General features: G+C 51.0%; 213 protein-coding genes and 6 tRNA genes (1 of these 219 only partly in view). 98 read left to right on the top strand and 121 right to left on the bottom strand.

Features of this window, described 5'->3' with window-relative positions:
- From rpoB to PsAD5_RS15035, 11 genes are all read right to left on the bottom strand, one after another.
- A protein-coding gene (rpoB, locus tag PsAD5_RS14985; protein ID WP_057464830.1) for a DNA-directed RNA polymerase subunit beta crosses the window boundary here: on the bottom strand, positions 1–1,713 show its beginning. It extends 2,430 nt beyond the left edge of the window; the window shows 1,713 of its 4,143 coding nt (coding positions 1–1,713); it begins with the start codon at positions 1,711–1,713; its stop codon lies beyond the left edge, outside the window.
- A 202-nt stretch (positions 1,714–1,915) separates the two neighbouring features.
- A complete protein-coding gene (gene rplL, locus PsAD5_RS14990) occupies positions 1,916–2,284 on the bottom strand; it encodes a 50S ribosomal protein L7/L12 (protein WP_063289484.1) in 369 nt (122 codons plus the stop codon).
- Positions 2,285–2,344: 60 nt separating this feature from the next.
- On the bottom strand, positions 2,345–2,863 hold the full coding sequence (gene rplJ / locus PsAD5_RS14995; protein WP_063289485.1) for a 50S ribosomal protein L10: 519 nt from the start codon (positions 2,861–2,863) through the stop codon (positions 2,345–2,347).
- Positions 2,864–3,204: 341 nt separating this feature from the next.
- A complete protein-coding gene (gene rplA / locus PsAD5_RS15000; protein WP_057464833.1) occupies positions 3,205–3,900 on the bottom strand; it encodes a 50S ribosomal protein L1 in 696 nt (231 codons plus the stop codon).
- Between the two features lie 6 nt (positions 3,901–3,906).
- Complete coding sequence (rplK, locus tag PsAD5_RS15005; RefSeq protein ID WP_057464834.1) at positions 3,907–4,335, bottom strand: 50S ribosomal protein L11; 429 nt, start codon at positions 4,333–4,335, stop codon at positions 3,907–3,909.
- Positions 4,336–4,456: 121 nt separating this feature from the next.
- Positions 4,457–4,990: a transcription termination/antitermination protein NusG gene (gene nusG / locus PsAD5_RS15010; RefSeq protein WP_057464835.1), complete on the bottom strand. Its 534-nt coding sequence runs from the start codon at positions 4,988–4,990 to the stop codon at positions 4,457–4,459.
- A 39-nt stretch (positions 4,991–5,029) separates the two neighbouring features.
- Positions 5,030–5,221, bottom strand: coding sequence for a preprotein translocase subunit SecE (gene secE / locus PsAD5_RS15015; RefSeq protein WP_057464836.1), 192 nt, complete (start codon positions 5,219–5,221; stop codon positions 5,030–5,032).
- A gap of 119 nt (positions 5,222–5,340) precedes the next feature.
- Positions 5,341–5,416, bottom strand: a tRNA-Trp gene (locus tag PsAD5_RS15020).
- Between the two features lie 111 nt (positions 5,417–5,527).
- Complete coding sequence (gene tuf / locus PsAD5_RS15025; RefSeq protein WP_063289481.1) at positions 5,528–6,703, bottom strand: elongation factor Tu; 1,176 nt, start codon at positions 6,701–6,703, stop codon at positions 5,528–5,530.
- A 106-nt stretch (positions 6,704–6,809) separates the two neighbouring features.
- Positions 6,810–6,883: transfer RNA gene (locus tag PsAD5_RS15030), tRNA-Gly, on the bottom strand.
- 19 nt (positions 6,884–6,902) lie between these two features.
- Positions 6,903–6,987: transfer RNA gene (locus tag PsAD5_RS15035), tRNA-Tyr, on the bottom strand.
- Positions 6,988–7,409: 422 nt separating this feature from the next.
- On the opposite strand from PsAD5_RS15035, the gene PsAD5_RS15040 reads away from it, so the two are divergent.
- Complete coding sequence (locus PsAD5_RS15040) at positions 7,410–8,288, top strand: TrmH family RNA methyltransferase (RefSeq protein WP_063289487.1); 879 nt, start codon at positions 7,410–7,412, stop codon at positions 8,286–8,288.
- Between the two features lie 218 nt (positions 8,289–8,506).
- On the opposite strand, the gene PsAD5_RS15045 is transcribed toward PsAD5_RS15040, so the two are convergent.
- From PsAD5_RS15045 to PsAD5_RS27880, 4 genes are all read right to left on the bottom strand, one after another.
- Entirely contained in the window at positions 8,507–9,088 is a 582-nt protein-coding gene (locus PsAD5_RS15045) for a hypothetical protein (RefSeq protein WP_153041397.1), read from the bottom strand.
- Positions 9,089–9,209: 121 nt separating this feature from the next.
- The gene (locus PsAD5_RS15050; RefSeq protein ID WP_342585863.1) at positions 9,210–9,638 is read right to left on the bottom strand and encodes a response regulator transcription factor; all 429 of its coding nucleotides are present in this window, start codon (positions 9,636–9,638) and stop codon (positions 9,210–9,212) included.
- Positions 9,639–9,761, bottom strand: coding sequence for a hypothetical protein (locus PsAD5_RS28670; protein WP_275078124.1), 123 nt, complete (start codon positions 9,759–9,761; stop codon positions 9,639–9,641).
- Between the two features lie 373 nt (positions 9,762–10,134).
- The gene (locus PsAD5_RS27880; RefSeq protein WP_153040807.1) at positions 10,135–10,329 is read right to left on the bottom strand and encodes a hypothetical protein; all 195 of its coding nucleotides are present in this window, start codon (positions 10,327–10,329) and stop codon (positions 10,135–10,137) included.
- Between the two features lie 611 nt (positions 10,330–10,940).
- Between PsAD5_RS27880 and PsAD5_RS15055 the strand changes: the two genes are divergently transcribed.
- A tRNA-Thr gene (locus PsAD5_RS15055) sits at positions 10,941–11,016 on the top strand.
- 414 nt (positions 11,017–11,430) lie between these two features.
- On the opposite strand, the gene PsAD5_RS15060 is transcribed toward PsAD5_RS15055, so the two are convergent.
- The 13 genes from PsAD5_RS15060 to PsAD5_RS15125 form a co-directional block, all read right to left on the bottom strand.
- Positions 11,431–12,561, bottom strand: coding sequence for a DUF3800 domain-containing protein (locus tag PsAD5_RS15060; RefSeq protein ID WP_063292679.1), 1,131 nt, complete (start codon positions 12,559–12,561; stop codon positions 11,431–11,433).
- Positions 12,562–12,804: 243 nt separating this feature from the next.
- On the bottom strand, positions 12,805–13,068 hold the full coding sequence (locus PsAD5_RS15070) for a hypothetical protein (protein WP_014286557.1): 264 nt from the start codon (positions 13,066–13,068) through the stop codon (positions 12,805–12,807).
- Between the two features lie 454 nt (positions 13,069–13,522).
- On the bottom strand, positions 13,523–13,768 hold the full coding sequence (locus PsAD5_RS15080) for a hypothetical protein (protein WP_063292682.1): 246 nt from the start codon (positions 13,766–13,768) through the stop codon (positions 13,523–13,525).
- Positions 13,769–13,777: 9 nt separating this feature from the next.
- The gene (locus PsAD5_RS15085; RefSeq protein ID WP_063292683.1) at positions 13,778–14,080 is read right to left on the bottom strand and encodes a hypothetical protein; all 303 of its coding nucleotides are present in this window, start codon (positions 14,078–14,080) and stop codon (positions 13,778–13,780) included.
- 71 nt (positions 14,081–14,151) lie between these two features.
- Entirely contained in the window at positions 14,152–16,266 is a 2,115-nt protein-coding gene (locus PsAD5_RS15090) for a DUF6371 domain-containing protein (RefSeq protein ID WP_063292684.1), read from the bottom strand.
- Positions 16,259–16,582 carry a hypothetical protein gene (locus tag PsAD5_RS15095; protein WP_063292685.1) on the bottom strand — a complete coding sequence of 108 codons (324 nt, stop codon included), beginning with the start codon at positions 16,580–16,582 and terminating at the stop codon, positions 16,259–16,261. Before PsAD5_RS15095 ends, PsAD5_RS15090 begins: the two co-directional genes overlap by 8 nt.
- Entirely contained in the window at positions 16,579–16,803 is a 225-nt protein-coding gene (locus tag PsAD5_RS15100; RefSeq protein WP_193778156.1) for a helix-turn-helix transcriptional regulator, read from the bottom strand. The genes PsAD5_RS15095 and PsAD5_RS15100 overlap by 4 nt, the downstream gene beginning before the upstream one ends.
- A gap of 94 nt (positions 16,804–16,897) precedes the next feature.
- Positions 16,898–17,692 carry a hypothetical protein gene (locus tag PsAD5_RS15105; RefSeq protein ID WP_063292686.1) on the bottom strand — a complete coding sequence of 265 codons (795 nt, stop codon included), beginning with the start codon at positions 17,690–17,692 and terminating at the stop codon, positions 16,898–16,900.
- Positions 17,693–17,904: 212 nt separating this feature from the next.
- Complete coding sequence (locus tag PsAD5_RS15110) at positions 17,905–19,431, bottom strand: UvrD-helicase domain-containing protein (protein ID WP_063292687.1); 1,527 nt, start codon at positions 19,429–19,431, stop codon at positions 17,905–17,907.
- A gap of 2 nt (positions 19,432–19,433) precedes the next feature.
- A complete protein-coding gene (locus PsAD5_RS15115) occupies positions 19,434–21,152 on the bottom strand; it encodes an ATP-dependent nuclease (RefSeq protein ID WP_063292688.1) in 1,719 nt (572 codons plus the stop codon).
- A 350-nt stretch (positions 21,153–21,502) separates the two neighbouring features.
- Positions 21,503–22,639, bottom strand: coding sequence for a reverse transcriptase family protein (locus PsAD5_RS15120; RefSeq protein WP_063292689.1), 1,137 nt, complete (start codon positions 22,637–22,639; stop codon positions 21,503–21,505).
- The gene (locus PsAD5_RS28050; RefSeq protein WP_193778157.1) at positions 22,636–22,803 is read right to left on the bottom strand and encodes a hypothetical protein; all 168 of its coding nucleotides are present in this window, start codon (positions 22,801–22,803) and stop codon (positions 22,636–22,638) included. Before PsAD5_RS28050 ends, PsAD5_RS15120 begins: the two co-directional genes overlap by 4 nt.
- Complete coding sequence (locus tag PsAD5_RS15125) at positions 22,800–24,080, bottom strand: phosphoribosyltransferase-like protein (RefSeq protein WP_063292690.1); 1,281 nt, start codon at positions 24,078–24,080, stop codon at positions 22,800–22,802. The genes PsAD5_RS28050 and PsAD5_RS15125 overlap by 4 nt, the downstream gene beginning before the upstream one ends.
- A 443-nt stretch (positions 24,081–24,523) precedes the next feature.
- Between PsAD5_RS15125 and PsAD5_RS15130 the strand changes: the two genes are divergently transcribed.
- Positions 24,524–25,960, top strand: a complete 1,437-nt coding sequence (locus PsAD5_RS15130; RefSeq protein WP_063292691.1) for a hypothetical protein — start codon at positions 24,524–24,526, stop codon at positions 25,958–25,960.
- 217 nt (positions 25,961–26,177) lie between these two features.
- Here PsAD5_RS15130 and PsAD5_RS15135 read toward each other — a convergent pair whose 3' ends face one another.
- Positions 26,178–27,428, bottom strand: coding sequence for a tyrosine-type recombinase/integrase (locus PsAD5_RS15135; RefSeq protein WP_063292692.1), 1,251 nt, complete (start codon positions 27,426–27,428; stop codon positions 26,178–26,180).
- Between the two features lie 453 nt (positions 27,429–27,881).
- The gene (locus PsAD5_RS15140) at positions 27,882–28,523 is read right to left on the bottom strand and encodes a hypothetical protein (RefSeq protein WP_063292693.1); all 642 of its coding nucleotides are present in this window, start codon (positions 28,521–28,523) and stop codon (positions 27,882–27,884) included.
- A 296-nt stretch (positions 28,524–28,819) separates the two neighbouring features.
- On the opposite strand from PsAD5_RS15140, the gene PsAD5_RS15145 reads away from it, so the two are divergent.
- Both PsAD5_RS15145 and PsAD5_RS15150 read left to right on the top strand, forming a co-directional pair.
- Positions 28,820–29,158, top strand: a complete 339-nt coding sequence (locus PsAD5_RS15145) for a hypothetical protein (protein ID WP_057462490.1) — start codon at positions 28,820–28,822, stop codon at positions 29,156–29,158.
- Positions 29,159–29,288: 130 nt separating this feature from the next.
- Positions 29,289–31,679, top strand: a complete 2,391-nt coding sequence (locus PsAD5_RS15150; RefSeq protein ID WP_063292694.1) for an ATP-binding protein — start codon at positions 29,289–29,291, stop codon at positions 31,677–31,679.
- A 6-nt stretch (positions 31,680–31,685) separates the two neighbouring features.
- Here the strand turns inward: PsAD5_RS15150 and PsAD5_RS15155 are convergent, their stop codons facing one another.
- Complete coding sequence (locus PsAD5_RS15155; protein WP_063292695.1) at positions 31,686–32,393, bottom strand: response regulator; 708 nt, start codon at positions 32,391–32,393, stop codon at positions 31,686–31,688.
- A gap of 147 nt (positions 32,394–32,540) precedes the next feature.
- Here PsAD5_RS15155 and PsAD5_RS15160 point away from each other — a divergent pair, with 147 nt between their 5' ends.
- The 4 genes from PsAD5_RS15160 (at position 32,541) to PsAD5_RS27680 (ending at position 37,453) form a co-directional block, all read left to right on the top strand.
- Positions 32,541–33,713 carry a NapC/NirT family cytochrome c gene (locus PsAD5_RS15160; RefSeq protein ID WP_063292696.1) on the top strand — a complete coding sequence of 391 codons (1,173 nt, stop codon included), beginning with the start codon at positions 32,541–32,543 and terminating at the stop codon, positions 33,711–33,713.
- The gene (gene torD / locus PsAD5_RS15165; protein WP_063292697.1) at positions 33,706–34,389 is read left to right on the top strand and encodes a molecular chaperone TorD; all 684 of its coding nucleotides are present in this window, start codon (positions 33,706–33,708) and stop codon (positions 34,387–34,389) included. Before PsAD5_RS15160 ends, torD begins: the two co-directional genes overlap by 8 nt.
- Before the next feature lie 167 nt (positions 34,390–34,556).
- Positions 34,557–36,992, top strand: coding sequence for a trimethylamine-N-oxide reductase TorA (gene torA / locus PsAD5_RS15170; RefSeq protein WP_063292698.1), 2,436 nt, complete (start codon positions 34,557–34,559; stop codon positions 36,990–36,992).
- Positions 36,993–37,174: 182 nt separating this feature from the next.
- A complete protein-coding gene (locus tag PsAD5_RS27680; RefSeq protein WP_082827057.1) occupies positions 37,175–37,453 on the top strand; it encodes a hypothetical protein in 279 nt (92 codons plus the stop codon).
- Between the two features lie 78 nt (positions 37,454–37,531).
- On the opposite strand, the gene PsAD5_RS15180 is transcribed toward PsAD5_RS27680, so the two are convergent.
- The 5 genes from PsAD5_RS15180 to PsAD5_RS15205 form a co-directional block, all read right to left on the bottom strand.
- Positions 37,532–38,866 carry a sodium-dependent transporter gene (locus tag PsAD5_RS15180; protein WP_057462493.1) on the bottom strand — a complete coding sequence of 445 codons (1,335 nt, stop codon included), beginning with the start codon at positions 38,864–38,866 and terminating at the stop codon, positions 37,532–37,534.
- A gap of 728 nt (positions 38,867–39,594) precedes the next feature.
- On the bottom strand, positions 39,595–40,929 hold the full coding sequence (locus tag PsAD5_RS15190) for a sodium-dependent transporter (protein WP_063292701.1): 1,335 nt from the start codon (positions 40,927–40,929) through the stop codon (positions 39,595–39,597).
- 266 nt (positions 40,930–41,195) lie between these two features.
- Positions 41,196–41,573: a hypothetical protein gene (locus tag PsAD5_RS15195; RefSeq protein WP_063292702.1), complete on the bottom strand. Its 378-nt coding sequence runs from the start codon at positions 41,571–41,573 to the stop codon at positions 41,196–41,198.
- Between the two features lie 177 nt (positions 41,574–41,750).
- Positions 41,751–42,740, bottom strand: a complete 990-nt coding sequence (locus tag PsAD5_RS15200) for an NAD(P)H-dependent flavin oxidoreductase (RefSeq protein WP_063292703.1) — start codon at positions 42,738–42,740, stop codon at positions 41,751–41,753.
- A 50-nt stretch (positions 42,741–42,790) separates the two neighbouring features.
- Entirely contained in the window at positions 42,791–43,303 is a 513-nt protein-coding gene (locus PsAD5_RS15205) for a winged helix-turn-helix transcriptional regulator (RefSeq protein ID WP_063292704.1), read from the bottom strand.
- Between the two features lie 337 nt (positions 43,304–43,640).
- On the opposite strand from PsAD5_RS15205, the gene PsAD5_RS15215 reads away from it, so the two are divergent.
- The 6 genes from PsAD5_RS15215 (at position 43,641) to PsAD5_RS15240 (ending at position 51,234) form a co-directional block, all read left to right on the top strand.
- Complete coding sequence (locus PsAD5_RS15215) at positions 43,641–44,798, top strand: substrate-binding domain-containing protein (protein WP_208988632.1); 1,158 nt, start codon at positions 43,641–43,643, stop codon at positions 44,796–44,798.
- A gap of 11 nt (positions 44,799–44,809) precedes the next feature.
- Positions 44,810–46,159: an ABC transporter substrate-binding protein gene (locus PsAD5_RS15220; protein ID WP_063292822.1), complete on the top strand. Its 1,350-nt coding sequence runs from the start codon at positions 44,810–44,812 to the stop codon at positions 46,157–46,159.
- An 88-nt stretch (positions 46,160–46,247) separates the two neighbouring features.
- Positions 46,248–47,579, top strand: a complete 1,332-nt coding sequence (locus PsAD5_RS15225) for a carbohydrate ABC transporter permease (protein WP_063292706.1) — start codon at positions 46,248–46,250, stop codon at positions 47,577–47,579.
- A complete protein-coding gene (locus PsAD5_RS15230; protein ID WP_063292707.1) occupies positions 47,576–48,805 on the top strand; it encodes a carbohydrate ABC transporter permease in 1,230 nt (409 codons plus the stop codon). The genes PsAD5_RS15225 and PsAD5_RS15230 overlap by 4 nt, the downstream gene beginning before the upstream one ends.
- Positions 48,806–48,844: 39 nt before the next feature.
- Entirely contained in the window at positions 48,845–50,131 is a 1,287-nt protein-coding gene (locus PsAD5_RS15235; protein WP_063292708.1) for an MGH1-like glycoside hydrolase domain-containing protein, read from the top strand.
- Between the two features lie 14 nt (positions 50,132–50,145).
- Complete coding sequence (locus PsAD5_RS15240; RefSeq protein ID WP_063292709.1) at positions 50,146–51,234, top strand: ABC transporter ATP-binding protein; 1,089 nt, start codon at positions 50,146–50,148, stop codon at positions 51,232–51,234.
- A 75-nt stretch (positions 51,235–51,309) separates the two neighbouring features.
- On the opposite strand, the gene PsAD5_RS15245 is transcribed toward PsAD5_RS15240, so the two are convergent.
- Positions 51,310–52,002, bottom strand: a complete 693-nt coding sequence (locus PsAD5_RS15245; protein WP_063292710.1) for an OmpW/AlkL family protein — start codon at positions 52,000–52,002, stop codon at positions 51,310–51,312.
- Positions 52,003–52,467: 465 nt separating this feature from the next.
- Here PsAD5_RS15245 and PsAD5_RS15250 point away from each other — a divergent pair, with 465 nt between their 5' ends.
- The 3 genes from PsAD5_RS15250 to PsAD5_RS15260 all read left to right on the top strand — a co-directional run bounded on the left by PsAD5_RS15250 (position 52,468) and on the right by PsAD5_RS15260 (position 55,505).
- Positions 52,468–53,610, top strand: a complete 1,143-nt coding sequence (locus PsAD5_RS15250; RefSeq protein WP_063292711.1) for an anhydro-N-acetylmuramic acid kinase — start codon at positions 52,468–52,470, stop codon at positions 53,608–53,610.
- Between the two features lie 453 nt (positions 53,611–54,063).
- Positions 54,064–54,840, top strand: a complete 777-nt coding sequence (locus tag PsAD5_RS15255) for an NAD kinase (RefSeq protein ID WP_063289517.1) — start codon at positions 54,064–54,066, stop codon at positions 54,838–54,840.
- Between the two features lie 149 nt (positions 54,841–54,989).
- Positions 54,990–55,505: an Hpt domain-containing protein gene (locus PsAD5_RS15260; protein WP_057462504.1), complete on the top strand. Its 516-nt coding sequence runs from the start codon at positions 54,990–54,992 to the stop codon at positions 55,503–55,505.
- Positions 55,506–55,526: 21 nt separating this feature from the next.
- Here the strand turns inward: PsAD5_RS15260 and PsAD5_RS15265 are convergent, their stop codons facing one another.
- Entirely contained in the window at positions 55,527–56,666 is a 1,140-nt protein-coding gene (locus PsAD5_RS15265; RefSeq protein ID WP_063292712.1) for a DUF2336 domain-containing protein, read from the bottom strand.
- Between the two features lie 145 nt (positions 56,667–56,811).
- Positions 56,812–57,774 carry a lytic transglycosylase domain-containing protein gene (locus tag PsAD5_RS15270; RefSeq protein WP_057462506.1) on the bottom strand — a complete coding sequence of 321 codons (963 nt, stop codon included), beginning with the start codon at positions 57,772–57,774 and terminating at the stop codon, positions 56,812–56,814.
- 184 nt (positions 57,775–57,958) lie between these two features.
- On the opposite strand from PsAD5_RS15270, the gene PsAD5_RS15275 reads away from it, so the two are divergent.
- Positions 57,959–58,645, top strand: coding sequence for a hypothetical protein (locus PsAD5_RS15275; RefSeq protein ID WP_063292713.1), 687 nt, complete (start codon positions 57,959–57,961; stop codon positions 58,643–58,645).
- Positions 58,646–58,671: 26 nt separating this feature from the next.
- Here the strand turns inward: PsAD5_RS15275 and PsAD5_RS15280 are convergent, their stop codons facing one another.
- Both PsAD5_RS15280 and PsAD5_RS15285 read right to left on the bottom strand, forming a co-directional pair.
- Positions 58,672–59,283: a flavin reductase family protein gene (locus PsAD5_RS15280; protein ID WP_057462508.1), complete on the bottom strand. Its 612-nt coding sequence runs from the start codon at positions 59,281–59,283 to the stop codon at positions 58,672–58,674.
- A gap of 16 nt (positions 59,284–59,299) precedes the next feature.
- Positions 59,300–59,905 (bottom strand): nitroreductase family protein, encoded by a 606-nt coding sequence (locus tag PsAD5_RS15285; protein ID WP_057462509.1) that lies wholly within the window; start codon positions 59,903–59,905, stop codon positions 59,300–59,302.
- Positions 59,906–60,164: 259 nt separating this feature from the next.
- Here PsAD5_RS15285 and PsAD5_RS15290 point away from each other — a divergent pair, with 259 nt between their 5' ends.
- A complete protein-coding gene (locus tag PsAD5_RS15290; protein WP_057462510.1) occupies positions 60,165–61,250 on the top strand; it encodes a hypothetical protein in 1,086 nt (361 codons plus the stop codon).
- A gap of 82 nt (positions 61,251–61,332) precedes the next feature.
- On the opposite strand, the gene PsAD5_RS15295 is transcribed toward PsAD5_RS15290, so the two are convergent.
- Positions 61,333–62,184 (bottom strand): 1-acyl-sn-glycerol-3-phosphate acyltransferase, encoded by an 852-nt coding sequence (locus PsAD5_RS15295; protein WP_063292714.1) that lies wholly within the window; start codon positions 62,182–62,184, stop codon positions 61,333–61,335.
- 154 nt (positions 62,185–62,338) lie between these two features.
- Positions 62,339–64,285 (bottom strand): threonine--tRNA ligase, encoded by a 1,947-nt coding sequence (thrS, locus tag PsAD5_RS15300; RefSeq protein ID WP_063289525.1) that lies wholly within the window; start codon positions 64,283–64,285, stop codon positions 62,339–62,341.
- A gap of 299 nt (positions 64,286–64,584) precedes the next feature.
- On the opposite strand from thrS, the gene PsAD5_RS15305 reads away from it, so the two are divergent.
- Positions 64,585–65,925: a glycosyltransferase family 4 protein gene (locus tag PsAD5_RS15305; RefSeq protein WP_208988633.1), complete on the top strand. Its 1,341-nt coding sequence runs from the start codon at positions 64,585–64,587 to the stop codon at positions 65,923–65,925.
- On the opposite strand, the gene PsAD5_RS15310 is transcribed toward PsAD5_RS15305, so the two are convergent.
- Complete coding sequence (locus PsAD5_RS15310; protein ID WP_063292716.1) at positions 65,922–66,344, bottom strand: ASCH domain-containing protein; 423 nt, start codon at positions 66,342–66,344, stop codon at positions 65,922–65,924. The two genes, PsAD5_RS15305 and PsAD5_RS15310, sit on opposite strands and share 4 nt — an antisense overlap.
- 39 nt (positions 66,345–66,383) lie before the next feature.
- Positions 66,384–66,468 (bottom strand) — tRNA-Tyr (locus PsAD5_RS15315).
- Positions 66,469–66,818: 350 nt separating this feature from the next.
- Between PsAD5_RS15315 and PsAD5_RS15320 the strand changes: the two genes are divergently transcribed.
- Complete coding sequence (locus tag PsAD5_RS15320; RefSeq protein ID WP_063292717.1) at positions 66,819–67,118, top strand: hypothetical protein; 300 nt, start codon at positions 66,819–66,821, stop codon at positions 67,116–67,118.
- A gap of 48 nt (positions 67,119–67,166) precedes the next feature.
- On the top strand, positions 67,167–67,721 hold the full coding sequence (locus PsAD5_RS15325) for a hypothetical protein (protein ID WP_063292718.1): 555 nt from the start codon (positions 67,167–67,169) through the stop codon (positions 67,719–67,721).
- Between the two features lie 15 nt (positions 67,722–67,736).
- Here PsAD5_RS15325 and yidD read toward each other — a convergent pair whose 3' ends face one another.
- Together yidD and PsAD5_RS15330 are read right to left on the bottom strand one after the other, a co-directional pair.
- Positions 67,737–68,090: a membrane protein insertion efficiency factor YidD gene (gene yidD, locus PsAD5_RS27685; protein ID WP_084404516.1), complete on the bottom strand. Its 354-nt coding sequence runs from the start codon at positions 68,088–68,090 to the stop codon at positions 67,737–67,739.
- Between the two features lie 11 nt (positions 68,091–68,101).
- A complete protein-coding gene (locus PsAD5_RS15330; RefSeq protein WP_063292719.1) occupies positions 68,102–68,536 on the bottom strand; it encodes an iron-sulfur cluster assembly scaffold protein in 435 nt (144 codons plus the stop codon).
- Between the two features lie 415 nt (positions 68,537–68,951).
- Here PsAD5_RS15330 and folE point away from each other — a divergent pair, with 415 nt between their 5' ends.
- The 3 genes from folE (at position 68,952) to PsAD5_RS15345 (ending at position 71,201) form a co-directional block, all read left to right on the top strand.
- Entirely contained in the window at positions 68,952–69,584 is a 633-nt protein-coding gene (gene folE / locus PsAD5_RS15335; protein WP_057462520.1) for a GTP cyclohydrolase I FolE, read from the top strand.
- A 34-nt stretch (positions 69,585–69,618) separates the two neighbouring features.
- A complete protein-coding gene (gene hisI, locus PsAD5_RS15340; protein WP_063289530.1) occupies positions 69,619–70,089 on the top strand; it encodes a phosphoribosyl-AMP cyclohydrolase in 471 nt (156 codons plus the stop codon).
- Between the two features lie 98 nt (positions 70,090–70,187).
- Positions 70,188–71,201 carry a patatin-like phospholipase family protein gene (locus PsAD5_RS15345; protein ID WP_063292720.1) on the top strand — a complete coding sequence of 338 codons (1,014 nt, stop codon included), beginning with the start codon at positions 70,188–70,190 and terminating at the stop codon, positions 71,199–71,201.
- An 86-nt stretch (positions 71,202–71,287) separates the two neighbouring features.
- Here the strand turns inward: PsAD5_RS15345 and PsAD5_RS15350 are convergent, their stop codons facing one another.
- Positions 71,288–71,719 carry a CBS domain-containing protein gene (locus tag PsAD5_RS15350; protein WP_057462523.1) on the bottom strand — a complete coding sequence of 144 codons (432 nt, stop codon included), beginning with the start codon at positions 71,717–71,719 and terminating at the stop codon, positions 71,288–71,290.
- Between the two features lie 164 nt (positions 71,720–71,883).
- On the bottom strand, positions 71,884–72,654 hold the full coding sequence (locus PsAD5_RS15355; protein ID WP_063292721.1) for a rhomboid family intramembrane serine protease: 771 nt from the start codon (positions 72,652–72,654) through the stop codon (positions 71,884–71,886).
- A 465-nt stretch (positions 72,655–73,119) separates the two neighbouring features.
- Here PsAD5_RS15355 and PsAD5_RS15360 point away from each other — a divergent pair, with 465 nt between their 5' ends.
- The 3 genes from PsAD5_RS15360 (at position 73,120) to PsAD5_RS15370 (ending at position 75,537) form a co-directional block, all read left to right on the top strand.
- Complete coding sequence (locus PsAD5_RS15360) at positions 73,120–73,809, top strand: PAS domain-containing protein (protein ID WP_057462525.1); 690 nt, start codon at positions 73,120–73,122, stop codon at positions 73,807–73,809.
- A 104-nt stretch (positions 73,810–73,913) separates the two neighbouring features.
- Positions 73,914–74,549: a PilZ domain-containing protein gene (locus PsAD5_RS15365; protein ID WP_057462526.1), complete on the top strand. Its 636-nt coding sequence runs from the start codon at positions 73,914–73,916 to the stop codon at positions 74,547–74,549.
- Positions 74,550–74,916: 367 nt separating this feature from the next.
- On the top strand, positions 74,917–75,537 hold the full coding sequence (locus PsAD5_RS15370) for a transglutaminase-like cysteine peptidase (protein ID WP_057462527.1): 621 nt from the start codon (positions 74,917–74,919) through the stop codon (positions 75,535–75,537).
- Between the two features lie 77 nt (positions 75,538–75,614).
- Here the strand turns inward: PsAD5_RS15370 and PsAD5_RS15375 are convergent, their stop codons facing one another.
- The 6 genes from PsAD5_RS15375 to PsAD5_RS15400 all read right to left on the bottom strand — a co-directional run bounded on the left by PsAD5_RS15375 (position 75,615) and on the right by PsAD5_RS15400 (position 79,746).
- Complete coding sequence (locus PsAD5_RS15375; RefSeq protein ID WP_063292722.1) at positions 75,615–76,142, bottom strand: gamma carbonic anhydrase family protein; 528 nt, start codon at positions 76,140–76,142, stop codon at positions 75,615–75,617.
- A 55-nt stretch (positions 76,143–76,197) separates the two neighbouring features.
- Positions 76,198–76,512: a DUF6949 family protein gene (locus PsAD5_RS15380; RefSeq protein ID WP_063292723.1), complete on the bottom strand. Its 315-nt coding sequence runs from the start codon at positions 76,510–76,512 to the stop codon at positions 76,198–76,200.
- 260 nt (positions 76,513–76,772) lie between these two features.
- Positions 76,773–76,988: a DUF3126 family protein gene (locus PsAD5_RS15385; protein WP_063289535.1), complete on the bottom strand. Its 216-nt coding sequence runs from the start codon at positions 76,986–76,988 to the stop codon at positions 76,773–76,775.
- A gap of 82 nt (positions 76,989–77,070) precedes the next feature.
- Positions 77,071–77,919, bottom strand: a complete 849-nt coding sequence (gene cysE, locus PsAD5_RS15390; RefSeq protein WP_063289536.1) for a serine O-acetyltransferase — start codon at positions 77,917–77,919, stop codon at positions 77,071–77,073.
- Between the two features lie 205 nt (positions 77,920–78,124).
- A complete protein-coding gene (locus PsAD5_RS15395; RefSeq protein ID WP_063292724.1) occupies positions 78,125–78,997 on the bottom strand; it encodes an alpha/beta fold hydrolase in 873 nt (290 codons plus the stop codon).
- Positions 78,994–79,746: an alpha/beta fold hydrolase gene (locus PsAD5_RS15400; RefSeq protein WP_063289538.1), complete on the bottom strand. Its 753-nt coding sequence runs from the start codon at positions 79,744–79,746 to the stop codon at positions 78,994–78,996. The genes PsAD5_RS15395 and PsAD5_RS15400 overlap by 4 nt, the downstream gene beginning before the upstream one ends.
- A 290-nt stretch (positions 79,747–80,036) precedes the next feature.
- On the opposite strand from PsAD5_RS15400, the gene PsAD5_RS15405 reads away from it, so the two are divergent.
- From PsAD5_RS15405 to gpt, 4 genes are all read left to right on the top strand, one after another.
- Positions 80,037–80,282, top strand: a complete 246-nt coding sequence (locus PsAD5_RS15405; protein WP_063292823.1) for a zinc-finger domain-containing protein — start codon at positions 80,037–80,039, stop codon at positions 80,280–80,282.
- A gap of 98 nt (positions 80,283–80,380) precedes the next feature.
- Complete coding sequence (locus PsAD5_RS15410; RefSeq protein ID WP_063292725.1) at positions 80,381–81,580, top strand: FAD-dependent oxidoreductase; 1,200 nt, start codon at positions 80,381–80,383, stop codon at positions 81,578–81,580.
- Between the two features lie 148 nt (positions 81,581–81,728).
- Positions 81,729–82,469, top strand: coding sequence for a competence/damage-inducible protein A (locus tag PsAD5_RS15415; protein ID WP_063289540.1), 741 nt, complete (start codon positions 81,729–81,731; stop codon positions 82,467–82,469).
- Positions 82,470–82,479: 10 nt separating this feature from the next.
- Entirely contained in the window at positions 82,480–82,983 is a 504-nt protein-coding gene (gpt, locus tag PsAD5_RS15420; protein WP_057462537.1) for a xanthine phosphoribosyltransferase, read from the top strand.
- 61 nt (positions 82,984–83,044) lie between these two features.
- On the opposite strand, the gene PsAD5_RS15425 is transcribed toward gpt, so the two are convergent.
- The 4 genes from PsAD5_RS15425 to PsAD5_RS15440 form a co-directional block, all read right to left on the bottom strand.
- Entirely contained in the window at positions 83,045–83,578 is a 534-nt protein-coding gene (locus PsAD5_RS15425; protein ID WP_063292726.1) for a hypothetical protein, read from the bottom strand.
- 91 nt (positions 83,579–83,669) lie between these two features.
- A complete protein-coding gene (gene sfsA / locus PsAD5_RS15430; RefSeq protein ID WP_063292727.1) occupies positions 83,670–84,374 on the bottom strand; it encodes a DNA/RNA nuclease SfsA in 705 nt (234 codons plus the stop codon).
- A gap of 23 nt (positions 84,375–84,397) precedes the next feature.
- Complete coding sequence (locus PsAD5_RS15435) at positions 84,398–85,849, bottom strand: TrkH family potassium uptake protein (RefSeq protein ID WP_063307918.1); 1,452 nt, start codon at positions 85,847–85,849, stop codon at positions 84,398–84,400.
- A gap of 234 nt (positions 85,850–86,083) precedes the next feature.
- Positions 86,084–87,499, bottom strand: a complete 1,416-nt coding sequence (locus PsAD5_RS15440; RefSeq protein ID WP_082830723.1) for a TrkH family potassium uptake protein — start codon at positions 87,497–87,499, stop codon at positions 86,084–86,086.
- 1,027 nt (positions 87,500–88,526) lie between these two features.
- Between PsAD5_RS15440 and PsAD5_RS15445 the strand changes: the two genes are divergently transcribed.
- Together PsAD5_RS15445 and PsAD5_RS15450 are read left to right on the top strand one after the other, a co-directional pair.
- The gene (locus PsAD5_RS15445) at positions 88,527–90,044 is read left to right on the top strand and encodes a DUF3360 family protein (RefSeq protein ID WP_208981974.1); all 1,518 of its coding nucleotides are present in this window, start codon (positions 88,527–88,529) and stop codon (positions 90,042–90,044) included.
- 492 nt (positions 90,045–90,536) lie between these two features.
- A complete protein-coding gene (locus tag PsAD5_RS15450; protein WP_063292729.1) occupies positions 90,537–92,315 on the top strand; it encodes an OFA family MFS transporter in 1,779 nt (592 codons plus the stop codon).
- A 76-nt stretch (positions 92,316–92,391) separates the two neighbouring features.
- On the opposite strand, the gene PsAD5_RS15455 is transcribed toward PsAD5_RS15450, so the two are convergent.
- Positions 92,392–93,294, bottom strand: coding sequence for a LysR family transcriptional regulator (locus tag PsAD5_RS15455; RefSeq protein ID WP_063292730.1), 903 nt, complete (start codon positions 93,292–93,294; stop codon positions 92,392–92,394).
- Between the two features lie 350 nt (positions 93,295–93,644).
- On the opposite strand from PsAD5_RS15455, the gene PsAD5_RS15460 reads away from it, so the two are divergent.
- Positions 93,645–94,388 (top strand): L,D-transpeptidase family protein, encoded by a 744-nt coding sequence (locus PsAD5_RS15460; RefSeq protein WP_082831066.1) that lies wholly within the window; start codon positions 93,645–93,647, stop codon positions 94,386–94,388.
- 65 nt (positions 94,389–94,453) lie between these two features.
- Here the strand turns inward: PsAD5_RS15460 and PsAD5_RS28860 are convergent, their stop codons facing one another.
- Positions 94,454–94,606, bottom strand: coding sequence for a YHYH domain-containing protein (locus PsAD5_RS28860; protein ID WP_348271970.1), 153 nt, complete (start codon positions 94,604–94,606; stop codon positions 94,454–94,456).
- A gap of 241 nt (positions 94,607–94,847) precedes the next feature.
- A tRNA-Leu gene (locus PsAD5_RS15465) sits at positions 94,848–94,932 on the bottom strand.
- 378 nt (positions 94,933–95,310) lie between these two features.
- Here PsAD5_RS15465 and map point away from each other — a divergent pair.
- The 3 genes from map (at position 95,311) to PsAD5_RS15480 (ending at position 99,488) form a co-directional block, all read left to right on the top strand.
- Positions 95,311–96,156 carry a type I methionyl aminopeptidase gene (gene map, locus PsAD5_RS15470; protein ID WP_063292731.1) on the top strand — a complete coding sequence of 282 codons (846 nt, stop codon included), beginning with the start codon at positions 95,311–95,313 and terminating at the stop codon, positions 96,154–96,156.
- A 22-nt stretch (positions 96,157–96,178) separates the two neighbouring features.
- Complete coding sequence (radC, locus tag PsAD5_RS15475) at positions 96,179–97,006, top strand: RadC family protein (protein WP_063292732.1); 828 nt, start codon at positions 96,179–96,181, stop codon at positions 97,004–97,006.
- A 193-nt stretch (positions 97,007–97,199) separates the two neighbouring features.
- A complete protein-coding gene (locus PsAD5_RS15480; RefSeq protein WP_208980701.1) occupies positions 97,200–99,488 on the top strand; it encodes a bifunctional diguanylate cyclase/phosphodiesterase in 2,289 nt (762 codons plus the stop codon).
- Between the two features lie 33 nt (positions 99,489–99,521).
- On the opposite strand, the gene PsAD5_RS15485 is transcribed toward PsAD5_RS15480, so the two are convergent.
- Together PsAD5_RS15485 and ppdK are read right to left on the bottom strand one after the other, a co-directional pair.
- On the bottom strand, positions 99,522–100,451 hold the full coding sequence (locus PsAD5_RS15485; RefSeq protein ID WP_063292826.1) for an ArgK protein: 930 nt from the start codon (positions 100,449–100,451) through the stop codon (positions 99,522–99,524).
- Positions 100,452–100,510: 59 nt separating this feature from the next.
- Entirely contained in the window at positions 100,511–103,183 is a 2,673-nt protein-coding gene (gene ppdK, locus PsAD5_RS15490; RefSeq protein WP_063292734.1) for a pyruvate, phosphate dikinase, read from the bottom strand.
- 326 nt (positions 103,184–103,509) lie between these two features.
- Here ppdK and PsAD5_RS15495 point away from each other — a divergent pair, with 326 nt between their 5' ends.
- From PsAD5_RS15495 to PsAD5_RS15510, 4 genes are all read left to right on the top strand, one after another.
- Entirely contained in the window at positions 103,510–105,327 is a 1,818-nt protein-coding gene (locus tag PsAD5_RS15495) for a tetratricopeptide repeat protein (protein WP_063292735.1), read from the top strand.
- 22 nt (positions 105,328–105,349) lie between these two features.
- Positions 105,350–106,231 carry a 4-(cytidine 5'-diphospho)-2-C-methyl-D-erythritol kinase gene (locus tag PsAD5_RS15500; protein ID WP_063292827.1) on the top strand — a complete coding sequence of 294 codons (882 nt, stop codon included), beginning with the start codon at positions 105,350–105,352 and terminating at the stop codon, positions 106,229–106,231.
- A 405-nt stretch (positions 106,232–106,636) separates the two neighbouring features.
- Complete coding sequence (locus tag PsAD5_RS15505) at positions 106,637–108,097, top strand: catalase (RefSeq protein WP_063292736.1); 1,461 nt, start codon at positions 106,637–106,639, stop codon at positions 108,095–108,097.
- A 105-nt stretch (positions 108,098–108,202) separates the two neighbouring features.
- Entirely contained in the window at positions 108,203–108,523 is a 321-nt protein-coding gene (locus PsAD5_RS15510) for a hypothetical protein (RefSeq protein WP_208986843.1), read from the top strand.
- A 215-nt stretch (positions 108,524–108,738) separates the two neighbouring features.
- Here the strand turns inward: PsAD5_RS15510 and PsAD5_RS15515 are convergent, their stop codons facing one another.
- Positions 108,739–109,752: a polyprenyl synthetase family protein gene (locus PsAD5_RS15515; RefSeq protein WP_063292737.1), complete on the bottom strand. Its 1,014-nt coding sequence runs from the start codon at positions 109,750–109,752 to the stop codon at positions 108,739–108,741.
- A 195-nt stretch (positions 109,753–109,947) separates the two neighbouring features.
- Between PsAD5_RS15515 and PsAD5_RS15520 the strand changes: the two genes are divergently transcribed.
- From PsAD5_RS15520 to PsAD5_RS15540, 5 genes are all read left to right on the top strand, one after another.
- Positions 109,948–110,172, top strand: a complete 225-nt coding sequence (locus tag PsAD5_RS15520) for a putative signal transducing protein (RefSeq protein WP_057462549.1) — start codon at positions 109,948–109,950, stop codon at positions 110,170–110,172.
- A gap of 91 nt (positions 110,173–110,263) precedes the next feature.
- Positions 110,264–111,067 carry a tRNA1(Val) (adenine(37)-N6)-methyltransferase gene (locus PsAD5_RS15525; protein ID WP_063292738.1) on the top strand — a complete coding sequence of 268 codons (804 nt, stop codon included), beginning with the start codon at positions 110,264–110,266 and terminating at the stop codon, positions 111,065–111,067.
- Between the two features lie 115 nt (positions 111,068–111,182).
- A complete protein-coding gene (locus PsAD5_RS15530) occupies positions 111,183–112,142 on the top strand; it encodes an AAA family ATPase (protein ID WP_063292739.1) in 960 nt (319 codons plus the stop codon).
- 9 nt (positions 112,143–112,151) lie between these two features.
- Positions 112,152–113,393: a vWA domain-containing protein gene (locus tag PsAD5_RS15535; RefSeq protein WP_063292740.1), complete on the top strand. Its 1,242-nt coding sequence runs from the start codon at positions 112,152–112,154 to the stop codon at positions 113,391–113,393.
- Between the two features lie 73 nt (positions 113,394–113,466).
- Entirely contained in the window at positions 113,467–113,796 is a 330-nt protein-coding gene (locus tag PsAD5_RS15540) for a hypothetical protein (protein WP_057462552.1), read from the top strand.
- Positions 113,797–113,874: 78 nt separating this feature from the next.
- Here PsAD5_RS15540 and PsAD5_RS15545 read toward each other — a convergent pair whose 3' ends face one another.
- Entirely contained in the window at positions 113,875–114,255 is a 381-nt protein-coding gene (locus PsAD5_RS15545) for a tautomerase family protein (RefSeq protein ID WP_063292741.1), read from the bottom strand.
- Positions 114,256–114,350: 95 nt separating this feature from the next.
- On the opposite strand from PsAD5_RS15545, the gene PsAD5_RS15550 reads away from it, so the two are divergent.
- Positions 114,351–115,208: a LysR family transcriptional regulator gene (locus PsAD5_RS15550; RefSeq protein WP_063292742.1), complete on the top strand. Its 858-nt coding sequence runs from the start codon at positions 114,351–114,353 to the stop codon at positions 115,206–115,208.
- A gap of 11 nt (positions 115,209–115,219) precedes the next feature.
- Here the strand turns inward: PsAD5_RS15550 and PsAD5_RS15555 are convergent, their stop codons facing one another.
- From PsAD5_RS15555 to PsAD5_RS15605, 11 genes are all read right to left on the bottom strand, one after another.
- The gene (locus PsAD5_RS15555; RefSeq protein WP_063292743.1) at positions 115,220–115,825 is read right to left on the bottom strand and encodes an AprI/Inh family metalloprotease inhibitor; all 606 of its coding nucleotides are present in this window, start codon (positions 115,823–115,825) and stop codon (positions 115,220–115,222) included.
- Between the two features lie 50 nt (positions 115,826–115,875).
- The gene (locus PsAD5_RS15560; RefSeq protein ID WP_063292744.1) at positions 115,876–116,319 is read right to left on the bottom strand and encodes an AprI/Inh family metalloprotease inhibitor; all 444 of its coding nucleotides are present in this window, start codon (positions 116,317–116,319) and stop codon (positions 115,876–115,878) included.
- Between the two features lie 312 nt (positions 116,320–116,631).
- Positions 116,632–117,102 carry an SRPBCC family protein gene (locus PsAD5_RS15565; protein ID WP_208988636.1) on the bottom strand — a complete coding sequence of 157 codons (471 nt, stop codon included), beginning with the start codon at positions 117,100–117,102 and terminating at the stop codon, positions 116,632–116,634.
- Between the two features lie 157 nt (positions 117,103–117,259).
- Positions 117,260–117,814 carry a hypothetical protein gene (locus PsAD5_RS15570; protein ID WP_063292746.1) on the bottom strand — a complete coding sequence of 185 codons (555 nt, stop codon included), beginning with the start codon at positions 117,812–117,814 and terminating at the stop codon, positions 117,260–117,262.
- Between the two features lie 6 nt (positions 117,815–117,820).
- Positions 117,821–118,126, bottom strand: a complete 306-nt coding sequence (locus tag PsAD5_RS28325) for a lysozyme inhibitor LprI family protein (protein ID WP_208981980.1) — start codon at positions 118,124–118,126, stop codon at positions 117,821–117,823.
- A 365-nt stretch (positions 118,127–118,491) separates the two neighbouring features.
- A complete protein-coding gene (locus tag PsAD5_RS15580; RefSeq protein ID WP_057462558.1) occupies positions 118,492–119,592 on the bottom strand; it encodes a branched-chain amino acid ABC transporter substrate-binding protein in 1,101 nt (366 codons plus the stop codon).
- A 205-nt stretch (positions 119,593–119,797) separates the two neighbouring features.
- Complete coding sequence (locus PsAD5_RS15585) at positions 119,798–120,157, bottom strand: DUF6867 family protein (RefSeq protein ID WP_057462559.1); 360 nt, start codon at positions 120,155–120,157, stop codon at positions 119,798–119,800.
- 12 nt (positions 120,158–120,169) lie between these two features.
- Positions 120,170–120,901, bottom strand: coding sequence for an ABC transporter ATP-binding protein (locus PsAD5_RS15590; RefSeq protein ID WP_057462560.1), 732 nt, complete (start codon positions 120,899–120,901; stop codon positions 120,170–120,172).
- Positions 120,898–121,746, bottom strand: coding sequence for an ABC transporter ATP-binding protein (locus tag PsAD5_RS15595; RefSeq protein WP_057462561.1), 849 nt, complete (start codon positions 121,744–121,746; stop codon positions 120,898–120,900). Before PsAD5_RS15595 ends, PsAD5_RS15590 begins: the two co-directional genes overlap by 4 nt.
- On the bottom strand, positions 121,743–123,077 hold the full coding sequence (livM, locus tag PsAD5_RS15600; RefSeq protein WP_063292748.1) for a high-affinity branched-chain amino acid ABC transporter permease LivM: 1,335 nt from the start codon (positions 123,075–123,077) through the stop codon (positions 121,743–121,745). Before livM ends, PsAD5_RS15595 begins: the two co-directional genes overlap by 4 nt.
- On the bottom strand, positions 123,077–124,012 hold the full coding sequence (locus PsAD5_RS15605; RefSeq protein WP_057462563.1) for an ABC transporter permease subunit: 936 nt from the start codon (positions 124,010–124,012) through the stop codon (positions 123,077–123,079). Before PsAD5_RS15605 ends, livM begins: the two co-directional genes overlap by 1 nt.
- Before the next feature lie 715 nt (positions 124,013–124,727).
- Between PsAD5_RS15605 and PsAD5_RS15615 the strand changes: the two genes are divergently transcribed.
- Positions 124,728–125,177: a flavin reductase gene (locus PsAD5_RS15615; RefSeq protein WP_244272090.1), complete on the top strand. Its 450-nt coding sequence runs from the start codon at positions 124,728–124,730 to the stop codon at positions 125,175–125,177.
- A gap of 189 nt (positions 125,178–125,366) precedes the next feature.
- On the top strand, positions 125,367–126,389 hold the full coding sequence (locus PsAD5_RS15620; protein WP_063292750.1) for a P1 family peptidase: 1,023 nt from the start codon (positions 125,367–125,369) through the stop codon (positions 126,387–126,389).
- A gap of 284 nt (positions 126,390–126,673) precedes the next feature.
- Here the strand turns inward: PsAD5_RS15620 and PsAD5_RS15625 are convergent, their stop codons facing one another.
- From PsAD5_RS15625 to PsAD5_RS15640, 4 genes are all read right to left on the bottom strand, one after another.
- Entirely contained in the window at positions 126,674–129,811 is a 3,138-nt protein-coding gene (locus PsAD5_RS15625) for an efflux RND transporter permease subunit (protein ID WP_063292751.1), read from the bottom strand.
- A gap of 24 nt (positions 129,812–129,835) precedes the next feature.
- Positions 129,836–130,927: an efflux RND transporter periplasmic adaptor subunit gene (locus PsAD5_RS15630; RefSeq protein ID WP_063292752.1), complete on the bottom strand. Its 1,092-nt coding sequence runs from the start codon at positions 130,925–130,927 to the stop codon at positions 129,836–129,838.
- Positions 130,928–130,933: 6 nt separating this feature from the next.
- Entirely contained in the window at positions 130,934–131,503 is a 570-nt protein-coding gene (locus PsAD5_RS15635; protein WP_063289566.1) for a TetR/AcrR family transcriptional regulator, read from the bottom strand.
- A 253-nt stretch (positions 131,504–131,756) separates the two neighbouring features.
- Positions 131,757–135,242 carry an indolepyruvate ferredoxin oxidoreductase family protein gene (locus PsAD5_RS15640; protein WP_063292753.1) on the bottom strand — a complete coding sequence of 1,162 codons (3,486 nt, stop codon included), beginning with the start codon at positions 135,240–135,242 and terminating at the stop codon, positions 131,757–131,759.
- Between the two features lie 155 nt (positions 135,243–135,397).
- Here PsAD5_RS15640 and PsAD5_RS15645 point away from each other — a divergent pair, with 155 nt between their 5' ends.
- From PsAD5_RS15645 to rpe, 3 genes are all read left to right on the top strand, one after another.
- Complete coding sequence (locus PsAD5_RS15645) at positions 135,398–135,883, top strand: Lrp/AsnC family transcriptional regulator (protein WP_063289568.1); 486 nt, start codon at positions 135,398–135,400, stop codon at positions 135,881–135,883.
- Between the two features lie 130 nt (positions 135,884–136,013).
- Positions 136,014–137,003: a hypothetical protein gene (locus tag PsAD5_RS15650; protein WP_063292754.1), complete on the top strand. Its 990-nt coding sequence runs from the start codon at positions 136,014–136,016 to the stop codon at positions 137,001–137,003.
- A 98-nt stretch (positions 137,004–137,101) separates the two neighbouring features.
- The gene (rpe, locus tag PsAD5_RS15655) at positions 137,102–137,770 is read left to right on the top strand and encodes a ribulose-phosphate 3-epimerase (RefSeq protein ID WP_063292755.1); all 669 of its coding nucleotides are present in this window, start codon (positions 137,102–137,104) and stop codon (positions 137,768–137,770) included.
- Between the two features lie 63 nt (positions 137,771–137,833).
- Here the strand turns inward: rpe and PsAD5_RS15660 are convergent, their stop codons facing one another.
- Together PsAD5_RS15660 and PsAD5_RS15665 are read right to left on the bottom strand one after the other, a co-directional pair.
- Positions 137,834–138,601, bottom strand: a complete 768-nt coding sequence (locus tag PsAD5_RS15660) for an HpcH/HpaI aldolase family protein (protein WP_063292756.1) — start codon at positions 138,599–138,601, stop codon at positions 137,834–137,836.
- A 167-nt stretch (positions 138,602–138,768) separates the two neighbouring features.
- Positions 138,769–139,092: a DUF1476 domain-containing protein gene (locus PsAD5_RS15665; protein WP_063292757.1), complete on the bottom strand. Its 324-nt coding sequence runs from the start codon at positions 139,090–139,092 to the stop codon at positions 138,769–138,771.
- A gap of 356 nt (positions 139,093–139,448) precedes the next feature.
- Here PsAD5_RS15665 and purC point away from each other — a divergent pair, with 356 nt between their 5' ends.
- The 4 genes from purC (at position 139,449) to purQ (ending at position 141,579) form a co-directional block, all read left to right on the top strand.
- On the top strand, positions 139,449–140,213 hold the full coding sequence (gene purC / locus PsAD5_RS15670; RefSeq protein WP_008548091.1) for a phosphoribosylaminoimidazolesuccinocarboxamide synthase: 765 nt from the start codon (positions 139,449–139,451) through the stop codon (positions 140,211–140,213).
- Between the two features lie 210 nt (positions 140,214–140,423).
- Positions 140,424–140,663 (top strand): phosphoribosylformylglycinamidine synthase subunit PurS, encoded by a 240-nt coding sequence (gene purS, locus PsAD5_RS15675; RefSeq protein ID WP_057462573.1) that lies wholly within the window; start codon positions 140,424–140,426, stop codon positions 140,661–140,663.
- A 91-nt stretch (positions 140,664–140,754) separates the two neighbouring features.
- Positions 140,755–140,862 (top strand): phosphoribosylformylglycinamidine synthase-associated small membrane protein, encoded by a 108-nt coding sequence (locus tag PsAD5_RS28540; protein WP_193757775.1) that lies wholly within the window; start codon positions 140,755–140,757, stop codon positions 140,860–140,862.
- Between the two features lie 45 nt (positions 140,863–140,907).
- Positions 140,908–141,579 (top strand): phosphoribosylformylglycinamidine synthase subunit PurQ, encoded by a 672-nt coding sequence (gene purQ, locus PsAD5_RS15680; RefSeq protein ID WP_063292758.1) that lies wholly within the window; start codon positions 140,908–140,910, stop codon positions 141,577–141,579.
- Positions 141,580–141,647: 68 nt separating this feature from the next.
- On the opposite strand, the gene chrA is transcribed toward purQ, so the two are convergent.
- Together chrA and PsAD5_RS15690 are read right to left on the bottom strand one after the other, a co-directional pair.
- A complete protein-coding gene (gene chrA / locus PsAD5_RS15685; protein WP_063292759.1) occupies positions 141,648–142,874 on the bottom strand; it encodes a chromate efflux transporter in 1,227 nt (408 codons plus the stop codon).
- 89 nt (positions 142,875–142,963) lie between these two features.
- Entirely contained in the window at positions 142,964–143,776 is an 813-nt protein-coding gene (locus PsAD5_RS15690) for an AraC family transcriptional regulator (RefSeq protein ID WP_063292760.1), read from the bottom strand.
- A 147-nt stretch (positions 143,777–143,923) separates the two neighbouring features.
- Here PsAD5_RS15690 and PsAD5_RS15695 point away from each other — a divergent pair, with 147 nt between their 5' ends.
- Positions 143,924–144,460 (top strand): peroxiredoxin-like family protein, encoded by a 537-nt coding sequence (locus PsAD5_RS15695; RefSeq protein ID WP_057462577.1) that lies wholly within the window; start codon positions 143,924–143,926, stop codon positions 144,458–144,460.
- 64 nt (positions 144,461–144,524) lie between these two features.
- Here the strand turns inward: PsAD5_RS15695 and PsAD5_RS15700 are convergent, their stop codons facing one another.
- Together PsAD5_RS15700 and PsAD5_RS15705 are read right to left on the bottom strand one after the other, a co-directional pair.
- A complete protein-coding gene (locus PsAD5_RS15700) occupies positions 144,525–145,577 on the bottom strand; it encodes an FUSC family protein (RefSeq protein ID WP_063292761.1) in 1,053 nt (350 codons plus the stop codon).
- A gap of 9 nt (positions 145,578–145,586) precedes the next feature.
- The gene (locus tag PsAD5_RS15705; protein ID WP_208988638.1) at positions 145,587–146,570 is read right to left on the bottom strand and encodes an HlyD family secretion protein; all 984 of its coding nucleotides are present in this window, start codon (positions 146,568–146,570) and stop codon (positions 145,587–145,589) included.
- 359 nt (positions 146,571–146,929) lie between these two features.
- Between PsAD5_RS15705 and PsAD5_RS15710 the strand changes: the two genes are divergently transcribed.
- From PsAD5_RS15710 to PsAD5_RS15735, 6 genes are all read left to right on the top strand, one after another.
- Complete coding sequence (locus tag PsAD5_RS15710) at positions 146,930–147,442, top strand: hypothetical protein (protein WP_063292762.1); 513 nt, start codon at positions 146,930–146,932, stop codon at positions 147,440–147,442.
- 224 nt (positions 147,443–147,666) lie between these two features.
- Positions 147,667–149,871 (top strand): phosphoribosylformylglycinamidine synthase subunit PurL, encoded by a 2,205-nt coding sequence (gene purL / locus PsAD5_RS15715; protein WP_063292831.1) that lies wholly within the window; start codon positions 147,667–147,669, stop codon positions 149,869–149,871.
- 113 nt (positions 149,872–149,984) lie between these two features.
- Complete coding sequence (locus PsAD5_RS15720) at positions 149,985–150,218, top strand: BolA family protein (RefSeq protein WP_057462580.1); 234 nt, start codon at positions 149,985–149,987, stop codon at positions 150,216–150,218.
- A 130-nt stretch (positions 150,219–150,348) separates the two neighbouring features.
- Positions 150,349–150,684: a Grx4 family monothiol glutaredoxin gene (gene grxD / locus PsAD5_RS15725; protein WP_063292763.1), complete on the top strand. Its 336-nt coding sequence runs from the start codon at positions 150,349–150,351 to the stop codon at positions 150,682–150,684.
- 117 nt (positions 150,685–150,801) lie between these two features.
- A complete protein-coding gene (locus PsAD5_RS15730) occupies positions 150,802–151,464 on the top strand; it encodes an HAD family hydrolase (protein WP_063292764.1) in 663 nt (220 codons plus the stop codon).
- A gap of 93 nt (positions 151,465–151,557) precedes the next feature.
- Positions 151,558–151,749, top strand: a complete 192-nt coding sequence (locus PsAD5_RS15735) for a hypothetical protein (RefSeq protein WP_057462584.1) — start codon at positions 151,558–151,560, stop codon at positions 151,747–151,749.
- 553 nt (positions 151,750–152,302) lie between these two features.
- Here PsAD5_RS15735 and PsAD5_RS15740 read toward each other — a convergent pair.
- The 6 genes from PsAD5_RS15740 to PsAD5_RS15765 all read right to left on the bottom strand — a co-directional run bounded on the left by PsAD5_RS15740 (position 152,303) and on the right by PsAD5_RS15765 (position 157,994).
- Positions 152,303–152,800: a hypothetical protein gene (locus PsAD5_RS15740; protein WP_057462586.1), complete on the bottom strand. Its 498-nt coding sequence runs from the start codon at positions 152,798–152,800 to the stop codon at positions 152,303–152,305.
- A gap of 99 nt (positions 152,801–152,899) precedes the next feature.
- On the bottom strand, positions 152,900–153,865 hold the full coding sequence (ttcA, locus tag PsAD5_RS15745) for a tRNA 2-thiocytidine(32) synthetase TtcA (protein ID WP_063292765.1): 966 nt from the start codon (positions 153,863–153,865) through the stop codon (positions 152,900–152,902).
- A gap of 132 nt (positions 153,866–153,997) precedes the next feature.
- Positions 153,998–154,615 (bottom strand): 30S ribosomal protein S4, encoded by a 618-nt coding sequence (rpsD, locus tag PsAD5_RS15750; RefSeq protein ID WP_057462588.1) that lies wholly within the window; start codon positions 154,613–154,615, stop codon positions 153,998–154,000.
- Between the two features lie 237 nt (positions 154,616–154,852).
- Positions 154,853–156,298, bottom strand: a complete 1,446-nt coding sequence (locus tag PsAD5_RS15755) for an alanine/glycine:cation symporter family protein (RefSeq protein ID WP_193757778.1) — start codon at positions 156,296–156,298, stop codon at positions 154,853–154,855.
- A 152-nt stretch (positions 156,299–156,450) separates the two neighbouring features.
- Entirely contained in the window at positions 156,451–157,224 is a 774-nt protein-coding gene (gene murI / locus PsAD5_RS15760) for a glutamate racemase (RefSeq protein ID WP_063292766.1), read from the bottom strand.
- Positions 157,224–157,994 (bottom strand): RNA methyltransferase, encoded by a 771-nt coding sequence (locus PsAD5_RS15765; RefSeq protein WP_063292767.1) that lies wholly within the window; start codon positions 157,992–157,994, stop codon positions 157,224–157,226. The genes murI and PsAD5_RS15765 overlap by 1 nt, the downstream gene beginning before the upstream one ends.
- 294 nt (positions 157,995–158,288) lie before the next feature.
- On the opposite strand from PsAD5_RS15765, the gene PsAD5_RS15770 reads away from it, so the two are divergent.
- Positions 158,289–158,873, top strand: a complete 585-nt coding sequence (locus PsAD5_RS15770) for an HdeD family acid-resistance protein (protein ID WP_057462592.1) — start codon at positions 158,289–158,291, stop codon at positions 158,871–158,873.
- 88 nt (positions 158,874–158,961) lie between these two features.
- On the opposite strand, the gene PsAD5_RS15775 is transcribed toward PsAD5_RS15770, so the two are convergent.
- On the bottom strand, positions 158,962–159,552 hold the full coding sequence (locus PsAD5_RS15775) for a DUF2585 domain-containing protein (RefSeq protein WP_063292768.1): 591 nt from the start codon (positions 159,550–159,552) through the stop codon (positions 158,962–158,964).
- A gap of 226 nt (positions 159,553–159,778) precedes the next feature.
- Positions 159,779–161,041, bottom strand: a complete 1,263-nt coding sequence (gene fabF, locus PsAD5_RS15780; RefSeq protein WP_063292769.1) for a beta-ketoacyl-ACP synthase II — start codon at positions 161,039–161,041, stop codon at positions 159,779–159,781.
- 459 nt (positions 161,042–161,500) lie between these two features.
- Here fabF and PsAD5_RS15785 point away from each other — a divergent pair, with 459 nt between their 5' ends.
- From PsAD5_RS15785 to PsAD5_RS15795, 3 genes are all read left to right on the top strand, one after another.
- Positions 161,501–162,718 (top strand): NADP-dependent isocitrate dehydrogenase, encoded by a 1,218-nt coding sequence (locus PsAD5_RS15785; RefSeq protein WP_057462595.1) that lies wholly within the window; start codon positions 161,501–161,503, stop codon positions 162,716–162,718.
- Positions 162,719–162,902: 184 nt separating this feature from the next.
- On the top strand, positions 162,903–164,024 hold the full coding sequence (locus tag PsAD5_RS15790; protein WP_063292770.1) for a hypothetical protein: 1,122 nt from the start codon (positions 162,903–162,905) through the stop codon (positions 164,022–164,024).
- A 200-nt stretch (positions 164,025–164,224) separates the two neighbouring features.
- Positions 164,225–165,205, top strand: coding sequence for a glycerophosphodiester phosphodiesterase family protein (locus PsAD5_RS15795; RefSeq protein ID WP_057462597.1), 981 nt, complete (start codon positions 164,225–164,227; stop codon positions 165,203–165,205).
- Here the strand turns inward: PsAD5_RS15795 and PsAD5_RS15800 are convergent.
- The 3 genes from PsAD5_RS15800 to recA form a co-directional block, all read right to left on the bottom strand.
- Positions 165,195–166,370 (bottom strand): cyclic nucleotide-gated ion channel, encoded by a 1,176-nt coding sequence (locus PsAD5_RS15800; RefSeq protein ID WP_063292771.1) that lies wholly within the window; start codon positions 166,368–166,370, stop codon positions 165,195–165,197. The two genes, PsAD5_RS15795 and PsAD5_RS15800, sit on opposite strands and share 11 nt — an antisense overlap.
- 189 nt (positions 166,371–166,559) lie before the next feature.
- Positions 166,560–169,220, bottom strand: coding sequence for an alanine--tRNA ligase (gene alaS, locus PsAD5_RS15805; protein WP_063292772.1), 2,661 nt, complete (start codon positions 169,218–169,220; stop codon positions 166,560–166,562).
- A gap of 190 nt (positions 169,221–169,410) precedes the next feature.
- Entirely contained in the window at positions 169,411–170,475 is a 1,065-nt protein-coding gene (recA, locus tag PsAD5_RS15810) for a recombinase RecA (protein WP_057462600.1), read from the bottom strand.
- Positions 170,476–170,776: 301 nt separating this feature from the next.
- On the opposite strand from recA, the gene PsAD5_RS15815 reads away from it, so the two are divergent.
- The 3 genes from PsAD5_RS15815 (at position 170,777) to PsAD5_RS15825 (ending at position 173,508) form a co-directional block, all read left to right on the top strand.
- Positions 170,777–171,700 (top strand): carbohydrate kinase family protein, encoded by a 924-nt coding sequence (locus PsAD5_RS15815; protein ID WP_063292773.1) that lies wholly within the window; start codon positions 170,777–170,779, stop codon positions 171,698–171,700.
- Positions 171,701–171,732: 32 nt separating this feature from the next.
- Entirely contained in the window at positions 171,733–172,647 is a 915-nt protein-coding gene (locus tag PsAD5_RS15820) for a pseudouridine-5'-phosphate glycosidase (RefSeq protein WP_063292774.1), read from the top strand.
- Between the two features lie 393 nt (positions 172,648–173,040).
- Positions 173,041–173,508, top strand: coding sequence for a hypothetical protein (locus tag PsAD5_RS15825; protein ID WP_063292832.1), 468 nt, complete (start codon positions 173,041–173,043; stop codon positions 173,506–173,508).
- A 171-nt stretch (positions 173,509–173,679) separates the two neighbouring features.
- Here the strand turns inward: PsAD5_RS15825 and cckA are convergent, their stop codons facing one another.
- The 7 genes from cckA to flgB form a co-directional block, all read right to left on the bottom strand.
- Positions 173,680–176,244, bottom strand: coding sequence for a cell cycle histidine kinase CckA (gene cckA / locus PsAD5_RS15830; protein ID WP_063292775.1), 2,565 nt, complete (start codon positions 176,242–176,244; stop codon positions 173,680–173,682).
- A gap of 95 nt (positions 176,245–176,339) precedes the next feature.
- Positions 176,340–177,416, bottom strand: a complete 1,077-nt coding sequence (flhB, locus tag PsAD5_RS15835) for a flagellar biosynthesis protein FlhB (RefSeq protein WP_057462611.1) — start codon at positions 177,414–177,416, stop codon at positions 176,340–176,342.
- 11 nt (positions 177,417–177,427) lie between these two features.
- Positions 177,428–178,201, bottom strand: a complete 774-nt coding sequence (gene fliR, locus PsAD5_RS15840) for a flagellar biosynthetic protein FliR (RefSeq protein WP_063289596.1) — start codon at positions 178,199–178,201, stop codon at positions 177,428–177,430.
- A gap of 43 nt (positions 178,202–178,244) precedes the next feature.
- Positions 178,245–178,511, bottom strand: a complete 267-nt coding sequence (fliQ, locus tag PsAD5_RS15845) for a flagellar biosynthesis protein FliQ (RefSeq protein WP_057462613.1) — start codon at positions 178,509–178,511, stop codon at positions 178,245–178,247.
- 57 nt (positions 178,512–178,568) lie between these two features.
- The gene (locus tag PsAD5_RS15850) at positions 178,569–178,877 is read right to left on the bottom strand and encodes a flagellar hook-basal body complex protein FliE (protein WP_208860463.1); all 309 of its coding nucleotides are present in this window, start codon (positions 178,875–178,877) and stop codon (positions 178,569–178,571) included.
- A gap of 35 nt (positions 178,878–178,912) precedes the next feature.
- Positions 178,913–179,338, bottom strand: coding sequence for a flagellar basal body rod protein FlgC (flgC, locus tag PsAD5_RS15855; RefSeq protein WP_057462615.1), 426 nt, complete (start codon positions 179,336–179,338; stop codon positions 178,913–178,915).
- A gap of 39 nt (positions 179,339–179,377) precedes the next feature.
- Positions 179,378–179,785, bottom strand: a complete 408-nt coding sequence (gene flgB, locus PsAD5_RS15860; protein WP_082827033.1) for a flagellar basal body rod protein FlgB — start codon at positions 179,783–179,785, stop codon at positions 179,378–179,380.
- A gap of 445 nt (positions 179,786–180,230) precedes the next feature.
- Here flgB and PsAD5_RS15865 point away from each other — a divergent pair, with 445 nt between their 5' ends.
- Together PsAD5_RS15865 and fliP are read left to right on the top strand one after the other, a co-directional pair.
- Entirely contained in the window at positions 180,231–181,646 is a 1,416-nt protein-coding gene (locus PsAD5_RS15865) for a flagellar biosynthetic protein FliO (protein ID WP_063292777.1), read from the top strand.
- Between the two features lie 10 nt (positions 181,647–181,656).
- A complete protein-coding gene (gene fliP, locus PsAD5_RS15870) occupies positions 181,657–182,418 on the top strand; it encodes a flagellar type III secretion system pore protein FliP (RefSeq protein WP_082830714.1) in 762 nt (253 codons plus the stop codon).
- Between the two features lie 84 nt (positions 182,419–182,502).
- On the opposite strand, the gene PsAD5_RS15875 is transcribed toward fliP, so the two are convergent.
- The 5 genes from PsAD5_RS15875 to PsAD5_RS15895 form a co-directional block, all read right to left on the bottom strand.
- Positions 182,503–186,522: a hypothetical protein gene (locus tag PsAD5_RS15875; RefSeq protein WP_208988639.1), complete on the bottom strand. Its 4,020-nt coding sequence runs from the start codon at positions 186,520–186,522 to the stop codon at positions 182,503–182,505.
- A gap of 105 nt (positions 186,523–186,627) precedes the next feature.
- Positions 186,628–187,326, bottom strand: a complete 699-nt coding sequence (locus PsAD5_RS15880) for a MotE family protein (protein WP_063292778.1) — start codon at positions 187,324–187,326, stop codon at positions 186,628–186,630.
- Positions 187,323–187,889 (bottom strand): DUF6468 domain-containing protein, encoded by a 567-nt coding sequence (locus PsAD5_RS15885; protein ID WP_063292779.1) that lies wholly within the window; start codon positions 187,887–187,889, stop codon positions 187,323–187,325. Before PsAD5_RS15885 ends, PsAD5_RS15880 begins: the two co-directional genes overlap by 4 nt.
- On the bottom strand, positions 187,890–189,113 hold the full coding sequence (gene fliM, locus PsAD5_RS15890) for a flagellar motor switch protein FliM (protein ID WP_063289603.1): 1,224 nt from the start codon (positions 189,111–189,113) through the stop codon (positions 187,890–187,892).
- 12 nt (positions 189,114–189,125) lie between these two features.
- Positions 189,126–189,623, bottom strand: coding sequence for a flagellar basal body-associated FliL family protein (locus PsAD5_RS15895; protein ID WP_063292780.1), 498 nt, complete (start codon positions 189,621–189,623; stop codon positions 189,126–189,128).
- Positions 189,624–189,901: 278 nt separating this feature from the next.
- Here PsAD5_RS15895 and flgF point away from each other — a divergent pair, with 278 nt between their 5' ends.
- From flgF to flgH, 4 genes are read left to right on the top strand one after another with little or no spacing between them, the layout of a single operon-like run.
- Complete coding sequence (gene flgF / locus PsAD5_RS15900; protein WP_063292781.1) at positions 189,902–190,642, top strand: flagellar basal-body rod protein FlgF; 741 nt, start codon at positions 189,902–189,904, stop codon at positions 190,640–190,642.
- An 11-nt stretch (positions 190,643–190,653) separates the two neighbouring features.
- On the top strand, positions 190,654–191,436 hold the full coding sequence (flgG, locus tag PsAD5_RS15905) for a flagellar basal-body rod protein FlgG (RefSeq protein ID WP_057462621.1): 783 nt from the start codon (positions 190,654–190,656) through the stop codon (positions 191,434–191,436).
- A 12-nt stretch (positions 191,437–191,448) separates the two neighbouring features.
- Positions 191,449–192,417, top strand: a complete 969-nt coding sequence (gene flgA / locus PsAD5_RS15910) for a flagellar basal body P-ring formation chaperone FlgA (protein ID WP_063292782.1) — start codon at positions 191,449–191,451, stop codon at positions 192,415–192,417.
- Positions 192,417–193,178 (top strand): flagellar basal body L-ring protein FlgH, encoded by a 762-nt coding sequence (gene flgH, locus PsAD5_RS15915; RefSeq protein ID WP_063292783.1) that lies wholly within the window; start codon positions 192,417–192,419, stop codon positions 193,176–193,178. The genes flgA and flgH overlap by 1 nt, the downstream gene beginning before the upstream one ends.
- 357 nt (positions 193,179–193,535) lie before the next feature.
- Here flgH and dksA read toward each other — a convergent pair whose 3' ends face one another.
- Positions 193,536–193,952, bottom strand: a complete 417-nt coding sequence (dksA, locus tag PsAD5_RS15920; RefSeq protein WP_057462624.1) for an RNA polymerase-binding protein DksA — start codon at positions 193,950–193,952, stop codon at positions 193,536–193,538.
- Positions 193,953–194,110: 158 nt separating this feature from the next.
- The gene (locus tag PsAD5_RS15925) at positions 194,111–194,548 is read right to left on the bottom strand and encodes a flagellar assembly protein FliX (protein WP_057462625.1); all 438 of its coding nucleotides are present in this window, start codon (positions 194,546–194,548) and stop codon (positions 194,111–194,113) included.
- Between the two features lie 249 nt (positions 194,549–194,797).
- Between PsAD5_RS15925 and PsAD5_RS15930 the strand changes: the two genes are divergently transcribed.
- From PsAD5_RS15930 to PsAD5_RS15945, 4 genes are all read left to right on the top strand, one after another.
- The gene (locus PsAD5_RS15930) at positions 194,798–195,916 is read left to right on the top strand and encodes a flagellar basal body P-ring protein FlgI (protein ID WP_063292834.1); all 1,119 of its coding nucleotides are present in this window, start codon (positions 194,798–194,800) and stop codon (positions 195,914–195,916) included.
- Complete coding sequence (locus PsAD5_RS15935) at positions 195,916–196,245, top strand: rod-binding protein (RefSeq protein ID WP_063292784.1); 330 nt, start codon at positions 195,916–195,918, stop codon at positions 196,243–196,245. The genes PsAD5_RS15930 and PsAD5_RS15935 overlap by 1 nt, the downstream gene beginning before the upstream one ends.
- Positions 196,242–196,742 carry a hypothetical protein gene (locus tag PsAD5_RS15940; protein WP_063289606.1) on the top strand — a complete coding sequence of 167 codons (501 nt, stop codon included), beginning with the start codon at positions 196,242–196,244 and terminating at the stop codon, positions 196,740–196,742. The genes PsAD5_RS15935 and PsAD5_RS15940 overlap by 4 nt, the downstream gene beginning before the upstream one ends.
- Before the next feature lie 192 nt (positions 196,743–196,934).
- Entirely contained in the window at positions 196,935–197,399 is a 465-nt protein-coding gene (locus PsAD5_RS15945; RefSeq protein WP_057462628.1) for a hypothetical protein, read from the top strand.
- Positions 197,400–197,632: 233 nt separating this feature from the next.
- On the opposite strand, the gene PsAD5_RS15950 is transcribed toward PsAD5_RS15945, so the two are convergent.
- Positions 197,633–199,210 carry a flagellin N-terminal helical domain-containing protein gene (locus tag PsAD5_RS15950; RefSeq protein WP_063292785.1) on the bottom strand — a complete coding sequence of 526 codons (1,578 nt, stop codon included), beginning with the start codon at positions 199,208–199,210 and terminating at the stop codon, positions 197,633–197,635.
- A 447-nt stretch (positions 199,211–199,657) separates the two neighbouring features.
- On the opposite strand from PsAD5_RS15950, the gene PsAD5_RS15955 reads away from it, so the two are divergent.
- Positions 199,658–200,113, top strand: coding sequence for a flagellar biosynthesis repressor FlbT (locus PsAD5_RS15955; protein ID WP_063289608.1), 456 nt, complete (start codon positions 199,658–199,660; stop codon positions 200,111–200,113).
- Positions 200,034–200,420 (top strand): flagellar biosynthesis regulator FlaF, encoded by a 387-nt coding sequence (locus tag PsAD5_RS15960; protein WP_084405986.1) that lies wholly within the window; start codon positions 200,034–200,036, stop codon positions 200,418–200,420. The genes PsAD5_RS15955 and PsAD5_RS15960 overlap by 80 nt, the downstream gene beginning before the upstream one ends.
- Positions 200,421–200,456: 36 nt before the next feature.
- On the opposite strand, the gene PsAD5_RS15965 is transcribed toward PsAD5_RS15960, so the two are convergent.
- The 3 genes from PsAD5_RS15965 to PsAD5_RS15975 all read right to left on the bottom strand — a co-directional run bounded on the left by PsAD5_RS15965 (position 200,457) and on the right by PsAD5_RS15975 (position 205,615).
- Positions 200,457–201,965 (bottom strand): hypothetical protein, encoded by a 1,509-nt coding sequence (locus PsAD5_RS15965; protein ID WP_208988641.1) that lies wholly within the window; start codon positions 201,963–201,965, stop codon positions 200,457–200,459.
- 78 nt (positions 201,966–202,043) lie between these two features.
- A complete protein-coding gene (gene flgK, locus PsAD5_RS15970; protein ID WP_063292788.1) occupies positions 202,044–203,888 on the bottom strand; it encodes a flagellar hook-associated protein FlgK in 1,845 nt (614 codons plus the stop codon).
- A gap of 53 nt (positions 203,889–203,941) precedes the next feature.
- On the bottom strand, positions 203,942–205,615 hold the full coding sequence (locus tag PsAD5_RS15975) for a flagellar hook protein FlgE (RefSeq protein WP_063292789.1): 1,674 nt from the start codon (positions 205,613–205,615) through the stop codon (positions 203,942–203,944).
- Positions 205,616–205,940: 325 nt separating this feature from the next.
- Between PsAD5_RS15975 and PsAD5_RS15980 the strand changes: the two genes are divergently transcribed.
- The 8 genes from PsAD5_RS15980 (at position 205,941) to PsAD5_RS16015 (ending at position 214,772) form a co-directional block, all read left to right on the top strand.
- Complete coding sequence (locus PsAD5_RS15980; RefSeq protein WP_063292790.1) at positions 205,941–206,777, top strand: AAA family ATPase; 837 nt, start codon at positions 205,941–205,943, stop codon at positions 206,775–206,777.
- A 23-nt stretch (positions 206,778–206,800) separates the two neighbouring features.
- Complete coding sequence (locus tag PsAD5_RS15985) at positions 206,801–207,418, top strand: hypothetical protein (RefSeq protein ID WP_208988643.1); 618 nt, start codon at positions 206,801–206,803, stop codon at positions 207,416–207,418.
- 402 nt (positions 207,419–207,820) lie between these two features.
- The gene (locus PsAD5_RS15990) at positions 207,821–208,351 is read left to right on the top strand and encodes a SixA phosphatase family protein (RefSeq protein ID WP_057462636.1); all 531 of its coding nucleotides are present in this window, start codon (positions 207,821–207,823) and stop codon (positions 208,349–208,351) included.
- 93 nt (positions 208,352–208,444) lie between these two features.
- On the top strand, positions 208,445–209,941 hold the full coding sequence (locus tag PsAD5_RS15995; protein ID WP_063292792.1) for a YcjX family protein: 1,497 nt from the start codon (positions 208,445–208,447) through the stop codon (positions 209,939–209,941).
- Positions 209,938–210,999, top strand: coding sequence for a YcjF family protein (locus tag PsAD5_RS16000; protein WP_063292793.1), 1,062 nt, complete (start codon positions 209,938–209,940; stop codon positions 210,997–210,999). Before PsAD5_RS15995 ends, PsAD5_RS16000 begins: the two co-directional genes overlap by 4 nt.
- An 84-nt stretch (positions 211,000–211,083) precedes the next feature.
- On the top strand, positions 211,084–211,608 hold the full coding sequence (locus PsAD5_RS16005) for a GrpB family protein (RefSeq protein ID WP_063292835.1): 525 nt from the start codon (positions 211,084–211,086) through the stop codon (positions 211,606–211,608).
- A 71-nt stretch (positions 211,609–211,679) separates the two neighbouring features.
- The gene (locus PsAD5_RS16010; RefSeq protein ID WP_063292794.1) at positions 211,680–212,855 is read left to right on the top strand and encodes a vWA domain-containing protein; all 1,176 of its coding nucleotides are present in this window, start codon (positions 211,680–211,682) and stop codon (positions 212,853–212,855) included.
- Positions 212,856–213,068: 213 nt separating this feature from the next.
- Positions 213,069–214,772 carry a DUF3011 domain-containing protein gene (locus PsAD5_RS16015; RefSeq protein ID WP_208988645.1) on the top strand — a complete coding sequence of 568 codons (1,704 nt, stop codon included), beginning with the start codon at positions 213,069–213,071 and terminating at the stop codon, positions 214,770–214,772.
- A gap of 6 nt (positions 214,773–214,778) precedes the next feature.
- On the opposite strand, the gene PsAD5_RS16020 is transcribed toward PsAD5_RS16015, so the two are convergent.
- On the bottom strand, positions 214,779–215,564 hold the full coding sequence (locus PsAD5_RS16020) for an AraC family transcriptional regulator (protein ID WP_057462639.1): 786 nt from the start codon (positions 215,562–215,564) through the stop codon (positions 214,779–214,781).
- A gap of 108 nt (positions 215,565–215,672) precedes the next feature.
- Between PsAD5_RS16020 and PsAD5_RS16025 the strand changes: the two genes are divergently transcribed.
- Complete coding sequence (locus PsAD5_RS16025; RefSeq protein ID WP_063289618.1) at positions 215,673–216,890, top strand: MFS transporter; 1,218 nt, start codon at positions 215,673–215,675, stop codon at positions 216,888–216,890.
- A 72-nt stretch (positions 216,891–216,962) separates the two neighbouring features.
- On the opposite strand, the gene PsAD5_RS16030 is transcribed toward PsAD5_RS16025, so the two are convergent.
- From PsAD5_RS16030 to PsAD5_RS28330, 3 genes are all read right to left on the bottom strand, one after another.
- Positions 216,963–217,283: a 2Fe-2S iron-sulfur cluster-binding protein gene (locus PsAD5_RS16030; RefSeq protein ID WP_063289619.1), complete on the bottom strand. Its 321-nt coding sequence runs from the start codon at positions 217,281–217,283 to the stop codon at positions 216,963–216,965.
- A 121-nt stretch (positions 217,284–217,404) separates the two neighbouring features.
- A complete protein-coding gene (locus PsAD5_RS16035; protein WP_342585861.1) occupies positions 217,405–217,740 on the bottom strand; it encodes an Hpt domain-containing protein in 336 nt (111 codons plus the stop codon).
- 282 nt (positions 217,741–218,022) lie between these two features.
- A complete protein-coding gene (locus tag PsAD5_RS28330; protein ID WP_057462642.1) occupies positions 218,023–218,319 on the bottom strand; it encodes a hypothetical protein in 297 nt (98 codons plus the stop codon).
- A 386-nt stretch (positions 218,320–218,705) separates the two neighbouring features.
- On the opposite strand from PsAD5_RS28330, the gene PsAD5_RS16045 reads away from it, so the two are divergent.
- Together PsAD5_RS16045 and PsAD5_RS16050 are read left to right on the top strand one after the other, a co-directional pair.
- Entirely contained in the window at positions 218,706–225,974 is a 7,269-nt protein-coding gene (locus tag PsAD5_RS16045; protein WP_063292796.1) for an apolipoprotein A-IV repeat region-like domain-containing protein, read from the top strand.
- Positions 225,975–226,210: 236 nt separating this feature from the next.
- On the top strand, positions 226,211–227,515 hold the full coding sequence (locus tag PsAD5_RS16050; RefSeq protein WP_063292797.1) for a class I SAM-dependent methyltransferase: 1,305 nt from the start codon (positions 226,211–226,213) through the stop codon (positions 227,513–227,515).
- Positions 227,516–227,557: 42 nt separating this feature from the next.
- Here PsAD5_RS16050 and PsAD5_RS16055 read toward each other — a convergent pair whose 3' ends face one another.
- A complete protein-coding gene (locus PsAD5_RS16055; RefSeq protein ID WP_063292798.1) occupies positions 227,558–228,163 on the bottom strand; it encodes a LysE/ArgO family amino acid transporter in 606 nt (201 codons plus the stop codon).
- 102 nt (positions 228,164–228,265) lie between these two features.
- Here PsAD5_RS16055 and PsAD5_RS16060 point away from each other — a divergent pair, with 102 nt between their 5' ends.
- From PsAD5_RS16060 to PsAD5_RS16070, 3 genes are all read left to right on the top strand, one after another.
- Positions 228,266–229,150, top strand: a complete 885-nt coding sequence (locus tag PsAD5_RS16060) for a LysR family transcriptional regulator ArgP (protein ID WP_063292799.1) — start codon at positions 228,266–228,268, stop codon at positions 229,148–229,150.
- A gap of 191 nt (positions 229,151–229,341) precedes the next feature.
- The gene (locus PsAD5_RS16065) at positions 229,342–230,283 is read left to right on the top strand and encodes a 3-hydroxyacyl-CoA dehydrogenase family protein (protein ID WP_063289626.1); all 942 of its coding nucleotides are present in this window, start codon (positions 229,342–229,344) and stop codon (positions 230,281–230,283) included.
- A gap of 92 nt (positions 230,284–230,375) precedes the next feature.
- Positions 230,376–230,684: a cupin domain-containing protein gene (locus PsAD5_RS16070; RefSeq protein ID WP_063292800.1), complete on the top strand. Its 309-nt coding sequence runs from the start codon at positions 230,376–230,378 to the stop codon at positions 230,682–230,684.
- The last annotated feature ends 2 nt before the right edge of the window (positions 230,685–230,686 follow it).

The following is a 230,686-nucleotide window of genomic DNA, read 5'->3' on the forward strand; positions in this document are numbered from 1 at the left end:
TTCAATCGGGCAGATACGACCATAGTGTGTTGGGTGAACGTCACGAACCTCAAAGCCTGCGCGCTCACGGGTCAAACCACCAGGCCCAAGCGCTGAAAGACGACGCTTATGCGTCACTTCAGACAGTGGGTTGGTCTGATCCATAAACTGAGACAGCTGGGAAGAACCGAAGAACTCACGTACAGCTGCTGCAGCAGGTTTTGCGTTGATCAGATCCTGAGGCATCACAGTGTCGATCTCAACGGAGCTCATACGCTCCTTGATCGCACGTTCCATGCGCAGCAGGCCAACACGGTACTGGTTTTCCATCAGTTCGCCAACGGAGCGAACACGACGGTTACCAAGGTTATCGATGTCATCGATTTCGCCGCGACCATCACGAAGATTAAGCAGCAGGCTGATCACTGACAGGATATCGTCTTTACGCAGAACACGAACAGTATCTTCACACTCAAGGTCAAGACGCATGTTCATCTTCACGCGGCCAACCGCGGAAAGGTCATAGCGCTCAGCATCGAAGAACAGAGACTGGAACATAGCCTCTGCAGTCTCAATGGTTGGCGGCTCACCAGGACGCATAACGCGGTAGATGTCAAACAGAGCACCTTCGCGGCCGTCATTCTTGTCAGCAGCCAGCGTGTTGCGGATGAAAGGACCAACGTTAACGTAGTCGATATCCAGAACAGGCAGATCGTGGTAGCCACGCTCGATCAACTCATGAAGAAGCTTTTCAGTCAGCTCTTCACCAGCTTCAGCATATATCTCACCAGTACGCGTATCAACAATGTCTTCGGCAAGGTACTGGCCAAACAGATCATCATCAGTACCCTTAAGAGATTTAACACCCTTTTCGGTCAACTGACGGATTGTACGAGCGGTAATTTTCTTACCAGCTTCAACAACCACTTCACCGCTGGCAGCATCAACCATATCGGCAGTTGCTTTAGTACCCTTAAGACGAGCACCATCGAACGGTACGGACCAGCTGTTTTCGCCGTTACGTACGTAGTCGATACGGTTATAGAAGGTATTGAGAATCTCTTCGCTATCAAGACCAAGCGCCATCAACAAAGATGTCACAGGGATCTTACGACGGCGGTCGATACGTGCGTGGACAATGTCCTTAGCATCGAATTCGATATCGAGCCATGAACCACGGTAAGGGATCACACGTGCAGCAAACAGAAGCTTACCGGAAGAGTGGGTCTTACCTTTGTCATGGTCAAAGAATACACCCGGGGAACGGTGCATCTGAGACACGATAACGCGTTCTGTACCATTGATCACAAAGGTACCGTTATCGGTCATGAACGGAATATCGCCCATGTAGACATCTTGTTCTTTGATGTCTTTAACCGATTTTGCGCCAGTATCTTCATCCACATCAAACACGATGAGGCGAAGCGTAAGCTTCAGTGGCGCAGCGTAAGTCATATCACGCTGGCGGCACTCTTCCACATCATACTTTGGTGCTTCAAATTCGTAATCTACGAATTCAAGAAGGGAATTGCCTGCAAAATCCGAAATGGGGAATACGGACTTAAATACGGCCTCTAGGCCTTCGTCAACGCGGTTATCTTCAACCTTATCAACTTGCAAGAATTGGTCATAAGACGCCTTCTGCACTTCGATAAGGTTTGGCATAGCCGCTACATCGCGGATGGATCCGAAGTATTTACGGACCCGCTTGCGACCGTTGAACGTCTGCGTCATTGTCGCTCCTCGTATCACTCAAGGTGACGGTTCAGAAAAACGACGCCCTGCATGGCAGAAAACGTAGCTTCTCAGAACCGTCCACAATAGGGCGCTGTTCAGGCACCCTCCCCCGTTGGGACGTTTACCCCGGCCGGGAAACCCGCCAGGGTACGGAAAAGGTCCCGGATTACTCCGGGACCAATATCTGAAGAACTCAGGATTACTTGAGTTCTACTTTTGCACCAGCTTCTTCGAGCTTCTTTTTCAGCTCAGCAGCTTCGTCTTTAGAAACTGCTTCTTTAACAGCTTTTGGAGCGCCTTCTACGAGCTCTTTAGCTTCTTTCAGGCCAAGACCCGTGATCGCACGCACTTCTTTGATCACGTTGATTTTCTTCGCGCCAGCATCAGCCAGGATCACGTCGAATTCAGTCTGTTCTTCAGCAGCTTCAGCAGCTGGACCAGCAGCAGCAACAGCTACAGGAGCAGCAGCGGAAACGCCCCACTCTTCTTCGAGCAGCTTGGAAAGCTCAGCAGCTTCCATAACGGTCAGTGCGGAGAGTTCTTCTACGATCTTTGAGAGATCAGCCATTTTTCAGTACCTTGTTGTTCGAACCGTTTTCGGTTTTGACAAAAATTATGTGGTTCCGCCTTACGCGGCTTGGTCCTTCTCGGCGTACGCATTGAAGACGCGAGCAAGTTGCCCGGCCGGTGCGCTCGTAACCATGGCCATACGGGTCGCTGGGGTCTGAAGCATACCCACCAGCTTGCCACGAAGCTCGTCCAGAGACGGCATCGCTGCCAGTGCTTTAACACCAGCAGTATCCAGGTTAGTTGAACCAAGAGCACCACCAAGGATTACGAAATTTTCGTTAGCCTTAGCGAAGTTAGCAGCAGCCTTAGGCGCAGCAACTGGATCGTCAGAGTAGACGATGACAGTTGGGCCTGTGAACAGGTCGCTGATATGCTCTAGTTCAGTGCCTTGAAGGGCAAGCTTGACAAGGCGGTTTTTAGCAACCTTTACGGTACCACCAGCTTCACGAGCATCAGCACGCAGCTGAGTCATCTGAGAAACTGAAAGGCCCGCATAGTGCGCAACAACTGCAACGCCAGTGTTCGACAACACTTCGTTGAAATCGCTGACGAACTTTTGCTTATCCGCTCTTTCCACTTGCCTTCTCCAGTTGGCAGCAATTCTCATTGCCGCCGGTTTGCCTTTGCCGCATCAAAGTTGGGCTAACCCAACCTCGACAACGACGATTAGGGTCCTGTCCCCTTACGCGCCGGAGAGACGCAGCAAGGCAATTTGGTTCGAACCGCAAGGTTGAATTGCATTTTGCATATCAACCAAATCAGTTCTTCTCCATCTATGCAGGCCTTTCTTATCAAAAACTTAAACCAACAAACGTTGGCACCTGCAGTCTCGGACAGGGATGCCGAAGGACCATAACAGTCTTTCAGCGGTAAAACCTCCCACATGAAAGCGGGAGGTAACTCTTATAGGCGAGGTGTTTACTCGGTAATAGAACCAAGATCAACCTTCACGCCAGGTCCCATCGTGGATGAAAGGGCTACGCGCTTAACGTAAGTACCTTTTGCACCTGATGGCTTAGCTTTGATCACTGCATCAACGAACGCTTTCACGTTCTCTTCCAGCTTGGAAGCTTCAAAAGAAGCTTTGCCAACGCCAGCGTGAATGATACCAGCTTTTTCAACGCGGAACTGTACAGAACCACCTTTGGCGTCTGTAACAGCCTTGGTCACATCAGGGGTCACAGTGCCAACCTTAGGGTTAGGCATCATGCCGCGAGGACCGAGAACTTTACCAAGACGACCAACGAGTGGCATCATGTCAGGAGTTGCGATGACGGTATCGAAGTTGATGGTACCGCCCTGAACTTCTTTAACCAGCTCTTCAGCACCAACAATGTCTGCGCCAGCAGCTTTTGCTTCATCAGCTTTCGCATCACGAGCAAATACAGCAACGCGTACAGTTTTACCGGTACCGTTTGGAAGAACACATGCACCACGAACCATCTGGTCTGCGTGACGTGGGTCAACACCAAGGTTGATTGCAACTTCGATGGTTTCGTCAAACTTGGCAGTGGAGCCAGACTTAACAACACCAAGAGCTTCGCTTACTGCGTACTCTTTGTTACGATCAATACCTTCGCGAGCAGCTTTAATGCGCTTACCTACTTTAGCCATGATACTTTACTCCGTAACTTCCAGACCCATGGAACGGGCGGAGCCTTCGATCATCAGCATTGCTGCTTCGATGTCGTTAGCGTTGAGATCTTTCATCTTAGCTTCTGCGATTTCACGAACCTGAGCTTTAGTCACGGACGCGATGGTACCGCGACCGGCAGTTGCTGAGCCAGATTTGACTTTCGCAGCTTTCTTAAGGAAGAAAGAAGCCGGAGCTGTCTTAACTTCAAAAGTGAAAGACTTATCGGAGTAATAAGTAATGATAGTTGGGCAAGGAGCACCTTTCTCAACATCCTGGGTCTTAGCGTTAAACGCCTTACAGAATTCCATGATGTTCAGACCGCGCTGACCCAGCGCAGGACCAATTGGTGGGGATGGTGTAGCAGAACCTGCTGGCACCTGAAGCTTTAAGTAGCCGTCAATCTTTTTCGCCATAATTCTCTCCAGAATGGATCTGTGAAATCACGCCAAGCGCATTTCACTGGATAAGAGAGCGGGCGGTCTGGCTTCCAGCACACCGACGAAAGTGCGCTTCACCTGCCGCCCCATCCCGGACTTAACCGACTTTGTCGACCTGTCCGTATTCAAGTTCAACCGGGGTAGCCCGGCCGAAGATGGACACTGTCACTTTCAGACGTGCCCGTTCCTCATCGACTTCCTCGACGAGACCAGAGAAGGAAGCAAACGGGCCATCGCTGACGCGAACCTGTTCACCAACTTCAAAGCTGACAGAAGGTTTCGGAGCTTCGACACCTTCCTGAACCTGATTAAGAATACGCTGCGCTTCAGCCTCAGAGATCGGCATCGGCTTCTTGTCGTTACCGAGGAAGCCAGAAACTTTCGGCGTATCGTTGATCAGGTGATAAGCATCGTCGCTCATCTCCATCTTCACCAGAACGTATCCTGGGAAGAACTTACGCTCAGCATCAACTTTGCGACCGCGACGTACCTCTACGAATTTCTCGGTCGGAACCAGAACTTCGTCAAATGAATCTTCAAGACCCTGCTGCTGAGCTCTTTCTTTAATCGCTTCAGCAACTTTACGCTCGAAGTTCGAATAAGCGTGCACAATATACCAGCGCTTAGCCATCTTAAATCCTGTTCCTACTAGAAATGCCTGTGAGGCTATTTAGAAGCCAAGCAGTAAACTGATACCCCAGCTCATCAGCTGGTCAGCAGCAAGAAAGAACATCGCCGCCAGGAAAACCATCACGAAGACCATTAACGTGGTCACGCCAGTTTCCTTACGCGTCGGCCAAGTTACCTTCGCAGTTTCAGAACGAACTTGCTGGATAAATGTAAAAGGATTGGTTTTTGCCATCCGGTCCCGGCCCATTACACGACAGGTGGGCGCGTAGATTCTTCCACGCACCCTATCCCTGAAAAACTCTTCATATGCCACCAACTTCGATTAATCAAGATCTTTCTCAACCAAAGAGATGGCAGGGGCAGCAGGGCTCGAACCCGCGACCTACGGTTTTGGAGACCGTCGCTCTACCAACTGAGCTATACCCCTACAAAGCCCCAAGCATGGGACAAAACCTTTTTCCGACCAATAATCAACTCACTGGAAGGAACCGTACCGCAATAACCACCGCGGTACGATATGTAAAGACTTTAAAAGCCTTTATTCGATGATTTCAGCTACAACACCAGCGCCGACGGTACGACCGCCTTCACGGATAGCGAAGCGCAGACCATCTTCCATAGCGATTGGTACGATAAGTTCAACTGAAACAGCAACGTTATCACCAGGCATCACCATTTCTGTGCCTTCTGGCAGAGAAACAACACCAGTCACGTCAGTCGTACGGAAGTAGAACTGCGGACGGTAGTTGGTGAAGAATGGAGTATGACGTCCACCCTCTTCCTTGGTGAGGATGTATGCCTCAGCCTTAAACTTAGTGTGAGGAGTAACGGAACCTGGCTTACAAAGAACCTGGCCACGCTCAACATCTTCACGACCAACACCACGGATCAATGCACCGATGTTGTCGCCAGCTTCGCCCTGATCGAGCAGCTTGCGGAACATTTCAACACCAGTAACAGTGGTCTTAGATGTGTCTTTAACGCCAACGATCTCAACTTCGTCACCAACGTGAACGATGCCACGCTCTACACGACCGGTTACAACAGTACCACGGCCAGAGATAGAGAACACGTCTTCGATCGGCATCAGGAATGGCAGATCGCGTGGACGGTCAGGAGTTGGGATATAGTCGTCAACTGCAGCCATCAGCTCTACAATTTTGTCTTTGCCGATCGCGTCATCACGGTCTTCAAGAGCAGCAAGTGCAGAACCAGCAATGATTGGAATATCATCGCCTGGGAATTCGTAGGAAGAAAGAAGTTCACGAACTTCCATTTCTACGAGTTCAAGCAGTTCTTCGTCGTCAACCTGGTCAACTTTGTTCATGAAGACAACCAGAGCAGGCACACCAACCTGACGAGCGAGCAGGATGTGCTCGCGTGTCTGAGGCATTGGGCCGTCTGCAGCGTTAACAACGAGGATCGCGCCGTCCATCTGCGCAGCACCAGTGATCATGTTTTTCACATAATCAGCGTGGCCTGGGCAGTCAACGTGTGCGTAGTGACGAGCTTCGGTCTCATACTCAACGTGCGCAGTGGAGATAGTGATACCACGTGCGCGCTCTTCAGGAGCACCGTCAATTTCGTCATATGCTTTAAAATCACCAAAAGATTTAGTAATCGCAGCAGTCAGCGTAGTTTTGCCGTGATCAACGTGGCCGATTGTGCCGATGTTGACGTGCGGCTTATTACGTTCAAATTTTTCCTTCGCCATGGGCGTAGCTCTCTATTTAATCGTAGTTCCGTCGATCAAGGCTTGAAGCCAATAAAAGACCCCAAGGATTCTGTTAGGATACCTTCAGCAAAGAGCGAGAAGAGATTGGAGCGGGTGAAGGGAATCGAACCCTCGTATTCAGCTTGGAAGGCTGCTGCTCTACCATTGAGCTACACCCGCATTACCAATTTCAAGTCGATGGTGGAGGAGGTTGGATTCGAACCAACGTAGGCATAGCCAGCGGATTTACAGTCCGCCCCCTTTAGCCACTCGGGCACTCCTCCGAGATCGACCAAAATTCTCTAAAAGAGAACTTTTTGAAACTCGTTTTGCCAAACACGCCGCTTAACCGCTAAGCAGTTGCGCCGCGTCCTGTGGCGCGGTTTATGCCGCTGAGAACGCCATCTGTCAACGCCTCTTTTGCATGTGCCTGTGCAAAATCAACAAGGCAGTTAGTTTTCCCCCTTTTTTGTCGAAGAACTAACCGACGGAATCTACGTATGACCTTGCTAAATCACAGCTCTTCTCACCAAACCCGGCAATTTTGGTGCAAATTCTTTTTTTGGCAAAGTGAAAAGATTACACACATGAACACCCTCTCAAATTCACTGGACCTGCTCTTTTTATATAAGCAACAAAAAAGGAATGTTTAGCCTCCCCTCTTTATTCCCTTGAAGCGAAAACATCACCGGAGTATCGAGAGGCTATGAGCAACTTTAAAAAACAAAAGAGCGCAGGCGGCAACCGCTGGAGCCCTGAGCAAAGCCCAGAGCGAAGCAATGATCGCCCCCATAAGAAAAGCCGGCCCGATGGAAAACCGTCTGGTGGATTTTCAAAGGGCAAGCCCTGGCTGAAGAAATCAGCTGCTGAAGACGGCCCTTTCTATATATATGGACTTCACACCATTGAAGCCGCCTTTAGAAATCCGGAACGCACTCGCCACAAGCTCCTCATAACGCAAAACGCATTACGGCGGCTGGAAGAGCGCAATCTGAAGATTGACGTTCCGGTTGAAGAAGCCAGCCCCCGCGACATCGACAAGCTGGTTGGCAAAGATGCCGTCCATCAGGGCGCTGCACTGCTGGTGGATACCCTTCCTGAATATGGACCGGAAGAACTCCAGGACGGTCAGCTCGTTCTGGCACTCGATCAGGTCACCGATCCGCACAATGTCGGCGCTATCCTACGTTCCGCTGTCGCTTTGAGTGCTGACGCTGTTGTCACCACCCGCCGTCACGCACCTGAAGAAGGCCCGGTCCTTGCCAAAACAGCAAGTGGCGCGCTGGATATGATCAAACACGTCCGCGTCCCGAACATGTCTCGTTTTGTCGATGAAATGAGAGATAAAGGCTATCAGGCAATTGCATTGGACAGCGAAGGTCCGAACTCCGTCGAAAATACAACTTTCACGGATAAGACCCTGCTGGTCCTCGGCTCAGAAGGAAAAGGTGTACGTGAAGGCGTCCGCAAAAACTGCGACGCCCTCGCCCGCCTGGACATGCCGGGAGAGATCAAATCCCTCAACGTCTCCAACGCAGCGATCCTGTCCCTCTACGTCGCCCGCATGAAAATGGGGCTGTCCTAACCGACAGCCTCCGGGTCTGCATCTACGGCGTATCCCTAAAAGTGGAAACTGGTTTCAGATAAAGTCACGCAAAAACAAAACTAAGCAGTTCATGCGTTTCAGCTAAAAGCGAGTAGCTTTAAACTCAAACAAGAGTCGCGTCTCAAGTAGCAACCACAAACCGCATGAAGCAAAAAATTCTATAGCGGGTTATGTACCCATCTTTGTTGGGATCCACCTTATATAGACAGCTTGGACGCAGGCGTAAATTTGAAGCTATAGCCCCCATCCAGCCAGCATTGAAGACGATTCTGAGTATAGTGATCACTCACTTCGTAATGCGTAACGCAGCCAACCTTAGGAACGTCTGGGGCATCACCGAGCAAAGCCATATCTAGTGTCATGCAATTGGCATGGTAGATATGAACACTGCCGCCATCCTCTTTTTGCAGATAGGCAGTGTGTACGACCGCACCGACCTGGTCATCGATGAAGTTGATGATGCCTGACCCGGTTATCTTTGTATGGTCGAAATATTTCTGCGTGTTTGAAGCAGTGATGCCCATTTTATCTGAGAAGCCAAGCGGGTAACCACCTACTTTTGCTCCGCTCATGAGTTCCTGCTTGAAATGGTTTGAGATTTTTCCTTCAAGCACGCCCACTTTCAGAGCAAAATTATAGCAAACCTGAGGATGCCAGCCTTCTGGCTTCTTAGCGAAGTCAGAGGCAATCTTTTTTTGAAGCTGCGCACTCGTGACAGGATTACTTACTCCCTGGTGAGCTTCGTGCGGTTTGAACAACCTACCAAAACTAATACGCATATTTCACTAACCTTATAAACAAAGCCTATGGCACGAAGCCGATGCGGAGAAAGCTTTCCAATACGCTACTGTTCTCGCATCGGGCTGACCATGAAGCTGAAACTTTGCCAGTTAGTTGAGTTTAGCTGAGTAGCGCCACCTCCATGATGCGCAGTGTGATAGTCAGATCTTTAAGTATGCACCTTACACATATAAGCCCACCGCCAGCGACATTATCGTCTTTGGTCACAACGTGCCCACGGCTGCTGATCAAGCTCTCAAGAACCAGCAGTTCATGCCTTAGCAAGGGCAAGGCCACCGCGTTGACCGTGGTTGTTCGAGATTTAACGTTATAGGAAAGACTGCCGACAGTTTCAGTTTTACCAAACACGGAGCCTGACCGGCGCAACAAAGCCCGCATTCTTGCGACAAGCTCAGACATCGCAAACGGCTTGATCAGATAATCATCCGCTCCAGCCTCCAACCCATCAATTCGATCTTCAATTGCATCATGGGCGGTCGGCATAAGAATAGGCAGATCGCTGCCTTCCTCCCGAAGGGATGAAATAATTTAAATCGCATCTCCATCCCGCAACATTCGATCAGCAATTAACCCGTCAAACATCTCAGAGCTCATGAGCATTTGCGCATCTTCAACACGTCCACGCTGATCTACCGAAAACGCAGCAGCCACTAAGGCCTTTTCAATTTGCTGAGCGATACATCTTTCATCTCACAGTACCAAAATCCACATTCAACTCTCTTGTTGACCAAGAACCCTACAAACATATGCGCATGGCACATCTCAAACTTAAGCCAAAGTTAAGTCCCAAAACCTTGCATCCTGTACAAAGCCTTGCTCCCCCCTCAACGATAGCCAACTCAGTATTCTCACCCCGCAGATAGGAACTGTAATGCGTAGGCAGGAACCGTTGCTCCCCTTTCATGCTGCAGACACAGCTCACTTGACCTGCAAGACCAGCAGCAACCGGATCAACTCACAAAAGACAGTATTTTATATTGCGGCTGTTTCTTGATGCTCCAGTTCAACATAGGACAGGATCCACCTAGAGGGCATCACTGATCGTTCTCATCACAACACTCAACTTGTCACCACAACAAACAGCAAGACTATTCCGGCCTGCATGAACACAGGCCATGCGGAGAACCGCTATCGCCTGAACGTCTCGTTCTGCATCTGCGAAGTTCTGAGCCTTGCCTAAACACCCTTCGGCTTCCCAACAGGACACCTTTCGCGCCAAGCTGTGTCTCCGCACCCAACCACCAAAGCTCCCACACTCTGGCAAGCGCTCCCGACGACCAAACAAAGAACGCTGCTCAAAAGCCCTGCAACCAAAAACGCTCACTCACACACACCACCTCATCACAGGCCCGCAAACACCACCAAAAGCAACAGCTGCCAAGACACCAACAGAGGCAAAACTGATATTCAATGAATATGTATGCTTCTCACTTTTAAAATTCACCGAAGCGGAAATTCATCGGCTCCACTCCCCTTCCACCATCCAGCTGCCGCCAAGGGGGAATAAAGAAGCATAACTCACACCCAAACCGACAAAGCCAACGCTCCTTTAATCAGCCAGCGTTTTCCGGCCACACCCCATAGGAACGCAGAAATTCCCAATACCGTTCAAACGAACGCACAAAACAACGCAGACGCGCAAACCAAGAAATTTTCTATCAATATCAATAGGCTGCATCCTCCGCATGTGGAAAAGAAGCCCCAAAACAACCAGATCAACCCCGAATTCACCCAAAAAATTCGCTCCCCTGTGAATTCTTCCAAATTTTTGCATTTTCGGTATTTACAAACCCCGCCAGCGCCCGTAAATACCCCTCCAACGAAGACGACGCCGGTATAGCTCAGATGGTAGAGCACCTGACTTGTAATCAGGGGGTCGCGGGTTCGATCCCTGCTGCCGGCACCACTCTTCTCCTTGATTTATCAAGGGAATTTCAAAGCCTCCTCCGGGAGGCTTTTTGCTTTTCTGGCTTTTGTCAGCATATGGTAAGCAAATGGGCGTTTTGGTAAGCAGGATTTCGCCCCTCCTACCCCCTCCAAATTCTCTTTCAACTTAATACTGGAAAAGCTGTGAATGCCGTCACTAGCCGTCACAGGCAAAGCAATCTATGAGGTTTGACACAATCAAGCCGTCAGAACTTTGTCACTGCTTGTCAGAGCCTGTAAACAATCGGTTATCCTCTAAGCAAGATTGACTTATGCTCTTCGAGCAACTCAATCAGCACTGGAAGGCCGAGTTACGTGAACTCGTCAACATGGATCGAGGAAAACAGCAAACGACCCCAAACCAAATGGCAGGTAAGGTAAGACGCATATACAGCTACTTCAGCATTAGCTCGCCCGACGCAACCCCTCGCTCAGCTATCTCGTAATAAACTTCAATCGGAGCACCAGTGCCACGGCCTTCAGCTGATACAGCAAGTTCGTATAAGACGGCGTAATCAACTTTGACCTTGTCGTTTTCCAGATTTACTCTTTCAAAATCAGGAAATATGGAATCTCGAAGCATGCCGCGATCCATGATCTCACCAGTAGTTTCCATACCGCTGGGAAGTCCTTTCGAAAAACAGTAAACAGCGGTGCTCGCTAATACATCCGCAATCTGTACCGATGGGTGGGCGCGCGAGTCGACAAATTCAAATGGCTTGTTGAACTCCCATCCCAAGTCCTGCGAACCAAGTAGAAAACTAACCCGCTCGCGAGCTACGTTGTTTTCATCACTATTGAAAAAATCAGCGATAGAGCGAAGAGGTTTACTGTCATCACATATAACGGTAAGTGGCTCTTTCTGCTTCCCCCAATGATTGAGGTGACTCCAAAGACATGAAGCTGATAGATCGAGCGTCCATGTACCCTTGTCAGTCATATGTTTTTGAATATTTGAAACTTCTTGGGCAATTATATCTTTGTGACCAGTTGCAAAGCGTTGGATCAACTCAAATGGATGTGGCTGTCCATCAATTGGGAGACCAGTAAACTCGAAAAGGGCCGGAGCATCTCGGATATCTTTGCTACGCATAAAAGCTTGAAACTGCGCCAATGTGTTCTTAGCCTCGGAGCGCTCATCCTGAAACCAAAGATAACAGAACATTGCGATAAAGCGGTGAAAGTCCTTCTGATAGAAAATTTGCGGTTTTCTTTGGTAAACTGGCTCAAATATGTATTCGAAAACCCAGCCACAGAGCGCAAGAAGTTTTTCATGAGCATTGAGAGCGAACCGTCCGTCAAGTTGTCCAATGATGTGCATAACAAGCTTGCGGCCTTGCTGGCTTCCCATTAGTTTTGACGCCTTTAGTTCTGGCATCTGAACGGGGTAAGCTTGCCTTGCTTTCGAAATTAACGTCCAAGCCTCGTCATCAGAGATATTCACCGAAGCAAAAGCAAAAAAATTCTGATCCTTTGCTAATAAATCTGGACCAGTATGCCCTGCTTCATCACATGCAATCCACATTGAAGTAACTCCGCTAAATCACTAAATGCATTACTTATGAGATACAATCAAAACTTGCAATTGAGATAGTTTCAGCACGATACTAGTTGCTTCGGGAAAAATAAAAGTTGGCAGCACCGTGGAAGTTTCAGTGGCTTGTTTTTCAGAACGAAAAACCACCAACTCAAAAAAGGCCTGAGAAGCATCACACTTCCCAAGCCAGAATAATCCGTGAGAGGCAAAACCCCTCTTCATTCCGTGTTTTTAGTCTTTGGAGACTTCCAGCGCACAAGGTTCAAGCAGCTCGGAAATCTTCTCGCTACTTCCCTGCACATCTTCAATGTGATTGCGCACAGTATCAAACAGCGTCAGCAACGCTTCATATTCCTGTGTGTGCTCCATGCGTTCACTCAGAACCACACTCATAGAATAAACCAGATTTTTGAGGTGGTTGGCTGTGAGGTGAAGCTGATCCACTTCATTGCGAAGGGACGTATGGGCACATTTCTCTTTACCAGTGTCAGTCATCTAAAAACCCTCGTAAGTAGTTAGAACACCACTCAACAGAAGGCTTCTGATGGCCCACTGGCGAGCGGGAGGTTCAGAACCTGTACGAGGCAGGCGGGTTTATTCCCCCGCAAAGGGTATTGTATTCACCGCCCTCCCGCCCATAAGCGAGAGTTTGCGTTTGGAGAACCAACTCCAGACACAAAAAAGCCGCGAATTAACGGTTGCGGTGACCGCTCGTACATGAGGTTCTGACGCCTCAAGCTGACCATGCGATGATTGGCGCAAGGTGTCAATGCAAGGAAACTGAATTCCTCCACAAACCCATGGGATTAGCGGGGCCAAAAAGGGAGAACAACAACAAGAACATCAACACCAAGCCCTCGCGAAAACCACATAGGCACTTGCGCCGTGGCCTCGAACTACCCGCAGGCAAGGAAGAGCCCAGGAAGGACCCGTAGTTAGTTGATTTGGATTAGCTTTCGTTTTCCCGTTTTAACGCACCGGGAAAATAGCCGGGATCAGGAACATGTAGTACCCATATCTCTTCAGTTGCGACACACTTGTATCGCTTTGTGCCAGTGAAGCCCCCTTGCGCTTCGTCCGATGGTAACTCTTCGATATGTCCGGCACTCTGTTGATGCACAGCCCAGCTCAAAAATCGTTCATATTCTGCAGGCGAAACGAACTGATCTATCTCTTCAAATATACATTCCGACATGGCAGACCTTCAGTCATCCGAAGGGTGGGAAACAGATTTTCTCGTTGAGCTGTGATCTGTCAAACGAATTAAGTCATCATATGTTAGCTCACCAGACTTGATTCCATTAAACTCATCGACTGAGATCTCATAGATATCGGTGCCGCCGCCTTGTCGCGATACCAGAAACCCAAAGTAACAGCGCCCATCCTCCATCATGTAAGCTTCCCAAGTTTTCTCTTGCCATAGCGTATCAGAGTGAATGATAGGGCGTCCCTTCGGATAGTAAGTGTCGCCAACTTTAGTCAGGTATGGACTATTCAGACTTTTCATCAAACTTCTCCAAAAGCAATCAAAACGACTAGTAGGTCAGAAATAGTTCTCTTAAGCACCTGACCAACTTCTCATATGACATCCAGATAAATCAACCGCCTTGAACCCGTCGCCTTCTTCTGCACCTGAATACGCTTTTGCCTCAACAGCGGAGAAGCTCGATCTATCGCACTGCCAAACGCATTCACCTTTGTCGGCCAGAAACGTGAGGATCTGATCTGATCACTCACAACCATATTGAGCTCAGCCAACAGCTCAGTTGCCGTACCCATCCAGCTCTCTCCACCTTGCCGGACCATGAGAAACTCATGGAGAGCCACCGCAATCGGATCACCTTCAAACACGGCCTCTGCTGTACCGCGCCGGTTGCTTTCATAAGCTTCCAGAAACTCACCCTCTTCCCAGCCAAGGCCAGAAGACGCAGCCACCATCAACCGCGCAAAGTCCGCCATACGTGGATGGCGATCCAGACGAACACTCTCAATATTGCGAATGGCTGCGCTCAACGCATCCAGCAAAGCGCCAAGCATACGCGGTTTAAGCTGCTCCCATTCTTGCCAGAACAGCTCTTCCGGTTGACGGCCTACCTCATCAATCCGCTGGAGGCGAACAGAAAGCGCCCGCTCTGCCAGATCAGCCCGTTCCGTCAGCGCTGGAATGCCATTAAGCAGCACTGGCCGAGCCCCTTGAAACCAATAGGCATCGCCATCCGTATGCAGCTTGCGAGAGATGAAACCACTCCCCGTCGCCATCCGGCAAATTGCATCAGACAACCAACCTTCCATTTTCGAGACATTATCGAAATTAAGCACATGCCCGTTTTGCGCCATCACCATAAGGTCACGCTCATCTTTGGGTAGAGAAGACGCAGCAACCGCACAAGGATCTGTGATAGACCGCAACAACCGCGCCATAGTGCTCTTGCCGCTGCCTTGCTCTCCACCAAGAGCAAGAACCGGATAGCTACGACTACGCCCCCACAACGATGCCACCATCCAGCCAAGAATGAGCTTGCAGTCTTCTTCCTCTGCATTGATAAGATGGTGCATCTCTTCAATGCCATGCCCTTTTTCAGGCACGGGTAACGGAGACATAGTCTGCTTGCGGATGAATTTTACGGGAGGGTTGTTGATCACCTCCCAACCGTCACGGGTGATACGGACAGCTTGCCAGTTCTCATCTGCCAGATCGAGCCAGCTTTCCCCATCCTGCCAGCCAGTGCGCATATACGGCTCATGGCAAGCCCCTTGCTCCAATGCCCGCACTTCAAACACCCGCAAGGCATCGCTTAAGTTCTGCGTTGAAGGTGCAAGCCCGGTCTTCTCATAATACCGCCCCACCAACCAACGCTTGAAACTTTGGCTCTCGACCGGCCAATGCTCATAGTGATCATTCACCAGCACAGTAGCGAAGGCCTCCTTTTGCGGAGAATGCCACAGCTCCAAATCCTGCGCGACCGAAAGCAAACTTACACCACGCACTCTTGGCTTAGCTTCGGGTTCCCGTGCATCCTCTGCCTGAGAAGACGATACGAAGGCTTCTGCTTGTTCTGATGTCCATCCATCAGCCAACGCATCAGCGGCATCCCAGCCTTCTGGAATATCATCAGGCGGCACAAGAACCGTTACAGATGCAGCCCCAACCTTCTCAAGGCAACCGACAACATCATCTGCAAACTTTAGCCCTGCAGCATCTGCATCAGGCCAGATAAAAACCTCACGACCAGCAAGGGCAGACCAGTCTGCTTTCTTAGCTGCATTAGATCCTCCGGGAGAGCTGATACAAACATGTCTCAGTGACAACTGCCTTGCAGCATCTGCTGCTTTCTCACCCTCAACAATAACAATGGGCGCATCTGGAGCTCTTGCCAGAAATTCCAAACCATACAGCGGCCTCGATTGAGACCACGTCTCCCATCGCCATTTCAATTGCTCGCCAACTTGGAACAAACACAGCGGACGATAGCTCTTGCCCTCTCCATCGATATCAAACCGGCAGACATATCCAAGTACCTCACCCGCTGCATCACGATAGGTCCAGCGCTGGGAAGGCACGCCTAACTTAGGATGGAAAGCAGGTGGTTCCGGTGCCTCATCTGGCACCGGTATCACAATCGCCTTTTGTGGCTGCGTTCGATTGGATTTGGTTGCTCGGTTTGTTTTGATTGGAGCAAACGGATCACTCATAAGCATCCACTCCAATCATATCCGCCAGATTGCATGCAGCTTGTTTTTGCGAGAGCGAAAACAGGTAGGCTCCAAGGCTGATAAAATCCCGTCCACCTTCACCGGTGGCAAAATCACACCACAAGCCCGAAGCAATGTTGATCTTGAATGACCCGGCCCGCCGGTCCATCCGTCGCGGGTTCTTCACGGTATACTCGCAACCACAAAGTCGCCCACCTGGGAGCCACTGCCTGCAGATGATATCACCATGCAGTAAAGCAGCTCTGGCAATGCGCTTGAAATCAATACGAGGCCTTGGCTTACAACTCCGCCTCATGACCTCGCCTCCACTTCACTCGTGGAGCTAGTCAGATGAGATTCAATCCATACCTGAATATCAGAAGGTCGGTAGCGTACCGATTTTCCCATCTTCACATAATTTGGCCCGCCGCCACGCACCCGCCACGCCTGTATGGTCCGTATAGAAATTCCAAGATAATCCGCTGCAGCCGCTTCAGTAATCAGGGCGTTCTCAACGCTGTTCAGTTCCGTCCTCATAACCATCATCTCCGCTCATTTGCGATGAGGAAATGTTGGTTGGATTCCACAGACAGAAATAGGTGACACGATTATTCAGTGCAGGTGATCTGAATTATTGATCTAAAGGGAGCTTAGGCCTTGGCCCCGGGTTCTTATAATCTTCGGGAGCATGCAAAGCCCAAAGTCGAACAAAGTGCCGACCACTTAGTCCCGGAAAGAGCTGCAATGCCTCCCTTTCAATATTAGCTTTCTTTTGCCAAGGACGATCTGAAAGAGCCTGCAGAAAACGGATGACTTCAGCCTCAACAAGACGGCCTTTTTTATCAGATTCCGAGCTACGCTTTGTCTTATTGCTTTGAGCCACAAATATCGTCAAATCTTCGGCCAGCACTTGCCGTTGATTACCGTCAATACGCAAGAGTTCATTTCGCCGCCATGAGACATGCGAAAGCTCAGAACACCAATAAGAGGCAGGAACCACGTAGGCATCCGCTAAGGCTCTATCGCGACCTTTCACTATGAGTTCACCACGCTGTAGTGCAGATATCAGAGCCAAATACGTTTCAAAAATCAGCTGAGTTGCCAGCTTTTCTTCTGCTCTCTTGGGAGCCTTGCCGCTCTCAAGGATTTCCATCAACCCATGATCATCCAGCCACTCGGGAAGAACTGTTTTCTTGTGGTGTTGAGTTAAAGTTCGAAGGTCAGCAGTTACAGGCCAACAACTGGGTAAGAGATTTGAAAAATACGAACAGATACCCTCGAGCGTCCAATCATATACTGATGCAACTACGCTTGCATCGTAGATAGCATCACTCACGTCATCTCGATCAAATAGTAATCTGCCAAAGGCCTCATTAAAGAAAAGCCCTTCCACAAGCGTCAGATCACACCCTGTATTCTCCCTCATTTGATTTCCTACCTTAATGATCCTGAATATCACTGTAGACTAGCGCGTATTGAGGAAGGAAACCGATGAAAATTCTTCGTTCAAAATGAAGAAACGAAGGGAAGTTCACTCTCGGAAAGGGCTAACTGAGGACATTCGAATGCTTCGAGCTAAGATTAAAGTAGCTTAACCAGAGCCCAAATTCACTGGCCGACTCAGTCCGGCCAATACATTCAACTTGGATAGGGAGAGAACCTATTTCCATTTGCAAAAATAACCAATCGTTTACAACAGCGACTAACTGCAACATAGAAGTGTTTGGGACACTTAAAGTTATGCGCATCTAATAAAACAACAGTGTCGAATTCTAAACCCTTGGTAAGAAGGGTTGTACCAATACTCTTAACGTCTACTCTCCGACCTTGCCTTCGAAGCTTATTTCTTTGGGAAATCATTGCTTCTTTGGCGGTGCAGTTGGCTAAATCCGCTTGGCGTACGCAACTTATCAGATCCTTAGCGAGTCTAGATCGAGTGTGATATCGGCACTTCAGTGTTTGGTCGAGAAAATAGACAATCTCGTGCAATGTTGCATAAGATGGTACTTTCCTGAACTCATCAATTTTGCGCTCCAAACGCTTGGAAAGAGATGCAAGCCTACCCCTTTTTGCCTTTACCCTCCAGTCGCTATTGTTGGGTTTCGAAAACCAATCATTCAAGCTGACGTTGGCAGCACCCTTTGGTGGGCTTTTTCTAAAAATGAGTTCAAGAATGTTGTAAGTTTTCTTTATCGGTTTGCGTGCTCTAGGAATTGCCTCGATGAGGCCATCGATTTTCTTTGAATCTAGATAAAATTTCTTATCATCAATAGCTTCAAGTAGTTCTATCGAGTTGGAGAAGTCAATACGAGATAGAATTTTCGACCTGTCGTTAATGTCACCGGCTCGTGTTCCGTCTTCCCGGCTATATTCTGGGGTAATCAACAATAAGCTTTGAGAATTTTGATACGGGGCACGACCTTGGACTACTTTTTGCAGTTCTTTACTAAAGTTACTTTGATAATCAGTGAGCTCCTGATCAGTTGTGTTGATCAGGTGAAGTCCATGATCAGGTCTATTTGGTAACGAAAATTGCTTCTGCTCTTTCAGTCGCTGTCTTAACTTTACCATTAACCGACCTAGCGCTTCGTTGTTTCCATTGCTCTCCCATCGATGAGGGATAGGTAAATCAGGAAAACGCTCAAAACCAACTAAGTCTCGATCGAAATCGACAATCTCGCCATTAAAGTCAAAAATGCCTTGCAGAGGATCACCGAGAATATGGCACGGCAACACATTTACCATTTCCATGAGCACATTATGTTGTGACATGGAGCAATCTTGATATTCGTCTATAAATATTCCGGCGTAAGACGCTACCAATACAGCTTGGGTCAACTTTGCTCGGAATAACAGCAGTGCTTTGTCTGTGATTGCGTTGTGAAACCCTCTGTCCTCTTGTGGAGGGAGATCGCCGCCAGTGTAGTAAGCTATAACATATCTTTGTAAAAAACCACTAATAGTCTCAATGTTGTAACGCATAGATGGGATATCGGCATTCCTGAATTTTGCCTTAAGCGAAGCAACTCCAGCATGCGTGTGCGTTAAGATGAGCTGCCGACCATTCGTGTGTTTTAAGCATTCGGCAATTGTATGTGTTTTACCGTGACCAGCCGGAGCGATAAGAAGTGATTTATCTGCATTTACAAATGCTTGGTAATCCATGATTACTCCCCACCATCAATCCATCCAGACAGGCCGAGAAGAGTTTTTTTCAATTTTGCGTTCTCTTCGATGCCACCAATATGGCGGAAGATTACTTCGCCTAATTTTTCTCCATGTCCAACGCTTTTAAACCATTCCCTTTTTTTGACGATAGAAGCTGCTGCTATGGCTTTTCTAACTGCGCGGGTATCGGTTTCACGCCAGTTTTCTTCTAGTGGCTCTGCTTGCGGACACTTTGCTGCTATTGAAGAATTCAGAGCATCAACGTCACCTTTCTTATGAACTGCTAAAACGTAATCAACGAGTTCGAGTACAGCTGGCCAAGGCAGGTCATTAAAGACTTGTTGTTCGACGCACAGCTGATCATCACAATCGAAAACGCTTATGCCCATTTCCACCCAGTCATTCTTTTGCGCATTAACCCTATCGTCGTCAGTGTCACATAAAAGTGCTGTTGTAATGCCGATTTCATGAATCTCAGTCACACGACTAGCTAATTCATTTCCGGTTCCATCAATATAAGCGCAATCGAGAAATGCCATAGGAGGTTTTCTTTCGACTTGACGCCATGCGTCCAAAGCACGGCAAATTCCGACCTCTGTAGCTCCTTCACAAACTATTACTTGCTTAGCAAAAAATGCCTCAGGGCAGGCTCGTACAGCTTTCAAAAGGTTTTCATCATCACCATCAAATGACGTTTCTATTAGTTCATCTGTGGACGGGCTTTTACTAAGGTGTTTTATGGGAGCGCTGCCAAGCTCCTGTACCGCATCACGGGAGTGCGTAGTTAGAAAGACTTGGCCAAGGTCTTCCTCTTTTAGGTGGCGCACTAAGTGTTTTATTCGGTCAGGTTCAAGACCTTGCTCAAGCTCATCAATAAGAACAATGCCTTTGTTCGGCGCGTTAGCAGCCAGTGCAGATTGAATGGCTAATGAAGCAAGCCGCTTGGTTCCCTTACCTTTACTACGAAATGGAACAGTTCCCTCGTGTAAAGAAACCCTTCCATCCTTAATGGACAGATCTCTGGCGTCGAGTGTTGTTCCTGCTCCTTGCAAACTTAAACCCATGATCTTGGCTTGCTGTTCAATGAGCTTGGTTGCCTGCTCCAATTTTCCAAAATCTGCGTCATCAATTCGCTGCTTAGCCTCCCGTAAAGCAGCGATTATAATGTTTTCGTCATGCCCATGATTAGTTTGCAGGTGCTTTTGAAGCGAGTAAAGTGGCGCTCCTTTATTCCAAGAAAAATGCTGATCGATATAATCTGAGATCATGAAGCAATTCAATGATGCACGATTGCTGGCCGAAATTTCAATATCCTCGTTCTCACGAACCGTTGTGACCACCCAACGGGGTTCTAGCTCACCATTTACAGTTAGTTTTATCGAAAGAGATGGTATTTCACTTTCAGGATCAACCTCATCCACTAAGTAGCCTTCAGCGTGAAGGCCATACTTATGATCCGCTAGGAGCACCTCAGGAAAATGCACTAGCTTCACAGTGATTTCGATCGGTTCTGTTACGTTGCAGTTATAGAAATCGGTATCATAGAAACTCAAGTTCCATCTCGGGGATAGCACGGCTGCTATTGCATCCAAGATAGTCGTCTTCCCGCTGTCGCCTCGACCTATGAGACAAACAACCTTTTGTTGATAGGGGATCGAGAGATCGAAACTCTTAATTCCTCGAAAGTTTCTTACTTTAAGGGAAACTACTTGGGTCATCGGGTGTGAATCTAACTTAGTTAAAATACCTCCTAATAATGTATATCACCTGATAATCAATTAGAAGTTGCTACAAGCTTTCTTATTTTTCTGCTTCTAAACAATCTTGAAGTCAGTAGTTGCAGGCAACTTCAATTGGCTACGGTCACGGCTAAGTTCAGCCCACCGCACACAACGAGCACAGCACATACTGAAGTTGAAATGTCTCTTTTACCAAGCAGCACCCAATGAGAAGTCAAATGTCCGATTTAGTTACTCAGCAATATGCCTGTAATCAGGCCCGCAAGCGGCTGTTCGAACGGGTCAATCAAGGGTTAGGCAACTCTTAAAGATTTCGTTTAACAACTGTATTACCATTTAACTCGATTATACTCAGAGTAGAGTTTGTTTCCGTACTTTCGGTCAACATGATAAGCAAATGAAATCAAACCAAGAACGTGATGTCTCATCCCAGTCACAGAACTGAACTTTCTATTGGCTTGGTGGGCTAAAACTCCAATTTTTTCGTGATTGAGAGCATAGAGGTGCGTTTCGATGTTGTCCTTGTACCGCCTTGTGAGACGAGGGCGCTCCCTATCAACTAGTACTCCTAACAAGATTTTTCTTGCTCCGGGCGGTGATATCCTGGTTTTGTTAGAGTTTTCGGATAAACCGAAGCTTTTAAGTGTACCCTCAACTATCCCTCTGAGTTTGAGTGCGTCAGTTCGTGATACACTTTGTTCAGTTGAGAAAGCTATATCGTCAGCGTAACGGGAGTACTTCCACCCCAGTTCATCTGCAATTTGCTTCAATTTTACGTCTAGAGAATACACCGCAAGGTTAGCCAGCATTGGGCTTGTAGGTGCTCCCTGAGGAAGAAAACCCTCAGTTGCTGACGGGTGCGGAAATTCGGTTTCTCGCAAGTGAGAATAGTGTTTCTTATCAATCGAACGTGTGCAAAGGCGGGCGAGTTGGAATGACAATAATGCAGTGTATCCGCATTCCCTAAACACCTGATATGCTTGACGCTCCGTGATAGATTCAAAAAAATTGCTGACATCCATTTTCAGCAGCCAAGCGCAACCACAGTGTAGTGTCGCCGCAGCAAGCATGTCGCTTCCGGGCGCAAAACCGAAACTCGATGGATGTGGTTGTATTAAGTTCAAGATATTCTGTGCGATCCACCGTTGAGTTCGGAGTATGTGAGGTTGGGGTGCATAGATATCTCGGAAGCGCCGCTTGGGAGCTTTACTCCCATTGCCGCCGCTTTTCTTTCGAAGTCGAAAGTGGCGATAGGGATCGCTCATTCTATCGACAATCGGGCGCAGGTCTTTCGGAGACACATCGACCAAATGAGCAAGGTGCGAAAGTGAAAAAATGACAGGCAGGTTCGGTGAAACTTGTTTGATTGCTTTGGCAATGGAAACTGCCGCTGAAATAGTATCGAGATCTCTGCCCGATGCCCTAGCGCCACGCACAAAATTCTGAGAGTCCCAAGGATGCTTCATCTACTTTCACCCGGAACGGGTGCTTTGGGCAAAGGAAGCAATGAAGGCATACGACTGTGTCCCTCCGGGACTGCTTTCTTTGCCCAGAGACGTGCAATCATGCGCTCCATCGACGGCGCTGGGAAACCCCAGTGCCCCAGACGATCAGTGTAAGTAATCGTCATGACCGCCCTTTCGAGCGGTGGGTACTAGATAGCACCTTGGAAGCTCTCAGTGTGATAGGATAGTACGGATCTTCGTTTGTTGGAACTACGATTTTTCTTTCGCGGTTGATATTTTGTGCCTTCAACTCATTGTAACCTTTATCCGTAAGGCGCCCGTTAGCTTCAATTAATTTTCTTTGATAAGCAACCTTGAGCGCTTCCATTATGTCCGCCCTTGGCAGCGAAAGCCGCTCCGACAATTCTTTTACTTTTTTCCTTGAAAAGCGGCCTCGCAGTTCTTGGAGAACTAGCAGTATTATTCGCTCTTTGACGTCAGCAAGAGCATCAAGCCTGTATCCCCGTTCGCTGGCAGCCCTGGCGACCTGCTCACTTTTTGAACCTGACCAGAATAGAGTTCTGAGATCAGAAGGGGCATTCCCCACATATAAGGGCTTAAGCTGCTTCGTGTTCTTCCAAAGAATAGAAGGCGCATTATTCGGAATGCCGTAGCTAAACAAGATCAGTGCAGCTGAATCAAGAAACCCTCGCACATAGTCATCTTTTGGGTCCTGTTCGGCAAACTTGTCTAATAAGCTATTCCAACTCATTTGGTGTTGTTCAAACTTTGAAGAGTCCAGGGTTGGAACTGTATAGTTAGATCTGACGTCTGGACGAGAAATGTGCGAGCTAACTGCTGCCATTCCATCCTGTGTTGCTGCAGCTGCGATCACTACAAAATCAATCAGCCCAGTGCTGTGCCAAGATCTCACGGTCCGAACATTCCAAAACTTATCTAGCATTTTGGTCAGACGACTTCCTGATCCAATAAAATCAGTCACAATTGCGATAGTTGAAATCGGACTTTTGTCGCTGCGAAACCTATTTGGGCCGGGGGTATTGATCAGTACTCCTGTGTGCTTTTTCACAGCTTGAGCGATTAGCGAACTGATGATGCCTTCACTTCCGACTCGAACCCCTCCTCTGATAGGCTTTATCGGTGGAGGTCCTTTCTTCCCGATAGCACGTTCCCGAATAGAACCATTGGATCTTTTTACTTGCTCAGTTTGGAATACTCGCTTTTCTTGAAATTCCCTCTCTGCATATACAGCTATCGCCTTCCTTTTCCCTGAACGCTCCGAGGCAAGCTGATCTAGCAGTTTATGAATAGATTCAGATACTTCATCTAAGTTGATCAGTTGAAGACTGTCGAGCAACGTCCTCGCTTTTGCTCTGTCTGCGACTTCGAAATTTCTCAACCATGCTTTTCCGGTCTCAGTTTTTGAAATTGAATCAATCATCACATTTACATCTCACGCAAGCTCATAGTTGGCCACCAATTTGCCCGTGAGCACACTTAAGAGACCTTCAAAAAGAACTCTGATTAGTATTCAATCAGCGAACTCGGAGATTTCGAGGTTAGCAATGACAATCTGAGCTGTCATAAACCTACTTCAGTGTTAGTCACCTTCGTGCACATCGATATTTGAGGCAAGGGTGTTTTGCAAAAAAATGCAATCTGAAATAGCAATAATGTAAAACGGGCGATCCCTGCATTAAGATGAACGTCTACGTATGATCACTTGCAGCCATTAACAGATACTAGCAATGAATAAGCACGAAGACTCCTATTTATTGTGCGGGTTGCATCTCAAGATGTACCACTACTATAGATATTGCTTCGGCTTTGGTGCATGCTGAGAAGTATCAGTCATATTGCGACTGAGATGGCTCCGGAGTTTTCATGGCGAAGTATTGTAACCCAATTTTGTTTTCGGCACATTTTGGCGTTGATCCCGACGAGTTGGACAAGGCAAACCTACTAGACCCATTTCTTAATGTGGATTTGGAACTTTTCATCGATCCAGTCTTGCTCGAAAAGTGTTCCTATGAGGAAATTTCGAAATATGCGGTCGAAGATTTTCGGGAACACTTCAACAACGTCATTCGACTCTTAGCGATATCGGAGAACGAAGGTGATGTTGCATGGAAGGCCGCAGAAGACCTCTTGAACTTACAAGAACCTCCAGAGAATGGTTTGGGCTATGGTGGTTCGAGTAGGTCAGGTAACTCTCGATCTGACGAGGTCAAGCAATCAATTCTAAGAACTACTTCAGATATTATTAGACTGGGTGCAAAAGATCCGGACATGATCTCTCTTATGGGTTTCTTTGAAGAAGGTGTGGGCCCTGACACCATTAGCGATTTTACTACACGAGTCATTTTTTTGAGACTTGCAGCAATTACCAGGGATTTTTGTGAACGCACGAATGTGACAACGCAAAGACTTGGAGAAAACAGCGAAGCAAGACTGCCCGTTTACGATGATGGGAGTGGCAAAATCAGACCATTCTTGTTGGTACCAAAGGATATTGTTCGCGATTTACCTATCGCAAATGATTGGTCAGATGTTCAAGCCGCCGCCATGTTGAATGGTCAAATTCGGTCGCGAGTTAGTCGGATGCTCGCGGGGATCACAAAACCGACTGTTACGCAATACAAAGAGGCTTTGCGAAGTGCGGCACTAAGTTCTTCTGAGGCATTCAATCACTTTCTTGCGTCTGTAATGGCGAATGCAAAAGCATACGATGCTGATGAAGATATACTGGGTTACTTCCGCTTACGACAATTGATATTGCAAGACAAAACAAGATTTGAAGAAAAGTCAAACGTAGATTTGACTAAAGGGCCAGAAGCAATCCGAGATGTCGTACTAGAGGCGATTGGGATGTTTAAAAAGCACGTTGAAGTTGGTGACCTCTGGAAGGAACTCTGGACGGGCGATAAGCCAAAACTAGAGAGAGCTTCACAGATCATTTTCCAACTCGCCGCCGATGCTTTCTGCAAGGCTAACAATATTGATATGTCACCCGAAGCAAATATGGGAGGCGGACCCGTCGACTTTAAGTTCTCCTCAGGCTATGAGGCGAACGTGCTGGTAGAGCTAAAGAGAGATACCGGAAAAGTTAAGCATGGTTACGAAGTTCAGCTTGAGCACTACAAAAAAGCTAACAGCAGCTTTTTTGGTATCTTCGTAGTTCTTGACTATGGAAAGCTCGGGGGCAAACTTGAAACGATCCAAAATATAAGAAATAAGCGGATTGCTTCAGGCCAACGAGCATCTGACATAATCGTTATTGATGCGACGCGAAAGGAATCCGCCAGTAAGAGACTTATATAGCCTAGGATACTGCACGCTCGTACACCGGACTTTAATACGGGGTGCAGCGCATTACCGTTTCCTGCCTACGGCTGCAAGTTGGAATAAATTCATCTGAAGTTGAAGCTCTTTTATAACTGGAGCTAGTCAGTTTCAGACCGAAGGTTGCAGTTAGTCATGCTGAGACACACAGTTTTCGCAAACATCCAAATACTCAAACACACCGACAACGTAGTACTCACTCCCCTCCCTTCAACCCCGCCTCTATCCGCTCACCAACCGTCTCTGACAACACCCGTATCGGATGCGCATCATGGTTCACATAGCGGTTGGTGATGGTCACGTTGCGGTGGCGCAGAAGATGGCTAATGAGGAAAGCGTTGCTACCTGATTGCGCAGCAAACGTACCAACCGTATGGCGCAGATCATGAATGCGCACATCTGGGATGTCAGCATGATGGCGCACCCGCTGCCATGCGTTTTCCACCAGCTCTTTTGTAATATGCCGTGTGGGGTCATTGATGCGGGCGAGCACAAAGGGCGAACCATCCAAGCGCGGTATATCGGCGAGGATATCCAGCACATTCCCACTCACCGGATGAGGTTTGCGGCCATCCCCTTTCTTTGAAGGCAAGGCAATGGCCCCTTCATCAAAATCAACATGCTTCCATTCAAGAGAAGCGATCTCCATCAATCGCGCACCTGTGTAGAGCAGTAGCTTAAGGCAGTAGAGCGCCATCGGGTTCACGGGTGTACGCCGTTTCTCAATATCGTTGCGCAGATGCTTTGTGTGCTCCGGCTTGGCCTTGATGATCCACGGGAGCCCCTCTTTCTCAGCAAGCTCCAGCGACTTACCAAGTCGCTGCAACTCATCACCAGATAAGAACCGGTCGCGCTCATTCTCCCTATAACGCTTCACCAACCGCACCGGATTGCTGTGTTCAGGCCTCAAGCCCCACACTTCAGCCAGGTTGAACGCTTTAGAGATGATCGCCAGCACATGGTTTGCTTGTCGCGGGGTTCTGCGCATAGAACGATGCAGCTTGGAGATATCCTGTCGGGTAACTGACGCCAGCTTTGCTTTGCCCAAGGGCTTCCTCACACAGCGTTCAAGAATACGCCGGATCTCAATAAGAGACTTTGGTTTGTTGTGCACCTCAACATGCTCACTCAGATACATGTCCAGCAAATCATCAACCGTCGGCGCGTTGCGAATGATCTTGCGATTAACGGTTGGGTCTTCCCCATTGCGCACCTTGGCCAAAACATCGACAGCCAGTCCCCTCGCCTGATCTGGTGTCAGCTCTCCGTATTTTCCGAGTGTCAGACGGCGAGAGCGCCCTTCTAGTGTGCGATATTGAACAATGAAGGTTTTACGCCCGGTTGGCGCCACCTGCAGCCCAAATCCTGAGAGCTTACCGTCCCACACGAAGTACTTCTTCGCTGTTGGCTTCGCCGCATCAACCGTCCGCTTCGTAACATTGGGCATCAGACAAAACTCTCCCGCTGACGGCCCGCGACAAGAACCGTCCCACATGCGAAAATAGAAGTTAAAAGTATTCCCCGATTACTGCTGTTTCTGACGGCCTGACAGCTTGTGACAACCTTTTGGGCTTCTCTAATGGCCCTGCACAAAACACGGCCTCATCCCCTTATAGATCGCTTGCGCTATGCCTAACGTTTTTTGTCAGCATATTGTAAGCAAATGTACGAGTTTCGCAGCGAAATGCAAGGTAGGCAGGAGCAAATAATTTTCTACAACTCATTGATTCATAGCACTGAATCGTAGTAGAGTGTAAGTGGACGTGAGTTGCAAATTGCAACTTGTAATCAGGGGGTCGCGGGTTCAATTCCTGCTGCTAGCACCTTCGTTTCTCTCTTGATTTATCAAGAGAATTCCAAAGCCTCCCGGAGGAGGCTTTTTTGCTTTTCTGAAATGAGCTCACCCATCCAGATCAATTGGATCACTGTCAAACGTCAGGCCAGGGACAAGGACGACGGAACCGTCCTTTTCTTTCTTTGCTGCCAGTGACAGATACAAAGTTCCCGTGGAACCCACATCCATAATCGCGAAGAGGTAGGGGGTGTCGGGAGTTCCCATTCCGGTTGGATGGTCCAGGCGACCTGTTGCGAGGCCAACCAGTGCGGCTCCCCATGCTTTTAGAGTTTCGCGATCGCCGGCAACTTTTTGGACCCAGTTCTCGATGGTCTCCGGCACATCACCACCATTCGTAATCAGCGAGAGCCAGTCTATTGCTGGCACTTCGCCCAAATCACCAACATGGCCACCAAATCCGATAGCTGGAAAAAGAAGCGGGTTCCACTTGCTGAATTCTTCAGCGGCATTTGCAGCCTTATCACTACTGCCTTTCTTCAGAGCCTGTAATGCATCTTTTAGACAACCGTTGAGATCTTTGCTGACGGTTTTTAGCTGCTTACGCAATTGAGCGACTGGGTCTTTCAACCAGTCTTTATTGAGTTTGTATTCTACAGGATCTTTCCCCACGGGAAGAAGCAGCCCAACCAGAAGTCCAAACTCCAGAGTTGCAACATCCAGCTCATCGGCTCCTATTGTTTTTTTCATACCAAACTCCTCACGGTATCTGCGTTAAAACACTTGTGAGGAATGACGAGAGCCTGGCGACTGCGTGAATATCTGGACTTGTAGAACTCAGTAGATGGTTAAGGAATGAGAAACCCATCAGCATGTTGGCCGCCGATGAAGCCGTTAAAATTCTCATAGAACTTTCGGGCACGGTTTAAGCATCGGCTTACCTCAACTCCAACGGACAACGCTCAATACCTCATTTTATGGCTAGATAATAATTACATATCGCCATAGGCACGACCGCATGCTCCCCCAGAACGAGGAGACCTGTAATGAGCTTAGAAAACCCAAACACTGGTGAAGATGTAAATGCTCTTGAAGGGATTATAAGCACCTATCACTCAGAAATCGCAGACAACACGATTTTGCTGGCAGAGCTGGCCAAACTGAAAGATTTTCTGGAACACAGTGGCCAACATTCTCTCAAAGAACGCGTACAGGTCTTTGACCATATTCTGGAAGAACTTCAGGAAAACTCCGGCGACCACCTTCGTATGACGGAAGAGAGCCCTCAACTGGATCACCACGAAGTAGAAGCCAACCGGCATCTGGATGAACAGGAAACCTTAAGAGACGCGCTGAACAGGTTCGGTTCTCGCTACCTGAACTGACTTCAGCGCAAAGCACTCAAAAGCATCGCCAATTAAGGAGTGCTGCGTACGCCCCAGCACGTAGCACGGCAGTTTTAATTTGACCGTCCCTTCCCTTCGTATCATGCCTGAAAGCAAGACGGAGGCAATCATGCATGTGCTACGAGATCTGATTTTACAAAATGAAAACACCCTCATAGACCGCATATTCTTTTATGCCAAAAGTCAGGGTTACACGCAGTACACAGCCACACTGCGGGAGGCATGGCGCATATCAGTTGAAGGTCTATCAAAATCCATCATCACAGCGATGGAGTCTTATGACACACCGCCTGAAATTGATGTCAGCTCCGATTTCTCCAGCCACCCCTTCGCTGCATTTGGCGTAGAGCAAGCCAAGAGCCATCGATCCAGAGGTGTAACACTGGGCTACTTCCTCGGTCTGACAAAATACTACCGCAGCGCCTATCTGGATCTGCTGGAAACACAAGAGTTTTCAGAGGCAGATAGAGCCAGATATCGCGCCTACTTACTGCGTTATTTCGATTTCATGGAACTTGGGTTTTCGACGGAATGGAGTGGTGTAGCCGAAGATAAAAAACTGCACGAGGCTTATGAAGAAAACCGCCGTATCACCAATGAGAAGAACAAGTATCTCACCATCCTGGAAAGCCTGAGCGACCCCATCGTATTGATGGATGAAAGTGGCCAGGTCAATGACCTGAACTATGCTGCTCAGGCTGTTTTTTGTGGGTTGCAAAACACGAAGGTCAAATACGTCAATGCAGCCACACGTGAGCTGCTGACAAACCAACTACTGCCTTATCTGCCACAGAAGCTGGAAAGCTGCTATACAGACATCACGCTGGACACCGCGATAGGTCCACGCGTTTTTGATATCCGCGCCCAACATATCGTCGACTTCAGCCGCAAGTTTCCCGGGATGATCCTCATCCTCAATGATGTCACCGACCATAAAAAAGCCAAGGAAGAAGCTGAAGCCGCGAATAGCGCCAAGTCCACCTTTCTTGCTTCCATGAGCCACGAAATCAGAACACCTCTGAACGGAGTGCTGGGACTAGCCGACCTCCTCAAGGACACGAGCCTCAAGCCAGAACAGCACCGCTATCTGGATGGCATCATCTCCTCCGGCGAAATGCTGCGATCAATCCTCAATGATGTACTGGATTACTCCAAGGTGGAAGCAGGCTCGCTGGAGCTGGAGGCCGTTGATTTCAAGATCAGACAAGTCATCAAACAGGTTGTTGACCTCACCCAACAAGACGCTGAAACCAAAGGACTACAGCTTCACATAGAGGTACATCCGCAGGTTCCAGAAATACTGCGGGCTGATCCCACCAAGATCAGGCAAATCCTATTGAATTTCGTCAGCAATGCCATCAAGTTTACCAGTAAAGGTTCCATCACCATCGGCGTGCATATTCCTGAAAGCAAGATCCGACAGGCAAGATGTCTTCAGATCATGGTGACGGATACTGGAGTGGGTCTGCCCACCGGAGATCACAGCTACCTGTTTGAACCATTTGTACAGCAAAACGCCGCAATCAATCGCTTGTTCGGAGGAACTGGTCTCGGTCTTGCAATCTCAAAACGCCTGGTCAACGCGATGGGTGGTGAAATCGGTTGTCGATCTAATCAAGCTCAGGGCGCAAGCTTCCACTTCACCATTCCGTTTTTTGAAGCGGATCAGACCGTCAGCGTCATTGAAGATAAGCAAGAGAGCTGGAAGCCAAAGAAGTTGAAAATCTTGCTTGTTGAAGACAACAAGGTCAATCAGTTGGTCACTGAAGGCTTCCTAGATAAGGCAGGGCATGGATGTCGCACAGTCGGCGGCGGTGAAGACGCATTGGCCCAGTTGCACGAACACCGTTTCGATTTGGTGCTCATGGATAACCGTATGCCCGGTCTGAGCGGCACAGATACCATCGCCCGCATCCGAGCCTCTCACTACCACCATATTTCCAACATTCCCGTTATTGTACAAAGCGCCTGCATCTTCCTGGCTGACATCGAGAAGAGCTTCACTGCTGGTGCCGATGGGTTCCTTGGCAAGCCGTATTCTCAAGAGGACCTTGAGGATGCCATCGCCTCCTGCCTCTCTGACAGAGCCATGTTTGCACGTAAATCCAGACAGACATTGCAGGAGCAACCTACAGAACTCATTGATACAACGGTGTTACGTGGTCACTTCGAGATGCTGGGAGAAACGCGGGCCAAACGCATTGTCGATGCATATATGCAAACGTCGCGTTTCATCATTCCAGAGCTGCGAAACCACATCGCAACCCAAAACTTTTCCAAGATCAGAGACAAGGCGCATAGCATGAAGGGCGCATCCCATAATGTGGGTCTCATTCATACCGCTAATCTCGCAGAGCAGTTGGAACAGGCAGCTCAAAACAAGGAAAAGCACAAAATTATGGAGATCTTCAGCGCACTGGAGGTGACCTACACAGCCTCAAAGCACAAGCTGAACGAAACCTGGCTCAATTGCCTGACGAAAGCACCGGCAAGCGCATAAGCGTCTTCAGTACGCACCTGTAAACACATAGCCAACGCCATGCACAGTCATGATCAAAGTCGGGTCTTTGGGGTTCGCTTCAATCTTACGGCGCAACCGGCCAATCAGCACATCAACAGTACGGTCGCTTGGGTCCCATTCCCGATGGTTCAGGTGATCCAATAGGTTATCACGGGTGAGTACGCGGCCTTTGTTCTCAACCAGCGCTGAGAGCAGCTCAAACTCGCCACGTGTTAAACGAACATCCTCTCCCTCAGGAGATTGAAGCCCGCGCTTGTCCAAGTCCAGAACCCAACCTGAGAAATTCAACACGCGCTCATCAACAGCGGCAGGCACCCGCCCTGCCCTCACCCGGCGCAGCAAATTTTTGGAACGTGCTAACAGCTCACGCGGGTTGAACGGCTTGATCACATAGTCGTCAGCTTCCATTTCAAGCGCAACAATCCGGTCCACATCATCCGTCCGGCCTGTCACCATGATGATCCCGACGTCAGACTTCTTTCGCACGTCCTTCAAAAGCGTTAGGCCATCATCATCTGGCAGACGAATATCAAGCATAATCAGGTCCACATCACCACCAGCAAAAACCGAGCGCATTTGCGCGCCGTCTTCTGCTTCAGAAACACGGTATCCTTCGGTCTCAAAATATCCGGAAAGTGCCACGCGGCTGGTCAGGTCATCATCAACGACCAGTATATGTGCCTTATTTGTCATATGCTTGTTGTCGGCTTGTGTGTTTACATCATGTTTACACCATTCTACACCCCGTTCATATTTCCTCCAAACGCTATTTACAACCTTAGTCTAATTCTCTGAGCATTGAACGGACCGACTTGTCCGAGAGTGCAAAAGAGATAGAAGATGAATATCTGGCGACTCCTGCGGACGAAAACCGCAATATTTCCAATAAGCTTATTACTGTTCGGCACATTTGCAGGTGGCGTCGTGTTCTGGGGCGGCTTCCATACCGCAATGGACTACACCAACACTCTGGAGTTCTGCGTCTCGTGTCATGAAATGCGCAGCACGGTCTACGAGGAGTACAAGAAGTCTCCGCACTTCTCGAATGCATCAGGCGTTCAAGCAGTCTGTTCAGATTGCCACGTGCCCAAAGAAACTTACCCAAAGATCATTCGCAAGATCGAAGCTGCCAAAGAGGTCTACTCTAAACTTACCGGCAAAATCGACACCAAGGAGAAATTTGAAGCCCATCGCCTGACCATGGCCAAGAGTGTCTGGGCAGAGATGGAAGCCAACGACTCTCAGCAGTGCCGCAACTGCCACAAGCAAGCTTCCATGGACTTCGCCAAGCAGCATCCCAAAGCCTCTGAAACCATGCAGAAGGGTTTCAAGGACGGCGAGACCTGCATCTCCTGTCACAAAGGCATTGCCCACAAACTGCCAGACATGTCTCAGGGCTACAAAGCTTTGTATGACGAGCTCAAAGCCCTGTCAGTAAGCGAAGGTGCAAGCGCAGATCATCTGTACGCCATCACCAGCAAACCTTTCTTCGTTGAACAGTCAAAAGCGGAAAGTAACGGCAAAAGCGACGGTCGCATTCTGGGCGGAACCGATGTCGCCGTTCTGGAGCGCAGCGGCAATCTTCTCAAAGTGCGCATCGCCGGTTGGCAGCAAGATCAGGTGGACCGCGTGATCTATGCCCTTCGAGGCCAGCGCATCTTCTCTGCCACTGTCGGTAAAAAGGTCATCGATAAAATCAAACGCCTAAGAACCGAGGTGGATCCGGACACAGAACTCACCTGGCATCAGGTACAGATCGACACTTGGGTCTCAAAGGAAAATCTGATTTCAAACGGAGATCAGCTCTGGACCTACACCAAGGAAATGTACAGTGCCGCCTGCTCAACATGCCATGGCCTGCGCGATCCCGAGCACTTCCTTGCCAACCAGTGGATCGGCTCCCTCAAAGCCATGAAGCGCTTCATCTCACTGGACAAAGAACAATACCGCATCCTGCAAAAGTACCTGCAACTCAACGCAAAAGACACAGGTGGGAGTGAAGCTCATGGGTAAGCACGAAACCATCACTCTTTCCAACAGCGACAGATCTCTGGTTTACCGCTGGCTGGCAAGTTTCTTCACTAGTGAAGCGAAAATCGAAACTCTGGAGAGCTACAGCTCTCCAGAAGGACGGGCGCTTCTGGATGTCTTCTCACAAGCACCGGCACTCACATCATTTACGGGCGAGCTTGCCAAGCTGACAGAGCTGTCCGTTGAGAGTTATCAGAGCAAGGTGCTCGATCTGGCAACCGCATATTCTCGTCTGTTTCTAGGTGTTGGCGGTCAACACTCTGCCCCTCCTTACGAGTCCGCCTATTACAACGAAAAAGGCACGCTCTTCCAAAAGCCAACAGCAGACATGAACAAGATCCTTCAGGATCTGGGTATCTCCATTGAGAATTCAATGAAAGAACCCGCCGATCACCTCGGCGTTCAACTCAACGTACTGGCAGAGTACATCGACCGCGAAGCTCTGGCAGAAGCCAATGGCGATCATGAGACCGTATACACCTCACATCAGAACCAGATCCGCTTCCTCTCGAACCATCTTCTGAACTGGGTGCCCTCTTTTTGCGAGAGCTGTAAGCGCTTTGACAAGTCAGATTTTTACAAAGAACTGGCCAATGCCCTCAGCGCCTGGCTTGCCATGGATCTTGCTCGCTTGAATGAGGCAAAGACCATCACCTGACCAACTCCATTTACAACCTGTTTACTCGATTTTACATCCCGTTCAATCAACGCGCGAACCACGTTTACACGCAGTGACTACGGTGAAACTCAAGAGAAAACAGGCTGTTTTCATCGAGCAACTCGCTCAACTCATCGATTGTCTGCCAAAATAAAAGGACAGCAGAGATGTCGAAAATCATTGCAAACTATACGTCTCGCCGTAGTTTCCTGAAAGGCGCCTCCGCACTGGGTGCTTTAGGTGTGCTGGCTCCATCCATTTTCTCACCACGCTTTGCGCAAGCAGCAGTCAACGGAGAAGTTCTCTCTGGTTGTCACTGGGGTGCATTCCGTGCAGTGGTTAAAGATGGACGCTGGACCGAAGTTAAGCCTTGGGAGCAGGATCCGCATCCTAGCCATCAGCTGGCTGGTGTTATGGACTCCGTCTATTCACCATCGCGCATCAAATATCCAATGGTCCGTCGTGCCTATCTTGAAAAAGGTCGTGGCGCTGACGTTGAAGACCGCGGAAGCAATGATTTTGTGCGCGTCAGCTGGGACAAAGCTCTCGACCTTGTTGCACAAGAACTCAAATACGCCAAAGCGACACATGGTCCACGCAGTGTCTTCACCGGCACTTATGGCTGGAAGAGCGCAGGCAAGATCCATAACAGCCGCAGCCTGTTGCGCCGCCTGATCAACCGCGGCCTGCAAATGCCAAACGTGACGCACACAGGCGACTACTCAACTGGCGCTTCTCAGGTGATCATGCCGCACGTCATGGGCACACTGGAAGTCTACGAGCAGCAGACAGTCTGGCCCGTTGTTGTCGACAACACAGAAGTCCTGGTCGTTTGGGGTGCAGACCCAATCAAGACCAACCAGATCGACTGGCTCATCGCAGATCACGACAGCTACACCTATCTTGAAGAATTCAAGAAAACCGGCAAGAAAGTCATCTGTATCGATCCTTTGAAATCCAAAACCGCAGAGTTCATGGATGCAGAATGGGTACAGGTCAAACCACAAACTGACGTAGCACTAATGCTCGGCATGGCACACACACTCTTTGTTGAAGAGCTGTATGACGCCGACTTCATGGATGAGTACACTGCAGGCTTTGAAAAATTCCTGCCATATCTGACTGGTGAGACAGATCAGACGCCAAAATCAGCTGAATGGGCTTCCGAAATTTGCGGCGTCCCAACTGATAAGATCAAGGAACTGGCACGCCTGTTCATGGGCAACCGCACCATGCTTACCAGCGGCTGGTCCCTGCAACGTCAGCATCACGGCGAACAACCACATTGGATGCTGGTGACGCTGGCTTCCATGCTAGGTCAGATCGGTCTGCCAGGTGGCGGCTTCGGTCTCTCCTATCATTACTCCAATGGCGGCACACCAACCTCCGACGGCCCTGCCCTGTCTGGCATGAACGATGGCGGCGCAATGGAAGGCTCTGTCTCCATTCCTGTGGCACGCGTTGTTGAAATGCTGGAGCGTCCGGGCGAGGAATACGACTTCAACGGCACCCGCTATACCTTCCCGGATATCAAGATTGCTTACTGGGCTGGTGGCAACCCATTCCATCACCATCAAGACCGTAACCGTATGATCAAGGCCTGGCAGAAACTGGAAACAGTGATCGTTCAGGACTACCAGTGGACAGCAACAGCACGCTTCGCAGACATCGTTCTTCCGGCAGCTTCTGCCTATGAGCGCAATGACATCGAAGCAATGGGCTCTTATTCCAACAAAGCAACTGTAGCTATGAAGAAGATCGTTGATCCGGTCTTTGAAGCACGCAGTGAATACGACATCTTTGTTGATCTGGCAGACCGCCTTGGCAACAAAGATGCCTACACAGATGGTCGTGACGAAATGGACTGGGTCCGTCACTACTACGAACAGGCTCAAAAACAGGCTGCAAGTAAAAACCTTGAAATGCCTGAGTTTGAGAAATTCTGGGAAGACGGTATCGTCGTTCACCCGGTTTCACAGGCAGCGAAGGAATATGTCCGCTACGCCGACTTCCGCGAAGATCCTCTTCTGGAACCGCTGGGCACACCAACCGGTAAGATCGAGATCTACTCCAAGAATATCGAGAAAATGGGCTACGATGACTGTCCTCCACATCCAATGTGGATGGAACCGCTCGAACGTCTCGATGGTCCGGATGCTAAGTTCCCGGTTCACGTCAACACAGGTCATCCAAACGATCGCCTGCACTCTCAGCTCTGCGGCACAGTCCTTCGCGAAGGATATGCAGTCGCAGACCGCGAACCATGCATGATCAACCCGAAAGATGCAGAAGCACGCGGCATCAAGTCTGGTGACGTCATCCGCATCTTCAATGATCGTGGCCAAACACTGGCTGGTGCAATCGTCAGCGAAGACATCATGCCAAGCGTCATTCGCCTTTATGAAGGTGCTTGGTACGATCCTGTCGAAGGTGGCAAAGCCGGCAGTCTCTGCGCCTATGGTGACGTTAATACCCTTACACCAGACCTTGGCACCTCCAAGCTGGCACAAGGCAACTGCGGTCATACCGTCATCGCAGACTTTGAGAAGTTCGAAGGCGAATTGCCAGAGGTTAAAGTCTTTACAGCTCCAAAGAACGGATAAATCAGGAACCAAATCGACACCAGAAAGGGCTGCCACGCGCAGCCCTTTTTTTGCACAATCCCAGCATTTTAGTCGATGTTTAGAGCCGTCAATCAGCCTTCAATAACTGCCATCACATAGCATTCAAGTTAGAAAACACGAGTATGCTAGAACCATTGATGAAATAGTCTTGCGGGGAAATGATGACAGAAAAACAACAGAACACATCAGCCCATACCAAGGAAAAAATGGCGCGTCGCTATGACGACGATCATGAGCACAAGCATGATAAAGATCGGCAAGAATATGAGCGCGGCCAGAAAAGCCATCCGGAAACTCAACATGGTGGTGATCCGGAGGGCCACAAACACCCACACAAGCACCGCCCCGGGAAAAGTCATTCGGACGACGGCCACCACCACGCAAAAATGCATGATCACAAAGAGCACACCAGAGAGCATCACAAAAAAGACGAGCATTGATCTCTGGCTATAGGTTCTCACAAAAACACCCCGACCATTTCTGATCGGGGTGTTTTTTATTCTCAGAATGTCGCCGTATCAACTGCCCAGCAGACCGCTCAGCATCACCCAGACAACAGCCAATGGAGCCACGATCCGCATGATCCATGTGAAGGCGCCCATCCACTTGAAGGTCAAAGATCCGTCGTTGCTCAACTCTTTGCCCATCTTCTCAAGCACAACCCACCCAGCAAACAGCGAGGTCAAAATACCGCCGATTGGCAGGGTGTAGTTGTCAACCGCATAGACCATCAGGTCAAAGAAGTTCATGCCAAACAGCTTGTACTCGCCCCAGACACCCAGAGCCAGTGAACATGGTACGCCGATCAGGAAGATCACAATGCCCACCACAATAGCAGACCATTTGCGCTCTATGCCGTATTCCTCTGCAAAGTAAGCCACCGGAATAGCCAACAAAGAGATGGAAGAGGTCAGAGCTGCAATCAAAAGCATGGCGAAGAAGATAATCTGGAACAGATAGCCACCAATCATCTCGCCAAACACAGCTGGCAGAGTGATGAAGGTGAGGCCCGGGCCAGCACCTGGATCCATGCCGAAGGCAAACACAGCTGGCAGAACCAGCAGGCCGCCCAGCACACCAACCAGCGCTGCTAAGAACACCACCCAGCAAGACGCATTCGGGATGTCAGCATCTTTGTCCAGATAAGAGCCATAGGTGATCATCGCGCCCATACCCAACGACAGGCTAAAGAACGCCTGACCAAGAGCTGCACGCAGCATCTCGCCATTCACCTGCGACCAGTCAGGGACGAGGAAGAACTCAATACCTTCCCAGGCACCCGGCAGGGTCACACTGCGCACCACCAGAACCATCAGAAGGATGAACAGCAATGGCATCAGGACTTTAACGGAACGCTCGATACCTTGAGCAACACCTGCAATCACGATCCCCATGGTCAACACCATGAACACACCGTGATAGAAGATCGGCTCCCATACAGCAGAGACCAAACCGCCAAACTGGGCTTCCAGAAGCTCAGGCTGTGCAGATTCAATGGTGCCAGCGATACTCTTCACCAGATACGCGATCGTCCAGCCGCCAACAACGGAGTAGAAGGATAGGATCAGGAACCCCGTGATCACCCCAATTACACCCGTAACTGACCACAAGCGGCCACCCAGCGCGCGGAACGCACCAACAGGGTTCATCTTCGCTGAACGACCAATGGCAATCTCTGCCATGATCAGCGCTGCGCCGATGGTTGCCATGATGACAAGATAGACCACCAGAAAGGCGCCACCGCCCTGTGTGCCTGCCAGGTATGGGAATTTCCAGATGTTACCAAGACCGACCGCAGACCCTGCGGCAGCCATAATGAAGCCGAAGCGGCTTCCCCATTGCTCACGTTTCATTTTTTGTTATTGCCAATCAACATGTGATGGTTTGTTTCAATCAAGCGCAAAAGCTTGAAATGAATTCGTTGTTCCAGCTCTTTTGATGAAATCTTTAGCCTTGTTGACCTGACAGATTGTCGCAGGTAATTTCCCTTACCTCAAAAAATATGCGTTTTTGACAGCTGCACTTAATGGGCGAATTCAAAATATAGTCACATACACCCATAATTCACCATCAAACAATGAAACTAACTATAAAATACATATATATTGGCTGATCATACCATTTATTACGTTAACCACACGACAGCAACGCAACTTCCTGCCACCACATGCAGCCCACAAGTTTTTTCGTCGCAGGTTCTGCTCATGCACCGCACCAACACAGTTCAGACACAAAAAAGCACCGCTCAAACGGTGCTTCTTTCTCTCGTTGGGACGGAGATAAGGCCTTATTCCTGAGGCCAACGTCCCCTTACACTGCGATACCTGGCCTGCTTTTCCTCGTCCAGACATACCATCTCACGCGGCAATCTGGCATTCATGGAATGCACCCAATAGCGCTTCAGCTGCCTCAACATAACCCTGTTCCTTATCAAGACCATCTCGGGTGAAGGGACTATGCCCAACAGACACATTCTCCTCCCTCTTCCGGCCCAGATTAAGTCAAACTACGGATGACCATAAAACAGCATTAAAAAAGGCCACCAAAACTGGCGGCCTTTTCATTGTTTTTGAGCGAAGCTTTATGCTCCGAAGATGGAATGGACCATCACCCAGATGATCGCAAGCGGTGCAACCACACGGCACATCCACTTCCATGCTGTCAGGTAAGCAAACGGACGTTCACCGTTATTGGTCACTTCCGCAGCAAACTTGTCATAGCTCACCCAACCAGCAACCAGACAGGTCGCAATCGCGCCAAGTGGCAGGAAGTAGTTGTCAGTGAGGTAGCCAAGGAAGTCGAAGATGTTCAGTTCGAAGAACGTGATATCGCCCCACACGCCCAGCGCCAGAGAACTTGGAACACCAAACAGGAAGATCACAATACCAACCCAGATGGTGGCCGCCTTACGACCAACATTGAACTCTTCGCAGATGAACGCAACCACGACCTGCAGCAAGGAGATTGCTGAGGTGATCGCAGCCACAAACAGCAATACGAAGAAGCAAAGCTGAATGAACATACCGAACGGCAGCTCAGCAAAAATCGCTGGCAGTGTGATGAAGGTCAATCCTGGGCCTGCAGCCGGATCCATGTTGAACGCAAACACCGCTGGCAGAATAAGAAAGCCAGCCAGAACAGCGACCAGAAGATCAAGACCAACAACCCAAAGGGCTGCGTTTGGAATGCTCTCTTTATTACCCAGATAAGAACCATAGGTGATCAAAGCACCCATACCCAGAGACAGCGTGAAGAACGCCTGCCCCAGAGCTGCGGCAACCATGTCCGCATTCAGGTGAGACCAGTCAGGAACGAGGAAGTACTCAACACCTGCCATTGCCCCATCAAGGGTCAGAGACCGGATAACCAGCAAAGCCAGCAGAACAAACAAAAGAGGCATCATGATCTTCGATGCCTTTTCAATGCCGCCGGTAATACCGTTGATCACGATCAGCACGCCAATCGCCATAAAGGCAGCGTGATAAATGATCGGCTCAACTGCATCTGTCACCAGCGCACCAAAGTGTCCCTCAAATTCCGCGCCGGAATAGCCAGAGAAGCCACCGGTGATTGTCTTAACCACGTAGGCGATGGTCCAGCCACCAACAACGGAATAAAACGAGAGAATAAGAAACGCGGTCAAAACCGCCATGAGACCAAAAATTGACCAGCCTGCACTGCCAACACGTTTAAACGCGCTGAATGGATTGGCCTGTGCCTGACGGCCCAGCGCAATCTCCGCGATCATCACGCATACGCCGATCGCGATCAAAAACGCAACATAGACAATGAGGAACGCCCCGCCGCCTTCCGCGCCAACCAAATATGGAAATTTCCAGATATTACCTAATCCAACTGCTGAACCTGCAGCAGCCAGAATGAAGCCGATACGACTTCCCCAATGCTCTCGTTGCATGTGACCTGAGCCATTCTTGTTGATTTTGCTTAAGTGTATTTTTGAAATCAACTTTCACAAGTTGCCCGATTCTAGCAATATAACGCTAGAGATACACCCCTTTTATGCAACAGAGTTTCTCATATATGACCATCAGGTGTCACGATACCTATAAAAGTGTAATACTGATTACTACGCGGCATTTGGTGAGATTAACTCAACAATATAAGTAGTATTGATTACTTTAGGCATGCAGCAACCAATACTACTAGTGATATATCTTATACTCAATTACACTTAGCACAAGAGTTCGGCCACAGTGTCGTATTGCAAAGAGACTGGATGTTGCTGACAATTGCATCCGCACCAACAGCTTTTGCACTCTGACAAGCACCGTTTGCATTGCCCACGGACAGTTTGCCATTAGAGACCACAGACAGCGGAAAGCTCATGTTGGTGCGTTGATAAACCAGCGAGTTCTGACCGCACTTGATCATCGGCATTGGGCCGTCTGCATTGCTTCCATCCGCATACAGCACATCACCGCGATTACAGTACTGTGTCATGGGCGGAGTAACCTGGCTGGAACTCCCCTGAGCATAGCCTTCAGAGGCAACCATGAAAGGAACGGCCAATAGAAGGCCGAGACACAAAAAGTTACGCATTTTTCTTCCTTCTTGTTTGGTCCCACCCCTACAAAATCATGGCAGGACACTGATAAGGACGAAACATCCGCACAGATGTGAAAGAAAAGGCTGCTGGGCCAAACCCAGCAGCCTTGTAATATGCATCAATATCGAACTGGCTTGTGAGCTAACACGCAAACCAAACGCAAGACCAGCTTACTCAGCAGGCTCCAGTGTAGAAGCTTGCGCCGTCACCGCTTTGCGAGCCTCATCATACTCTGACGACAACCGAGCAACCAGATCACCAGTGCTGCCAATGGTTTTCACCGCACCAATACCCTGACCGCAGCCCCAGATCTCTTTCCAGCTCTTCGGCTTTCCCTTGTCAGCACTGTGAAAGTCCATGGTCTTCAGATCGCCTTCTGGCAGATTACTAGGATCCATGCCTGCTTGCTCGATGGATGGCTTCAGATAGTTGCCATGCACACCGGTAAACAGATTGGAATACACGATATCTTCTGCACCGCTATCAACGATCATCTGCTTATAGGCCTGCTGAGCATTCGCTTCCTCAGTCGCAATAAACGCAGACCCGATGTAAGCCAGATCAGCACCCATCACCTGTGATGCAAGAATAGACTTGCCAGTACTGATACTGCCTGAAAGCAGAAGTGGGCCATCATACCACTCACGGATTTCCTGAATTAGCGCAAACGGCGATGTTGTACCTGCATGGCCACCAGCACCAGCGGCGACAGCAATCAGACCATCAGCACCCTTCTCAACCGCCTTATGCGCATGGGTGTTGGTAATGATGTCATGCAGCACGATGCCGCCGTAAGAATGAACCGCATCAAACACCTCCGGGCGCGCACCAAGAGAGGTAATCACGATTGGCACCTTGTACTTCACGCAAAGCTCAACATCATGCTGCAGACGATCATTGGAGCGATGCACAATCTGGTTCACAGCAAACGGAGCTGACGGTTTGTCAGGATTAGCCGCATCATAAGCTGCCAGCTCTTCTGTAATCTGGATCAGCCACTCTTCCAGCTTTTCCTGCGGGCGAGCATTAAGCGCTGGGAAGGAACCAACAATCCCTGCCTTACACTGTGCAATCACAAGGTCTGGATTGCTGATGATAAACAAAGGACTGCCAACAACTGGCAGGCGCAACTTATTCTTCAAAATATTCGGCAAAGCCATTTCAAACACACTCCCTTACAATTCAATCTGCTGCCTGTTTGATCTCAAAATCAGGCGACATCACCTCTCCGGCGCTTCAATCTCTCCTGAATGTCCTGCATCATCTCGCCACTCTGGTCATCAACCAATGCCAGAACATCCCGGGCACTCAATTCTCTGTAGTCTTGCGAAAGCACACGCACATCACGCACGGGCTCTCCGCTTTGCTTGTCCAGCAGTTCCAGCCTCGGCCCACCTTCACGGGCTTCCCAGCGCTCACTCCATTGGTGCAGCGCAATCATCACCGGGTAAAAGTCCATGCCCTTCTCGGTGAGAAGATAGACCGTTCCGCGCTTGTCCTGCTGGTCTTGCTCCTTACGCAGCAAACCCGCTTGCACCAGACGCCGCAAACGATCTGTCAGTACACTGGTGGAGATCTGCAAATGCCCCTGAAAGTCATCAAAGCGCTTGATGCCCTGAAACTGGCACCTCAGAATAAGCAGGATCCAGGGATCCCCCATCTGCTCGATCGCTTGAGCAACCGCACAGTCAACACCTGCAAAGCTTCGTCGCGCTCCACTCATTCCCGGCTCCGGCACTTTCAATTTAACTTCGTTTAAAGAAGCTATTTCCAGTTTACCTAATGGGCAACCTAGCTCTTTGGCCTAGTCTTCAACCGAACCACTGAGTCCTTTTCAAAACCTCTGCACAGCACCAAGATCACTCTGGCTTGCCGCATCCAGCCGGTCCGCATCAAGTTGTCCCCAGCCCTGCCAAACTTTTTTCTGGCTAAGTTTCGCTCACCGAAACCACCCGAAACCCTCTTTCCGAAAAACCTTGTGTTTCGGTTTCCAAAACCGATTTCGGACTTAACAAAACCGATTTTGTTGACTTCCAAAATCGGTTTTGCAAGCATCATCGATGAAATCAGATCATGAATGGGAGCGATCTGATGACAACCTATTGGGTGGGAATTCTGTGAGCATCACTGACCAGAATGTGCAACAGAGAAAATCTGTGACCATTGGAGACGTGGCACGCCATGTAGGCGTTGCAAAGGGCACCGTGTCCCGCGTCCTGAACAACTACACGGACATTTCCAAAGCAACTCGCGAGCGTGTCCTCAAAGCAGTCGAAGAGCTGGGCTATCGCCCCTCCTCCACAGCACGTAATCTTAAGCGTGGCCGTGTCGACACCTTCGGCATCGTACTGCCGCTCATGCCTGGCAAAGGAGCTGACCCGTTCCTCGCCGAGTTTTTAGACGGCATGACCCGGGCACTCAATGCAGTCGATAAAGACCTGCTGGTGACAACGGCAAGCTCCATGGATGATGCTGTGCTGGCAATCCGCCGCCTCATCTCCTCGCAAAAGGTCGATGGCTTCGTTCTTACCAGAACCGCCACCAACGACCCACGCGTGGACTATCTATTGGACCGGGGTTTTCCGTTTGTCAGCCATGGCCGAACGGCCCGCGAAAGCGAACACCCATGGTTCGACATCGACAACCATGCCGCGTTCTATTCAGCAGCCAGAAAGGTCATTGCGCAAGGCCACACCCGCATCGCGCTGGTGATGTCCAATCCGCAAATGAACTTCAGTCGCCTGCGTATTGAAGGGTTCCAACAAGGCTTGGAAGAAGCCGGCCTGTCTTTTGAAAACCAGCTGATCGTCGAAACATCCTTGGATGAACCGGGCGGGGAGCAGGCAGCTCTTCAGCTATTGCATCAGGACCGTCCGCCAACAGCTATCATCTGCATGACCGATGCCATCGCCATCGGCGTCACCAAGATCATTCGCCGCCATGGTTTGACGATTGGTGAGGACGTCACAGTCATTGGTTACGACGGCCTGCCTGTGTGCGAGCATTTCGACCCGCCGCTTACCAGCTTCGCTCAGGAACCAGTCCTTGCAGGCAGCACGCTGGCAGAACTTCTCACAAAAGCAATCAGCGGCCAGCCAGCACGGGAACTGCAGGTACTGGCCGAAGCAAGACTTATTCAGCGTGGCTCTGATGGTCCGCCACGCAAAACACCTGAGGAGCTGAAAGCTCACCTCAGCGCATACTTCGCAACCGCATAATGGAGGAAATTATGTTCGGGAGGAACATTCTAAGAACGACAGCCCTTGTTGGCACGCTTGCATTTGCAATGAGTGCTGCACAGGCTGAAGCGCTGCGCTTCTGGACCACAGAAGAACAGCCTGCACGTCTTGCCAAGCAGGAAGCAATGGCAAAGGCGTTTACCGAGAAGACCGGCATTGAAGTCAATGTCATTCCGGTAACCGAAAAAGACATGGGCACCCGCGCAACAGCAGCTTATGCGGCTGGTGATCTGCCTGACGTCATCTATCATCCGCTGATCCACGTTCTGCCATGGGCAGAAGCTGGCATCATCGACACCGATGCTGCAACCGAAGTCATCGAAGATCTGGAAGAAGGCACCTTCGCATCCGGCGCTCTGAACATGGCAGCCCTGCCTGACGGCTACGCGGCTGTTCCGGTAGATGGTTGGACCCAGATGATCGTCTACCGCAAAGACCTGTTTGACGCTGCCAGTCTGGAAGCACCAAACACCTACGCCTCCATCCTCATCGCCCTTGAAAAACTGCACAATCCGCCGGAGCAGTTCGGCTTTGTGGCTGCAACAAAGATCGACGAAAGCTTCATGAGCCAGCTGCTGGAACATGTGCTTCTGGCAAACGGTGCAACTCCGGTTGACAAAAACGGCTTCAAAGGCTTCGACGAGAAGAAGCTGGCAGAAGCTCTGACTTTCTACAAAGCACTGGCAAAAGCCTCCCCTCCAGGCGATCTGTACTGGAAACAGTCCCGCGAGTTGTACTTCGCTGGCAAGGCAGCCATGATCATCTGGTCTCCGTTCATTCTGGACGAGCTGGCAGGCCTGCGTGACAGCGCACCACCAACCATCAACGGTGACCCAACCTCTAAAGAACTGGCAGGTAAAACCGGTGTTGTAACCACGCTGTCAGGCCCATCCAACAAGGCCGGAGCAGCATGGGGTGACATCCGTTACTTCTCCATCACCAATGATGCTGACACAGAAGCTGCACAGCAATTCGTGGGATACTCCATGAACGATGGCTATCTGGCGACCCTGTCCATCGCGCCAGAAGGCAAATTCCCTGTTCGCCGCGGCAATGCTGAGGACAAAGAAGCCTTCATCAAAGGCTGGGCAACCCTGCCAGTGGGTGTGGACCGCAAAGCACCGCTTACAGAGCTCTATCCGGCTGAGACAATCACCCAGATTGTAGAAGGTCTGGACACAGCCAGCCGTTGGGGCGTGAAGGAAGGCCAGCTCAGCCTTGCCTCCAAGATCCTGAACTCCATGGCCATCAACCGCTACACCCGCGAGTTCATTGATGACGAACTCTCTGCAGAAGAAGCGGTCACCAAGATCAATCAGGAACTTGCCAAGATCAAGTAAGGCCTGATGCCACGATCTCAGCCCGCAGGCCTCGTGTCTGCGGGCTCTCAATCCACCAAAACCACCGTGATATCAGGAGCACAGCGCAATGAGCGCCATAGCCGATCAGGCCGGAAAATCTGTTAGCACAGCAGGTGAAAGCGTGAGCCAGCCGCCCAAAGGCGCAGGCCCCATGCAAAAGCGGGAAGCACGCCTCGCCTACACCATGCTGGCGCCCACGTTTCTGATCATCCTCGCAATTGTTCTCGGACCTCTGGTCGCCAACTTCTGGATCAGCTTCAAGCCCGTGGAGCTGGGCGATCTGCGCGCTCCAAAAGTCCTCATCAACGAACGCGTCAAAGGCAAACCGAAGCAGGCAGGCGATCCGGCAACGCTGGAGTACCGCGTCAGAAACTCCTCCCAGAAAAACTCCATCGCAGACGCAGGTTTTACCGACATCCTCCCAGCCGGATTCACCGCGCTAAAGCTGCCGAATGCCTGCTCTCTCAATGGGATCAACATACAGTGCGACCTTGGCACGCTTGAGGGCAAAGCCCGCGAAAAACTGGTCATTTCAGGCACAGTCTCTAACGAATACCTTGCTTTGAGAAAGCCGGAGAAAGCCAGCAAGCCTGTTTCCTACGGCGATGCTGACAGTGTGCTCACCAACGGCACGTTCACGCTCGATAACTTCCGCCGTGTGTTTGACAGTGACGAGTTCTGGAGCGTTCTGCGTGTCACGTTCTACTACACCATCTTCGGCACAGTTGGCGCACTGGTCCTCGGCCTGTTTGCAGCCCAGCTCCTCAACACCTCCTTCAAGGGCAGAGGCATTCTGCGTGGGCTGTTCCTGTTCCCCTACGTATCTCCAGTAATTGCCGTTGCTTTCACCTGGGTCGTCTTGCTGGATCCATTCTCCGGAACCCTGAATGCCCTACTCACCAAGATGGGTGTTCTCGCAGAACCGGTAAACTTCTTCGGTCAGCGTGCCGTAGATCTGCACCTGTTCGGAACCTCCTTCGAGTTTCCACTGGCGCTCTCAACTGTCATCGCGTTTGAGGCATGGCGTTACTTCCCGCTGTCTTTCCTGTTCATTCTGGCTCGCATGCAATCCGTTTCAACGGACATCTATGAGGCAGCGGAAATGGACGGCGCCACTCCAATGCAGCAGTTCTGGTACATTTCCCTGCCACAACTCATGGGCATCCTGTCCGTCCTCTTCCTGTTGCGCTTCATCTGGACCTTCAACAAGTTCGACGACATCTTCCTGCTCACTGGTGGTAACGCCGGAACCCGCACCCTGACCGTGGATGTGTACGAACAAGGCTTTGCCCTTTCCAATCTGGGTGCCGGTGCCGCCGTTGCTGTGGTCGTCTTTGTTGTTCTCGTCACCTTCGCCACCTTGTTCATCCGCTTCTCCACCAAGGAGGAAGGGCTATGAGATTGCTAAACAGCTACGTTCTTTCCGCCTTAAGCGGCGCCGTCTGGGGCTTCCTCTCCATGATCGTGATTGGTGTCACCCTGACACTCATCACCGGAGAGCTCGCTATCCCACAAGTGGGCGCCGCCGTCCTCGCCTCCGCGCTGGGCGCGCTCTTCACCCATCTGTGGGAAGGCAAATCCGCCAGCACCGGACAAAAATACGCACCAGCCGCCATCATCCTACTGGCGCTGCTCGCAGCAACCTTCGGCGCTCCGTTTGCCCTGCCTCTGTCCGTAGAACCGCTCTGGCAACTCATCGCACTGATCTCCTTTGTAGCCATAACGTTCTGGGCTAATCGACAGACACTGGCAGGTACGCCAAAGGGCAACCTCACGCGATATGAGAAGGAAGTCGTCTTCCTGCGTGTTGCAAAAGGATTTGGCTTCGTCATCTTCACCGTCATGGTCGCCCTACCGTTCTACGTCATGGTCATGACCAGCTTAAAGAGCCAACAACAACTGCTCGGCAACCCGCTGGATCTGTCCATTGATCTGTCAGGCGGCATCTCTGGCATGTTCCGCTCTTACGTAGAGCTCTTCACCCAGTTCAACTTCGGCACCTATCTGACAGTCTCTGCCATTGTTTCAGTAGCAACTGTCATCCTGACCCTTCTGTTCTCAGTTCCGGGCGCCTATGCGGTCTCCCGCCTGAACTTCCCGGGGCGCAGCTGGATGTCCCGCTCCGTGCTGCTCATCTACATGGTGCCGGCGATTGTTCTGGTCATACCGCTTTACGCTGTCTTCTCTCAGCTGGGTCTGCGCAACTCGTTGACCGGCCTGCTCATCGTCTATCCGGCAACCACCATTCCTGTTGCGCTGTACATGCTGCAAGGCTACTTCAAAGGCCTGCCTGCAGAGCTGGAAGAAGCCGGTCTGATGGATGGCCTCAGCCGTCTGGGCGTGATCCTCAAGATCACTCTGCCGCTATCCTTACCAGCGCTGGCCTCTGTATCTCTTTACGTCTTCATGATCGCCTGGAACGAGTTCCTCTTCGCCTTCATGTTCCTGGATGATCCAGATATCTTCACCCTCTCCCGCGGTGTCGTGTCTCTCAATTCCTCTGAAGTCCCACGTCAACACCTGATGGCCGGTGCGGTCATCGCAACAGTCCCTGTTCTTGGCATCTTCCTGTGGTTCGAACGTTTTCTCGTTCAGGGCCTCACAGCAGGCAGCGTCAAAGGCTAAGCGGCACTGTCAAAAAGAAAAAATATCGGAGTATCTACTATGTCCGCACAACTCGACAATCAGGCCATTTCCATCCTTAAGGAAAATGATCTGGGCGGCTACACCATCCCAACCAAAGGCCTTTACCCTTACCAGTGGAACTGGGACAGCGCCTTCGTCGCCCTCGGCTTTGCAACGTTCAACATGGAACGAGCCTGGGAAGAGATCGAACTGCTCTTCGAAGGTCAGTGGGATGACGGCATGGTCCCACACATCATCTTCCGCAAGGATGACCCAAGTTACTTCCCAGGTCCGTCCGTCTGGGGAACCACAAACCCGAAGATCCCTACCTCCGGCCACTCCCAGCCACCAGTAGCAGCAACCGTTGTTCGCCGCTTGTTTGAGCAAGACAACACGGAAGCAGGCATAGAGAAAATCAAAACCCTCTTCCCTAAACTGCTGGCTTGGCACCGCTGGTACCACACCTACCGCGATCCGGAAGGTCACGGCGTGATTGCCATCATGCACCCATGGGAATCTGGTCGCGACAATCTGCCAGACTGGGACAATGCAGCAAGTCACGTCGATATCTCCGAAATCGGCGACTACACCCGCAAGGACACCTCCCACGTCAATCCGGAGATGCGTCCAAAGAAAATCGACTACGACCGCTATCTGGCAATTGTGAAGTTTGGCCGCGACAACAATTGGGATCCAAAGATTGTTGCAGACCAGTGTCCATTCTTCGTCGCAGATCCAGGCAACACCTTCATTCTGCTACGCGCAGATCGTGACCTGCTGGCCATGGCAGAAGCGCTGGGCGAGACAGACGCAGCAGAAGAGCTGAAGGGATGGATTGCCCTAACAGAAAAAGGCATCGCAAAACTCTGGAATGAAGAGAAGCAAGCCTTCTGCACATACGACTTGCGCAACGATGTTTTGGGAGATGGCATCTCCAGTGCCTCATTCCTCGCACCATATGCAGGCATTCGCGAAGAAAAGTACATCAATCCAACACGCAAGCATTTCGATCGTATCGCAGCAAAGGTCAACTACACCATGCCAAGCTACGATCCGGATCATCCACTGTTTGAAAGCATGCGCTACTGGCGTGGCCCGGTCTGGGGCATCATCAACTACCTCATCGCAACGGGGTTTGCAGATATGGGCGATACAGCCCGAGCTGAGCGCCTGCGCACAGACACCGTTGCACTGATCGAAAAGAGTGATTTTGCGGAATACTTTGATCCAATCACGGGTGAAGGTGCTGGCGGCAACTCCTTCTCATGGACATCCGCTATCTGGCTCACATGGGCCACACCAAGCCTGACCGCTAAAGCAGCCTGAGGAGGAACGGAAGAATGGGTGCTATTCGCCTTGAGGGTGTCGAAAAATGGTTTGGTGATCTTCAGGTCATCAAAGGGATTGATCTTGAGATCAATCCCGGTGAGTTCGTCATCTTTGTTGGTCCCTCTGGCTGCGGCAAGTCCACCCTCTTGCGGGTGATCTCCGGTCTGGAAGAAGCCAGCCGCGGCAGTGTACACATTGATGGCAAGGACGTCACTGCTCTGCCACCGTCAGGGCGCGGGCTCTCCATGGTGTTCCAAAGCTATGCACTCTACCCGCATATGAGCGTGCGGGAAAACATGGGCTTTGCACTGAAAACTGCTGGCGCGCCAAAGTCCGAGATAGAAGCCAAGGTCAACAAGGCAGCCGCGGTCCTTCAGCTAGAGGAGTATCTCGATCGCCGCCCGAAAGCCTTGTCTGGTGGTCAGCGACAACGCGTTGCCATTGGCCGGTCCATCGTTCGCGATCCAGCTGCTTTCTTGTTTGACGAGCCACTCTCCAACCTTGATGCAGCACTGCGCGTTGAGATGCGTTTCGAGATTGCAAAACTACACCGCAATTTGGATGCCACCATGATCTACGTAACCCACGATCAGGTGGAAGCCATGACATTGGCAGACAAGATCGTGGTTCTGCAGTCTGGCCGCATCGAGCAGGTCGGCTCGCCTCGCGACCTCTATGAACGCCCAAACAACCTGTTCGTGGCTCAGTTCATCGGCTCACCAAAGATGAACATCCTGCCCGTTGAGTTTGGCAAAGACACGTTCTCGTTGGCCGGACACTCTGAACAACCGTCCCCCTTCACACAAAACGAAGGCACTCCCATAAAGTTGGGCATCCGCCCAGAACATATCAGCGTGGTGTCATCTGCTGACGCTGCAATGACCGGAACGGTGGAACACGTCGAATACCTTGGCGCGGACCTGTTCATCTACGTCGCCGCTGAGAACTTGGGAACCGTCCTTGTGAGACTGTCAGGTCTGGAACATTACAAAGCGGGCGACACAGTCGGCCTCGCCTTTGACCCTGCCCTCACCCACTTCTTCGATGCAGAAGGTCAGGCGGTGCGGGTGAACACCGAAAAGGCGCTGGAAACCGCCTAAGAGCTTGGCATCACGCAAAACAAAAGGCTTGGGTGCTCACACATCCAAGCCTTACTTTTAAGCACTTAAGAAGTCTTAGAAGCGATAGGTAACACCAGCGCCAATCAGCCAAGGGTTAAGTTCAGCGGTACCCGAAACTTTTGCGTCGTTATTCAACGTTGCATCGTAGTCTGCTTCAAGGAACAATTTTTTAACGTCAAAGTTCACGCCCCAATGGTCGTCAACCATGTAGTCGAAACCAACCTGTAGAGCTGCACCAAACGTGTTTTCTATATCAAGTTTCTTGGAGTCTTTTCCATCGTCTTGATTATAGAAAATCGTGTAGTTAATACCTGCACCAATATAAGGCTTGAAAGCGCCAAAATTGGTGAAGTGGTATTGCAAAGTAAGCGTTGGTGGGAGGATCCAAGTCTCTCCAACGTCACTTACACCTATGCCTGGAAGGCTACCATCACCATCAACATCTGACCAAGTAGTGCCCAAAACCAACTCAGCTGCAATATTGTCAGTGAAGTAATAGGTGATGTCCAACTCTGGAACCACTGTACTCGAGTATGACAGATCAGACCCTGAGACACCGTTGACATGTCCCTCATCCATCGGAACCACACCCAAAGCGCGCACACGGATCTGCCAAGGGCTCTTTTCAGATGCAGCCGCAGCCATGATATCTTCCTGTGGCACAGGCATATCCGCTGCCAAAACCTGCCCGGCAGGCACCACCATCGCAGCAGTGACCATCAGGCCCATCACCCTTTTCAAACTCATCTCCACCTCAAGTTGAATAAGAGAATTTTACACTTATTCCAATTATTGAGAGTGGGGCACGTGAGCATTGAGGTGCATCAAACCAGCATTGATAATATAAGTACTATTTATAATAGTAATTTTGCCGGATAAGAAATGTGAAATGTTGATTTCAAATAGACATTCCCTGCAGGAAAACTAGCACAATCGCCAGAACACAACAAGGCGAAGGAAGCCCTCATCACTTCATTTCATCATAATAATTGATATGTAACCCGTACAACAATGCCTCCTATCATTACAATCACCAGCAGAAAACACACAGGCTTCCATCACTCCAACGTTTGTCACTGCGCCCAGAACCCGCTATGAAGTGGAGACTTCGTGTAGGCAGATCCGTAAGGCACACACCTTCCTTGCAACATCTGGCTCTGACCGAAGTCTCTTCAGTTTTAAGTCTAGCGGGTTTTGTGAGTGGGGGAGTAAATGGCTGCGCAGTGGTGCATCGGTCTGATGACCGGAACGGTAATGGACGGCAACGTCGACATCGCCATGCTGAAAACCGATGGACAAACCATCGAAGAGTTCGGCCCTTACACACTGGCAAGTTATCCCCCTGAAACCAATCAGCTGATCGCCGAAGCCATGGCCGCCGCTCAGGACTGGAATTTCGCATCCGAGGAACCTGAAATTTTCTCACGAGCGGAGAAAGCACTCAGCGAGGGACAAGCCCACGCAATTTCACATTTCCTTTCAAAAAACTCCATTTCAACGCAAAATATTGCGTTAATCGGTTTTCACGGACAAACCGTCCTGCACCGCGCACCCAAAGGCAGTCAAAAAGGCGCAACCCGCCAGCTCGGTGACGGCCAGATCATCGCTGATATCCTCGATATTCCAGTGATTTACGACTTCAGAACGCAAGATATCGAAGCAGGTGGACAAGGCGCACCGCTCGCAGCTATCTACCATCAGGCCCTCTTAAGAAGCGCCGGTCTATCCGACAATCCAACGGACACAGCAATTCTGAATCTCGGCGGCGTCGCCAACATCTCGTGGTGGGACGGGCATAACACCCTGATTGCCTTCGATACAGGCCCGGCCAACGCACCTATAAACGACTGGATCAGCTCCCATAATCGCGGCGACATGGACCGCGACGGCCTCATCGCCGCCAGCGGACAAGTGGACGAAGACCGCCTCAAAATGCTTCTCGAACACCCCTATCTCACCGAAGCCTTCCCCAAATCCCTCGACCGCAACAGCTTCACAAAAGACATGGCAACCGGCCTTTCTCTGCAAAACGGCGCAGCAACACTCACCGCATTTTCGGCAAGCGCAGTTGGCAAAGGGTTGGACATGCTACCAAAACGCCCAGCCCGCCTGGTAGCATGCGGTGGAGGACGCAAAAACCCGCAGCTTCTGAAAGAGATCGAAGCACGGGCAAACGTAAAAATCATTCAGGCAGAAGAGCTTGGCTGGCGTGGGGATGCCGTGGAAGCCGAATGCTTCGCCTTCCTCGCGGCCAGATGCGATCGCAATTTGTCGATCAGCTTTCCGGGAACCACAGGCGTTCCAACAGCTATGTCAGGTGGTACAAAGGCGCTTCCACACCAACACACCAGCTAAACAGCCCTACCAGAATTAAAAAGGTGGGAGCCCTTGCCGCCGCGCAAGAGCTCCCACCGACCTCTTGTTAAAAGTCCAAAAGGTCTCAACTTCAAATATCTATAAGAAAAGGTAGGCAGTATATTCTGGTCGCAACATTGTAGATAATTGATATCTTGAAAGAATTTCAACTATCTGCAACACAATCAACATACTCGAAAGTTATTTTAACAAAAACCCCTCCAAACAACCAAAACAACAACTGTTGCAATTCAGTACCTTGATGTTTATTCGAACACAGACAAGTAGTATTGCACAAATACACAACACAATACTTATAGAGACTATGTATTTTTTACAGTAAAAACTGGCAAGGCATGCGCTAATCCATTGGCAATCCCACGAGAAGCGACATAAAGGCAGTTTGAATTTTCCCAAAGTCATGCTACCTCCTTTTTAAGGGAGGAGCCGTCTTTGAAGAGAAGAACTATCAACCGCATTGCCTTTGTTTCCAGCGATACGCCAGAAGCACTTGCTGCACGCCAAGCTCTTGAAAAGATGTACGGATCTGCCTCGCAAGACGATGCGGACGTCATTGTCGCGCTTGGTGGCGACGGAGTTATGCTCTCTTATCTACATAAGTTTATGAACAAAGGCATGCCGATCTACGGCATGAATCGCGGTTCAGTCGGCTTTCTCATGAACGAGTACAAGACTGAAGGCCTGATCGAACGCCTTGAAAAAGCAGAGATAACACCTCTCCATCCCCTCAACATTGAAGCTGTCGACAAAGACGGAAACGAGTTCACCGCTCGTGCAATCAATGAAGTCTCTTTCCTGCGCAAATCCCATCAGGCTGCGAAACTTCGCATCTCCGTAGATGGCCGCGTCCGCATGGAAGAGCTGGCCTGCGATGGTATCATTATCTCTACTCCCCAGGGCAGCACAGCTTATAACCTGTCAGCCCATGGCCCGATCCTGCCGATTGACTCGCCTCTGATGGCACTTACACCCATCAGTGCCTTCCGCCCAAGACGCTGGCGCGGAGCTCTGCTCTCAACACAGAACACCGTTAAGATTGAAGTACTTGAAGCAGACAAGCGCCCGGTCAACGCAGCCGCTGATCACCGTGAGTTCCGAAATGTTATCAGCACGACCATCTATCAGGACGCGACAGCTCAAAGCTGCATCATGTTCGATAATGAACACAGCTGGGACGAACGTATCCTCTCTGAGATGTTTAAGTACTAAGACACAACCAGTTGATGCTGTGATCACAACCAAATATGCTAGAAGAAACAACTTCGGGTTGGAATTGCTCGTAAAATAGTTAGATATTATTTCGAATTCGAAATATAATCACACCTACAGCAATGCAGGCTCAGGAATTACGCAGGACAATGGCTTCTTTAACTGGTTCAGATAAATCTTCTCAGGAACACATCCGCGTTCCAAACGACCTTTCCAAAAAAGTCCGGAAGATGTCGACCATTGAAGCTGCCAAGTTCGACCCGGTCAAAGCTGCTGAAGAAGCCATCGAGAAACTCTCTGACAAGTTCGAAAGCTGGATGGGGTCGGAAGTCGATTGCCTGAAAGAGACCAATCAGGCAGCACAGAATGCTGATTTTACAGAGGAAACCTACGACGCACTGTTCCGCTGCGCCCACGACATCAAAGGCCAGGCGGAAACTCTGGGCTTCCCACTGGTTGGCCGCGTTGCAAACAACCTGACACTCTTGCTGGTCGCCGCCAAGACACAAGAGAGCTTCCCGAAAGAGCTCATCGCTCAACACGTAAGCGCAATCAATGCAATGATTTCTGAAGATGCCCGCGATGAAACCAATCGGCTTGGTGTCGCGCTTGTGACAAGACTGGAAGAAGCAAGCGCACCGCTCACGGAGCTCGTCGACAGCTAATCAAGCAATAAGCTGAATACCTTAAGCAACGTCACTCAGCATTTCAGCAACACGAGTACGTGCACTTTCGCGCGCAGCCTCATTGGAGAGGCGATGCAACAAGTCTTGCAGATCTCCCAGATCCTCAATACCAAGCTCATCTTCCAGCGCAATCAGATCACCCGCTACAATGCGTGACTTGGACCAATGGTCGATCTGCATGTTTTCGACCCGCTGCCAGCTGGCAATACACTCCTGGAAAAGCGTATGCGTGCGATCAGGCAAGCCAGCAGCTGACAAGACACGGCGCAGCGAAGCACCAAATGGCGTCGCCAATGCGTCAAACACCTGATCCTCATCATAATCAGATAAGCGAGCTAGCGAGCTTGTAAGCAAGTTAAAGCAACCGGTTACTGCTGAACGAAGCAAAAGAACGCTTGTCATCTGAGCGGAAACAACCAGATGTTCAACAAGCCCGTGCAATTCTTTGTCAGAGGCACTCCAGGCCAGTGAAATCGTGGAACGATCCTGCGCATCAGCAACCAGTTGCTCAGGAGCACGCATATTCCTTGCACCAAGCACCTGCGGATGGTCACCAAGACCTTCAGTATAACGCCGCAGCATCATATGTCGGATTTGCAAGGGAACATCATCACGAGACATCAGAGCATCTTTCACGTCCCGGCTTTCGCCAAACCGTGCAACCACACGTTCCATACTGTTGGGTGTGATCTCTGCTTTCTCATTTGCAAGCAAAGCAACACAGGCCTCTTCGCAAGCAACTTCACAGATAGCAGCAGACAAACCCACCGTAATTTCAGGCCGACTGGCAACTGCAACACAACGCTGAGTGGAACCTGTCGCAACAAGATCCACCAGTTCACCTTCTGGAATAGTCGTTGCACCAGAAAGCAAAGGCAGCGCAACTTCATCTTCATCCACGAGCAAAGCAGAAATGATATGAGAAGGAACAATCTTTGCAGCGCCAAAGGCTTCTGCAAGGGCGATCCGAACCGCAACATCACGATCATCAAGCAGGAAGGTCAATGCCGCCTCTGCTTCGCTGTACTCAGAGCTTTCAAGTTCAGAGTACAAGAAAGCACGCACCAAAGCACCAGCCGCCTGTGCGCGACTTCCACTTGGCGCATACTGCACCCAATTCAGAAAACTCTTGATAATCATGGCACTCAGAAACCTGTATCCACCAACTATGGGTAGAAATAATTAATCATAATTCTTAAGGCTTCGTTCACTGCACCCGCAGTTTCTCGTAAAACTTGTTTTTTTAAAGATTAGAGCAGTAAGAAACGCCTGTAAGTCACAGGTTCTAGACCTTCTTACTTAAGGACTTTCCACTTGCTTGGGACGGTGCAAGAAATTTGGTCAGATCCAAAGGCGCACCAGATGGTCGCGCAACTGGTTTTGGCGCAACAAACTGTTGGCTGATTGATTCCTGAACCTCAACACCAGATCGCTTCGTCTCACTCACAGCTTTGGACGCAGTTAATGCTGCCGCTTCATCAGTCCGAAACAGGGACTGAAAAGGCGCCTCATCTTTATCAACCGTCGTCGCACGCCATGCTGTCAGAATGCGACTTTCAACGCGGTGGCTGTCAATCGGCTTAGTGATAGGCCCCCTACGCACACCAACTGCCGGACGGTCTGAACCAGCAATCGTATCATTAAAGCGACCAACCAGGCGGTCATGCACATCGCTGACGGTCCGCGCCTGCCCATCCTTGTTGTAAAATACAGCCTTATTGGACCGCGCTTGTAGCGGAAACAGGTCCGCAGCCGGGTGCTCTGGTCGGTCCTGAGCAGCATTCAAAAGCCGTAGACTACCATTCACCCCAAGAAAATGCGCAAGATAGAGTTCACCAGCGGACGGATCCCGTCCCAGATTTGAAGAAAGTCCAGAGGCGTTGTCTTTTGCCAAAGCACCGGCAACAAGCGAAGAGATATCAGGGTCATAACGCAGATCCAGAAGCTGTTGCTTCAGGTGCTTGTTGTCGACGCGGTACTTACCATTTGCATCAACACGAATGTGCTGTGCATAGTCTTGCAAGCCCAATTCCTCGCCATTTTTCTTGAGCGTCTCAAGCCAGGTGGACTCGATGAATTGAAAAAGCCCCGAGGCAGAGGAGGTTTTAGCTTTGGCGTTTGGGTCAAAGGAAGATTCACGGGCAGCCGCTTGCAGCAGAAAGTCAAAAGACGTACCTGTTTTGGAACTGGCCTTTTGAAAAGCCGATTCAATACGCCCTGCAATGGAAGGATCGCCTGCAACCTTCACGAGAATCTGCCCCCTATAATACCACTAGTTAATATCTCTTAATATTAGTTAACAAATAGTTAAATTTTAATTTTACCCTACTGAAATCACTGAGTTATTTGAGTTAAAACAGATTTTTCGCCTATCCTGTTCTCTACGAATTATGCATTACAATTCAATTTCTGATTGGATTCGGAGAAAAGCAATGAACTGCCTGCTGAGCGTGATGGCCTCAACATTCGATAACACAGAAGAGCTGAAAGCTCTGAGGAATGTATCACTCGCCATTCTGCCAGAAAAGCCCGTCAGCGAGTTCGAGCCTTATGGCTCGCCAAACACTCTGGCAGAGCTGGGCAAACACCACGATCTTTATCTCACACTAAACGAACCATCAGAGAGCACGATCCTTTCAACACTCAAACCCTATGCTCATGTGAGGCCAAGAGGCGTCGTTCCAACCTTCATCAAATCGCGCGCTGATATTGAACGTTTGCACGCGATACTTTCTGTCTTTGAAGCCGAACACGCATTGCAAGACTGCACAGTGAAGATCATTCCTGAACTTGGCAGATATCCCGCAGCGTTTCACAACCTCATGAACCTCTCCAACACCAGCCCACGCCTAACCACACTGGCATGGAATGAAGAGGCGTTGAAAGAGACACTGGATGCAAAACAGTCCAGAGATGAAAACGGTGATTTGTTGCCGCCGTTTCAATATGCACAAACACAATGCCTGTTTGCTGCAAAATCGGCTCACCTGATTGCTCTGGATACAGCACCAACGGCAGCACCTGAGGATCTGGAAAAATCAGTAGCACTCGGCTTTACTGGCATGAACGCAAACACGCCTGAAGACGCGCATCAGATACAACAGGTATTTTCGAGATAAGAAAAGGGGCGCCTGAGCGCCCGCCATCATGCTTTTTCTGGAAGAACTGGCCGGTCCATCTGAAATACAGAATCAACCACCGAGTAATCCATGTAACCCAACCGGGCCAAAGGCTTCATTTTCGCCACATTGAGCAATCCGTTTTCAAGCACACTCTCGTCGATATGCACACCAACAACCTGACCCAGTATAAGCCAGCTGTTAGTCTCATTTCCGTCAATATCGATCAGACGCTGCACATTAACCAGCTTACACTCCAACGCAGTTTTTGCCTCTAAAACGCGTGGAGCCTTGATCAATTTGGATGGCTCTGCCGTTAAACCGGAAAGCTCGAACTCATCAACATCAGTACCAACCATTGCAGAGGACAGGTTCATCGCATCTGCAAGATCCAATGTGGCTTGGTTGCAGACAAACTCGCCAGTTTCTTCAATGTTGCGGACAGAGTCTTTGTAACCGCTGGACCCAATCACAACCATCGGCGGAGTATCACACACTGCATTGAAAAAACTGTAAGGAGCCAAGTTGCGCACACCGTCTTTAGAGACGGTAGAAACCCAACCAATCGGACGAGGTGCAACAACAGCCTTGAATGGATTGTGGGGCAATCCATGCGGCTTATTCGCTTCATAAAACATATACTTGCCTCAACTCCTACGCATCAACACCGGAAAGAGAACTTTCAAAATATTCAGTCAATCGGGCAACATCAGGCCGAGGACGCTCACTCGGAACAATGCTAGCGCTTCCGATATGAATGAAGCCTGCAAACCGCTCCCCATCACGAGCACCAAGATAGGCAGCTGCCTCATCATCAAAAGCATACCACTCAGAGAGCCACTGGCCTGCAAAACCCATTGAAAAGCAGGCATTAAGGAGCGAGACACAAACCGCCCCAACAGCAAGCTCCTGTTCCCAGACCGGAACTTTATGTTCCCGGTTTGGAGAAGACACAACGCCAATAACCAACGGCGCGCGCTTGAAACGCTCCAGCTCCATTACCTTGGTGTTCTCACCAAGCGAGCCCTGACGCTTTTCTGCAATTTCAGCAAGCTTTAGACCGATAAGGTCAGCCTGTGAATTGCCATAGATAATAAACCGCCAAGGAGAAATTTTTCCGTGATCTGGAACACGGCAGGCTATCTCAAGAAGCTCTGAAATTTGTGCTTGATTGGGACCAGGATGCACGAGTGTTGCAGCGAGATGGGAGCGACGAGTTTTGAGAAAACTCTTCAGTTCTGGAAGGTCTTTAGTTTCCACGGTCTCGATTCTTTTCAGGATTTCAACGATTAAAGCTACGCAATAGTCCTATACAGAATATCAACTGTGTCAATTAAAGGATGGTCTTGCCCCATTCTTGCCACATTGACTACCAATCCCCAACCCACTTAGTAAAAATTTATAAAACACTTCCAAATCACAGTTTGTCACTGTAATCTGATTTCACTCGATCGGGTGTCGGTTTTGTATTTACTGTCGCACACGAGTAACACTTTCTGAAGTAGTAGCGAGAGCACACGTGAAGTTAGAGCGGATATCGACGTTCAGCAAAGCGCTACAACGCGCAGCAACCGCCACAGCATTTTGTGCTGGATTGGCCTTGCTTGGAAACGCCGCTCAGGCTGCAGGTCCTATTCCTGTTTCCAAACCTGCTTTGCCATTCTCTAAAGAAGTGCTGGACTTGGGCGCAAAGCCAGACAAGACCATCGCACCTCCTATCAGCTATGATCCGCTCAGCGGTTATCAGGGACAATCCCTTGCACCAACAATGGGTACGAGCTTTTTGCCGTATGCTCCCCCATCTGTAGGCGCAGAGCAGGCACCTGTCGGCGCACAGCCTGTCCTTTATCTGGTAGCAAAGCTGGCTGAGGGAACACCAAACCTCACACGAGGCTTGAAATGGCGTGTCTACTCTTCAAAAGAAAATGATGACGGATCTTTGACTATGGTTGCGTCCTCTCAAGATCAGGACGCAGAATTCCGCCTCGATCCGGGTACTTACCTCGTTCACACCTCTTTTGGCAAAGTCACAGCAACCACGCGTTATGAACTTAAAAGCGGTGTGAAGACAGGAACAATCATCCTGAACGCAGGTGGTATTCGTCTGGACGCTGCTCTGGGCAACGATCAGCAGATGCCACGCAAAGATGTGCGCTTTAACATCTACGATATGACATACGACACCACAGGTAACCGCGGTCTCATTGCATCTGGCATCAAGCCGGGCGAGCTGGTTCCAGTGAGCGCAGGCACCTACCATGTTGAAAGCCGCTACGGCGATGTCAACGCTGTCGTACGCGCAGATATTCACGTTCAGGCAGGCAAGCTGACCGAAGCAACCCTTTACCATCAGGCAGGCAACATCACGCTGAAGCTGGTAAGCGCTAAAAACAAGACATCTTTGGCCAACACGTCTTGGACGATCCTCTCTCCAGGCGGCGACACCGTTGCAAGCGGCAATGGTGCGTTCCTTGATCTCACCCTAGCAGCCGGAACCTATACGGTTATGGCGCGCAACAACGGTGAAATGTATCGCGAAGAGTTCACGGTCAATCCAAGCGTAAACAACGTGGAAGTGGAAGTGCTTGCAGAAAACCCTCTGTAAGGCTTACACAAGATCTAGAATGACCAAGGCGCCGCACTCGGCGCCTTTTTTATTGGCTCACGCAGACCTTAAGGAGGATGTCCTACGGAAGATAAAAGGTCTCCGCCTTTGGCGCCTCAACACAATCCCGCAAACTCATAACAATTGCCTGAAGTTCATCCACCATTTCTCGCTGGCTCTCGCATCCCTCTAAAACCTCATAGGAAATAGGAGAGCCAATCCGCGCAAGAATGGTTTGTCCCAGAATGCTCTTAAATTCGCGGATAAGGAGCGACAATCGTAAACTCAGAGAAAAGCGACTGACCATGTGGAACAATGCCGAGTTCTGCCCCTCAAAATAAACCGGCAGCACCGTTGCTCGCGCGCTTCGAATGAGCTTGGAACTGAATGTTTTCCAAGGCAGCTCCTCAGCCCTGCCAAACGGCTTAGCAGCTGTAGCAACACCGCCTCCAGGAAAGATCACAATCACCACCCCTTCCCGCAGTAATCTCAGCGCTTCCTGCCGTGTTTTCAAATTGGTGCGCAAAGCCTCTTCGGTTTCTTCAAAGTCTACTGGCAAAGCGAAAGGCCTGATTTCAGGCACCTTCAACAGCTCATTATTGATCAGCACGCGGTAAGGACGATTGAGCTGTTCAGCAAGCGAAAGAATCGCGATTCCATCTGCAATGCCATAGGGATGGTTCGCAATCAGCACCAGCGGCTTCCCATCCAGATCAGCGGGCGGACAGTCGTTTCCGGTACATTCCACACGCAAGTCAATCTGTTCCAGCAGATCACGCCAGAGCACCTGATCAGAAACTGAAAAACCAGCCCGCCACTCCTCATAGAGGCCCAACAGCGCTCGCTTACCAGAGAGCCCTTCGATGCTGCGAATAAGCCATCGCTTCAATATGGGATGAGTACTATTGGCGTAGCTTAAATCCGCGTGGTTCACGACATCCTCACTTCACATAACTCATTTCATCTGAGCCGGTTTTGTAAGCTTTCGCAAACTTACGTGAAGTTTAGGCGACAGTGAGGCCAAAAAGAAAAAGGCTGGCAACAGAAACCTGCGGCCAGCCTTCAAAATTTCACTCAGTCTATAAAGATCAGGAAGCCTGCTCTTTCAGATCTGGTGCTGTTGCTTCATCAGTAAGGCTTGCCACCGCCTCATCCAATGTCATTGATGTTTGGTTGCGCGAACCAAGACGACGGATACTCACTGTCTTCTCTTCTGCTTCACGCTTACCAACCGCAATAATCACAGGGATCTTGGCATGAGAATGCTCGCGAACCTTGTAGTTGATCTTCTCGTTACGAAGATCCAGCTCACCGCGCAAACCAGCTTTTTTAAGCGCTGCATGCACTTCTTTCGCATAATCATCTGCATCAGAGGTGATTGCTGCCACAACGAAGTGCTGAGGTGTCAGCCACAATGGGAAATGACCAGCAAAGTTCTCAATGAGGATGCCAAGGAAGCGTTCCAGAGAACCACAGATCGCGCGGTGGATCATCACCGGCTGCTTCTTCTCGCCATCGCTGTCCACATAGAACGCACCAAAGCGCTCTGGCAAGGTAAAGTCTACCTGAGTGGTACCGCACTGCCATTCACGACCAATCGCATCCCGCAGAGTGTACTCAAATTTAGGACCGTAGAACGCGCCCTCGCCTTCAAGAATACCTGTCTTGATCTTGCCGCCAGAGTTTGCTTCGATCTCCTTCAGCACTTCTCCCATCACTGCTTCAGCGTGATCCCAGACTTCATCAGAACCAACACGCTTTTCAGGACGGGTTGAGAGCTTCACAACAATCTCTTCAAACCCGAAGTCCTTGTAGACGGACATAATCAGGTCGTTGATCTTGTGGCATTCCGCAGCCATCTGTTCTTCAGTACAGAACACATGCGCATCATCCTGCGTAAACGCGCGAACGCGCATCAGGCCATGCAACGCACCGGATGGCTCATAGCGGGAAACAGCACCGAACTCAGCCATACGCAGAGGCAGATCACGATAGGACTTCAGGCCGTGCTTGAAGATCTGGACGTGACCAGGACAGTTCATCGGCTTGATCGCAAAGACGCGGTGGTCTTCGGTCTCAGTCGCAAACATGTTCTCGCGGTACCATTCCCAGTGACCGGAAGTTTCCCAAAGCGACTTATCCAGAATCTGCGGTGCATTTACTTCCTGATAGTCATCAGCAAGACGGCGACGCATGTAGTTGGTCAGGTTCTGGAACAGCTGCCAGCCCTTGTGATGCCAGAAGACAACACCCGGACCTTCCTCCTGGAAGTGGTAGAGATCCATTTCGCGGCCTAGCTTACGGTGGTCACGCTTCTCAGCTTCCTCAAGCATATGGAGGTAAGCTTTCAGATCTTTCTCATTGGACCATGCAGTACCATAGATACGGGTCAGCATCTCATTGTTGGAGTCGCCGCGCCAGTAAGCACCGGCAACAGTCATCAACTTGAATGCCTGACCGACCTGGCCAGTGGATGCCATATGCGGACCACGGCAAAGATCCAACCAGTCACCCTGCTTATAGATCTTAACGGTTTGATCTTCAGGAATCGCATCAACAAGCTCGACCTTGTAGTCTTCACCCTTGGAAGCAAAGTATTCTTTCGCTTCGTCGCGGCTCCAGATTTCCTTGGTGAACTTCGCATTGCGCTGAATGATCTGCTGCATCTTCTTTTCGATTTTTGGCAGATCTTCAGGTGTAAATGGCGTTTCACGCTTAAAGTCGTAATAAAAACCGTTCTCGATAACAGGGCCGATTGTAACCTGTGTATCAGGCCACAGCTCCTGCACAGCTTCTGCCATCACGTGCGCCGCATCGTGGCGGATCAATTCCAGCGCACGAGGGTCATCGCGAGTAACAAACTCAATCGCAGCACTTGCTGGAATAGGATCAGAAAGATCACGCAGCTCACCATCAATCGCGACGGCAACAGCTTTCTTCAAGAGAGATTTAGAAATGCTCCCTGCAACGTCAGCTCCGGTGGAACCAGCGTCATATTCGCGAACGGAATTGTCAGGGAAAGTTAATTGCAGCATATCAAGTCTCCAGCTCACTCCTGCAAACAAGGCAGGTAAGCAGTTTGGTGTTAATCATGGATTGCCTGAATAACCAATTCTTGAAGACGCGTCCAGATGATTTTAAGTGCGCTCAACTCTGTTTTCCTCGGGATAGATCACCTAATCGACAGGTTACACACCTTGAATTACCACTGGTTAGCAAGGGTTTAGCTAGCCTTCCCCCTCCCCACTCCGCATACTGTTTGCAACAACAGGATTCGCAAACTCCATCACAAGGAATGCATGACGCACACTCTACCAGCAACCAGGAGCTGAGCATGACGACGCCAAAGCCAAAGCTCTACTTTGATTTGACCACCTTGAGGCAGAACCGCTCTACCTCATTGCAGGCGAATGGCGTCACCAGAACACTCTATGAAACAGCCAGACGCTTTTATAAGGATGACCTTGAAGTCACCTTCATCTGCCATGACGCTCGAACAAACGAATATGTGAGTGTGCAAGCCGATCCTCTGTTTAAGGATGATGACCTTAACCCTGCATATCTGCCCGACTTGCTGGGCGCTCCTGTAAAAACATTCCATCTTGAAAAATACAGGAACCGCAAAATCAAAGGACTATTTCACAGGTTGCGGCATACATTGCGCTCACACGCGGATGAAACCATCGGAGCTTATGATGGAGAAGCGCTTGGAGAACCACTCTCCGACATTGACGCTCCCTTCCTTTCATTGGGAAACTTGGAAGAAGCTCGGCGTCTAACTGAGTATGTGAAGAGCCGCGCGCCATATGTACCAGTTTACGTCATGATCCATGACATCTCTCTTTTGCGTCTCAACGACCCTGAAGAAGACCTCGGCGCAAAACTTTGGCTGGAACATTTAAGGCGAACTGTCACCACAAGACCGCACGTTCTGGCAAACTCAGAGTATACGAGAAGCGATCTGCTGAAATTCCTGGCAGAGCAGAAACTCCCATCCCCTCAGAGCACAAGCGTTGTACATTTGGCTCATGAATTTCAGGAAACAGAGCCGATCTACCCGCTCAGACAACGCCCGGAGAATGGGTTCTTTTTGCTGTTAGGTGACATTAGATACCGAAAAAATACGAAGCTGGTTTTTGACGCCTACTTGCACATTCTGGAGCACAACGAAGATACCCCACTGCCACAGCTCATATGCGCAGGCGCAATTCCAAATGGCGCCTTCGCAAGCCTCAACAACGATCAGCAGTATACGGCTATTGGCAAGTACGTGACGATTGTCCAATCACCCTCGCAAGCCGAGCTCACCGCCCTTTACAAAGAAGCAATTGCGCTGGTGTATCCGAGCTTGTTTGAAGGATACGGCCTGCCCGTCGGCGAAGCTCTTTGGATGGGGACACCTGTGCTTGCCTCAAATGCGACCTCCATTCCAGAAGTTGGCGGTGATCATTGCCGATATTTCGACCCGCACAACGCTGAGGAACTGGCCGCCCTGATCCAATCAACATTAAAAACCAAGGACACATTGCGCGCAGAACTACCTTTGAGAGCTGAGCTCCGGCAATGGCAGAATGTTAAAGAGGATATCTGGCAGGCTATTCAAAGCCACAGCACATCACCGGACAAGCGATCATCCGGCTCAGAGAACATCTCACAAAAACTGGAAGAGACTTAATTCGGCTTAGCTTGATCGCGTTCGAAGATCTTTACCAGCTGGAAATACTCACAAACCAACTTCATATCTTGAGCAAAGACACCGTTCCGTTCAAAATATTCACGATGCGCGTCCTGCCAGAATTCAAGGCTAAGATCGCCTTCGCCTTCCAGCACAGCCCAAATTTCATCAATCTCGTCGAACTGGCGCACATCAACCGTAACCATCTCAATGACGCAAGCGGCATGCCCCTTACCATCAAGAATAACGAACTGATCACCCGGCTGAGGAAGCGACTCCCCTTCTTTCTCATAGGAAAGCAGATCGCCACAGGTAGCCGTCTTTGTTCCATTCAGAACAAGCTCAAGCAAGCTGTCAGCAAGGTCAGGGCTGTCGCCAAAAGCATAACTTGGGAGGTCTTCAAAACCTTCAATAGACATGCATCTCTACCGTAACAAACTGATTTTATGAAAGAAAAATGGTGGAGGAGGTTGGATTCGAACCAACGTAGGCATAGCCAGCGGATTTACAGTCCGCCCCCTTTAGCCACTCGGGCACTCCTCCGTCGCATTGGCCAAGTTGGCCGCGCCGTGTGAGGACGGGTTATCTTCATTTGAGCCCCTCTTGTCAACGCTCCTTTGAAATTTGGGTTGGGAAAACATAGGAAAAAACGTTTTTGGCCCTCAATCTGTGAACAACACGCCTCTAGGCGGCTCTCACATAGGCAAAATTACGTATTTCGAGCACAAAAATTTCATGAATTTCAACACCGGCAGATAGCTTTTCATTAAGCCAAGAACCCGGAACCACTGCAAGTTGCTGGACGCAACTCTACATTAAGCCATTATCTTCAAACGAAATTATGAGTTTCTGTATTGGAGTGCACACCACACTGATCATCCGAAGGTATTCAAATGAGCAGGCACTGGCTTTTCACATATCTTGTCGTCATAGGGTTTGCGCTCACGTCTGGAGCGCGTCCTGCTCACACTCAGATATCTATTGAACCCTCTCTTGGAACCTCTGGGACTGTCGAACCAGAACCAGATAATGCAGAAGAAGACCCATCCATGATGAGTGGCATGCCGGAATACCAAATGAGCAATCCACACGACATGCCGGCACCATCCGAACCGACGACTGATCCAACCGCTACTGACAATGAGAATAGTGAGAATGACAAAGGAAGTTTTTGGTCGCAGTTCTTTCAGTAGCCTTTGAACTCAATCAAACAGCGGCAAGAATGAAAACAGGATAACCCAATGAAACCCTTAGCAATCCTGAGCGCAAGCGCAGTCTTGTTCATTCATTCATCTGGTCTGGTCGCAGTTGCACAGGTTACGGGAGATGGTCCGCCCGTCCCAACCAGCAAAAGCCTCCAAAGCGACATCCATACACTCGCAGAAACTGGAAGTGGCGCTTCCGCTGCAAAAGCCGCCGAGCAATGGTTAGGGAAATCATTGAATTTCGCCTGGACTATTACAAAGGAAGGCGCAGAGGCAATTGAAGAGAAGTTCACAACCTTCATCTGCAACAGTGAAGCACTCGCATGGAACACCACCTCCAAACTTGGCAAGAGCAAAGGATCTGCAACCTACACTGTTCAGCAGATCACACCGGAAATTACTCAAATCTCCTGGAAGGATAATCCGCAGGAATCCAATCTCGGATGGGTTTGGACATTAGATGCTGCCAGCGGAAAAGCATACGGTGTTGTTATCAACTCACAGCCCTATGAAAACCTTTCCATTGAGGGAGAGTTCGCGGTTTTGCCAGTCCTCACTGAAGAAGAGAAAAACGAGTTCACCTGCCCTTAGCAACAGGAACGGTTTCTAGTCCAGCAGATCAAAGCGCGTCTTGGGGTCAATATGGTGTCCAGTCCAGTGCCCATAGCGCCAGGGCAGATACCATCTGGAATGCTTGGGCAGACTTGCAGGCACAGGATCATACCCGCTCGCTCCATATGGATTACAACGGATGATCCGTGATAGCCCAATCCAACCGCCACGCCAAAAGCCGAAACGCACCATCGCCTCAGCTGTATAATGTGAGCAGGAAGGCTGATAACGGCACGCACGCCCGAGTATCAACGACAAACTGTGTTGGTAAATCCAAATAAGCCCGACCCCAACCCGCGCCATCAGGCTGGCAGGCCTCACTTTGGGGAGCGGTTCGGGCTTACACATTTCAGTTGGCCTTAAGCAACGGTAGCTTCAACATCATCAAGCGCTTTCACCAAGGCTTCAAACGCAAGCATGGTGGACGCATGACGCGCTTTATATTCGCGCACCGGTTCAAGGAAGGACAGATCAGCAAAACGACTGACCGGTGGTGGTCCATTTTCCTTCAACATCGCATGGAGCTGCGCATAAGCCTCCCGAATTTCAGAGGGTGAAGCCCCAATAACATGCTGACCTAAAATAGAGGCTGATGCTTGCCCAAGCGCGCACGCTTTCACGTCCTGCGCAAATGAGGTTATTAGACCATCGGCTACACAAACCTCAACGCTCACCGTCGAACCACAAAGCCGCGAGTGTGCTTTTGCCTGAGCTTGCGGGGCATCGAGATGTCCCAGTAAAGGGATATTCCCTGCAAACTCAAGGATCTTAGTATTGTAAATGTCGTCCAACATGCAAAACTCTGGCTACTATTCTGACACTCGCTTTATAACTTAAAGCGACCTTGGATCACTCAGTAGTAAGGGAAGACCCTTTCCTAACCAAGACATCTATCTTATATAGGTGGTGCTGCCGAGACCTTGCTAGAGGTCAAAAGCGGAATATCGCAATCTAGCACACATTACCTAGAAGAAACCATAGGTGCCAATTTATTGGCTGTCTAAACGGGTTGTCGTAGTTTATACCCTGCGCCATACTCGCATCTCCTTAGGTAAGCTATAGATTTGCGTATGACAATGGGAAGAGCCTGACTGAAAACAGGCCGACAAAAATAGTTGTTGCGCAGGAACCTATGGCGGGTTCAGTGTTTTTTTAAGAGAAGTATGTCTTAAATTACACTCATCGACTGCGTATTGTTGGAGACATAATATGGACGCTGTTTTGAGACCGGTTACAGAGACCGATCCCACGGCTACAGAAGACAACAAGCTCCCCAACCGCCCTAGCCGGGCTGAAGCTGAGGCTGCTGCACGCGTACTTCTTCAATGGATCGGTGATGACACCGAACGTGAAGGACTGCTGGATACACCAAAACGCGTGGTAAAAGCCTACGAAGATCTCTTCTCTGGATACAAAGAAGATCCTCGCGAGCACTTGGAACGAACCTTCGAAGAAGTCGGCGGCTACAATGATATTGTGCTGCTGAAGGATATCTCTTTCACTTCTTTCTGTGAGCATCATGTGTTGCCGTTCACCGGAAAAGCACATATCGCTTATTATCCAGATCATGCTGTGGTCGGCCTGTCCAAGATCGCACGTGTTGTAGAAATTTACGCGCGTCGCCTTCAGACACAGGAACATCTGACCGTTCAGATCGCAACGGCATTGGAAGAATATCTGGCTCCACGTGGCGTCGCCGTCATGATTGAGGCAGAACACCAGTGCATGTCCATGCGTGGCATTCAAAAACAAGGTGTATCAACACTCACCAACCGGTTCTCTGGTGTTTTTGAAGATAACGCATCTGAACAGGTACGCTTTATGACAATGGTCCGTTCGTAAGCTCGGACCATTCATCACAAAATTCGAGCATTTCATGTCGACGAATATTAAAGCCGACGGCTTCGCGCCGCGTGCTGACAAAAAAGCAATTGAGCTGGGTGATGAACTCTGCCCAAAATTTGACGATAACGGTCTGATCGCAGCTGCAGTCACGGATTTCGAGAGCGGTGAGCTACTCATGGTGGGCTATATGAACACCGAGAGCCTGCGTCGTACAATTGAAACCGGCGAAGCTTGGTACTGGAGCCGCTCCAGACAGGAATACTGGAAAAAGGGCGGCACTTCCGGCCAAGTGCAGGAAGTCATTGAAATCCGGACCGATTGCGATCAGGACGCCATATGGCTGCGCGTCAAGGTGCATGGCAACGGCGCAACCTGTCACGTCGGTTACCGCTCCTGCTTCTTTCGAAAAGTGGACAGCAACGACACAGGCGACGTTTGGCTGGAGAAGACGGAAGTCGCTCCGGTATATGACCCCCAAGAAGTTTACGGGAAAAAACAGTAGGTTTCGCTGTGCCCCGATTCAGTCTTTTTATAGGTTTAAATAGCATAGTTACCCCAAGGTAATTTTGATTATTCAACCGTTGAAAGACAGTCGGGGAGATAGCAGTGCTGCAAAATCTACCTCTGTGGCCAAACAGCAAACAGCCTGTAGAAGAAGAGCCTGAGACACCACCCACCACACCTGAGCCAGAGATCACACCAGGTATCGGATTGGCTCTAGGCGGTGGTGCGGCTCGTGGTTGGGCGCATATTGGCGTACTTAAAGCCCTTTCAGAAGCAGGCATTCAGCCGGACTTTATAGCTGGCACGTCCATTGGCGCTGTTGTCGGCGGCTGTTATCTCTGTGGCAAGCTGGACCAACTCGAAGAATGGGTTGTGTCACTTTCTCGCCGCCGGGTCTTCAGCATGGTCGACCTTTCCTTCGGCGGTTCCGGCCTCATCTCAGGCAAAAAAGTCCTTTCATTATTCGAAGACCACTTCGGCGGTATCATGATCGAGGACCTCGACCGACCGTTTGCAGCAGTTGCAACAGAGCTTGGGACCGGACACGAAATCTGGTTGAAGAAGGGTCCACTCACGCAGGCGATGCGGTGTTCCACCTCCCTCCCCGGCGTGTTCGAGCCGGTCGCATATGGTGGTCGCTGGCTGGTGGATGGTGCGTTGGTCAATCCAATCCCAGTCTCAGTATGCCGCGCGATGGGTGCACGAGCTGTGATCGCAGTCAACCTCAACTCCGACACATTCGGCCGAGGCTCTACAATTGTCCATGAACTGCCCCCAATCCCGAAAGACATGATCCCAGAGATCGATAGCAAGCTGCAAAAAGATCCGGGCGGCGCAATCAAGCGCGTCTTGCGACGTCAAATATTCGGTGGGAAGCCAAAAGGATTGCCGGGCATCTCCGGCGTAATGATGGACAGCTACAATATCATTCAGGACAGGATCGGACGCTCACGGCTTGCAGGAGACCCCCCAGACAACATTCTGACACTGCGCCTCTCACATCTGGGTCTTTTCGACTTTCATCGTGGTGAAGAAGCAATTCGCGTTGGATATGAAACCACATGCCGTGCGCTTCCAGAACTCCATCAACTGGCAGAGATGCAGCCTTGATGAAGTGCATTGACCAACAATGTATTGATAAGAAATAGACTGGATAGAACTGCTGTGCCTTAGAAGCACAGCAGTTTAGGCACATATCATACGGCCTGAATGTAACTCCGCAGATCCTCGGCTTCACGCTCAACTTGAGCAATGCGGAACTTCACGATATCACCGATCGAGACCAGCCCGATGAGCTTTCCGTCTTCCACAACTGGCATATGACGGAACCGCCCATCAGTCATACGCGCCATAACACCGTTCACGGAATCGGTTTCGTTACAGACGGCAACTTCTTTAGTCATGTAGTCACTGACGGGTTGTGCAAGTGCATCAGTTCCTTCCATGGAAATTGCCTTAACCACATCACGCTCCGACACGATCCCAACAATCACACCCGGCTGATCACACAACACAATAGCACCTATGCGGCGGCCTCCAAGGCTTGCGCATATCTCGCTTAAACTACGTGTGCTCGGTTCCGTAAAAACGTCCCGCCCTTTGCCGTTCAATATGGCAGCAACTGTCATGGCGACCTCCTCGTTTGTTTATGTCATCCTTCTTTCTCAGAGAAAAAAGAGGAAGAGAACAAATCTAACCCTACGGCATCATGACACAAAAAAACAATGCTTGCCTAGCCACCAACTTAGGTGCTGTTAACATATGTAGTTAGCTAACTATTAAACGCTCCACTTCAACGCGGTTTAATCGGATCCAATAATGGAAATAGGATCAAGCCAGCGATAAATCCACCTACGTGAGCTTGCCAGGCAATACTAACACCCTCACCCGCAACTGGCGCAGACCACATGCCAAACAGGAAGTTCAAGCCAAACCATACCAGAATAAAGGTAAGTACACGGCGATCGCTCAACGCCTCCATCAAAGGTCGGGCAGGAATAGAATAGGCTGCATTATCATAGCGCCGAAACGAGCTCATCGGACCACCAGCTTCAAAGATAAAGCGTAAGGAAGCTGCCATCTGTCCTGAGACTGCCGCCGATGCACCAATCACCGGGATACTCTGCCCCCAGTTTGTAGCAAGGTGAGCCCCCGCGCCAGCAACAGCGCAAACAGCCGACAGCAGCAGAAACCGGGTCGCACCAAAACGTCGTGCAACAGCACTCCCGAACACTGCCATCCAAAGCACATTGAAACCTACATGCTGCACGCTACCATGCAAAAATCCGTAGGTCAGAAAACTCCAGATCGCCGAAACAGTTTCTCCTGGCCAGGAATATTCAGCCATAAATCCACTAAGATATCGGACAGGCCAGAACGCAAATAAAAGCAGCGTCTGCAAATCCGCGTTGGGCGTCAACACATAGGCACGAACCAGATGTATCCCAATAAAGATCAGAGACAGTCCAACAACCACGGTTGGCAGATTGAACATCGGCTCCCGTGCTGGTCTCTGAAGATTGGGGCCGTGAGGTGCCAGATGGTCTTCATTGGATTGGTTCATTTTATTACAGATCCAAAATTATTGTCCCATTTTGAACTAAGACAACTTGGCACGCTTCGCAAGGCTTGCCGCAAAATGTAAGGATCAAATGAAAACAATAAACCGCCAGCACTCCCCCAAGCGCTGACGGTTTATCGGAGCTTCTCCCCGTTAGGCGTTTGATTTCCCGACTTTTATCAGCACACGAAATGCTGAAAACCTAGGTTTACCGCCAACAATAGCTCAATTCTTAGGGCCTCAAGGGTTCAGGTGAGGCAACTGCAACCAAGATTATACAAGCCCCCCAACAGCACAACTTAAACTCTTTGTTAAGGTTAATATTTTATTAAATTTTTATGATATTTCTAACTTGGCACGCTCCATGCTTATTCCCCACCATAGACCAGCGGATAGTTAAAGTTGTCCATAAAAAGGACACTGACCCCAATGGGAAAACCCAATAAGCGGACTGGGGAAGGCGGGAATATGAAACACGGTGCATCACGGATACTCTTCGAATACTGGGACGAAATTCGGGCTGAACGACCAGCTCCCGAACGTGGCGATATTCAACCTTCCGCAATCAAAAGTGTTTTGGGCGATACGTTTATTCTGGAACTGGCACAGCAGAACAATTTCAGGTTCCGTCTTGCAGGGACACGATTGTGTTCCCTGTTCTGTCGTGAACTGAAAGGCCGCAGTTTCCTTGATGGTTGGGATGAGAAAGACCAGCAAGCCGTCACAGCCATGCTTTCTGCCATAACACAGGATGGCGCTGCTGCTGTGATCAGCTTCACGGGCACAACTGAAATGGGCCAGTCAGTAGACCTGGAACTCCTGCTCCTGCCAATCCGTGTTCAGGGGGAAGGTTGCACGCGTATTCTTGGCTGCATGGCACCGCTCAAGCGTCCATTCTGGCTCGGTGTTCAGGCGATCTCCAAGCAAAAAGTCAACAGCCTGAGGTTGATCTGGCCAGATGAAGACGCACCTCTCTTCAGTGACGAAAATGACTGCGTCCCACATTTTGGAACTCCAACGCATCGCGCTGTTAGTTCAATGGAACCAAGAGTTAGCCGTGGAAGTCACTTGCAACGGTCAGCAGTACCAAAGGCCGTCGAAATTCCAAACAGCCGACAGGTAGGACACCTTAGAGTTGTTGATGGGGGCAAAATATAAACCTGTACTCCGCACCACAGTTACCATTCTGTTAACCTTGTTTTCCTAGGGTGTGACCCAAGTTTCTACTAGTCAATAATCGCGTAGTCGGGATTCCTAGGAAAATGGCAGGGCGCACAGCGACCAACAGAATTGCTGCACTAGCAGCAAAAGCACCTGACAGACGCCGTTTTTCTCGCGTTGAAATCAACGTGCTGGGCCGTTTCATGCTGGAAAACCGACGTGAGTACCCTTGCCAGGTCGTCAACATGTCACCTGGTGGCGCCGCCTTTATCTCTCCGGTAATGGGCGAAGTTGGCGAACGCGTTGTCGCTTATCTCGATCACATTGGTCGTGTTGAAGGAAAGATCGTCCGCGAGATCGATGGCGGCTTTGCAATGACGCTCAATGCCAGCGCACGCAAGCGCGACAAGCTGGCTTCCGTCCTGACTTGGCTGGCAAACAAAGACGAGCTTAATCTGCCAGAAGATCGCAGATTTGACCGCTTCACTCCAAAGAATCCAATTACGAAGATCATTTTGCCAGACGGCAGAGAATACGCCTGCCGCATTGTGGATGTCTCCCTCTCTGGCGCAGCACTCAAGACGGATGTACGTCCGGCACTTGGAACACCAATCACGCTTGGTAAGATGCGTGCACGGATCGTTCGCCACTTTGAAGAAGGCGTCGCAGTCGAATTCGCCACCGTCCAGAATAAGGAACTGCTGGAGCACCATATCTCCAACGCTGAAAAGCGCTAAGCCAGCCAGACCGATTCCTGTCTTATCAACGGTTAAGCCTCAGCTTTTCGATAAATTTATAAAAAAATATTTGCAGTGAGAATTACATGCAACTGACACAGCTTCACATGCCAACTCTCTAATTAACTGTAACTAAACCATAAAACTCTCGTTAGGTCTGATCAGAAACTCCAGTTTCCTGCGGAGTCTTAGCATAATTACAATTTGAATTAATATTGATTCTTATTTTCAGAAATATTGATTTAACTGATACTCAATCTTGATTTAAATACTGCTCAATTTTGATTAAATACTGACTTTAAAGATTATAACCAAATAAAAATGCGCGAAGGAAAGTAGAGCCTGCCATGATTGGAGGGCGCTACTTGTGTTTGAGTATAAGCTGTTCGCGAAAAGTGTTTTGGGGGTCGCATTGGGTGGGCTAATCAGCCTGTCTTACGCTCACGCTGAGCAAGTTCCAGGACGCTTTATGCCAATTATCGGACAAGCCACTGCCCCCGTTGGTCATATCGAATTCTGTCAAAACTACCCGCAACAGTGCCGCTATGGTACCAACACGCCGTTGGTTGTCCGCTTGACCAAAGAGCGCTGGCAGGAATTGCTGGATGTAAACGCCTCAATCAACACACAAGTTCGCCCGCTAACAGACGAGCAACTGTTCGGAGTGCCTGAATACTGGACATACCCGCAAGGTGCTGGTGATTGCGAAGAATACGTTCTGGAAAAACAGCGGCAACTCATTGCCTTGGGCTGGCCGCCAAGCTCCCTGCTCATAACGGTCGTGAAAGACCTGAGTAATGGCGGGCACGCTGTGTTAAGCGTGCGCACTGACCAGGGAGATCTCATTCTCGATAATCAGATCTCTTCGATTTTACCCTGGTACTCAACCCCATACCGCTACGTAAAACGCCAGTCCGCTCGCCACGCTTCTGCCTGGTCCGCTATTTCGGATAAACGCGTCACCACTGTTGCAAGTATTCCAGAATAAAGCTGCCATGGTCTTGGCAAACAACAAAGCCGCGGGAAATGCCGCGGCTTGTTTTGTTTTCAAAAATCGTGATGGCTTCAGAGTTCAACCAGCTGCTCTTTAAAGCGCTGTGCATTCATCACATAGCCATCTGCTGAGCGGATAAGCATCGCCTGTGCTTCATCATCCAACTCACGAACCACCTTCCCCGGCATTCCCACAACCAGAGAACCATCTGGAATAATCTTGCCTTCAGGAACCAGTGCATTTGCACCTATAATACAGCCCTTACCAATCTTAGCACCATTCAGGATTGTCGCGCCCATGCCAATAAGCGAGCCCTCCCCCACAGTGCATCCATGCAAAATCGCCTTGTGACCAACCGTACAGTTTGCGCCAACAACCAGCGGATACCCCAAATCTGTATGAAGAACTGATCCGTCCTGAATGTTAGACCGCACACCAATATGGATAAGCTCATTGTCACCGCGCAAAACAGCGCCAAACCAAATATTCGCTTCTTCATCCAGCTGCACATGCCCAATCAGACTTGCACATGGCGCGACCCAGTAGTTTCCATTTTCAGGAACATTAGGGCTTCTGTCTCCAAGCTTATAAAAAGGCACAAGGTTCTCCTAGATTGCACAAATCAAATCCCGCGCAATCTAGCATATGGCTTGCTCAAAGTGCCAAGAGAAAACTCAAAACAAACGTACCGGAAAGAATGCTCCACATAGCGGTGAGCCCTCCTGCGGCGGCCAGCATCTTGGGGCTAAATGACTCGCGGTAATAACCCTGAATCGCATTGCGCATAAATATAAAAGGACCAGCAACAAGCCATAACCCGACAACAATAAACCAGGACAACGGCCCTTTCATCTCAGCAAAAAATCGCGGTGGCTCCCCAGTCACCAAGTGATAGAAGCTACCCAGAATTCCCGCAGTCACAAAACCAGAAGCCGCTATAAACGCGGCCAACAACAAATCGCCCAGCATGCACTTCCCCCATTCTCAGCTGGCTCAATCCAGCTCAAACGCGTTACTGTGCAGTTGAAAGCAATTCCTATGCCGCGTGCTATCCTCGAGTTAACCTCCTGTTAATATTTACATATGAAATCCACATAGGAAATTCAGGCAGGCGAACAAACTCCATCCCGTTTCAATTCAGGACGCCCACAGCCCTTAGGAGTCTCATTTTGATGCAAAAAGGGCCCCAAAACGGAGCCCTTCAAATCAATCAGATTTTGCGTGAAGCCTTAGAGGCCTTCCACGTCAATATCAAGGATAGCCATCTGGAAGTTCCAGCTCAGTTCGCCATCTTCCTCGTCGCGGAAGATAACGCCAAGAAACTCATCCTTGATATAAACTTCTGCGGAATCATCTTTACGAGGACGCGCACGCACTTCAAGTTCTGGCGACTTGAAAGTATTGCGCATGTAGGTTTGCACCTTACGAATTTCATCAGGCTTCACAGCCGTCTCCTTACCAATTTCACTTCAAACTTGGGGCACAAACTATACAAGTTTATCGTCCTGCCAACCCTAGGAAACTAGCTTATCCTTGTTTGTTTTGCGAGGAAAGTCCTTGACCTTGACCGATCATTTGATCCATGGCACGAGCCGGCTGGTCGCAACCAGCTTCACCCACAACCTTGGCAGGAACACCCGCCACAGTCGTGCACGGATCAACGTCTTTAAGAACCACAGATCCTGCTGCAACACGTGAGCAATGGCCAATTTCCAGATTGCCTAGAACTTTGGCACCCGCACCAATCAGCACGCCCTGACGGATCTTCGGATGACGGTCGCCAGAGACCTTGCCCGTACCACCAAGTGTCACACCTTGCAGAATAGAGACATCGTCTTCAATAACAGCAGTGCCGCCAACCACAATGCCGGTACCATGGTCAAAGAAAACGCCCCGCCCGATTGGAACCTGAGGATGAATATCCATCTGGAACACTTCAGAGCAACGGCTTTGCAGGTAAAGCGCGAAATCCTCTCGCCCCTGCTTCCACAACCAGTTGGCTAACCGGTGTGTCTGCAGCGCATGGAACCCTTTGAAATAAAGCAGAGGTTCCAGAAACCGGTCACAGGCAGGATCGCGATCAAAAACAGCACCCAGATCAACACGGAAGGCCTGAACAATATCAGGAGCCTGATCCAGAACATCCAAATAAGTCTGGCGAATAAGAGAAGAAGAGACAACCACATGGCCTAGCCGGTCAGCCACACGATGAACAATCGCTTCCTCTAATGAAGAGTGGTTCAGCACCGTCTCGTAAACAAAAGACGCAAGTGCTGGCTCAGAGCTGGCCATCGCCTGGGCTTCGGCTTTCACGCGATCCCAAACAGGATCATGCGATGCGAACTCCTTGGGGCTACTTGAAGAAAATTGCACCATGAAAGAGCGTTCCTTTATGGATAGGACCTATTCAACCTTACATAGGTGCAGACTGTCTCGATCCAAGCCCCACCCACTCACTATGAATTATCCGCCTATAGTACATCACGCAGTATTGCCATTAGAGAAAGCGCGTACCAAACCTACATAGGTAATTAGAAAGTGAACCTACATTTCTTTCAAAAACCAGAAAACGGTTCTAATTTTAAGCTGCCGCTTGGTACTCTTTTAAAAATGGCATGATCGCAGCAGTGAAAATATCATTCACATCGCCTGCCACCATATGACCAGCTTCTTTCACATCTGTGAATTGAGCATGGGGAACCAATGCGAGAAATTCATCTACATGGCTCTGTTTCACAAGCTCTGATGCCGCTCCACGAACAAGCATACTCGGCACTTTGAGATTAGCCGCCGCCTCCAACAGCTCACTCTGCACCTTGTCTTTCAAATCAGCACGATCAGCGTGATGCGTGATAAAGCGAGGGTCCCAGTGCCAACGATAGCGGCCATCTTCCCGTAAACGCAGGTTTTTCGAAAGGCCATCTAATGTCTTAGGGCGCTTTCGATGCGGAAGATAAGAGGCAATCATATCCGCCGCTTCTTCCACACTGCCAAACCCGTCCTCGACCTTTTCAGCCATAAACGACAGGATCTTACTCACTCCGCCTTCATCTAGGCGCGGGGTCACGTCAACCAGAATAACGCCAGCCAACACACCTGGACGCAAAACACCCTCAGCCAGAATAGACGCAAGACCACCTAATGAGGCACCGATCGCAATTGGTTTGAAACCGGTTTCCTCATAGATTTGCGCGGCAGCTGCAGCAACATCTGCACCGAAGTCAGAAAAGAAGTATTTCTCCCCTTCAACCCACGCACTGTCCCCGTGTCCACGCATATCAAGACAAAACGCCTGCATACCTGCATTGGCGATCATCTCAGCAGTCTTGCCCCACGAATGTCTCGTCTGCCCGCCACCATGCATCATCATCACCGGCTGACCTTTTGAGCCGAACCGGTCTGCAACAATACGGTTGCCATCGGCTCCGATAAATTCGTGGGTGCCTCTATTCATGAAAATTGCTCCAAAAACTCTAATGTGCCTTTTTTGAAAATCTTGTCGCCAACAGCGGTCATATGGTCCCGGTTGGTAATCTCCAAATAACTGGCATTCGGCATAAGATCAGCAAGCGCCTTAGGATCACCGGCCACATCATCGTTTGTACCAACAGCAACAAGTGTCGGCGCTGTAATCTTAGAGACCATATCCTCAGAAATAGGCTTCCGGGCTGACTGCATACACGCTGCCAGCGCACGCCGGTCTGATTTGGTCTGCTCGGCAAAGGCTCTGAAGGCACGACCCGTCCGGTCTTTCACATCAGAGATCTTGTCAGCCAACAGCCCTTCAATGATTGGTTCAGGATTACCAACACCAGAAATCAACCCATACCCCATCCCGCCAAGCGACAGCGAGCGCACCCGGTCCGGTGCTTGCAGCGCACAAAACGCAGAAATGCGGGTGCCCATGGAATAGCCAAGCAAATCCGCTCTATCGATATAGAGATGATCCAGCAGTTTCAGCGCATCTTCGGCCATAACCGGAGCGCCATAATCCTCTGCATTGTAGTACTTGTAGCTTTCACCATGACCACGATTATCAATCGCAATCACACGGCGGCCATCCTTCACCAACAAATCAACCCAGCCGGGATACACCCAGTTGACGAACTTGTTGGATGCGAATCCGTGGATCAGCAGGATTGGGTCGCCCTCTCCTTCATCAAGATAAGCGATAGGGTGATCATTATTATTGAATATTGGCATATTACCTAACGTTTACGTAAAGGAAAACTATGGGATCATGGGAGGGTAAATGTAAGGATGGAGAAAGAAAAGGCCAAAGAACTATCAATTTGGACTAGTCCATCAACTATTCACAGAGGCTGAGACAACACCAGTTCCGCGGTAAAACCTCGGTCCTAGGTGAAAAAACGCAGTACAGTTGTGGACCGCATCGATCTCAAGGCAATCAATCAGCGAGAAAAACTGTCTTTTTAACCAGAACCAATTTAATGTCGGCGGCAAATTTTTGTTCCATGGAGCTTGGCGAAAAAATGGCCGGTAAAGTCGTACCCCACTTTCACAACACCAATGGCGTTGACGCCATTAAAATCGGCGCCAAAGAATTTATGTGCATTGGCGCACGCCCCCCACAGGACCACCCACACGTCTTCCTCGACATGGGTGCTGATGACAACATAATCTGCCCATACTGCTCAACGCTTTACCACTACGATGCTGCACTCGGTTCTGCAGAATCTAATCCGGCTGACTGCGCCTGGGCACCTGATGCGGCCTAACAACCGCGTCATTTGATCGATAAAACAAATAAACAGTAATCACATTACTTTGCCTGATCCCGATAACCTCAGGCAAAGCACGGCAGGCAAGCTGCGTAATGATACCAAAAAATATTGCTATCGCAGGAGCCGGGATCGCCGGACTTACAGCTGCGTTATACCTTGCCCGTAAGGGCCACAGTGTTTTCCTGTTCGACGCTGCCCCAGAGCTTTCCGAAGTCGGCGCGGGAATTCAGCTATCTCCCAATGCAATGAGATGTTTGCAGGCTCTTGGCTTAGGCCCTGCACTCATGTCCAGAGCCGTCTCTCCGGCCAGCGTCAATATACGCTCCGGCCAGGATGGGTCTCAACTTGCAACCGTTCCCCTTGGCCGCATTGCTGAAGACCGCTATGGCGCGCCATACTATGTGATCCACCGGGCAGATCTGCAACAGCTGTTATTGGAAGCTGTCCAGAACACACCGGAAGTCACTCTGCGGCTGGATACCAAGGTAGAATCCGCCGAAATCAACGGTGATACTGTCAAGCTCAAGGGAGCGGCTTTCTCAGAAGCTCTTGCAGGTATACCGGATCAGTTTGACCTGCTCATCGGCGCTGACGGTGTCCGTTCAAGCATCCGCCAGACCACATTGGGTGGTGCACCTGCCAAACACACCGGTTTCGTGGCCTACAGAGCAACAGCAGAGCCGCCCTTCAATCTGGAACCTCTCCTGAGCACCTCGGGCCTGTGGCTCGCTCGTGACGCTCATCTGGTTCAGTATCCAGTAAAGAATGGCAAGCTGCTCAACATCGTCGCCATCACGAGGGAAGACTGGGAAGAAGACAGTTGGTCCCATCCGGTTGGCAGTGATCATGTCCGCAAGCACTTTCGCAACTGGGCACCAGAGGCCTTGCGTCTGGTCTACCTGCCGGAAACATGGACCCGTTGGTCATTGTGCGAGGTCGACACCCGCCCTGCATGGACCCAGGGCCCTGTTACTATTATTGGTGACGCCGCCCACGCGATCCTGCCATTTTCAGCTCAAGGTGCTGCAATGGCAATCGAAGATGCTGCAGTCCTGTCCAAAATGGTCGACAAACACGGGGCAACACCACAGGCCCTTCAGGCCTATGAGACTGCCCGCCGACCACGCATCGAAAAAATGAGCAAGCTCGTTAAGTGGAATGACTGGGTCTACCATATGGGCTTCCCTCTTCGTATTGCACGAGATCTCGTCATGCGCTCTAACACCCCAAGTCAGCTTCTTGATCGGTTTAACTGGATCTATGAATGGACGCCGGAAGACCATACCGAATAAAAACTGATACGTGTTCCCGAAAAGTGGGTCCGGTTTTCGAGTAAGAATACGCATAAGAATAAGCAGCTATAGCTTGGCGCGTGAATGCAGATGAACGCGGCACGCTCTGGCTGTCAAAGCCACCCATATTTCAGGAATACAGAAAGCCATGACCAATAAGATCATCACAGCGGGATATGTCGTTATTGGCGATGAAATCCTGTCTGGTCGCACCAAAGACAAAAACATCGGCTTTCTGGCAAGCTATCTCACGGATATCGGCATCGACCTGTCTGAAGTGCGTGTCGTGCCTGACGTAGAAGAAAAGATCGTCGAAGCCGTCAACGCTCTACGCGCAGAATACACCTACGTGTTCACATCCGGCGGGATCGGCCCGACACACGATGACATCACAGCAGATGCCATCGCAAAGGCTTTTGGTGTCTCAATTGATCTGGACCCACGCGCTTACAAGCTTCTGGAAGATCACTACGGCGCTGAGAACTTTACCCCTGCCCGCAAGCGCATGGCCCGTCTGCCTGATGGCGCCGACCTGATTGAAAACAAGGTGTCCATCGCACCCGGCTTCAGAATGGAAAACGTGCACGTCATGGCAGGCGTACCAGCCATCATGCAATCCATGGTCGATGCCATCGCACCAACGCTGAAAACCAGTCAAAAGATGCTTTCTGTGACTATTGAAGCCACTCTTCCTGAGAGTCGCATTGCCACAGACCTAGGGGAAATCCAGAAAAACTTCCCCGAAACCTCAATTGGCTCCTATCCGCAGTCAAAAGATGGAGTATTTTCCACACAGGTTGTTGTGCGATCTAGGTCAAATGATGTACTGGAACAGGCCAGTGAAGCCGTCCGAGCAGCCGTAGAAGCTGCAAAGACAAAATTTCTTTGAAAGAAGACACATGGATAATCAGCAGCAATCCAAAGCATTCCCGGTCTCTTGGGACCAATTCCACCGCGATTGCCGTGCCCTCTCTTGGCGCCTCGCCGACAAAGGCGAATTTACAGCGATTGTAGCCATCACACGTGGTGGCCTTGTTCCAGCTGGCATTATTGCGCGCGAATTGGGTGTTCGCACCATCGAAACAGTTTGCATTGCATCTTACCACGACTACGACGATCAGGGCGAGTTGAAGGTCATCAAGCCAATCGACCCGAAAGTGGTCGGCTCTGAAGGCGGTGAAGGCATTCTCATCATCGACGATCTGGTCGACACCGGTAAGACTGCAAAAGTTGTTCGCGAAATGCTGCCAAAAGCACACTTTGCAACCGTATACGCCAAGCCAATGGGTCGCGATCTGGCTGATACCATTGTGACTGAAGTTTCTCAGGATACCTGGGTGTACTTCCCATGGGATCTGGGCATGCAGTTCCAGCCGCCAATCTCTAAAGATACAGCAGGCTAATCAGCCCGCCGGAATTCTGCATAAGAGTTTCAAAAGCCTCGGCCTCACCGCCGGGGCTTTTTTAGTGCTCGGTTACTTGCCGAGCTTCACGCTCACGCAGCCATCTAACCAAATAATGCATCACAATCACTGCAGGAACGATAATAAACAGGCGATACAAAATAAGAAAAAACACAAAAACTTCGGCAAAAATAATCGCTAGAGGTGCCCCTAGAATAAACATGCCCCATTCTAGGAACCCGACTTGAAACAACGGACCAATAAATGCGACCAGAGGCAAAAACAAGACAACAATGGTCGTGTATATGAGTGTTACCCAAGCAATAATCTTGCATACAGTTCGCCCAGATGCCTGCAAGCCATCGCCTCTTGACTGACCTATTCCTGAAGCGAACCATATAGAGACCACAAAAACAACGGGCGAATGACCTGTTATCAGACTCACAGTTACATAACTAGAAACTGCGTCTAGAGAATAGAAAACAGGCAAGGATAATATGATCGCTGCTGTCGTTAAGACTGCAATAACACCAACTACAACATTGGGAACAGTCAGCCTCTTATAGAAAGCACGCCCCATCTCACAAAGGAACATATGCACAACAACCCAAGATTACAGAACTAAAACAATGCAATCATTATAGGAGGTCTATGCAATCATTGAAACTTGAAATCCCTCGCCTGCCTTAACACCGCATCTCGATGACCCGATCAGCAATGATCTCATCAGTATCCAGCCGGCATCCAATCGCGTAGACTTCAACACCTGCCTTTACAGCCGCATCAAAAGCCTCACCATATTTCGGGTCAATATCACGCGCCAGAACAAGCGCATCGCAATCATCACGTTGGATCAGAAACACCATAGCAGAACGATGGCCTTCCCGGACCATATCAGCAAGCTCATCCAGATGCTTTGCACCACGCGCGGTCACAGCATCCGGGAACTCGGCAATCCCACCTTCGCGGGCCAGCGTAACGTTTTTCACCTCAACATAGGTGCGCTTGTCGCCCTCACCTTCCAGCAAAATGTCGATGCGGGAGTTCTTGCCATACTTCACTTCACGGCGAAGCTTTTCATAACCGACAAGCTCAGGAATACGCCCTGCTTCAATCGCCTCTTCGACCAGGCCATTCGGACGGCTGGTATTGATGCCCACCATCGCACCGTCAATCTCGAGCATTTCCCAGGAGTATTTCAACTTGCGCTTTGGATCATCATTAGGCGTCAGCCAAACCTTAATGCCAGGATCTTTCAAACCCATCATGGAGCCCGAGTTGGCGCAGTGCGCTGTGATTTCAGCACCGCCATCATCGAGGGCCACATCAGCCAGAAACCGTTTGTAACGCTTAATCAGCCGGCCAGTGACCAGCGGTACATCAAATTGCATAGCGACCTTCCAAATTACTCAGATTATTTGGACCAGAAATCAGGATCCAGAAGAATAAGAACCGTGAACAGTTCCAGACGCCCCAGCAACATTGCAGCACACAAAATCCATTTCACTGGATCAGGCAGCGCCGCAAAGTTGCCAGATGGCCCGATCATGGTGCCAAGGCCCGGGCCAACGTTACCAACGGATGTCGCAGCGGCAGACACAGCGGTCACCAGATCCAGATGGAACAGAGAAAGGATCAGCGTCAGAATACCAACAGTACCGATGTAAACCACAAGGAACGCAAGAACGGAGAACGTCAGTTCTGGTGTCAGGTGCGTGTTACCATAGCTCACAGAGATCACACGGTTAGGCCGCACCATCCGCCGCATATGCGCAATCACGGTTCCGAAGAACACGAGAAAACGGAAGACCTTGATGCCGCCCGTTGTCGAGCCTGTACAGCCACCAACAAACTTGAGCAGAAACGCAAGTCCAATCACCGGAGCACCCCAGGAGGTGTAATCCCCCATGGCATAGCCAGTGCCCGTCACCACAGAAATCACGTTAAACGCAGATTGCAGGATCGCACTGCCAAAACTATCAGCATTGCCAGAAGTACCGAGATAAATCGTCAGTGCAAGAGAGATCAGACCGACCAGCCACAAAAATGCCCGTACCTGCGGATCACGCCAAAGCAACAGCGGCTGCCCGCGCAACGCCTGAATGATCAGCACAAACGGCAGCGCGCCCACAATCATGAAGACAACCGCAATCCAACCAGTCACCGGATTGGTAAAATACCCGAAGGAGTTATCATGCGTGGAATAACCACCTGTCGCAATTGTCGTGAGACCATGGTTGAACGCATCAAACATCGTCATGCCAGAGAACCAGTAAAGCACGATGCAAAGGCTGGTCAGAAACAGGTACGTCAAACTGATCAGACGGATCAACTCAATGGAACGGCTAACAATCTTCTCGCTCTGGTCGGAGCTTTCTGTCTGAAACAGCTGCATTCCACCAATGCGCAGGAACGGTAAAAGCACGATCGCCATAACGACAATCCCAACACCGCCCATCCACTGCATCAGCGAACGCCACACAAGCAGCCCCGGTGGAAGTGAATCAAGCCCGGTCAGCACAGTAGAGCCGGTGGTGGTGAATCCCGACACGGCCTCAAACGCAGCATCAACATACGCAATACCCAGCCACAAAAACGGCAGAGCCCCAAACGCAGGCAACGAGACCCAGCATAGAGTTGTCAGGATAAAGGTCTGGCGTGTGTCCAGCCCGTCACGCAGCGCACCACCCATGGCCACGATTAGCAACATGCCAACCAGACCGGTAATTAACGATGAAATAATAAAGGCTTGCCAGTCAGCATTACGCGACACAACATCCACAAATGCAGGGACAAGCATGGCAGCAGCGAGGCCAACATAAAGGTACCCAAGCACACTTAAAACCGGTCGTATGGAAACCAAAATCAATCCGCCGATATAAAATCCAATTTAACCCGCCCGCTAGTCACATATTGTCCCTTAACGGACGAGATTGGAACGGTATGCTCTCAAACATTTATGAAGCATTGGTTTTAGGCCACTTAGTGATATCTGGCAATTGAATTAATCGGGCAACTACCTATTCACACAACAAGAATGAAACCGGACAGCCCAAACATGCTCAATGCACGAAATCCCTAGTCTTTCAGGGACGTAGCGTCAACGCCAGAATTGAGGATTAAACAGCACCAGCACCGTAAAGAGTTCCAATCTCCCCAGCAACATTGCCGCAGAAAGTACAATTTTCGCACTGTTGGGGATGTCAGCAAAGTTTCCAACGGGGCCAACCACATCACCAAGTCCCGGACCGACATTAGAAACCGCAGTCGTCGCTGCACTCATAGCCGTCACCAGATCCAGTCCCAGTCCACCAAGAATGACGGTAATCAACCCCACAGTGGCCATATAGACCACTAAAAACGCAAGAACCGAGAACGCCAGTTCAGGCGTGATCTTTGTATCGCCATACCGGACAGGAACCACCTGATCAGGCCGGATCATCTTATTCATGTACGCACGAACAGTGCCAAAGAACACGATAAACCGGAAAATCTTGATGCCACCACTGGTCGAGCCTGTACAGCCACCAATAAACGTCAACATCAGGAAGAAGCCCATCATCGGCGGGCCCCACGCCGTATAATCACCAAGTCCATAGCCCGTTGTGGTGATGATTGAAATCACCACAAACAGCGCTTCAACCACTGCACGGCCAAACGTGAACTTATTTTCAATGCCAAGATACAGAGCAGTCAAACTGGAAAGGACAATGATAACAAAGATAAAGACTCGTGCCTGAGGATCCTGCAGAAGTGCTTTCGGATTCTTGGTCAAGGATTTGATTAACACAACAAACGGCAGTCCTGAGGCCAGCATAAAGACCACAGCCACCCATTCTGCAGCAGTGCTCTCAAAATATGCAAAGGACGCATCGTGAGTAGAAAAACCACCAGAGGATAATGTCGTCATTGCATGGTTCACTGCATCAAACAACGTCATTCCAGAAAACACATAAAGGATCGTGCAGGTCAGCGTCAGCATGATGTAGACGCCACCAATCAAGCGCGTCAGATCAGTCGCACGGGCAACAATCTTCTCTCCACGGTCAGAACTTTCTGTCCGAAACAGCTGCATCCCGCCAATACGCAGCAAAGGCATGAGCAAGATCGCCATAACGATGATGCCAACACCGCCGATCCACTGGGTCAGGGAACGCCAGAACAACAAACCAGGAGGCATACCATCCAGACCAATCAGGACCGTGGATCCAGTTGTCGTAAACCCCGAGACGCTCTCAAAAAAAGCGTTCTCAAAGCCGATCCCAAGGCTGAGAAAGGGCAGAGCGCCGCAGACTGGCATCACAATCCACGATGCTGTGGTCAGCAAAAACGCCTGTCGAATGGTGAGATGCTCAAGTTTGTAATTGGCCGTAGAAACAGCAAGCAGCAGGCCAAGTAAGCCAACAAACAGAGAAGAGAGTGCAAATGCAATCCAGTCTGGATTGCTGAAGTAAATGTCCAGCAATGCAGGTGCCAGCATCAAAATAGCCAGCCCAACCAGAAAATATCCAAGCACCCGTAATACGGGACCCACCAGTGCCATAATATCTCTCATTTCAAGATGGGCTTCGCCTCGGGCGAGCGCACCAACACGCTTTAATCTCAAATCCTACTGAAACTCGGTTAAACTTCTCAGCAAACAGACACAACAAATCGGTTCGATGATTTTTGAGGTTACTGGGAAGTGAAAATTTGAAGGCTCATAACGAGCCCGTAGATAAGTCCGGCAAGATGGATCGCCTATCTACGCCAAAAGTAGGGGGCAGCCAAGTTTTTTCTTATCCGGAATGCTCTCACCCCGGCAAAGTGCATAGCCATCGAGGTACAATTTTACCGGGCGTGGAGCCAACTTGGTGTCAGCAAAGTCCAATTTAAACTCAGAAAAACACTTGTATTACAAGTTCCCACAGCGCTGCGACAATACTACCTATAAGTCATTCTACCGCGACAGGATGTGATCCTCAGATCACGTTTTTCATTAGCCTTAACACCCGCTCAAAGTGAATTAATTTCATTATACTGTTGTTTTAAATAAGATATTGCAGCCTGAAATTTCACAGCACCTAAAAACAAGGCAATTCAACAAAATCAATTAGATAGCTCATATTGTCGCAGTTTTTCATCTTATAGATTTCATCAATGACGCGATAGACTCATACGATTTTATTTAAGCTGCGTCCTTCTGCAAGTTCTCGCTGAACACCGTAAGCTTCCCTACGTCATTTCAGGTAGGGGCCTTTCGGAACTGAAGAACAGGGGAAGGGTATTCATGGTCTGAATTTGTGGTTTGCACGGTCTCTTGAAAAGACCCTGGAACCCGAAAGGAAAGTTACAGCGAGTTTGAAGCCGCTGACGCAGTTGCACTTTAACACCTCCCATTAAGCTGCAACTCAAAACCCGAAAATCCTGACGGTTCCAACTCCTCCCAGCAAACCAGAAATCAAGGCCATGACGTGAGATGCCTTCATCAGCTTCGCTCACCAAGCAAGCACCGTGAAGCCACACTCTCCTTTCCTCCGTCAGTTTTATGGAGAATGGCTGTTATGCTTCAGCAGACAGACAAACACGAAGAATCCTATAGCGAGGCACACAAGCCTGCGAGCAAGTTCGAACAACGGTCTGATTATCTGGACCACGAACTCCAGATCATGAAACCACGCCGTTGGGGTCTCAACCTGCCGGGCCGCGACTTCCGTTTTGAAATGGAAGATTTTGTTCCCGCAATTGCAGGAACAATCGGCATCTCCGTGATGTACTCTGCGGTTATGACAGCATGGGCAACCGGCCTCACAGCAAAATGGCCACACGTCAATCTTGGTGCTGAGTGGATCATTGAAGTGGTCCGCGTTGAGATGCTCATCCCGGCCCTGCTCTTCTGCATCATCGGCTCTGGTTTCCTCAACCCACGTGCAAACCTTGCAGGCAACCACGGTCCAATGATCCCACTCATTGGCTCCATCGCTCTTGCAGGCGCACACCCTCTGGCACTGGCAGCACTCGTCTGTGCCTTCGGCCTCCTCCTCAGTTACTTCAAAGGTGGCTCTCGTCTGGTGAACCTAACCAGTCAGGGTGTTGCTGGCGGTTTGCTCGTGTTCCTTGGCTTCATGGGGGCAAAGGGGCAAATCACATCCCTCTTCAGCTGGGCTGGCGGCCTGCAGGCGAAGCATGACCTTGCTTACAGCCTCTCTTACGTCGCTCTGGCGATCTTTGCCGTCAACATCGTGCTCTACGCCTTCCTCGCAAAGGTCGGTAAGCGCTGGCTCGCAATTCCAGCTTGCTCCGTCATCGCGGTAGTTCTGGCTCTCGCACTTGGCGCTGGTGTTGACCTTCAGTTCACCACAGCTCCTGGCCTGCCAAACATGAACCCATGGTACTGGTGGGGATCTACCGAGACCGGCTGGCAGCTTGGCATCCCTAGCTTCAACCACTTCGTTGCATCTCTGCCTTGGGCAATTCTGGCAGTCGCAATGTGGTCCCCGGACTTCCTAGGTCACCGTATCTTCCAGGAACTCAACTACCCTAAGAACACAGATAAGGTTCTGATGGACGTTGATGACACCATGACCTGCTGCTCCCTGCGTCAGTTCACCGGCACATTCTTCGGCGGTGGTAACATCACCTCCTCTTGGGGCACCTACATGATCCCAGCAGCAATCGCGAAGCGTCCAATCCCTGCAGGCGCAATCCTGCTCGGCGCACTGTGCATCGTTATCGCTACCATCGGCTACCCAATGGACGTAGCAGTATGGCAGCCCGTGATGTCCTGTGCTCTTCTGGTTGGTGTGTTCCTTCCACTTCTGGAAGCTGGCCTGCAGATGGTAAAATCCAGCAACGACACCAACTCCGCTGGTATCTGCATCTTCGCAGCAATCGTGACCAACCCTGTTCTGGCATGGGCAATCACCATGTTCCTCGACAACAATGGTCTCATTGGCGACAAGGAACGTGCAGAACGTCTGAGCTTTGCAGACCGCATCATCATTCCAGCAGGTGCAGTGATCATCTGTACTCTGGCAATGGCTGCAGTTGGCATGCTCCCAGGTATTCCAGCTCTCTTGTAAGCTAAACCACACCAAATCTTAAAAGCGCATCGCCCAGCGGTGCGCTTTTTTCGTTTCCTTAGGCACTGCGACAATACGCACCTGCGTAAAACCTGACGTCAGTAACGCACAGTACGGATGACAACCTCACCTTCATCTGGCATATTCATAGGCACCAAGCAGCCCTACTCCTCTGATATTTCAAAATAAATCAGAGCGTGCAAAATTTTTCACCGCACCACTTTCTGCTTTTGGCTTTGCCCTATCCTCCACAAACCCACATTGTAATAGATTACATCTATAACGTGATAGACTCTGGCGATTTCAACTAACCATGTGTTAGATGCAGACTCAACGTATGGATGCAGGCTTCCTCCCTCTCGCCTGCCTCCTAGGCGCATTCCCGAAATGGGGCTCGATTTTCGGAAAACAGAATGTAGTCGCAACAAAAGATCGAGGCGGTTTGCCGGGCGAGGCAATGCAAACTGCTTTGATTGCTCTAGGGGTTTGCTGATGTTTAAAATACCAAGCTTTATGCTGAAAGACGCGATCGTAGCCAAGCCGGGCTTCAATCGTTGGTTCGTTCCACCGGCTTCCATTGCAATTCACCTGTGCATCGGCTCCGCCTATGCATGGAGTATCTACAATCCGGCACTTGTAAGAGAAATCGGCGGCATAGCGCCAGCAGCTGAAGATTGGTCTCTCAGTTCTGTGGTCTGGATCTTCTCAGTCGCAATTCTGTTTCTTGGCCTGTCTGCCGCTGTTGCAGGCAAATGGCTTGAGAAAGTTGGCCCGCGCTGCGTTGGCACAACAGCTGCCTTCTGCTGGGGAGGTGGTTACATCATCGGCTCAATTGGCATCATGACCCACCAGCTCTGGCTGCTGTATCTGGGATATGGCGTCATTGGCGGCTGTGGTTTAGGCCTTGGGTATGTTTCACCCGTCTCTACCCTGATCCGCTGGTATCCTGACCGTCGTGGTCTGGCAACCGGCATGGCTATCATGGGCTTTGGCGGCGGCGCAATCATCGCAGTTCCGCTGAAAAGCTGGCTTCTGGGCCTCTATGCCAAAGCACCTGACTATCTCGGCCCTCTCGCGGACGTGCAAACAACCGTAGAAAACGGTGTGCGCTACGTACAGGTTGCAGGCCAGAAGCTGGAAGCCATTGTCGTCAGTGCATCTCAAGCAGAAGCAGCCTTTGACGGTGCCCAAGCAGGCGTATACCTCGCAGGCACAGGTAACACTGGCGCAGCATCAACCTTCCTCACATTGGGTATTGTCTACTTCTTCGTAATGATCCTAGCTTCCTTCGCCTACCGCATTCCTGCACCAGGCTGGAAACCGGAAGGTTGGGAGCCACCACAGGAAGACCCTGCAAAACAAGGTCTTATCACTCGCAACCATGTGCATATTGATACAGCATTGCGGACACCACAGTTCTACCAGCTCTGGATCGTGCTCTGCTTCAACGTGACAGCTGGGATTGGCGTGATCTCCGTTTCCAAAACCATGATCTACGAGATCTTCGGCAACGGCATGCCAACCATCGTAGACGGAGCCTTCACCGCAACCTACGTTTTGATGATCTCCGTCTTCAACGCTATGGGTCGCCTCGGCTGGTCCACACTCTCTGACTATATTGGCCGCAAGAACACCTACACAGTCTTCTTCGTGCTGGGCTCTTTCCTATACCTTTCCATTCCGCTCATCGCGGCGGAGGCAGGTACAAGCCCCTCCGTGATGTGGCTGGTGATGTTCTACGCAGCCACCATGACCATCTTCACCATGTATGGCGGTGGCTTCGCTACAATCCCCGCCTATCTGGCAGATATCTTCGGCACCAAATTCGTCGGCGGTATCCATGGTCGCCTGCTCACTGCATGGTCTGCAGCAGGTGTTGCTGGTCCATTCCTCATCACATTCCTGCGCGAACGGTCTGTAAACACCAAAATCCATGAGCTTGCGGAAAAAGTTGATCCAGCCGTATTCCTCCAGACTTTCGGTGAAGGCAAAGAGAAACTGGCTGAGCTCATCGCAGCAAAATCCATCTCTGTCTCAAGACTGATGGAAGTAGCTCCGGAAGGCACGGTTGATCCAACTCCGAGCCTCTACAACACCACAATGTATGTGATGGCTGGTTTGCTCGTCGCAGCACTCGTCTCCAACCTTCTCATGAAGCCAGTCCACCCCAAGTATCACATGGCTGAGGACGCACTGGGCGAAGGAGAGGCCACAACAACAAAACCGGCAGCATCTGGCAAACAAACATCTGCACCAATGCCTGCTGAATAAAAAGCAAACCCAAACAACTAAGCCCGCGATCATCGCGGGCTTTTTTTATGAGCAACTCGAAAGCAATGCTACTTTTCTAATCAACCTGCTCTGGAATCAGCGGCTTCTTATACTGAGCCGCACAATCCGCTAACGACGTAATAATTGCAGGCTCCAGCTCACGCTTTGTCATCACCATACCAATGCTGTGCGAAACAACTGGCTTGATCAGCGGTACGGAAACAATTCCTGCCCCAAGCGACAAGGCAGAAAATTCCGGCAAAATCGCGCAATACCCCGCACGGATGAACCCGCCAAGTGACGGGATTGTCTCTGCCTCAATCTCGGGGTCCAACTCAACACCGAGGAAGCGAAGCGTGCTATCCACCATCAACCGGTTTTGCAACTTCGGCGAAAGCGCCACCATCGCCCCGGCATTCACAGCCGTTTCCCACTCCACCGCGTCTACCCCTTGCAAACGATGTCCTACTGGCATGAACAGGCGGTAGTCTTCCTCATAAAGCGTGAAACTGCTGTGCTTCTTTGCATCGCTGAACTGAGTGTACGTGATGCCTGCATCAATCTGATAATCCTCAAGAGCCTTATGGATTTCATCATGGCTCATCAACTGGATCGTCGCATGTGCATGCGGATGGCTCTTCTTCAAATCCAGAATTAGAGAGGCTGTCGCAACATCAGCTGAGGGAATAACGCCGATATTAACCTTGCCGAACACCTCGGCACTCTTCCCCGCAACCTCGTTCCGCAAACTATTACAGTCCGCAAGCACCTTCTTCGCCCAAACGAGAATGCGCTCCCCTTCCGCAGTCAATCCATGAAACTTCTTGCCACGTTCAATAATGGGTACGCCCAGTTCAATTTCCAACTGGCGAATTCGGCCTGACAACGTTGGCTGCGTCACATTACAAGCCGCAGCGGCACGCGTAAAATGTCGCTCCTGAGCCAGAGTAACGAGGTACTGTAACTGCCGAATATCCAAGGACGATCACCCTTCACACAACGCTTGATAGAAACGCCCTATAGCACAATAGAGCAATCAGATCAGAATGGGCACGGACACTATAGCGTATCGCCGAAAAGTGGAAGCCGGTTTTCGGATAAAGATACGTAAGCAAAAAATGCCAATGCAGTGCACCAGGTTCTGCCCAGACGCGAACTGCATTAGCATTTGTTTTTTCAAAGAAAAGCAAAACAAATGCGCTGCGTTCTTACGCCACAGGAATATCGGAGTGACCTTTTCACAGAGTTTCCAGTGCGAACCATGACTTGGCCACATTGCCTCTCTTATCTGCCACTCTCAGTTTCCAGTGATTTGCAATCGGACCTTCCATGGCAAAAATCATTTCTCGTCCGCTCCTTTGGGCAGTCGGCACGGCCTTTTTCGTAATGCTGGCAGTCTTCGCCACGTACTTACTCCTGCCCTATGATCTGCCCGGTTCCGCAAATCTCACAAAAGTTAAAGATGAGCGCTTGCCAGCCCTGCGCGCAGATCTGACTTTCAAAGGAATGTCCTTGGGAAGCCCTGTTTTCCTACGTGTCTTCAAAGAAGAAAGCCGGTTGGAAGCGTGGATCCGGTCTGGCAAAACCTATCAGCCCTACAAGTCATGGGAGATTTGCAAATACTCTGGTGATCTGGGGCCAAAGCTGAAAGAAGGCGACGGTCAGTCCCCTGAGGGCTTTTACAATGTGTCAGCTAGACAATTGAACCCGAACAGCAGATATCACCTCTCCTTCAATCTCGGTTTCCCGAACGCCTTTGATCAGTCACTGGACCGCACAGGCTCTTACTTGATGGTCCACGGTAACTGCCTCTCCATCGGCTGCTACGCCATGACCAACCAACATATCGAGGAAATCTATCTGCTCGTGGAAGCTGCCCTTCAGAACGGACAAGGCGCAGTCCCAGTCCATATCTTCCCCTTTGAGATGACAGAGGAAAACCTCAGCAAGCACGCCAACTCAAACTGGCTGAACTTCTGGCGCAACCTCAAACAGGGCTACGATCTCTTCGAAGAAAACCGCATACCACCGGATGTGTCGGCAGAAGGAAAACGTTACAGATTTGATGTTTAGCCTACACCCTGAAAGCAGGTAGCTAGAGCAATGCTCCAACTACCCTTATTGATTACTCATCAAGCCTAGTGGCAGTGATAGGTCCCACGTTTGCGATCATTATGGCATCCATCACTATTCGTCCCACCGCTATGCGCCGCAGCGACCCCAACTCCTAAAGATACTGCAAACATTGCTAGGAATACACCAGCAAGAACTTTCCGCATTTTCCGCTCCATTAGTTCTCTTACAACAATGCGGAAATTACATTTTTCTTAAAATCAGCATATTCGGTAAAACAACAACGTGCAGAGAACAGGTGAAAATATATAACTCATTGCATTGCCGAATCTTCTTTTGAGGACAACACAAGCAAATTGCTTCGAACCGCACTGAAAAACCATCACGCATTCTTGGCAAAAAACTGTGCAACAGTCTCACTATTGCAAGTTTACAATATAATTTTTTGGGAGAGTAATTTGGTGCGGACGGCGGGACTCGAACCCGCAAGCCCAGGGGCGGCAGATTTTAAGTCTGCTGTGTATACCAATTCCACCACGACCGCTTGCAGGCACCTGAGTACACGAGCAAACCACTTTCGTGCAAGAGCCTCTTTTCCGTTATCCAAGAAGTTCCTATAGCTTATCCCGGATTAAGCCCCTCAAAAAATCGATAGAATCCCAACAGGAACCACGGAATACAACGGGCTTCATAAAATGCGTGCGCAGTTAAGGATCTGACCTTCTTTTTTCGCTACACCTTTCAAAAATACCCGATATAAGTGGGGAAACACCAGATTACTCCCTAGAATGCCCCTAAAAAAATAGGAGAAGCTTCTACGGAGAAGCAGGGCTTGCGAGCAAGCATAACGGCATTTTACAGTTCCTCATGATGTAATCTGCGTTCGTCCCTGCGCGAAACGGAACAAGGAAAAAACGGGAAAATGATTGACTACGTAGACGCTGCCAACGCGCCCCTGAAAAATACCGGCCAGATCAAGATCTACAGCCAGGAAGATTTTGAAGGTATGCGCAAAGCAAGCCAGATGACTGCACAGTGCCTCGACGCACTTGTGCCGCTGGTGCAACCAGGCGTCACAACGCAGGAAATTGATGACTTCGTTTTCAAGTTTGGCAAGGAGCGCGGCGGCGTTCCGGCAACACTGAACTATCGTGGCTTCAGCAAATCCTGCTGTACCTCCATCAACCGCGTCATCTGTCACGGTATCCCTGACTCGAAGAAGAAGCTGAAAGAAGGCGACATCGTCAACATCGACGTCACCTACATCGTTGATGGCTGGCACGGCGACAGCTCCCGCATGTATCCGGTTGGCAAACTCAAGCCTGCAGCCAAGCGCCTGATTGAAGTCACCCACGAATCTCTGATGCGTGCTCTGGAAGCTGCCAAGCCGGGCAACACCACAGGTGATATTGGTCATGCGATCCAGGAATACGTAGAATCAGAGCGCTGTTCCGTTGTCCGTGATTTCTGCGGTCACGGAGTAGGCAAGCTGTTCCACGACATGCCAAATATTCTGCATTACGGCCAGAAAGGTTCTGGCATCGAGCTCAAGCCGGGCATGATTTTCACAATTGAGCCAATGGTGAATCTCGGTCGGCCAGATGTGAAAGTACTGAAGGACGGCTGGACGGCTGAAACCAAAGACAAAACATTGTCTGCTCAGTTTGAGCATTCCATCGGCATCACCTCAACAGGGTGCGATATCTTCACAACATCACCAGCAGGCCTGTTCAACCCAATGGAACCGGAAGCCGGAGCCGCTGCTTAGCCGCACCAAGTAAGGAGGGGGAATGAAACAAACCAGTTTCGGGTTTCATGAGGTAACTCCCTCTCCTCAGGAGCAGGCACCCACCGTGCCTGCACTCCAGAGCCATATCCCTCTGGACGAACCGGCAACTCTCCCGGTTCCGCCCTCTGCTAAACAGAGTAAATCCCCTAAGCCAGCCGCCAAACACTATCACGGTCATCGTGCACGCTTGCGTGAACGGTTTGAGGAAACAGGCCTGGACGGCCTCCAATCCTACGAGTTGCTGGAGATGCTCCTCTTCTCCTCCATCAAACAGGGCGACACCAAACCACTGGCAAAAGCACTGTTGGCTCAGTTTGGCTCCTTCGCGCAAGTTCTTGCAGCTCCAAAACAACGGCTGGAAGAGGTTCCCGGTTGCGGGCCACGCACAGCAAGTTTTATCAAAGAAATGCAGGCCGCATCTATTCTCTACGCTAAAGCGCAGGTTGTAGAGCGCGACCCCCTCTCCTCCTGGAGCAAAGTTCTGGAATACGTTCGCGCAGCTATGGCGCACAACGACAAAGAAGAATTCCGCATCCTGTTTCTGGACAAAAAGAACCGCCTCATCGCAGATGAAGTCCAGCAGACCGGAACAGTTGACCACACGCCCGTTTATCCGCGCGAAGTTACAAAACGGGCATTGGAATTGTCAGCCTGCGCGGTCATTCTGGTCCACAACCACCCTTCTGGCGACCCAACACCATCCCGCCAAGATATTGAAATGACGACGAAAATTTCAAACACATTGGAACCACTAGGGATAGTGCTGCACGATCACATCATCATAGCCGGCTCAGGTCACGTCAGTTTCAGAGGCCTTCAACTCATCTAAGCTATCCCCAGCAGCAGAACTCCATTCACATAAATTTCCCAAGCGATCGATAAAACACGTCGGTTGTACAGGCTCACTCAAGCAAAATCTCCGAACATAAGCATGGGCAAGTGCGTTTTCGCATACAATCAAGAGTTTTAAAGGCAGCATGAGTAAATTGCCGATGGCGGGACAACCGAGTTCGAAAACTCCCATGACTTCAGCAGTGTTGGGCAGTACTTTCGGCAATACGATTACACGAGGCAAAAAAATCGGAGCCCGCATGATGGCTCTGTTGATCCTGTGTGTTGTAGCTGCAGCTTTGGCTGTTGGGTATCTGGCGTTCTACTGGTCAACCCAGCGTGCGCTCGACTTTGAGGTCGATAAAGAAGTTCGCCTCGTACAGAGCAACCTCAAAGTGTTCCGCAATGGGCTCGCAAATGAAGCAGAGCGCATCGCCATCTCAAACAAGGCATACGCTTCTGTTCTTTCAGAAGAAACCAACATCCTGCTGGATGAGGATCTGACACCGACCCCAAGCACACGTGGTGATCGGGACATCTTCGTCATCCTCAACAAGGATATGAAGCCGCTTTACACCTACCGCCGCGACCTGCCATGGCACAGCGAAGTCTTTGAAGATCAGCTTCGTGGCCAGCTTGATGCCACACTGTCTGAGCTGGAAACACGGGCCAACACGAAGCAAACCCAGTTCCGTGTACCTGAACCACTGCGCAGCCACGCCCCTCTGGCATTGAGCTTGCGCGATGTTGTTCTGGTTGATGGTGCAATCGGCCTCGCCACAGTTGCAGCAATCACTCCGTCAACAGCACCGCCAAAAGGTATGCCAACAGTTGCCGGTTATCTGCTTTGGGTACGGTCACTGGACATCCGGTCCATCAGATCCTTTGAGGAATCAACGGGCTTGTCGGAAATGTTCATCACCACGAACAAGCCAAAAGCCGACTTCCAGCGTGTATCCCTGCCATTGCTCCGCCGCAACGGCGAGATCATCGCCAACCTGAGCTGGAAAACCACCGCAGCCTCTGGCGCGATCTACACCAACTCATCACCGTATTTTCTGGGAACCATCATCGCTATCTTGCTGATGACGATTCTCATTCTGCTCCGTTACATCAAGATGACAGACCGCATCTTGCAAAATGAAGCAGATGCGACACATGCAGCACTCCATGACGCCTTGTGTGGCCTGCCCAACAGAACATGGTTCGAGATTTTTGCAGCTGACGTGCTGCGACGCGACCGACAAAAACAGCGTATTACTGGCATTGTATTTCTGGATCTGGACCATTTCAAACAGATCAACGACAGCTTGGGCCACTCCATCGGCGATGAAGTCATCAAACTCGTCGCCGAACGCCTCAAAGTGTCGATCAACATGGAAGACCGGGTCGCGCGCGTCAGTGGAGATGAGTTCCTCATCGTACTGGCGCACCGCACCAGCATGGATGAGATCATCGAAACCTGCATGTACATCGAGAAGATGCTCTCGGATGCCTTCAAGGTTGAGAAACACAAGATCCTGACTACAGCCAGCATGGGCGTCGCGCTATCTCCTGAGCATGGACACGATCTGACAGCGCTTTTGCGCCGAGCAGATATTGCACTCTATCAGGCAAAGAAACTGGGCCGTGGCCGTTATGTGCTCTTTGAAAAGGAGATGGAGGACACTCTTCAGATCTCCCGCGAAATCGAAGAGGATATCAAACGCGCGCTCAATGCCAACGAATTCCAGAACTACTACCAGCCTATCATGGACAACACCGGCAAGAACATTCTGGCAGCCGAGGCTCTCATTCGCTGGAACCATCCGAAAAAAGGTCTTTTGCCACCAGCTGCATTTTTGCCGGTAGCTGAAGAATCCATGCTCATCAATCGCATTGGTGAGTGGGTGCTGGAGAACGCGATCAAGGATGGCTCAACGCTGAATGACGTCACCATGTGCGTGAACGTTTCTCCAACTCAGTTACGTCATCCTGAATTCCCTGAGCTGGTCAACACATTGCTGGAAAAGTACCAGCTGGAACCTAACCGTCTGGAACTGGAAGTTACCGAAGACGTTCTCATCAACTACTCAGAAACTGTGGTTGAAGTCATTGAGCGCCTTCGTAATCTCGGCGTAAAAATTGCGCTGGATGATTTCGGAACTGGCTTCTCATCTCTCAGCTACCTGCGCCGCGATCTGTTCGACAAAATCAAGATCGATCGTTCCTTCATCAATGGTGCGGTGACTGATGCCAAAGCCAGAGAAATTCTGGCAAGCTCAATCACGCTGGGGCTTCGTCTTGGCATGGATGTGTGTGTTGAAGGCGTGGAAGAAGAAGAGCAAAAAGAACTGCTGCTCACCATGGATTGCCCAATGATGCAGGGTTATCTGTTCTCCCGCCCAATCCCACTTGGCAAGTTCCGTCTATGGCGTGATGACAGGGATGAAGAAGTGGAGCAAAAGCCACGCAAAATCAGAGTGGGCGCAGCAGAATAATCTGCGCCCTTCCCAAGCGGTTAGTATCTCAATTTAGTTTTCAGAAAAACTCTTCCAGAACGCAGCAAATTTCTCGCTGGTTTCCTGCTTGAAAGCAAAAGGCCGCTTGGCCGCTTCCTCCCAGCGCACACCGGAATTTTTCAACACAGCAACACCCTGTTGCCCAAACTCCATCTTAAGCTGGTCAACAAGCCAGGCCTTCACCTGATCACGGCGTTGAACCGCGAGGCCACCATTATCGTGCAGCACAGAGTGATGTTTGTCGCTGGCCTCAATCAGCTCACTAAGGCCTCTGTTGTCCATTGCACTCAGCATCAACACAGGAACCTTCCAGTCCCCTCGCTTCGCACTCAAGCTCATAGCCCCTTCCACATCCGCACGGGCACGGCTGGCAACGTCCCCCATATCAGCCTTGGTCACGCAGATAATGTCCGGCAGCTCCATGATGCCCGCCTTCATGAATTGAAGACTGTCACCAGATCCCGGCTGAATACAAAGCACGCAGGTATCAGCCACAAGAGCCACATCTGCCTCAGATTGGCCAATACCAACACTCTCCACGATCACCCGGTCCATCACAGCCCGCATCAGGATCACCGCAGCAATTGCATGCTCGGAGAGCCCGCCAAGCCGGTCTCGCGCCGCCATGGAACGCACAAAAATCTTCTGATCTTCCGGATCTGTTGAAAGTCGTGTCCGGTCACCCAGCAACGATCCACCAGTCAACTGAGAGGAGGGATCAACCGCAATCACACCAACGCTTTGATCCACGCTGCGGTATTCCGAAATCATTGCATTTGTCAGGGTGGATTTCCCAACGCCGGGAGGTCCGGTCAGCGCGATCACGTGCGCGATTGGGTTTTGCAACGCCTCATCCAGCAAAGAGATCAACTGAGGATGCCCCTCATAACTCTCGATAGCGCTGAGCAAACGTGCAAGAGCTGGCTTGCCGCCAGCTCTCAGGTCTTCCAGATTGGCAGGAGCCGACCGAGGCCAGCTCCTCCCCTTTTTCACAAAGCCACTCACCCCTTGTTCCGCTGTGCCAGCACTGCCTGAGCAGCAGCAAGACGCGCAACAGGAACACGGAATGGAGAACAGGACACGTAGTTCAAACCAACAGTTTCGCAGAAGGCGATGGAGGCTGGATCACCCCCATGTTCCCCGCAAATACCAAGTTTGATATCAGCTTTCGTCTTACGGCCATTCGTGGCTGCAAGCTTCACCAACTGGCCAACGCCGTCCACATCCAATGAGACGAACGGATCCTTCTCCATCACCTTCCGTTCCTGATACTTGCCCAGGAAGGACGCAGCATCATCACGAGAGATGCCAAAGGTGGTTTGCGTCAGATCGTTGGTGCCAAAAGAGAAGAACTCGGCAGACGCGGCAATCTCTTCAGAAAGCAGCGCAGCCCGTGGCAACTCAATCATGGTGCCAACAGAGTACTCAGGCTTTTCGCCCAGCTCCTTGGCCACAACTGCAGCTGTACCGTCAATGCTTTCGCGAACAATATCCAGCTCGCTCTTCAAGCCAACCAGCGGCACCATAATTTCAGGTGCCACCTTGCGACCATGACGCTTGGAAACGTCAAGAGCGGCTTCAAAGATCGCCCGCGCCTGCATCTCTGCAATTTCCGGATAGGAAATCAGCAAACGGCAACCACGATTGCCGAGCATCGGATTAAACTCTTCCAGCTCTTCCGCACGCTCACGCAGCTCTTCCGGATCAATGTCCATCTGCTTGGCAACCTCAGCAATGTCCTCTTCCGTCTTAGGAAGGAATTCATGCAGTGGCGGATCAAGCAAACGAATGGTGACCGGACGATCAACCATCAGCTCAAAGATATCGATAAAGTCCTGACGCTGGATCGGAAGCAACTTCGCAAGCGCAGCTTTGCGTTCTTTCACCGTGTCAGACAAGATCATTTCACGCACCGCAAGGATACGTTCGCCTTCAAAGAACATGTGCTCGGTACGGCACAGGCCAATACCTTCAGCCCCAAAAGAAAGCGCAACTTTCACATCAGCAGGTGTTTCTGCATTGGTGCGAATGTTCATGCGGCGAATGTTATCAGCCCATTCCATCAGCTTTTTGAAATCACCGGAAAGCTCAGGCTCCTGCATTTGGACCTTGCCAGCAAGCACCTGGCCATTGCCGCCATCAATGGTGATTGTATCACCCTTGCCAAAGCTGCGACCGTCGACCGTCATGACCTCATTACGGGCGTCAACACGAATGGTTCCAGCGCCAGCAACACAAGGTTTACCCATACCGCGCGCAACAACAGCCGCGTGACTGGTCATTCCGCCACGTGTTGTCAAAATGCCTTCCGCAGCATGCATGCCGTGAATGTCTTCAGGGCTGGTCTCTGTACGAACCAGAATAACAGAGCGGCCATTGGCCTTTTCTGTTTCAGCATCGTCAGAGTTGAACACGATCGCACCGCAGGCAGCACCCGGAGAAGCTGGCAGACCAACAGTCAGCTCATCCCGTTCACTGGCAGGATCAATGGTTGGATGCAGCAGCTGATCCAGAGAAGACGGAGCAATGCTCGCGACGGCTTCTTCTTTGGTGATCAGGCCGCTCTCAGCCATATCAACTGCAATCTTCAGCGCAGCTTTCAGCGTCCGCTTGCCGTTACGGGTCTGAAGCATCCAAAGCTTGCCGTGCTCAACGGTAAACTCCAGATCCTGCATATCGCGGTAATGGGTCTCCAACCTGTCACAAACAGCCTGGAACTCCGCAAACACCTCAGGCATAGTCGCTTCAAGAGATGGTTTTTCGGAATGCGCCTCAATGCGGGCTTTCTCGGTGATATCCTGCGGCGTACGAATACCCGCAACAACATCTTCACCCTGCGCGTTGATGAGGAACTCACCATAAAGCGCGTTTTCACCAGTGGACGGGTTACGGGTAAAGGCAACACCAGTCGCAGAGTTTTCGCCTGTGTTACCAAACACCATCGCCTGAACGTTCACTGCAGTGCCCCAGTCCTCTGGGATTTCGTGCAGGGCGCGGTAAGTCTTGGCCCGTGGGATCATCCAGCTCTTGAACACAGCGCCAACGGCACCCCAGAGCTGTTCTTCAGGATCCTCAGGGAAAGGACGACCAAGTTCTTCTTCAACCTTGTCCTTATAAGCCGCGACGATCTGTTTCCAGTCGTCACCGGTCAGGTCAGTATCAAGGGAGTAGTCGTGCTCGTCCTTGAAATCTTCCAGAATTTCTTCGAAGTGATCGTGGTCTACGTCCAACACCACATCAGAGTACATCTGGATGAAACGACGATAGCTGTCATAAGCAAACCGGTCATCGTTTGCATCTTTGGCCAGCGCTTCAACAGTCCGGTCATTGAGACCCAGATTCAGAACCGTATCCATCATACCCGGCATGGAAACACGGGCACCGGAACGCACAGACAACAGCAGCGGTTTGGACGTGCTGTTGAACTTACGCTCTGTCAGCTCTTCAACAGCCGCAATGGCAGCATGGACCTGTTCTTTGAGCTCGGAAGGATACTGCTGACCTTCATCATAATAGTGCGTGCAAACTTGCGTTGTAATGGTAAAGCCGGGAGGGACAGGCAATCCTAGTCTGCTCATCTCGGCAAGGTTTGCACCCTTACCGCCCAGCAGCTCCTTCATAGAAGCATCGCCCTCGGTTTTGTTTTCTCCAAAGATGTAGACCCACTTGGTCATAACACCCCCCTTTATTGAGTGAGACGACAACCAATCTCACTTGGAATTGCACCACTGCCCACTATCTGCAATGAACAGGGTCATTATAGCAAGAGACTCAGACCTCGACCTTAGTGTTATTGCGTAAATACTTCTGAATTCTTGAGAAATATCAATATACTTACTTATCCGCAGATACTTGAAAAAATGTAGGTTCAATTGAAAGAATGTTCGGATACACTTAACAACATGCGGTGAGTTATCCGGCTGCTATAAAAACGCCATTCTTCGCTACTAACAGATTGATGTAATATTGAGTCGCAATCGGCTCTCAATGAGAGACATATATGACCCTGACAAGCTATTTTGCGCTGTTCCGCTCCAATTCTGCTTCTGCTCAGAACAATGGCCGTATGACCTATCATTCTGTTAATAAAAACAGATTCTCAAAAAGGACCTTAATGGCCTCAGCGCTGGCACTTGTTATGGTGAGCTCACCACTTGTTCCCGCTCAAAGCGCGAAGGCAAACTCCCAGTCCTTACCGGCTGCAAGCTCTCTGTCAGGAAGTTACCTGTCAGGCAGAAGCGCCCTTCTTGCTCAGGATCTGGCCGCCGCGTCCAACTATTTCACCTCAGCTCTGCAAGGTGACCCGGATAATTTTTATATTCTCGACCGCGCATTTGTCACATCACTGGCAAACGGCAATGTCGAAAAAGCGCTCCCTCTGGCAAACCGCATTCTGGAAGAAGACAACGAGCACTTCCTTGCGCAGCTGGCCGTTGCCGCGCAGCGCATTCATGAAGGTAACTTTACCACCGAACTGCCAGATGCCGTCACGCAAAACGTCAACCCGCTGTCCCGTCTGAGCTTCGCTCTTGTTTCAGCCTGGGTCAAAGCAGGTCAGGGTAAGACAGATGAAGCCATTGCAGATCTGACAAGCACCACCGGCGCCAAGTGGTTTGACCTCTTCATCAATTTCAACGCAGGCCTGCTGGCTGAATACAACAACAACCCGCATCAGGCCGCAGAATTTTATAAGGCAGCCTACGAGATTGACCGCGGCGCCCTGCGCAACGCCATTTCCTACACCCGTATGCTCGCCGCCTCCGGCAGACAGCAAGAAGCGCTGGACATCGTTGCCGAATATGAGCAACTCATTCCAGAACATCCGCTTCTTGTCACATTGAGAGAGAAGATTGAGAGCGGCGAGGTTATTGAATCCGTCGCCAAATCACCAGCTGAAGGGCTGGCGGAAGCCCTGCACGGTCTCGGCATCGCAGTCAGCAAAGAAGGCGAAGAGCTCTCCGCAAATTACCTGCAGCTCGCCGCCTACCTCAACCCGAAGAACGATTCAGCCTTGATTGGTCTGGCCTCATTGTTTGAGCAGCTTGGCGACAACGAGCGCGCCATTGAGTACCTGTCAGCGGTATCAGACGGCTCCCCAATGAAACGCGAAGCTGAAATCCAGATCGCGCTTCATTACAACATTCTGGATAATCTGGAAGAAGCCCGCGCCCATCTTGAAAAGCTGGTGGAATCCGATCCGAGTGACATAGAGGCCATCACCTCTTTGGGCAACGTGTTGCGCGGCCATTCTCTCTTTGAGGAAGCCGAGACCTCCTACAATCAGGGCTTGGATACCCTCAGCGAAATTCAGGCAAACCACTGGACGATCCTGTATTTCCGCGGCATCACCCGCGAGCGTCAGGACAAGTGGGACGCTGCTGAAGAAGACTTCCGCGAAGCTCTGACCCTCAAGCCTGAACAGCCAATGATCCTGAACTACCTCGGCTACTCCCTGGTGGATCGCGGTCTGAAGCTGGATGAAGCGCAGAAGATGATTGAACGCGCTGTTCGCCTGCGTCCAACTGATGGATACATCGTCGACAGCCTCGGCTGGGTTTACTATCGCCTGGGCCGTTATGAAGAAGCAGCTGAAAAGCTGGAACGCGCCGTAGCGCTGCGTCCACATGATCCAATCATCAACGATCATTTGGGCGATGCGTACTGGCAAGTTGGCCGCAAACTGGAAGCCCGCTACAAGTGGAACCACGCCCGCGACCTTGAGCCGGAACCAGAAGACCTGAAGCGCATTCTCGACAAGATCGAAAATGGCATGGAAGACGCCGTTCCGGTCGTCGCAAGCTCTGCAGACAGCAAATAACTCATAACACGATCATATTATGATGACTTTGGAAGATACAAAGGCAGCACGGGTTGAGGAATTAGCCCGTGCCAAGGTGAACCTTGCCCTCCACATCACCGGTCAACGGGAAGACGGCTACCACATGCTCGACAGCCTTGTGGTGTTCCCTGAAATCGGCGACCTGATCTCGGTTGAACCAGCCCCCGACCTTTCACTCCAGATCACTGGAGAGTTCTCTGCGAAGATACAGGGCGATCCTGCTGACAATCTGGTCATCAAAGCCGCAAACATGCTCGCAGAACACCTGCCCTCCGCATCAGGAGTTCAGATAGAGCTCGAAAAATCGCTCCCCGTTGCAGCAGGCATCGGCGGCGGGTCCGCGGATGCAGCCGCAACTCTGCGCGCGCTCACGAGGATCTGGGGCGTGTCTCCGTCTCCAACAGACCTTGCCAAACTTGCCCTAAGTCTCGGCGCTGATGTGCCTATGTGTCTGGAAGAAAAGCCTGCCCGCATTCGTGGCATTGGGGAGATCATCGAACCGCTGACAGATCTCCCATCCGGAGCGATCGTTCTGATCAATCCATTGATTGAGGTCTCCACCCCAGCCATTTTCCACACGCTGGAAAAGAAAAACAACACCCCGCTGCCGGAAATGCCGGAAGAGTTCGAGAGTATGAAAGCCCTCGCCAACTGGCTCAAAACCTGCCGCAATGACCTACAAAAACCAGCTATCTCACAAGCGCCAGAAATCTCTGAGGTCCTCGACCTGCTGGCCTCCCAGCCAGATACCCTCCTCGCCCGCATGTCCGGCTCCGGCGCCACCTGCTTTGCCCTTGTTGAAACCTTAGAAGCCGCCCAAGCCATAGCCTCCCACTTGCAGGAAGCTAAAGGAAACTGGTGGATCAAGGCGGCACGGGTTTAGGCTGAGCATGGAAACCAAACTTATGTGCATCCAGGCTTTGCCATAAGTCTCTTTTTAAAAGCCATCTATGCTGCCAAGCGGTTCTGTGATGGGAGCTCACGTTCCCATCTTTTCACCCAGAGCGGGCTCACCTTTACTCCTCACAGGTTGCCCTGATTATTCAGAAGCCGAGGACAGTCTGCTGTGATCTGGTTTGCCTCGCAATTTTGCCTTCAATCCAAAGTTGTCCTCACATACACGCCACAACAACTAGCTAGATTCCCAGAGGTAAACTCTTGATCTGCCGCATCTTTTCAACTGATGTGACGACATCATCAAGACAAGTTATGGCTCAATAAGTTTAATTGATTTTGATTTTCTCCGCTCTGAAATCATCCTTCAGGCATAATAATATGCGGAGAGAATATGACGAATCAGCCCAAGTTGACCACTGCTTTTGGTTCCCCCGTCCCCGACAATCAGAACATTCAAACTGCAGGCCCCCGCGGTCCAGCGCTGCTGCAGGATGTTTGGTTCCTCGAAAAAATGGCCCACTTTGATCGTGAGGTTATTCCTGAGCGCAGAATGCATGCCAAAGGTTCTGGCGCTTATGGAACGTTCACAACAACCAATGACATCACCAAGTTCACTCGCGCTAAGATATTTTCCGAAGTTGGCAAAAAATCTGATTTATTTATGCGTTTCTCGACAGTGGCAGGAGAACGTGGCGCTGCTGATGCAGAACGGGATATTCGCGGCTTCGCCATCAAGTTCTACACTGAGGAAGGCAATTGGGATCTGGTGGGCAACAACACACCAGTTTTCTTCCTCCGCGATCCGTTAAAGTTCCCGGATCTGAACCATGCAGTAAAACGAGATCCGCGCACCAACATGCGCAGTGCGGATAACAACTGGGATTTCTGGACGAACCTGCCTGAAGCTCTGCATCAGGTCACGATCGTCATGTCAGACCGCGGCATTCCGGCGACTTATCGCCATATGCATGGATTTGGCAGCCATACCTATAGTTTCATCAACGCAGACAACGAGCGTTATTGGGTTAAGTTCCACTTTGAAACCCAACAAGGTATCAAAAACCTGACAGATGAAGAAGCCGCTCAAATCGTTGCAAATGATCGCGAAAGTCACCAGCGAGATCTATATGACAGCATCGAGAATGGCGAATTTCCGAAATGGACACTGTCAGTCCAGATTATGCCAGAAAAAGAGGCCGGCAATTATCACATCAACCCGTTTGATCTAACCAAAGTCTGGCCCAAGTCCGACTATCCGCTGATCGAAGTTGGCGTGCTTGAACTGAACCGGAACCCTGAGAACTACTACGCTGAAGTTGAGCAGGCTTCATTTGCCCCTTCCACAATTGTGCCCGGCATCAGTTTCTCTCCCGACAAAATGCTTCAAGGCCGCCTGTTCTCTTATGGGGATGCTGCTCGGTATCGTCTTGGAGTTAATCACTCGCAAATCCCGGTCAATGCACCGCGCTGCCCATTCCATTCCTATCACCGCGACGGAGCCATGAGAGTTGATGGCAACAACGGTTCACGCATCGGATATGAGCCGAACATGTTTGGCGAATGGCAACAGCAACCAGATTTCTCCGAGCCGCCACTTTCCATAGAAGGAGCAGCGGGTCATTGGGACCATCGAGAGGATGAAGATTATTATTCTCAGCCTGGCGCTCTTTTCCGCTCAATGAATGCAGACCAGAAAGAAGCTCTGTTTGCAAACACAGCCCGCTCGCTTAGCCCCGCACGTATCGAAATCCAACACCGTCATGTCCGCAACTGTTACCGAGCGGACCCTGCTTACGGCACAGGTGTTGCTGCTGCGCTCAACATCAGTATTGCAGATGTAAAAGACATCTAAGTTACATTGATAGCCAAAGATCAGGGGCTCTGCCAAAGCCGACCAACCAACCAATAAAGGCCCCTGATCCACAATTGCCGAAGTACATTCTAAGGGGAAAATTCAATGGATTTCAAAGGTAACGATACCCATATCAATCGACGCATGCTTTTAACGCGCGGTTCCACGATGGCTGTCGCCACAGGAGCATCTGTCGTTGCGAGCAATGCCTGGAGCGCGAGTCAAAATGAGGAAGACTTAAGCGCCAAAATCCTTCAGGTCATATCGGAGCTTGAAGCAGAAACAAATTCTGAGCTCGCAGCTATTACCTGGTCCAGACAACATATCGCGAACAGATTGCGAGCATCACTTAATTTGCCTATTGAGCAGGAAGAGTACAACAAGAATTATCGGGATTATTACGACCACAAGCTACAAAAGGCATGATTTAAAGTAGCTTTTTCAATGCACTGCTGCACTTTTAATTTCAAACGAGCAGCAGTGCGAACTCCTACTTTATTTAGATTTTTTGCTCAAGGCACGTCTTCAACGCCTGCCATCACTTTACCCTTGGTACACAAGTCTCACTCCCAGTACAGCCAACAAAAAAGCGCCGGGCATTTCTGCTGCGGCGCTTTCAATTTCTTCGAACTGCTCTCTGATTAGCTCACACGGGCAATACAGAAGTCGACGGCTTCTTTCAGCGCCTGCTTGGCAGGACCGTCTGGCAGGCTGGTCAGAGCTTCAATTGCAGATGCACCATAATCACGCGCTTTTTGAACCGTATCAGCCAGAGCGCCAGTGTCGTTCAGCAGCTTGATGGCATGATCCAGATCGCCCTCTTTGATGTCACCATCTTCCAGACAACGTTTCCAGAACGCCTTGTCCTCATCGCTGCCACGCTCCATCGCGTAGATGACAGGCAGTGTGATCTTGCCTTCGTGGAAGTCGTCACCAACGTCCTTGCCAAGATCAACAGTCGCTCCGCCATAATCCAGCGCATCATCAACAAGCTGGAAGGCATAACCAAGCTCAAGCCCGAACTTGCGCGCAGCAGCACGCATCTCGTCACCTTTATCGGCAATCTCCGGGCTCACTTCGCAGGCAGCTGCAAACAGAGCGGCTGTTTTAGCCTCAATCACCCGCAGGTACATCTCAAAGGTCGTGGTGGTATCCTGAGCGGCGCCCAGCTGAAGCACTTCACCTTCAGCAATGATCGCGGAGGCCTCAGACAGAATGCGCAGCGCTTCCAGAGAGTGCACATCAACCATCATCTTGAAAGCCTGACCAAGCAGATAGTCACCCACCAGCACGCTGGCCTGGTTGCCCCAAAGCTTGCGAGCAGCCAGCTTACCGCGGCGCATATCGCTTTCATCGACAACATCATCATGCAGCAGAGTTGCCGTATGCATAAACTCTACAGATGCTGCAAGGATGACATGTCCCTCGCCTTCGTAGCCAAACATCTGTGCAAACGCCAGTGTCAGCATCGGGCGCAAACGCTTCCCACCTGAATCGATCAGATGGCGCGCAATTTCCGGGATCAGCTCAACATTAGAACCGGCTTTGGAGAGGATCAGCTCGTTCACCTTCTCCATGTCACCTGAAACGAGCTCTACGAGCCCCTGAATTCCAGCTGGTTTGGCTGTCTGAGATTGAAGACCAACAACGCCCACGGGATACCTCTATTTTGATTCCAACGGGACAATAGGTTGGTAGATAGTCTCGGGCAAGCTTTAGTAAGAATTTGCTGCCAATAAAGTAGTGTCGAAGGGATAATTTACCAATCACAATTAGTTTTTTTCACAATACCAACCCTAACCTGCATACTTTCTGGCAAAATAGGCAACTCTCTTCAAGAGGACACCATCGTGGAAGAACTCATCAGAACAACAGATCCCGTCCTCATCTCGCATCTTGAAGCCCTGCTGGGAGATGCCGAGATCATCTACTTTGTCGCTGACACCAACATGAGCATACTGGACGGCTCCCTTGGCTTTTTGCCGCGCCGGATCATGGTGGAAGCAGACCGTATGGATGAAGCTTGTCAACTTATGCGTGATGCTGACCTGGGACACTACCTAAAAGACGCGTGAAAACTTCTCTTTAGATAAACAATAGGGATTGCATGAAAACCGGCAGCCTGTATCAGTGCGTTATTGCGACTTTTCTTGATCCGGCGCCGCCATGACCAACCCTGAAACACCTCAATCTCAGCAGCAAACCACCAGGGACAAGTTCCTCGGCGGTAAAGTCATGGTTGAGCAACCTGCAAAAGGCCGTCATAGAGCGGGGCTTGATGCCGTCTATCTGGCCGCATCCCTGCCGCAAAGCACCACAGGCACGCTTTATGATTTGGGCACTGGCGTCGGCACTGCAGCTTTTTGCGCCGCCCACCGCCTGCCAAACATCAAAGCCGTCGGCGTTGAAGTTGACCCCGTCACCGCAGCGCTGGCCCGCAAAGGCCTGTCCCTGCCGGAAAACGAAAGTTTTGCTGACCGCGTCTCCATTCTGGAATCCAACCTCACCGCAAAGGGCAGCATTCGCCACCAAAGCGGCCTTGGCTCTTCCATCGCGGATCATGTGATCATGAACCCGCCCTACTACGACAGTACCCGCTTTCGCGTCACCCCGAAGTCAGACCGTGCGCCAGCCCACGCGCTGGATGAACGCGGCATCGAGCCGTGGATCAAAACCGCGAAAGATCTGCTGAAGGACGGCGGAACACTCTCCATCATCTTCAGAGCAGATGGCTTGCAAGATCTCCTCGACCCCATGCAACGCCGTTTCGGTGCCATCGATATCATCCCGATCCGCCCGACTGCAGACGCACCAGCCACCCGCATCATTGTCCGCGCAGTGGCCGCTAGCAAAGCCCCGCTCCAGATCCTGCCGGGCTTCACCCTGCATGAAGAAGCAGGCGGCACCTTCACACAGCAAGCCACCACCATCATGCGCGATGGCATGGGCCTTGGCCTCGCAAACCGTTGAGCAACACGGCTAACCTGCCGATAACAATCCGCTTTCAATATACGTTTTTCTCCCTATTATGATCGCAAGGCGCAAATCAAGGCGCAGCAGTTGACAGGGCGGGAGCAGACTATTTATGAGCAACAAGGTTGATCTACCAAACTCCATTGAAGAAACCCTCACGCTCTTAAGTTCTGGCGGGTATCTGGCAGATCGCGCACTCGCAACCGTGCTGCACCTGTCCCTGCGCATGAAACGCCCCCTCTTCCTCGAAGGCGAAGCTGGCGTTGGCAAAACCGAGATCGCCAAAGTCCTCTCAGCCACGCTCAACCGCCCCCTCGTCCGCTTGCAGTGTTATGAAGGGCTGGACGTGTCCTCCGCCGTCTACGAATGGAACTATGCCGCCCAGATGGTCGAAATCCGCATGGCGGAAGCCTCCGGCAGCGTGAACCGCGAGAACCTCAACACCGCCCTTTACAGCCCGCGCTTCCTGATCAAACGTCCTGTCCTACAGGCGTTGGAGACCACAGAGCTGGGCGCGCCGATCTTCCTGATCGACGAACTGGACCGCACCGACGAAGCCTTTGAGGCCTTCCTGCTGGAAGTGCTGGCAGACAGTCAGGTGACGATCCCGGAGCTGGGCACCATCACCTCTGATGAACCACCGATCACCATCATCACCACCAACCGCACCCGCGAGATTCATGACGCTCTGAAGCGCCGCTGTCTCTACCACTGGGTGGATTACCCAACAGCAGAGCGCGAGCTGCAAATCGTGCAAACCAAACTGCCAACAGCCGCCGCAGCCCTTTCCGCTCCGTCTCTTTATACACATCTCCGAGCCCACGAGGATGACGCCCTCTTCAAAAAGCCAGGCGTCGCCGAAACGCTGGACTGGGCCACCGCCCTCACAGAACTGCAAGAGGTCGCGCTTGATCCGGAAATGGTGTCAGACACGCTCGGTGTCCTGCTCAAGTATCAGGAGGACATCGACCGCATCAAAGGCTCCAGAACCCGTGCGATCCTCGATGAAATCCGCATGGAAGCCAACTCACAGGCCACCATTGCTGGCAGCATGCCTGCCCCAATAGCATAGCCTTGCCTGATGCAGGACACGCTCACCCCCGCTCCATCCCCGCGCCCACCACACGGGCGCATCACCGAAAACATCGTCCACTTTGCCAGAACCCTGCGCAAAGCGGGCCTGCCTGCTGGCCCGTCTTCTGTGGTGGATGCGGTGAGCGCGGTCACCATCAACGGCATTGAGAACAAGCAGGACCTCTATTGGACCCTCCATTCCGTCTTCGTCCACAAACGCGACCAGCAACCCGTCTTCGATGAAGCCTTCCGCCTTTACTGGCAAAGCAAAGGCCTCGTTGAAAAGATGCTGGCGCTGCTGTCTCCGGTCGCGCCTGCCGGACAACGCGAGCCTGAAAAGCCGCGCGCCGCACAATCCCGCGTTGCCAATGCCTTTGAGGCCAACAAGCAGCGCGGGGCCAAAGAAACCAAACCACTGGTGGAGGTAGACGCCCGCTTTACCGTCTCGGAGAAGGAAGTCCTGCAAAAGAAGGACTTTGCCCAGATGACAGCTGAGGAGATCGCGGAAGCACGCAGATCCCTCGCCCGCCTCACCATGCCAGCAGATCAGGTCCGATCCCGTCGCTTCAAACCCGTCCATTCGCACACTCTGGGCAAACAGGTGGATGCCAGAAGAACCATGCGCGCCACGCTCAAGGCTGGTGGCTCCATCATCGATCTCAAGCACAAAGCGCCCGCTCAGGTTCATCCACCCGTGGTCGCGCTCTGCGATATCTCGGGCAGCATGAGCCAGTATTCACGCATCATGCTGCACTTCCTGCATGCTCTGTCAGAAAAGCGCAAAACCCACACCTTCCTGTTTGGCACACGGCTAACCAACATCACCCGCGCCCTGCGTATGAAAGACCCTGATGAGGCCCTCGCCGCCTGTACGGATGAAGTGGAAGACTGGTCCGGCGGCACCCGCATTGCCAGCTCGCTGCAAACCTTCAACCGCACCTGGCTCAGACGTGTCTGCCACGGCGGACCAATCGTCCTGCTCATCACGGATGGGCTGGAACGGGAAGCTTACGATGAATTGTCCGTTGAGATGGATCGTCTCCACAGATCTTGCAGACGGCTCATCTGGCTCAATCCGCTGCTGCGCTACGACAAGTTTGAGGCCAAAGCACGCGGGATTCAGGCAATACTGCCGCATACCGATGAGTTTCGGGCAATCCATTCCATGGATGCAGTTAAAGATCTTTGCCTCGCCTTGAATGACAAGCGCATAAATAGTTCATATGATGCCACCAAGAGATTCCTCTAGCGCACATTCCCGGCAAACCTTCGGCTCGCCTGCGTGAGACCACGCAGAAAGCCCAACCTTTCTGTCAGATCCGATGACGTTCAAAGTACTTCTGCACATTGTAAAAACAGTATCAGCAATCTACGCCAAACGGTTCAACATCAACCGTGACGAGATCTGGTATCTTGCGAAACTTCAGGAAGAGCTCGGAGAGCTGACGGCAGCCCATTTGAAGGCCACCCGCCGCGGCCGTTCCGGTTCAGCAACTCCAAAAGAACTGCATATGCAAAAGGAAGACGAAGCCGCAGACCTGCTGGCCCACCTTCTGCTTTATGCAGACCGCAATGATCTCGATCTGGAAAAAGCAATCCGCCGCAAATGGATGGCCCACCTTCCAGCAGAAATCATGGACAAGCAGGTCTGATACACCCACGTATCAGACGCCTCTCAGCGTTGTCACCTCCTTCATTGGCTTTCAAATTCACCATGAAAGGCAATGGTGTCACGCGTATTGAGCAATGCCGTTGCCAAGCGACCAGTTCTCCTTTTCCACCTCAATCAAATTTATAAAGACATCCTCTGACCGGATTTGAGGTTTCTCTCCAAGCAGCTCGACAATGCGTTGAAACAGAGCCTTCTTCTGCGCGGAGCTGCGGGTGTTGTTGAGCGTAATCTGGATAAAAACCAGATCCTCACTGCGGGCAATATCAAGATATGAGCCGCCAAACCGAAAATTGGCACTGGTATGCTCTGTAATCGCCATAAACTGGTTGTCCTCTGGCGTCTCAAGCGCATCACGCATGGCATGATAAACACCATCAAAAATCGCCTGCCGGTAAACATCAGATTTTCCTGACCGCAATGAGATATGAACAAGTGGCATCAGCGTTTCCTCCTCTGGTTCGCTGAGGCAACTCTAGACGCGACTTTAATATTTTAATATACAATGACTAACTATATCAGAAATTGAAATTTTAAATGACTGATCGCCCGCTTGATCTCGACGCAGTGCGCACATTTGTTAAAATTGCAGAACTTGGCAGCTTCACTCAGGCTGCTGAGGCCATGCAGTCGACCCAATCAACTGCAAGCCTGAAGCTAAAACGGCTGGAGAAGCGGTTAGGTTGCCAGCTCATAGAGCGAACCCCTCGCTACGTGCAGCTGTCTGCACAAGGCGTGACGTTTCTAGAACATGCGCGGGAACTTTTAAAACAACACGACCATGCACTGGCCTCCCTCACCAATGCCCGTCAGCGATTGACCATCGGCATCAGTGATCATGTTGCAGGGCCAGAACTTCCAATGCTGATCGCCCGCATGAACGTACAGGATCCAGAACTCCTGATTGAAATACGGATTGGCTCCTCAGGCGACCTGCTAAAATGCTTTGACCGGCAGGAACTCGACACAGTGATTGTGCGCCAGCACGAAAGCAGAGAAGATGGCAAGCTGATCGCAAATGAGAAGTTCGGCTGGTTTGCGTCGCAAGACTGGCAGCCTCGCGCCAACGAGCCCCTACCCGTTGCCACCATGCCGGAACCCTGCGGCGTGCGCATCATGGCCGGACAGCTGCTCGATCAGGCCGATATTCCATGGAGAGAGGTCTTCGTTGGCGGCGGCGTCACTGCTGTATCAGCCGCCGTGATGGCCGGGTTGGGCGTAGCAGCTCTCGCTCGCCGTATGCTGCCAATTGGCGCAATTGATGTGGGAGAAAAGCTCGGCCTGCCTGATCTGCCCGCCTTGCCAATCATGCTGCATACAAGAGTTCGCAGCGGAAAACCGAACGAAGCGGTCACCGCACTCACCACTGCCCTCAAAAGCGCAGTGCCAGAGTAAGCCAGGTTCAATTATCGCGCAATGGTGATTGGTTTGCTATTGCTTGCCAGTTGGCCTTCCCAGCGGTTCCATTCTGTCATGCGCATGCTGCCTTTGGCGCGGGAGAAGTTGTCAAACAAAACGAGCTCCTGCCCTTTCATGCGCCAGTTGGACACAAAGAACAGATCCCCATCCATGCAGTGATTGAAACTGGCAGAGTACCCATCATCCTTAGGTTCTGTGCCAAGTGTCAGCTCACAGACGCGCTCATCAGAGGTCAGATAAACGGTCCAACCGCCAACCATATCCTTCACCTGCACAATAGGCTGCGAACTGCGTTCCTCTTTCTTTCCAAGAGCTGCAGCTGCAACCACACCAGCCAGAAACGCCGTCGCAGTACCCGGATCAACAGTCGCCTGAGCTGAACTGCTTGTCGTCTTTGTGACAACAGTGCCATCTGCCTTAGTTTCCATATTACTTTGCGTGGTCTGTTCCTGCGCGACAACGCTCTGGTTGGAAGCTGCATTGGCAGGCGGTTGCGCAGCAGGCGTAGGCGCAGCATAGGGTCCAGCACCTCCCCCAGCACTTTGACAACCTGCAAGCGCCAGCAAGCTCCCGACAACAATAAACCTCTTCATTTCATTCCCCCCAAAGAATTCGCCCCAAATCTCTGTAATCTATCGTCTTGTCAGTTTCCCAGGCGAACAAGACCAAGCGCAGGGGCCCCACCCTCTTGCGCTTCCTCCCAGCGGCCATTCCCGCTTTCATGAAAGGATGCGATCACTTCATTTCTGTGATCGAACAGAACCAGAGCGTCCTGCCTCACATTCCACGCCCATACATTTGGCGTACCGGAACACACAGAACTTGCTGCATAATTTCCACCAAACTGTGCTGTTTTCAGTTGGAGTGCGCACGGGTTTTGCCCCTCACCACGCATTACAGACCATTTGCCTGCAAGCACAACAACAGTTGCCAGCTCTTCAGCCGTTTTCTGAGCACTCACAACGGTTGGTTTTGCGTTAGATTTTTTAACCGCCGCCTCAGTGAGATCAGGAGCGTCGCCGACATAGTTCGGCACACAGCCTGCCACTGCAAAACCTATTGAAATAATGAAGGTTTTGGACCGCATGAATACCCCTGATCATGCACAGACAAGCACTCAAACGCCCCACACTTGCTGCCTGCACCCACTCCACCAATTTTCCCAATATAGAAAAATTGAATTAAATTGATAATTTAACCTAGTAAATCCGAGGGTGATTTGAACAGGGTAAACTCTCAAGTATTCACTATTAAAGTGAGTTCCTCATACGCATCACAACAGTCAACACTATGAATACATACTGCATTTCAGATAATTACAAAGAGGGTGCACCATAATACTGCGAACGGGATATCACCCTTCTTTGACAGGGCCACAGAAAGCATCTTCCTGAGGCAATCACACCTCCGAGTTCTCGCGCTTTGAGCTCTCCAGATACCCCGCCAGCTGAGCCAGAGAAGCCTGCCATCCTCCGCGCGTTGCTTCAATCATATCCGCGCCGATCATCGACGTCACCTGTATGGTCACGCGAAGCTCGGTAGCACCTCCTTGTTCTTCCATGACAACAGCGATCAAAGAGACGCTCAAGAGCATATCACTGGTTGAAACCAGCTCTGTAAACAGCAAGCAATCCGGAGCTCTGATATCATGATAGCGTGTCTCAACGCGAAACCGTAAATCGCCCTTTTGGCCGCACTGATGAATATCTAGACCACCAACGCGAAAATCATTTTCAAGAAACTCAATAGCTTCATCATCGGAAGGCACTCCCCACACCATCCGGGCCTTCGGCTCTTCCCATGCTGAGAACACATCCGCAGCAGATGCCTCCAGCACAGCACTGATCTCTATCGTGTCATGGGTAATCATCTGGCTCACAGCCCCTTTATGCCCTTGCGTAAGAGATAACCAATCCTACTCGCTTTTCTCAAAAGGGGAACCCGGTTCAAGAGTAAAGATAGGCGAAAATGGGCTTCGACAAACGCAAGTACGCGCTAGGGGAAGTTGCACAGGACTGAAAGGTGGATCACCCTTCCTGGACAGGGCGACAAAAGGATCCGGATTCCTGGATTGCCTCAAGAGGGACCAGATTCAGCATGTACTGTTCGGCTTCCACACCTGAGTGACCAAGCGCAACAAACTGATAGACACCATCCAGCCAGCATCCATCCTGCACAAACTCAGGCAGCTCGTAAAAGTCCAGGGAGCGCACTGCATCCTGCGGGCCATTGTCATCAACCAGCCATGCGATAACCAGTGGTGTAGACTGCCCGGTACTGTTCTTGATCTGGGTAAGCTCCTCACGCAAAGCAGAACAATACTGTTCATCCAGATTGCCCAGCTTCACCCTTAGATGCCCCATCAGACCATGATAGGCAGGTGGTGGAGCGGTGACACTGTAAGCAAACGGCCTCGCCTCTTCGCCGGCAGGCACGTCAACAGGCATTGCAGTCACCTCCCAACGCGGGACAGGCGTCTTGCCATCCCCTGCTTTACAAAGTGGCAGGTCAACCTGTTGGGCCGCCTCTACGGAGCCAACCCCAAAAACTGAAAAGACAATCACACATACCCATAATCTCATATGGTCCTAGTTCCCTAATGGTGTCGCAAATTCAGAAAGCTGTAGCGCCCAAAGCGCGGTTAAACGGTTGTAGCATTCCATGCCCAGTACAGGAGCAAGCGTTCCCTTTGGGTTCATGGCATACGGAATATTGCAGGTGTTGTTGCGAAAGGCCTTCCAGTTCCGACCAGCTTCAACAAGCATGGTCTTCGTGGGCTTGTTCTCATTCCGCCTCAACTCCTTCTCAGAATTCAAAATCATCTTTTCCCAAAGGGCTGTTTCGCGCGAGTAGCATTCTCGCATACCCATGCTGGTCTGGTCTTGCAACTTCATGGCGCAAGTTTCAAAGACCTTTCCAATGCACTGAACTCTGTCGTTGAACACAAGCCCCCCTTTTCGCAGGCACTCATGAAACGCCTTTATTTCTTCAGGTCGCGGCGTGTTAGACCCCTGCGCGGCAGCTGCGCCGGAAGAACAAAGAAATGCAATCAACACCAAACATCGAATGATCATTGGGCACCTTCAATAAACAAGGCGCCAGTGTACGCGCGGAACCTTAAGCCAGAAGTAGCCAATAAGAACAGAGCGCATTCAACCTTAATAGGGCTCTTCCAACCTCCCTAAACTCCAACAAAAAAGGGTCCCGGAGCATCGCCCCGGAACCCTCACAAAACCTGAATAAACTCAGGCTTTAAATCTTAGCGGTAACCGTAGGAACCGTCTTTCCACTCGTACCAAACGTAACCTGGCAGAGACACATCGCCCTTCTCGTTGAAGGACAGCTCACCAAGAACGGTGTCGAACTTGCCAGCGTTCAGCTTCTCTACAACTGCATCATAGTCGGTAGAACCAGCTTCAGCCGCAGCTTTCGCCCATGTCTGGATCGCAGCATAGGTGTAAAGAGCGTAACCTTCAGTGGTTTTGCCAGCAGCTTCAAGAGCAGCCACAACAGCAGCAGCTTCAGCGTTGTTACGTGGGTCCGGCGGGAAGGTCATCAGTGTGCCTTCACCAGCTGGGCCAGTGATGGACCAATACTCATCAGTCACAAGAGCATCACCGGAAACCAGAATGGTGTCCATGCCCTGATCAACCATCTGACGCTTCATCAGACCAGCTTCAGTGTGGTAACCACCAACGTAAAGAACGTCGACTTTTTCAGACTTCAGCTTGGAAACCAGCGCGGTGTAATCTTTTTCACCAGCGGTATAAGCTTCATAAAGCGCTTCCTGCTTACCAGCAGCGTTCATCACAGCCTTAGTCGCGTCAGCAAGACCTTTACCGTAAGCAGTCTTGTCGTGGATCACAGCAATGTTCTGACCGCCGAACTCAGTCGCAAGCGTCGTACCGGCAACTCTGCCCTGCTGGTCATCACGACCACACACACGGTAGGTACCAGGTCCTGGACGCTCGTCAGTGTACTTCGGGTTGGTGGATGCTGGAGTGATCTGGATGATACCCTCTTCAGCATATACCTGAGAAGCTGGGATGGAAGAACCGGAGCAGAAGTGACCAGCCATGAAGGCTACGTTTTTACCAACCATCTGGTTGGCAACAGCAACAGCCTGCTTAGGGTCACATGCATCATCGCCAACTTCCAAAACAAGCATCTCGCCGTTCACACCGCCAGCAGCATTGATGTCAGCAACAGCCTGTTCAGCACCAGCTTTCATCTGCGCACCAAACGATGCGTACTGACCAGTCATTGGGCCTGCAGTAGCAATAGTGATTTCAGCCATAGCTGCGCCAGAGATTGCCATAGCAGCAACACCGGCAACGCTTGCCAAAAGATACTTTTTCATAAAAAACTCCCCGAGTCAGGTGCATTTCTCAATTGAAATTGAGCGGGAAACGCAATCGTCTCCCACCAGAGCAGGCAAACCCCTCGCCTGCTCAATGCTTCCGACAATGAGACCTCTCCGTACTCATCATCTGGATGCCTAGCCAGTCACCAGTGTGACCCAGAACTGACCGAATGCGCAACAATTATCTAAGTAATTTTGCGAATTAGTAATTATCTTGCTGGCCCGGCTTCAGCTTCCAGCCAAAGGGACCTGTTTTGTCATAAAGCCAGCTGTACTGCGTCACCATCTGCTTAGTCCGTGTCATGCGATAACTCGCCAACGCAATGCCGATGAGAATGGCGTAATCCACCACCAGGTACTGAATGGAAAGCAGAGGCTCTTCAAACAGCGCAAACGACAAGAATCGCATGGCCAATGACAACAGGAAGATGAACCAGAACAGGATCGGTAACGGCCGCCACGTGGTCGCAATAGAGCGCCCCGTCGCAGCAGCAGCCAGACCGCCTAAAACAACAACCAGCATGATAAAGGCAGGCATCGAGCTGCCGTAAAGAATACCCATCTCTTCGCCTCCTTAGTGCGCGCCGCCTTCAAGATAAGCTGCCTTCACCTCTTCACGAGACAAAAGCTCCTTACCGGTGCCGGTCATGGTGATTGTACCGTTGACCATCACGTAGCCCCGATGAGCCAGCTTGAGTGCGTGATACGCATTCTGCTCAACAAGGAACACGGTCAGACCATCGGCCCGGTTCAGCTCACGGATAGCATCAAAAATCTGCGACACGATGATCGGAGCAAGCCCCAGAGACGGTTCATCCAGCAACAAAAGACGCGGACGGCTCATCAAGGCACGGGCAATCGCCAGCATCTGCTGTTCACCGCCCGACAAAGTCCCGCCGCGCTGCTGCTGACGTTCTTTCAAACGCGGAAACAGCTCAAACGCACGACGCAGGTCTTCCTCAAAATGCTCATTCCCGGCAACCATACCGCCCATCATCAGGTTCTCTAAAACCGTCATGCGTGGGAAGATACGGCGACCTTCTGGTGACTGAGCAATACCGGTGCGCATAATCTCGTAGGTTGGCTTGTAGGTGATGTCCTCACCGCAATACGTCACAGACCCGTTACGAGCCTGCGGCGTGCCGCAAACGGTCATCATCAGCGTAGACTTGCCTGCACCGTTCGCACCAATCAGCGTCACGATCTCACCTTCATACACATCAAGATCAACACCATGCAGTGCCTGAATCTTGCCGTAGAAGGTTTTAACTCCGCGAATGCTCAGGAGTGGTTGTTGAGCGTTCATGCTATGCCCACCTCCTCTTCAACCTGATCGACTTCATCATCCTCAACCCCCAGATACGCCGCGATCACATGCGGATCGTTTTTGACGAACTCAGGAGAGCCATCAGAAATCTTCACGCCGTAATCCAGCACCACAACGTGGTCGGAGATTTCCATAACAACAGACATGTCGTGCTCGATCAGAACAACCGAAGTGTCATGCTCTTTGCGGATGTATTGAAGCAGATTGTTCAGCTCCAGACTTTCTTTCGGGTTCAAACCAGCAGCTGGTTCGTCCAGACAAAGAAGTTCAGGGCCGGTACACATGGCACGGGCAATCTCCAACCGGCGCTGATCGCCGTAGGAAAGATCAGCCGCAGGTGCATCCGCACGATCGATCAGATCAATGCGCTCCAGCCAGTACTTGGCAGTTTCAATCGCGTCCACATTGGACTTTTTGTAACCACCAAGCCCCAGCAGACCACCAATGGTCCAGTTGGAAGCAACCATCAGCGGATTGTGCTGTGCCACCATCAGGTTTTCCAGAATGGTCATGCCGCCAAACAGACGGATGTTCTGGAACGTACGGGCAACTTTCGCGTCCGCCGTAATTTTGAAGTCTGCCATCCGTTCCAAAAGGTGCTTTTCACCATTGGAGCGGTTCATGACAAGACGGCCTTCAGTCGGCTTATAAAAACCGGTGATGCAGTTAAACACTGTGGTTTTACCCGCACCGTTCGGCCCGATCAGCGCAGTAATGTCACCACGCCCAATGTTGAAGCTCAGGTCGTTGATCGCCGTCAATCCGCCGAAGCGCATGGTCAGGTGCTCAACCTTCAGAACAGGGTTGTTGTCCCAGGTGCTCATCCGTGGCCCTCCTGAACGAGATCGGCAGAGATGCCCTTAGCGTTTCTGGAAAGCGCCACACTTGGCGTTCTGCTTGAGATCAATCCACGCGGTTTCCAAACCATGATAACCACCATGATCATACCGAAGACAAGCATGCGGTATTCTTCAAACTCGCGGAAGAATTCAAAGCCACCGATCATCACAATCGCTGCAATCACCACGCCAATCTGTGAGCCAAGACCACCCAAAACCACAATCGCAAGAATGATCGCAGATTCAAGGAAGGTGAAACTCTCAGGAGAGATGAAGCCCTGACGCGTTGCAAAGAAGGACCCTGCAAAGCCAGCGAACATCGCACCAAGAGCAAAGGCTGTCAGTTTGGTATTCGTTGTGTTGATACCCAGTGCCCGACAAGCAATCTCATCTTCACGCAAAGCTTCCCATGCACGACCAATCGGCATCCGGCGCAAACGCATGGTCACGAAGTTCGTAAACAAGGCCATTGCGAAGATGAGGTAGTACAGGAAGATGATGCGGTGAATACTGCTGTAATCCAGCCCAAAGAAGCTCGCAAAGCCGCCTTCAGCACGGGTAAACTCCAACCCGAAGAAGCTTGGACGCGGAATACCGGAAAGACCATCAGGTCCGCCTGTAAACTGATACCAGTTCAGCAGCACAACACGAATGATCTCACCAAACGCAAGCGTCACAATGGCAAGATAGTCTCCTCGCAGCCTGAGGACAGGAAACCCGAGGATGACACCCCAGAACGCAGCCAGAATACCGGCAAGCGGCAGACAGAGCCAGAAGGAGAAACCAAAGTAATGGGCGAGCAATGCATAGGAGTAAGCTCCAACCGCATAAAACGCCACATAGCCCAGATCCAGCAATCCAGCCAAACCAACCACAATGTTCAGGCCCCAGCCCAACATCACATAGGTCATCACCAAAATAGCAAGGTCAATATATTGACGCGACCCACGGGCACCAAGCCAGAACATCAACGCAAATGGAAGCGCAACAGCCAAAACGACCAAGCCATATTTTAGCACATTAGAAGAGCCTCCTCCCAATCCACCCTTTGGCAATAGGCCAGAGAGGTTGAGAGACGGCGGGTCTTCCCGTTTCCAGAAGAAGATGTTCATGGCGAGACGGCCAGCGAACACAACGAGCACTGCAACTGCAACCGCTAACCAGCGGTGTTCCAGAAACAGCTCCGCGCCGCGGCCTGACGCCACATCAACGCGCAAACCAACCATGACACAGGCAAGGGCGAACGTAATAACCGCAGCACCCAAACTGTCTTTTACACTTGCAACAAGCAAGCTGTCTTTTTTTCTCGCTTGCATCAGACCTTCTCCACCTCAGGTTGGCCGAGAAGTCCTTCCGGCATAAAGATCAGAACAATCGCCAGGATCGAAAACGCGGCAACATCTTTGTACTCAACGGAGAAGTAGCCAGACCAGAACGTCTCGATAAGCCCGATCAGCAATCCACCCAGCATTGCACCCGGCAGCGATCCGATTCCTCCCAGAACCGCAGCGGTAAAGGCCTTCACACCAGCCAGGAAGCCGATGTAAAAATCTACCACACCGTAATACAGCAGGAACATCAGACCTGCGACCGAAGCCAGAGACGCACCCATCACAAAGGTAAGAGAGATTGTGCGGTCAACATTCACACCCAGCAAGGACGCCATCTTCCGGTCCTGCTCACAAGCACGCTGAGAGCGGCCCAGATTGGTGTTGTTGATGAGATAAGTGAAGCCACCCATCAAAATGACCGTCGTCACAACAATCAAGATCTGGATGTAAGACAGGTTTACGATAAAGCCAGAACCATCTGCACCACCATCAGTCAGCTGAAAGCTGCCGGAAAAGAGAGGTTGCAATGGCTTATTCTTGGCGCCTTGAGAAACCTGCACGAAGTTCTGAAGAGCAATTGATGCACCAATTGCAGTAATCAGCGGTGCAAGACGGAATGACCCGCGCAAAGGCCGATAGGCAATGCGCTCTACTGTCCACCCCCAAACAGCAGTCAAAGCCATGGCCACAACAAGAACGAGGGCCAGAGCCAAAATCAAAAGAAGCACCGGTGTAGCGGCTGTAATGCCAAGTGCAACAATTAGAATGAGTGCAACGAAAGATCCGACCATGAAGATATCGCCATGGGCGAAGTTAATCATGCCGATAATGCCATAGACCATTGTATAGCCAATGGCGATGAGACCATAAATGGACCCCAGCGTCACACCATTGATAAGTTGTTGGAGAAAGTAATCCATGTTTTATTTTGTTCCCCGCATGAGATCAGCTTTTAGTTGCTGTCCAGTCTGAATGCCTCCGAATTCAGACCCCAAATATTTTATGGTAAGCCGACCTGTAAGTATATTACCCATACTTATAAGTCCGTATTTTGGAATTTTCCTATTCTTTATACGCGTCAGGCGCATTTTTATTTCATACAATCCAAAATCTGGACTTATTCCTACTCCCGACAATCCACTAGGACAGTCTCTGAGACCAGAGCACCACAACCCATACGTGAATTTTCCTCATCCGTAGAAAGCCTCTTCCCTATTCTGTAATATATCACAGCTGTTGTATACTGACCATATCCGGACAAAAACTGCAAGATGGTACCCAGGATTTTTTGAAGATTTCCAATTTGCCCGTGCGTGAAGACCTTGTTGGGCATTCAATTTTCAATGAAAATTCCGGAACAGCAAAATGCGCGCCTAAAACTAGAATATAGCCTCTGGTATATTAATCAGTTTTTCGCAGTAGAACTAGCTTTTCTCAGCAAATGGCTATAACTACTCTATTTCAAATACCTGTCGTTTTTGGGCGACTGAAAAGTACTAATGAATATTGTACAGTGTGAAACACAGATCATACCTGTGGGAATATCTTGGAACGAACTGGATGACGACAGCTTTAACCATGGCGCCAACTGAAAATACGAATAAAAGTCTCGCCTCGCATGAATTTAGAGAGGCAATGAGTCGTTTAGGCGCTTCCGTTCATTTGCTGGCCAGTGCTGGCCCTGCAGGGCGCATTGGCGCAACCGTTTCATCTGTGTGTTCCGTCTCTGATGATCCCGCCACCTTGCTTGTCTGCCTCAACCGCAGCGCAAAGGTGAATCAGATCGTCAAGGACAACGGCGTGTTCTGTATCAACACACTCATTCATGATCATACAGACTTGTCGAACGTCTTCGCTGGCCAGGGCGACCTGCCAATGGAAGAGCGCTTTGCAAAAGGAACTTGGGGCACTCTGGCAACAGGAAGTCCTGTTCTGGAAAGTGCACGTGTCAGTTTCGATTGCCATATCAAAGAAGTAACAGAAGTCGGCACCCATTCAGTTCTATTTGGTGAAGTGGTCGCTGCACGTCTGGGTGAATTTGCACCCGCTCTGATCTACCTCGACCGAAATTACCATTCAGTCTAAGGGTGTTCCCTATTCCAGTTTTCGGAATAGATTTATCTTGAAACAGGGACTTCGGACATATCTTTGCCCGAAAGGGCCTACAGATTTTCAAACCAAGATATGCATAAAGACAATTAGTTAGAGTGCCCTGCGATTTTTTCATCGCTAAGGCGCTTCCTGTACGTTTTAATAATAAATTAGGGAAACACCATGTCCCCAACACCGCGCAACCTGATCACCGATGTTCCGGGATTGAAGGTCGGCAACGCTCATTGCGAAAAGACCAAATCAGGTGTCACCGTCCTCATTCCCGACGAGCAAGCCGTTGCCTCCGTCGCCATCATGGGCGGAGCCCCCGGCACACGTGACGTTGCCTTGCTGGAGCCGGAGCAAACCGTCAATGCCATTGACGCGCTCGTCTTGTCAGGCGGCTCTGCATTCGGACTGGATGCAGGCAGCGGTGCACAGGTTCGACTGGCAGAGCTCGGCAAAGGTTTCAGTGTTGGCAGTGCTGTCATTCCAATTACCCCCACAGCCATTCTATTCGACCTTCTCAATGGAGGGGATAAATCGTGGGGCAGAAATCCAATCTATCGCGAAATGGGCATCGAGGCCGTCGACAATGCAGCCGACGAATTCGAACTCGGCACTGCAGGCGCAGGTTTCGGAGCAACCACCGCTGATCTGAAAGGCGGACTGGGCTCAGCCTCCCTCGCCCTCCCCCGCGGCGGCACCGTCGGCGCGCTAATCGCCGTCAACGCACTGGGCCGCACCACAATTGGCGACACGCCTTACTTCTGGGCAGCCCCAAGCGAACAGAACGAAGAATTCGGCGGATTGGGCTGGCCAACCGAAATGCCTGGCATGGACCGCACCGTGCAAACCAAGTTCACGCTTGGCACAATCGACTTATCCCCGAACACAAACACCACCATCGGTGTTGTCGCAACGGACCTGATCCTGACCAAGTCAGAAGCCAAACGCATTGCCACAGCCGCCCACGACGGCTACGCCCGCGCCCTCTGGCCAGCACACACACCAATGGACGGCGACCTGCTCTTCGTGATTTCTACCGGCAAACGAAAAATGCAGGAACCAATGGTCGAATTGCTGGAACTGGGTGCATACGCAGCTCAGACAGTCTCCCGTGCTATCGCCCGCGGAGTCTACTCAGCCTCAAAGTACCCGGGTGACACTGTACCAACTTGGAAGTGTCAACACGGATCACGGTAGATTTGAATTCCGTATTCCGCTATTTCCGTTAAGGTAAAGATCCACATAGCAACGCGAACCAACGCACAAAAACGCTGAATTGCGCAAAACAACGCAAATTCGCGCAAAGTGCCTGATCAAGTTGTTGTGGGGAGTGCCGTGAAGGCAAAAAAGATGCGCCGCCTCTGGTGTTGGGGGCAGAGGCGACGCGGGGGAGCAAAGGACGGAGTGTGCGGTAAATATACGCCGCCCCTTGCTTATCTCATGGGCCTTCCCGGTTTTAGGTAACCGGGAAGGCCTTTTTCTTAAGCCGGTTCCGGCTCAGCCTTCTGATCAATGGAAGGTTTTTCTTCCAGTTCTTTCAAAGACTTCTCTGCCTTACCTTTCCCTGCACCCTCACCTGGATGGATGCGGTAGAAGATGATGAACAGCAGCGGAACAGCCAGCAATGTCAGCAGCGTCGCAAACGTCAGACCACCCATAATGGTCACAGACATACTCGCGAACATCGGATCAACAATCAGCGGAGCCATACCAAGGATCGTCGTAATCGCTGCCATAGACACCGGACGCAGACGAGAAACACTGGCATTAACAACAGCTTCAAACCGGTCTCCACCAAGCTCCAGCTGCAGGTCGATCTCTTCCAGAAGCACGATCGCATTCTTGATCAACATACCTGACAGCGACAACACACCAAGGATTGCCATGAAGTCGAGCGGCATACCTGTCCCAAGCAGACCAATCACAACACCGTTGATAGACATCGGTACGATCAGCCAGATGATGAGTGGTTCCCGCACTTTAGAGAACAACAGGATGGAGATAACAATCATCACGAGGAAGGTAACAGGCACTTTACTGCCCAGCGACGCATTCGCATCCTGAGAGTTCTCGTACTCACCACCCCACTCCATGGAATACCCATCAGGAAGCGGAACACTCTCAATCGCACCCCGAATTCGAGCATGAGCAACCGACGCCAACTCATCCGGAGCACTCGCCCCAAGCACACTCAACGTCTTCACACGATCCCGACGACGGATCAAAGTATCCTCAGCTTCAGTAGAGATGCCGGAAGTCACCTGATCAATCGGCACATACTTGCGCTGCTGAGAACTCCAAACCAGTGTGTTTATAAGGGCTTCGGACGCAGTCTCACCTTCGCCGCGCTTACGTTTCACGATGATCGGAATGTCTTCATCCAGATCACGATAGTCGCCTGCACGGATACCATCAGAGGTAAACTGAACCGCAGTAGAAAGGTCCTGTCTCGTGATGCCAGCAATACGAGCTCGCTGCTCATCAAACTTCGGATGCATCACCAGCTCACGTTCGCGCCAATCGGTACGAACATCACTCAAGCGGTACTGAGGATCCTTGAAGATCTGGATCATCTCTTCAGAGATAGCACGCAGAACGTCAGCATCCGGACCAGTGATACGAGCCTGAACATCAGCACCAGACGGCGGACCGAACACCAGACGCTCGGTGTACACTTGTCCCTGAGGCAACTCGGCAACACCGAACGCACGGATCTTCAATGCAAGATCATTAATAACATCAGTGTTTTCAGTCCGGACAATCACCTGACCATAGTTGGAGCTACCGTCCTGAGCTGAGTAAGTCAGCATAAAGCGGGTTGCACCCTGACCAATGAAGGAGTTGGTTGAAACGACACCTGGCAAAGACAGGATCTCGTTTTCCAGCTTCTCCATATCACGCGCAGTCGCGTGAATGTCGGTACCATGCGGCAACCAGTAGTTCACGTAAAACAGCGGAGTCGCAGAATTCGGGAAGAAGGAGTTTGCAACAAACTGGAAAGACCAGAAGCAAACCACAGTCACACCGATCAGAGCTGCCAGAGACAACCAACGCAGTTTCAGCGTCAGCACCAGGATCTTACGGAACATGGTGTACATGAAGCCGCGGTAAGGATCATGCTCATCACCGGAGATGGCAGCCATCTTGAAGAAGTACTTACCAAACAGCGGCGTAACAAGGATCGCAAACAACCAGGACATCAACAGGGAGATGCCAACCACAGCAAACAGCGAGAACATGAACTCACCGGTACTGTCACTGGAAAGACCAATACCAGAGAATGCCATGATGCCGATGACAGTCGCACCCAGAAGTGGCCACTTCGTCTGCTCAACAACGGTCGACGCAGCTTTGATAGGCCGCATACCGCGTTGCATGTTGATCATCATACCTTCGGCGACAACAATGGCGTTGTCCACCAACATACCCATGGCAATAACAAGCGCACCAAGCGAAATACGCTCAAGCTCAATACTGCCCAGCTTCATAATCAGGATCGTTGACAAAACGGTCAGCAACAGAACCGAGCCAACCACCACAGCAGCACGCCAGCCCATGAAGATGCCGAGCACCACAATCACGATGGAAACAGACATTACAAGGTTCCAAACAAAGGAACCAACGGCCTGATCAACCACTTTGTGCTGTTCGTAGATAGGGATGACTTCCATGCCAATAGGCAGGTTCGCACGCAAGTCATTCAGATGCGCTTCAACGTCTTGCCCAACGGCCACAACGTTTGTGTCTTCAACAGCAGCAACACCAAGAGTAACCGCGCGCTGGCCATTATGACGAACCAAAACCTTTGGATTTTCAGGCTCTTGCACAGAAAGCGTCGCCACATCAGACAAACGAACCATCGCTGTAGAACCCGGATTACCGATCACGAGATCCTGAATACTACGGTAGCTGTCAAAGGCAGAAACTGTCGAGATACGAATGCGCAGATCACCGGAAACAGTCGTACCGTTCGCCTGAATAGCGTTTTCCGCATTCAGCACATTCTGTACGTCCGCAATGGTAATTCCCAGCTGTGCCAGACGGTCCTGATCCATCGCAATGATGATCTCGTCCTCAGGCTCACCAAGAATAGAAACCTTAGCAACATTATCGACAGTCAGCAGCTCACGACGCAGCTCTTTCACGGTCTTACGGATATCCCGGTTGGAGTATCCATCAGCCGTCAGAGCATAGTACATGCCGAACACATCACCGAAGCTGTCATAAACAATCGGAGTACGGACACCATTTGGCAGATTTGGCACTTCGTCGTTCACTTTGCGACGCAGCTCATCCCACACCTGAGGCAGCTCAGTGCCATCATAGGTGTCTTTCATTTCCACCTGAATACGGGAGAGACCCGGTTCAGAGGTACTGCGAACTTCTTTCAGCTGAGGCATCTGCTGAATGGCACTTTCCAGCCGTTCAGTAACTTCTTCTTCAACTTCCGCAGCGCTGGCACCCGGATAGGAGGTGATCACCTGCGCTTCTTTAATGGTAAATGCCGGATCTTCCAGTCGTCCAATGCCGCCCAGAGCCCAAATGCCCCCAAGCAGAGCAATCAGAACAACCATCCAGACATTGACCGGCTTCTCGATCGAGTAGCGTGCAATATCCATATCAATAACTCCTAGACGCTACTCTTACAGCTTAGGCACGATCAGCTGATTTTCGCTCAGGTGGCTCACACCAGCCGTTACGATCATCTCGCCGTCTTTCAAGCCGGAAAGCACCGGAATGAAGCTGCCAAGCACAGTTCCAAGCAAAACTTTACGACGACCAACACGCTTTTCACTTTCATCAACAACCCACACATACGGGCTCTTGTCAGGAGAAGAGCCAACTGCAGATGTCGGCACGAAGAAGGCGGTGGTCTGAGACTTATCAAGACCATTGAGCTTAACTTTTACGCTCGCAGTCATGCCAGGAATGATGTTGTAACCATCATCGTTATTCATGGCCAAAGTCACACGATAGGTCTGAGCAACCTTGTCTGCTTCCGTGCTGTGCTCACGATATTCCAATGGGAATACCTTACCCGGATGGGAAGGGAACTCAGCAGTCATCTTTAGAACAGAAGATTCAGTCGCCTGAGCAAACAGTGTTTCAGGCACGTTGATATCGATACGAACTTCACTCACATCCTGCAACCGGGCAATGCTGGTACCAGCACTGATGATCGCATAATTATCAAGTGAACGAGAGGTCACGATTGCATCGTAAGGCGCAACAATCTTCGTATAACCAAGGTTTTGCTTGGCTTTATCAAGGGTCACTTCGGCAAGGTCAAATGCAGTCTTTGCATTGTCGTACTGACCTTCAGAGATAACCTGTTTGTCTTTCAGCGTTTCAAAGCGCTTCAGATCTTTCTTCTTTTGTTCAAAGTTGACCTGAGCTTCACGAACAGTGTTTTCGTAGTCAGTTGGGTCAAGCGCTGCAATCAGATCACCTTTTGCAATGCGCTGCCCTTCAATGATTGGCATTTCAACAAGCTGACCAGACACACGAAACGCCAGATCGACGGTCTGAACCGCATCGACACGACCAGTGAAGTTACGCGTAAAGAGATCATCAATCTCAGAAACGACCATGACACGAGCAGGACGAGGAGCAACCGTTTTCGGTGCTTCAACAACTTCCTGCTCCTGACAACTTGCAAGCAGCAGAGCAAGTGCCCCAACAAAAACAGGAGCACTCAGGCGTCCTATTCTACTTTTTCCGCTTATTTTCTGCATTTTACCTTAGTTTCCAGCTTCAGCGTTCAGTTCGGCGTACCGGTTATTCTGGGAGGTGATTTCCAACACGCGATCAATAAGTTCATCAATTTCACCAGTGCTGTTTTGTTCAATACCCAGCGCTTGGCGATAATAAAGCCCGTCTATTATGAGCAAACACATATGCCCCGTAACCGGGTCACTAACCTCACAGTTGATTGCTCTTCCAAATTCAGCACTCATCTCCTGAAATTCAACAATCAACTCAGGCTCTTGAGCAGCAAGAGCAAACAATGCTTTCGGAGCGGTCTTCTCTCTGTACTCTTTGTAGATCTGGAAGCTGGCCCGCAAAATGGGACAGGCCACTCCCTGCTCTGTCAACTTGTCGCTCAGCGTGTAAGTCCGTTCACGAACCTCAGAAACAACTCTGCGGATCACACCCAGCAACAGCTCATGCTTGCTTCGGAAATTGTAAAGCACCCCGCCTTTAGACATGCCGGCCTCAGCCGCCACGGCATCAATGGTCAGCTTACGAGTTCCTTCAATGCAAACCAGACGCTCGACTGCATCCAGAATATGTTCAGCTGTTGTTTCCACGCTGGTATCCCTCTCCTCTAATCGGAGCCTGTACCGTCTGGTCGGTTTCTGTACCGTCCAGTCGGTTTTTGTACCGTCCGGTCGGTTTTAGAGGAAGACCTAAAAAAAGACAAGTTCGAATTTTGAGAAAATTGAGATAGCTGCCCGTAGGAGAACGCATATCAAGAATGAAATCACGTAACTGTGATTTGAAACACAAAATGCCGACCCTTGTCAGGGCCGGCATCCTTTGTTTTCCGCCAATAACGAAGGCTTATTCAGCAGCTTCTTTAAAGGTGACCGTTGTCGGGTCTTCCTCAAGTCTGCCAAGCAGCTCCTCACGTCTGAGTTGTGCAAGCTTCAGGTTCTCGTCCTTGATAGGACCATACCCGCGAATAGAATCAGGCAAGTTGAGAAACTCGCGAAGCAATCCATAGTTCGCTGTACCGAGTTTTCCGCCAACCAATGAGAGATCATCCCGGTACTGCTTCACCAAAGCCCGCTCCTCTTTACGCTCCCGCGCATATCCAAACGGATCGAGAGCAGTGCCGCGCAAACCGCGAAGAGATACAAGCATCTCAAAAGCCTTAAAGATCCAGGGACCAAACGCCCGTTTTTGCGGACGACCCGTCTTTGGATCCGGCTTACCGGGCAGGATTGGAGGAGCCAGCATCAACTGCAACTCACCTGGGTCTGCAAACTGAGCCTCAAGATTCTTGCGGAACTCTGGCTCACTATAAAGGCGCGCAACTTCGTACTCGTCTTTATAAGCCATCACCTTGTAAAGCATCTCAACTGCGGTGTGCGTCACCTCAAGAGAGCCCGGACCAAACTCTTCATCCCGCGCCCTGATCTCGGAGATCTTGTCGAGATACTTATTGGCGTAGGACTTATTCTGGTAAGTGGTAAGCTCTTTCGCGAAGAAGGCGATCTTCTCATCCAGCGTCATCACCTTCACAGCTTCCTGACGTGGAAGAGCTGCAAAAATCGCATCAGGATTGGAGTAAAGAACACGCCCTGCATGGAATGCATTGATGTTCTTCTCAACCGCTGCGCCATTCAATGAGATCGCATTCTCAATGGCTTGTGCTGAGATCGGCAGAGTACCAGCCTGATAAGACAATCCGATGAGCATCATGTTGGTGTAAATCGCATCACCCAACAGCTTCTCAGCAATGTTCGCCAGATCATGAGCTCTCAGATCAAGAGTCCCCTGCTCCAGCGTCCGCTTCATCTTATGCTCATCAAAAGAAAGCTGCTGCTTCATCACAAACTCAGAAGTCGGCGTGACGTTTGTATTCACAAAGCCATGCGTTCTGCTCTTGTGATAAAGAGAAAGCTGCTCAGCCTTACTTGCAACCAGCATATCACTTGCAATCAGCACATCCAGCTGTGCAGGCGGCACACGTGGTCCTTCAATTGTGTCACTCGCCGCAGCAAAGCGCACGTGAGAAGTCACAGGTCCACCCTTTTGAGCAAGGCCAGTCATGTCGAGCGTAGATGCTTTGATCCCGTCAATATGAGCCGCCATCGCGATAATCGCAGAAATGGTCGTAACGCCCATACCACCAATACCAGCCACCAGCAGGTTGCGAGTGTTCTCAAGAGAGGGCAACTGAACGTCTGGCAGCTGCTTTACAAACTCATCAAGAGCAAAATCAGCAGGTTTCGCCTGACGCAGTTTCGAACCCTTCACATAAACAAAGGATGGGCAGAACCCCTTCACGCAAGAGAAGTCCTTGTTACAGGAAGACTGATTGATCCGACGCTTTTCACCAAACACCGTCTCAACAGGCTCAACAGAAAGGCAGTTGGACTGCACAGAACAATCACCGCACCCTTCACAGACACGGTCATTGATGAACAAACGCAGATCCGGATCAGGATACAAACCTCTCTTCCGGCGACGGCGTTTTTCAGCAGCACATGTCTGATCAAACACGATTGCAGAAACACCTTTGAACTCTTTGAGCTCGTTCTGAACGCTCATCAGATCATCACGGTGATGAACAGGCTCGGTAACGGCAAGATCCTGGCGACCAGAATAGTCTTCAGGGGTCTCGCTGAGCAGAACAACCTTCTCAACCCCCTCAGCATGAAGCTGGTTGAGGAGCTGTGGCACAGTCAAAGATCCATCAATCTCCTGACCACCCGTCATCGCAACAGCGTCATTGTAAAGGATCTTGAAGGTGATCGGCACACGAGCAGCAACAGCCTGACGGATCGACAGAATACCGGAGTGGAAATAAGTTCCATCTCCCATATTGGCAAACACATGCTCATCACGCGCAAAGTTCGCCTGACCGACCCATAAAGAGCCTTCACCACCCATGGCAATCTGACCGTCAGTGGTCCGGCCATTAATCTCGGTCATGGCATGACAGCCAATACCCGGCATCGAGCGAGACCCTTCAGGCACCACGGTCGACGTATTGTGCGGACAACCAGAGCAGAAGTAAGGGGAACGCGCCGCAAGCTCGCCATTTCCCTGAGCCCACATCTGTTGACGCATCATGGAATCAGCAACAGAACGCATCTCGTCATTGACGTATTCCTGAGGCAGGAAATTCATGATCACACGGATCATCTCATCAATGGAAAGCTCCAGAACATCAGAGAGCAGAGGCTCTCCCTGCGCATCTTTCTTACCCAGAATCTTCGGCTGCTGATCACTCGGCCAGTTGTAAGCAATTTCTTTGATTTGTGGCTCGATGAACGCACGCTTGTGCTCAACAACCAGAATCTTTTCGACACCACGCGCAAAGCTTGAAAATGCTGTTGGCTCAAGCGGATAAGGCATACCAACCTTATACACCGCCAGCCCGATCTCCTTGGCCCGTTGATCTGTGATTCCCATCAGACGAAGAGCCTGACATAAATCACGGAATGCTTTGCCTGTCGCAATCATACCGATACGCGGCTTTTGCGCACCATAGGCAACATGGTCGAGACGATTCGCCTTTGCATACGCCAGAACCGCCGGCATGCGGATGTCACGTAATAGACGCTCTGTCTCCAACCGATTACCGAGCAAGAGCACACGATTCAGCTCAGCATTCTTGCGCGGATCAAACGCAGCAGGGCGTGAGAATGACATACGCCTTGGATCAACAGAAACAACACCAGATGCATCCATCGTATCTGCAAGGCAAATCAATGCGCTCCACAGACCGGTGTAACGGGACATCTCAAACCCATGTAAGCCGAAATCCAGAACTTCCTGAATGTCAGCCGGGTTGAGAACCGGAATTTCTGCATGCTGGAAAAAAAACTCGCTTTGAGCGGGCAAAATGGAAGATTTTGCCAGATGGTCATCGCCCGCAAGTGCCACAACTCCGCCATTTGGGTCGGTTCCAGAAGCACTTGCCTGATGCAGCACATCACCTGCTCTATCAACACCTGGCGCCTTCCCGTACCAGATACCGTAGACGCCATCAAAGGCTGAGCCCTTGCCGTGCTGTCTGACTTTTTGCGATCCCCACACTGCTGTGGCGCCCAGTTCTTCATTCACTCCCGGCTGAAACTGAATATCCAGCGGATCGAGATATTGACGTGATCTTTGAAGCTCCGTGTCGTAACCAGCAATTGGAGAACCACGGTATCCTGAGATAAAACCGCCTGTTTTCAATCCCTTAGCACGATCTAATCGACCGCGATCCAACGCCAGTCGTACCAGTGCCTGAATACCATTTAGGTAAACATTGCCTGTTTCAGCTGTGTATTTGTCGTGTAAGCTGATCGGTGGCACACTTACGTTCATTCAATGAGCTCCTCTCCCATCATGGCTGTGGACGGTCCCCCCCGCCAAAACCAATTCTTTCGTCCTAGCCCATAGTGATCCTTTTTTTGCGTGCTTTCTGTGCTATCCTACCGACAAATACGTACTCAGTCGAAAAATTATTCCTAAGAGGGCACATGAGCGAAAATTCCTTATTGGACCCATCCGACATCCGAGTTCTGCGGATTCTGCAAAAAGATGCATCCCAATCCATCGCAGATATCGCCAAAGAAGCCGGTATGAGCCAAACTCCGTGCTGGAGGCGAATTAAGAAACTCAAGGAGTCTGGTGTCATCAAACAGACAGCTGCGCTGGTTGATCGCGAAGCCGTCGGGCTTGGCTTTCTCGCATATGCCTTTGTTAAGCTCACTGTACCCAGCCGCGAGAACATGGAAACATTCGACAGGCTAATTGGAGTATGGCCCGAAGTTGTTACATGCGAACGCATCACTGGCGCAGTGGACTATCTCATCAAAGTAGTTGCCACAGATATAAAGTCTTATGACGATTTCCTTCGTTTGAAACTTCTGGACAACGCTCTTGTCTCAGATGTTCAGTCACGCATTGTAGTTTCGACAATTAAGGAAACAGTTGCGTTACCTCTTAAAGAGTTTGCCAGCTAACGTTTCCAGACCAGCCTAATCGCAGTTAGTTTACGCGTAGTCGCTGAAACACTGAAATGTTTGCTCAAACTCGACTGATATGGTTTAGTCGCGCGATCTCTTGCACTTAAGTTTTCGCGTGGACTAAACATTGCTCTCCCCCAAATTCGTTTTAAGCGGCCTGAAGCCGATCAATACACTCCTGCGTTTTTTGGGGCGAAATGGCACCAATGCAGTCGCGATCTCTGTCTTTCTCGGCCTTTTGCTGCCCGGCATTGCTGAAGCGCTGCGCATTCTCTTAACGCCCGCAATCTTTATTCTGCTGACACTGAGCTTCATCCGCGTAGACAACGCAGCCATTGCCAATCAGCTCAGACGCCCACTGCCAGCGTTTGCGGCAATGCTCTGGCAAATGCTCATTCTCCCTCTGCTCGCAACAGTGACCTGCTTGATTATCGGGTTGGATCAGATCGACTTGGGAGTACTGACAGCCTTGTTCATGGTGTCTGCCGCACCGCCCGTTATGTCCACGCCAATCTTTATCTGGATGTTTGGTCTCAACGGAGCCCTCGCGCTCACCATTTCAACCCTGTCATTGATCATTGCCCCTCTCAGCACAGCTTTGTTCGCCTACCTGTTGCTACCAGAAACCCTTCAGGTCTCCCCTTTGTCTCTGGCGACCAATCTGGCCATGTTCCTGATAGGCTCTGCAGGACTGGGACGACTGCTTTACTATTTGCTTGGCGCAAAACGGATCAACGAGGTAACAGACCACATCAACGGCCTAAACTGTATCGTGCTCTTTATCTTTGCCGTCGCAGCGATGGATGGTGTGACTGGTTTTGCAATAACCGCACCGTTCAAAGCCACCGCCTTGTTTGTGGGTGTCTTTGCAATTGCAGCCCTTCAGTTGCTCGTAACCTTCCTGATCTTTTACCCTGCAGGACGGCAAACTGCCTTCATCGCCGCCTACGGCACCGGAAGCCGCAATCTGGGTCTGATGGTTGCTGCATTGGGAGGTACAATTCCAGAGCTCGCATGGCTGTTCTTTGCCTTTGCCCAGTTCCCGATCTATCTGCTTCCATGGATCCTTAAGCCTGCTGCGATACACATCCGTGAAGCAGAAGCAACAATCCCCTGAGCGCCGTGCGGGAAGCTGCGCTGTTCGCACCACTTGCTTCTCATGTGTGTCCATGTTAGCCGCACAGCAAATTGGGCACATCTAGGAGAATCCCTGTTATGGCACAGCCGCTCGTTATCGCCCCTTCCGTCCTTGCATCAGACTTTTCTAAGCTGGGGCAAGAAGTTCGTGATGTTGTTGAAGCTGGAGCCGACTGGATCCATCTGGATGTCATGGATGGCCACTTCGTTCCAAACATCACCTTTGGCCCGGACGTCATTGCAAAACTCCGCCCTCACACCGATAAAGTCTTCGACGCTCACTTGATGATCGAGCCATGTGATCCGTACCTTGAAGCCTTCGCAAAAGCTGGCTCGGACTACATCACAGTTCACGCAGAAGCGACCACCCACCTGCACCGCTCTTTGCAGGCAATCCGCAATCTGGGCAAAAAAGCAGGCGTTTCTCTAAACCCTGGCACACACGAAAGCTGCCTTGAGTACGTTCTGGACAGCGTTGACCTGATCCTTGTTATGACCGTGAACCCTGGCTTCGGTGGGCAGAAGTTTATCCACTCTCAAATCGAGAAGGTCGCCCGCATTAAAAGCATGATTGGTGACCGCCCAATCCGTATCCAGATTGATGGTGGCGTCACTCCTGAGACCGCTCCATTAGTCACCAAAGCTGGTGCTGACACACTGGTCGCAGGCTCAGCAGTTTTCAAGGGCGGCACAGTAGAGAGCTACCGCAAAAACATCGCAGCAATCCGCGCAGCTACTCAGGTCTGATATCTGGTCCTGAAATGAGAAAAGGCCGCCCCAAAGGCGGCCTTTTTTGTAGATGAGGTGGCTCTAATCCAATGAACTTGCAGCTTCCGCCGCAGCATTGATAAACAAAGTCGAATCCGTCCCAAACGTCATAAACTGATAACCAACAGCCTTTGAGTGCTGAAGATGCCCCTTGGAAACACAATAGATCCCGGCAATCTTCCCAGCCGCACGGGTTTTCTCCGCAATGTCTTTCTGCATCTCCAGCGAAGCGTCAGAAACAGGTTCCACGCGCTTCCCGCCAGAAACAGTCAATGATAGGTCAGCAGGCCCGACAAAAATGCCATCCAAACCATCAACAGCCAGAATGTCTTCAAGCGCTTCATAGGCCTCTGGCGTCTCAATCATGGCAATTGCGAGCGTCTTTTCATCTGCCGAAGCGAAGTAATCATCCATGGAAACACCGGTTGCCATAGTTGCCCCAACAGCACCATAGCTACGCGCACCCAACGGCGGATACTTGCAGAATTCCACCAGCTTCTTTGCGTCGTCCACTGAGTTGATCATCGGCGCGATTATCACTTCAGCGCCCACATCCAACAACCAGCTGGCATTTTTAAAGTCGTCGACACAGATTCGTGCAACAGCATGCCCGCCACCATTAATGATCTCTTTGATAGAATCACGCGCTTCAGCGGTGGTCAGCAAACCATGTTGCAAATCCAGCGTGATTGCTTTGTAGCCGCCTCTTAAAAACAGATCAGAAAATATTGGGGAAGGCAGGCTTGCCCACGCGCTCACAATGGTTTGCCCTGCTCTCAATTTTTCTGCCAGACACTTATTCTCAGTCATTCAATGCCTCATCTGATTAAGCACAGGCACCATCAACCACGCAGCACCAGCTCTAAAACAAAACTATCATTCAAACAAAAAAGCCGTCTCCCTGAAAATAATCAAGGGAAGACGGCAAATTCTCTAGTTTAAGGGCTCTCTTGGTGAGCCTGCTTAAGGAGTGCAGCTTATGCTTCCTCAGCAACTTCCTTTTTCGCAACAGCCATCAGCTCTTCCATAGTGCGGCGAATCTGGTGTTCAGACTGCTCAACACTTGCATCTGCAAAATCTTTAGAAATACGAGCAAAAATGTCTTCGTCGCCTGGCTCTTTAAGATCCGTTTGGACGATCTTTTTGGCGTAATCTTCTGCGATGTCTCCGGCCAAACCAAGCTTCTCAGCAGCCCACTGGCCCAGCAGCTTATCGCGCCGTGCAGTAGCCTTGAAAGCAAGCTCAGAACCCATTGCAAAACTGCCTTCAAACGCATCAGCTCGTTTGTCAAACGTGCTCATCTATTCCCTCCTAGCTCAGACAATGTAAAAAGGTCCCTCCCCTCTTACAAGCCACGCTATAACTTACGTAAATCATTGTACGCAACTTCTATTTGCAGGTCAAAAGCCATTAGTTGTAGTCAGCAGCATTTCAGAGAGCGTTGACGCCATTCGAATTACCCATTTGTGCTTTATCAAAAAGTCGGTTAAGTTCCGCGCCGCATAGCGGGATCGCGATTTTCGCAATGACGAAAGATGCGAAAACCAGTGCTGGAGGGTCATTCGCAGCATTTTTGCTCGAATGTTTTGCAAGGCAAGTGGTTTAAGCCTCGACGTCACCCGTACGACTTGTTCTACAAACGCAATGGTAAGTGCCTATGAACCGCCGTCGGCGAATTTACGAAGGCAAGGCCAAGATTCTCTATGAGGGTCCTGAGCCGGGAACGCTGATTCAGCACTTCAAAGATGATGCTACAGCCTTCAACAACGAAAAGCATGAAGTCGTTGATGGAAAGGGTGTCCTGAACAACCGGATTTCTGAGTACATTTTCAACAATCTGAATAACATGGGCATTCCAACCCATTTTATTCGCCGGTTGAACATGCGCGAGCAGCTGATCCGTCAGGTCGAAATCATTCCGATCGAAGTCGTTATCCGCAACGTTGCTGCAGGTTCTCTGTGCAAACGCCTGGGATTGGAAGAAGGCACTCAGCTTCCACGCTCCATTATCGAGTTCTACTACAAGAACGACGAACTTGGAGATCCGCTGGTTTCTGAAGAACACATCACCGCTTTTGGTTGGGCCGCTCCTCAGGAGCTTGATGACATCATGGCACTCGCCATCCGCATCAACGACTTCCTGTCCGGTCTGTTCATGAGCGTCGGTATTCGCCTCGTTGACTTCAAGATCGAACTTGGACGTCAGATCGAAGGCGACATGATGCGTATCGTCCTCGCGGACGAGATCTCTCCAGACAGCTGTCGCTTGTGGGACACTTCCACAAACGACAAGATGGATAAGGACCGGTTCCGCCAGAACATGGGCGGTATGGTTGAAGCCTATCAGGAAGTAGCCCGCAGGCTTGGTATCCTGATCGACAACGACCGCCCGGGACATTCTGGACCAGTGCTAGTCAAATAATCAATGAACGGGCCCCTGCGGCCCGTTTTGCATTTTTGGGGCAAGCAAACTACCGCACGGGTATTGAACTATCTCACTACCTGCGCTCATTTTCACTTCCCCAGTATAGATTCCCGCGTTATGAACGCGCGCAAAGAACGGATTTTCGCGGCAGGCGCAATGCAAACCGCTTGAATCTCTCATTTTGGTAAGGAAGGACCAGTTAGAACCATGAAGGCACGTGTGACCGTCACTCTTAAGAACGGTGTTCTCGATCCCCAGGGCAAAGCAATCGAAGGCTCCCTTGGTTCTCTTGGTTTTGAAGGCGTTGAAGGCATCCGCCAGGGTAAAGTGTTTGACCTTGAATTGGCGGATCGCACCGATGCTCAGGCAAAAGCTGACATTGAAGCCATGTGCGAACAGCTACTGGCAAACACCGTCATCGAAAATTACTCGATCGAGCTTCTCTAGAGCGCGTTCCATGTGATTGAACTCAATCACATGGCAAGAATTCGCTCAAAAGTAAGTTGTATCCGATAGCAGAATCTGCGAGGGCATAAACGTGCAAGACGATACAGGCCGGATCATCCGGTTCATGGTTATCAAAGCGATCATCTTTATTGGCTTGCCCGCTGCCCTCTCTGTTCTTGCGGTGTTTTTACTTCTGTAAAATCTCGTCTGTAACAAGCGGCCCTCCATCCAAGAGGAAACATTCATGAAATCCGCAGTGATCCTATTCCCCGGTTCCAACCGGGATCGCGATATGATCAAAGCGCTGGAGCAGATCTCCGGCCAGTCTGTTGCCACGGTATGGCATACTGAAACTGAACTGCCAGAAGCAGACCTTTATGTCCTGCCAGGCGGCTTCTCTTACGGCGATTACCTGCGCTCAGGTGCGATTGCAGCACGCTCCCACATCATGCCAGCTCTCAAAACTGCGGCAGATCAAGGACGTCACGTTCTCGGCGTATGTAACGGTTTCCAGATGCTGACTGAGGCAGGCCTGTTGCCAGGTGCGTTGATGCGCAATGCATCCCTCCACTTCGTGTGTAAGGAAGTTATGCTGGAAACCACCAGCACCAACAGCGCCTTCACATCGCACATGGAAAAAGGCAAAGTTTGGCGCTGTCCGGTTGCACACCATGACGGCAACTACTTTACTGATGCTGAAACCCTGAAAGAACTCGAAGGCGAAGGCCGCGTCGCATTCCGCTATGCTGACGGTACCAACCCCAATGGTTCTCTCAACGACATTGCAGGCATCACCAGCGCCAAAGGCAATGTTCTCGGCATGATGCCTCACCCGGAAAATCTTATCGAAGATCTTCATGGTGGCCTCGAAGGCCGCGCTCTGTTTGAAAGCGTAATGCAAAGCCTCGCTGCTTAATCAACAAAGCCAACAAGTTTTAGAACCCGGGATGCTCAGCACTCCGGGTTTTTTATTGTCTGAAGTCCTTAAATGAACGCAAAGCCAATCCCGGTCAGGCCAAGCAGCACTACAACCACCCATGGCGGCGATTTGAAAGAGACCAGCAGAACAAATCCGCAAAGCGCAGCTGCAAAGTCTTTCGCCTCTAAGATCGCGCTGGTCCAGACAGGCGCATATAAGGCCGCTCCAAGAACACCAACAACAGCCGCATTTGCACCAGCCATGATGCCACGTGCAGAAGGTGTCTGACGCAGCACAGCCCAGTAAGGCAGACCGGCAATCAAAAGTAACGCTCCTGGCAGGAAGATGCCCAGCAACGCTATGCTTGCTCCAATCCACGCTGCATAGCCAGTCTGCATTTCAGCGCCCAGATATCCGGCAAATGTAAACAAAGGCCCCGGCACGGCTTGCGTCGCGCCGTACCCGGCAAGGAAAGAGCTCTCACTCACCAGTCCTTTGCCAACCACTTCAGCTTCCAGCAGTGGCAATACCACATGCCCTCCACCAAACACGAGCGAACCGGAATGGTAGAAGCTGGCAAACACACCCAGCAACGGATCAACAATAACATCACTCAGAACGGGTAGACCAAAAAGCAGCACAGCAAATAAAATGACAGAAAGCAGCCCAACCCGACGTCTAGGAGCAAATAGAACCTCATGCACCACGGCTTTGGGCTCCGAGCGGCAAAACAAAAAACCTCCCAGACCACCAGCCACAATCGCCGCAATTTGCCCTCCGGCACCACCGAAGGCAACAACAAGAACCACTGCCAGCACAGCAAGCCCGGCTCTGAGCTGATCCGCACAAAAGTTGCGTGCCATCCCCCAGACAGCCTGAGCAACAACAGCAACAGCAACCAGCTTGAGGCCATGAATCAGCCCCATGCCGACAGGCCCTTCAAAAGCGCTCGCCCAATAGGCAAATCCAAAGAGCAGCAAGGCTGACGGAGCAGTAAAGGCAAAGAACGCAGCCAAAGCTCCCAGTGGTCCCGCCCGCATAAGTCCAAGCCCAAACCCAACCTGACTGCTGGCCGGTCCCGGTAGGAACTGACACAACGCAACCAAATCACCATAGGCTTCTTCGGAAAGCCACTTCCGGCGCTTCACGATCTCCTCGCGAAAATAACCCAGATGAGCAATCGGCCCACCAAACGACGTCAAACCCAGCTTTAGAAAGGTAACAAAAACCTCCAGCGCATGACCTTTGGCATGCACTTCAGGAAGGTTGGTCGGGCGTTCTGTAAAACTCATGCACAGCTCAATTGTATTCTGAAAAGAAAGCGGAGCAGCATATAAAGCAGAGATGTGACATTAGGACAAACACGCAGAACGCATCCGTTTTAAGCAGCCACACCTGTTTTCAATGCAACATTACGAGGAAGCTCATTGTAACGCCGTTGATAGGCCCGCGACAATGCCGTTGGTGAAGCAAACCCAACCCGCGCAGCAACGCTTTTCAGAGGGCGCCCAGCCTCTAGGTCCAATTTAGCCAATGCCAGCCGCCAGTTGCTCAAATACGACCCTGGCGTCTCCCCCATGACCTCCTTGAAGTGCACAGCAAACTGTGTGCGCGACATGCCAGCAACTTCTGCAAGACTTTCCAGACGCCACTGCTTGGAAGGATCTTCATGAATGGCAACAAGCGCTTGCGCTAGATTAGGATGAGCCAATCCGGCAATCAAACCACTGCAAGCAACACCGGACCGCACCGCATGACGCAGCAGCCGGATCACCACCACTTCACACAAGCGATTAATCACAGCGGCACTTCCGCACCGAGGCGAAAGCACTTCTTCCACCACCAATGTAGCAAGGCTCTCCAGTTCTGGCGCATCCTTGAGATAGATCTCCACGTAATCAGGCAAAGCTGTACTCAGCTGAGACCCCGGCCCGCCAAACTCAACCCGAGCTCCGGCAAGAACAACAGTATCCTCGCAGATACGCTTAACTTCAGTGGGGTTATTGGGACTGGCGGGAAGAAACACAAGCTTCCGGAAACCTTGCATACACCGAAGAATAAAAAAGTTGCCCTGAAGCACCTCATCCTCAGTGTTTTTAAGAATATGTGCCTCCACTTTAAAGCGTTCAATAAGCGAAGAAAGGCGATCGTATCGCAGCTCTCTCGGTTTCACCTCAGCAAGTGCAGTGGCCATATCCGAACTCTCAGTCAGTTATTTCGAACAAAAAGCAATTAAACGTTCAATATCATATCAAATAGAAATCGACCACTGCTAATTGCCCTTTCAAAAAGTCGAATTGAGCAAAGCTACAAAAAGAAAATTTAGCTCAGGAGAATAACAATGCTTATCCCTCGCAAGCCAGTCCCAAGCTTATCTGCGAACCTTCTTGGTGGTGGTACATTCGATCTGTCAGCCGATGCTTCTGACTTTGCCACTCTGGTCGTTTTTTACCGTGGTCTGCACTGTCCCATTTGTGCGACCTACCTAAAAGAACTGGAACGCCTGACACCAGAGTTTGAGGAACGTGGTGTAAAAACCATCGCCCTCTCAACCGATACAGAGGACCGTGCCCAAACATTTTCCAATGCGATTAAAGCAGACAAACTGCGCGTTGGTTATGGCGTTACTCTGACAAAAGCACGTGAATGGGGCCTGTTCATTTCAGCAGGTCGCGGAAAAACGTCTATCGGTATCGAAGAGCCAGGTCTCTTTGCTGAACCAGGCCTGTTCTTTGTAAAGCCTGACGGCACTCTCTACTTCGGGAATGTGCAGACTATGCCATTTGCACGTCCTGACTTTAAACCAATGCTCGGTGCTCTCGACTTCTGCATCAAGAATGATTATCCCGCTCGCGGTGAATACACCGGGGCTCTTTAATCAATTGTACCACAAACACTTTTCTTGATGCACAGAGAGGCTGTGATTTCACAGCCTCTCTTTTTTATATTCTTTTAGCAGCAGCTTTACGGGCTTTTTTGCGGTTTATATGTTCAATATCAGGGAAGTCCGCTCCCTGCCAAATACGAATAACAACCAGAACAATCATTGCAATAACAGCGCCTAGAATGACCCCAACGAGCCGGTCAATTACTTGAGTGAAGTTGTCGACAGGCCCGGCAGAGGCGAGCGCAGCAATAACAAACGCATACCCACCTTGCGTACCTGCATAGGCCCAATAGCTCTTGCCATGATGTACAGATGCTAGAAAAAACAAACCTATTCCCAGCAATAAGGCCCACCAGAAAAAAGATTGCAGCCCAAGGCCAATGAGCCCAAATCCCATAAGTCCCCCGATGAAGCAGCCCAAGCTTCTGTTCAGAGCAAACTTCTTCACCGACACCACCGGCCCATAAAGCACAACAAGTGACGTGATGATGATCTGCACCATGGCCGCCAAGTCATGACCGACGTAAATAATTGGTGCAATCATCGCAACAGCTGCCCCACTCAGGCACAACGCGAACACCCAGCTCTTGTCCATAGTGTCGATATTGGGGGTCAAAAAAGGACCAACCCCAACACCTATTGAAGTCTCTTCAAGGAAAAAATAGGAGACTGCAGCAGCCGTCATAACACCAATTGCAACCGTTATCGTTCGATCAACCATCAGGTAGAACAGTCGATCAATCTCGATGAGAGAGATGTAAACAGCCAACATCGCAGTCACAATACCCATTAACCATGCATAGGCATAGTTGGGGCTCGCCATACGTTTATAAATTGCAAGTGCAGCCAAAGAACCAACTGCAATCATCTGAAAAATCTCATAGTTTTTAACAGCGACCGCGATCCAATACCCAGTGAACCCGCCTGCAACGGTTCCGATGACACGTTGCAGGCCCTTACGCCACACATTGGTCCAGTCTGCATTAGCCACCGTCATAGCTGACATCGCAGCCCACCATGGATCATCTGCATCCACCAACAGCGCAATGATAGAAGCCAGAGTGACCATCAGACTTGTACGAATACCAAAGGCATAGTTGAAAAACATCGTGCCTCCTTAATGCACAAGGAAGATGCGGGCATCTCCCCCATGCATTGGTTTGTGGCCCTTCAAAAACTCCCCCATATCAATCTCAACAGGAAACCTCTGAGAAAGGCGGATCCAATCTGTCGTCAACGGAATAAAAGGCAAGACACGCGGCATCTCGTCCATCCGTGAAACACCACGTCCAATGGACCTCACAGTGCCTTTGTGAATACGATAGGGATCACTGGAGACCTGAAAATAAACCGTCTGACCCGGAGTCAGCCGTGCAGCATGTCGTTCAATCAGGTTGGCAACAATTCTCCAGTTGCTGTTCGTGATAAGCCCCAGTTGAGGCACTCCTTCCAGCACATAGTTTCCAGGGTTAACCGAGTATTCGCTCACAACTCCGTCGACAGGAGACAAAAGCGAGGACTTGCGAAGATTATACTGCGCCAGAGCAGTGGCAGACTTTGATGCGTCATAGGTGGATCGCATCACTTCAACCTGGTGTGTTGCGGCACGCAGCATATCTCTGGCAGAATCTGTTTCTGCATTCGCCTCTTCCAGCGAAAGTGTAATGTTGTCGAGACGTTGCTGGGTCACAAAACCATTGTCTGTCAGCTCTTCAAAACGCTGCTGTTGTGCAGAAAGGTTAGCAACCTTCGCAACTGCAGCCGTCACAGATGCTTCGGCGACCTGAACTTCCGCTTCAGAACGACGAAGGTTTGCAAGAGCAGTTGCTTCATCCGCACGCGCTTGTTGAACCGCCAGAGCGAATGGTTCCGGGTCAATCTGCATCAACAGCTCACCGGCCCCTACTTTCTGGTTCCGGTCAACAGGAACTTCGGTAACAAACCCAGAGATTTCAGGAGATACCAAAACCACATCTGCAGAAACATAAGCATCAGCAGTGTAGGTGAAGAAATAATCTATGATCATATAAGCGCCGATCAAGGCGCATGCGCCTAAGATCACCTTGATCGGACCACTTATATGATAAATGCCTCCAGGCACCCTTTATCTCCGCTCACCTGACACTACGCAAAACATAAGTATCGGCGAATTCTTGTTAGACAAACCAGCGTCAAACACTGGCAAAAGGCGCCCATTTGGAGGCACGAGAAAGCATCGCAAATGAGGGTTTTAAAATCATGAAAACCATCCCTCTAAATTCAAAGTAGGTAGTAAATACAGTAAGTTAACGAAGATTTCTGAAATATGAAGTTTTTACACGTGCTCGTTGCAGAACGCGAAACAAAAACCTAACCAGTTCAAAAGGTCGTCGTTGAAAGGGGATCAGCAGGTGTGGTTGCATCGCGAAAACGCATAGGCTTGGCCCAGTTGTCAGGCAAACCTGCAAAGGACTATCTGTGATGCCCCCCCTCGCGAAAAGAATTGCCGTCCTCGGAACCGTTTTCGCCACCACGTTTGCAGCGACAACACTCAGCGCCAATGCAGCACAGGTTAATGCTCGAGCCGCAAGCTTCTCCCACACAGGCCAGTTGGCCACCTTTGGCCTCTACAACAACGCAATTGTGACGGATCAGCTCAATCTTAAGCGCATCAACGCTGATTATATCTTCTTAAGCGATAACCCAGAGGACCCTTTTGACTTTGTATCAGGCAGTTGCTTCGGAGGCGCTGTCGTCAAAAACATGCAGGTCCAAGGCGGTGGCGTCTGCAGTTTAAAAGATAAGAATGGAACGCCCTTCGCTCTCAGTTATGAAATCACGACAGTTAAGAGTGGAACCTACTCCGGCAACTGGGCAATCCTTGGCGGTGATCAAAAATGGGACACAGCCAAAGGCAACGGCACATGGAGCAGAATGGCCCTTCCCAATAAGTCCATGTCCGTCACCACAATTCAGGGCGAAATAACCTTCTGACAACCCCAAAATCGCCAATCAGAGGTGAAAATTTTTTCAGTCAATTCAAGAAATTACAACCTGCTTATTTTCCAACAAAGCGACTTGACGTTAAGCTGCAAAAAACCATGCCCTGGCAGCAAAAAAACCAAAAAAACGGTGTCTACAGTTTCCATTTTCCTATGAATCCTGTTAAGCAGCCCGTGACATTTGGCCCCGGCGCACTGCGCCCAAATTTTCTGAGTGTGATGATCCAAAATAGCGTCAAGATCACCCCCGAACTCATTGAGGCCCACGGTCTTAAGGAAGATGAATATGCTCGCATCCTGGAGCTGATTGGCAGAGAGCCAACCTTCACCGAGCTGGGAATTTTCTCCGCAATGTGGAACGAGCATTGCTCTTACAAATCCTCCAAGAAATGGTTGAAGACACTCCCGACCACCGGACCTCGTGTTATTCAGGGACCGGGCGAGAATGCAGGCGTTGTCGACATCGATGACGGGCAGGCAGTCGTCTTTAAGATGGAAAGCCACAACCATCCGTCTTACATCGAGCCATATCAGGGCGCAGCAACTGGCGTTGGTGGTATTCTGCGCGACGTGTTCACCATGGGGGCACGTCCGGTCGCAGCCATGAACGCTCTGCGCTTCGGTGAGCCAGATCATCCGCGCACCCGCCACCTCGTGTCCGGTGTTGTCTCCGGTGTAGGTGGATACGGCAACTCCTTCGGTGTCCCGACAGTGGGCGGCGAAGTTGAGTTCCACAAATCCTATAACGGAAACTGTCTGGTCAACGCATTTGCAGCGGGCCTTGCCGATTCTGACAAGATCTTCCTGTCTGAAGCAAAAGGGGTTGGCCTCCCGGTCGTATACCTCGGTGCCAAAACAGGTCGCGACGGTGTTGGCGGCGCCACAATGGCATCCGCTGAGTTTGATGATTCCATTGAAGAGAAACGTCCAACTGTTCAGGTTGGTGATCCATTCACTGAAAAGTGCCTGATGGAAGCCTGCCTTGAACTGATGAAGACCGGCGCAGTCATCGCCATTCAGGACATGGGCGCAGCTGGCCTCACCTGTTCAGCCGTTGAAATGGGCGCAAAGGGTAACCTCGGCATCGATCTGGATCTCGACAAAGTCCCAGCCCGCGAAGAGAACATGAGTGCCTATGAGATGATGCTCTCTGAAAGCCAGGAGCGCATGCTCATGGTTCTAGAGCCATCCAAGGAAAAAGAAGCCGAAGCCATCTTCACCAAGTGGGGACTGGACTTCGCAATCTGCGGCGTAACCACAGATACCCTGCGCTTTGTTGTGAAGCAGCACGGTGAAGTCATGGCCGATCTACCAATCAAGGAACTCGGCGATGAAGCGCCTGAGTATGATCGCCCATGGACACAGTGGCCTGAGCCGGAAGAAATTGCAGCAGCCAATGTTGAAGAGCCAGCAGACTACAAAGAAGCTCTGCTGAAGCTTATCGGTGGCGCTAACGGGTCTTCCCGCCGCTGGGTCTACGAGCAATACGACACCCTCATTCAGGGCAACTCCGCAGCAACTCCGGGCGGTGACGCTGGCGTAATCCGCGTGGACGGAACAGACAAGGGTCTGGCATTCTCCGTAGACGTGAACCCGCGCTATTGCTACGCAAACCCATATGAAGGCGGCAAGCAGGCAGTTGCAGAAACCTACCGCAACCTGTCCGCAGTTGGGTCCCTTCCGCTGGCAATCACCGACAACCTGAACTTCGGCAATCCCGAAAAGCCTGAGATCATGGGCCAGTTCGTTGGCTGCTTGAAAGGCATCGGTGAAGCGTGCGAAGTATTGGAAACTCCGATCGTCTCCGGTAACGTGTCTTTGTACAATGAAACCTACGGCGAAGGCATTCTGCCAACACCTGCAATCGGCGGTGTTGGCCTGCTTAAAGACGTGACCAAGCGCGTTGGCAGTGCGTTTGTCAGCACTGGTGAAACCATCATCGTGCTGGGTGGCAAAGGCAAGCACCTCGGTTCATCTCAGTACCTGCAGGAAGTTCTGGGCAGCGATGAAGGTGCCCCTCCTTCAGTGGACTTGGAAGCTGAAAAGCTTACCGGAACGTTCGTACGTGAAGCCATCACCGCGGGCCGTATCACAGCAGCTCATGACATCTCGTCTGGCGGCCTTGCTGTTGCTCTTGCGGAAATGGCCATCAAAGGCAAGCTCGGTGCTACTGTAAAAATCACCGGCGAACATCCTCATGCCATTCTGTTTGGCGAAGATCAAAGTCGCTATGTTGTGACTGTGGCAGAGGAAAAGCTCGCTGCCTTCTTGGAAGATGCGATCGACGCTGGTATCAGCACGGAAGAAATCGGTAAGACTGGAGGTGATACTCTTGTTCTTGGTGAGAAAATCAGTGCATCAGTTGAAGAGCTGAACAATGCTTTCGAGGGATGGTTCCCGCATTTTATGCAGGCGAGCTGATACTCGTCCACCGAACTGCTAAACTGAGTTCTAAATAAGATTCGCTTCCCTCCTCATTTGGGTGAGGGAAGCAGCCAAACAGAAGCAACCCAGTCGGGCAAGGAGGCATACCCATGGCCATGGACGCAGGCGAACTACAAAACCTTATCAAAGAGGCTTTGCCAGACGCACACGTGGAAATCAGAGATCTGGCAGGTGACGGCGACCATTACGCCGCTGTCGTTATCTCGGAGAGTTTCCGCGGCAAATCCCGCGTACAGCAGCACCAGTTGGTGTATCAGGCTCTTAAGGGTAAAATGGGCGACGATTTGCACGCATTGGCGTTGCAGACCTCTGCTCCGGAATAACAAAACTAAGGCAGTGCGACCTTTCTCTTGCATTATCCCTGCAAGTTCCCATATGAGTGCCGCACTACGAACAATATACAATCACGGTCACCGGGCTTTGACCCCGGTCGAGCGAAAGGAACTCGACGACATGAGCGATATCCAAAGCTGGATCAAAAACGAAGTAGAAAACAACGATGTAGTGCTCTTTATGAAAGGCACTCCAAACTTCCCACAGTGTGGCTTCTCCGGCCAGTCTGTGCAGATTTTGGATTACATCGGCGTAAAATACGTCGGTCATAACGTTCTGGAAGACGATAGCCTCCGTCAGGGCATCAAAGATTATAGCCAGTGGCCAACAATCCCACAGCTCTACGTCAAAGGCGAGTTCGTTGGTGGCTGTGATATTATCCGTGAAATGTTCCAGTCTCAGGAACTTCAGGCTCTGTTCTCAGAAAAAGGCATCGAGATCGCACCAGCTGCATAAATCTCTGCTGACCATAAAATTTATAAAACGGGCCTTCACACGGAGGCCCGTTTTTTGTTGTCAGGCACTCAAAACCATTAGGTTATTCTGCAAGCATTCCTCCAAAGCAGGCAGCATATGTTTAAGACCATTGTTTTCGATTTGGATGGCACAATTTGTCATCACAAAGCATCCTACCCGAAAATGTTCTTTGAGATTTTTGGTGAGCAGTTCAACAAGCACAGCGACACTTGGCTACGCCACATGCTGCACAATGGCGAGCACACCGGGTTGGAGGCTGTGCAGTCCTGTTTCCCAGACATGCGGGCTGACGAACAGGAGCATGCACTGGCAACGTTCACCCAGAGGTGGGCGGAGGCACAAACTCCTTTCTCTGGCATTTTTGAAGCAATCGCACTTTTGAAGGCAAACTTTGACTGCCAGATTTGTGTCATGACCAATGGCCCTTCAAATTTCCAATGGGCTGTCATGAGCAAACTTGGAATTCTGGATCACGTCGACTTTGCGTACGCCAGTGGTGATACATTCCCGGCGAAATGCAAACCAAGCGTATCCCTTCTTCGCAAGCTTGAGAACAAACACGACTTTATCGCGGAAACAGCTCTGTTCATTGGCGATAATCTGGAAAAAGACATCAAGCCCGCCCGCGAAGCAGGTTGGAGTACACTCCATGTTGCTCCCCACGATCAAAAAGCAGATGCCCTACCCCTCAAAAACTTCACAGAAGCAATAGCGCAGGCAGAGTGCTTAGAGGTTAACTGGAGTAGCCTGACCGCTTAACCTTCCTGAACGCTGAATGAACACACCTCTCAGAGCTCTCTCACATTCCCCTTGCTAAAACAGTCTCATCAACAGTTCATCGGGGGATGAGAGATGCAAGTTTATCTGAGAGTTTTGCTCCTAGGCGTAATCACAGGCACCACGATGGGTGCAGTCGCCGCGGCTATTACGCCAACCACGAAGGAAGGCCTCGCCCGTTACGAGTGCAACCACATAACCGTGTTCCAAAAGCCGTCTCTACTAAACGGCCCTGACGCCTGTAAGTACTATGGGGGGATGAAGTGAGAACTCAGCTGCACTCATACTGCTGCTTCACCACGGTGATAACACCGTCTCGTAAGTTAAAGCGCTCAGTCAGCTTGCTACAGCTATCACACAGTGGAACGATCTGAGCGCGACTTCCGCTCAGCCATCTCAGGTGTGATCCTTGGGTGGGTTTTTTATGACATTCTGTATTGCTGCAGGTAGATGGCCAGTCACGTTTTGAATGCCTGATCCAGTGCAACTTCCAGGAACCGCACTGACAGGATTGATCAGCAGTATCTCTCTGCTTTTTCCATCCAATACCGTTCAAGCCATCAATGACCATATTCATAGTTACCTCCAATGCCTTTCGTGGAAAATTCACATCGAGAAACTAAAAAAATATCACCACGTTAAACCGCAGCTTAATCGCTGAAATTCTGTCTTAATTCGACTTTAGTTACAGGATCTGGATACAATCTTTATTGAATAGGTAAAATCGCGTAGTTTTTGCAATTATTTCTCGCGATTTACGTATTTTTATTACCTAACAAGAATTTAAAATACTGCAGGGAATCTCCGGGAACACTGAAAATCAAACACCATTGAGACAACGAAACTGGTTGATTTGCTCAGCCATTTCTTCTGGAGATTGCTTGTAGGTGCCTGGCAACACCCCATCAACGCCCAATCCACGCACGGCTTGAGCATAGGGAAACTTCCGCTTCCCCTTCAAATCGAGCACAACGCGTTTGGCCAGCTTAAACCCCATAAAGCTGAGTTGCTTTACATCCACACTCTCAATCTCATTCCAGGCCAATCTGCGCTTAATGAGAGCACGGTGATAAACAATCCCGTCTTTTCCAATCTCGGTATAATTGAGCGAAGGAAGATGAAAGATGCAAGCAGTGCCAAGTGCAATGGTAATGCCAATCAGAAAGAATGTGGTGATGCTTATGCCAAACACCTCTTCAAGCAACGGAGAGAGATCTGCAAACCCTCGCAACTGTGAGAACACCACAAACATCAGCGCGGTAAAGACGTTCTGCAAAACCAAAGCCGTGTTGCGTGCCCGAAATCGAAGTGGTGTCATGTCTCTATCCAATCCAACTGATCAATCTATCGGAAAAAAGCAAAAACCGCTCCATCAAAGGATGCAGCGGTTTAGAATTACAGCAGTTAAGCCAAATGACTAAAACTCATTGCCAAACAGTTTCTCAGTCATCGCAGCAGCAGCGGAGCAAGGTTCCTGATCACTCTCTCCCTGCTCACCCGTATTAGGACGCAGGCCAACAAAGTCAAACACCTGTGCATCATGTAAATGAGATGGACGCACATGCGCCAGAGCACGAGCCATAATGCCCAGCCGGCCTGGCGTCTCCTTCTCCCACTGTTGCAACATCTTCTTCACCTGAACACGCTGCAAGCCATCCTGTGAGCCACACAGGTTGCAAGGAATGATTGGGAAATCCATTGCCTTGGAGAACTTCTCGATATCCGCTTCAGAGGAGTTCATCAGCGGACGCAGCACCATCAGGTCACCTTCATCATTCACCAGCTTTGGCGGCATGGATGCCATACGACCACCAAAGAACATGTTCATCATAAAGGTTTCCAAAGCATCGTCCCGGTGATGCCCCAGCACAATTGCCTCACAGCCTAGCTCACGCGCAGTGCGATATAAAATACCGCGGCGCAGGCGAGAGCACAGGGAACAATAAGTAGACGTTTCAGGCAGCTTGTCGGTCACAATGCCGTAGGTGTTCTCGCGCACAATCTTGTTCGGGATCTGGTAGCGCTCAAAGAACTCGGGCAGGATGTGTTGCGGGAAATCCGGCTGGGACTGGTCAAGATTGCAGGCGATCAGGTCAACAGGAAGAAGACCGCGCCACTTCAGATCCATCAAAACAGCAAGCAGAGTGTAGCTGTCTTTACCACCAGAAAGACAGATGAGCCATTTGGTTTTCTCCGGGCTCGCCCCATCCGGAACCATCTTATAGTCAGAGATTGCCTGACGAGTTTCACGCAGCAACCGTTTACGCAGTTTTTTGAACTCAACCGAACTTGGCACCTCACGGAAAAGTGGATGACACTGTGAATCAAAACTCTTGTCCTCAGCGGCTGTATCAGTGGCGTGTTCTGCGCTTAACTGGCTCATGGCGTTATCTTATCTTCACTCGTTCTCAATCATACAATGGCGAATGCAATATGCTGCGGGAGGAATAGCACCACCAAAAGAAAAGGGCCACCCAAAGGGCAGCCCAAATCAAATCCTTCAGGATCAAACCTATTAGCGGGAATAGAATTCCACAACCAGGTTTGGTTCCATCTGAACTGGGTAAGGCACGTCGCCAAAAGCAGGAACACGAGCAAATGTCGCGGTCAGCTTGTTGGTGTCAACGTCAAGGTAGTCAGGAACGTCGCGCTCAGCGGACTGTACTGCTTCCAGTACGATTGCCAGCTGCTTGGACTTTTCACGAACTTCAATAACGTCACCAGGCTTACACATGTAAGAACCGATGTTTACGCGGCGACCGTTTACGTTCACATGACCGTGGTTGATGAACTGACGAGCAGCAAACACAGTGAGAACGAATTTTGCGCGGTAAACAACTGCGTCAAGACGGCACTCGAGAAGACCGATAAGGTTTTCAGAAGTATCACCGCGCTGACGGGAAGCTTCATCATAAGTCTTACGGAACTGTTTCTCAGAGATGTTGCCGTAGTAGCCTTTCAGCTTCTGTTTAGCGCGCAGCTGCACACCAAAGTCAGAAAGCTTACCCTTACGACGCTGACCGTGCTGGCCTGGGCCATATTCACGACGGTTCGCAGGGCTTTTAGGACGACCCCAGATGTTTTCACCCATCCGACGGTCTAGTTTATACTTGGCGCTCTGGCGCTTAGACATCGCAGTTTCCTTAGCGTTTATCTGTAATTTTAAAGGAAACGCGCCCTCCTTTTCCTTCACAAACCCAAGGCTCATAAAGATTGACAGCGGTCCTGGCAAATAGCGCATGCCGAACCACACGGGTGCGTAAAATCAAAGCGGCTCCATAGGAACCGCCATGAACAGCGCATTCCTATTGAAATTGCTCGCAAGAGTCAACGGAATATGACAGCAAACAGCTGAGAAATAAGAGCACTATCAATAGCGCCTTTGCGCTTCTTCGCCACGCTCTTTGCTCCAGATCGTAGCATCAACACCATCTGCAAGTTCAGGATGTTCGGCAATATCAAACATAGGCTCCTTCCCTTCCTTAAGCTGCTTAATGTAATCCTTGGTAATCAAGGACACCTTTGGCGCCAGAAGCACAATCGCAATCAGGTTGATTGTCGCCATCACAGCCATAGCGGCATCCGCTGCGTTGAATACAGTATCGACTGTCTGCAAAGTACCCCAAAACACCATTGCCAGCGAAAGAACACGAAGGATTGTGAGCCCCGGCTTCCAGCCATGCTCCAGATAAATCATGGCATTTTCCGCATACGAGTAATTCGCCACAATCGAGGTGAATGCAAAGAACAGGATCGCAACAGCGATGAAGTAGACACCAAAGTCGCCCACATGTGCTTCCGCCGCAGATTGTGTCAACGATATACCCGTCACACCTGTTGTTGGGTCGTAGATGCCGGAAAGCAGGATAATCAATGCGGTCGCAGTACAGATCACGATCGTATCAATGAAAACACCCAGCGCCTGCACAAAGCCCTGTGAAGCAGGATGATGCGGATCAGGAACAGCTGACGCAGCAATGTTTGGCGCAGACCCCATGCCAGCTTCGTTGGAGTAAAGACCACGGCGGACACCGTTCAGCAGCGCTGCCATCACACCACCAGATATCCCGCCAACCGCTTCTTCAAGGCCAAAGGCATGCGCGACGATACTCCACAGAACACCGGGCACTTCTTCGTAATTTGCAGCCAGAATACCAAACGCGATCACCACATAAGCAATCGCCATAAACGGAACGACAACCTCTGCAAAGTGCGCGATCTTCCGCAGGCCACCAAAGATGACCAGCCCAGCGGCTAAAACGAGCACAACACCAGTGACGATTTCCGGCATATCAAATGCACTATTCATAGCATCTGCAATGGAGTTGGACTGCACGGCGGAAAACACGATGCCAAAAGCAAAAATCAAAGCAATTGCAAAGATATGACCAAGCAATTTGCTTTTAAGACCAGCGGCCATGTAAACCGCCGGACCACCGCGAAACTGGCCGTCGTCATCTTCAACCTTATACAGCTGGGCCAACGCGCTTTCTGCATAAGCTGTCGCCATACCAACCAAAGCAACCATCCACATCCAGAAGATCGCCCCCGGCCCGCCCAGCGTCAACGCAACAGCAACCCCTGCGATGTTGCCGGTGCCAACACGGGACGCCAGACTGGTACACAAAGCCTGAAACGGGCTAATCCCGTTGCGATCTTCATGCCTCGATTTGAGAAGAACGCTGAAACACTGCCCAAAATAACGAAACTGGATAAAGCCTAATCGAAACGTGAAAAACACACCAACGGCAAGCAAGCCATAAAGCAGAACGTAATTCCAAAGGATGGTATTGGTGTAATCGACAACAGTATTGATGATATCCAAGGCTTCGACTCCAGCAAATCCGCAGGTGCCGACTGGTTATCAAAACAAATTCAAGATCCGCCTAGAACAACCAATTAAATAAGAGAGGATTTGAGCCAAGGCAGGCAACACTCCAGCAACCTATACGCTTACAAGAGAGAACCTCAGTTGGTCAGGAAAAACAGATCCTCGCACCCAGTCGCCACAGATTTCGACCCCACTACCTGAACCAGCCGTCTGGCAATTGCGGGCGCCGGATCAATCCACGTGACGGGCCAGGGAGCCACCAGCTCCATCTCTTCCTGCAAAAAAGGATAGTGAGTGCATCCAAGCACAACGCAGTCGGTGCGTTGGCCGTCTTTCTTGACAAAGCAAGGCTCAATTTCCTGCCGCAAGCGATCAAGGTCAACTGCGCGGCCTGCCAGCTTGTCTTCTGCAAGTGCAGCAAGACCAGTCGCCCCAACAAGTGCAATATGGTGCTCAGCCGCAAACTCGATGATCAGATCCTGCGTGTAGTCGCGCTTCACAGTCCCCGGCGTTGCAAGCACTGCAAAAACGCCGCTTCGTGTTTGCTCGGCAGCCGGCTTTATAGCTGGAACTGTCCCAACCACAGGAACGCTCAACATCTCTCGTAAGCTCTTGAGCACAAGCGTCGAGGCCGTATTGCAAGCCACCACAACCGCGCTCGGTTGCCACGCCTCACTGACAGTCTGCACCAATGCGCATATGTGCTCACGCAGTGCCGCCGCATCCCAGTCGCCATAAGGGAAAGCAGCACGATCTGCCAGATACAACAATGCAGCATCAGGAAGCATTCGCTTGATCTCACGCTGCACCGACAGCCCCCCGATACCACTATCCAACACCAACACACGACCAGACGTATCCGCCCGCATATGCATTTGCTGAAATGGAACGACTGGGGAGCCGGTCAGCATCAATCTTTGTCCTTCACGCCATACTTCTCAAAGCAGGAAATCACACCACGCATGATACGCACTTCATTTTCGGTGAGATCTGCTTTCTGAAAGATGTTGCGCAGCCTACGAATTGTTACTGGCTTCTTTTCAATAGGACGAAAGAACCCGCGAGAATCCAGCCCTGCTTCCAGATGCTCAAACATCCGTTGAATGGACTCTTGTGTTGCAAGCTCTCCATCATAATCGTCCAAGGAGAAAGGCAGTGCACCAGCAGTCGCCACACGGCGCCATTCATAGGCACATACCAGAACAGCTTGGGCAATATTCAAGGACGCGTAGGTTGGATCAACCGGAAGGGTCACAATCTTATTTGCAAGCGCCACCTCGTCATTGTTCAGGCCCCAGCGTTCGCGGCCAAACATATAACCGGACGGGATCCCGCGTACGCCCTGGGCAACACTCTCAGTCGCGGCCTCATCAGGTCCAACAACAGGTTTTGGAATGTCACGGCTTCGTGCGGTCGTTGCAAAAACGAGTTTCAGATCGGCAACAGCTTCTTCAACACTGTCGAAAACCCGTGCTGCATCAATAACATGATGTGCCCGGCTGGAAGCTGAGCGTGCTTTCTCACTCGGCCAACCGTCGCGTGGGTTGATCAGGCGCAGGTCGTGCAGACCAAAATTGGCCATAGCACGAGCAACCATACCGATGTTTTCGCCAAGTTGAGGTTCACAAAGAACGACAACAGGAGGAATGGCATTGTTTGTTTCAGGAGTGCTTTCAGACATGCGGATCCTCTAGCCGATCACACCGGAAATTACCAGAGCCGTTTTGCCTCCCAGCCGTCTCAGCAAACGCAAATTCCTATCAGAATAAGCCTGCTGTTTTCCCTCGGCGACAAGTCACCACCTGCACCTCAGTCACATGATATGGCGTAGGAACTCTGACCAATCACGTAAAGAGGGTAAAATTCGGCGAATTCAATCAAGAGTAAAGCTGTGTTTTGCTGTTACCTAGAGTGTTAGCCATTTCAATGCAGCCTCTGAATGGCATGACCCTCTACGAAGGAGACCCCGACGACAATGTCTGGACAAGAACCCAACGCAGGTGGCACCCCGCCTCCAAATGTCCCGGACCTCACGCAGTTAGTGCGTGACAACTGGTTGAAGTTTCTGGTGCTCGGAGTACTGATGGTGATTGGTGGTACGATTGTGTTGGTCATACCATACGCGTCCTCCATCGCAGTAGCACTGGTTATTGGATTGGTTCTGATAGTCGTCGGGGTTCTTCAACTTTGGCACGCCATGCAGGTAAAAGAATGGGGAGGCTTCCTCGGGCAATCACTGGTCGGCATCATCGCGCTGGTTGGTGGGGTAGCAATCTATTATAACCCTGTCGCCGGCACAGAAGCGCTGACACTCGTGCTCTCTGCTGTCTTCATAGCGCAAGGCATTGCACAGGCGCTGTTCTCATTCCGTTTACGACCTCACACCAGTTGGGGCTGGATTCTGGCCTCTGGCGTCATAGCAATCGCAGCTGGCTTGATGATCCTGCTCGACTTCCCTGCTTCAACCGGTTGGGCTCTGGGCCTTGTGGCTGGCATTTCCATCATGTTCAACGGCTGGAGTTATGTGGCCATCGCGCTGGCCGCGCATAAGAAAGCATAATGCGCTTCAAATGAGAACTTGATCGGAAGATTGAATTCAAAAAACAGCGTGCCGCGCAATCTAAAATGAGCGCGGCACAATTTTGTAATCAATAGGCCTGCATCTGCCATTCTTTGATGGCATCCAACGGATAAACCAGCATGATCACATTGAGTGTGAGGTTGTCCCTGATGATCGCTCCAACAATCAGTTCCATGGCAAGAATGAGCACAACAGTCAGCCAGACCGGCAACCGTGCAGCAAGCCAGAACCCGAACATCATCCAGATAATATCAAAAACGGAATTCAGAACACTGTCACCAAAGTAATCTAGGGCGATGGTCGCTTCGCGGTAACGATTGATAATGTAGCTGGAGTTTTCGACAAGCTCCCATGTCGCCTCAACAATAACCGACAGAACCAACCGGAAGCCCATTGGCCAGCCTGCCCCACCCGTAAAGAGACGGCCCATCCACCAGAACAAAGCATAAAACAGCATGCCGTGGATAATGTGAGACGGCGTGTACCAATCAGATATATGCTGGCTACTATCAGCACTGTTGGCATTGCCCGCCCAAAGTTTGATCACCCCACATTTGCAGATTGGTTCCCGCCCCATAGCAAGAAGGATAGCGGCAGTCGCGATCAGCAACAAAACGGTGATCAAAGCATAGTGCTTGTTGTTCAAACGGTTGAGCATCAATCAAACTTTCAAAATGAGCAGGAACTAAAATCTTATCCGCGAAGGATGAACAGGACCTTCAAACAAGCCTGCGTATATAAGCAACGCCTAAATCAATCAACGAAAACTGCAAGAAACGTGAGTTGAATTAAGTCAGTAAGGTGCAGCTAAAAGAACAATGTGGCAAAAAGAAAAGGCTCAGAGGACCCCTGAGCCTTTTCCAAAACTATGTTGTCGCTAGCTGTCAGCTCGGCATACCAAAGATCACAGAGGCATTCACCCCGCCAAAACCAAAGCCATTGGACATGACGTATTTCAGGTCTTTCTCTTTGGATGCATTCGCCACCAGATCAAACTGGGAAGCCTCATCATCAGGCTCTTCCAGGTTCAGTGTCGGAGGAAGCACGCCTTCCCGCAGTGCCATAATAGAAGCGATTGCCTCAAGAGCACCGGCAGCCCCCAAAAGGTGCCCCGTCGCCGATTTGGTTGAAGAAACAGCCAGATCCTTCCCACGATCTCCAAACACAGCCTGAATGCCTGCAATCTCTGCTGCGTCCCCAACTGGTGTGGATGTACTGTGGGCATTGATATAATCAATGTCGTCAGGATTAATCCCTGCCTGCTTCAAGGCTTTACGCATCGCAGCTTGCCCACCTGCACCATCCGGAGGAGAAGCCGTCACGTGGTGGGCATCAGCTGACGTGCCATACCCCAGGATCTCAGCAAGCGGCGTCGCACCGCGAGCCAGGGCATGCTCAAGCGTCTCAATCACCAACATCGCAGCCCCCTCACCCATGACAAATCCATCACGGTTTTTATCAAAAGGACGAGAGGCTTTGCTAGGCTCATCATTAAACCCGCTCGACAGCGCACGGGCAGCAGAAAAGCCGGCAAACGAGACAGCGTCAATGCAAGCCTCAGCACCGCCAGCAAGGGCGACGATTGCTTCACCGCTCTTGATCATGCGTACCGCATCACCAATGGCCTGCACACTGGCAGCACATGCGGTCACAGGCGTTCCCAACGGGCCCTTAAACCCATTGGCAATAGAAACCTGACCCGCTGCAAGGTTTGCAAGAAAGCTCGGCACAATAAACGGCGACAAACGCCGCGGACCTTTGGTCTCAACGGTGCGTGTAGCTCCGGTCATCGCTGGAAAGCCACCAACTCCGGATGCAATGATCGTCGCGGTACTCTCCTTCTCTTCGTCCGTTTCAGGACGCCAGCCAGCTTGCTCAACGGCTTCTTTGGCTGCAACCAGAGCATAATGGATAAACAAATCCATCTTCTTCTGGTCTTTAAAAGGAATAGCAACACTGGCATCAAAGCCAAATTCATCTTCGTCGATGGTTGGAACCTGTCCTGCCACCTGACAAGCATGCTCGCTTCCATCAAATCTGGTAAGAGCGCGAATACCACTTTCAGAAGCTACCAGTCTCTTCCAAAACGGGTTGATCCCAACACCTAGGGGCGAAACAACCCCCATACCGGTTACAACAATCCGCATCTTCCCTTACTCCTAAGTCAAAGAACGCAGCAACCGACTCCTGCGCGCTCTACAAAATGCTCGCGTCCCAATTATGACGCCATCAGGTCGCCAGAGTAATTGGATATGTTTTGAGAGTTAAGAACAAACTGCACAATTGCAACTCATAGTGGATAACATCTTGGGATTGCGGAGTAATCAGTTTTTGCGCCCTAAGCAGAATGTTCGACAATCCACTCGGAAAGGAGAAAGGTACAGCAAGATTATGGACAGCATCTCACACCATGCATGAGAGCAATTACAGTTGAAATTGCAGTTTGTTAGCAAACACCACTTCTGTGCAGCATACGAATTTGGTATTACAAGCCAACCGAGCTAGCATTTCCACTGGCATTAAATTGCGCACATGTGTATACACATGGCAATTCGAGCCGCTTCAGGCTCCATTTTCATGTACCTAAAAACACGAGGTCTACTAATATGGCGAAGATCAAGGTAGCAAATCCAGTCGTCGAGCTCGACGGCGATGAGATGACTCGCATCATTTGGCAGTTCATCAAGGACAAGCTGATCCATCCTTACCTGGACATCGATCTGAAGTACTACGACCTCGGCATTGAGTCCCGCGACGCAACAGACGATCAGATCACCGTTGATGCTGCAAACGCAATCAAAGAACACGGCGTTGGCGTTAAGTGTGCAACCATCACTCCAGATGAAGCACGCGTTGAAGAATTCGACCTGAAGCGTATGTACCGCTCTCCAAACGGCACCATCCGTAACATCCTGGGTGGCGTTATCTTCCGCGAGCCAATCATCATGTCTAACGTTCCACGTCTGGTTCCAGGCTGGACACAGCCAATCATCGTTGGCCGTCACGCATATGGTGATCAGTACCGCGCGACTGACTTCAAATTCCCTGGCAAAGGCAAGCTGTCCATCAAATTCGTTGGTGACGACGGCGCTGAGATTGAACACGAAGTATTCGATGCTCCTTCAGCGGGTATCGCAATGGCGATGTACAACCTAGATGATTCCATCCGCGACTTCGCCCGTGCTTCCATGAACTATGCTCTTGGCCGTAAGGTACCTTGCTACCTGTCCACCAAGAACACCATCCTCAAAGTATACGATGGTCGCTTCAAAGACATCTTCCAAGAAATCTATGACGCTGAGTTCAAAGAGAAGTACGAAGCAGAAAAAATCTGGTACGAGCACCGTCTCATCGATGACATGGTTGCTGCATCCATGAAGTGGTCCGGTGGTTACGTTTGGGCTTGTAAGAACTACGACGGCGACGTTCAGTCCGACACCGTTGCACAGGGCTTCGGTTCCCTTGGCCTGATGACTTCCGTTCTCATGTCACCAGACGGCAAAACCGTTGAAGCAGAAGCTGCACACGGCACAGTGACCCGTCACTTCCGTCAGCATGAAAAAGGTGAAGACACTTCCACAAACTCTATCGCATCTATCTTTGCATGGACCCGTGGCCTTGCGCACCGCGCGAAACTCGACGACAATGCTGAGCTGAAGAAGTTTGCTGAAACTCTTGAGCAGGTCTGTATCGATACAGTTGAAAGCGGTCACATGACCAAAGATCTGGCTCTTCTCGTAGGTCCAGAACAGAAGTGGCTCACCACCACTGGCTTCCTCGACAAAGTCGACGAAAACCTTCAGAAAGCTATGGCGGCTGCGTAAGTTCTGCCAAAGCGCTGATTTATGAAAAGGGTGCCTCCAGGCACCCTTTTTTGTGGGCGAAACAATTGCGTAGGCCAGTCGGGCAAACCGATTGAAAGTCTGCTACTCCCTTTAAATCAAGGGAGTACCGAACAATGCATCCTTCACGAATACGGCCCTACCGTAATCAAAAAGGATCCAGTCGATGAAACCACAACTCTTACTGTTACTGCTCGGCGCGGGATTGGCAAACTTTGCTCAAGCTCAGGATAATGACGCCATAACCGCCAAGAAAATTGGCCCGTATTTCCAGCTGGAAATACAAACAACAGCCCCATCAGGAGAAGAAAAGAACTCGATCTTTGTGATGGATACAGGATCAACCGGCATCGTTGGCTCCGCTGGCTTTTTTATTCCCACAGCTGAAGAGCTGGCCAGCTCCACCTGCTCAACCCTGTCCTACTCCAGCTCAGGGAACACCTATGCTGGATACATAATCAATCGTGATCTCTCGTTTGGCACGCCCGGTAAGGCTCTTACAAAACACCTCAAAAACTTTCCGGTCTTTGCCGCCGTACAGCATTGCCCAAACAGTAAGAACAAGCCCACCTGCTCAAAGACACCTGCCCCCACCTGTAACCACAACCCTAAGGTTTTCATGATGGGAGTTGGTTTTGACAGTCCCCATGGCATTTCCCAGGTGGATGCAGATCAAGCCAATCCCACAAATCCATTCCTTAACCTGGTAGACGACAACGGCGTCCCTTTCGAGAACCAGAATTATGCCCTCACAAGCACGTACTCAAACAACAGCAGCATAGATGTCTATCTGGCATCCACTCAAAACCCGCTCCCCAATCTGGGCAAAACGCTTACGCTTCCATTATCGGCATCACCAACAAATCCAACGGCTTTGGTCGCACCTATCCTCCCCTTTGCAATCACAAGCAAATCCAATGGCGAGGTCGTTTATCCGCCAACCGGTCCCCAACCAACCCGCGTTCTCCCCGATACTGGTATTTCATATGGAATAGTCTCAGTAGCTAAGACCACGCCTCCGTGTTGCACTACCAGCCCTAACAGCGGACAGATTGAAACGTCAGACTATGAGATGCAGCTTTACGTAAATAAGCAAAGCAAAGAACCGCTGGTGACACTAAGCTATGGGAGCAATCAGGCTCTCGGCCACTCAGCCAGATGGTCCTTAGGGCATCAGGATGTTAGCCCGATGCTATTTAACAGCGGTCAGCTGTTTTTCGAACACTGCAACTACTTCTACTCCCCCGCAGATAAGCAAGTGACCCTAAGCTGCGCTTCAGACCAATAAGGCTCACAGGGAGCGGAACAGCCGCTCTGACGCTCCCTGCCAGATCTCGACATGCATCTGCCTGATTGCCGCAAAGCTCCCCATGACTTCACCGGCCCCTCGCTGCCGAAATCTTGAGTACGCCAAAACAACGCCTAAGTGAGAACACATTACGCTTTCAACCTAGGCGGACGGTCACTGTTTCCAATCCGGCGCCTCTTATGTTTAAAAAGATTGTTCTGCTGCTCCTCCTCGCATTTGCTGGGGTCTATCTCTACAACGCTTCATGGCTTTCAAGCCAAACTCCATCCGGCAAACCCAGATTCATTGCTCATCGCGGCGTCCACCAGACCTATCATCGCAACGAGTTGACCAACCAAACTTGCACAGCAGAGCGCATTAACACGCCTACCCATTCCTTTTTGGAAAACACAATTGCCTCCATGCGGGCTGCATTTGAAGCTGGCGCAGATATTGTCGAGCTGGATGTACATCCAACCGCAGATAACAAACTTGCCGTCTTTCATGACTGGACACTGGATTGCCGCACCAATGGACTGGGCATCACCAGATCTCATTCACTTGCAAAACTCAAAGCACTGGACATCGCCTATGGCTACACCGCAGATGGCGGAGAAACCTACCCTCTAAGAGGAACCGGCATAGGTGCAATGCCAGAACTTGAAGAGGTTTTCCGTGCTCTTCCCGGCAAGAAATTCCTGATCAACTTCAAGGAGAAAGAACTGCTCTCGGCAGAACTCCTGCAGGAGAAGCTTGACAAGCACCCTGAGTGGAAAGCGCAAGTCTGGGGCGTCTATGGGGCATCCGCCCCCACCTGGAGCATTGCAGACAGCGCGGAGGAAATCGTAGGCTTCGACAAACGCCAAACCAAAGCCTGCTTAAAAGCATACATTGCTCTCGGCTGGAGTGGTTACGTCCCGCAAGAGTGTAGAGGCACGGTCATCGGCGTTCCCTCAAATTACACATGGGCTGTATGGGGCTGGCCGCATAAGTTCCAGCAAAGGCTCAAAGAATATGGCAGCGAGGTCATCGCATCCGGCCCATTCACATTACAGGGGGTCGGTGGCGGCATAGACACACCGGAACAACTTGCTGCGGTGCCAGATAGTTTCGACGGATACATCTGGACGGACAAAATCGAAGTGCTCGCACCGTACATCCAAGGCCAGATTACGAAGTGAACTCCACATCCGTATGATGGCTCTTCCGCTCATCAATGGCTTCATCAATAATCTTCTTTGCTATAGCCGGTTTACGGTCCATGAAGCGGCGCAGGTCTTCCATCTTGAGGACCATGAGCTGAACGGGTGTTCGCGCAACAGCGCTGGCCGTTCGCTTGCGGTGAGCAAACAACGATGCCTCGCCAAAATGCTCACCCTCACCATGTAAAATACGGTGGTCAGAAAACACTTCTTCCACTTCACCAGATGCAATCAGGTAAAGGCTGTCTCCATCCTCGCCCTTCTCACAAATGGTTTGTCCAGCAGGCACACTGTGCGAATGTAAAAGCTCCGTCACTGCAGCGATCTCAATCGCAGACAGGCGCTCAAACAGCGGTATGGTGGCCACCATACCCCAGGTGATCACAAAATCTCTGCTATGGATCTCACGCGCAAACGCAGTGCCAACAATTCCAACTGGCAGCGCAAACAGGCAGTACCCCATCAACATCACCAGACTGGCAATGGTTTTACCCATCGCTGTGACAGGCACAACGTCACCATAACCAACCGTAGTGAGAGTTGAAAACGCCCACCACAATGCACTCGGAATAGTACCAAAATGCTCCGGCTGCGCGGCATGCTCAACACTGTAAAGCAGCGTTGCAGACACGAGAGCAACCCCGAAAATCAGCACCAGACTGCCAACAATCGCCCTCTGCTCAGCAACAACTGCAGAAATAAGAGAGCGTACAGCAGGTGAGTATCGCGCGATCTTCAGGAATCGCAACAGACGCAAAATAACAAGCGATTTCCAACTGATACTGGCGAAGAACAGCGAAAGCCAGAAAGGCAGAACAGCCACAAAATCAACCAGCGAGAGCGGCTGCATCGCATAAACAGCACGCGCTTTGAACGGACCATATTTCCTCAAAGGAGGATGCAGGTCTGAAACCCAAAGCCGCAACAGGTATTCAACGGCAAAGATTGAGCCAGCAATGAAATCCAGCAGAAAAATCTGCCAGACATACACTTCTCCGATGCTTGGCTCCGTCTCAAGGACTGCAAGTCCCACATTCACAACAATAAAGATGATGAGAATAGCATCAATCTGCTTGGCAAGCCGGTTACCAGCACTGCTGCGCTCCAGCAGATTATAAACTTTCAACTTGATGGAGTGTGCCACCAACGCCCCCAATAAAATTCCCAGGCACTTGAAGAAACAGATAAAGCAATCCCAACAGCAACAAACCTCCCTTCACCATTTTGCAGGCCCACGCAAACCGTAAAAAGAGGTACCCGGCGAAACTAACTGGCAAAAAATAAAGGGGAGATTAAATCCCCCCTTTGCAACTCTTAGATCTTTGGTTCGGTATTACAGCGTTTCAAGGTGAGCCTTGATCGCAGCAATCGCCTCATCAGCCTTGCTTGCATCCGGGCCACCAGCCTGCGCCATGTCCGGACGGCCACCGCCACCACGACCACCAAGAGCAGCAGAACCAATGCGAACAAGCTCAACCGCACTGGCCGTCTCACTCACATCCTTGGTCGAGCCAACAACGATCGCAGCTTTTCCGTCTTCCGCTTTGCTGATCAGCACGACAACACCGGAACCAATCGCAGTCTTGCCTTCATCGGCAACAGACTTGAGATCCTTCGGATTGATGCCTTCAAGAACACGAGCCATAAGCTTGAACTTACCCGCTTCAGTAACACCGGCATCCCCATCGGAGCTGCCACCGCCCATTGCAAGTTTCTTCTTCGCGTCCGTCAGTTCACGCTCAAGCTTCTTGCGCTCATCCAGCAAGCTTGCAATGCGAGCAGGAACGTCAGCTGCAGCAACCTTAAGCAAACCAGCACTCTCACGCATCAGCGCATCCTGCTCTGCCAGATACTTACGTGCTTCATCACCAGTAAGCGCTTCAATACGGCGAACACCAGCAGCAACAGCACCTTCAGAAACAACAGTCACAAGACCAATGTCACCAGTGCGCTTCACATGCGTACCACCGCAAAGTTCCACGGAGTAAGACCTACCGGTTTTCTCGCCAGTGGTTGCCGTACCCATGGAAACCACACGGACTTCATCGCCATACTTCTCACCGAACAGAGCCATCGCGCCAGCTTCAATCGCCTCATCAACTTCCATCAAAGAAGTCTCAACAGCACCGTTCTGCAGCACGATCTCGTTGGCCAGAGCCTCAACTCGTACAGTTTCTTCAGCACTGACAGGCTTTGGATGCGAAAAGTCAAAACGCAGACGTTCTGGCGTAACCAGAGAGCCCTTCTGAGCAACGTGAGTACCAAGCACTTCACGCAATGCTTCGTGAACCAGGTGCGTTGCGGAGTGGTTGGAACGAATAGCACTGCGGCGAGAATGGTCAACAACCAACTCAAGCGCATCGTCCACCTTAACTTCACCGCTCTCAACACGAACAAAATGGACGAACAGACCGTCAGCTTTCTTCTGCGTGTTGGTGACAGCAAGGGAAACACCATCTGCAACCATGGTACCACAGTCGCCAACCTGACCACCAGATTCGCCATAAAACGGCGTCTGGTTAAGGATCAAAGACCCTTCTTCACCCTGCTTCAGAGAAGTAACTTCTTCACCATCCTTCACAAGGTTCAAAACAACGCCTTCTGCCTTCTCAGTCTCATAACCGAGGAACTCGGTCGCGCCTGCTTTCTCCTTGATGGAGAACCAGATGGCGTCTGTTGCAGCATCACCGGAACCTGACCACGCCGCACGAGCTTCAGCACGCTGGCGCTCCATGGCAGTGTTGAACCCATCGGTATCAACCGCAATCTCACGGCTGCGCAATGCATCCTGTGTCAGATCGAGCGGGAAGCCGAAGGTGTCATATAGCTTAAACGCTGTTTCACCATCAAGCTGATCACCGGAGCCCAAAGAACTGGTCGCATCTTCCAGCAGGCCAAGGCCCCGCTCAAGAGTTTTGATGAAACGCTTTTCTTCCAGCTGAACTGTCTCTTCAATGAGCTTTTCCGCACGTGGCAGCTCAGGGAACGCCTGACCCATTTCACGAACCAGAGTAGGCAGCATCTTGAAGATGACCGGCTCTTGTGCACCCAAAAGGTTTGCATGGCGCATCGCGCGGCGCATGATGCGGCGCAAAACGTAACCACGACCTTCATTGGACGGTAGAACACCATCAGCAATCAGGAAGGCCATGGATCGCAAGTGATCTGCAATCACCCGGTGGCTCGCCTGTGCTTTGCCAACAGCTTCAACACCAGTGAGATGCTCAGAGCTCGCAATCAGAGCCTTAAAGAGGTCGATCTCATAGTTGTTATGCACGCCCTGCATAATCGCAGCAAAACGCTCAAGACCCATGCCAGTATCGATGGATGGACGCGGCAGATCAATGCGCTTTTCTGGCAGCTGCTCGTACTGCATGAACACGAGATTCCAAATCTCGATAAAGCGATCACCATCTTCCTCAGGAGATCCTGGAGGGCCACCCCAGATATGTTCGCCGTGATCGTAGAAGATCTCGGAGCATGGGCCACAAGGACCTGTATCACCCATGGCCCAGAAGTTATCTGAGGTTGGGATGCGGATGATTTTCTCATCAGCAAAGCCAGTCAACTTCTTCCAGATCTTGAATGCTTCTTCATCCTCGGAATAAACGGTGATCAACAGCTTGTCAGCCGGCAGCCCGTATTCTTTGGTGATCAGATTCCATGCCAGCTCAATAGCGTTTTCCTTGAAGTAATCTCCAAAGGAAAAGTTGCCCAGCATTTCAAAGAAGGTGTGATGGCGCGCAGTGTAGCCAACATTGTCCAGATCGTTGTGCTTGCCGCCAGCGCGGACACACTTTTGCGAAGATGTTGCACGCACGTAATCCCGTTTTTCCAAACCGGTGAATACGTTCTTGAATGGCACCATACCCGCATTTGTAAACATCAATGTCGGATCATTGCGTGGCACCAGTGGACTGGAAGGAACAACTTCGTGTCCGTTCTTTGCAAAGTAGTCGAGAAAAGCCGACCGAATTTCGTTGACGCCACTCATAGGTATTGATGTCCGTCTCGTTTTCTAGTGGGCAGCTACTTCAACAATCACAGCCGCCAAATTGCAGGGTATGCGCATCAAAAACGATGCAACAAAAAATTAGTATCTGCCGCGTTTTAGCCATATGCAGCAAATCTGTCCATAAAACCCTACAAAAAAAGAGGCTGGATAAATCCAGCCCCTCTAAACTCTATTGGTTTTCCGCAGCTTTTTCCGGATCATCAATCGCTTCAGCGATCAAACCTGCATTCTGTCGGATAGCAAGTTCAATCTCATCCGCCAGTTCAGGATTCTCTTTCAGGAAGGTTTTCGAGTTCTCTCGCCCCTGCCCCAGCCGCTGGCTATTGTAGGAGAACCACGCACCTGACTTCTCAACAATGCCGCCTTTCACACCAAGATCCAGCAATTCTCCCATTTTGGAGATGCCTTCACCGTAGATGATGTCAAACTCAACCTGTTTGAATGGAGGCGCCAGCTTATTTTTCACCACTTTCACGCGGGTCTGGTTACCAACAATTTCGTCACGATCTTTAATCGCACCGATACGGCGGATATCCAAACGCACAGAAGCATAGAACTTGAGCGCGTTACCACCGGTTGTCGTCTCAGGCGAACCAAACATCACACCGATCTTCATGCGGATCTGGTTGATGAAGATCACCATGGTGTTGGATTTGGAAATGGAAGCGGTCAGCTTGCGCAGTGCCTGACTCATCAAACGAGCCTGCAGGCCAGGAAGCGAATCGCCCATCTCACCTTCAAGTTCTGCTTTTGGCGTCAGCGCAGCAACGGAATCGATCACCAGCACATCAATCGCACCAGAGCGAACCAGCGTATCGGCGATCTCAAGTGCCTGTTCACCAGCATCCGGCTGAGAGATGAGCAGGTCATCAATATTCACACCAAGCTTGCGTGCATAAATCGGATCCAGCGCATGTTCAGCATCAATAAAGGCGCAAATCCCGCCTCCTTGCTGCGCACAGGCAACTGTGTGCAAAGCCAGCGTGGTTTTACCGGAGCTTTCAGGTCCATAGATCTCAACAATACGCCCTTTTGGGAGCCCGCCGATTCCAAGGCCGATATCAAGACTGAGAGAACCAGTCGAGACGCTCTGGATTTCTACGGCCTGCCCCTGGCCCATGCGCATAATGGAGCCTTTACCAAAGGCTCGTTCAATTTGGGAAAGCGCTGCATCCAGTGCTTTATTCTTGTCCATCTGATTGCCCTCAACAAGGCGAAGTGAAGTTTGTGCCATACGTTCTCATCCCTTATTCCACGATGGACGCGTAGTTTCAAAGTCAGTTATTTGTACTCATTTTGTTCCAACTTCGCAATACCTGATAACTAACTAATAAAAATGGATTAATTTCAATGTGTTCTCTTATTGTTCAACATGTAGATAACTTTTCCCGACACCTGTTTGGAGGACCGCTTCTGGAATCAAACAGCAAAATGCACTTTTGATACATCACCCACAGTCTGTATTTGCTCGTAGCTTGCTTTGGCCAACCACATTGCATATCAACTGTCTTTCGATGTCGGGAGGAGAATTGGTTATGTCCACTAAAAAGGTCGGAGTAATCGGAGCAATCCATCTGGACAGGATTGCCCATGCAGATCGACCATTCAAGCCGGACACCTCAACACCCGGGAAAATTATGTCCCGTGCTGGAGGTGTTGGAGCAAACATTGCACGCGCAATGGCCCGGCTGGGCATGCAACCAACAATGCATGGATGTCTGGGGGACGATGCAGACGGAGCATTCCTCGCAAAAAGTCTGACAGACTGCGGGATTGATACCTCCAGTATCACCACTGTCGCAGACGGTCGAACAGGATCCTATCTGGCACTTCACAATCCGGATGGCACATTGTTCTCCGCAATTTCAGACAGTGAGATAACAGCAAAGGTAAGTTTCTCAGAAGCAAATCCAATCCCGCAGGCTCTGCTGGACTGCGATATCTGGCTCTGTGAAACCAATCTGGAAGAAGCAACGCTTCTCTCACTTGCCAATGCCAAGGAGCATCACCTTCTCGCAGCAGACACTGTCTCGATTGCGAAGGCGCCCAAACTGCGTCCCCTCCTCTCAAACATCGACATTCTTTTTACCAACACAGATGAAGCCACAGCTCTTTTGGAGTGCAAACCAGGAGAATTCTCAGCAGAAGAACTAGCTCGAAAGCTGGCAGCTGCGGGCATTCCTACTGTTCTGGTCAGCAATTCCAACAAGCCACTGGCTCTTCACTGTGCAGACAGCACAAGCTCGCACACTCCATTTTCTGTTGTTCCCGTAGATGTCACCGGTGCCGGTGATGCCTTCATTGCAGGCTTTCTTTATGCAAGTTGCCTCAATGAAGCCCCGGTTTCAGCAGTAAAAAGCGGTCTTGCCTCTGCATCAATTACAGTGGAAGCGACCGGCGCTGCGCCAGAAACGCTTTCACCCCAATCGCTTAAAGCTCGTTTATTAGAACATGCCTAAGCACCAACAACATACGAAAGACTGGGAAAACCATGGGAAGTTCAATTAAAATCCATCATTCAAAAGAAGTTGCAGATGCTCTGAGCAATGGCGCCCCTATTGTTGCGCTGGAGTCCACCATCATTACCCATGGCATGCCGTACCCGCAAAACGTTGAAACTGCCCGCGAAGTAGAACAGATCATCCGTGACGGTGGCGCAGTCCCTGCGACAATCGCTGTGTTGAATGGCGAGCTGCATGTGGGTCTGGAAGACAGCACTCTGGAAGAACTGGCAAACGCCAAAGACGTCATGAAGTGCTCCCGCGCAGACCTTTCCTTCGCTATGGCGCTGGGTAAAAACGGCTCCACAACCGTAGCAGCAACCATGATGGCGGCGCACGCAGCTGGCATCCGCGTGTTCGCAACCGGTGGCATCGGCGGTGTCCATAAAGGCGCAGAAACCAGCTTCGATATCTCAGCAGACCTGGATGAGCTGTCCCGCACTCCAGTTTGTGTTGTTTCCGCAGGTGCAAAAGCCCTGCTCGACATTCCAAAGACACTGGAAGTTCTGGAAACACGCGGCGTGCCAGTCATTGGTTTCAGCTGTGAAAACGTACCTGCTTTCTGGTCCCGCGATTCAAAGATCAAAGCGCCTTACAGCCTGGACGATGCTTCAGACATCTCCAAGCTCATCAAGTTCCGCGAAACATTTGGCGACCACGGCGGCATGCTCGTCACCAACCCGGTACCTGTTGAAGATGAAATCCCATCTGACGAAATGCAGGTGTTCATTGATGCCTCCATTCAGGCAGCAGAAGAGCAGAACATCACCGGCAAGGAAGTCACTCCATTTGTGCTGCAAGACATTTTCGAGCGCACCAATGGCCGCAGCCTCGCAACCAACATTGCGCTGGTTAAAAACAACGCAAAGCTTGCTACGAAAATCGCTTGTGGTTTGACTGCGTAAGCAGCTCTCAAATTAAGCAATGATGCAAATCCGGGTTGGTCCTTCCAGCCCGGATTTTTTATGTACGATCAGCACCATTTTTCAAAAGCACCTCAACACGTGTAGTCAACTCAAATCATGCAGAGGCTTTCACATCTCTTTGATCGAAAGATTCCGTTGTTTTTCGGTCCCGATTATTTTAGGTGTTCTAAAGCTATAGAATTTTACATCTCTGTGTTTCTATTGGCGCATCTGCATCTTGTGGTCATATAGTGCTCATCAAAACGCCATCAGGCGGGCATATGCGAGAAAGGCCGATCCCATTTAATGGGTGGCTCCATTGAAATCACGCCAAACAGAATTGCGCGGTTGGCGGCAGCTGCTTCTGTTTTTGTCACCCGCAGGATTTACGCTATGAAGAAACTCATTTTTATCGGATTAACTGCAGCTCTCGCGGCTTGCCAAAGCGGCCCATCCAATCGCAGTGGTCAGCCAACTATTCGCGCGGACGCAGATTCTCAAACCATTCAGATCAACGCGTCTCCTGAAACTGTTCGCAAAACACTGGTCGATAGCGCAAGCGCACGCGGCACCATCGTCCAGCAGAACGAACCAAACATGGTGGTGATGGAAAGCTATGTACGCGGCGAAAACGCTGTTTTAGATAACGAGTTCGGCGCCTCTGACTCCGGTGAGCGCGCCTACCGCATTCGTGTGCGTTTCTCTGGCGCACAGTGCCGTACAAATGTTGTTCAGGACCTTGCACTGGTCAACAACATCTACACCCCGCAAGAACAGTCTTTCCAACTTCCAGGAAATCCGGGTTCCATGCAGAGCCTTCAACGTTTGAAGTCCAATGCGGAATCATCTGCAGGCTGCTAAGCATCAAGAATTCAAAAAAAGGCCGGAAAGCTTCACAGCTCTCCGGCCTTTTGCATTAAAGAGTAAGAAACTACAGCGTATCTCCGAAAAGTGGAAACCGGTTTTCGGATAAAGATACGCAAAAACAAAGGCTAAAGCAGTTCAGGTGTTTCAACTTAAATGCGAACTGCTTTAGGCGCGTTCTTGCGTCTTGGCTTCCAGAGTTTCTTTCACGGTTGTTGCAAGCTGCTTGAGTGTGAACGGCTTCGGCAAGAAGGTGAAACTCTCCTCAGCTGGCAAGTTCTTCTCAAACGCATCCTCAGCATAGCCAGAGATAAAGATGATCTTCAGGTCTGGACGCGTCTTGCGCAGCTCAATAAGCAGGCTTGGCCCATCCATTTCCGGCATCACCACGTCAGAAACCACAAGGTCAATCGCCCCGCCTGTTTCTTCCATCACTTCCAATGCTTCAGTGCCGGAACCTGCTTCATAAACCTCATAGCCGCGGCCACCTAATGCACGCGCAGCAAAGGCTCGCACAGCCTCCTCATCCTCAACAAGAAGAATGGTTGCAGAACCAGTCAGGTCAGCCTCTGTCACTTCCTGCTCCGGCTTAACCTCAACCACCTCTTCCTTCTCAGTGGAGATGTGACGCGGCAGGAAGATGCGGAACGTGGTACCCACACCAACTTCACTGGTGCAGAACACATAGCCACCAGTCTGCTTCACAATGCCATAAACAGTGGAAAGCCCAAGACCCGTTCCTTTACCAACATCTTTGGTCGAGAAGAACGGCTCAAAGATCTTGTCCATCACGTCCTGTGACATGCCATGGCCATTATCAGCCACCTCGATCAGAACATACTCACTCGGTGGCATACCGCGCGTGTTCTCATAGGTTTTGGAAACAGCCTCTTCCACGTTGAGCGTACGAATAGAGACCTCGCCTCCACCTTCCATCGCATCACGGGCGTTCACAGCAAGGTTGACAATCACCTGCTCAAGCTGGTTCACATCCGCCATCACAGGCCACAGCTCCCGGCCATGTACCAACTTCAGCTCAATCTTCTCACCAAGCAGACGGTCCAGCAAAATGGAAACATCAGCCAGCACATCCGCAAGTGCCAGCTCTTGCGGACGCAAGGTCTGACGGCGGGAGAACGCTAGCAGCTGACGCACAAGACCAGCGGCCCTGTTCGCATTCTGCTTGATGTTCATGATGTCCTGGAACGCCGGATCTGTAGGCCGGTGGCTTGCCAGCAACAGATCAGAGAACCCGATAATCGCGGTCAGAACGTTATTGAAATCATGAGCAACACCACCCGCCAGCTGACCGATCGCCTGCATCTTCTGGCTCTGCGCAAACTGCGCTTCAAGAGCACGCTGCTGCGTGGTTTCCAGAACATAGATCACCGCAGCATCTTCACCGGCCTGACTGTCCTGCACAGCAGAAACGTAGAAGGTCGCGGAGCGTGGATCACCATTGCCTTTGAGCGAGACGTCAAGCGGTGCAATCTCACTCTTGCCCAGCGCAGCTTCTTCCAGCGCACTTTGCAAAGCAACGCGGTCAGTTTCAACGACGAACTCGGTGAGCTTCACATCCTTGCCAAGGCCTTCACCCTGCTCGAACAAACGCATGAACGGGCCATTGGTGCGCTCCACAAGACCATTCTTGTCGATAGAGGCAATCGCGACAGGTGTGTTGTTGAAGAAGCGTGAGAAGCGCACTTCTGCAGCCCGCAGCGCTTCTTCATCATCATTGCCCGCAGAGCGATTGATCACAAGCGTACGGCTGTCGCCAGCAAGCCCATCAGCTCCAAACGGCACACGGTGTACAAGGCGCACAGGCAGCCCGGTGCCACTGCGGGTCACCAGATCAATATCGAAGCTCTCGGTTTTAACTTCCCCTTCAGAGCCTTGCAGTGCCTCAACAAGAGCTGCCCCTTCTCCGCGCACGATGTCTTTCAAAGACAGTTCGCCGGAGATGAATTGGGTCAGATCATAGCCAAGCCAGTCAGCAAGTGTCGCATTCAGGTAGACCAGCTTGCCTGTGCTGTCAGAGGAGAAGAACCCGCAGGGCGCATGGTCAAGGAAGTTGATAACTCTCTGCAGCTCCTGAAAGGAGTTTTCTTGTTCGGTTCGGTCACGGGTGATATCGGAGACCTGCCAGATGGTAATGCCGCTTTCAACGCCAACCGCTGCATCCTGATCCAGCGGTCGAACGCTGATGCGATACCAACGAGCCCCGCTGGCAACCTCACCAACCGCATTCGGCAGGCGCACTTCTTCTGTTGCATATCGTCCGCTCCGCACCGCTTGCGACAGCCGGAATATGGCATCAGCAGCATCCGGGTCTGACGAAAACACCCGCTCCACCGTGCGCACATCCGCAGGTCCACGCGCACCCGTCAACTCAGCATAGGACTGGTTGGCGTAAATGATACGGCCATTATGATCAGCAAGCAGAACACCATCATCCAGCGAATTCATGAAGGATTCAGCAAGTGGATTGCGATGGGTTTTGGAGATGAACCGTAAAAGGCCAATGGCCATGGCGAATAAAGAGAACACCCCGACAACGGCCAGAACACCCAGGAGCCCCAAAATATAGGGCTCCGCCTGCTCCTTGCGCATCAACGCGAAGGCGGCTGTCGCTGCAACAAGGCCTAATGCAAGCAGCATCAAGGCCCCAAGGCTGCCTCCCTTGTCTGTCCTGTCTATCACCGGCTCAGGTCGCCGCGCTTCGGTCTTCGTCATCTTACCCTCTCTACGGCTGCCCCGCAGACGATTTGACTCCATCGCGCCATGAGAATAGTCCGCTCCAAAGCCGACACTCCGGCACGCATGTGCCGTTAAGACCGCCAGCTCTTCTTTTTACGCAGCTGCATGACATAACCAATCACCTTCGCAACCGCGGCGTAGTGCTCCTCAGGCACATAATCATTCAATTCTATCGTTGCATACAACGCACGTGCCAGCGGTGGGTTCTCCACGATCGGCACATCGGATTCCTTCGCAACCTCTCGTATGCGGAGCGCCAGTTCATCCACCCCAAGCGCAACACATTGCGGTGCTCCCATGCCCTCTTCGTAACTCAGGGCAACCGCGTAGTGGGTCGGGTTTGTAATAACAACCGTCGCATCCGGCACACTTGCCATCATTCTGTTGCGTGAACGCTGAAGGCGCAACTCTCGAATTTTGGCTTTAATCTTGGGATCACCCTCAGATTGCTTGTATTCCTCTTTCACTTCCTGCTGGGTCATCTTTTGCTTTTCGAACCATTTTTTCCGTTGCCACACCAAATCGGCTCCGGCAACAACAGTCATAAGCGCAAGAATTGCTCCAATCACCATAATAGCAAGTTCGCGGACCTCCTCCAGCACAAGGCCCGTTTCTCTGAACACCACAGTATCCAGACGGTCTCTTTCCGGCCACAGCACCAGAAAGACAACCACAGCAACCGCGATGATCTTTACGAGCCCTTTCAGAAAGTTCGCAAGACTGTCTTTAGAGAACAACCTCTTCATTCCTGAAAGCGGCGAGATCTTGTTCAACTTCGGCTTCAACCGTTCAGCTGTCCAAAGTGGTTTGTGTTGAACCACATTGCCAACAACGGCGAGCACCAGAAGTGTGAGCAAAGGCAGTGCCACCACACCAAGTATTTCAGGCCCAGTTATTTCTAAAAGGAAAACAAGAGCACCCGGATCAACAGCAATCGTGTCTGCATGGGCAAAAAAGCCCTTTAAAATGGTAGAAATGCCCCCAACCATCGCAGGCGCGAGGAAAGAAATCACCAAAGCGGTCCCCAGCAACGAGAACCAGGCACTCACTTCCTGCGATTTCGGTATGTCCCCTTTCTCGAATGCATCATCGAGCCGTTTTTGGGTGGGGTCCTCGGTTTTCTCCGAATCGTCGGTATCTTCAGCCATCACATCCCTCGTTAATTCAGCAGGAACGGCTGAAGCGCATTTCGGAACTCCGTCAGGTAAAAACCCATCAGCGTTGAAAGCAGCAACAGGAAGATACCAAACCCGATCAGAATATTGACCGGCATGGCGATGAAGAAGATCTGCATCTGTGGCATCAGCTTATTCAGCAGGCCCAGACTGAAGTAAAACACGATCCCGACAACAATGAACGGCGCACCCATGCGAAGGGCAACAGAGAACATGTGCGACACCGTCGCAATCGCCTGCGCTGAGAGGTCCCCAACCGGCAACGGATTACCGGGAGGAAACAGCGTGAAACTGTCCTGCATGGCAGCAATCATCACATAATGCAGGTTGGTGACAAACACCATGCAGATGCCAAGCACGTTCAGAAAGTTGCCCATCAGCGCGCCTTGTTGACCAGAGTTCGTCGCATCACCGCCCATCGCAAAGGCAAGACCCGACTGGTTGGCCATGATCGTACCAGCAGTAGAAAGGGCGTAGGAAATCAGCTTCATCGACAGACCGATGAAGAACCCCACCAAAAGCTCCCCGCCCAGCAAACCCAGCAGACGTGGCAGACTGCTCATGGCATCTGGCGGATAAAGATCAGCATTGATGGGCGCTAGCACGTAAGTCATCAAAAGCGCGATGGTCAGGCGGACACGGACTGGAATGAAGGATTCGCCAAAGGCGGGCACGAGCATAAACATTGTGCCGATGCGCGCAAACATCAGCAGGAAACCCATAACGATCACCGGTAGAAAATCCAGATTGACCGTCACAAATTTGCCCCCAGAATGCGCGCCGCCCTGCGCTGTATCTCGCTCAATATCCGGAGATAATCAACCCGGCAATGCGGTTTGTAAAAGAATTCATCAACTCCCCCATGAAAGGAAGTGTCACGAGCAACGCAATAAAGATACTCAGGATCTTAGGAACAAACACCAGCGTCTGTTCCTGAATTTGTGTCAGCGCCTGAAACAGCGCTACAATCACACCAACCAGAAGCCCGATAAGCATCACAGGAGACGACACCAGAATAAGCGTCCATATGCCCTCGCTGGCAATATCCAGCACTTCTGCTCCGCTCATCCTGCTTTAACCACCCTCTCGCTCATCACCTTGGCACTGACACATATAGCCAAGCTGTTAGATTGGCATCCGCATAATTTCTTCATACGCAGAAATAACGCGGTCACGAACCGAAACAACGGTCTCCAGAGCAAGCTCAGTCTCGGCAACCGCTGTCACCACATCCACCACATTGGCTTTGCCCTGCAACAGGTTAAGGGACTGCACGTCAGCAACCTGACCACCCTCATTGATCTCGCTGATCGCAGACTGCACCATATTGCCAAAAGCACCGCTTTTGTCACCGCTCTCACTGGCAGCTTCAAGTGGATTGCTCAGTTTTGCTGTGTTTGCATAAGCACTTGCAGCAATAGAAGCATTAGACATGATTGTATCTCCTTCCGGTATCAGCCAACCGGTCATCAACCTCTAAGAATATCGAGCGTTTTCTGCATCATGGAACGTGAAGACTTCACCACATTCAGGTTCGCTTCATAAGAGCGGGTCGCTTCCTGCATATCCGCCATCTCAACCAGCGTACTCACATTCGGCATCTTCACGTAGCCTTTGTCATTCGCAGCCGGGTGGTCCGGTTCATACCGAAGCTTGAACTCGCTCTGGTCTTCACGCACCTTGCCAAGCTTCACCAGCTCAGCTTCCACCTTGCTGTCAAAACTGTTTGTGAATGTGGGAACCTTGCGGCGATACGGATCCTCACCCGGTGTCTGGCCGGTGGAATCAGCGTTGGCAATGTTCTCTGCGATCACCCGCATGCGACCTGTCTGAGCCTTCAGCCCGGACGCCGCAATAAACATCGACTTAATAAAATCCATGGGTTCCTCCCACATTAACCTCAGTGCTCATCACACCAAGGCAACTGCTCTCACTCATCGTCTCAGCGCGGTCTTGAACATGCCAAGGCTGCGCGTATAAAGGCTTGTTGCTGTCTGATAGTCGATCTGGTTCTCGGCGATCTTCATCATCTGCTCTTCAAGAACCACACTGTTGCCGTCTGGAGTTCTTTCAAAGCTGGAAGCCTTGCTTACTTTCGTCCCGACACCAGCGCTGATCCCGCCACTTGTAATGTGCCCGGCATTTGTCGCCACAGGACGCAACGCACCAGATCCAGCCTCGGCCTGGACCATGTCACCAAAGCTCAGATCCTTCAGGTCCTTGCTGCGGTAACCAGGCGTATCTGCATTGGCAACATTTTCAGCCAGTACACCCTGACGTTGTTGGTGCCATTGCATCTTTTGGCGCAACGCCTGAAACATCGGAAGATCAGTTAAGGCCATCTGACAGCACAACCTATGAGAACAGATTTGGTAAATTAAACTAGGTAGAAAGTGCCTAGGCAATGGTTAACAAAAAGTTAACATTAAGGTTCTATTAATATTTACGCACCGAAGAATCCTTAAAAAGCAGAGCACTACCGAAATTCCGAGCACATCAGAGCACTGAAAAGAATCATGGGCTTTAGCACCTATTAAGAATTGTGGCCTGAGAAGTGGAAAATTTTGCCGAGCCAGCAAAATTCACCCGTCCAAAAGTGCAATTTCGTGATTTTCGCGTAAAAACTCGGGTAACGCCACCAACTTCATCCCTGTGAACTGTTCATTCTACATAAACTATAGGTTACAAATGCGCGCATGAGTTAATGCGGGGATTCGTACCCCAATTCCGGGCTGTTTTATCAAAAGAGCAGTCCGCTGAATGCTGAATACGAGTTGAGGAACATTCATGCCTGACTGGCTGGCCCAAACCACTGGTATGTCGCAGGGAAGCGCACAGCTTCTTGCTGTCGTACTGGCGATGTTGATTATCGCGGTTCTCATCGCGGTCTGCATTCCGCTTTTGAAGCGCTTAGCAAGAACCAGTTACAAGGGGTCGCGAAGTCGCCAACCTCGTCTTGCAATCATGGATGCGACCGATATCGACGCGCGGCGCAGATTACTGCTTGTCCGCCGAGACAATGTTGAGCACCTCATCATGATCGGGGGCGCTAATGACGTTGTTGTTGAGCAAGGCATCATTCGTGGCATGCCGGTCTCGGCCCCGCCTCGCGGACAGATGTTTACAGGCAATGGGCAAGTCGGCACCACACCGGCATCACCAGAACAAACGCCCTCTTCAGAAGAACCAACAGCACGCCTGAACTGGGGTGAAGACACCGCACCAGTAACGGCAGAGGTCAAACCTGCACCTGCAAGTCGCCCTGTTCCAAAGCAGCAGCCTGAAGTAAAGGCACCTGTACAACCTGTAGCGACAGCACCTGCCCCGGCGCCAGCAGCAATCAAAGAAAAAGTTGTTGCAGTGCCTCAGGCAGCGCCAATTCCTCAAGCTGCAGCAGCAGGGCACATGGCATCTGCGCGTCCGGTAAGACCAGCTGCTTTGCAGACGCCAACCATTGGCGGCGCACGCGGCGTTCAAAAAGTAGCGGCACGCCCAATAACAGCACGCCCGTCTCCAGCTCGTCCAGCCTCACCACGCTCACTCAGCCCCTCTCAGCCAAGCCCAGCCGTGAAGCAGGCGGAGCCGATCGCACCAGTAGCAGAGAAACCTGCAGAAAAGTCTGCGCCTAAACCGGAAGCGCCACAGCCAGAAGCACCGGCAGCATCCAAGCCTATTCCAAAAGCGGCAATGAAACCGCCTTTGAACGGTCCGGCAGCGAACGCAGCAAGTGCTTTCATGCGCCCTCGGGTAACTGAGACGCCAGCCAAAGTGCAGGAAGAGAAGAAAGACGCGCCAAAACCTGAGGCTGCTGCCGAAAAGCCTGTCGCAAAAGCTGAAGCTGCTGCTGAAAAGCCTGCGCTGAAGCCAGAAGAGACAAAAGCTGACGCAGCACCAGCAGCTATTCCAGCTGAAAAAGCAGAGGCAACGCCAACACCTGCTGCAGAGCAGAAGCCCGAGCCAGCCAAGGCAAAGGAAAAAGCCGCCAGCAAAGCAAAAGCCAAGAAGCCAGCTAAGCCGGAAAAGGCACCTGAAGCTGAGAAACCAGCAAAGCAGGAAGTGAAGGCAGAAAAGCCGGTAGCTTCCGAAGCTGCTCCTAAAAAAGCAGAGAAAACATCACCTAAAGATGATCCCAGCGAAGCTGTAGATGGCATCGCAAAGGAAATGGCAGACCTGCTAGATGACATTGAGGCCAACACAAAATAATTTAGCAGGAATGGTGAAAGCAAAGCTGAGCGAAAACAAAGGCCGATTGGGGCTTTTGGGTTTCGCTCTCTTGCTTTTCTGGTTCGGTCCTGCTGCTGCTCAAAGCATTTCAATTGATTTTGGAGGCGGAGAAGGCAACTCGGTAACAGAGCGTGCTGTTCAGCTGGTCATGCTGCTCACAGTGCTCTCACTGGCACCGAGCATCCTGATTATGGTGACAAGCTTCACACGTATCGTTGTGGTTCTTTCACTGCTCCGCTCTGCAATCGGGCTTCAGACTGCACCACCAAATGCGGTCATGTTATCCCTTGCCATGTTCCTGACAGCCTTCGTCATGGCCCCAGCCTTTGAAACTGCATGGGATCTGGGCGCAAAGCCCATGATTGAAGGCACCATCGACCCGCAAGAAGCATTCAATCGGGCATCCGAACCCTTTCACGAGTTCATGCGTCAACAAGTACGCGAAACTGATCTCCTGCTCTTTCAGGAACTCGCAAAGGCCCCTGCCCCGGAAACTCCTGAAGAGCTGAGCCTGCGCGTTCTCGTACCAGCCTTCATGATCAGCGAGTTGCGCCGCGCCTTTGAAATCGGCTTCCTGCTCTATCTGCCATTCCTCATCATCGATCTCGTGATTGCATCAGTCCTGATGTCCATGGGTATGATGATGCTGCCGCCAATCGTGATCTCGCTGCCATTCAAACTCATCTTCTTTGTGCTCGTAGACGGCTGGCAACTGATCGCAGGCAGCCTGGTCCGAAGTTTCGGCGGTTAGCCTCTTCCCCGATCAGTCAGACACCAAACAAAAACACCGCATGAAAGGTCATGCGGTGTTAAAACTGCTTCACGACGAGGCTGCTTATGCAGATCCCTCTTTGGTATCTTCGGGATAGAGGAAAGCTTCCTCAGTCGGAATAATCGGCGTCGCTGAGAGGTATTGGCGTCTGTACTCCTCAAGGAAGGACACCAGACTATCCCCGCCACCAATCGACTTGGCAACATTCAGGAACTCAACGCCGCGGTCATCAATGGGCCGCGTCACAATCTCAAATGTTTCAGCCTGCGGAGACTCGCTCATTTTCTGCGAGTATTTCTGCCGCAGCCGCTCAAGACCTAAGCTATCTTCAGCCAGCGTATAGGCAATCGCCGCGCGGATGACATCAACACGCTCATGGTCGGCAAGCGGCACTTCATCAGACCAGCGACTGCCGTTCATCTGTTCCAGCTGCTCACCAGCCTTCCGCCAGGATCGTGCCGACCAAAGCGTATCAGCCCGCAAACGATCCACGTCAGAGCCAGACATGTTACGCACCAGCTCCAGAGCAAGATCAGGACGCCCGCTCTCACTCAGAGCACGCGCCTCAACAATGTTTCGCTGGCGCTGCAAAGCAGCCGGCAATTGCCCCTGACGCGTTTGCGAAAGCACCCGCAGCGCTTCTTCCGGCTTCCGGTTCAGCAGATAAACAACAGCCAGATCAGCAGCGATCTGCGCCCGCGCAGCACCTTTCAGACGCTTGTCGATCTGATGTCGCAAAACAGAAGCAGCCTGATCCAGCAGGTCCATATCAATCAGACGGCTGGCCAACATCCGCGCCATCTCATCACCTTGACGGCCAGCTGGCACCAACTCTCGGAAATCATAAAACAGCGCAAGCGCCTTCACAGGCTCCAGAGCTTGCGCCCTGCCTTCAAGGAACAGTGTCGCAAAGACAGACCCCATTTCCTGCTGAATGTTCGAGGTGATTTCCGCGCCTGCATCAGATTGCACAGCCTGAGACATCGCCTCAAAGGCCCGGCGGTAATTACCTTCCTGCGCATGCAGCTGAGCCATCAGCCGCAGTGTCTTCAGTTCAGTTTCATCACCACGCCACGACGCAGCAAGCCCCTCCAGCTCAGAAAGAGCTTCATCCGCATCAATCAAACCATCCCGATACCGCAGCTTCACACTCAGGAACTTGGCTTCAGCAGCCTCCGGTCCATCACTGGAGCGCACCACCAGGTCATACACGTCCAGTGCTTCCTGTGAGCGGCCAGAAGCATCGGCAATCCGCCCGCGCAACAAGTCATACTGAATGGCCTGCTCTTCATTCACATCAGAAGGCTCAATCTGCGACAAAGCCCCCAGCGCCCGGCCATAGTTCCCAAGAGCCAGATGCGTCTTGGCAGCCGCAAGGTTGAAGTACACCTGCAACATCACCGGATAATTGGCCATAACAGCCAGCCCGCGCCCAAGATTTGCATGAGCGCCCTGCCAGTCCCCCAGCGAGGAATGCGCAAAGGTCCGCCACACCGCAGCATCAGGGCTGCTGGCAAGTTCAGGAGCAGCAAGATACTCGAGCGCCTCACCCGGTCGCGACGCCAACATCTGCGCAGCGCCCATCATCACGTTGAAGGTGGCATCTTTCTCGATGAGAGGATCATCCTCTTCCATGATCCGCAAGGTGCCAATAGCTTCCTGCGCAAATCCACTGGAGAGGAAAAACCGCGCCATATCCAGACGTGGACCACTCAACTGCTCCGGATCAGCCTTCGCAATCGCATCCTCATGCGCCCGAAGGCCTTGCATGTAATCCTCAGGCTTTTGCTGGTCCAGCTGCGCAAATTCAATTAGGCCCGGCTGTGTCGGGTCCTTAACATGAGCGCCAATCGTCGTACCTTTGGAAAGACCACGATTCGAAATCTTCAATCCGTCAGGTCTGGAGATCACAAGATCTTCACCCGACAACTCAACATCAATCCCATCTGCACTCGGAACCACAGCAAGTCCCTGAGAGCTGCGCAGAATCTGTACCTGAGGGAATCGGTGCGATTTCAAAATGCCACGAACAGGCGCAGGACCGCTGACCACATAAATCCGGTCGCCGACGCTTTTGTCAGTTAGCACATGCAACCGCCCACTTGCTCCAAACGGCAAACGCAGAACATTCGAGCCATCACCCTGCACATTCCGCTCAACATCAACCGGATCAGTCTTTGTCGAGATCGACGGCCCCAAAGTGATCGCCCAGGCGTCATCCTGATACTCGATAGAAATCAACGTGGTCCGCTTCAGGTCAAACCGCAGCACCTGCGCGCCATCAACTTCATCAAGCTCCACCTTGCGCGCAAGATCACTCAAAACGGCTGGAATACCGCGCCCGTCCAGATGCTCCTCACTGTCGAACACCGCCCAGACTTTTTCATCACGGCGGAAAACAGCAGCACCAACCTCGTTCTCAAACGGAAACACCAGACGAACGGTGTCACCAATGCGATATGTCTCAACGCCAACAACACGCGCTGCAGCGTCGTTCTCTTCCTGAATAATTGTTTCAGCAGAAGCACGACGCGCAATCGGCAACTCCTCGTCTGCATCAGCAACAACAGCTGCAGCAGCCGGCACAGCATCAGCGCCCGCGCCTTGTTCAGATGCAAGCGTCACTGGTATCGAGGTCTGCCCACCTGCATTCACAACCTCGGCAATGAGATCGGTTTCCAGAATGCTCTCAGCAACAGGTGCCACATCAGTTTCAGGCGCAGGCTCAGGTTTCACACGGCGAACAGGTTGCGCCTTTACAACAACAGCTTCAACGGGCTCTGGCTCTTTGCCAACCTCAGCCTGCAAGTCTTCTTCCGAAGGCTTTGATAGAGGAATGTCAGCTGGAGCAGGCCGATCTACCGGATCACCAATGCGTTCCAATTCCGGCTTCGCAACTGGCAACGGCATCTGCGGAAAATCAAGGCCATCATTCACGCTGGTTTGAGCAGTCTGAACAGGTTGAGGCGTCGGAAACAGACTGCCCGGAGCAGCAACCCGAGCCTGATCAACAGCAGCAGACACGGCAGGTGCAATTGCAGCCGGTGCATTTGCTGCGGGCGCCGCATCTTTATTACCAAGCGTGTTTATGACATTCGAAGCGCCTTGCGGCACATCTCCATCGCCAAAAAGCTCATCGCGAACTTCAGAAACCCGAGGATCCAACTGGCCGATGTCTTCAGGCGTGACATCAACAATAAGCTGCTTCCCCTCCTGAAAAGATCGCACATCAACACTCGGATCAACAATCATGTTGAAGATCAGATCATTGTCACGGGTTTGCGAGCCAACATCCAGCACAGTACCCGGTAGACTTGCTTTAAACTGAGACAGATCCAGATCAGCAGCCTGATCAAACTTGACACGAATATTGTTTCCGTTGCGCTCAAACGCACTGCCAACCTTCACATTCCAATCGAAGATCAGGCGCGTAAATGTTGGATGTGTCCCAATCCGCAGCTTGACCTTGATCTCCTGATCTTCAAGCGCGTTCGCTTCTTCCAACACACGAATACGCTCAAGCGCTTCCGCAGCCCGTCGGGCAAGCTCATCAACCACATCCTGAGGTAAGGACGGAGGCCGGCCCTCGTAATTGGCAGGAAGCAGGTCGATAAAGAGCTTCTCGCCAGCTTCCATACTGTTGATGTTAACCGGCTGCCGCAATGCAAAACGCAGCGCAGCACCATCAGGATCAGCACGGGCAATGGAGATGTAGTCCATCAATGCTTCCGGCACATCATCAACATCCGCTGCAATGCCATCGGGAAAGGAGATACGCAGGACACTGGTGGAAATGGAAGCTTCATAAGGCGGCAACAACGAGCGATCCGGGAACGTGATTACCATTCGGGCAAAATTACCGGTGTCTTCAACCTCAAGAACAGCAGAAGCTGGCTCGGCCCAGGCACTTAAAACACTGCCCCCTAAAGCAGTTGTAGCGAGCATGAAGGAGACAAGCCAAGCCTTACCCTTTACCCTCACAATGCGTGCTCCATGCAATGCACGGCGCGGCACAAAAGGTAAAGTGGCGCGCAGAACGGAACGCTTCTGCTTATCTTTAAGGTCGCCCCCAAATTCGCCCATGCCTGAGTCTTACTCCTAAAATTAATTAGGTATCTGTAACAATTGGCTATTAACGCAAGCTTACAGACTCCTGAGCCAAGAGCGAAAAACCGCCAATTTGCTCAGTTAATTCCCCTGAATCTTCGGAAGAATTGTGGAAGTCGTCTTCACATTGCGGCTCTCGCCTGCTGCCAGTGCAATTGTCAGCTGCTCCGCCATTTCCGGATCCATCTCAGAAAGCACATCCGCCATCTTCCGCGGCTGCATCTCCTTCACCACCTTCAGCATGATGTCCAGGTCCAGACGATTGAAGATCCGTGCTGCATTCTTGGCCTTCATGCTTTCATAGATCTTCACCAGATCCAGAATCTCTTCCGCAGCCTGCTTTTCCTTGCGCTCAACTTCAGAATCAATCTTCGCTTCAAGTGCCTTAAGTTCCTGAAAACGCTTATTCAAACGCGCTTCAGCAGCTGCAAGAACCTGCTCGCGAAGCTCCAGATCACTTTCACGCTGGTTCAGCACATCGCGGCGATTGCCAAGACTATTGAGAACGGCAAGTTCAGAAACGGAGTTCGTTGGAACACCACTTTCTTTCACACCACTTGTATTTTGAGCGATCTGGATCTTCCGTGCGCCGGATGGATTGGGAAGAACGTTTGGAGTAGCAGGTGCCTCTTCCTCAGCCTTCGCCACTTCCGACTGCTGCGCATCGGCAACCCGAACAGCACCAATTGGATAAGTATCACCTAGAAACAAACCAAGCAGTTTCAAAACCAGTAGGGCGCTACCAGCAAATACGACAATCGGAAGGAGCCTTAGTTTCATGCTACGCGGTCCTGCGCTTGTCTACGGAAGCGCTCAAGGCGCGCAGCTGATTCATTTGCAGCTTCACGAATGTCACGGGTCACAGAGCGGGTCGCAGCTTTAGGGGCTGGAGCGCTGCGTGTTTCAGCCGGATGCATTGTTTCCTGTTCCGCAATGATCCCGGCAGCAAGTCCCTCCGCTGCGGTTTCATAAGTGCGGGACATTGGAGCTGCTGGTGCGGCCACACGGGTATCACGATCAGCAAGTGCACGATCTGCAACACCGCCAATGCGGTCGAGCACATCTTCACCGGCTCCTAACTGATTAGTCAGTTTGCGGGAAACCGCCTCAGCTTCACCCAGACGCACACCAAGAGTACGGTCTGCATTTCCGCAGGTGGACTTGAGACCCATGATCGCACGCTCTGCAATTTCAGTCGCTGTAATCAGCTCAGAAATGGTTGCGCGCAAGGACTCTTCGTCGGAGCGGAGACGACTTAGGCGACGGTTAAGTGTCCAGCAATACCCAATGGTAATCACAAGAAGAACCGCAACGATGCATTCAATAATAAGACCTAGGGACATCTAGTTTGTCTCCAGTTCGCTTTGCAGGGACTTTTCAAAAGCGGCGAGCGTCATTTTCGGTTGCTTCAGCTTCTTTGAAATTTCGATGGAAATTCGGTCATCAACATGGCCCATAAGGCCCTCTGTCAAAGCCACTCCCCCGCATTTCACCTGAACAGGATCACGAGGGCCGGTATCAAACAGCAAGGTCTGACCAACTTCCAGATTCAACACCCGCTGGAGCGGGATGGTGTTTTCATAAAGGACAGCATCTACCTGCACTTCTGAGGAATAAACCTCAGTGGCAAGGTGCTCTTCCCAAATAGGATCACGCCCGAACTTCTCACCCATGAACATCTGCAGAAGCAGTTCACGGATTGGTTCAAGGGTCGCGTAAGGCAGCACAATCTCAACTTTACCGCCGCGATCTTCCATATCGATGCGCAGCTCAACCATAATGGCAGCATTCGCAGGACGGGAGATCGCAGCAAAGCGTGGGTTCGTTTCCAAACGCTCAAGCGGGAAACTCACAGGGGACAACGGTCCAAAAGCCTGCTCAGCATCCAGCAGGATAATCTCAATCATCCGGCGCACCAGATTGCTCTCAATCGTGGTGTATGGCCGCCCTTCAACGCGTGTAGGTGAAGACCCACGGCCACCACCAAGCAACACATCAATGATGGAATAGATCAGAGAGCTCTCAACGGTAACAAGCCCAAAGCCATCCCATTCCTTGGCCTTGAACACGCCAAGGATCGCTGGCAGAGGAATGGAGTTGAGATAATCGCCAAAACGCACATTGGTCATGGAGTCCAAGGAGACTTCAACATTGTCCGATGTGAAATTACGCAGAGATGTCGTCGTGAGACGTACGAGACGGTCAAACACGATCTCCAGCATCGGCAGGCGCTCATAAGACACCATTGCCGAATTGATCAGCGCACGAATACCACCTTCATCACCAGCCAGAGACCCATCCAGCGTAAAGCCCAGCAGGTTATCGATCTCTTCCTGATTCAGAATACGGTCCGCACCACGAGACGCGCTCTCTACATCCGGTTCGCTGTCGTCGATCATCGCAGCCCATTGAGCTGCGGCCTCTTCACCGCCTTCTACGCCTTGCTCCTGAAGCGCAGCGCCCCAGGCCGCGGCAAGATCCTCATCACTGTCACCACCCTCAGCTTCAGAAAGAGCGGTGTCCCAGGCATCATCCATATTTTCAGGGAGAGTATCGGTATCTGACATATGCCGCCCCCCCTACTGGATCAGGATCTCTTTAAAGAGAACCCCTTCAACCTTGGCTGGATAGATTGCAGAGTTGATGCGGCGCAGAAGTTGCTCCTTCAAGCGGAACAGTCCGGCAGATCCTTCCAGATCAGCAGGGCGCAACTCACGCAGATAAATCTGGAAAGCATCAAGAATGCGCGGAAGATAAGGCTCCACCTGAGAAACCATGCTGTCGCTCTCAACTTCAAGAGCAATGCGAACTTTCAGGTAGGTCGTGCGGCCTTGGGTAGAAAGGTTCACCGTCATTTCTGGCAGATCGTAAAAAACGACAGGCTTGGTTTGGATCTGCTCAACAGTGCCATCCGCCCGCTTGACAGTGGCTGTGTTACCCAGATTGATCCAGTCCATTACATATGCACCGCCCACACCAAGGGTTAACAGCAAGACGCCAGCAATCGCTCCTATAACGATCTTGCGTTTGCCGGACTTGCCGTCATCCTCAGTATTTTGCAGTTCCGCATCTGCCATTTTTGCGTCCCGGTGAATCGCAATTAAAAGTTTAGTAACTAATAATGCAACCTAGTTGGTTAACACTGATTACCGAATGGTTAATACGTCATTACTAAGCAATTTTTGCCCACTAGGAAATTAAAGTAGGCATATTTTATCAAATACTTAACAGATAATTTGCGCTTCCCTCCATCAAAACAGCAGAATTCAGCCAAAGTTTCAAACTGGCACAACTCCTGCAAGAACCTTGGCGCTGCGGGTCTGGGGAGACCTGTTGCAATGCTGGGGAGCATAAAATGGAAAACGCACAGCTGATCGGCTTATCACGCCAAAGTGCCCTTCGTCGGAACTTGGATGTGGTGGCCAACAATCTGGCTAACATCAATACGACTGGCTACAAGGCTCAAAGGCTTATCTTTGAAGAATTCTTGATGCCAACCGCGCAGGCGACTGAATTTCAGCGCCCGGATCGCCCTTTGTCCTTTACGCAGGATGTAGGGACAGCAACAGTTCTGACACAGGGCTCGATCCAGCTGACAGGCAATCCGCTCGACGTCGCAATTGAAGGTGACGGCTATCTGGCTGTGACTGGTGCAGGCGGTGAGCAGCTTTACACTCGCTCAGGCAGCCTTGCCATTGATCCTGAGGGCACGCTCGTAACAGATGCAGGCCTGCCAGTTCTCGCTGACGGCGCTCCAATCCAAATCAATCCAGAAGATGGTGAAATCACCATCACCAAAGAAGGCGTGATCTCCACCCCACAGGCTCAACTTGGCCGATTGGATGTTTACACCTTCGACAACCGCCAAGAGCTTTTGCACGTTGGCACAAACCTGTTTTCCGGCTTGAACCCAATCCCAGCAAATAACCCGACTGTCGTCCAGGGCGCCCTTGAAGGCTCCAACGTGGAAGGCATTCAGGAAATCTCCCGCATGATTGAAATCACCCGTCAATACAAAAGCGTGTCCAAGATGATGTCGCAGCGCAACGAACTTCGTCAGCGCTCCATCCGCGAACTTGGATCGGTTGAAGCTTAAGGAACAGCCCAATGAAAGCCCTTCACATCGCCGCAACCGGCATGAAAGCTCAGGAACTGAATGTCGAAGTTATTTCGAACAACGTGGCCAACATGCGCACCACTGGCTACAAGCGCCAGCGCGCAGACTTTCAGGATCTGCTCTACGAAAACCAGCGCCGCATGGGCACCGAAACCTCAGACGCAGGCACAATCGTTCCAAACGGCGTGCAAATTGGCTCCGGTGTACGCACAGCAGCAACCACGCGCATCATGTCACCGGGCTCAGTGACCCAAACGGGCAACGAGTACGACATTACAATTCGCGGCGAAGGCTTCTTCCAGATCCAGCGTCCGGACGGCACAACCGGCTTCACCCGTGACGGCTCCTTCGCACGCTCCCAGACAGGCCAGCTCGTCACCAAAGACGGCTATACAGTTCAGCCTGGAATCACAATTCCGGACAACGCCCGCGATCTGACAATCAACGTCCAAGGCCTCGTGCAGGCCATGGACGACAACGACCAGGTCCTCAACCTTGGACAGCTCGAAATCGCCCGTTTCACAAACAAAGCTGGCCTTGAGGCAATCGGCGACAACCTCTTCCTGGAAACTCCGGCAAGCGGCCCGCCACAGACCGACAACCCAGGCAACGCAGGCTTTGGCAACATCCTTCAGCGCCATCTTGAATCATCTAACGTCGATGCTGTGACCGAGCTTTCCAATCTAATTTCTGCTCAGCGCGCTTACGAGATGAACTCCAAGATCATCAAAGCAGCCGATGAGATGTACTCCACCACAACGAATCTTCGCTAAGGAGTTGAGTTGATGAGAAAGTTGGCAACCACACTCATTGCAGGACTACTGGCCCTGACAGCCAGCAGCGCATTTGCGGCCTCAACCCTGCGCCCAACGGTCAACGTAACCGGACCAGTCGTCACCATTGGTGACTTCTACACCGAAGCGGGAGAGCTGGCTCAAACACCAATCTTTCGCAGCCCGGACCTTGGCACCACTGGCAACGTGTCTGCATTGATCATCGCACAGCAGGCACAGGCCGCTGGCTTTATTCAGGCCGATACCAACGGCCTGACAACTGTGAGTGTGCACCGCCTTTCCATCCCGGTAGATGAAACACTCATCTCAGACATCCTGCGCAATGCACTTGCGGAGCGCGCAAGCGTGCAGCCGGACGAGATTGAAATCTCCTACCATTCACCACTTCCGGTGAACATGCAGGCAGACGCCAACTCCATTTCTCCGCTAACCATCGGGCACATCAACTGGTCACCGCGCACCGCACGCTTCAAAGCCATCCTCAATGTGGTGCAGGAAGGCCAAAGTAAGCCAATCTCTGTCATTGGCAACGCCTCTCAGATGGTGCCCATCACCACTCTGGCTCGCAATCTGCAACGCGGCACGGTCATCACAGCCAAGGACATTCGCGAGGAGCGCAAGCCAGCCTCCCGCTATGCCGGACGTGAGTTTCTTGCAGCTGCTGATCTTGTTGGAATGGAAGTGCGCCGTAACATGCGCTCTGGCTCAACCATCACCCCAAGGGATGTAAGCGCACCGATCCTCGTCAAGCGCGGCGCAAAAGTAACAGTGATCTACAAGATCCCCGGCATGAACATCACAACTCAGGGCAAAGCCAAGTCTGAAGGCGGCAAAAATGACCTGATTGAGATTGTAAACCCAATTTCAAAGAAAACGATCCTTGCTGAAGTCATCGGCAGAGACATCGCCATCGTGACCACCGCAAAAACGCAGGTCGCAGCCGTATTGGAGAACCGCTGATGCCGAGAATACCTTCAGCAACCAAAATCAAGCAATATGCTGCGCTCACGATTGGCCTGTTTGCACTCGTCGGCTGCGAGACAGCCGACAAACTTTCCAAAGTTGGTCAAGAACCTGTTCTGACCGCGATTCAGGACCCACGCACGCAGCCAGGCTATCGCCCGGTACAAATGCCAATGCCAATTAAGGAAGTAGAGCGCTACAACGCGAACTCTCTTTGGCGCACCGGCAACAGAGCCTTCTTTCAGGACCAGCGCGCAAAACGTGTTGGCGACATCGTAACGGTAAACGTCACCATTTCCGACAAAGCAGCTTTTGAGAACACCTCGAAGAGCTCACGCAGTGATGCGAAGAACTCAGGAGCTGGTGGCGCACTCGGCGGCGCGATCAACACACTGGCACTTCCTGCCAGCGCTTCAGCTGACGCTCTGGCATCAATCAACAGCTCCGACAACTTTCAGGGCACAGGCTCTATCGACCGCACAGAAAGCCTGAAGACCACCGTCGCAGCTGTCGTGACACAGGTACTCCCCAACTCCAACCTCGTCATCGAGGGCCGTCAGGAAGTGCGTGTAAACCACGAAGTCCGTGAGCTAATCGTAGCGGGCGTCGTTCGTCCGCAGGACATTGCATCCGACAACACTGTTGAGAGCACCAAGATCGCAGAGGCACGCATCGGCTACGGCGGCCGCGGCCAGATCTCCGTTGCCCAACAACCTAAATACGGCAGTCAGGTGCTGGACATCGTGCTTCCGTTTTAGAGCGTGTTCCGTTTGATTGGCTTCAGTCAAACGGCAAGAATTCGCTCCAACAAAGATGTTAGAGCGCGATGCGTGACTGTAAATGAACGCGGCGTGCTCCAAAAAATCAAAGAACCCAAAACCGCTTAATAAGCTCCCCAGCTTGAGCGGTACATAAAGCGAGCTCGGCAACATGCTCCCCAGCATGCCGGGCTCGTTTTCTTTTGTGCACCAGAACACCGCACACCGACGTCCGGCCAAAACAAAACAAGGGAAGCACAGCTAAGCCGTGCTTCCCTCGTAAAGTCATACTTCAAGTACTAGAGCCTAAAAACTTAGGACCACAGCTTGAAAGGCGATATCCTGTCTCCCTGAGGATCAGTCATCCCGATAGATTTTCTCGCGCCGCTCATGAGCCTCTTGGGCTTCAATAGAAAGCGTTGCGATAGGTCGTGCATCCAAACGACGAACAGAGATTGGCTCGCCAGTCTCTTCGCAGTAGCCGTAGGATTTGTCTTCAATGCGAGCAAGAGCAGCGTCGATTTTGGAAATCAACTTTCTCTGCCGGTCACGCGCACGTAATTCAATCGACCGATCGGTTTCAGAAGAAGCACGGTCAGCCAGATCTGGGTGATTAGTGCTTTCTTCTTGAAGCGCAGCAAGGGTCTCCTTGCTCTCTTTCAGAATATCTTCCTTCCACGCAAGAAGCTTTCTACGAAAGTACTCGCGCTGTTGGTCGTTCATGAATGGTTCATCCTGTGTTGGACGATAATCAATTGCGACATCAACTGCCATCTGAAACTCCGCCTATTTATATGGGCGGCTGGAATATAGCGAGAGGAACCTGAAACAACAATCTACTAAAAAGATGAAATTGTCTAAGAACACAATTATTCAGTGTATTCAGCAACTTATGCGGTTGGAAACCTTTGATACTATCGTAAATGGATAGGCTATTCTACGTAGTGACCCAGCTTTGCGAGCTCGATTCTTGCACGCAATTCAATATCTTCGACCACTCTGTCGAGACCGGGGTTACCACTTTTGACCTGCATGGACAGGTTACCAACAAGTCGCTCAAGGCGCTCTGGCTGCACTTTGCCTTGCAGCAAATCGATCCGCAGCGCATCTAGTTGATCCAGAAGTTTATTTCCATGCTGCACAGCGCGCTGCTTGTCATCGACCTGAACTTCCATCTGCTGAAGGGCCAGCAAAGAATCCACACCCTGCAGCGACGGTGTTGGAACACCAGCCTGCGACTGCGCAACGCTGGTGGTCTCCTCCTCAACGGCAAACGCACCCGCCTGCTCGCCTTCAGAACCTTTGCGACGTTTCGTGCCCACTTTACTCGTGGAGTTCAAACCAGAAACTGGAGTGCTGCGTACAAGCAAGACCTTACCCTCAGAGCTATGGAACTGGACAAAAGCTTAAACCCGAACGCATTTGCCGAGCTGATCACATAAAACTTTACCAAGCAGGCAACAATTGCCGCATTAAAATTTGCAGTGCTTTAACTTTTATCCACCCCCTACTAAAAATACCCAGTAAATTCAGCAGGTTAAAAATTAGCAAACGCAACACTGAAACTGGCACAAAATTCGCATATTTCCGGCATGTGTGAACTGAACAGCCGGGTACCAATGCGCTCTTTCGCAAACTTACGTAGAATCGCCGCAGCGGCACTGATCGTCCTTATGGGCGCGACCCTTCAGGGAAACGCAGCCTCAAGGATCAAAGACATCACTGACTTTGAAGGCATCCGGGACAACCAGCTCATTGGTTACGGTCTCGTCGTCGGCCTTCAGGGCACTGGTGACTCTCTCAATGCCTCACCATTCACCCGGCAATCTTTGCAGGCAATGCTGGAACGCCTTGGCGTCAACACCAACGAAGCAGACCTGAACACAAAGAACACCGCCGCCGTAATGGTAACCGCCAACCTGCCAGCGTTCTCAACACAAGGCACCCGCATCGACGTGACCGTGAGCGCACTGGGTGACGCAAAGAATCTTCAGGGCGGAACACTGCTGGTAACACCATTGATGGGTGCAGACGGAGAAGCCTACGCCATTGCGCAAGGTCCAGTGGCAATCGCTGGCTTTGCAGCACAGGGTGACGCCGCTTCCGTTGTGCGCGGCGTTCCAACATCTGGCCGCATTCCAAACGGTGCTCTTGTGGAGCGGGAGGTTGAGTTCAAACTCGCTTCTCTCAGCACCATTCGTCTGGCCCTGCGCAATCCGGACCTGACCACATCCCGTCGTATCGCTGTTGCAATTAACGAGCTGATTGGCCTACCGACAGCTGAACCACTCGACCCATCCACCGTTCGCCTCACACTTCCAAAACAGTTCGATGGCAACATTGTCGATCTGATCACTGACATCGAACAGCTGATCGTAGAGCCTGATTTACCGGCCAAGATCGTGATTGACGAAAGCTCCGGCATCATCGTCATGGGTCAGCAGGTGAAAGTCTCCACCGTCGCAGTCGCACAGGGCAATCTCACAGTCACCATCGCAGAATCACCAGAGGTGGTTCAGCCGCTGCCATTCGCACAGGGCCAAACGGCTGCAGTGCCTCGCACAGACGTGCAGGTGACTGAAGACAATAGCCAGCTGGCACTCGTCAACGAAACAATCACACTGCAGCAGCTTGTTGATGGATTAAACGCTCTGGGCATTGGCCCAAGAGACCTGATCTCCATCTTGCAGGCCATCAAAGCCGCTGGCGCCCTTCAGGCAGAAATTGAGGTCCTCTAATGCTCCAACAAGCACAACTGCCCTCACCTGCGCTGACAAGCTCTGCAGACCTGATCGCGGGCGCCAATCAGGCAGGCAAACCATCAGCTACCAAAGATCCGCTGATGGAAAAGGCCAAGGAATTTGAAACCGTATTCCTCAATGAGATGTTGCAAAACATGTTCACCGGCCTTGATGAAGGCGGGACCTATGGTAACGGCGAAGGCTCAGAAGCGTGGAAATCCATGCTGATCAACGAGTACGCCAACACAATGTCTCAATCTGGCGGCATTGGTATTGCAGCTTCAGTTCATTCGCAATTACTACAACTTCAAGAGAACGCAGTATGACCAACCAGTACGACGCTGAAACTGTTCCAAGTACAGTATCGTTTGAAGAAGAACCTATCCAGACACGGATGCAAGCCGAGGTCTTCTGCGAAAATTTTGAGACGGCAATGGACAACCTCGTAGATATCATCGAGGCCGAAACAGAGCTGCTACGCGAGGGGCAAATTTCTGAGCTGCCAACCGTTGCCCCCAAAAAACATGCAGCCATCGAGTCATATCTCTCTGGCATCCGCGTCGCGAGTGCAAACGCCATCGCACTTGGCAATCTCGCTCCGTTGTCCATTCAACGTATGCGCGAGCGTCACGGCAATCTGCGGCCAATTCTTCAAACCAACCTGCAAGTGGTCTCTACGGCACGTTCAGTGACGGACAACGTCATTGAGACCGTTGCTAAAGCCGTTGGTTCTCAAATGAAAACAAGAGGTTACGGTGCAAACGGCATGATGAGTTCGCCCCAAAGATCCGCTCAGGGCATTGCCGTTAACCAAACCCTGTAAACGGCACCATATTAAGCGTGCATATTAACGAAATAACCTGAAGATCGCCCGTAGCCTCCCTGATAAATAGGGGTATTTGGCGGTTTTCAGTCGCATTTCTCTAAATATTTCGTATATTTCTATCATTAAGATTAATATTATTTAAGAACATTCCCCATAAAGTTGTCAGAGATTGAACACGTGGGGGACATTATGGAAATAGTCACACAAAGACCAACGCTCTTACATCAGGCACTGACAACACAGGCAGCACCGGTAAAATCGGAGACCGAACAGGTCAAAACCGAACTCTCCGGCGCCCGGGCCGTCACTGCATCCTCTGAGTCAGAGGATAACTCAACCGCCACCGAAAAGTCCTACCTCTCAGACTCCCGTCTCGGCGTCATCCCTAGCAAACCTAAGGACGACCAGAGCCGCATTGAGCGCGGTTACAATTATGATGAAGAGTCAGATGAGCTCATCTATTCGATGACGCAAGAGCCAGAAGGCGACGTCATCTACGAACTGCCCTCCAAGACAGCTCGCCGCATTCGTGCATTCCTGGATGAAGTCCTTCAGGCACAAGAAAAGCGCAGCCTGGGCGGTGAGGCAAAAGAGATTGATCCTGCGATCTACGAAGCAAAGCAGGTCGAGCCAACGCAAGCAAAGCAGGCCTAAGCCACACAGGCTTTATCCTCCCTGCAAACCAGACTTATCCCCCTTGAGCTATGCCGCCCCCGCAGCATGGCTCCTTTTTTTGTCTGTCCAGTGACCACCGCATAACAACGCACCCACCACCACAAAAACGCAAAGCAACGCACATATCAACGCAACCGACGATACAACCAAAAAGACAAAGAAAAACGCGCCCCAAAGAGCGCGTTCTCCAAATTCTAAATCTGAAACAAAGCTTATCGGATAAGCTGCAGCACAGACTGACCAGCTTGAGTTGCCAGAGACAGAGTAGAAGTAGCAATAGAGTTCTGAGTATTCAGAGCTGCAAGGTTCGCACCTTCCAGGTTGGAATCAGCCAGCGTCAACTTACCAGCACCAACTTCCAGAGTGTTGATCAGGTCAGCAGTAAAGTCCTGACGGTTGGTTACAACAGACAGGTTTGTACCGAAAGTAGAAGCCTGCGCACGCAGATCCAACTGAGCCTGACGGATTTGATCAAGAGATTCTTCAATCAACTCGTCAGAACCCCAACCACGACCTTCAACTGCCGCAATATCTTGACCCACGACATTAGTTGAAGAGTCAGAGAACTGCGCACCTGAACCGTTCCCTACAAAACTAAAGGTAAACTCTTTACCTTCGTCAACCGATGTTGTGATCTGATTATCAATCGTTTCATTGTCTACAGTCAGAACGCCGTCAACAAAAGAAGCGGTGACATCAGTCACACCATTAATAGCTGTTGTAAGCTCGTCAATCGTGGACGTAGCAGAAATATCAAAATCAGTGGTCGGACCAGAACCAAGATTAAATGAAACACGATCGCCAATCTCAAATGCATCAAGTTCAGCCAACGTAGTTTCTTTAGTCACGCTCTTTTCGACATTAAGACCATTCAACTCACCACCAGTTTCTCCACCGCCACTTGGTGTATAAGAGAGTTCAATATCTTTATTTACGCCGGAAATAACAACTTGACCAGCTTCGATAGCTACTGTTGCAGAACCAGTAGTCGCATCTTGCCCAAGCTCTGCACGAATGCTTGTCTGTAAGTCATCAAGTGAAACACCTGCAGCGATAGTCAAATCGGTTACACCGCCATCGCCAGAATCAATGTGAATCACGCCACCATCTGCAAACTCAGTGGCGGTGTTAAGATCGGTAGCAGTATCAGCAAGGCCTGGATTGGTGAAGCCTGTAGTCTTGTTCAATGAATTCTTGCTAATCCCGAGATCAAAATCAGCCTTACCGTCGATAGCGTCAACTTCAGCAACAGTGTCGCTAATCTTACCTAGCTTAAACGCGGCATCTTCTGAGTCCAAATCGGTATAATCGACAGAAGAGATGTTCAACTTAGAAGAGCCATCTTCATTGAACTTCACAAGCAAATCATTGCCGTCGCCGCCCAGAAGGTTCTTACCTTTATAGCCGGAATCTTTGGCAATATCCTCAATCTGAGTACGTAATTCGTTGAACTCAGACGCATACTTAGCGCGCGTATCAGCATCTTTAGATTGCAGCGCCTGGTTAGCCTTACCTTTCGCCGCATCCAAGAGCTTATCAATACCCTGAATACCTTTGTCGGCAGCTTCAAGAGTAGAAACCGACTGCCCGATGTCGTCCTGAAGGTTGCCCAGGTCAGATGCGCGAGAGTTCAGAGAAGATGCTGTGAAAAAGGAATTCGGATTGTCGAGGGCAGAGTTAACTTTCTTACCAGTTGCGAGGCGCTCTTGAGTATCGCTAATCAGGTTAGCCGTGCTCTGGAGCGTGCTCAGGTTTGAGCGAACCGCAGCGGTGAGTGTAATATCAGCCATTTTAAATGTCCCTTCTAGGATAATGAATGACCCTTCCTGGGTCACAAACGCAGCAAATAATTACTGAGTTTTAATTGGGTACAATTACCCGTCCTGCGAGTAAAGGGGGAACGTGTTAACAAGCGCTTAATAAATCAGGGATTGCAGCAACCACACTCATCAGCTCAAGGATAAATCTAATTTTACATAATTAAGTCAAAAACTTACTCAACAGCGGCAGCTCGACGACTGCGCAATATTGTCTGTGCATATTTCCGCCTATCTGTACTTTCACAGCCCACCCAATGGCTTAAGCTGCCATGCATTAACTGGCGACTCTACATATTCAATTCAGAAGAGCTCTAAACTTAAGCAAAATTAGAAATAAATCGCTGAATAACTCGTAAGATTTAACTAGATTAACCTTTTGGTTGCCATCATAGTTAAGAGTGCTTTGAAGGAGGCTGCATGGCACTAAAGGTCGAATTAAAACCCGGAGAAAAATTGATTGTTGGTGAGACACTTATCACTAACGATAAGCAACGTGCACGATTTTTCATTCAGGGAGATGCACCTATTCTCCGAGAGAAGGATATCCTTCTTCCGGAAGACGCCAGCACCATGGCACAGCAGGTCTACCTTGCAGTGCAGGTCATGTATTTAAAGCAGGATATCACGGTTACTCAGAAAGAGTATTTCGATGTGATCGGAAAGATCCTGCAGGCCGCACCAAGCACACGCGACCTTATCAGCGAGATTAGCACCGCAATTTTGCGAGAAGAGCTCTATCGCGCCCTGAAGCTCGCCAAAAAATTGATTGAATATGAAAGGACTTTGATAAGTCATGTATCAACAAGCAACTCAGGCATATCAGCAGTCCGCAAACACCTCGGCCTCAGCGGATCCGAGGGCTCTGGAAGCTGAAGCTCTGATGAAAGCGGCGGCACGCCTTTCTGTGCTGCAACGTGAGTGGGATACAGTTTCACGCGAAGAACGGAATGAAACGCTCATATTCAATCGCACGCTCTGGACAATTTTTGTAACTGAGGCCACTGCAGAGTATAGCGAGCTGCCTCTGGAGCTCCAAAATAACATCGCAAATCTGTCCCTGTTTATGTTCAACAGAACCATGGAAATGATGGGCGGCGCGGAACCAGAAGCATTAGAGACAATGATCAACATCAACAAGTCTCTGGCATCTGGATTAAGAGGCCAAAAGGCAAACGTATAATAACAAAAAAGCCTCCGTTTTACGGAGGCTTTTTTGTTATCTCAAGAAGTCAGTGATTGTTAGATTTAATAGTATAGACGTTGCCTGAAACGAGGCGTCTAAATCCGTCTTTAGCACGGCTATCTCAGTTCCAACTTCAGTCTTGTCAACGTTCTCGAGACCGGTCAACGTGTTGTGATAGGTCAGAGACGCCTGCTTTTGCCTCTCAGCAGTACGTTTCACAGTTGTATTCACCACCGACATCTCAGATGCAACGCTTTGGATGCCTGAATTTCGATCCCCAGCAACAGAGAGTGCGTCATCGCTCTTACCTGCCAACGAAGCATAGTAGGATTTTGCGACCGCTTCACTCTCAGCATCATCTGGAGTTTCTGCTGTAAAGTCTGCCGCCACAAACACAGCAAGGTTTTGCAGCTGCTCGGAAAACGCTGACTCATTCGCGCGCGCGCCATACTCCACGCGCACATTGTCATCAATCTGAACAACCTTGTCTGAGCGCGGATCATCAGAGTTCTCGGTACCGGTATACCAGTCGACCAGAAGATCAGGTGCAGTCTCATAACCAGAGCCGTCCGCTTTTGGCACCTTCGGCACCGGATCAGTCCGCCCGTGATTACCAAAAAACTCCTCACCAGCCTGCACATCAGCAACCGCACGAAGCTCAGTTTTTGCAATATCGCCTATTGCCTTATCCAAAGCCGCCTGAGCATTCTGAGCACTCTCCAAAGCAGGATTAGCACCCGTCCCAATCAGGAAGGTTCCCTCCCCTGCATCAGGATCATCGGTTGCTGTGAGCTTAACAACTGATTTGCTCCCGTCAGGAAGTTCCAGTTCAACCTCAATCGTATCACCAACACTCGGAGTGTCATTGAACGCAAAGGACCCCTTCTTCCCTTCAGGATTAGCCGGATCAGTCAGGTCTTCAGGAGTAACCGCTGTTGCAACATCAGCAGACGACGCAGAAACGGAAGTAATTTCAAAGCCAAATCCCTCAACATTGTCCTGTTGAAGTGTCAGAGTAGGAACACCAAGCGGATTTGTCACACTGGATTCGATGCGACCATTTTCAGAGGCACCAACATGAGCATTCTCATAACGCTTCATGAGCTCCTTGAGCCCAAGCTTTCCACCTTGCCCATCCATTATGGCATCAAGTGAGGCAACAGGTGGCTCAGTCGCATCCTTACCACCGAACAGATAATACCCGTTCACTTCAGAGTTCAGCTGCGAGATCGTCTCATGCAGCATAATCTCAGTCGCTTGCTGACTGGTCGTCTGGCCATCTGTGGTCAGCGTATAGTTGTTCTCATCAATCGCACTCACACTCTCAGAGCGCATCTTCTCCATATGCTCAAGAGACTTACCCATTAAGTCGAGCTGGATACTCGCAATCGCATTAGAGTCTTCATAAACCTCAATATTCGAAATCTCACGGCGCAGCTCCAAAGCCATGCGAGAATCTGAGCTAATGCCACCATAGGTTTGCGACTTCAGTCCAGAAGTCAGCTGAATAGACTTACTCTCCAGCTGCGTCTTTTGCTGCATAAGGAGATCAAGCATATAGCTATGAGATTTAGAATAACCGATTGTATTCATTTGAATAACTCAATTCCTAAAGCAGCATCATGCGATTCTAAAAAGTGTATCATACATTTCGTCGATAGCCGATAAGACACGAGCATTCGCAGCATAAGCATTCTGTAATTCAGTCAGCTTCACCAACTCCTCGTCTACATCGACCTTATAACTGTTTTCATAGGCATTCTTAGCAATGCTCGTGACAGCTTTTGAATTACTCGCAGCTGACGTTGCCGCACTCGCAATCTGACTTTGTTTGACCACAGTCTCAATGCCAAAGTCAGAGATCGTCCCAACATATGGAGCATTCTTCGCTCCGATCCCCGAGCTAGGCGCATACGTATATTCGGTCTCAGTCAGGCGACTTTTCAGGAGGTTTGCACGCTCGGAGCTCTGCTTGTCAGGCTCACCAGCAAGCAGACTTGGATCATCTAAGACGGCCTTATTGACAACCATCCGCTGAGCAAATCCAGTTTTCTGACCACCATCCTCAAGAGCTCCTGTATAAGGCACTCCGCCATCGTTGGAGTCCAAAAAGAGCGGTATCTCTGCCCCATCAGCCGCCGTGACAGTCCGCGTGTTTTTCGCTGTAAGGCCAGTAATCTCAATAGTCCCTGGGCTGGTCGGAGACAGAACTTTCAACTCACCAGCAGCATCAACGGAAACATCAAAACCAGAACCCAGCGCACTGGAAATCTGACTTTCCAGTGCAGTCGAAGTTGCCGGAATTACAATACCATGCACAATGTCATTGGAGTCTGCAGTTACATCCGAAGAAAGCGGAAGCAAACTTGGGTCAGTCACAGCAACGAAAGTGACCTTCCGACTTTCTCCGTTAACATCAAACTCAAGCTCAATCGTATCGCCAGAAGATTGCAGTTTAGACGTATCAACGCTCAAACCCGTTGCTGCGGGTGGTGCCCCACCATCATCAGCGGCAACACCTTCAGACGTCTGCTGCGACAAAGACAGCGCCATCTGACTTGCAAGCTCATCCAGGCGCGCTTGCGTCTCTGGAAGAGTATTGTCCCGCAGTTCCACGAGAGCACCCATACTGCCGCTTTTTAAATCAGCCGATGAAAGTTTCATAACGGCGCCTGATCGCGACTTTACTTCAATTGGATTACCCTCAACTCCCACACCTAGCGTTGGGCTTGGAGTAAACTGCAACTCAGATGCGCGATCATTGTAGAGCGTTGTTCCCGACTTAGTAGATATGCTCAGCAAGCCGTCATTGCCCTGCTTAATATCCACATCCATCTTTTCGGTCAAAGCTTCCAACTGTCGGTCCATTTGATCTTGCAAATGGGCTGTCTCCCGACCAGCGGAACGCTCGACAATAATGCTGTCTTCTAAACTCTCAATTTCCTTTAGAATAGAGTTAACTTGCCCCACTTCATCAGTGATTGCTGCATCCGCATCACGGCGCATTTCTTGAACTTGCTTTGCAGAACTATTGATGCTTCTGGAAAGTTCATCAGCTGCGTTCACAGCAACTTCTTGAGCGCTTTGAGAGCTAGGATCGGTAGCCAAAGATGTCAGCGCATTTGTGAAGTTATTCATCAGGCTTGGGATCGAACTAGGATCTCCAACCTTCCCAAACATCTGATCAAGCTGCGTGATATAGTCATTATATTGAGTTGCATAAGCCGTATCGCTCAGGCTTTCCCAATAAGCTGACTGGAGCTGGGTATTGACTTGCCGCTGAACTTGATTGGTCAGAACAGAAGAAGATGCAGTCGATGTATTGTGGACTTCAGTGCCCACAATCGTTTTCAGCGTATACCCATCAACATTTGCATTCGCGACATTCTTCGATGCAACCGCAAGCTGCGCCTTCGTAAGCGACAATCCCGACATCGCCGCATTCAGAGCTGCCCCAAGACTCATACCCTAAACTCCCAAACGCGCTGAGGTAGGCAAAAACCTACCTCAGCAACAATTTATCGAACGATATTAAGAACTGAATCCAGCATCTGATTAGCTGTCGACAAAACTTTAGAGTTCGCCGAATAAGCCTGCTGCGTAATGATCAGCTTGGAAAACTCTTTTGCAATATCCGCGTTGGAACTCTCTAGCGCTTTGGCTCGAATAGTCCCCCCATTGCGGAAATCTGGCTCACCAGACGTAGAGGTCTCAGAAAATGCAGCACCATCAACTCGCTGAAGTTCTTGCTCAGCTGCAAAAGTCGCAATTGGAATTTTAAAGAGTTTCTGAGACTTATCATTGGAGTACTTCCCAATCACATTGCCTTCTGCATCAATGGAAACATCCTGCAATGTGCCTGAAGGGAAGCCATCTTGAGACAAATCAATACTAGTCGCATTGCCAATCGTGTCTTCATACTGAGTTAGATTGTCTTGGCCGAACTTAAAAGAAATATCACCCAAGCCAACACCATTTACTTCCAGATCGGTGATATCAACAACACCCGAAGCTGGAGAAGTTAAACGACCTGCCGCATCAAACGACATATCACTTACTTTCTTCCAAGCCACTTCATCGCCTGTCGCTTTGGTATCTGTATTGTAGTAGAGCGACCATTTATTCTCTGCATTAAGAGCCCAACGCAGCTCAACATTAACCGGCGTACCATTTTCATCGTAGACGGTTTCTTGCCCGCCAGCGATTGATGATTTGATGAAATCATCAGCTTTATCGCCGGTTACAACTGAACGATCCACCGCGGCAGCTGGTGGAATCGGCTGCGCCGACAGAGTCATATTAATCGGAGTCGCACCGCCGGTTTCAACAACAGTCATATCCTCAAAGGAAGAAATGCTAATTTCACCAGAAGCCAGAATTTCAGCTGTAACGCCATGCATACCATTCAACTTGTCCAACAAATCTTGAACAGTTGTGTCAGCCCCAACAGTGAAAACTTCAGGTGCGTGTCCGCCTACTGTCAATGTAAGAGTGTCACCCGCATCAAATTGCGTTGAGTCAGTAAGTTTACTCGTTTCCGTCAATGCTGTTGGGCCAGCATCCACCAACGCAGGAGTTGTTTGCGTATCTGGCGTTGAAAACACACTCAGATCGACATACTGAGAATTTGGCACACCATCAGTTGTGTCATAGTTGTCTGTGGTAGGCGTAGACGGCAAATTTGCTTGATAGTCAATCTGAGTAGATGGCTTTGCAGGCATCGGCGCGTCAGAAACCTGAATTGGTTCAGGACGATCACTAACAGCACCTGTGGCCGGATTAATCGGGTATCCTTGCAAAAAATAACCAGCAGAGTTAACGAGATTACGCTCAGTATCTAACTCGAAATCGCCTGCACGGGTGTAGTAACTTTCAGGCGCTTGCTGGGTAAGACCATCTCTATTGGTGACCAGAAAATACCCAGGGCCATTGATCGCCATGTAGGTGTTCCGGTCAGCGGATGTGACATCGCCAGACAAGTAGTTAGTGGCACGAGAAGTCGCAATTACAGTACCGGAAACCTGTTCGGCCTGCCGGCTACCTGTACTGGAAACAAGGTCGGAGAAGCTTGTATCAAGGCGTTTATAGCCAGTGGTCGAAGAGTTCGCCACGTTACCGGAAATGTTCTCCAACGCCTTGGACTGTGCGTCCAAACCGGTCGTTGCAGCGTTGATAGCACCATAAATACTCATCGAGCCCACCTAGAATTCAAATTCGCTCATGCTTGCGCAGATCTTTGATCACTAGAAGCAACTTACGTGCCAAACTAAAAAACCCAATTTACTCAACTATTTCAATAATTTAAAATTTTAACCTATTGTTAAACATAGGATTTTCTGCCTGAACCCGGCAAATAACTCGCCTTACCCGGCACATAATTCCCAGAGAAGTAAAAGAAACCGAGCAAAGATCGAAACCACTAGATAAGCCCAATGGCGCAACCCTGCAGGGATTGCTCATTGCCAATCGAGAGATTAGTGTTTTCGCCAAATCACGATACTCAAGCAGGATTTAGCGATGAAATTTCAAGGGACCTCCCAATACGTTGCCACAGAAGATCTTCGGATCGCAGTCAACGCGGCTATTACCCTTGAGCGCCCCCTGCTTGTAAAAGGCGAGCCCGGAACCGGCAAAACTGTCCTAGCGCAGGAAATCGCTCAGAGTTTAGGCGTCCCCTTCCTTGAGTGGAACGTCAAGTCGACCACAAAGGCTCAGCAAGGCCTATACGAATACGACGCGGTTTCCCGTCTCCGCGACAGCCAGCTTGGCGATGAGCGCGTAAAAGACATTCGCAATTACATTCGCAAAGGTAAACTTTGGACTGCTTTTGAAATGAATGAACGCCCGGTTCTTCTGATTGATGAGATTGATAAGGCTGACATTGAGTTCCCAAACGATCTGCTTCAAGAGCTGGATCGTATGGAGTTCTTTGTTTACGAGACTGGCGACACGATCAAAGCAAAACAGCGTCCAATCGTGATCATCACCTCAAACAATGAGAAAGATCTTCCAGACGCATTCTTGCGCCGCTGCTTCTTCCACTTCATCAAGTTTCCGGATGCAGAAACAATGACAGAGATCGTCAATGTGCATTTCGGCGAAATCAAAGACCGGTTACTTAAGGAAGCACTCAACGCATTCTATAACCTCAGAGACTTGCCGGGCCTGAAGAAGAAGCCGTCAACCTCTGAGCTTCTGGATTGGATTAAACTGCTTCTGAACGAAGACATCGCCCCGGAAACCCTCCGCGAAACCGAAAGCCGGAAAGTTATCCCGCCATTGCACGGCGCACTCCTCAAGAACGAACAGGACGTTCATCTGTTCGAGCGCCTCGCCTTTATGAATCGTCGCTAGTATCTGCATTGCCTGGCATGAAAATGAAGCAAAACAATAAAACCAGTTTTTTGAGCCAGCACATACTTTCCAGTGCATCAAAAGCAGTTCTCGCAAGCTGCCTGCTTCTTACAGGCAGCTTACTCGCACAAGCAAACAGCACCATCTCGGAAAGCCTCCTCTACCAGCCGCATACACTGCACAACGGCTGGCGCAAAGATGTGGACGCACTAACGCACTTCACCGGCATGTTTTGCCCGGACTATATCAGCAAACTTTCCCGATCAGCTCTCGTTCCCGATCTGAAGGAACTCGGTATCGGATGCATTTACGAAACCGAGAACGGCGAGATCAAAGTCATCTTCCGCCGGCACAAAAAAGACACGGCGACAACTCTCATAAACAACTTCAAAAGCGGATATCGTCAAAGCCACTTCAAACCACTGGATCTGAAGACACCGCAAAATGAGGTTGCGTTCCGAACCGAAACAACAATGCGGATGGGCCGCGTCGAGAGTTTCACCGCCTACACAGCCCCAAGCGCTGACTATACGGTCTGGGCATCCATTTCAGATGATCTCCCTGTCAGCGAGCTTGAGAAGATCCGCACGCTTTTCAAAAAGCTCACCCTTCGCGTCGAGCAGGAGCAGCGCCGTAACTAACGCAGCGCAGCTAAATTGGCGGATCGCCCAGCACACCTACATCAGTGCAACCCTCATATTCCAACACACCGCGTCGTAAGCGACCAGTACAGTTGCCTAAACCATTCTGCCAACTGAATATCTTATGGGCACGACTGAAAAGAACTCAGTTACGAATGCATGCATCACTTATAAATATTTCAGTAATTATGAGATAAAAACCCCATACTATTAGGGGAATACTATCACCTTCCAAATTCAATCGAAAACATGTAGGTTTCAAACAGAGACAAAGCAAGTAATAAACAAACAAGTCCATCCAATTATGCTGCATCGCAATATCGCATAGCAGCAAAAATACAACTTAGAATGTTTCTACCTCTTAGGAACATAAAGTAATAAAGTATATCTGGAGGATAACATATGCTTCGCCTGATGCTGTTACGCCATGCAAAATCCGACTGGAGTGATGAGGGGGCTCACGATCATGATCGCTCCCTTAACACCAGCGGTTGGAAAGCCGCAGCAAGGGTTGGAGCCCACATCCACCAACATCATATGCATCCAAAACTGATCTTATGTTCTACGGCTCTTCGGACACGGCAAACACTCATGGAAGTAATGCCATACTTGCGCAGTGATACGCGCATTCAACTGCTCAGGGATCTCTACAATTCGAGCGAAGGTGACTACATAGATGCAATCCGCGCCTACGGTGGTGGCTTCGACACTATCCTCATTGTCGGCCACAACACAGCTATTCAGGACACAGCTCTTGAACTCACTGGCAAAGGCAACCCTGAGTACATACACCAGATGCAATCCAAGTACCCAACCGGAGCTCTCGCTGTAATAGACTTTGAAGAGCACCGCTGGTCAGAAATTGACTGCAAGAAAGGAAGGATCGTCTCATTCTTCCAGCCTCGACACCTGCAAGCTGTTTCAGGCTCCTGACTAGGAAAATTTTGCGCAATTCAACATTTATTGGCGCATTTGCGATTGCATTCCTCCAAAGAACGCACCACATCGTTCCTTGGAGGATGATCTGTGAGCCCACTGAATTCATTATTTAAAAACGCTAAGCTGGCCCTAACTGATGCACAAACAGCATTGGACAATCTAACGGGATCAGCGATTGACCTAACAGTCCCCACGGTCCGTCTGGGTGTCACTGGATTGGCACGTTCCGGGAAGACCGTCTTTATCTCAGCTCTCGTTCACAATCTCATTGCCGGAGGTCGCCTGCCTCTGCTGGATGCAGCGGGCACAGGACGGCTCGCGCGAGCATGTCTTCAGCCTCAGCCCGATGACAATGTTCCACGGTTCAACTATGAGCAGCATGTCGAAACACTGACAAAGGATCGCCTTTGGCCGGAGTCCACACATCAAATCTCCGAACTTCGCTTGACCATCGAATACGAGTCAGCCACATTCATGAACCGCCAGTTAGGCGGTGGCAAACTGCACCTCGACATCGTGGATTACCCTGGTGAATGGCTCCTCGACCTTGTTTTACTACGACAGGATTTCCGGCAATTCTCAGAGGAAGCCCTGAGACGCGCTAAAGCAAGGCCAGATTTGTCTGAGGAGTTTCTGTCAACACTCGCGCGCTATCAAGATAAGCTGCACGATGAGTTTTCAGAGGACATCGCAAAGGATCTGGCAAGCACCTTCACCACGTATTTGAGCCGCTGCCGGGATGATGAGAACGCACTATCCATGTTGCCTCCTGGTCGCTTCCTCATGCCCGGCGACATGAAGGGCACACCAGCCCTCACCTTCGCCCCGCTCAATCTGGGTGATACGCAGGTCAAACCCAAAGCAGGCACGCTCCTCGCCATTATGGAGCGCCGCTACGAAGCCTATCGCAAGCACGTGGTCAGGCCGTTCTTCAAAAACCACTTTGCCAAATTAGACAGACAGATTGTGCTCGTGGACGCACTAACAGCAATCAACGCTGGCCCTGAGGCCTTGGATGATTTGAGCGGAGCCCTCACTGAGATTATGGGCGCGTTCAGACCCGGCAAAGCAAGCTGGCTATTCTCAATAGTGTCTCGCAAGATCGATCGCATTCTGTTTGCAGCCACAAAGGCAGACCATCTGCGACGCGAGGATCACGATCACTTGGAGTTACTCCTCAAGCAACTGGTTGAACGGGCAATCAACCGCGCAGAGTTCTCAGGCGCTTCAGTTGAAACGCTCGCCCTCGCATCCGTCAGAGCCACCAGGCAGGCAACCGTTCATCACGATGGTGCAGAAACCCCCGCGCTCCTCGGCACACCAATGCCAGAAGAAACCATTGGCTCCATGAGGTTTGACGGCGAAGAAGAAGCAGCTATTTTCCCCGGCGATCTTCCTGACGATCTGAGTGACCTTTTCTCTACAGAGCAAAGCCACGGCACGCCGGAAGATCAGACCGCATTGAAATATGTGCGCTTCCGCCCTCCAAAGCTGGAACGCACGGCAGAGGGGCTGACCTTATCTCTCCCTCACATCCGTTTGGACAGCGCAATGGAATTCTTGCTGGGAGATAAACTCGCATGACCAACAAGAAAACACAGCAACATAAGCCTCAGGCACGCCGCGCTCCCAAAGCATTCAAACTGGATGACAGCTCCGTCCGGCTGGAGGGGGAGTTTGCCCACGAACCACTTTCCTCTGAAGCCGTTGTGTCAGAAGAAGATGAAAACGCGTTGGCCCTGCCACAGAACAATGTTGCCCCAGAGCCAAAACCAGCGAAGAGTCGTTGGAGCAAGATCATCGCCATTGGCGGTGGCGGCCTCGTCTCACTTGCCGTTGGCTTGGCTGTCGATAGCCTAATCAGAGACCTCTTTGCTCGCTATGACTGGTTGGGCTGGACAGCTGTTGGCCTCACCGCTCTCGGCTTTCTCGGACTGATCGGTTTGTTCTTCAAAGAATGGCGGGCACTCTCTCGTTTGGAGCAAATCGACCATATACGCGATAACCTCCAAACCGCAGCAGACAACGATAGCGATAAGGAAGCCCGTGCAGCTCTACAAAAGCTAATGGCGCTCTACGCGGACCGTCCGGAAACAGCTCATGGCCGCGCTCTGCTAAAAGGTCATATGCAGGAAATCATTGATGGGAGAGATCTCGTCAAACTGGCAGAACGTGAGCTGATGGCACCAATGGATGCACGTGCCCGCTTGATCGTCATGGAAAGCGCGAAGCGTGTTTCTGTAGTTACCGCACTATCACCTCGTGCACTCGTTGATATCCTGATCGTACTTTACGAAAACCTGCGCATTGTTCGCCGCATCTCCCGTCTTTACGGAGCCCGCCCCGGCGCACTCGGTTTCTGGCGCCTTTCACGAGATGTAGCGGCTCACCTGGCCGTCACAGGTGGCATGGCCGCAGGAGATAGCCTGCTGGAACAGTTCATTGGTCAGGGCTTAGCAGCAAAACTTTCCGCACGTCTTGGCGAAGGACTAGTCAATGGCTTCCTCACAGCACGCATTGGCGTTGCTGCAATTCAAACCTGCCGCCCTGCGCCATTCATCGCCACAAAAGGCCCATCACTAACGGAGCTCATGAGCGAGATCACGAAATCTGCCCCAGATGAGATTGCAGATCAGGATTAACGAATATCTCACGCCAGCCCTATGCTTCCCCCAATCTCTTGGTATGTTCAAAGGGCTGACAAAACAAAGGCGGCAGACACAGCTATGATCACGCGCAAAGTCAAAGTGGTAGATGCACAAGACAACTGGGCCGAGGAGTTCCGGCTGGAGCAAGAAATTTTGCGTGAGCTACTCGGAGATATTGTCGAAGACATTCACCATATTGGCAGCACATCTGTGCCAGCTCTTGCCGCCAAACCAATTATCGACATCCTGCTGGAAGTCTCCAGCATCCCAGCACTCGATACTCAATCTGCAAAGCTGATCAATCTTGGCTATGTCGCCAAAGGTGAATACGGCATTGCAGGTCGCCGCTACTTTGAAAAAGGTGGTGACGACCACACCCATCACCTTCACGCGTTTAAATCAGGAGATCCGCACGTTTACAGACATCTGGCCTTTCGTGATTACCTGAAAGCTCATCCTGAGATCCGTGAGAAATATGCCCACCTGAAGAAGAAAACAGCGAAGGAGGTCAACGGAGATGTCGAGGGATATCGAGAAGGCAAGAAAGATTTTGTTGAGCTTCATCTCGCCAAAGCGATTGACTGGGCCAGAGGCTCTTATTGATCCCTATGCTTTTGCCTAAGGTGTCAATTGCACTCTCGACACTGCACCGCCCAATCGCATAATGTGACCCCATGTTTATTCAGTTTTTCGAAGAGCTAAAATCCGCTGGTTTACCCGTATCCGTACGCGAATATCTTACGCTTATGGAAGCGCTGGACGCTGATCTGCCCGGTAAACGGGTGGAAGATTTTTACTTCCTCGCACGAGCAACGCTGGTCAAAGACGAATCCAATCTGGACAAGTTTGATCGCGTCTTTGGCCACACGTTCAACGGACTGGACCTGATGAGCAAAGTGGCAACCACAGACATTCCAGAGGAGTGGCTGCGCAAGCTCACAGAAAAGCACCTTTCTGAAGAAGAGAAGAAGCTTATCGAATCCATGGGCGGCTTTGAAAAGCTCATGGAAACGCTACAAAAGCGACTGGAAGAGCAAAAAGAACGCCATCAGGGCGGCAACAAGTGGATCGGAACAGGTGGCACATCCCCGTTCGGCGCGTATGGCTACAACCCTGAAGGCATTCGTATCGGACAGGACGGAAGCCGCCATCGCCGAGCGGTCAAAGTCTGGGACAAGCGCGAGTTCAAGGATCTGGATGACACAGTTGAACTGGGCACCCGCAACATCAAGGTTGCCCTGAAACGCCTGCGCAAGTTCGCCAGAACCGGTGCTGCTGATGAGCTGGATCTGGACAACACCATCAAATCCACGGCCCACAAAGGCCTGCTAGATATTCAAATGCGTCCCGAACGACGCAATTCGGTCAAAGTGCTTTTGTTCTTCGACATCGGCGGCTCAATGGATGATCACATCCGCGTCTGCGAAGAATTGTTCTCTGCTGCCAAAACCGAGTTCAAGGTGATGGAATACTTCTACTTCCACAATTGTCTCTATGAGTTCGTCTGGAAAAACAACCATCGCCGCCACACTGAGCGCATCAACACGATGGACGTGCTTCATAAATATCCAAGCGATTACAAAGTGATCTTTATTGGCGACGCTTCAATGAGCCCCTATGAGATCACCTATCCCGGTGGTTCAGTTGAACATTGGAACGAAGAAGCAGGCAACGTCTGGGTAAAACGCGTGACAGACCTTTATCAAAAAGCAGTCTGGCTCAATCCGGTACGGGAAAAGCACTGGGATTACACTCATTCCATCGGCATGATGAAAGAGTTGTTTGATCAGCGCATGTACCCTCTCACTCTGGAAGGCATGGATTCTGCCATGAAGGAACTTGTACGCTAGAGCGAGTTCTAACAACACAGAGCATTTAACCTCCCCTTTTTGTAATTTTACAACTAGACTGCAAGTAGCATTGAGATCTAGACAGCAACTGCGCTTGGCAAAAAGCATGCCTCACACCTGTATCAAGGAAGAAGCTGCAACAAGCTTTCAGCTGGGCGCAAGCTGATTGCGTTAGGCAACAAGTGCACCAGAAGAGCTAAGAGAGGCTATGCTGTGAGCAAATCTATTTTGTGGCAACTGCTTACAAGGACATCGGCAGGCACTATCGCCTTCATTGCCCCGTTCCTTGCTGCCAATGCCAACGCAACAACTATTCCGCCGATTAACTCGCTTATTCCAGCACTCATAATTGAAAGCTGCCTCGACAAAACCGACGCAGCATTGGATAGCCCGGAATTCATCGACTGCCTGACCAACACCCTCACCAGACAACCTGAGGGCGATAACATACATAGCAGCGATCCGACGCACAGGCCTTCAACAGCGAACCATGTCGCCAACTCACCAGATCGTCTGGATGGCACCAACGTGGTTGTTTGCGCCTCAGAGAACGCTGGTTACACCAAGTGCAAGATCTCGAACGCCAACCGCAATTACGTCCAGTTGCTGCGCCAGACCTCCTCAGCACTCTGCAAACTCAATGAAAGCTGGGGCGTCGTCCCATCGCATCTTTGGACGGATAAAGGCTGCTCTGGCATCTTTTATGTTGGCAACAAACCGTACGCTCGCAAAACCGTAAACACGGTAAGCGCCAGTTCATCTTCTCTAAAGAAGCAGATCAAGTCAGCCAGCTCAGGTGGTTTGATCACCCCCATTCCGCAGCTTCCTGAATTTACGAAGGACGGATGGCGTAAATGCGCTCTCGAATTTCAGGTTTGCGAGCTGCCCTACGCAACAACCGTTCGCTTCGGCAGGCCCGGCGCATTTTACGAGAAGTCTGCGAAAGGTGATGTTCATTGCCGGACCGATTTCTTCGGAGACCCAGATCCTGCCTCGAAAAAAGCATGCTATTACAAGCTGAAGCGGGATAGCACATCTCCACAGGCTGCGCCTCCAACGCAAGTTGTGACACAAGACTTGCCGCCATTGGAAAACAGCCAGATTGCACCGGAAGATGATCTGGCGATCAATGTGGCCGAACCACTCTGGAAGGCCCGCCGCGCCTGCTCCACACTGGGCAGCAAGATCATTGCAACCAAGAATTCCCTGTCAGAGTTGCCGCCTGTCTATTTGGGCCTCGGCACCTTCACCAATCAGCAAATGAACCAGAAACCGGTACTGGTACGGACAGGGGACAAACTCGCTGGTCGCGGCGTTTACCAAAGTCAGGGCATGTACGTGCCCTTCAACTTTTCCTGCGCGCTCAACAGCAACGGAACAGCCGCCCAACATTTTGTTTTCCATGAACAAAACACAGACCTCATAACACAGGACCTTCTGCCAAACTCTGACAAGTTCCTTCAGGAAAAAGCTCCATTGAATGGATTTGACGGTCCCTATGTCTGGGTGTCTGGCCTCCCAACAGGCGCAGGCGACAAGAGCGCAATTTTGGTTCATGGCGTACCTGAAACAGACGATACCGACTTTTACGCCCGCTGTCTGGCTGGAAGCGGTGATATCGAGATCATGTTTCAGTCAACCGTCCCTGCTTTGCAGGAAGGCGATAGTATCCTGATTTCGCTAAGCACAAGACGGTTCAAGGAAAGTTATGTTGGCGTCGGCAGTTCGTTGAATCAGGAAGCCGGTGTTTCCCTGCCACTCCTCACTTTGAACAATGGCTCTTCACTTTGGAACCGAATGGTGCGAGACAACGAGTTGAAGATCAATCTGGGCGGCTATGCTATCTACAACGTAAGCCTCAAAGGCAGCGCTAAGCACGTTCGCAACTTCATCAGCGCATGCAGCGCCAGCAAATAACCTAGGCTACGCAGTCTTGAAGTATTTGCCCGGCGTCGTGCCAAAGGCTTTGCGGAACTGAGAAATAAACGGACTTGGCCCTTCATAACCAAGTTTGAAAGCCACATCACCCACACTTCGGCCTGCTGAGAGCAGCTCCAAAGCACGAAACAGCTTGGCCTGCCCACACCATTTGCGATAACTCCAGCCCGTCTCATCAAAGAACCGCCGCTCAAACGTGCGCTGGGACATAAGCGTCCGCTCCGCAGCATCCGCAAGGCTCGGCAGGTGCGCAGGGCATGACAGGATAGACTGGCAAAGCTCTTTCAAAAGCACGTGGTTGACTGGCATCGGCAATTGCAGCGGCGCATCTGGTAAACTCTTCAATTGATCAACAATCACCTGCGCAATCCGCGCTGTCGCCCCATCAAGCGCATAGTCCCGGGGCGCTGCCATAATCTCCTGTATCAGCTCGCGTAAGAGCGGCGTCACTTGCACCACAACAGGCTTATCAGAGAGTCGCTCAGACCAGTCCTCTCGCAGATACAGGCTCCGAAACTGTGTTTTGATCGGATAGACAGTCCGATGCATCATACCTCCGGGAACCCAGACTGCACGCTCTGGCGGTACAACAAATGTCCCCTCCTCAGTAAACACAGTCGTGGACCCTTGCATGATATGAACCAGCTGCCCGCGTGAATGCGCATGCGGCTCCCCCTGCCCGCCGATGGGCATATCTACCGCATAAGCAACAATGGGTTGCGGACGATCCACCTCATGTGGGTCTGCAAAAACATCAGCATGAATGGGCATCAAACACCTCTTGGCGACTTCAAGATATTTTTTGGCAAACTAGTGCTATCACGTAAACAAACTTTTCGCTTACTTAATTGCAAAACTCATTTCTAAGAACGAAGCACCATGTTGAATATCATTAAAGACATCAGAGCCGACTGGCGCTCACCCTTTGTATTTTTGTTGGTCCTCACCGTCGCCTCACAGCTCTCATTTTCTGTGTGGTGGAACCTCATCAATAACTTTGCAGTTAACACGCTCGATTTCACGGGGCAGGAAATCGGCATTCAGCAGTCCATCCGCGAAATCCCTGGCCTGCTGGCATTCACAGTCATTTTCATGCTGTTGATCTTCAAAGAACAAACGTTCACGTTGATCTCTTTGGGCCTGATGGGCTTCGGCATTGCAATCACCGGATATTTCCCATCCGCGATCGGCTTTTACGCCACCACCCTCATCATGTCTTTCGGCTTCCACTACTACGAGACGCTCAAGCAGTCTCTATCCCTACAGTGGTTGCCAAAGAAGGATGCCCCAGCACTGCTCGGACAAATTATTGCGGTCTCATCACTGGTCTCACTGTGCATCTACGGCTCGATCATGATCGGCTGGAAAACGTTTGACCTATCCTATGAGCAAGTGTTCTTGTGGGCAGGCATGGCAGGCATGGCCCTGACCATCTTTGCCACCTTTGCCTTCCCAAAGTACAAAGCACACGTGGAACAGCATAAAAAGCTGATCCTGCGCAAACGCTATTGGCTCTACTATGCGCTCACCTTCATGAGTGGTGCCCGCCGTCAAATCTTTACAGTCTTCGCAGGCTTCCTGATGGTCGAACGCTTTGGCTACGAAGTGCATGAAGTTGCAGCGCTGTTTCTGCTGAATGGCGCAATCAACATGTTCCTCGCTCCAAAGATCGGTGCGTTCATCGGTCGGGTTGGTGAGCGGACTGCATTGACTTGCGAGTATGTCGGTTTGATCATCGTCTTCCTCTCCTACGCATTCGTCACCAACGTCTACGTGGCTGGCACTCTTTACGTGATCGATCATGCTTTCTTCGCCATGGCCATCGCAATGAAAACCTACTTCCAGAAGATTGCAGACCCGGCAGACATCGCACCAACCTCCGCTGTCGACTTCACCATCAACCACATCGCAGCTGTGGTGATTCCGGTGGTCTTCGGCACGATCTGGCTCTTCTCCCCTGCACTGGTGTTCATTGCAGGCGCATCCATGGCTGCCATCAGCCTGATCCTGAGCCGCATGATCCCGCGCAATCCGGAACCTGGCATGGAAACCGTTTGGGTTCCAACCCGTCAACCACAAGCAGTTGGCGCTGAGTAAACGCTTCCAATCACACAACAAAAAAGGCTGGCCCAATCGGACCAGCCTTTTTCATTTAAACTCTACAGCTGATTAGCTCTGGCTCTCTGGGATGTGAACCACCAAACCATCCATCTCGTCCGTCACACGGATCTGGCAGGACAAGCGAGACGTGTCACGAACGTCCTGAGCAAAGTCGAGCATATCTTCTTCCATAGGCTCTGGATCGCCAGTCTTGTCATTCCAGGCTGGGTCCACGTACACGTGACAGGTCGCGCAAGCGCAGGCACCACCACATTCCGCTTCGATTCCAGGAACCATGTTCTTAATCGCGTTCTCCATAACGGTAGAACCGGCAGCAGCATCCACCTCATGGCTTTCACCTGATGAGGTGATGAAAGTAATCTTTGGCATATTTAAAGTCGTCCCGACCCTGATTGGCTTATTCTGTTGCCTTCAGATACATGTAGGCGCCCAGCTATTCAAGAACTTCTGGACCAGACCTTATGGTCAAACCCGCGCAGCCAATCATACTTCACGAATTCTGCAGCTCTGAGAGATCCGCCGAGACCTCGGCAAGGCAACTCTCAACAGTCATTAGCAATGGCACAGTTCCGTTCGCAGCTTCCTGCTCAGCTTGCTCCAGAGCCTCCCCAAGCGCAAACGCACCAACACCGCGTGCAGAACCCTTAAACCGATGCAGCAAAGCACAAAGGGTTTCTGTTCCCATTGTCTCGTGCAATCCCCGACGGAACTCTTCTATCTGATCAGCAAACATCTTCAGAATCTGACCTTGCAAATCCGGGTCATCAAACGTCACAGAAGAGAAGTGATACCTACATATAGCACTTGTAGTTTTATGTAGTTCCATAGCTAAGTTTACGTTAGGCCTCCAAATACAGCCAAGTGACTCAAAGTTATCGCGATATTCTGAAAGTTGATTCGCTTGAGTGACTCAAACCCTGCCACCACCAAGACTCTGCAGTGACTCTACCCCTCATTTTCCATAGGCAACGGAATCTAGTCCCCAAAAGAAAACACAGGTTTTTATTTCATGGTTAACAAGATCCTACCGCCCAGATTCAAATCTAGACTCGTGACCCCGTCACCGGCTCTCACTGCCATTACACGTTAAAATTGACAAGACGCTCTGTTAAAGATGGTTAACAAGATTTTTCGAATTACCATCACGCTCCAGCATCGCACGTCCCGTATCGGTCAGCTTACAAACGAGCCAATCCGGCTTCAACGGGTTGGAAAACCAAGGCTCCGCCCACCCTGCTGCAATACACGCCCGCACAGTTGCAGCTGGCACTTGTCGACCGCTCTCATCGAACAGCGGTAACTTTCCACCTGCTTCGTTAAGACCTCGCCTTAACCATTTGAGTTGTGTGGGACTCGGACGATTGGAACCTTTAGAACTGACTGGAGAATTTTCGCGATTAGTCATAGTGAGTTCCCCCCAAAATTGCTGCCTGTGACTTATCGTAGGGCACCTAAAAATCCCGGCAACTTCTGTTGTACAGTCCACCGGATTGTGCCATTAGGTTAAGGGTAGCTGCAAGGTGGGGAAATCTAAATCTTAAGGTACCGTTAACATTAACGGTCCGCTTTGATTCTGAAAACTCCCTGTTTTTGGCCCTAGAAGTTCGACGGTGCTCTCAATTCAGAGCTGTTGGATTGCATGGGGCCAAACCTATTGTTGTCTGAAATGCGTTCTTGTTTGGGAGGAGTGTATTTCGCGTAGGACGGACACCTTGTGGTGACGGCGCCGGCACAAAAGGCGAAAAATGTGCTGACGACCGGCAAGTAGAGAGTACGGACGCGAGGCGAGATATGGCGAACACCCCGAAGGCGAAAGCTCCATCGGAAGTGGCTCTGTCAGCGGTAGAAGAAGCCCTTCAGGCTGATTTTGGCGCTCCACAAGAGTCTATTTTATCCAGTGAACAGGAGAGCACCACTGCGGAACCCCCGCAAATGTCTGCTAGCCCTGCAACGGAGTCTGTAACAACAGCTCCTTCCTCTGATAAAAAACTGGCTCAGCTTGTAGAAGAAAATCAAGCTCCGAGACAGGTTCGCAAACGTGGCCGTGGTGGCCGCCCGCCCACAGCAAGTAATGATGACCGCCAGTCCATTGGCTCACTGATGTTTGCTCTGCAACGCAAGCCGTCTGCAGCTCCATTCTGGTTCGCATTTGCAGTCTCCGTTGTCTGGGCCAGCCTTGGCTTGGCGATGTCCTGGGGCTCATTCGCTGCTCAACTTGAAAAATCATCCTCCTTCTCAGGCGTATTTGAAAACCCGACATTGGTTCTCATCTCCGTCTTTATTGTTGTTCCAATCGCATTTGTCTGGGTTATGGCTCTCCTGTTCTGGCGAGCACAGGAAATGCGCAACGTCGCGCGCGGCATGACAGAAGTTGCTCTTCGTCTTGCTGAGCCTGAGGATGTTGCAAAAGAAAGCATCCTGAACGTTGGTCAGGCAATCCGCCGCGAAGCTGCCGCCATGGGCGACGGCATCGAACGCGCGATTGCACGTGCCAGCGAGCTGGAAGTGCTCATTCATAAGGAGGTCTCTTCTCTTGAGAACTCCTATAATGACAACGAACTGAAAATTCGTCGTCTGGTGGAAGAACTTGTCAGCCAGCGTGAAGCCATTCAGGCAAACGCAGAGCTGGTTCGTGAAACCATCTCCGGCTCCCACGAAAATCTTGCATCACAGCTCGCGAACACATCAGAGGAATTCGCCTCCTCTGTTGATCGTGCCCGGGAACGCCTAACCGGTTCGATCGACGCTACGCTTGAGCAGATGACAAGCAAGATCGAAAATCGCGTCACAGAAGCGACCGACAGCTTCACTGAAGCTGGTAGCGAAATGGTCTCCTCGCTGACCGTTCGCTCCGATGATTATGTCGAGCGCCTCACCTCTACCGGCTCTGAGCTGGTTGAAACACTCTCCGACACCGGCTCCAAGCTCTCTGAAACACTTCACGAGCGCGGATCTTCTATCAATGAAGAGTTCTCCTCTACTGCAAACTCCTTCATTGATAACCTGACCGAGCGCGGTACAGACCTCAACACCCGTCTTTCTGAAACCTCAGAAGCACTCGTTGACAATCTGGCAAGCCGCAGCGATGAAATCACGGCATCCCTGTCCTCCACCGGAACTGAAATTGTTGAGGGTCTTTCCACTCGCGGCAATGAAATCAGCGACCTGTTGGCAGAACGTGGCGACGCTCTGAACGCAACACTCGGCGCTGCTGGCGCAGAACTGTCTGCAACCATCACAGACCAGACAGAGGCCATGAAAGGCGTTCTGCAGGCACAGGGTACTGAGCTGACTGCCTCTATCGAAGAGACCGTCTCTTCTGTAACGGCACAGTTTGTTGGAGCAAGCTCTGACCTGACACAAACTCTGGTAACCACATCCGGTGAAGTTGTTGGCCAGATCAGTGCAGCAAACACAGAACTCAACTCCACACTGACCAACGGTCTGTCCGAGTTTACATCCAGCGTTTCGCAAACCAGCGGCGAGCTGGCACAGACACTGGTGATCACCACATCAACCGTCACCGAGCAGCTGACCGAAGCAAATGCGTCCCTCACCGATACGCTCAATGTTTCCGTTCAGTCCATCAGCTCTGCTGCTGAGGGTGCAAGCTCGCAGATTGGTGCTGTTCTTTCAAACGGCGTTACAGAGTTGAGCACAAGCGTCACAAGTGCAAGCTCCGAACTCTCACAAGCTCTGGCAACAACAACCTCCACTGTGACCGATCAGATCAACAGTGCGAACGACACCCTGACAGAAACAATGAACCTTGGCGTTGTATCCATTAACCAGAGTGTCGAGACCGCAGGTTCCGAGCTGACAACGACACTTCTCACCGCTTCCAGCGAAGTCACTGAGAAGATCACCACAGCAAACGACAACCTGACTGAGACCTTGAAGGGTGGCATCGATACCATCACCCGTACAGTGGATGGCGTTAGCGGCGAACTCTCCCAGTCTCTGGACAGCGGCGTTGAGCTTCTGTCTCAAACGGTTAGCAACACAACCTCTGTTATGGCTGAGACAATGGAAAGCGGCGTAGCTAATCTCAACGAGAGTGTTTACGGCGTATCCGCACAGCTGACAGAAACACTGGACACCAGCGCATCCAACTTCACAGCATCTGTATCCGGCGCGACCGCCAACATCACAGAAGCTCTGGAAGATGGCGTCTCCAGTCTCAGCACCACTGTTTCTGGTGCAAAAGAGCATATCTCCGAGGCTTTGGAGGGCGGCGTTGTCACACTCAGCGAAACCGTCAATGCTGCAGGTTCCCAGATCTCTACGATTATGGACAGCGGTGTGGGCAGCCTGACCGACTCGGTCAAAACTGCAGACACAATCATTTCCGAAACGCTGAACACAGGCGTCGGCAACCTCAGTGAAACCGTCAATGCAGCAAGCTCCCAGATCTCAACGATCATGGACAGCGGTGTGGGCAGCCTGACCGACTCGGTCAAAACTGCAAACACGATCATTTCCGAAACGCTGGATACAGGCGTCGGCAGCCTCAACGAAACCGTCAATTCCGCAAGCACACAAATCTCAACGCTTATGGAAACCGGTGTTGGCAGCTTGAACGAGACTGTAAACACCGCCAATACTCAGCTGACAGATACGCTGAACCTGACAGTCACAACAGTTTCCGATCAGTTCGGCAGTGCAAACGCGCAGCTGCATGAAACGCTCGAAACTTCTATCTCTGGCATCACCAATCACTTCACCTCCGCAAGCACACGTCTTTCCGACGAGATCCTTACCCGTGGTGAAGAAATCAACGCCAACCTGTCTCTTACAAGTGGCCGCCTGATCGATACGATCACAGGCCGCACCGAAGAGATGATGGGTGTCGTTGATGAGCGTGTGACCAATCTGGACACTGCCCTGCGCTCAACCGGCGAACAGGCAGCAGAAGGCATTGCAAACCGTGGTCGCGAGATCAATGAAGCAATCGCTGTTCAGTGCACCGACTTCATCGACACACTGTCCCACCGCTCCACTGAGGTTTCCGAAGTGTTGCGCGGTGCTGGTGAAAGCATCATTGCGGATCTGTCTCTGCGTGGTGGTGACATCGCAACCCGTCTGGATGACACGGCAAACACACTCGGCACCACAATCACAGTTAGCGGCGGCGAGCTGGCTGACCGTCTTGGCAACGTCAGCACTCAGATCTATGAGAGCATCACCATCAACGGTGCTGAGCTGGATCAGCGTCTGGCAGAGCGCGGTGCAGAAGTTGCTGACACCATCAGCAAACAGACATCCGCCTTCAAGACCGCTCTTGAAAGCACAACAACTGACATCACCGGCGCACTTGGCCTGCGCACTGAGGAACTGGCTGACAAACTGGCTGACACCGGTACACAGCTTGCATACCTCATCGGCTCTCGTGGTGAGCGCGTAACAGCTGATCTGACCGAAATCGGCGATCGCATTACCGAAACCCTCGACATCCGTGGTCGCGCTTTGAACGATGGTCTAGCCAGCAAACTGGCAGAACTGGAACAGGTTGTTACCGAAAGCGGTTCCGATCTTGTTCAGTCTCTCGATTTGCGCAGTCAGAACATCGGCGAATCCTTCGACAACCGCATCGAGACACTCGACGCGAAACTCGAAGAACGCACCAACACCTTTGAGCAGAGCTTCGATACACGCGCAGCAGCCCTCACTGAGACCATCGAAAGCCGCACTACCAAGCTGGCAGACGCGGTCGAACAGGGCACTGGCATCATCGCAAGCACTCTGGAAGAGAAAACCCAATCCATCTCCAGAATCCTCGAAGATCGTACCGACATCATTGCGGTCAATCTCTCCGAGCGAGTGGAACAGGTTGGTGTCTCTCTCTCCAATCGTGCAGAGAAGATCGGCGAAATCCTCGCTCAGCGTTCCGAAGCTATCGAAGAGACAATCTCTACAAGCCTGTCCACCTTCGATCAGGCAGTCGGCGACAAGGTCGAAGCAGCTGCAACTGTCATCTCTGACCGTGCAGAACACCTTGCAGACTCTCTGTCCACCGGCACAGAGCGCATCGATCAGGCTCTGGACGCACGCGCCAAGCAGATCTCTGAAACTCTGGTCAGCCGCACCCGCGAGATTGCCAAAGCATTCCACGACGGTCAGACCGAGATCAACGAAGCGCTCGACAGTCGTCTGGAAGAAGCTGGCAGCATCATCGTTCAGCAGTCCAAGAACCTCACCGACGCTCTGTCCGAGCAGGTCGCAGAGATCAACGTTTCTCTTGGCTCCAAAGTGTTCGAAGTTGCAGAAACACTCGACACCCGCTCCAAAGCTCTCGAAACGATCCTCAACGATCGCCTCGAAGCAATCTCCTCCACCATGGGAGACGAGAGCGAGAAGGCAGCAACCACGCTTACAAGCGCAATGGCAGAGGCAACCTCTTCCCTTGGCTCTGAAAGCACCCGTGTTCGCGACCTTATCCTCGAAGTCGTTGGTCAGGCATCCGATCGTCTTGCTCAGGAACGTGACCTCACAACCGAGAAGGTTGTCAGCAGCGTAGAGCAGCTGTCCGGCACACTGAGCAAAGAAGGCGAGCGTCTGCAGGAAATTGTTTCCAACTCCATCGGCGAAGCCCGCAACTCTCTGGAAGGCGAAGGCGAGAAAGCAGCAGCAGCTGTTTCCGATGCCATGGCAACCGTCCGCGGTACGCTCACCAAGGAAGGCGACGAAGTCGCACAGCGCGTTCTCAGCACTGTGGCTCAGGCAGCTAACGCTCTGGCCGTGGAAAGCGAAAACGCCCGCGCCATGTACACCGCAACCCTGGCTGAAATGTCTGGCGCCCTCACCGGCGAAAGCGACAAGGTCCGTGGTGATCTGTCCCAGACTATCGAGCTGGTGACTGGCCGCCTCTCCGCAGAAAGCGAACGCTCCAAGACGATCCTCGCAGAATCTGCAGAAGACGTCCGCAAGCTTCTGGCTGGCGAAACCGACGAAGTTCGTGCTCGCGTCTTCACCACCATCGAAGAAGCAGCAGGCACTCTGTCCACCCGCGTCAAGTCCGTGGCAGACGAGCTGCTGGTTAAAGCCGAGAACCTCAACGATGCCTTCGGCAGCCGCTCTGCTGAGCTTTCAGAGATCATCGGCAAGGACGGCAGCGAGTTGATCACTGCCATCGAAAACCGTGCTCATGACCTCACCACACGCGTCAACGAAGTCCAGAACGCAATTCTGGATGCGGTTGCTGTGAAGGGCCGTGAAGTCTCTGACCGCTTTGCACAGAACGGTCTGCAGGCAACACGCGATTTGGTTGAAGCTGGCGACAAGATTGTGACTGCAATCGATGAGCGCAGCAACATCGCAACAACCCGTCTGGACGACAGCCGCGAGCGTATGCAGGCCAACATGAACGTCCTGCTCAACGCAGTCTCCACAAAGGGTCAGGAAGTTGCAGAGACCGTCACCCGTCAAGGTGCAGTCGCAACCGACGCTCTGACACAAACCATCGACGGCATCGGCAACACCATCGAAGATCGCACCCGGATGGCTGTGAACGTGATGACAGGTACCAAAGAGCGTCTGGAAACAGATGTCTCCGAAATCCTGACACGCCTCAACGCATCCAACGGAAGCCTTCGTCAGATCCTTGCATCCGCAAGTGAGAACCTGTCTGAAGTTGAAACCAACCTCGCAAACCGTGCAGGTGAGTTCAGAACCGCGATCGACCGTGCTGTTACCGAGACTGAAGCAGCAAACGCCACCATCGAGAACCAGGTCGGCCAGCTCCGCAACACAACACATACCGTGCTTGCAGACGCTGCGAAGATCGCGGGCCGCATGGAAGACCAGAACCAGCTTCTCGGTCAGGCCATTGCAGATCTGGAAGCAACCAACACCCATGTTGACAGTCGCTTCACAGACCGCCGTATGGCAATCGAAATGGTTGCAGACACGCTGATCAAGAAAACCTCTGATGTTGAAGTGCTCATGGCGAACTACACCAACACCCTTGGTGATACGCTTGAAGTTGCTGACGACAAGGCCCGCGAAGTTTCCGGCATGCTCCGTGCTGCTGCAGAAGCTGCGACCAAGTCTGTGACTGAGCAGTTCGAAAGCATGCGCATGACCGCTGGTATGGAAGGTCAGAAGGCACGTGATGCAGTTAAAGCTGCCCACGATGATATCCTTCATGACATGAAGTCCACCGTCACTGAGGCATCCGAGCGCTTTACCGATGCAACATCCCGCATGCGTGAAGTTGCCCGTTCAGTGCACCATGAGCTGGAAGCAACCCGCTCTGAACTGAATGCAGGTATTCTGGCTCTGCCGGATGAAGCAGAAGCATCTACCTCTGCACTGCGCCGTATCGTGAGCGAACAGGTGAAGGCACTGGAGGAACTCTCCACAATCGTGTCCCGCCAGTCCTCTCAGTTCGATGTGTCCACGCCAGCTGAACCGGCACGTGCAGTCAATGCAGCTCCGGCAGCAGTGGCAGCGACCAGCCAGTACGCAGCAGCTGAAGCACCAACCCTGCAGCAAGTTGCAGCAACCGGCGCAAAGCCAGCACGTATGGCGCCAAGCCCTCGCCGCATGGAAGCACCAGCTCCACGCGCAAAGCGTCCGCAGCCAACACCAGCGGCTGCACCGCAGGGAAACGGCACATCCAAGGGCTGGATCAGCGACCTGCTCCGCCGCGCTTCAGACGATGAAGACACAATGGGCGGACATCCGCGTGACACAGCAAACGCACGCACCCCGCAGCACATGGTTGAATCCCTCAACTCCCTGAGCATGGACATTGCTCGTGCAGTTGATCATGAAACCTTTGTGGATCTGTGGGAGCGTTACAAGCGTGGCGAACGTGATGTCTTCACCCGTCGCCTGTACACCCTGCAAGGTCAGCAGACCTTCGACGAGATCCGCCAGAAGTACGGTCGCGATCCTGAATTCCGCAGCGCAGTTGAGCGTTACATTCAGGACTTCGAGCAACTCCTGTCTCAGGTCTCCAGAAGCGACAGCGACAATCAGCTCGGTCAGACCTACCTGACCTCTGATACCGGCAAGGTCTACACCATGCTTGCTCACGCAAGTGGCCGCTTCGACTAAGCACTGCTGACATTCAAACTCAAAAAAGGCTCCTGAGATTTTCAGGAGCCTTTTTTGTTAGGCCGACACAATAACACCGGTCTCCGTACTCGTTGCCCTTGCCCCCCCTCATACCTCTCAGATCCTGTGGTCTCCGACCCTAAAACTCTCTCAATCGCATCCTACAACTCGGGGATGTTTGATCCTCAGAGGAAGCGATAGGGTGTGCTTCACAAGAGCAAAGGCGGAAAAGAGCGATGCAGGCAACGTGGCGGCGAAATTCCTTAAAAAGCGCATTGGAACACATCCACTCAATAATGCAGCTGAAGTTCGGGTTCCGGTTGTGGGATGGCACACATGTTCCTGCCAATCCGCCTCAAGCAATTATTGCAATCAATGATCCCGGTGTGATCTCGGCCCTTTTGCGACGCCCCAGGATTGAGACACTTGTTGATGCATGGGTACAAAAGCGGGTCGATATCGAAGGGGTAAACCTCTTTGAGATGGCAGAATTGCGCCCACCCGGAAAAGCAAGCAAGCTCGCCAAAAACCTGAACCGTCGCCTACTCGCAAAAGCAGTCCTGCCCTTTCTGTTCGCCCCCTCAAAACGCCGTGCTAGTTCAGAGGTAAAAGGAGAAGGTGCCCGTGATGGCAGCGAGACCTCAAACAAACGCAATATCGCCCACCACTATGATGTCTCAAATGAGTTCTACGCGTTATTCCTTGATGAACAAATGCTCTACACCTGCGCCTATTTCACGAAGGCCGAAAACACACTGGATCAGGCACAGCGCGACAAGCTGGATATGATCTGCCGAAAGTTGCGACTGGAACCGGGAGACCACCTGTTGGATATCGGATGTGGTTGGGGTGCTCTCATTTGCCATGCTGCAGAGCACTACGGCGTCAAAGCGAAGGGCGTGACCCTTTCTGAGCAGCAAGTCCTGCTGGGTCGCAAAATCATAGCAGAACGTGGCTTGGAAGACCGTGTCTCAATCGAACTGCAGGACTTCTCCAAACTCTCCGGCACTTTCACGAAAATCTCGTCCATCGGCATGTTTGAGCATGTCGGCCTTGCCAATCATGAAGGATACTTCCAAGCCGTCAAGCGTCTGCTGGAGCCGCGCGGGATCTACCTGCACCATGCCATAACAAGACCAGGCAAGCGCACAGAGAAGAAATTCAGGAAAAAGCCTGCCGAATACAAAGCACTGATCCGCTACATCTTTCCCGGTGGAGAGCTCGACCACATCGGCATGAGCCTCCGCAACCTCGAGGCCACAGGCTTTGAAGTGCACGATGTAGAAGGCTGGCGGGAACATTACGCTTACACCACATCCCACTGGGCAACACGGCTTATGTCACGCAAGGAGGAGGCGATCGCTCTGGTGGGAGAAGAAACCTTCAGAATGTGGGCGCTGTATCTGGCAGGAGTCTCACTGGCATTTGAACGCGGTTCCGCACAAATATTCCAGACCGTCGCAACCCGAAAAACAAAAAGCTTCTCCGGGATGCCTCTGACACGGGCCTCCCTGTACAAACGAGAGAATGAGACCTGTTAGCGATCAGATGCCCTATGAACTCGTCAGAAGCGGTTGCGGCAATCAGCTCACCAGAGCAAACGCAATGGCCCACATGACAACAGCGATGACACCATCAAGAACCCGCCAGGAGGCGGGATTTGCAAATATTGGTCTCAGCAAACGGGCGCCATATCCCAGGGAGAAGAAGAACACGAAGGACGCCACGACAGCCCCCATGCCAAAAATGTACTCAGCACCTTCATGGCGACTGGCAACAGACCCGACAAGCAGCACTGTATCCAGATAGACATGTGGGTTCAAAAACGTAAGCGACAACACCACAACAAGTGTACCGACAATCCCTGCTGTTTTGCCCTCATCCGGACTGAGAACCGCCCCTCCTCTGATCGCGGACAAAGCACTGCGAGCACCGTAAAGAGCCAGAAAGCCAGCCCCGCCATACCGTAGAAATGGCTCTAACTCGGGAATTGTCGCAGATATTGCCGCGAGGCTGGATATTCCAACCGTAATCAGAAAGGCATCACTAACAGCACATGTGATGCAGGTCAGGAAAACATGCTCTCCTCGCAAGCCCTGCCTCAGCACAAAAGCGTTTTGTGAGCCAATTGCGAAGATCAAACTAAGACCAAGAGAAAAGCCGGAAAAGGCAACTGATAAGACTGACATTGGGTTTCCTAAGAGAGGAATTGGGAACTCATTGCCAACTTGACTACCTCGCCCTTCATCATTAGTAAAATTCAAATACCTTCTTCTACATTAGAGATTCTAATGGATTTTGACCGAGCACAACTGGCCGCATTCGCATCAATCCTCACCACTGGTACATTTGAGAGAGCAGCACAACACCTCGGCATCACGCAATCCGCAGTATCTCAGCGCCTGAAGGCCCTTGAAGAGAAGCTTGGTTGCGTCCTCATAATACGAGGTACACCATGTGTCACCACCACTCAGGGAGAAGTGCTGCTTCGACACGCTAACGAAGTTGCATTGCTGGAGAAACAGGTCAAAGAGCAAATTGGCTTTTCGAGCGAGGCCAGCAACCTGACCAGCCTCCAGATAGCAGTCAACGCAGACAGCCTTGCCACGTGGTTCATAGATGCACTCGCACAGGTGGATGGTTTTCTGTTCGACCTGAAGATTGACGATCAAGACCACAGCGCAAACTGGTTGCGACGCGGGGAAGTTCAGGCCGCTGTCAGCGCGGAACCTACCCCCATACGCGGATGTGATTGCTTTCCTTTGGGCGCTCTGCGTTACCGGGCGACAGCAAGTCCGGCTTTCGTCAAGCAATGGTTCCCGAAAGGCGTCACCCTTGATGCACTGAAGCTCGCACCTGCGCTCACCTACAACATCAAAGATACGCTACAGACAGAATGGTTGCGCGCAGTATTTGGAGAGAGCATTTTCCCAAACACCCATTGGCTCCCAAGCCCTCAGGCGTTTATCGACGCCACAGTCAATCACATCGGTTGGGGCATGAACCCGAGCATTCTGGTCGATCCACTCATTGAGCAAGGGAAGCTGATTGAGCTGATCCCGGACACGCCATACGACACAAAACTTTTCTGGCATACAAGCCGGGCAACAGCCCACACAATAGCTCCCCTCACAACAGCCATACGCCAGGCAGCAAGATCAGCACTGGCAGACTAAGGCCAGATGTGAGTAGCCTGAACAAGCATCTCTGTTTTCCAGAGCACGATACATACGCCTTGGTACAAATTGTTAAATTGACCCAGAAATCAACATCATAGTAGTTCTCCTTACCTGCGTCAGTGTATCGGGCACACCTCCGCATTGAGCTGAGCAGCTCCTTCTCATCGGGCAACGCAAGGAATGCTGACATGAACTACCCAAACATCGCAATTCTCGGGGCCGGAACAATTGGCATGAGTTGGACAGCGCTGTTTGCAGCCACGGGTCGGCAAGTCACAGTTTATGATCCCTCACCGGAAACAGAAGACCGGGTGACCGCTCTGGTAAAAAATGCCGCAGAAACGCTTGCTGCACTTGGATGGCAACATGCCGGTGACACATCAAAATTACGGTTTACAAACGACCCTGTGGCAGCAGTATCAGACGCCGACTTCATTCAGGAAAGCGTGCCGGAGAGGCTGGAGATCAAACACGGGCTCTACCAGCAGATCGAACCACACCTGAAACCAGAAGTCATCATTGGTAGCTCAACCTCCGGCTTGAAGCTCTCTGAGATGCAGGCAGGATTTAACAATCCAAGTCGCTTCATTCTGGCTCACCCGTTCAATCCACCACACCTCATCCCATTGGTCGAGCTGATGGACAATGAGAAAACGGATGCTGGCGTACTCCAATCAGCAAAAGACTTCTATGAGAGCATTGGCAAAGTTTGCGTACGCCTCAACAAAGAAGTTCCCGGGCACATTGCAAACCGGCTACAGGCAGCAATCTGGCGCGAGACTATTCACCTGGCGATGGAAGGTGTCGCCAGCGTCGAGGATATAGACAAGGCCGTTGCTTACGGCCCCGGCCTCCGTTGGGCCGCTATGGGTCCAAACACACTCTTGCATCTGGGCGGCGGTGAAGGCGGTATCCGTTCGTTCTGTGATCACCTCGGCGGTCCTTTCCAAAGCTGGTGGGACGATCTGGGCGCTCCAAGGATCACACCAGAGGTGGTGGATACACTGGAAGACGGCGTGAAAGCCTCATTGGAAAACACATCCATGCAAGAACTGGCAAAGCACCGAGATGATCTCGTTTTGCAATATGTCTTGTCGGGGCAAACCAAGAAAGAGAGAAGCCCAGCCTAAGCGAAGCTGACATCCAAGCTACCAAGCGCTGGTCCTATGTTCTTTTCCAACCCGTCCCTACCATGAGCACATGCACAACAAAGGAGAGTGTCATGTGCTCATCAACGGGCTCGGCAAAACCAACAATTCTGATCGAGAATGACCGCGTAAAAGTCGCCGAATGGCGGTTCAAACAACGCGGAGATAACACGGGCTGGCATCGTCATGCCTACGACTACATCGTAGTCCCGCTCTTCGATGGCACTCTGGAAATCAATTTAGGCAATGGGGAAACAGTGGAAGCCGCTATGCAAAACGGAGTTCCATACTTCAAAGAGATTGGCGTAGAGCACGATGTCATCAACGCCAACAACTTCGAATGCGCATTCGTCGAAATTGAACTCCTTGAAGCGCGTCGATAAAC

It is taken from the genome of Pseudovibrio sp. Ad5, assembly GCF_001623095.1.
GTDB lineage: Bacteria > Pseudomonadota > Alphaproteobacteria > Rhizobiales > Stappiaceae > Pseudovibrio.

Coding starts and splice junctions, on each gene's coding strand:
- PsAD5_RS15665 (WP_063292757.1), bottom strand. CDS start 139,092: ATGAGCACGTTTGACAAACGAGCTGATGCGTTTGAAGGCAGTTTTGCA.
- PsAD5_RS15445 (WP_208981974.1), top strand. CDS start 88,527: ATGCTTCAGCAGACAGACAAACACGAAGAATCCTATAGCGAGGCACAC.
- PsAD5_RS16000 (WP_063292793.1), top strand. CDS start 209,938: ATGACCAACAAGAAAACACAGCAACATAAGCCTCAGGCACGCCGCGCT.
- PsAD5_RS15275 (WP_063292713.1), top strand. CDS start 57,959: ATGAACTGCCTGCTGAGCGTGATGGCCTCAACATTCGATAACACAGAA.
- PsAD5_RS15700 (WP_063292761.1), bottom strand. CDS start 145,577: ATGTTTTTCAACTATGCCTTTGGTATTCGTACAAGTCTGATGGTCACT.
- PsAD5_RS15040 (WP_063289487.1), top strand. CDS start 7,410: ATGAGCAACTTTAAAAAACAAAAGAGCGCAGGCGGCAACCGCTGGAGC.
- PsAD5_RS15330 (WP_063292719.1), bottom strand. CDS start 68,536: ATGTTGGACGACATTTACAATACTAAGATCCTTGAGTTTGCAGGGAAT.
- PsAD5_RS15775 (WP_063292768.1), bottom strand. CDS start 159,552: ATGCTCAACCGTTTGAACAACAAGCACTATGCTTTGATCACCGTTTTG.
- PsAD5_RS15985 (WP_208988643.1), top strand. CDS start 206,801: ATGAAGCAAAACAATAAAACCAGTTTTTTGAGCCAGCACATACTTTCC.
- PsAD5_RS15615 (WP_244272090.1), top strand. CDS start 124,728: ATGAGTCGTTTAGGCGCTTCCGTTCATTTGCTGGCCAGTGCTGGCCCT.
- PsAD5_RS15265 (WP_063292712.1), bottom strand. CDS start 56,666: ATGATTATCAAGAGTTTTCTGAATTGGGTGCAGTATGCGCCAAGTGGA.
- fabF (WP_063292769.1), bottom strand. CDS start 161,041: ATGCGGATTGTTGTAACCGGTATGGGGGTTGTTTCGCCCCTAGGTGTT.
- PsAD5_RS15450 (WP_063292729.1), top strand. CDS start 90,537: ATGTTTAAAATACCAAGCTTTATGCTGAAAGACGCGATCGTAGCCAAG.
- PsAD5_RS15505 (WP_063292736.1), top strand. CDS start 106,637: ATGACGAATCAGCCCAAGTTGACCACTGCTTTTGGTTCCCCCGTCCCC.
- PsAD5_RS15525 (WP_063292738.1), top strand. CDS start 110,264: ATGACCAACCCTGAAACACCTCAATCTCAGCAGCAAACCACCAGGGAC.
- PsAD5_RS28330 (WP_057462642.1), bottom strand. CDS start 218,319: ATGACTAATCGCGAAAATTCTCCAGTCAGTTCTAAAGGTTCCAATCGT.
- PsAD5_RS15955 (WP_063289608.1), top strand. CDS start 199,658: ATGGCACTAAAGGTCGAATTAAAACCCGGAGAAAAATTGATTGTTGGT.
- PsAD5_RS15135 (WP_063292692.1), bottom strand. CDS start 27,428: ATGCCCAATGTTACGAAGCGGACGGTTGATGCGGCGAAGCCAACAGCG.
- PsAD5_RS15620 (WP_063292750.1), top strand. CDS start 125,367: ATGTCCCCAACACCGCGCAACCTGATCACCGATGTTCCGGGATTGAAG.
- PsAD5_RS15085 (WP_063292683.1), bottom strand. CDS start 14,080: ATGAAAAGTCTGAATAGTCCATACCTGACTAAAGTTGGCGACACTTAC.
- fliP (WP_082830714.1), top strand. CDS start 181,657: ATGGTGAAAGCAAAGCTGAGCGAAAACAAAGGCCGATTGGGGCTTTTG.
- PsAD5_RS15570 (WP_063292746.1), bottom strand. CDS start 117,814: ATGAGATTATGGGTATGTGTGATTGTCTTTTCAGTTTTTGGGGTTGGC.
- PsAD5_RS15540 (WP_057462552.1), top strand. CDS start 113,467: ATGACGTTCAAAGTACTTCTGCACATTGTAAAAACAGTATCAGCAATC.
- PsAD5_RS15850 (WP_208860463.1), bottom strand. CDS start 178,877: ATGTCTAATGCTTCTATTGCTGCAAGTGCTTATGCAAACACAGCAAAA.
- PsAD5_RS15795 (WP_057462597.1), top strand. CDS start 164,225: ATGTTTAAAAAGATTGTTCTGCTGCTCCTCCTCGCATTTGCTGGGGTC.
- rplA (WP_057464833.1), bottom strand. CDS start 3,900: ATGGCTAAAGTAGGTAAGCGCATTAAAGCTGCTCGCGAAGGTATTGAT.
- PsAD5_RS15460 (WP_082831066.1), top strand. CDS start 93,645: ATGGCAAAAATCATTTCTCGTCCGCTCCTTTGGGCAGTCGGCACGGCC.
- radC (WP_063292732.1), top strand. CDS start 96,179: ATGAAACAAACCAGTTTCGGGTTTCATGAGGTAACTCCCTCTCCTCAG.
- murI (WP_063292766.1), bottom strand. CDS start 157,224: ATGCTGACCGGCTCCCCAGTCGTTCCATTTCAGCAAATGCATATGCGG.
- PsAD5_RS15820 (WP_063292774.1), top strand. CDS start 171,733: ATGGGAAGTTCAATTAAAATCCATCATTCAAAAGAAGTTGCAGATGCT.
- PsAD5_RS15875 (WP_208988639.1), bottom strand. CDS start 186,522: ATGGGCGAATTTGGGGGCGACCTTAAAGATAAGCAGAAGCGTTCCGTT.
- PsAD5_RS15660 (WP_063292756.1), bottom strand. CDS start 138,601: ATGACTGAGAATAAGTGTCTGGCAGAAAAATTGAGAGCAGGGCAAACC.
- PsAD5_RS16070 (WP_063292800.1), top strand. CDS start 230,376: ATGTGCTCATCAACGGGCTCGGCAAAACCAACAATTCTGATCGAGAAT.
- PsAD5_RS15410 (WP_063292725.1), top strand. CDS start 80,381: ATGATACCAAAAAATATTGCTATCGCAGGAGCCGGGATCGCCGGACTT.
- PsAD5_RS15240 (WP_063292709.1), top strand. CDS start 50,146: ATGGGTGCTATTCGCCTTGAGGGTGTCGAAAAATGGTTTGGTGATCTT.
- yidD (WP_084404516.1), bottom strand. CDS start 68,090: ATGTGTAAGCCCGAACCGCTCCCCAAAGTGAGGCCTGCCAGCCTGATG.
- PsAD5_RS16045 (WP_063292796.1), top strand. CDS start 218,706: ATGGCGAACACCCCGAAGGCGAAAGCTCCATCGGAAGTGGCTCTGTCA.
- PsAD5_RS15950 (WP_063292785.1), bottom strand. CDS start 199,210: ATGGCTGATATTACACTCACCGCTGCGGTTCGCTCAAACCTGAGCACG.
- PsAD5_RS16050 (WP_063292797.1), top strand. CDS start 226,211: ATGCAGGCAACGTGGCGGCGAAATTCCTTAAAAAGCGCATTGGAACAC.
- PsAD5_RS15645 (WP_063289568.1), top strand. CDS start 135,398: ATGAGCGAAAATTCCTTATTGGACCCATCCGACATCCGAGTTCTGCGG.
- nusG (WP_057464835.1), bottom strand. CDS start 4,990: ATGGCTAAGCGCTGGTATATTGTGCACGCTTATTCGAACTTCGAGCGT.
- tuf (WP_063289481.1), bottom strand. CDS start 6,703: ATGGCGAAGGAAAAATTTGAACGTAATAAGCCGCACGTCAACATCGGC.
- PsAD5_RS15150 (WP_063292694.1), top strand. CDS start 29,289: ATGCATGTGCTACGAGATCTGATTTTACAAAATGAAAACACCCTCATA.
- PsAD5_RS15320 (WP_063292717.1), top strand. CDS start 66,819: ATGAGCAGGCACTGGCTTTTCACATATCTTGTCGTCATAGGGTTTGCG.
- PsAD5_RS15945 (WP_057462628.1), top strand. CDS start 196,935: ATGGAAATAGTCACACAAAGACCAACGCTCTTACATCAGGCACTGACA.
- PsAD5_RS15550 (WP_063292742.1), top strand. CDS start 114,351: ATGACTGATCGCCCGCTTGATCTCGACGCAGTGCGCACATTTGTTAAA.
- PsAD5_RS15790 (WP_063292770.1), top strand. CDS start 162,903: ATGAAACCACAACTCTTACTGTTACTGCTCGGCGCGGGATTGGCAAAC.
- PsAD5_RS15230 (WP_063292707.1), top strand. CDS start 47,576: ATGAGATTGCTAAACAGCTACGTTCTTTCCGCCTTAAGCGGCGCCGTC.
- PsAD5_RS15250 (WP_063292711.1), top strand. CDS start 52,468: ATGGCTGCGCAGTGGTGCATCGGTCTGATGACCGGAACGGTAATGGAC.
- PsAD5_RS15415 (WP_063289540.1), top strand. CDS start 81,729: ATGACCAATAAGATCATCACAGCGGGATATGTCGTTATTGGCGATGAA.
- PsAD5_RS15510 (WP_208986843.1), top strand. CDS start 108,203: ATGGATTTCAAAGGTAACGATACCCATATCAATCGACGCATGCTTTTA.
- PsAD5_RS15310 (WP_063292716.1), bottom strand. CDS start 66,344: ATGTCTATTGAAGGTTTTGAAGACCTCCCAAGTTATGCTTTTGGCGAC.
- PsAD5_RS15865 (WP_063292777.1), top strand. CDS start 180,231: ATGCCTGACTGGCTGGCCCAAACCACTGGTATGTCGCAGGGAAGCGCA.
- PsAD5_RS15280 (WP_057462508.1), bottom strand. CDS start 59,283: ATGTTTTATGAAGCGAATAAGCCGCATGGATTGCCCCACAATCCATTC.
- PsAD5_RS15625 (WP_063292751.1), bottom strand. CDS start 129,811: ATGGATATTGCACGCTACTCGATCGAGAAGCCGGTCAATGTCTGGATG.
- PsAD5_RS15120 (WP_063292689.1), bottom strand. CDS start 22,639: ATGAAGCATCCTTGGGACTCTCAGAATTTTGTGCGTGGCGCTAGGGCA.
- PsAD5_RS15245 (WP_063292710.1), bottom strand. CDS start 52,002: ATGAGTTTGAAAAGGGTGATGGGCCTGATGGTCACTGCTGCGATGGTG.
- PsAD5_RS27680 (WP_082827057.1), top strand. CDS start 37,175: ATGACAGAAAAACAACAGAACACATCAGCCCATACCAAGGAAAAAATG.
- PsAD5_RS15895 (WP_063292780.1), bottom strand. CDS start 189,623: ATGGCAGATGCGGAACTGCAAAATACTGAGGATGACGGCAAGTCCGGC.
- PsAD5_RS15880 (WP_063292778.1), bottom strand. CDS start 187,326: ATGAAACTAAGGCTCCTTCCGATTGTCGTATTTGCTGGTAGCGCCCTA.
- recA (WP_057462600.1), bottom strand. CDS start 170,475: ATGGCACAAACTTCACTTCGCCTTGTTGAGGGCAATCAGATGGACAAG.
- purS (WP_057462573.1), top strand. CDS start 140,424: ATGAAGGCACGTGTGACCGTCACTCTTAAGAACGGTGTTCTCGATCCC.
- PsAD5_RS28050 (WP_193778157.1), bottom strand. CDS start 22,803: ATGACGATTACTTACACTGATCGTCTGGGGCACTGGGGTTTCCCAGCG.
- fliM (WP_063289603.1), bottom strand. CDS start 189,113: ATGTCAGATACCGATACTCTCCCTGAAAATATGGATGATGCCTGGGAC.
- PsAD5_RS15580 (WP_057462558.1), bottom strand. CDS start 119,592: ATGAAAAAGTATCTTTTGGCAAGCGTTGCCGGTGTTGCTGCTATGGCA.
- PsAD5_RS15205 (WP_063292704.1), bottom strand. CDS start 43,303: ATGAGTGGAGCGCGACGAAGCTTTGCAGGTGTTGACTGTGCGGTTGCT.
- PsAD5_RS15975 (WP_063292789.1), bottom strand. CDS start 205,615: ATGAGTATTTATGGTGCTATCAACGCTGCAACGACCGGTTTGGACGCA.
- PsAD5_RS15765 (WP_063292767.1), bottom strand. CDS start 157,994: ATGTCTGAAAGCACTCCTGAAACAAACAATGCCATTCCTCCTGTTGTC.
- PsAD5_RS15045 (WP_153041397.1), bottom strand. CDS start 9,088: ATGCGTATTAGTTTTGGTAGGTTGTTCAAACCGCACGAAGCTCACCAG.
- PsAD5_RS15640 (WP_063292753.1), bottom strand. CDS start 135,242: ATGAACGTAAGTGTGCCACCGATCAGCTTACACGACAAATACACAGCT.
- PsAD5_RS15395 (WP_063292724.1), bottom strand. CDS start 78,997: ATGAATAGAGGCACCCACGAATTTATCGGAGCCGATGGCAACCGTATT.
- PsAD5_RS15545 (WP_063292741.1), bottom strand. CDS start 114,255: ATGCCACTTGTTCATATCTCATTGCGGTCAGGAAAATCTGATGTTTAC.
- PsAD5_RS15825 (WP_063292832.1), top strand. CDS start 173,041: ATGAAGAAACTCATTTTTATCGGATTAACTGCAGCTCTCGCGGCTTGC.
- PsAD5_RS15060 (WP_063292679.1), bottom strand. CDS start 12,561: ATGTGGATTGCATGTGATGAAGCAGGGCATACTGGTCCAGATTTATTA.
- PsAD5_RS16010 (WP_063292794.1), top strand. CDS start 211,680: ATGTTTATTCAGTTTTTCGAAGAGCTAAAATCCGCTGGTTTACCCGTA.
- PsAD5_RS15735 (WP_057462584.1), top strand. CDS start 151,558: ATGCAAGTTTATCTGAGAGTTTTGCTCCTAGGCGTAATCACAGGCACC.
- PsAD5_RS15495 (WP_063292735.1), top strand. CDS start 103,510: ATGACCCTGACAAGCTATTTTGCGCTGTTCCGCTCCAATTCTGCTTCT.
- PsAD5_RS15090 (WP_063292684.1), bottom strand. CDS start 16,266: ATGAGTGATCCGTTTGCTCCAATCAAAACAAACCGAGCAACCAAATCC.
- PsAD5_RS16030 (WP_063289619.1), bottom strand. CDS start 217,283: ATGCCAAAGATTACTTTCATCACCTCATCAGGTGAAAGCCATGAGGTG.
- PsAD5_RS15350 (WP_057462523.1), bottom strand. CDS start 71,719: ATGACAGTTGCTGCCATATTGAACGGCAAAGGGCGGGACGTTTTTACG.
- PsAD5_RS15555 (WP_063292743.1), bottom strand. CDS start 115,825: ATGAAGAGGTTTATTGTTGTCGGGAGCTTGCTGGCGCTTGCAGGTTGT.
- dksA (WP_057462624.1), bottom strand. CDS start 193,952: ATGGCAGTTGATGTCGCAATTGATTATCGTCCAACACAGGATGAACCA.
- PsAD5_RS15355 (WP_063292721.1), bottom strand. CDS start 72,654: ATGAACCAATCCAATGAAGACCATCTGGCACCTCACGGCCCCAATCTT.
- PsAD5_RS15190 (WP_063292701.1), bottom strand. CDS start 40,929: ATGCAACGAGAGCATTGGGGAAGTCGTATCGGCTTCATTCTGGCTGCT.
- grxD (WP_063292763.1), top strand. CDS start 150,349: ATGAGCGATATCCAAAGCTGGATCAAAAACGAAGTAGAAAACAACGAT.
- cckA (WP_063292775.1), bottom strand. CDS start 176,244: ATGACGAAGACCGAAGCGCGGCGACCTGAGCCGGTGATAGACAGGACA.
- PsAD5_RS15500 (WP_063292827.1), top strand. CDS start 105,350: ATGACTTTGGAAGATACAAAGGCAGCACGGGTTGAGGAATTAGCCCGT.
- flgH (WP_063292783.1), top strand. CDS start 192,417: ATGCCGAGAATACCTTCAGCAACCAAAATCAAGCAATATGCTGCGCTC.
- ttcA (WP_063292765.1), bottom strand. CDS start 153,865: ATGAGCCAGTTAAGCGCAGAACACGCCACTGATACAGCCGCTGAGGAC.
- PsAD5_RS15425 (WP_063292726.1), bottom strand. CDS start 83,578: ATGTTCCTTTGTGAGATGGGGCGTGCTTTCTATAAGAGGCTGACTGTT.
- PsAD5_RS15095 (WP_063292685.1), bottom strand. CDS start 16,582: ATGAGGCGGAGTTGTAAGCCAAGGCCTCGTATTGATTTCAAGCGCATT.
- PsAD5_RS15380 (WP_063292723.1), bottom strand. CDS start 76,512: ATGCTGGGCGATTTGTTGTTGGCCGCGTTTATAGCGGCTTCTGGTTTT.
- PsAD5_RS16005 (WP_063292835.1), top strand. CDS start 211,084: ATGATCACGCGCAAAGTCAAAGTGGTAGATGCACAAGACAACTGGGCC.
- rpsD (WP_057462588.1), bottom strand. CDS start 154,615: ATGTCTAAGCGCCAGAGCGCCAAGTATAAACTAGACCGTCGGATGGGT.
- gpt (WP_057462537.1), top strand. CDS start 82,480: ATGGATAATCAGCAGCAATCCAAAGCATTCCCGGTCTCTTGGGACCAA.
- PsAD5_RS15200 (WP_063292703.1), bottom strand. CDS start 42,740: ATGGCTTTGCCGAATATTTTGAAGAATAAGTTGCGCCTGCCAGTTGTT.
- PsAD5_RS15770 (WP_057462592.1), top strand. CDS start 158,289: ATGTCTGGACAAGAACCCAACGCAGGTGGCACCCCGCCTCCAAATGTC.
- folE (WP_057462520.1), top strand. CDS start 68,952: ATGGACGCTGTTTTGAGACCGGTTACAGAGACCGATCCCACGGCTACA.
- PsAD5_RS15935 (WP_063292784.1), top strand. CDS start 195,916: ATGCTCCAACAAGCACAACTGCCCTCACCTGCGCTGACAAGCTCTGCA.
- PsAD5_RS15235 (WP_063292708.1), top strand. CDS start 48,845: ATGTCCGCACAACTCGACAATCAGGCCATTTCCATCCTTAAGGAAAAT.
- PsAD5_RS15695 (WP_057462577.1), top strand. CDS start 143,924: ATGCTTATCCCTCGCAAGCCAGTCCCAAGCTTATCTGCGAACCTTCTT.
- torD (WP_063292697.1), top strand. CDS start 33,706: ATGGGTAAGCACGAAACCATCACTCTTTCCAACAGCGACAGATCTCTG.
- PsAD5_RS15930 (WP_063292834.1), top strand. CDS start 194,798: ATGCGCTCTTTCGCAAACTTACGTAGAATCGCCGCAGCGGCACTGATC.
- PsAD5_RS16065 (WP_063289626.1), top strand. CDS start 229,342: ATGAACTACCCAAACATCGCAATTCTCGGGGCCGGAACAATTGGCATG.
- PsAD5_RS15590 (WP_057462560.1), bottom strand. CDS start 120,901: ATGAACGCTCAACAACCACTCCTGAGCATTCGCGGAGTTAAAACCTTC.
- PsAD5_RS16060 (WP_063292799.1), top strand. CDS start 228,266: ATGGATTTTGACCGAGCACAACTGGCCGCATTCGCATCAATCCTCACC.
- PsAD5_RS15220 (WP_063292822.1), top strand. CDS start 44,810: ATGTTCGGGAGGAACATTCTAAGAACGACAGCCCTTGTTGGCACGCTT.
- PsAD5_RS15145 (WP_057462490.1), top strand. CDS start 28,820: ATGAGCTTAGAAAACCCAAACACTGGTGAAGATGTAAATGCTCTTGAA.
- PsAD5_RS15325 (WP_063292718.1), top strand. CDS start 67,167: ATGAAACCCTTAGCAATCCTGAGCGCAAGCGCAGTCTTGTTCATTCAT.
- PsAD5_RS15785 (WP_057462595.1), top strand. CDS start 161,501: ATGGCGAAGATCAAGGTAGCAAATCCAGTCGTCGAGCTCGACGGCGAT.
- PsAD5_RS15125 (WP_063292690.1), bottom strand. CDS start 24,080: ATGATTGATTCAATTTCAAAAACTGAGACCGGAAAAGCATGGTTGAGA.
- PsAD5_RS15360 (WP_057462525.1), top strand. CDS start 73,120: ATGAAACACGGTGCATCACGGATACTCTTCGAATACTGGGACGAAATT.
- flgF (WP_063292781.1), top strand. CDS start 189,902: ATGGAAAACGCACAGCTGATCGGCTTATCACGCCAAAGTGCCCTTCGT.
- PsAD5_RS15595 (WP_057462561.1), bottom strand. CDS start 121,746: ATGAGCACCTGGGACAACAACCCTGTTCTGAAGGTTGAGCACCTGACC.
- PsAD5_RS15960 (WP_084405986.1), top strand. CDS start 200,034: ATGTATCAACAAGCAACTCAGGCATATCAGCAGTCCGCAAACACCTCG.
- PsAD5_RS15815 (WP_063292773.1), top strand. CDS start 170,777: ATGTCCACTAAAAAGGTCGGAGTAATCGGAGCAATCCATCTGGACAGG.
- secE (WP_057464836.1), bottom strand. CDS start 5,221: ATGGCAAAAACCAATCCTTTTACATTTATCCAGCAAGTTCGTTCTGAA.
- flgG (WP_057462621.1), top strand. CDS start 190,654: ATGAAAGCCCTTCACATCGCCGCAACCGGCATGAAAGCTCAGGAACTG.
- PsAD5_RS15565 (WP_208988636.1), bottom strand. CDS start 117,102: ATGATTACCCATGACACGATAGAGATCAGTGCTGTGCTGGAGGCATCT.
- PsAD5_RS15105 (WP_063292686.1), bottom strand. CDS start 17,692: ATGAGGGAGAATACAGGGTGTGATCTGACGCTTGTGGAAGGGCTTTTC.
- PsAD5_RS15630 (WP_063292752.1), bottom strand. CDS start 130,927: ATGCAGAAAATAAGCGGAAAAAGTAGAATAGGACGCCTGAGTGCTCCT.
- livM (WP_063292748.1), bottom strand. CDS start 123,077: ATGCAAGCGAGAAAAAAAGACAGCTTGCTTGTTGCAAGTGTAAAAGAC.
- PsAD5_RS16025 (WP_063289618.1), top strand. CDS start 215,673: ATGTTGAATATCATTAAAGACATCAGAGCCGACTGGCGCTCACCCTTT.
- sfsA (WP_063292727.1), bottom strand. CDS start 84,374: ATGCAATTTGATGTACCGCTGGTCACTGGCCGGCTGATTAAGCGTTAC.
- PsAD5_RS15130 (WP_063292691.1), top strand. CDS start 24,524: ATGGCGAAGTATTGTAACCCAATTTTGTTTTCGGCACATTTTGGCGTT.
- flhB (WP_057462611.1), bottom strand. CDS start 177,416: ATGGCTGAAGATACCGACGATTCGGAGAAAACCGAGGACCCCACCCAA.
- PsAD5_RS15965 (WP_208988641.1), bottom strand. CDS start 201,965: ATGCAGCAAAAGACGCAGCTGGAGAGTAAGTCTATTCAGCTGACTTCT.
- PsAD5_RS15730 (WP_063292764.1), top strand. CDS start 150,802: ATGTTTAAGACCATTGTTTTCGATTTGGATGGCACAATTTGTCATCAC.
- PsAD5_RS15535 (WP_063292740.1), top strand. CDS start 112,152: ATGCAGGACACGCTCACCCCCGCTCCATCCCCGCGCCCACCACACGGG.
- PsAD5_RS15080 (WP_063292682.1), bottom strand. CDS start 13,768: ATGTCGGAATGTATATTTGAAGAGATAGATCAGTTCGTTTCGCCTGCA.
- PsAD5_RS15115 (WP_063292688.1), bottom strand. CDS start 21,152: ATGACCCAAGTAGTTTCCCTTAAAGTAAGAAACTTTCGAGGAATTAAG.
- flgK (WP_063292788.1), bottom strand. CDS start 203,888: ATGAGTCTTGGGGCAGCTCTGAATGCGGCGATGTCGGGATTGTCGCTT.
- PsAD5_RS15405 (WP_063292823.1), top strand. CDS start 80,037: ATGGCCGGTAAAGTCGTACCCCACTTTCACAACACCAATGGCGTTGAC.
- PsAD5_RS15560 (WP_063292744.1), bottom strand. CDS start 116,319: ATGCGGTCCAAAACCTTCATTATTTCAATAGGTTTTGCAGTGGCAGGC.
- PsAD5_RS15990 (WP_057462636.1), top strand. CDS start 207,821: ATGCTTCGCCTGATGCTGTTACGCCATGCAAAATCCGACTGGAGTGAT.
- flgB (WP_082827033.1), bottom strand. CDS start 179,785: ATGGCCTTAACTGATCTTCCGATGTTTCAGGCGTTGCGCCAAAAGATG.
- PsAD5_RS15195 (WP_063292702.1), bottom strand. CDS start 41,573: ATGCGTAACTTTTTGTGTCTCGGCCTTCTATTGGCCGTTCCTTTCATG.
- PsAD5_RS15215 (WP_208988632.1), top strand. CDS start 43,641: ATGAAATCAGATCATGAATGGGAGCGATCTGATGACAACCTATTGGGT.
- PsAD5_RS16055 (WP_063292798.1), bottom strand. CDS start 228,163: ATGTCAGTCTTATCAGTTGCCTTTTCCGGCTTTTCTCTTGGTCTTAGT.
- PsAD5_RS15140 (WP_063292693.1), bottom strand. CDS start 28,523: ATGAAAAAAACAATAGGAGCCGATGAGCTGGATGTTGCAACTCTGGAG.
- PsAD5_RS15530 (WP_063292739.1), top strand. CDS start 111,183: ATGAGCAACAAGGTTGATCTACCAAACTCCATTGAAGAAACCCTCACG.
- PsAD5_RS15070 (WP_014286557.1), bottom strand. CDS start 13,068: ATGACTGACACTGGTAAAGAGAAATGTGCCCATACGTCCCTTCGCAAT.
- PsAD5_RS28325 (WP_208981980.1), bottom strand. CDS start 118,126: ATGAAGTTGCAAGACCAGACCAGCATGGGTATGCGAGAATGCTACTCG.
- fliQ (WP_057462613.1), bottom strand. CDS start 178,511: ATGAGCGGAGCAGAAGTGCTGGATATTGCCAGCGAGGGCATATGGACG.
- PsAD5_RS15480 (WP_208980701.1), top strand. CDS start 97,200: ATGACTTCAGCAGTGTTGGGCAGTACTTTCGGCAATACGATTACACGA.
- PsAD5_RS15180 (WP_057462493.1), bottom strand. CDS start 38,866: ATGAAACGTGAGCAATGGGGAAGCCGCTTCGGCTTCATTATGGCTGCC.
- PsAD5_RS15155 (WP_063292695.1), bottom strand. CDS start 32,393: ATGACAAATAAGGCACATATACTGGTCGTTGATGATGACCTGACCAGC.
- thrS (WP_063289525.1), bottom strand. CDS start 64,285: ATGCTGCAATTAACTTTCCCTGACAATTCCGTTCGCGAATATGACGCT.
- map (WP_063292731.1), top strand. CDS start 95,311: ATGATTGACTACGTAGACGCTGCCAACGCGCCCCTGAAAAATACCGGC.
- ppdK (WP_063292734.1), bottom strand. CDS start 103,183: ATGACCAAGTGGGTCTACATCTTTGGAGAAAACAAAACCGAGGGCGAT.
- chrA (WP_063292759.1), bottom strand. CDS start 142,874: ATGAGTTTTACAGAACGCCCGACCAACCTTCCTGAAGTGCATGCCAAA.
- PsAD5_RS15400 (WP_063289538.1), bottom strand. CDS start 79,746: ATGCCAATATTCAATAATAATGATCACCCTATCGCTTATCTTGATGAA.
- PsAD5_RS15305 (WP_208988633.1), top strand. CDS start 64,585: ATGACGACGCCAAAGCCAAAGCTCTACTTTGATTTGACCACCTTGAGG.
- PsAD5_RS15365 (WP_057462526.1), top strand. CDS start 73,914: ATGGCAGGGCGCACAGCGACCAACAGAATTGCTGCACTAGCAGCAAAA.
- PsAD5_RS15710 (WP_063292762.1), top strand. CDS start 146,930: ATGCCCCCCCTCGCGAAAAGAATTGCCGTCCTCGGAACCGTTTTCGCC.
- PsAD5_RS15585 (WP_057462559.1), bottom strand. CDS start 120,157: ATGGGTATTCTTTACGGCAGCTCGATGCCTGCCTTTATCATGCTGGTT.
- purQ (WP_063292758.1), top strand. CDS start 140,908: ATGAAATCCGCAGTGATCCTATTCCCCGGTTCCAACCGGGATCGCGAT.
- rplL (WP_063289484.1), bottom strand. CDS start 2,284: ATGGCTGATCTCTCAAAGATCGTAGAAGAACTCTCCGCACTGACCGTT.
- rplK (WP_057464834.1), bottom strand. CDS start 4,335: ATGGCGAAAAAGATTGACGGCTACTTAAAGCTTCAGGTGCCAGCAGGT.
- PsAD5_RS15605 (WP_057462563.1), bottom strand. CDS start 124,012: ATGGATTACTTTCTCCAACAACTTATCAATGGTGTGACGCTGGGGTCC.
- PsAD5_RS15980 (WP_063292790.1), top strand. CDS start 205,941: ATGAAATTTCAAGGGACCTCCCAATACGTTGCCACAGAAGATCTTCGG.
- PsAD5_RS16035 (WP_342585861.1), bottom strand. CDS start 217,740: ATGGAACTACATAAAACTACAAGTGCTATATGTAGGTATCACTTCTCT.
- flgA (WP_063292782.1), top strand. CDS start 191,449: ATGAGAAAGTTGGCAACCACACTCATTGCAGGACTACTGGCCCTGACA.
- hisI (WP_063289530.1), top strand. CDS start 69,619: ATGTCGACGAATATTAAAGCCGACGGCTTCGCGCCGCGTGCTGACAAA.
- purC (WP_008548091.1), top strand. CDS start 139,449: ATGAACCGCCGTCGGCGAATTTACGAAGGCAAGGCCAAGATTCTCTAT.
- PsAD5_RS15740 (WP_057462586.1), bottom strand. CDS start 152,800: ATGACACCACTTCGATTTCGGGCACGCAACACGGCTTTGGTTTTGCAG.
- torA (WP_063292698.1), top strand. CDS start 34,557: ATGTCGAAAATCATTGCAAACTATACGTCTCGCCGTAGTTTCCTGAAA.
- flgC (WP_057462615.1), bottom strand. CDS start 179,338: ATGTGGGAGGAACCCATGGATTTTATTAAGTCGATGTTTATTGCGGCG.
- PsAD5_RS15260 (WP_057462504.1), top strand. CDS start 54,990: ATGGCTTCTTTAACTGGTTCAGATAAATCTTCTCAGGAACACATCCGC.
- PsAD5_RS15225 (WP_063292706.1), top strand. CDS start 46,248: ATGAGCGCCATAGCCGATCAGGCCGGAAAATCTGTTAGCACAGCAGGT.
- PsAD5_RS15690 (WP_063292760.1), bottom strand. CDS start 143,776: ATGGCCACTGCACTTGCTGAGGTGAAACCGAGAGAGCTGCGATACGAT.
- PsAD5_RS15720 (WP_057462580.1), top strand. CDS start 149,985: ATGGCCATGGACGCAGGCGAACTACAAAACCTTATCAAAGAGGCTTTG.
- PsAD5_RS28860 (WP_348271970.1), bottom strand. CDS start 94,606: ATGGAGCGGAAAATGCGGAAAGTTCTTGCTGGTGTATTCCTAGCAATG.
- cysE (WP_063289536.1), bottom strand. CDS start 77,919: ATGGTGCAATTTTCTTCAAGTAGCCCCAAGGAGTTCGCATCGCATGAT.
- PsAD5_RS15940 (WP_063289606.1), top strand. CDS start 196,242: ATGACCAACCAGTACGACGCTGAAACTGTTCCAAGTACAGTATCGTTT.
- PsAD5_RS15885 (WP_063292779.1), bottom strand. CDS start 187,889: ATGTCCCTAGGTCTTATTATTGAATGCATCGTTGCGGTTCTTCTTGTG.
- PsAD5_RS15160 (WP_063292696.1), top strand. CDS start 32,541: ATGAATATCTGGCGACTCCTGCGGACGAAAACCGCAATATTTCCAATA.
- rpe (WP_063292755.1), top strand. CDS start 137,102: ATGGCACAGCCGCTCGTTATCGCCCCTTCCGTCCTTGCATCAGACTTT.
- PsAD5_RS15100 (WP_193778156.1), bottom strand. CDS start 16,803: ATGAGGACGGAACTGAACAGCGTTGAGAACGCCCTGATTACTGAAGCG.
- PsAD5_RS16020 (WP_057462639.1), bottom strand. CDS start 215,564: ATGCCCATTCATGCTGATGTTTTTGCAGACCCACATGAGGTGGATCGT.
- alaS (WP_063292772.1), bottom strand. CDS start 169,220: ATGAGTGGCGTCAACGAAATTCGGTCGGCTTTTCTCGACTACTTTGCA.
- PsAD5_RS15110 (WP_063292687.1), bottom strand. CDS start 19,431: ATGGATTACCAAGCATTTGTAAATGCAGATAAATCACTTCTTATCGCT.